Raw genomic sequence first — 222,273 nt, 5'->3', positions numbered from 1 at the left:
CGTCGGTGACGCCCTCGCCCACGGACTCGACGATGCCGGCGGCCTCGTGGCCCAGCAGGAACGGGAACTCGTCGTTGATCCCGCCCTCGCGGTAGTGCAGGTCCGTGTGGCAGACGCCGCAGGCCTGGACCTGGACGACGGCCTCACCGGGGCCGGGATCGGGGACGACGATGGTCTCGACGGTGACGGGCTCGCCCTTCTTCAGCGCGACTACCCCGCGGACGCTCTGCGGCATGCTTCTCTCCCTCATCGATGACGGCTCATGCGAAGCCTGCCATGGGATCGCAGCGGGTACCGTCCCTGTCCGTGATCGAACTCGAGCGCGACGGCGACGTGGCGGTCCTCCGTCTGGCCCACGGACCGGTCAACGCCCTGGACCCTGAGCTGTGCGACGCGGTCGCGGCGCGGTTCCGGGCGTTCGTGACGGATCCGGCCCGGGCCGTGGTCCTCACCGGATCGGGGCGGGCCTTCTCCGCGGGGGCCGACCTGAGGCGGCTCGTCACCGAGGGCGAGCCCTACGCACGGCGGTTCGTCCCCGCGCTGGACGGTCTGTTCCGCAGCGTGTTCGAGCTGGGCAAGCCGGTCGTGGCCGCGGTGAACGGGCACGCGATCGCCGGCGGTGCCGTCCTGGCCGCGGCGGCCGACGTCGTGCTGATGGCCGAGGGCAAGGCCCGCATCGGGCTCCCGGAGCTGGTGGTGGGCGTGCCGCTGCCGCGGGTGGCGGTGGAGGTCGTGCGGTACGCGGTCGGGGACCAGGCGGCGCGGAAGCTGATCACCGGCGCGGCCACCCACCCGCCCGCCGACGCGCGGGCGATGGGCCTTGTCGACGAGGTGCTGCCCGCCGACGACCTGCTGCCCGCCGCGCTGGACAGGGCCCGCACTCTCGCGGACTCGATCCCGGCCGACACGTTCGCGTTCACCAAGGCCCAGCTCCGCGGCGAGTCCCTCGCCCGGATGGACGTCTCCGCGGAGGAGGTCGAGGCGACCATGGCGTTGTGGATCCGCCGCGCGTCCGACGGCTGGACGGCGGACTACCTGGAGTCGGTCACCCGCAAGTAGGGCACCCGCCGCGGGTGAGTGCGGCCACCACCGTGTCGACGTAGCCGCTCAGGTCGGGCAGCAGGTCCGGGGTGGCGTGCATGAGCTGCGTGTGACCGAGGTAGGCCGTGTAGGCGAGCAGGCTGCGCCGCTCCGACTCCTCGGGCGAGAACCCGAGATCACGGAAGGTCGTGCCCAGGTACTCCAGCCGGCGCCGGGTCACCCGCCGCAGCACCGGTGCGACCAGCGGATGGTCCGCGGTGGGCTGCAGGGCCAGCTCGACGGAGGCGCCGGGCGGCTCCAGTGCGAGCACCAGCAGTGCGCGCATGCGGGCCAGCCGGTCGGGCTGGGTGTCGCCGAGGGCGATCACCGCCTCGGTCTCGACGCGCTCCCAGTGCGCCAGCGCGGCCGCGAGCAGTGCGTCGCGGCCGGCGAAGTGCCAGTAGAAGCTGCCCTTGGTGGTCCCGAGACGCACCGCGAGCGGTTCGACGGCGACGGCGGCCACGCCCCCGTCGCCGAGTGCCGCGTACGCCGCGTCGACCCAGTCCTGCGCCGAAAGACGTTTCCGAGGAGGCACGTCCATACGCTACCGTACGTAAACCATACGATGGCGTACGGAAGCGGGGATCGCGATGCGGAACGTGCACGAGCGGGTGCTGGCGGCGGAGATCGGGCGGATGGCGCCGCTGCTGGACGGGCTGGGTGGACCCGACGACCGGCTGTGGCCCTCGCCCGAGTACGAGCCGCTGCGGTTGCGCGGGCCGGTCGCACCGGGGGTCCGGGGGACCAACGGTCCGGTCCGGCTGCACGTCAGCGCGTACGAGCCGGGCCGCCGCGTGGAGCTCACGACGGAGCCGGGGGAGGCCATCGAGGGGCGGTTCGTGTGGGAGGTCGAGCCCGTCGGTCCGGGCCGCACCCGGATCCGGCAGATCTCGGAGGGCCGGCTGAGCGGCGCACTGCGCTGGCTGTGGCCGCTGGTCCGGCCGCAGCACGACCACTGCATCGAGAGCATGTTCGACCGGGCCGAGGTGTTCCTCGGGCTCTCGTCCACCCCGACCCCGGAACCCCCGCTGGCCCGGGCGATGGCCCGCGCCGTCGACGCCGAGCGGGCGCGGGCGGTGGCCGTTCCGGAGACGCCGCTGCTGGCCACGGCGCTGCCGCGCGTCGACTTCTCCGACGCCCACGCCGTCCTCGCGCGTCCGGGCATGCCGACCGATCCGCAGGTGTGGGCCGACGCGCTGTTCCACGACCCGCCCTCGTGGGTGGTCGGCGCGATGGGGCTGCGGGAGGCGCTCGTCGGCACCGTCGGGATCGCGCGGAGCGGGGAGTCGACGTTCGGCACCCTCGCCCGTACCGACGACGAGGTGTTGCTCGGCAGCGACGAGGGCCACCTCGACTTCCGCGCGTCGGTCCTCCGCGAACCGGACCGCGTCGTCGTCAGCACGGTGGTGCAGGTCCACAACGCCCGCGGTCGCGCCTACTTCGCACCCGTCCGGCTCGTCCACCCGATGATCGTCCGGGCGATGCTGACGCGTGCGGCGCACCGCCTGTCGCGGCGGGCCCGCGAGAACACCGAGGTCGGGTCGTGATCCGGAACGTGCACGAGCGGACGGTCGCGGCACCGGCCGAGCGGGTCGGGGCGCTGCTCGACCGGCTCGGCGGCCCGGACGACGTGGTGTGGCCGGTCCCGGAGTGGCCCCCACTGGTCCTCGACCGGGCGCTGGCGGTCGGCGCGCAGGGCGGGCACGGGATCATCCGCTACCGCGTCGCCCTGCACGATCCCGGCCGGCTCGTGGGGTTCGCCTTCGACCCGGCGTCGGGGCTGGTGGGCGTCCACTCGTTCACCGTCGAACCCTCCGGTGCGGGCCGTACCCGCGTCCGGCACGTGATGCAGGCGCGGCCGGTGGGGGCGATGCGGCTGCTCTGGCCGCTCGCCGGCCGGTGGTTGCACGACGCGCTCACGGAGAGCTTCCTCGACCGCGTGGAGTACGCCGTCGGTCTCCGCCCGCGCCCGACGGAGCGTTGGTCGCCCTGGTTGCGGGTGCTGCGCCGGGTGTCGGGAAACTCCACGGCCCGCCGCGGGGATCGGACCAGGATGGCCCCATGACGACGACGAGCGGACGGTTCGACCTCACCTCGTGGGACGAGGAGGTCTACGACGATGCCGAGGGCGCGAAGCTGCTGCGGGTGGCCAACACGAAGCTGTTCGAGGGCGGGATCGCGGGCACCAGCACCACGCAGCTGCTGCAGGCCTTCGCCGACGGCTCGGCGGCCTACGTCGGGATCGAGCGCGTCACCGCCACGATCGACGGGCGCGCGGGCGCGTTCGTGCTGCGGCACTCCGCGGTCGGCAACGCGACCGGGGGATCGGCGTCGATCGACGTCGTGCCCGGCTCCGCGACCGGTGCGTTGCGCGGCCTGAGCGGGCAGATGGCGATCGCTCGCTCGCCGGAGGGGGACCACTCCTACACCTTCGACTACGAGTTGGGCTGATCGACAGCTAGCGTGCCGGGCATGCGGAGCCTGGCGCTGGGTGTCGTGGGTGGAGCGGGACGGCCGGGGCCGGGGCGGGTCGTCGCGCGTTCGCCGGAGGGCGTCGTCGACATCGGGTCGCTGGCCGACGTCGAGGGCGGGCCGTACGCGGAGTTGCTCGCCGCCCCCACCCTCGACGCACTGCTCTCCGCGGGCCGCCCGGCGTGGCGCGAGGTGCACGGCTGGCTCGCGTCACGACTGCGGGACGAGCATGCGCCGTACGTGCTGCCGCCCGCGGGTCTGGAGCTGCGGCTGCCGTTCACCGTCGCCGACTACGTCGACTTCTTCGCCTGTGAGCGACACGCGCTGAACGCGGCCACGATCGCCCGCCCCACCGGTGCCTCGCTCCCGCCGAACTGGAAGCACCTGCCGGTCGGCTACCACGGGCGCGCAGGGACGGTGCGGGTCTCGGGGACGCCGGTGGTGCGGCCGCGCGGCCAGATCGCCGCGGGCCACCTCGCGCCGACGCAGCAGCTCGACGTCGAGGTCGAGCTGGGTCTCGTCCTCGGCGGCTCCGACGGCCCGGTCGCGCTCGACGACGCGCTCGACCACGTCTTCGGGGTCGTCCTGCTCAACGACTGGTCCGCTCGCGACATCCAGTCCTTCGAGTCGCGCCCGCTCGGGCCGCTGCTGGGCAAGTCGTTCGCCACGTCGATCTCGGGCTGGATCACCCCGCTCGACGAACTGGCCGCCGCCTGGGTCGACCCGCCCCCGCGCGACCCGACGCCGCTGCCCTACCTGCTGGGCGCCGACGACCGCGGTCTGGACATCGCCCTCGAGCTGACGATCAACGGCGTCACCGTGTCCCGGCCCCCCGCGGTGGACCTCCACTGGACCGCGGCCCAGCTCGTCACGCACCTGACGACGAACGGCTCGCCACTGCGGGCCGGCGACCTGCTCGGCTCCGGCACGGTGTCCGGGGCCCGCCGTGACCAGCGCGGCTGCCTGCTGGAGCTGAGCTGGGGCGGCACCGAGCAGATCACCCTCGGCGGCGGCGCCACCCGCACCTACCTGGAGGACGGTGACGAGGTCGTCATCTCCGCGACGGCCCCCGCGGTCGGTGGGGGCCGTCTGGAGCTGGGGGAGGTGCGCGGCCGGGTGCTCCCGGCGGGCTGATCCCGGGTCAGGCGGTGGTCCCGGGTCAGGCGGTGGTCCCGGGTCAGGCGGTGGCGGTGCGGATCGGGCAGCCGGCGACGTGCTCGGCGGCCCCGCGCAGGGGCCACTCCGCGCCGCACACCCGGCACAGCCGTGCGCGATCGGGCTCGACCGCGCGCAGACCGGGGGCACCGAGCGGGACGATCGGCTGGCCGCCGGACAGCGCGGCGGTGGCGAAGGTGTAGATGCTCAGCTCGGTGTCGGTCATCTCGGCGCGCGGCTTGTCGACGAGTTCCTGGATCCGCACGAGTGCGTAGCGCATCCAGACCTCGCGGGTCAGCGGACCGTCGGGGACGGCGAACATCGGGACCTCCGGAGGTCGGCAGCGGCGCGGACAGGAGGGACTATGCCTCCCCCCTCCCCGGTTGCGTGACCCGAAATGAGACGGGACTCACGCCGTACGGATCGGGGTCGCGCCCGCGGCGTTCGTCCTCGACCGACGTCTCAGGGACGGGTGAAGACGACCTCCGTCGCCGCGACGACCTCCACCCCGGGCGCGACGTGGGCGTCGTCGGCGACCACGACCTCGAAGCCGCGGTCGAGGGCGGAGCGGACCGTCACGGCCGGAGCCGGGCCGCACACGGCGACCCGGCGCACCCCGCGCGCCTCGAGCAGAGCGGCGAGGTCGGTACCGGCGAACCCGTCCTCGCCGGTCCGGCCCAGGACCGGCTCGCCACCCCCGACCGGGAGGTGCAGCCGCCAGCCGGGCGTGCCCGTCTCGTCGGGGGCACCCGCCGGGCCGTCGTGGCGCAGGTGCACGACGAGAGCGCCGGTGCGTCGGGCGGCCCCGAGCAGGCGGCGAGGCACGGTGAGCTGCTCGTCGCAGACGGACCCGGTCTGCACGTCGACGACGAGCAGCGCCTGGACCGCTGTCACGGGGGGAGCAGGGGTGCGGGCTCGCCGAGGGCGTCGGCGATCAGCGGCGGGATCGGGCGCTTGCCGGAGCCGTCGGTGGCCACCACGACGTAGACCGTGCGGCCCGAGCAGGTGACCTCGTCGCCGCGGCGCACCTCGAAGTCGAGTGCGAAGGACGTGCGCCCGAGACGGGCGGTGGACACCGCGATCGCCACGTCGTCCTGGAAACCGACGCCGGTGCGCCAGTCGATCTCCGAGCGGACCAGCTGGACGTCGTGGCCCGAGGCGAGCATGTCGGTGTAGGACAGCCCGCGGTGCAGCAGGAACGCGGTCATGGCGTCGTCGAACCAGGCGAGGTACCAGGAGTTGAAGACCACGCCCTGCGCGTCGACCTCCAGGTAGCGCACGAGGTGCGGGTGCGTGAACGTCATCCCGGGGACTGCTCGGCGGGCCCGAACACCACGACGATCGACAGGTCCTCGCTGACCTCGACGAACTGGTGCTCCTCGCACGCCGGCACGTAGACGACCGATCCCGGACCGACCGCGACGTCGAGCGTCTCGGACACCAGCCGGGCCCGGCCCCGGACGACGACGTAGACCTCGTCCTCGCCGTGGGCGGGCTGCCCGTCCTTGCCCCCGACCGGGATGCAGTAGGTGCCGACGGACAGGTCGGCGGCACGCAGGTGCTCGCGGTACTGGTTGGGCTCGCCCTCGGGGACCGCGAAGTGGCCGGCGGCGCGTAGAACCCGCATGGGTGAAATCTAGCCGACCCGCTCGCGAATGGTCCGGTTGACCGCCCGCCCGAACGCGGTGACGACCCCCCGGACCGTGATCGGCTTGAGCTGGGAGAAGGCCTCCGCGAGCCGGGTGCGTTCGTCGGCGGGGCGCCCACGGTCGCGGTAGGGCTGCAGCACCTCGTCCTGGAAGACCTTCATCAGGTCCTCGGCGAGCGCGGTCGTGTGTTGCTCGATGATCTGGTGGGCGCGGCGCCAGACGTCGACGGGGAGGCCGGAGTCGATGACGGCCAGCCCCTCGCCGAGCGTGCCGGACCCGTGCAGCCGGATCCGGTCCCCGTCCAGGACCTCGATCATCCCGAGGCCCTGCAGGGCGTCGACGTCGGCGGCGGCGAGCGTCCGGCCGGCGCGGCGGTCGAGCTCGGCGCGGTCGACCTCCTCGATCTGCTCGGGTACCCACGGGGTGAGCAGGGCCCGCTGCAGCGCGAGCTCGGCCGCGCTCGCCGACGGGGGGACCCGGCCGAGGTGTCCCTCGATCGCACTGAGTGTGAAGCCGAGGGCCGAGAGCTCGCTGACCAGCTCCAACCGGGCGACGTGGTCGGGTCCGTAGAACCCGGTGCGGCCGCGCAGCGCGGGCGGCGGGAGGAGTCCGCGACCGGCCCAGAAGCGGATGGTGCGGACGGTGACCCCGGTGCGTTCCGCGAGCTGGTCGATGGTGAGCTGGCCCGTCATGTGTGGCACCGTACGCCCAACCTTGACCTATGTGACAGTACTGCTGTAACAAAGGACCATGGCTGAGATTCCCGAGGCGTTCGTCTACGACGCCATCCGCACACCGCGCGGCCGAGGCAAGGCCTCGGGTTCGCTGCACGAGGTCAAGCCGGTCTCGCTCGTCACCGGTCTCATCGACGAGATCCGCTCCCGCTACCCGGAGCTGGACACCAACACCATCGACGACGTCGTGCTCGGCGTCGTCTCGCCGATCGGCGACCAGGGCGGTGACATCGCCAAGACCGCCGCCATCGCCGCAGGCCTGCCGCACACCGTCGCGGGCGTGCAGCTCAACCGCTTCTGCGCCTCCGGGCTGGAGGCCGTCAACGTCGCCACCCAGAAGGTGCGCTCCGGCATGGAGGAGCTCGTGCTCGCCGGTGGCGTCGAGGCGATGTCCCGCGTCCCGATGGGCTCCGACGGCGGCGCCTGGGCGATGGACCCCGACACCAGCTACCAGACCGGCTTCGTGCCGCAGGGCATCGGCGCCGACCTCATCGCCACGCTCGAGGGCTGGAACCGCGAGGACGTCGACACGTTCGCGGTCGAGTCGCAGGCGCGCGCGGCGAAGGCGTGGGCCAACGGCTACTTCGCCAAGTCCGTCGTGCCGGTCAAGGACCGCAACGGCCTGACGATCCTCGACCACGACGAGTTCATCCGCGCCGGTGCCACGCTCGACTCGCTCGCGGGCCTCAAGCCGTCCTTCGCGATGATGGGCGAGGCCGGTGGCTTCGACGCCGTGGCCCTGCAGCAGTACCACTGGGTCGAGAGGATCGACCACGTCCACCACGCCGGCAACAGCTCCGGCATCGTCGACGGCGCCGCGCTGTGCCTGATCGGCACCGAGGCCGCGGGCAAGGCCGCGAACCTGCGCCCCCGCGCGCGCATCGTCGCCACCGCGCTGTCCGGCGCCGACCCGACCATCATGCTGACCGGCCCCGCGCCCGCCTCGAGGAAGGCGCTGGCCAAGGCCGGGCTGAGCGTCGACGACATCGACCTGTTCGAGATCAACGAGGCGTTCGCCGCCGTCGCGATGCGGTTCATGCGCGACATGGGCATCAGCCACGAGAAGACCAACGTCAACGGCGGCGCGATCGCCATGGGCCACCCGCTCGGTGCCACCGGGGCGATGATCCTGGGCACCCTGATCGACGAGCTGGAGCGGCGCGAGCTGCGGTACGGCCTCGCCACGCTGTGCGTCGGCGGCGGCATGGGAATTGCGACGATCGTGGAGCGGATCTGATGAGCGACCAGAAGGCCGTGCGCTGGGAGAAGGGTGCCGACGGCATCGTCGTCGTCACCCTGGACGACCCGGGCCGCAGTGCCAACACGATGAACGAGCGCTTCGGCGAGGCGTTCCTGGAGTGCGTCGACGCCCTCGTGGCCGACAAGGAGAACATCACCGGGGTCATCCTCACCTCGGCCAAGAAGACGTTCTTCGCCGGAGGCGACCTCGACTCGCTGTCCAAGGCCACGCAGGCCGACGCCCCACGGTTCTACGAGCAGTCCATGGCGATCAAGACGGTGCTGCGCCGCCTGGAGACGCTCGGACGCCCGGTCGTCGCGGCCATGAACGGCACCGCGCTCGGCGGCGGCCTGGAGATCGGCCTCGCCTGTCACCACCGCATCGGACTCGACGCGAAGGGCGTGCTCTACGGCCTGCCCGAGGTCACGCTGGGTCTGCTGCCCGGTGGCGGCGGCGTCGTCCGTGTCACGCGCCTGCTCGGCATCGCCGACGGGTTCATGAAGGTCCTCGCGCAGGGCCAGCGGATGAAGCCCGCGCAGGCGCTGGAGACCGGCATCATCGACTCCCTCGCGGCCACGCCGGAGGAGATGCTCGACCAGGCTCGCGCCTGGATCGCGGCCAACCCCGACGCCGCGGCGCCGTGGGACAAGCCGGGCTACAGGATCCCCGGCGGCACCCCGTCGTCGCCGAAGCTCGCGGCGTTCCTGCCCGCGTTCCCGGCCAACCTGCGCAAGCAGATCAAGGGCGCGCCGATGCCGGCGCCACGCAACATCCTGGCCGCGGCCGTCGAGGGTACGCAGGTCGACATCGACACGGCGTTCCGGATCGAGGCCCGCTACTTCGTCGAGCTGGTCACCGGCCAGGTCAGCACGAACATGACCAAGGCCTTCTTCTACGACCTGCAGGCCATCAACGGCGGCGAGTCGCGTCCGGACGGCCACGAGAAGTGGGCGCCGCGCAAGGTGGCGGTCCTCGGGGCCGGGATGATGGGCGCGGGCATCGCCTACGTCTGTGCGCTCTCGGGCTGGGAGGTCGTGCTCAAGGACGTCTCGCTGGAGGCGGCGGAGAAGGGCAAGGCGTACTCCCAGTCCCTGGTCGCGAAGGGCGTCAAGCGCGGGAAGACCACGCTGGAGAAGGGCGAGGCGCTCCTGGAGCGCATCACGCCCACCGGCGACTACAACGACCTCGCGGGCTGCGACACGGTCATCGAGGCCGTGTTCGAGTCGGTGGCGCTCAAGCAGGAGGTGTTCCGGGAGGCGATGAAGGTCGTCGAGCCCGACGCCCTGCTGTGCTCCAACACCTCCACGCTGCCGATCACGGAGCTGGCCGCCGGGCTCGACCGCGAGGCCGACTTCATCGGCCTGCACTTCTTCTCCCCGGTCGACAAGATGCCGCTCGTGGAGATCATCCGCGGCGAGCGCACGTCCGACGCGGCCCTGGCGAAGGCGTTCGACCTCACGCTGGGGATCAGGAAGACCCCGATCGTCGTCAACGACAGCCGCGGCTTCTTCACCTCGCGGGTGATCGGCACCTTCATCAACGAGGGTGTCGCGATGCTGGCCGAGGGCATCGACCCGCAGACCATCGAGCAGGCCTCCTCGCAGGCCGGCTACCCCGCCCCGGTGCTGCAGCTGATGGACGAGCTCACGCTCACGTTGCCGCAGAAGATCCGCAAGGAGACGCGGGCGGCGGTCGAGGCGGCCGGTGGCACCTGGACGGCGCACCCGTCCGAGGCCGTCATCGACAAGCTGGTCGAGGCCGGGCGCCCCGGCAAGTCCGGCGGTGCGGGCTTCTACGACTACGCCGAGGGTAAGCGCACCGGCCTGTGGCCCGGGCTGCGCAGCGAGTTCGGGGCGACGAACCACGACGTCGACCTGCACGAGCTCTCCGAGCGCATGCTGGTGATCGAGGCGCTCGAGACCGTGAAGTGCTTCGACGAGGGCGTGCTCACCTCGGTGGCGGACGCGAACATCGGCTCGATCTTCGGCATCGGCTACCCGGCCTGGACCGGCGGCGTCGTGCAGTACATCGAGGGCTACCCCGGCGGCCCCGCCGGCTTCGTGGCCCGCGCCGACGAGTTCGCGGCGAAGTACGGCGACCGGTTCGCGGTGCCGGCCAGCCTGCGCGAGCGCGCGAAGGCGCCCGCGGCGGCCTGACCGGGCCCCAGGAGATGGCAGTAGAGCCACTTTGCCGCCGGGAGACGGCAGCAAAGTGGCTCTACTGCGTCCGAGGGCGGGGTCGGCGGCGTACGGCGTCGTCGAAGACGTCGGCGATGCCGGCGTAGCCGCGCTCGTTGGGGTGGAAGTGGTCGGCGGCGAGGCGCCCGCCCCAGTGCCGGGTGCGCGGGTCGCGCAGGTCGGCGAGCACCAGTGCGCGCTCGGCCACCGCGTCGTCGATCATGCGGTTGACCTCGAGCGCCGCCGCGTAGGTGCCCGGCTGGTTGCCGACGACCGTGCCCGGCGGTACCCGGCGCAGCAGCTCGGGAAGGTCGGTGCCCAGGTGCGGCCGGAGCTTCGGGTTGACCATGTCGTTGTTGCCGATCAGCAGCGTGAGCAGGTCCGGGAGCACGCCGAGGGAGTCGAGGGCGGGGAGCTGGCGGTCCAGCACGTCGCGCACGCGGCCCCCGCTGATCCCGAGGTTGACGACCCGCCAGCCCGGCATCCGCGCTGCGAGCTGGCCCACCCAGCCGCGGTCGTGGGACCCGGCGCCGATGCCCTGCGTCATGGAGTCGCCCAGCGCCACCCACAGCGGACCGGTGCCGTCGAGGGCGGAGAGGTTGTGCTCCCGCCACGCCGCGGCGTACGGCTCGACCTGGGCCTGCACCGCGCGGACGCCGGGGACCACGCGCGCCACCAGACCCAGGACCCGGCCCGGCGGCCGGCCGCTGAGGTTGGAGAACTCGAAGGCCACGTGATCAGTCAAGCAGGCGGTCGGACGCCCCTGCGGCCCGTTCGATCACGGTTGGGTTGCGGGCGGTCACCCGGCCGGTGCGGTCGGCTGCAGCACGGCTTCCGCCAGCGCCTCGGTACGCAGATGCGTGCCCTCCTGGTAGCCGGGGTCGCGCACCATGTCGGAGAACGCGCGGCGGCTGGGGTACGACACCAGCAGCACCGCATCCCAGCCCTGGCCGTGCTCGGCGACGATCGGGTCGCCGCCGTGCCCGTAGTAGACGACCGCGGCCCCGACCTTCTCCGCGTACGTCCGGAAGTGCGCGAGGTACGCGTCGTAGCGCGCCGCCCCGCCGTCGGCGAACCGCAGCAGGTTGAGCATCACGATCGGCTGGTCGGGGTCGACGGCGAGGAACGCCTTCATGTCGGCCCCCGTGGGGTTGACGGCCATGGTTCCCATCCTGCCGCAGTTGTGACGATCCCGACCGCGTCGGATTGTCTCCGGACGAATCGGGCAACCTGTTGTCATGGCCGACTGGGTGTTCTCGATCGTCGACCGCCTCGGAGCGGCAGGTGTGGGTCTGCTGATCCTGTTGGAGAACGTGATCCCGCCGATCCCGTCGGAGATCATCCTGCCGCTGGCGGGCTTCCGGGCGAGGGCAGGCGCATTCGACGTCGTCGCGGCGTGGGGGGCGGCCACGGTCGGGTCGCTGCTCGGGGCACTGATCCTCTACGGGTTCGGTGCCTGGTTCGGCTACGACCGGCTGTACGAGCTGGCCGGCAGGCGCTGGTTCATCCTGTCGAGCCAGAAGGACCTCGACCGGGGTCACGCGCTGTTCGACAAGCACGGCGGCAAGGTGGTGCTGCTGGCGCGCTGCGTCCCGCTGCTGCGCAGCGTGGTGTCCATCCCGGCCGGGATCGTCGGGATGCCGCTGTGGCGGTTCAGCGCCCTCACCGCGGTCGGCAGCGGGATCTGGAACGCGGTCTTCATCGGGCTCGGGTGGTACCTCGGGGAGAACTTCGAGGTCGTGGAGCAGTGGCTCGGGCCCGTCTCCTACGTCGTGGCCGGGGTGGTCGTCCTCGCCGCCGTGGTGCTGATCGTGCGGAAGCTGCGCGCTCGGCGTCCGGCGTCGACCGCTCGGCACCGGGCCTGAGCCGTCCGTTCGACCGGGCGGGAAGATCGGGTTGCCCGGAGGGCCCGCCGTGGGTCAAGCTTTCGCGCTGGACCACGGAGTGAACGGGAGTGCCGGGTGACGACGGACGAGGCGGCTGCGGTGGATCAGGCGGTGCTGGCGGTCGTCGACGACGGCGAGGTGCCGGGCCCGGTGGCGGCGGAGTTCCTCGCGCTGGCATCCGCGCTGATGGACGCCGGCACCGTGCGCGGGGTGCTGGTGCGCGTCGTCGAGGCGGCGAAGGCGGTCCTGCCCGGAGCCGACCTCGTGAGCGTCACGCTGCGCGTCGCGGGCGGCTTCCACACCCCCGCCGAGACCGATCCACTGGCGACCCGCCTCGACGAGATCCAGTACCGCCTCGACGACGGGCCGTGCGTCGACGCCACCCGCAAGGCCGGCCTGGGCCTCACGTTCTGCTCCGACCTGGCCACGACCACCCGCTTCGGCGGGTTCGGCCCGGCGGCCGCCGAGCTGGGTGTGCGCAGCGTGCTGGCCGTCGGCCTGTTCCCCGACGGCGACGGCCCGCGGATGGGTGCGCTCAACGTCTACTCGCGCCGCGTCGCCGGGCTCGACGAGCTCGACCGCGACCTCGCGCTCGTGCTCGCAGCGCACGCCTCCACCGCGCTCGCGGCCACGATGGCCGCCACCTCGGCGGAGCTGGAGTCGGCGCAGCTGCGCCAGGCGCTGCACAGCCGCGACGTCATCGGGCAGGCCAAGGGCATCCTCATGGAGCGCCGCAAGATCGGCTCCGACGAGGCGTTCGACGTGCTGCGGACGGCGTCGCAGTCGCTCAACGTCAAGCTGGCCCAGGTGGCGCAGACGCTGGTGGACCACCGCGCCGAGGTGTGAGGGGCGCGGCGCTAACCTGGCTCCCGTGATCCGCAACGTGGTGGTGGGCCGGCTGCTCCCCGACGTCCCGGCCGAGCAGGTGGAGGCGGCGCTGCAGGCGCTGCGCGACCTGCGCGTCGAGGGCGTCGAGCTGCGCATGGCCTCCGGGTTCGACCTGGGGCTGCGCGAGGGCAACGCGAACTACGCGATCACCGTCGACCTCGCCGACGAGGACGCCTACCGCGTCTACGACCTCGACGAGGAGCACAACCGGATCCGGCGCGAGATGTTCGCGCCGATCAGCGCGTCGATCGAGCGGATCCAGTTCCGGCTGCCCGGCTGAGCGGTGCGCCTGGAGGCGGTGCGCAAGCGCTACCGGCGCGGGCCGGAGGTGCTCACCGGCGTCGACCTCGAGCTGACGGCGGGCGCACCGGTGGTGGTGCTCGGCGGCAACGGCACGGGCAAGTCGACGCTGCTGCGCATCGCGGCGGGGTGCGCGGCGGCCTCGTCCGGGCGGGTCGTCGGGCGGCCGCGGCGGGTCGGGTACCTGCCCGCCGACCTCCCGGCCCCCGAGCGGACGCCGGCGCGGGTGTGGCTCGCCCACCTCGCCGCGATCCGCGGCACCGATCCGGCGTCGGCGTCGAGGGTGCTCGACGCGCTCGGCTTCACCGGGGGGCTCGACGCGCCGCTCGCGCGGCTGTCGACCGGGAACTGGCGCAAGGTCGGGCTCGCGCAGGCGCTGGGCGGGTCACCAGGGCTGGTCGTGCTCGACGAGCCGTGGTCCGGCCTGGACGACGCCGCGGGCGCCGCGCTCGACGACGCGCTGCGCGCCGCGACCTGCCCGGTCCTGGTCACCGACCACACCGGACGCGGCGCCGCGACGGCCGGTGCGGAGGTCCGGCGCCTGGCCGCGGGGCGGCTGCAGCGGGTCCCGCCGCCGGTCGCGCACGCGGTGGTGGAGCTGCGGTGCCCGGTCGACCCGGCGGTCGCGGTGACCCGGCTGCCGCCGGTGACGGGCTGGTGGAGCGACGGGCCGGTCCTGACGGTGCGGGTGCCCGCCGAGCGCGGTGACGCCCTGCTCGCGGCCGCGCTGGCGGCCGGGTGCTCGGTGCTGACGGTGCGGCGCGACCCGTGACCGTCCTCGCGGTGGCCCGCCACCTGGCGTCGGAGGTCGTGCGCTCGCAGCGGTGGCTGCCGCCGCTGCTCCTGTTCGCCGCGGTGCTCGCGGTGCTCTTCGGCGGGGACCCCGGGCCGCCACCGGTGCCGTGGGCGGCCTCGGCGCTCGCGCTGTACCCGGTGGCGGCGTGGTGGACGCTGGTCGTCGCGCACGTGGAGGACCCGGCGCGGCGCACGCTCACGGCGTCGGCGGCCGGGGGATGGGGTCCGGTCGCGGCGGCGACGCCGGCGGTCGCCCTCGCCGGTGACGCCGTGCTCGTCGCGCTCGCCGTCGTGTGGCCGGTGGTGCTCGGTGGCTACCCGTACCCTCCGCCGACGGTGCTGCTCGGGGTCGTCGCGCACCTCGCCGCCGCGGCGACCGGTACGGCGGTCGGGCTGCTGTGCGCGCGCCCGGTGGTGACGCGGATCGGGTGGTCGGTGCTGTTCGGCGTCGTCGTCGTGACCGTCACGGCCGTGCAGCCGTGGCTGCCGCCCGTCGGCACCGCGGTGGCCGCCCTGACCGGCGCGGACGCCCCGCCGGTCGCCTCGGCCGGGCTCGCCCTGCTGCTGGCCGCCGGGGCCGGGGCCGTCGCGTGGACGGTCGACCGGCGCCGGTAGCGCTTGACAGCGAGCTTCGTCGGTTGCATGGTTAGTTACATGAGTAATGAACCAACGGACCGGCGGTCGGGGTGAGGGACGACGGGCGGCCGCTCTTCGCGCAGATCGCGGAGCAGATCGAGAACTCGGTCGTCGACGGCTCACTGGCCGAGGAGGCCCAGGTCCCGTCGACCAACGAGCTCGCCGCCTTCCACCGCATCAACCCGGCCACCGCCGCGAAGGGCGTCAACCAGCTCGTCGCGAGCGGGGTCCTCTACAAGAGACGAGGGATCGGCATGTTCGTCGCCACCGGCGCGCGCACGCTGCTGCTGGAGCGGCGGCGCGAGGAGTTCGCGCAGGAGTACCTGGCTCCGCTGCTGGCGGAGGCCCGCAAGCTCGGCATGGACGCCGAGCAGGTCAAGAAGATGATCGACACCTGGGGGGACGCATGACCGTCGCGACGGCCGGGCTCACCCGGCACTACGGGGACGTCCACGCGCTCGACGACGTCGACGTCACGCTGACCGGCGACACCGTCCACGGGCTGCTCGGCGCCAGCGGCGCGGGCAAGACCACGCTGCTGCGGATCCTCGCCGGCCAGGAGTTCGCGTCGGCGGGCACCGTCACCGGCGTCGGCGCCACGGTCTGCCTCGTCCGCGAGGACCAGACCTACCCCGACACCTACCGCGTCGGACACGCCCTGCGCGCCGCGGCTCTGCTGCAGCCGCACTGGTCCGAGGAGGTGGCCCACGACCTCGTGACGCGGTTCGGGCTGCCGCTCGACCGCCGCACCCGGAAGCTCTCCCGCGGCCAGCGCTCGATGCTCGGCGCCACGATCGGGGTCGCGTCCCGGGCGTCACTGACACTGCTCGACGAGCCCTACCTCGGCCTCGACGCCCGCTCCCGGGCCGTGCTGTCCCAGGTGCTGATGGCCGACTACGCCGAGCACCCGCGCACGATCGTGCTGTCCAGCCACCTGATCGACGAGGTGGCCGACCTGCTCGAGCACGTCGTGGTCCTCGACCGCGGCCGGGTCGTCCTCGACGACGACGTCGACGCGCTGCGCGGCCGCGCCGTCACCGTCAGCGGGCCCGTCGAGTCCGTCGAGCGGTTCGTCGCCGGGTGCGGCGAGCTGCACCGCGAGCAGCTCGGTCCGACGCTGCGGGTCACCGCCGTCGGCACGCCCGCCGCGGTGCCCGCCGAGCTGGACGTCTCGCCCGTGTCGCTCCAGCAGCTCATCGTCCACACCGCGTCCGCACCGGACGCCGACCAGGGGAGGGTCCGATGACCCACGCGCTCGACATCGTCCGCATGCAACTGCTCGACCGCCGGCTCGTGCTGGGCACCCTCGGCGGCGTGCTGCTGTTCGTCGCCCTCGGCGTGGGGATCACCGCGGGGGAGATCGCGACCAGCGGCAGCTTCGGCAAGGGCTTCGCCGTCGGGATCATCGGCGGCGCCTACGGCGGGGTCGCCGGGGCCCAGGCCACGTCCCTGTCGCGCCTGCTCCCGTTCGCCGTCGCGATGGGCCGGACGCGGCGCGACTACTACCTCGGAACCGTGCTGTTCGTCCTCCTGGAGACCCTCGTGCTCGGTGCGCTGCTGTTGCTGTTCCTCGGCGTCGAGCAGGTCACCGGCGGCTGGGGCGGCGACGTGCGGTTCCTCGGCGCGGGATGGGAGATGGTGGGCAACCCCGTCGGCCAGTTCCTGGTCTTCGCCGCACCCCTGCTGCTGACCTTCCCGATGGTGCTGCTCGGCGTCGTCCTGCACGCGCGGTGGGGGCTGCTCGGTCTGGTCGTGGGTGCGGTCCTCGCCGGGGCGGCGGCCTTCGCGGTGGTCATCGCCACCGGCCTGCTGACGGTCGGCGCCACGATCCCCGTGGCCGACACCGTGCGGCTCGTGGCCATCGGCGCGGTGTTCGCCGTCGGGGGCTGGTTCGTGGTCCGGCGCACGCCGGTGTGAGTCGGTGCTCGTCGGGATCGGAGTGGGGCGTCGTCGACCTCCACCGCCGCCACCGTCGCCGCCGGGACGCACCCGGTGGCGGCGGTGGCGCTGCCCGTCCGGGTCAGCCCCGGGCGAAGGCCGGGCCCAGGGCGTCGGGTTCCGGGGTGTCCAGGGCCAGGCGCAGGAACCGCTGGACGGCCGGGGTCGGGGGGTCGGTGCGGCGGCGGAGCAGACCCGTCTCGACCACCGGCACGTGCCGGGCCAGCGGGCGGGTCACGGCGTCCGGCCCGCACACCGCGGCCACCGACGCCGGCAGCACCGACACCCCGACGCCCGCCCCCACCAGCGCCACCACCGTCGCGACGAGCTCCACCTCCCGCGGCGCCGGCTCGAACCCGGAGAGGCGGCACGCCCCGAGCAGGTGCGGGGCGAGCCCGCCCGCCAGCTCGCGCGACGGCATGAGGAACGGCTGCTCGGCCAGGTCGGCGAGGTCGACCCGGTCGCCGAACCCCGCCGCCAGCTCGCGGGGCAGCACGGCGACGAGGGGCTCGCGGCGGACCACCGCGACGTCGAGGTCGGGCCCGGCCCCCGCACCGCCGGGCGGCAGGTGCAGCAGCCCGAGGTCGGCCCGCCGGGCGCGCACATGCTCGGCCACCGCGTCCGACCCGCCCTCGAGGAACGTCAGCTCGACCTCCGGTCGCACCGCCCGGAAGCCGCGCAGCAGCCCCGGCAGCACCGACCACGCCGTCGCCGGGACGAAGGCCAGCGCCATCCGCCCGCTGCGCCCCTGACCGGTGCGGCGCACCGACTCTACCGCCGCGTCGACGTCGGCGAGGACCGACCGCGCGTGCTCGACGAGGAGCCGCCCGGCCTCGGTGAGGTCGACGCCGCGGCGGTGCCGGACCAGCAGCGGCACGCCGAGCTCGTGCTCCAGCCGTGCGATCTGCGCCGAGAGCGGGGGCTGGGTGAGGTGCAGCCGCGCCGCCGCCCGCGTCACCGACCGCTCCTCGGCGACGGCGACGAAGTACCGGAGCTGCCGCAGGTCCATGGTTCATCGTATGGCTGGGGGTGCCTCAAGCGTGTTGGACGTGTAGCTCGTGGATGGGCCAGTGTGAGGCCGTGCACTCCTTCACCTACGACGCCCTGCCCGGTCGGGTCGTGTTCGGGACCGGGGTCGCGCGCACGGGGCTGGCCGCGGAGGTGGAGCGGCTCGGGGCGTCGAAGGTCCTGCTGATCGCCTCCGACCGCGACGCCGAGCGCGTCCGCGCCCTCACCGCGCCGTTCGCCGACCGCATCGCCGCGGTGTTCACCGCGGTGCGCGAGCACGTCCCCGTCGCCACCGCCGAGGCCGCCCGCGAGGCGGCGGTGGGGGCCGACGCGGTGCTGTGCGTCGGCGGCGGATCGACCGTCGGGGCCGCGAAGGCCGTCGCGCTGACCACCCGCCTGCCGATCCTCGCCGTCCCGACGACGTACGCGGGCTCGGAGGTCACGCCGATCTGGGGGCTGTCGGAGGACGGCGTCAAGACCACCGGCACCGACCCGGTCGTGCTGCCGCGCACCGTCGTCTACGACCCGGAGCTGACGGCGTCGCTGCCGCCCGAGCTGGCGCGGGCGAGCGCGCTCAACGCGATGGCGCACTGCGTCGAGGTGTTCTGGGCGCCGCGGCGCAACCCCGTGAGCAGCGTGATCGCCGAGGAGGGCGTGCGTGCCCTCGCCGGTGGCCTGCGCGACGAGGACCCCGAGCAGCTCCTGCTCGGCGCCTACCTCGCGGGCTCCGCGTTCGCCGTCGCCGGCAGCGGCCTGCACCACAAGCTCGCGCACGTCCTCGGTGGGCTCGGGTTGCCGCACGCCCGCAGCCACGCGACGTTGCTCCCGCACGTGCTGGCGTTCAACGCCCCCGGGTCGCCGGAGGCCACCACGCGGATCGCCCGCGCACTGGGCTGCGACGACGCCGTCGCGGGGCTGCGGGCCGTGGTCGCGGCAGCCGGGATGCCGGCGGGGCTGCGGGAGCTGGGCCTGCGCGGGGACCAGCTCGACGAGGTGGCGGGGCGCACCGAGAAGGTCGTGCCCGCCGACAACCCGGTGCCCGTGGGCGGCGGGGCGATGCGGCGGCTCGTGCAGCAGGCGTGGGAGGGAACGACATGAACGCAGAACGGGAGCAGGCCGTCACCGACGAGGTGGTGGCGAGCTTCGGGCACGACGACCGGCTCGCCGAGGTCATGCGCAGCCTCACCACGCACCTGCACGCGTTCGCCCGCGAGGTCCGCCTCACCCAGGACGAGTGGACGCGCGGCATCGAGTTCCTGACCCGAACCGGGCACATCACCGACGACCGTCGTCAGGAGTTCATCCTGCTCTCCGACGTCCTGGGCCTGTCGATGCTGACGGTCGGCATCAACGCCGCCCCCGAGCCCGGGGCCACCGAGTCGACGGTCTTCGGCCCGTTCTTCGTCGACGGCGCCCCGGGCATCGAACTCGGCGGCGACATCGCCTCCGGCGCGAAGGGCACGCCGTGCTGGGTGACCGGCACCGTGGCGTCGACCACCGGTGAGCGGATCCCCGGTGCCCGGATCGAGGTGTGGGAGGCCGACGACGACGGCTTCTACGACGTCCAGTACACCGACGCGCGGACGGCGGGCCGCGGCTGGCTCACCTCCGGAGACGCGGGCGAGTACCGGTTCTGGTCGGTGCGCCCGTCCTGCTACGGCATCCCCGACGACGGCCCGGTCGGCGAGCTGCTCGCCGCGTCCGGCCGACACCCGATGCGCCCGGCGCACCTGCACTTCATGGTCACCGCGCCCGGGTACCGCACTCTGATCACGCACGTCTTCGTGGCGGGCGACGAGTACCTGGCCAGCGATGCCGTGTTCGGCGTCAAGGACAGCCTCGTCGTCGACGTCGCCGACCACCCGCCCGGCACCGCCCCCGACGGCCGCGAGCTCACCGAGCCGTGGGCGTCCATCGAGTTCGACATCGTGCTGGCGAAGGAGTAGCAGAAGTGACCTCCGCGTTCGAGACCGACGTCCTCGTCATCGGGAGCGGGCCCGCCGGGTCCGGTGCCGCCCTGTCCCTGGCCACGCTCGGCGTGGATCACATGGTGATCACCAAGTACCGCTGGACGGCCAACACGCCGCGCAGCCACATCACCAACCAGCGCACCGTCGAGATCTTCCGCGACCTCGGCATCGAGGACGACGTGCTCGCGCAGGGCACCGAGCACGAGCGGATGGGCGAGACGGTGTTCTGCACCAGCCTCGCCGGCGACGAGATCGGCCGCGTCCGCACCTGGGAGACCGCCCCGGACCGGGCCTCGGACTACGCCGCCGCCAGCCCGTCGCCCAACTGCGACATCCCGCAGACGCTGCTGGAGCCGATCCTCGTCGGGCACGCCGCCTCGCGCGGCAGCCGGATCCGGTTCGACACCGAGTACGTCGGACTGGAGCAGGACGCCGACGGCGTCACCGTCTCCGTCCGCGACCGCACCACCGGCCACGAGTACACGATCCGCGCGAAGTACGTACTCGGCGCCGACGGCGGTCGCAGCCAGGTGGCGGAGGACATCGGCCTGCCGTTCGAGGGCGAGATGGACGTCGCCGGGTCGATGAACATCGTCTTCCATTCCGACCTGTCGCACCTCGTCGCGCACCGGCCTAGCGTCCTGTACTGGGTGCTGCAGCCCGGGGCCGACGTCGGCGGGATCGGGCTGGGGCTCGTCCGCATGGTCCGGCCGTGGAACGAGTGGCTCACGGTGTGGGGCTACGACATCAACGAGCCGCCGCCCGTCGTCGACGACGCGGAGGCGATCAAGATCGTGCACCAGCTCGTGGGCGACGACACGATCCCGGTGACGATCCGCTCCACCTCGTTGTGGGGCAACAACAAGCGCTACGCCACCCGCTACCGCTCGGGCCGCGTGTTCTGCCTCGGCGACGCCTGCCACCGGCACCCCCCGTCGAACGGGCTGGGCTCCAACACCTCGATCCAGGACGCCTACAACCTGGCCTGGAAGCTCGCCTACGTCCTGCGCGGCACCGCCGGGGAGGGCCTGCTCGACTCCTTCGACGCCGAGCGCGCCCCGATCGGCAAGCAGATCGTGCTGCGCGCCAACAAGAGCATCGAGGAGTTCGGGCCGATCTTCGACGCGCTGGGGCTGCTCGGCGAGAGCGACCCGGAGGTCATGACGCGGCACATCGCGGCGCGCGCCGACAACACCCCCGAGGCGGCTGAGCAGCGCGCGAAGCTGCGCACGGCGCTGGAGCTGAAGAACTACGAGTTCAACGCGCACGGGGTGGAGCTCAACCACCGCTACGCCTCGAACGCGGTGGTCCCGGACGGCACGCCCGAGCCGGGGTTCACCCGCGATCCCGAGCTGCACTACCACCCGACGACCTGGCCGGGTGCCCGTCTCCCGCACGTGTGGTTGGGCGGGCCCGGTGGTCGGCGGGTGTCGACGCACGACCTGGCGGGCAAGGGTCGGTTCGCGCTGCTCACCGGGATCAGCGGGTCGGCGTGGGCCGATGCGGCCGCAGAGGTGGCCGAGAAGCTGGGCGTCGACCTGGTGCCGTACGTGATCGGCCCCGGCCGTGACCACATCGACCTCTACGACGACTGGGCCCGCGCCCGGGAGGTCGGCGAGGACGGCTGCGTGCTGGTCCGCCCGGACACCCACGTGGCCTGGCGCAGCCCCGGCCCGGTCGACGACCCGACGACCGAGCTGACCCGCGTCCTGACGGAGATCCTCGCCCACTGACCCACCCCACCCGACCCGCGAGTCGCTGCATCCGCGCCCGCGAGTCGCTACTTCTCAGCCCGCGAGTCGCGGTCTTCGCGCCCGCGAGTCGCGGGCTGTAGCCCTCGTCCAGGGCCCGCAGAACCACGACTCGCGGGCGGGGAAACGGCGACTCGCGGGCGCGGAAACGGCGACTCGCGGGGTGGGGGTCAGGCGGCGTAGACGATCGCGCGGCGGTGCAGGAACTCCGACAGGGCCGCGAGGCGGGTCAGGCGCCTGCGCTGGCCGTAGGCCGACAGCGGCCCGACGACGCTCTGGACGACGGGCCCGACGGGGCCCGTCACCTCGGCCGTCATCGTCACCGTGCAGCGCTGGTCGCCGTGCGGGGTGACGAGGTCGGCGTAGTCGAGGCGGTGGCCGGCGGCGTGGGTGGTCCAGCGGATGCCGCGGCCGGGCTCGCACCACGTCACCTCCATCAGGGTGGCCGGCCCGAACCACGGCTTGATCAGCCCGCTCCAGCTCGCGTCCTGGACGACCTCGCCCGCGGAGTCGACGGAACGGATGTGCGGTGACCACAGCCGCCAGGCCGCCACGTCGGTGAGCACGGCGTGCGCGACGGCGGCGGGCGCGGCGACGGACTGCTCGGAACGGATCACCTCCCCACGGTAGGGTCCGACGCGCGCCCGCGCCCGGTCTCCTGGACGATCGGAGGGTGCAGGCCGGTACGAGTGCCCGGGGTCCCGCGCCGGCCACGCTGGTGTGGGAGCGCTACGCCGACCCCACGCGCTGGGCGGGGTGGGCGCCGCAGATCCGCCGTGTCGACACCGCGGCCGCGCGGATCGCACCGGGCGTCACCGGCACCGTCCACGGGCCGCTGGGCGTCCGGGTCGCGTTCGTCGTCACCGCGGTCGACGAGGCCGCGCGTACGTGGGCGTGGGAGGTCGCGCTCGGGCCGCTGCGGATGCACCTGCGCCACGGCGTCGAGGACGACGGGGCCACCTGGCTCACCGTCGACGGCCCGGGCCCCGTTCTCGCCGCCTACCTCCCCGTCGCCCGGATCGCGCTGCACCGCCTGACCGCGCTCAGCGGGGCTCCCGGATCGCCAGCACCGCCAGCAGGCTGACGACCGCTGTCGCGATCATGTAGGCCGCCACCGACAGGGACGTGCCCGTGGCGCTCTGCAGCGCCACCGCGATGACGGGCGCGAACCCGCCGCCGAGCACTGCGCCGACCGCGTAGGAGAAGGACGCCCCGCTGTAGCGGAAACGCGGCTCGAACATCTCCGCGAACAGCGCCGACTGCGGGCCGTAGGACAGGCCGAGCCCGATCGTCAGCACGATCACGGACACGATCATCAGTGCCGGTTCGCCGGTGTCGATCAGCAGGAAGAACGGCACCGGCCACACCACCAGCAGCACCGACCCGACCAGGTAGACGGGTCTGCGGCCCACGCGGTCGGACCAGCGCGCGGCCACGATGATGCTGACCAGCCAGGACACGCTGCCGATGATCACGACGGTGAGCATCAGCGTGCGGTCGAGCCCGAGCACCGAGGTGCCGTAGGAGAGCAGGTAGGCGAGGAAGACGTAGCCGATCGCGGTGTTGGCGATGAAGCTGACGGACGCGATCAGCAGCTCGCGCGGGCGCTCCCGCAACACCTCGACCATCGGCAGCCGCGCCCGCTCCCGACCGGACCGCAGCTCGGTGAACACCGGGCTCTCCTCGATCCGCAGCCGGATGAACAGTCCGACGGCGACGAGCACGATGCTGGACAGGAAAGGCAGCCGCCAGCCCCACGCGGCGAACTGCGCATCGGTGAGCAGTGCCCCCACCACGACGAACACCAGCTGCGCGAGGATCAGCCCGGCCGGCACGCCGATCTGCGAGTAGGCGCCGTAGCGGCCCTTCTGTCCTGGCGGCGCGTGCTCGACGGCCATCAGCGCCGCCCCGCCCCACTCGCCACCGGCCGAGAGCCCCTGCAGCAGGCGCAGCACGAGCAGCAGGACCGGCGCCCACACCCCGATCTGCGCGAACGTCGGGAGCAGCCCGACCCCGACCGTCGCGACGCCCATCAGCAGCAGCGACGCGACGAGCATCGCCTTGCGCCCGACGCGGTCGCCGAAGTGCCCCCAGAGGATCCCGCCGACCGGCCGCGCGATGAACCCGACGCCGAGCGTCGCGAACGCGGCGAGCGTGGCCGACGCCGGTTCGAGCGTGGAGAAGAACTGCGAGCCGAAGATCAGCGCGGCCGCCGTCGAGTAGATGAAGTAGTCGTACCACTCGATCGTCGTGCCGACGGCGCTGGCGAGCGCCACCCGTCGCAGCTGGGCCGGTCCCGCCGTCGATGCCACCGTCTCACCCATCGCCCACCCCCGTGTGCCCGAGACTTGTCTAGCACCCCCGCCCGCCTCCCGGCGCGGTTCAGCCGGTGCTCACCCGCGCCGGGGCGTCGGTCGGCAGGCCGCTGCGCAGCGTCTCGGTCATGAGGTACGAGCAGACGAACGAGACGAGCGCGAGGAACGCGACGTAGCCGGCGACGGCGTAGAGGCTCCCCGTCCAGGCGACGAGCGCGGTGCAGATCAATGGCGCCATGCCGCCGACGATGGCCGCGAACTGGTAGGCCAGCGAGCTGCCGCTGTAGCGCATACCGGTGGAGAACTGCTCGGCGAAGAAGGCCGACTGCGGGCCGTAGACGGCGCTGCGGCAGGCCTGCACGACGAGGCCGCCGAGGAGGAACAGCCAGATGGAGCCGGTGCCCACGAGGTAGAAGTAGGGCACCGCGAACAGCACCAGCAGACCCATCCCGCCGAGGAACAGCCTGCGCCTGCCGACGTAGTCCGACAGCAGCCCGAACGCGAGGATCATCGGGATGTCCGAGGCGCTCAGCGCGACGTTGGCGTTGAGGATCTCCGAGCGCTCGTAGCCCAGGGTGGTCGTGGCGTAGGAGACCAGCCAGACCGAGCCGACGTAGAACGTGGAGTGGGTCGCGATGAACGACCCGGAGGCCAGCGCGATCTCCTTGGGGTAGGTGCGCAGGGCGTCCAGGACGGGCATCCGGGCGGCCGACTTCGTGTCGAGCGACTCCTGGAACACGGGGCTCTCGCTGACCGTCAGCCGGATCCACATGCCGACGCCGATCAGGACGGCGCTGACCAGGAACGGGATGCGCCAGCCCCAGGCGAGGAACTGCTCGTCGGTGAGCGTGGCCGACAGGATCGCGAACGCGCCGGTGCCGAGCACCAGCCCGGCGGGGACGCCGACCTGCGGCCAGCTGCCGTAGAAGCCGCGCCGGTTCGACGGGGCGTGCTCGACGGCCATCAGCGCGGCCCCGCCCCACTCGCCGCCGACGCCGAAGCCCTGCAGGAAGCGCAGCACGACGAGCAGGACCGGCGCCCAGACCCCGATCTGGTCGTACCCGGGCAGCAGCCCCATCAGGACGGTCGCCGCCCCCATCATCAGCAGCGACCACACGAGCATCGGCTTGCGGCCGATCCGGTCGCCGTAGTGGGCGAACACGGCCCCGCCGACGGGCCGCGCGATGAAGCCCACGGCGAACGACCCGAACGCGGCGAGGGTGCCGGTGACCGGGTCGAAGGACGGGAAGAACACCTGGTTGAACACCAGCGCCGCGGCGGTGCCGAAGATGAAGAAGTCGTACCACTCGATCGTGGTGCCGACGAGGCTCGCCGCCGCGACCTTGCGCGACGTCCGCAGTGCGGGTTCCTGTGCGTGCGTGGCCATGACCCCTCCGAAGGTGGACGTCGTTGTCCGGTCGGCGACCGTACGTCGCATTCGTCGTGATCGCCGGACGGGACGCGATGATCGCGGGACGGGCACGGGTCGCGGAGGGCGGGCGATACGCTCGTACGCAGGCGGGACCGGAATCGGGTGATCATGAGCAGTGCCGGGCGCATCGAACGGTCGGCGGGCGTGCAGTCGTTGGACCGGGCGTTCGGGCTGCTCGAACTGCTCGCCGAGGCCGACGGCGACCTCGCGCTGTCCGAGCTCGCGGCGCGCTCCGGCCTGCCGCTGCCCACGATCCACCGGATCGTCCGCACGCTCGTCGCCTCCGGGTACGTCCGGCAGCTCCCGTCGCGGCGCTACGGCCTGGGCCCCCGGCTGATCGGCCTGGGCGACGCCGCGTCCCGGCTGCTCGGGTCGTGGGCGCAGCCGCAGCTCGCCGCACTCGTCGACGCGCTGGGGGAGACCGCCAACATGGCGATGCTCGACGGCGACGTGGTCGTCTACGTCGCGCAGGCCCCGTCGCGGCACTCGATGCGGATGTTCACCGAGGTCGGACGCCGGGTCCCGGTGCACTGCACGGGCGTCGGCAAGGCGTTGATCGCGGGCCTCGGCGAGTCGGAGGTGCGCGCGCTGCTGGCCCGCACCGGGATGGCCGCGCCGACCCCGCACACGATCACCGACCCCGACGCGCTGCTGCAGGAGCTCGACCGCATCCGCAGGCAGGGCTTCGCCGTCGACGACGCGGAGCAGGAGCTGGGGGTGCGCTGTGTCGCGGTGGCGGTTCCGGGCAGCCCGTCGCCGACCGCGGTGTCGGTCTCCGGACCGGAGACGCGCGTGACGTGGGCGGCGGTCGAGCAGATCACGCCGGTGCTGCGGGCGGCCGCGGTGGCGCTGGGGGCGGAGCTGTCCGGGAGGGTCGCGCGGTGAGCGCACTGACGGCCTACCTCCGCGAGTTCGACGCGTGCGCCCACCAGCTCTCGCAGGTCTCGCGGCTCGAGGTGGGATCGCGGATCTGGACGCACTGCGCCGAGCACGCCGGGCCGGATGCCCCGGAGGAACGGATCGCCGCGGCGCTGGCCGAGCTGGGCCCCCCGGCCGATCTCGTGCGCGCCGAGCTGGAGCGCACCGGTGAGCGGCCCGACCCGTTCCGCACGCGCGACCTCGCCCCGATGCACCTGCTGGGCACGTCCCTGCTGACGATCGGCGTCGGGACCGTCGCCGGACTCGTGCTGCTGTGGCTCTCCCGGGTGTGGCCGGTGGCCCACAAGGCCGTCGCGACCGCGTTGGTCGTGGCCGGGGTGCCCGCGGTGCTGCCGTTCCTCGGTGGGGCGGCGGGCCTCGTCGTCGGGTTGCTGGTCGTCGGGCCCGCACTGGCCGGGGCGTACCTGGCACTCGCTCGGCGGTTCCTGACAGGAACTGTCAGGAACCGGTCCTAACGTCGTCACCATGACGAGTTGGACGGACTTCACCGCGGGTGCGCCGCGGATCTCGGCCATCTTCACCCGCCGCCACGCCGCGACCGGCAAGCTCTGCCTGCTCGCGACGCTGCGCGCCGACGGCTCCCCGCGGATCAGCCCGATCGAGCCACGGGTGTTCGAGGACCGGCTGTGGTTGATCGGGATGCCCGACACCACCAAGTTCCGCGACCTGCACCGCGACCCGCGCTTCTGCCTGCACACCGCCACCGTCGACACGCAGGTCGGCGAGGGCGACGCGAAGCTGTTCGGCACCGTCGCCGACGTCCGCGACACCGACCTCCATCAACGCTTCGCGCAGGACCTGTTCGAGGAGATCGGGTTCGACCTTCGCGGGGAGACGTTCGGCCACTTCTACGAGGCCCACCTCACCGGTGCGTCGTCGGTGGAGATCGTCGACGGCCACATGGAGGTCGGCATCTGGAAGCCGGGGGAGCAGGAGCGCGTGGTGCAGAAGACCTGACGCGGGCCGCGGTCAGGCGACCCGCGGGGCGGGGCGGTCCACGGGCCGGCGCACCAGCAGGACCACGCCGACCAGCGCGAGGACCACGGCGGGGTACTGGAGCACGGCCAGTAGCCCCAGGGCCGACGGGTCCGCCGCGGGTGCCGCCCCGGCGGCGAGCGTGCCGAAGTCCCAGAAGGCGTGCATCACCATGCACGCCACCAGGACGCCGGTGACGCGCCGCGTCACGTAGAACACGCTCCCCGCCAGGAAGGCGGCCAGCACCTGGACGGCGGTACCGCCGACCGGCGCGCCGAACAGGGCGTTCACCGCGTGCAGCAGCCCGAAGACCAGGCAGCTCCCCAGCCACGCCACGACCTCTGAACCGGTGCCGCGCAGACCGACCAGGACGATGCCGCGGCAGAGGAGCTCCTCGGAGAACCCGACGAGGAGCACCCCCACCGCGAGCAGCAGGACGTGTGCGGGGGACAGGCGGGACAGGTCGGCGCCGCTGACCGTGCCGACGGCGACCAGGACGAAGAGGACGGGGACGACGAGCAGCCACCGCGGCCCGACGCGGGGCTCCTCGCGCAGGACGGGCCGCCACCAGCCCAGCCGGGTGGTGACGGCGGCGAGGAGCACGGCGCCCAGCGCCACGGGGACCACGAGACCGCCGACGGTGGACCCGACCGTCCCGCCGATCGTCGAGTAGTCGACGCCGTTGACCACCCAGACCGCGCTGACCAGCGCGATGTAGGCGACGGCGACGAGGATCGCGGTGCCGGGGCGCGGCGTCACCCGCATGGAGGCCTCCGTCCGGGGAGCTGGGGGACGTCCACCGTAGGGGCCGGTGGTGGTGCCGCGCGGTCCGTCGGGCGAATGGGTCCGCCCGGCCGATGCGGGGCGGCCGAACGGCTGTGGTCGCCCGTGGTCCGCGTGGGTGCGGCCGGGCCGGGGTGGTGTGCGGGCGCCGGATGCGGGTAGGAAGGGCCCGGTGAGCCGCATCAACGACGTCGGCGGGATGACCGGGTTCGCCGCGATCGTGCAGGAACCCGACGAGCCGCCCTTCCACGCCGACTGGGAGGCACACGTCCTCGCCCTCAACGGTGCCCTGATCCGGCGCGGGATCTACAACCTCGACGAGTTCCGCGACGCCCAGGAGCGGCTTCCCGTGCCGCAGTACCTGGCGGCGTCGTACTACGAGCGCTGGTTCGCCGCGATCCGCGTGCTGCTCGTCGAGAAGGGCGTGGCCACGGCGGCCGACCTGGAGCTCCCGCATGGCTGACCGGTTCGCCCCCGGTGACCGCGTCCGCACCCGCGCCGCCGACCCCGACGGCCACACCCGCCTGCCCCGCTACGCGCGCGGCGCGATCGGCACGGTCGTCGAGCGGGCCGGGGCGCATCCCCTGGCCGACGAGCGCGCCCGCGGTGGTGCCCCCGACGCGCACGCGGTGCACCACGTCCGCTTCGCCGCGGCCGACCTGTTCGGGGCGGGCGACCACGCGGTGGTCGTCGAGCTGTGGGAGGACTACCTGGAGGAGGCGCCGTGAGCGGCGATCACGCGAGCTCGACGATCTCGGCGCAGGTCCGGCACGTCGAGGCGCTGCTGGAGTCCCGCGGCCTGCTCGGCGCGGGCGAGATCGACACCCGCATCGACGCGTTCCTGGCCGGCGGCACGCCGGTCAACGGGGCCCGGATCGCCGCCCGCGCGTGGACCGACCCCGGGTTCGCCGGACGGCTGTCGGTCGACGCGAACACCGCGATCCGCGAGCTCGGCCTGTCGATGGCGGGCGGGCTCCAGGAGCAGCGCCTCAAGGTCGTCGCCAACGGCCCCGACGAGCACGGCGTCGACCAGCACCACGTCGTCGTCTGCACGCTGTGCTCGTGCTACCCGATCGCGCTGCTCGGACCGTCGCCGAGCTGGTACAAGAGCGAGGCCTACCGCTCGCGGGTGGTGCGCGACCCTCGCGGCGTGCTGCGCGAGTTCGGTCTGGAGCTGCCGGCGGCCACGTCGCTCACGGTGTGGGACGCGAGCGCGGAGTCGCGCTACCTGGTGGTGCCCCGGCGTCCCGACGGCACCGGGGGGCTGACGGAGGAGGAGCTCGCCGGGCTCGTCACCCGCAACGGACTGATCGGCACCGCCGCGGTCTGAGGGGTCACGCTCCACCGGGCCGGTCGAGGCCCGCAGCCAGCTCGGCGAGCGCCGTGTCGAGGTCGGCGCGCAGCACGTCCGTCGACGGTTCCGCGTCCGCGGTGGCGTCGAGCCAGCGGTCGAGCGTGACCCTCAGGGCGGAGAGCGCGGCGGCCGCGCACAGTGCCGGGTAGACGGGCGAGACCGCTGCGCCGCCGTCGAGGCGGTCGGCGATGGCGGAGGCCAGTGCCGTCTCCTGCCGGGCCAGCACGGCCAGCTGGTGGGGGACCAGCGACGGGGCCGTACGGATCAGGCGCAGCGCGGCGAGGTGGTCGCGGCCGGCCGCGCCCGTGCCGTCCATGACGGCGAGCACCGCCTCGCGCAGCGCCCCGAACACGGACTCCGCGGGCGGTCGCGTCCGGAAGCCGGCGACGAGCGCGTCGGCGGCGGCGGCCGACGCGGCGAGGATCGCGTCCTCCTTGCCGGGGAAGTGGTTGAAGAACGTGCGCAGCGCGATGTCGGACTCGGCCGCGATCTGCTCGACGGTGACGTGCTCCACCCCGTGCCGCACGGCCAGGCGCAGGGCCGCCGCGCTCACGGCGGCCCGCGTCGCGAGCTTCTTGCGCTCCCGGCGGCCCGGCGGTGCGGACTGGGTCATCCCCAGGCCACCGGCAGTGCGTGGACGCCGAAGATCTGCATGTCGTTGCGCAGCGGGACCTCCTCGACCGGGACCGTCAGCCGTAGGTCGGGCAGGCGGGCGAACAGCTCGCCGAACCCGATGCGCATCTCGATCCGGGCCAGCTGCTGGCCCAGACACTGGTGGATCCCGTGCCCGAACGCCAGGTGCGGGGTCCGGGGGCGGGCGAGGTCGAGCCGGTCGGGGTCGACGACGTGGCTCGGGTCGCGGTTGGCCTCCGGCGTCGCGATGACGACGGTGGCGCCCGCGGGGACGTCGACCCCGCCGACGGTGACGGCCTCCCGCGCGATCCGCGTGACCCCGAGCTGCACGATGCTGAGGTAACGCAGCAGCTCCTCGACGGTGCCGTCGATCAGGCCGGGGTCGGCGCGCAGCGCGGCCAGCTGCCCGGGGTTCTCCAGCAGTGCGAGCACACCCAGCCGGAGCATGTTGGCGGTGGTCTCGTGCCCGGCACCGAGCAGGACCAGCGTCATGTCGATGAGCTGGGCGTCGGTCAGCGGTGGCTCCGCGTCGTGCACGAGCCCGGAGAGCAGGTCGTCGGCCGGGGTGCCGCGCTTCTCGGTGACCAGGCGCGCGATGAAGCCGTACAGCGCGCCGCCCGCCGCGGCCCGTTCCGCGTCGGAGGAGCGCGTCGAGAGCGCGACGGCGGTGTTGTGCTGGAACTCGTCGCGGTCGGCGTAGTCGACTCCGAGCAGCTCGCAGATCATCAGCGACGGGATCGGCAGCGCGTAGGCCGGGATCAGGTCGGCCTCGGTGCCGGCGGCGACCATCGCGTCGATGTGCTCGACCGCGATCTCCCGCAGCCGGTCCTCCAGCGCCTTCATGCGTCGGACGGTGAACTGCCCGGTCAGCAGCCGTCGCAGCCGGGTGTGCTCGGGCGGGTCCATGAACACGAACATCCCGTCCTCGCGGGTCTCGACCCGCGGTGTCAACGGGGACCCGTCGTGGACGCCCAGTGCGGCCACCTGGTCCGGTGTGAGCCGGGAGGCGTCGGGGTAGCGGATGCGGTCCGAGCTGAACCGTGGATCCGACAGCACGACCCGTGCCTCCTCGAAGCCGGTGACGAGGAACGCGGCGGCCCCGTTGAGCAGCTCGACGGGCTGCACCGCCCCCGCTCCGCGCCGATCCGCGAGGCCCGGCGCGGGATCGAACGGGCAGCCCGAGGACCGCTCGGTCATGTCGGCGGGCAGGACCCGCGTCAACGAGGTGACGCCCGCGTCGGTGGGCTCGTCCGGACGCTCGGAGGGGTCGCTCATTCCGGCACCGTACGGGAAATTCTTGCACGACGCGCAATGATGCATGACATGCAACAAGGCCCGCGGCACTCCCGGTAGGCGGCCGGATCCGCTCCGCGACCCACCGTTACCTGGCGGTTAAGTTCCCGCTGCGCCGGGGGACCGGCCCGGATCGGAGCCCTAGTCTGCTGGCTCGGAGCGGTCGTGACGGGGAGGCGGTGGCGTCGCGTGTGGAGAGCACGACGAGCGCGACCTGACGCCGTGCCCGGTCTCGCTGGTGCCCGCTTCCCGGTGACGTGCGTCGCGCCGGAACCCGCCCCGCCCGCCGAGCCGGGCAGGGTCCGGCCCCGGCCGTCGGGCGCGCGCTTCGCCTCCGTGGGGCGCCACGCCGCTCCCGCGGGGACGCGCCGCACCCCGCCGTCGTGGCCGCGGACGGTCGCGCCGCACCGCCCTCCCGGTGACCCGGCGGAGCCTCCCGCACCGCCCTCGCGCACCGCCCCCGGATGGGGCGCCCGCGCGTTCGGCGGGCCGCGTCTGGCCCCGGGCCTGCGGTGACCCCCCAGCCGGGGGACGTCGCCTGGGTGCTCGCGTGCGCGGCGCTGGTGATGCTCATGACGCCGGGCCTCGCGTTCTTCTACGCGGGGATGGTGCGGGGCAAGAACGTGCTCAACGCGCTGATGATGAGCTTCGTCAGCATCGCGGTGGTCGGGCTGACCTGGGTGCTCGCCGGGTTCGGCCTCACCTTCGGCGACGACGGGCTCGACGGGCTCGTCGGCCACGTCGAGGCGATCGGTGTGCAGCAGGCCGCCGGGCAGCTCGTCGGCGCCGCGTCCGCGGACGTCGCCTGGCCGGGGCCGAACCCGTTGCCGCTGCTCGCGTTCGCGATGTTCCAGCTGATGTTCGCGATCATCACCCCGGCGCTGATCTCCGGCGCGATCGTGGAGCGCACGAGGTTCTGGTCCTGGGTCGTCTTCGTCGCCCTGTGGAGCCTGCTCGTCTACGCCCCGATCGGGCACTGGGTCTTCGCCTACGACGGCTTCCTCGGGCCCGACACCCAGGGCGGCTGGATCGCCAACGACGTCGGGGCGGTCGACTTCGCGGGCGGCACCGTCGTCCACATGAACGCCGGGGCGGCGGCACTCGCCCTGGTGATCGTGCTGGGGCGGCGACGCGGCTGGCCGGGGGCGGTCACGCGGCCGCACAACATCCCGTTCGTGCTGCTCGGGGCGAGCCTGCTGTGGTTCGGCTGGTACGGCTTCAACGCCGGGTCCGCGCTGTCGGCCGACGGGATCGCCGCGCTCGCGTTCACCAACACCACCGTCGCCACGTGCGCCGCGGTGCTCGGGTGGCTGATCGTCGAGCAGCTCCGCACCGGCCGTCCGACCACGCTCGGGGCCGCCTCCGGGGCCGTCGCCGGGCTGGTGGCGATCACGCCGGCCTGCGGGTACGTCGACCTGTGGGGGGCCATCGCGATCGGCGTCGCGGCCGGGGTGGTCTGCCCGCTGGTCTGCGCGACGAAGTGGCGGCTGCGGCTCGACGACTCGCTCGACGTCGTCGCGATCCACCTGGTCGGCGGGCTGATCGGCACGCTGATGATCGGGGTCTTCGCGACGCGGGCGGTCAACCCCGGCGCCCTGGACCACAACGGCCTCGTCTACGGCGGCGACGCCACCCAGCTGGTGCGCCAGGCGATCGCGGCGGGCGCGGTGTTCGGCTACTCGTTCCTCGCCACTCTGGTGCTCGGCTACCTGATCCGCTTCACGATCGGGTTCCGGGTGCGCCCCGAGGCGGAGGACGGCGGGTCCGACCTCAACGAGCACGCCGAGTCGGCCTACGACCTGAACACCGGCTCGTACCTCTCCGACGACCGCGCCCAGCACCGCGCCCCGGCACCGGGGGAGCTCAGCGTCGCCCAGGTGCGGGCGATCGAGCGGCACCTGCAGCGGTTGGTCCCATGGCAGAGCCCGGACCTGGACCGGACACACCGCCCGGAGCGCTGACCGGCGCTCAGGCGATGCGCACCGCCGACACCCCGGGCACGGAGCGGGCGCGGCGGCGGCGCACGCGCTGCTGAGGCTGGGTGTCGGCGAGCTCGTCGTCCTCGACGTCGACGGCCGACGCCACCGGGCCGGAGGCCGCGCTCGCCGAGGCCACCGCTGCGGCCGGGCACGGGGCCGATCCCGTGGCCCAGCCGGCGCCGGAGCTGGCCGGGCACACGTTCGTCGAGCTGGCCGCGGGCACCGACGGGGCCGTCACCGACGTGCTGGCCTTCGCTCGGGTTCGCCCGCACCGGGCGTCACCGGACCGAGCCCGTCGAGCGGTGGGAGCAGGGCGGTGCCCGGATCCTGGTCGACCACGTCGGTGACCGGGCGGCGGTGTCGGCCCCTGGCCGTGGACTCGGCCGACCCGTCCGCGTCGGCCCGCCGGGCGGCGCGGCTGAGCGCACCCGAGCTCCCGCGCGAGCGCGGACCCGCCGAGGCCGACCTTGCCGCCGTCACCGCCCCCGACGGGACGGGCCTGTTCTTCTGCCGCACCGGGACCGAGGCCGGCTGGACGGGTGACTTCGTGGCCACCGGCGGGCCGGCGTCCGGGACCGGGGTGACGGGGATCGACCACGTCGGTTTCGCCCAGCCCTTCGACCACTACGACGAGGCCGCGCTGTTCCACCGCTCGGTGCTCGGTCTGGAACCGGCCGCGGTGGGTGGGTTCGCCGCCCCGTCCGGGCTGGTCCGCAGCCGCGCCCCCGCCGCCGGGTCCGGCTCGCGCCGTCGGGTTTCGCTGCTGCGCCGCGGGGAGTGGGCACCGGGCGTCGCGGAGCCCCAGTACGTCGCACTGGCCACCGACGACGTCCTCGCCACCGCCCGGGCCGCGCGTGCCCCGCTACTCGGCATCCCCGACGACTACTACGCCGACCTCGACGCCCGCCTCGACCTCTCACCTGCCCGGCTGGCCGAGTTCCGCGACCTGGGCGTGCTGTACGAGACCACGCCCGACGGCGCCTACCTCCAGGTGTGCACCGAGGTGCTGGGCGGGCGGCTGATCCTGGCGTTCGTGCAGCGGGTCGGCGACTACGACGGGTACGGGTGGACCGTCGCCCCCGTCCGCATGGCGGCCCACCGGCGGCGGCTGGTCAGGCAGGGTTCGCGGGCCTGACGTCCCTCAGCTCAGCACGGCGTCGACGAACCGCCGTGCCCGTTCCCGGAGACCCTCGCGCCGCTCCTCGACGCTCGTGCCCGGCGTCGGCCGCAGCGCCGCCGTCGCCTTCTCGACCCGCACGTGCTGCGCACACCGGAGGTCGCCGCACACGTAGGTGCCGACGGTGTCCCCGTTGCGCCCCGCCGCCCCGGCACGCCGCGCCACCAGCAGCTCCACCCGGCCCGGGGCGTGGGTGGTGCGGCACAGCGCGCACATCGCGGTGGCCCGCGCCGCCCGTTCCCCGGCCCGTAGCGCGATCGCCACGACCCCGTCGTCGCCCTCGTCGCCCGGAAGCAGCAGGACCCCGCGGTCCGGCGCCTTCGGGTCGCGCCACCCCAGCACGTCGTCGACGGCGTCGAGGTCTAGGTCGCGCACCCACGGGGGCAGGGTCATCCGCCCGGTCTCGCCCTTGGTGGAGTTGGCCATGGCGCGGCGGATGCGGGTGTCGGTGGAGTCGGTCATCGTCGGGTGACGCTAGAGCGCCTGATCGCGACGCGCACCCCGGTTGTCGGACCTCGCAGCCCCGCGCGACGGGGCGGACGATGTGCCGGGTGGACGCGATGATGACCGGATGGTCATGACGCCCGACCACCTGCGACACCTGGGGACGGCAGTCCTCACCGTCGCAGCTCGTCGCGGCGCCGGTCACGTCCGGGTGCTCGGGTCGGTGGCCCGCGGTGAGGCCGTCGAGGGCAGCGACCTCGACGTACTGGTGCGGTTCGAAGCGGGACGGTCTCTGCTCGACCGGGACCGCCACACCCTCGATGAGGCGGTGCGGATCTGACACGCGGGGACGAACACCGCCTGGCCGACCTGCTCGACGCGGTCGACTACGAGGCGTGGCTCGCCGACGAGGACCTGCGTCTGGTCACCGAACGTCTCATGGAGATCGTCGGTGAGGCGGCGCGCGCGATGAGCGACGCAGGAAGGACGGAGCATCCCGGCGTCGACTGGGCCGGACTCGGTGGCCTGCGCAACGTCCTCGTGCACGCGTACCACCGCATCCAGCCGGACCTGCGGTGGCAGGCCGCGACCGTCGAGGTGCCGGCGGTAGCAGCGCTCCTGCGCGCTCAGGCGTAACCCATGACGTCGTGCCCCCGGCAGGATTCGAGCCCGCGGCACCCGCTTCAGGAGGACGGGCAACGACCCGTTCCCCGGGGCCCACCCCAGTCCTACCAGGCCCTGAGTTCCGCCTCACGAGTCTGCTGTGGTCTGGGATGACGTGTGGTTCGTGGCATGCGGCGTTCCATGACGGGAGACATGCTCGCGATACGTCCAACCGCAGCCGCACAGGTCGTCACGCACGACCTCGTGTGGTTCGAGCTCAACGTCGGCACCGTTCCGGATGGCGGCCACCTGAGCCTGGTCGAGCAGCTGCAGCCGGTCGAGCTTGCGCCTCGCCCGGATCTCCTGCGCGCAGATCACGGCGTTGGTCAGCCCGAGTCCTACGTTGGTCAGCGCGTCGCTGTAGTGCCCGAGCAGCAGCAGCGCGGTGCCTATGACGAAGAGGAAGAGGATCGAGTTGTAGAACGAGAAGAGGTTGGTGCGCACGATTGTGGCGTAGCTGGGGAAGGAACCCCCACTGCGGCGTTCGCCTGGCCGTCGCGTCGACGAGCGACCACCTCCTCGGACGTCAACCCGCTCATCGGGGTCTGGTTGTCGACCTGCATCGCTTGCGGTTCCTCTTCTGTCAGGTTGGTGCCATGAGCCGGACGACAGTGGTGGGCGCGGTGTCGTGTCCGACTCCCGCACCGAGGGCCGTCGACGGAGTCCGGGCGCTTCGGTGGTCGACCCGCGAGACGCTCAGAAGCGAGGCACCACCGCTCTTCCGCCAACGCCGGTGCGCTGCGCCACGACGGCGGCGACGGCCACGACCGCCAGCACGGCCGGGAGGCCCAAGGGGTGCTTCGCGAGCGCAGTCGAGAACGTCGCGAACGGGTCAGCGCCGACCAGTGGTGCGCTCGTCGTAGCCGACTTCTCGAGGATCCTGGCCGGCCCCTACACCACGATGCTCCTGGCCGACATGGGCGCCGAGGTGGAAGGCCCGTCCGGTGACGACACACGGACCTGGACACCGCCGGTCCGCGAGGGTGTCTCGACCTACTACCTCGGGATCAACCGCGGGAAGCGCTCGATCGTCCTGGACCTGCGCGACGAGGCCGACGTCGCCGCAGCGCGTGAGCCCGCCCGCCGCGCCGATGTCGTCTTCGAGAACTTCAAGCCGGGCGGAATGGGCCGCTTCGGGTCGGCGGATCGTTGATGCGCGGCGCGCTGGTGTCCAGCACGACCGCGCCGAGTTCATGCTGCACCCGCTGAGACCGTCACCTGGTGGGAGTCGGAACACGCCGGACGTCTGCTCAGCTGCATCGACGCCGAGTAGACGACATGGCTCGCCTCAACTGACGAGGAGCGTCGGGCGCTGCGCGAGCACGACCACGTCACGCTCTTCGAGATGGTTGCCCACCCGTTGCTCACGCTGACCCCGTTCATCGCCCTTCGAGCGCGATACGGCCCGCTTGAGCACCAGAGACCTACGCGGAGCACGAAGCGTATCCCTATGCCCTACCCCGACATCGCCACCTGACGGCGCTCAGGCGGACGAGGAGGGGGCCGTCCTGCTGCAGGAACGCACCCAGACCTGCCTCGACCGCGTGTGACCGATGCGGCCCTCGCACCCAGCGAGGCAGCGCTCCTCAGCCGAACAGGCTATGCGGCCCTCGCGTACCTCCGGGCGAGTGACTCGAGTGGGCGTTGGTCGACCGGACGCCTCGGAACGAACAGCGGTGCCCCCATCCGGCTTGGCCTGACCAGCAGGGTCGTCTCGAACCTGATGCACAGCCAGCAGCTGAGCCACCACTCTCACAATTGAGACCCGGGCCACTGTCTGCCCTCGCCTTAGATAGTCGGAGCAGGTAGGGGCGCTTCGAGGAGCGCCTCGCCACTCGACGAAGAGGAGCCCGCGTTGGGACGCATGGACGGGAAGGTCGCGCTGATCACCGGCGCCGCACGGGGCCAGGGCAGGTCGCACGCCCTCCGCCTCGCGGAGGAGGGAGCCGACATCATCGCCGTCGACGTGTGCGACCAGCTCGGATCGGTCCGGTACCCGATGGGTCGTCCCGAGGACCTGGCCGAGACCGCCAAGCTGGTCGAGGAGCTCGATCGGCGCGTCGTCACGAGGCAGGCCGACGTCCGTGACACGGCTGCGCTGAACGCGGCCGTGGCCGACGGGTTGTCGGAGTTCGGGCACATCGACGTGGTGCTGGCCAACGCCGGCATCTGGAGCCAGACGTCGACGTGGTCGATGGACGACGCGATGTGGGACGAGATGATCGGCACGAACCTGACGGGTGTCTGGAAGACCGTCCGGGCCGCGCTGCCCTCGATGATCGAGCGCGGGGCGGGCGGGTCGTTGATCCTCACGAGCTCGACGGCGGGGATGGTCGGGTTCGGCGGAATGGCTCACTACACGGCGGCCAAGCACGGCGTGGTCGGGATCATGCGCGCACTGGTGCAGGAGGTGTCGCAGTACGACATCCGCGTCAACACGGTGCACCCGACGAACGTCGACACCGACATGATCCAGAACCAGCCGATGTACGAGCTGTTCCTGCCGGACGCGACCCCGGAGGAACGGACGAAGGAGAACTACGCGCAGGCGTTCGGGTCGATGCACGCCCTGCAGCAGCCGTGGATCGAGGCGCGTGACGTCTCGAACGCCATTGTGTTCCTGGCCTCCGACGACGCCCGGTTCATCACGGGCCAGCAGTTGAAGATCGATCTCGGGTTCACCGAGAAGACCGGCTGACAACGCTCCCGTCCCGACAGCACTAAGGAAGTCACGATGGTTTCTCAGAGGGTCAACGACATCGCCGAGGCCGCGTACGGGAAGTGGCTGGGGCCGGACGCGACGATCGAGACCATGCGCGTCGGGTTCGACGCCATGTGTCCGGAACCGGCCTCCGACGCGACCGTGCGGGAAGGAACCGTGGGCGGCGTGCCGGGCCTGTGGATCTCCGTCCCGGAGTCCGACCGGACCACCGTCCTGCACTTCCACGCCGGCGGTTACCTCATCGGCTCGTCGCGGAGCCACCGCGACCTGGCCGCTCGGATCGCGCGTGCCGCAGGCGCGTCGGTCTTCCTGCCGGACTACCGGCTCGCGCCGGAGAACGCCAGCCCGGCGGCGCTGGACGATGCTCTCGCCGTGTACCGGGGGATGCTGGCCGACGAGGGCGTCGACGCCGCTGATCTCGTCGTGTCCGGGGACTCCGCCGGAGGAGGCCTCGCGCTGGCACTCCTGGTCGCGCTGCGCGATGCCGGCGATGTCCTACCACCGGCAGCCTTCCTGTGCTCGCCGTGGGCGGACCTGACGCTCAGCGGGGACTCGATGTCGGCCCGTGAGGCGGTGGACCCCCTCGTCAACCGCGATCTGCTGCAGCAGATGGCCGACGGCTACATCGGGGACAGCGGGATCGACCCCGCCGATCCCCGGGTGTCCGCGCTCTTCGCCGACCTCGCCGGGCTGCCGCCGCTTCTGGTGCAGGCCGGGACGAGCGAGGTCCTCGAGGACGACGCCGTGCGCATCGTGGACAAGGTGCTCGCCTCCGGCGGGGAGGCCCACCTGCAGCTCGGGTACGAGATGGTGCACGTCTTCCAGATGTTCGCGGACCAGATCCCCGAGGCCCAGGCGGCGATCGACCGCATCGGCGGTTTCGTCCGCGAGCGCGCATCGACACGCTCAGTGGGCTGACGCCCCGGTGCTACGCAGAGAGGAGACGGCGATGAGGCTCGATCACCCCGCCGCGGGGTCCGGTCTCGCAGGTACCGGTTCCCTCGGCCTGATCGAGTCGTCGTGGCAGCGGGCCGAGGAGCACGGTCTCGGCCCCGGCCACGAACTGGCCCTGCCGTTCGACGGTGACCGTGACGGGGAGACGCGGCTCGGACGTGCCGCGGATCCCGTTCTCGACCGCCTCGCTCGACAGCTCACCGGTTCCTCGATGTGCGTGATGCTCGGTGACAGCAGGGGGTGGATCGTCCGGCGCGAGGCGGCCTCGTCCCAGTTGGCGCGCAAGCTCGACCGGATCACGATCGTGCAGGGCGCCCTGGCGTCGGAGGAGACGGCGGCGACGAACGGGCTGGGTACCGTGCTCGTCGAGCGGCGCCCGCTGGTGCTCAAGGGCGCCGACCACTTCATCGAGTCGATGCAGGTCTTCACGTGCGTGGGGGCCCCGATCATCCACCCCATCACCGGACGACTCGAGGGTGTCCTCGACCTCAGCTGCAGCGTCGAGGACACCAACGACCTGTTGCTGCCCCTGATCACGGCGGCGGCCGGGGAGATCGAGCAGCGCTTGTACGACCTCGCCTCGATGCGCGAACGGGCGCTGTTCGACGCGTTCGTGACACGCAACCGTCGGACGTCGCACGCGGTGGCCTGCCTGAACGAGGACGTCCTGTTCACCAACACCCGGGCGGCGCAGCTCTTCGACCCGCACGACCACGCACTGCTCTGGGACTGGGCGGTCGGAGTCGTCCGGACCGGACGGGAGACGACGGGAACGGTCGTCCTGAGCGGCGCACGGGCGGTCGTGGCGCACGCTTCCCCGGTCTCCGACCGGACCGGTGCCGCAGGCGTTCTCGTCACCTTCGCCGAGGCGCGCCCGAGGTCGCAGCAGTCGGTCGAGGTGCCGCGCGCGGCCAAGGGGTCACCTGGCCGGAACAGCTGGTCGGAGGCGTGGCGCGGGGTGCAGCGCGCCGTCGCCCAGGCGAGGTTGGTGCCGGGGTGCGTCCTGCTGCGGGGCGAACCGGGTGTCGGTAAGGCGACGCTGGCCCGCACCGTGCTGATCGACGACGGTGGTCGGGAGGACGACCCGGTCGACCTCGACTGCCGCTCGAGCGAGAGCGGCGGCACGGGGTGGGCAGCAGCAGCCGTCCGAGCCGTGGAGGTCGGGCGACCGGTGCTCCTGCGCCACGTCGAGGCGGCCGAGCCGGACGCAGCGGTGGCCGTCTGCCACGCGGCTCGCCGGGCGGCGACCCCGAGGATCGCGATGACGGGCTCGGCGGCCGAGCTGCCGTGCCACTGGGAGTCGGTGGTCGACGTCGTGATCGAGGTGCCACCCCTGCGGGACCGGCGTGCCGACATCCCTGCGCTGGTGGACGAAGTGATCCGCGAGCGCGTCGGAGCCGGTCGCCGCGTCCGGTGCACCGCTGCGGCCCTCGCACTCCTCATGGCTCGCCAGTGGCTCGGCAACACCACCGAGCTGCGCCGCACCGTCGCCACCGCCCTCGTGAACTCGATGCACTGCGACATCACCGAGCACGACCTCCCGCAGGAGTGCCGGCCGAGGCAGCGGAGCGGCTCCCGGCGGCTGACCGATCTCGAGCTCGCAGAACGCGACACGATCGTCGCGGCGCTGCGTTCCGTGGGCTGGAAGCGGGAAGCCGCCGCTGCATCGCTCGGCGTCTCCCGGGCGACCATCTACCGCAAGATCCGCCACCTCGGGATCACAGACCCGCCCCGGCGCTGATCCGGCCCGGAGTACTCCTGCACCGCAGATCGACACCTGCGGGTGATCCACCGCACCGGCGTACGCCGGTGTCCTGCGCTGCCCGTTCCCGGGCGTCCACCCACTGACGACAACGAGGAGAACGACGTGGAATTCGGCTTTCTCACCCAGGGCTACCTGCCGGCGCACGTCCGGCAGGGCGACCCGAACGCGGAGCACCAGGTGCTGATGGACGACCTGGAGGTCTGCCTCGCCGCCGAGGCCGCGGGTTTCAAGTACATCTGGATCTCCGAGCACCACTTCCTCGACGAGTACAGCCACATCTCGGCCAGCGACGTCTTCCTCGGCGCCCTGGGTGCCCTGACCACCACCGCGCACATCGGGTCGGGGATCTTCAACCCGCTGCCGAAGGTGCACCACCCGGCCGCGGTGGCCGAACGCGTGGCGATGCTCGACCACCTCACCGAGGGCAGGTTCGAGTTCGGGGTCGGCCGCGGGGCCGGCAGCACGGAGGTCACCGGCTTCCACACCGAGATCACCGACGTCTCGGAGACGAAGAAGATCTTCGAGGAGACCATCGGCGAGTTCGTGAAGATGTGGACCCAGGACGTCTACGAGGGCTTCTCGGGGACCTACTGGGACATGCCCCCGCGCAAGGTGCTGCCCAAGCCCTACGGTGCCCTGCACCCCGGCATCTGGTACGCCGCCGGCAACACGTCGAGCTTCGAGATGTGCGGCCGCAAGGGGATGGGGGCACTTGGGTTCTCACTCGACGAGCTCCCCCGCACCGACGCCGCGATCAAGTCCTACAAGAAGGCGGTCGCCGAGTGCGACGAGCCGGTCGGTGCGTGGGTGAACGACAACCTCATCGTGGCGAACGGGTTCAACTCGATCGCCGAGGACCGCGACCAGGCGCGCCGCGACTTCCTCCAGGGCGGGAACAACTACCAGATGAGCCAGGTGTTCCGCTACCACGACACCTTCCCGCGACCGGAGGGCTTCCCCGTCTGGCCGGAGGTGATGCCGGACCTCACAGAGGAGGCGCTCGAGGGCTTCCTCGAGCTCGGGGCGGCCATCGTCGGCGACCCGGACGACGCGGTCGCGCAGATTCGGCGCTGGGAGGCCACCGGTGCCGACCAGTTCCTGATGCTGCGGGGGGTCAAGTCGAAGGAGGAGACGCTGCGGATGATCAAGCTGATGGGTGAGCACGTCATCCCTAAGTTCGACACCGATCCGGTGCACCGCACCACCCGTCTGCGACAGGCGGCGGCAGGGGCCGACGCCACTCGCTGACCGGTCTGCGCCGCCCGGGCCCCGGGGTGTCCTGTCCAGGAACATCCCGGGGCCGGTCAGCGTGGCCGAGGCCCCGTGCTCGGACTCAGCCGACCTTCTCGTGGAACCCCGCGTCCACCGGCAGGCAGATCCCCGTGACGTACCGGGACTCGTCGGAGGCGAGCCAGGCGACGGCCCGTGAGATGTCGATGGGCTGGATCGTGCCCACAGGCAGGGCGTTCATGGAGGCGATCACGTTCTCGAAGCTCTCCCGGCTCGGTGACTCCGGATCGAAGAGCCGGTAGACCGCATCGTTGGTCACCATGTCGGTCGCCACCGTCGTCGGCAGGACGCAGTTGACGCGGATGTTCTTCGAGGACACCTCCTGCACCAGAGACCGCATGATGCCTACCACCCCGTGCTTCGCCGCGGTGTAATGGGCGAAGTTCGCGTAGCCCTTCCGGCTGGCCGTCGAGCCGGTCAGCACAATGGAGCCGCGCTCCTGCTCCAGCATCACGGGCAGGACCGCGCGAACCGTCCGGAACACCCCGGTCAGCGTCACGCCGATCATGTCGTCCCAGAGCTCATCGGTCAGCTCGGTGAAGGGGGCGAAGCTGAACACACCGGCGTTCGCGCACAGCACGTAGATCTGCCCGAACTGCGCGACAGCCTCGGACACCGCCTGCTCCATGGCTGCGCTGTCGCGGACGTCGGCCTGACTCGTGACGATGCGCCGGTCGAGCCCCTCCACGAGCTCCGCCGTGCGTGCCAGGTCCTCGGGCCGGCCCATGGCGTACGGGATGCTGTCGATCTGCCCGCACAGGTCCACGGCGACGATGTCCGCGCCCTCCTCTGCCAGGTGCACGGCATGCGATCTGCCCTGGCCGCGAGCCGCTCCCGTGACGAGTGCGACCTTGCCTTCGAGTCGTCCCATGACGCCTCCTGTCGTCGTAGCGGCGAGCCGGTGCAGGCGTTGTCGCGCACCCTCTCGTGCCGCCGTTGGCCCCTGCAGTGAAGACGACTCGGCGACCACGGTGCGGTCTCACAACTGAGAGCTCCGCGGTGCCGGCGCCCGACAGATGCTGTGGTGCCAGCAGGCGGTCCGACGCGGGACAGCCTCTCGGCGGACCGGTGACGAAGGAGTCGACGTGGGCAGGTTGGACGGCAAGGTCGCGTTCGTGACCGGAGCAGCCAGGGGCCAGGGGCGCAGTCATGCGGTCCGGATGGCGCAGGAGGGCGCGGACATCATCGCGGTCGACATCTGCGACCAGGTCGGTACCGTCCCGTACGGGATGTCCGGCGAGGCGGACCTGGCGGAGACCGCGAAGCTCGTGGAGGCCGAGGACCGGCGGATCGTGCACCGGACCGCCGACGTCCGGGATGCGGCCGCGCTGGTCGCGGCCGTGGACGCCGGTGTCGCGGAGCTGGGCCGTCTGGACATCGTCGCCGCGAACGCCGGCATCTGCAGCTTCGGCGGTGTCCGCGACCTGACGGCCGAGCAGTGGCAGGACATGATCGACATCAATCTGACCGGAGTGTTCAACACCGCGAAGGCCACGGTGGAGCACCTGATCGCGGCGGGCGGGGGCGCGTTCATCGCGACGAGCTCGGTGTACGGACTGAAGGGCAACGGGGGCGTTGCCCATTACACCGCGGCCAAGCACGGCGTGACCGGGTTGCTCCGGGCGATGACGCACGAGCTGGCCCCGTTCCACGTCCGCGTCAACTCGATCCACCCCACGTCGGTGAACACCGACATGATCCAGAACGACCCGATGTACCGGCTCTTCCGCCCGGACCTGGAGTCCCCGGACGCGGAGGACGCCAAGGACGGGTTCGCCTCCCTCAACATCCTGCCGATCCCGTGGATCGAACCGGTCGACATCTCCAACGCCATCGTGTTCCTCGCGTCCGACGAAGCCCGTTACGTCACCGGGGTCTCGCTCCCGGTCGATGCCGGCTGCATGCAGCTCTGAGAGGGAGAACCATGACCAGCACACTGACTACGTCCGGACGAACCGCCGAACGCCCGTCCGCGGAGGAGCTGTTCGCGCGCGCCGAGGCCCTCGTGCCCGTCCTGCGAAAGCGTGCGCGCGCCGCGGAGGACCTGCGCCGCATCCCCGACGAGACGATCTCCGACCTGCACGCCGCCGGTCTCCTGTACGTGGTGAGCCCGCAGAGCGAGGGCGGCCACGGCTACGGCATGCGCGAGCTCGGCACGATCACCCGGATCTTGGCCAAGGGCTGCGCCTCGACCGCCTGGGTGTACTCGTTCCTGGTCGTGCACAACGTGTCGATCACGCAGGACCTGAGGCACTTGCTGCAGGGCCGCCCGTTGGCCACCGCAGCGCTCTCGGCCGGGTTCCAGGCGACGCCCTCCGGCACGGCGGTCCCGGTGGAGGGAGGGTGGCGCGTCACGGGGAAGTGGCCCTTCGCGAGTGGCATCATGAACGCCGACCACGTCCTGCTCATCACCCTCGAGGAACGCCCGGAGGGTGAGGACCCCGTCGTCCTCGGCCTGTGCGCCGACGTCGCCGACGTCGCGCTCATCGACATCTGGCACATGGCGGGCATGAAGGCCACCGGGTCGAACACCTTCGCGCTGGAGGACCACTTCATCCCGGCGGACCGGCAGTGGACGGCGTTCGGGCAGGAGCGCCTGAACCCGGCGGACCCGGACGACGTGCGCCCGCTCGAGGGCTTCTCCATCATCCGCATGTTCGACGTCCTGCTTGCCGCGGTCGCGGTCGGCTGCGCGGAGGCGGCCGTCGAGGACATGCACCAGCGGATCCAGACCCGGATCGTGGGTTTCGGGCTCGGCCCGCAGCGCGACCATCCGGAGGCGTGGGGTCGGTACGGGCAGGCGGTGACCGAGGCCAGGATGGCCCGCACACTCTGGGACGAGACCCTGCGGGTGGTGTCGGAGCTGTCCGACCGCGGAGAGACCGCGAACGTCGAGACCGCCGCCACACTGCGCATGGCCTCACCCAGGATCTGCCAGGTCGCCCGGGACGCCATCGAGATCGTCGTCGAAGGATCCGGGTCGAGCGTCTTTCACCTGGACAACCCGCTCCAGCGCCAGCAGCGGGACGTCAACTTCCTGAAGAACCATTCGTACCTGCACCCCGACGGTGCATTCGTTCCGGCCGGTGCCGCGCTCCTCGGTGTGGCCGACCCGGTCGACGGGCTCCTGTTGATCTGATCCGCGATCGTCGGCGAGGGAGGGCGTACCGCAGGATGATCGAGATCGAGGCCGTGGGCACGGACCCGGCGCAGCTCCGCCGGGCGTTCGGCTGCTTCCCCTCGGGGGTGACGGCCGTGTGCGCGGTGGTCGACGGCGAGCCCGTCGGGATGGCCGCGAGCTCGTTCACGTCGGTGTCGGTCGCGCCGCCGCTGGTATCGGTGTGCGTGCAGGACGTGTCGGCGACGTGGCCGAAGTTGCGCGCGCGGCCCCGGCTCGGGTTGAGCGTGCTGGCCGAGGGCCACGACGAGATCTGCCTGAGCCTGTCGCGCAAGTCCGGCGACCGGTTCGCGGGGGTGGGGTGGGAGGCGACGGCGGAGGGCGGGGTCCTGGTGCACGGGTCATCGGCGTGGCTGGACTGCTCGCTGCACGAGGAGGTGGCTGCCGGCGACCACGCGATCGCGCTGCTGCGCATCCACGGCCTGCTGGCGCGGCCCGACACCGCGCCGCTGGTGTTCCACGGCAGCCGGTTCCGCCGGCTCGCCGCGATCTGACGACCCCGGAGTGAGACGCGCATGAGGAACACCGGCACGATCCGCGTGACCCCGCCCCCGACACCGGACCGCGTGAGCCGGGCCGCCGCCGCGGTCGCGGCCGGTCGGCCCGTGGTGGTCGTCGACGACGCCGACCGTGAGGACGAGGGCGATCTGGTCTTCGCGGCCGAGTGCGCCACCCCCGAGCTGCTGGCCTTCACCGTCCGGCACACGTCGGGCTACGTGTGCGTCGCCCTGACCGGTGACGAGTGCGAACGGTTGGACCTGCCGCCTATGCACCATTCCAACGGCGACCGCTTCGGCACCGCCTACCGCGTCACGGTCGACCTGCGCGGCACCGGGACGGGCATCTCCGCGACGTCCAGGTCACGGACGGTGGCCGCGCTGGCCGGGTCTGCGACGCGGCCCTCGGACCTCGTACGGCCCGGGCACGTCGTCCCCCTGCGGGCGCGCGAGGGCGGCGTCCTGGTCCGCCCGGGTCACGCCGAGGCAGCCGTCGACCTCGCCCGTATGGCCGGGCTCCGTCCAGCGGGAGCTCTGTGCGAGATCGTCTCGCGGGACCGGCCCGGCGAGATGGCTCGCGGGCCGGAGCTGGAGGGCTTCGCACGGGAGCACGACCTGGAGATCGTGTCGATCGCGGAGCTGGTGACGCACCGGCGTCGGGCCGAGCTGCAGGTCCGGCGCATCGCCGAGACCGGGCTCCCCACGGCTCGCGGGGGGCTGCGCGCGTTCGGCTACCGAGGGGTGCACGACGGGGCGGAGCACGTGGCACTGGTCGCCGGGACGGTCGCGGGTGCGGACGACGTCCTGGTGCACGTTCACACCGAATGCCTGTCGGGCGACGTGTTCGGGTCGCTGGCTTGCGGTTGCGGGCGTGCCCTCGACGACGCGATGGCCTCGGTCACCGCCCGGGGGCGCGGCGTCGTCATCTACGTCCGGGCGGCAGGGACGGTGCGCGCGTGCACGCTGCTGGGGCGGGTCGACGAGACTGCGCGCCGAGCGTCCGCAGACGTGGCGTCGTCCGTGCTGGAAGACCTGGGGGTCGATTCGGTGGAACTGCTCGGTGACGACACGGGAGCGGTGCAGGTGCCGCGCCGTCACAGGCCGGTGACCGCGGCCGCGTGCGCGCTGCGCGCGGCGGCGGGCTGAGAGGGGAGCAGACAGTGTCGACTTCGGTGGACGAGCGGGCGCGGGACGCGATCGCGGCGGCGGTGGTGGGCCGTGGTCGTGAGCTGACCCTGGTGCTGGCGGCGGTGTCCGCCGGTCGGGACGTGATGCTGGAAGGTCCGCCAGGCACGTCGAAGTCGACGATGCTGCGCGCGATCACCGAGCGGTGGGGTGTGCCGTTCGTGCTGGTGGAGGGCAATGCGGAGCTGACGCCGGCGCGGCTGGTCGGGCACCACAACCCGGCACGGGTGCTGAAGGAGGACTACTCCCCGGACAACTTCGTGCCCGGGCCGATGGTCGAGGCGATGCAGACCGGCGGATTCCTCTACATCGAGGAGCTCAACCGGGCACCGGAGGACACGTTGAACGTGCTGCTCGGGGCGATGGCCGAGCGGGCGGTGACGGTGCCGCGGGTGGGGACGATCCCCGCCGCGCCGTCGTTCCGGGTGCTGGCGTCGATGAACCCGTTTGACAACGTGGGCACCGCGCGAATCTCGGACTCGGTCTACGACCGGTGGTGCCGGCTCGCGGTGGGCTACCAGTCGGCGCCGGAGGAGGCGGACATCGTCGCCCGCCGCACCGGGTGCGACGACCCGGCGCTGATCGGTGACGGGGTGGCTCTCACACGGGCGACGCGTTCGCATCCCGAGCTGCGCCGCGGTTCGAGCGTGCGCGGCGCGATCGACCTGGTGGCGATCGCAGTGGAGCTGGTCCGGATCGAGCCCGGTGCCGACCAGAAACGGATGCTGCTCGACGCGGCGCTGCTGGCGCTCTCGGCGCGGGTCGGGGTGGACGAGGCCTCCGACGCCACGCCGGAACAGGTGATCACCGCGATCTGGGAGGACCTTTTTTTCTCCGCCCCCGGCGGGCAGCGCCGGGTCCGCACCGCCTGAATCTCGACAGCGCCGTCGCGCTGCCCACGGCCGAGAGCGGTGAGCGACGGACGCTGCAACCGCTGCGCCGCAAGCCCAAGAAGCTTGACAGCGCCCCCGACCTGTTCTCCCGGGGAACGGGTGCGCCGGTCGTGGCCGAGCTGGGCCCCGGCCGCGGCCGCGGCTCCGACCAGCTGCCCGCGGGCGGGCAGGGCGTCCTGGTCACCGCCCAACGGGCCGTGCAGAAGGAGCTCGACGATCTGCTCGAGGACACCGCCCCCGATCCGGCGGTGGCGTCGATGGCGCAGGCGATCGCGCGGAGGCTGTGGGTGCGCCGCCCCCGGCGCGACCCGCAGCCCGAGCGGGGCACCGGGCCGCCGGCGTCGATGCCCTACGCCTACCGCTCCGACGACATCGACCTGGACCGCACGATCGAGGTGCTGGTCGAGCGTCCGGTACCGGAGGACGCCGACGTGGTCGTGCGCGAACGGATGAGTAGCCGCCGGGCGGCGGTGCTCATCGTGGACGTGTCCGGGTCGATGCGGGGTGAGAAGGTGCGGATCGCCGCGGCGACGGTGGCGGCGCTGTCCGCGGACCTGCCCGGTGCCGGGGACCAGTTGGCGCTGGTGGCGTTCTGGTCCGACGCCGCGGTGATCACGGGCCTGACCGAGCGGTCCACCCCGTCGGCACTGCTGGACGCGCTGCTACGGATCCCGGCCCGCGGGCTGACCAACGTCGGCTTCGGCCTGTCCGTCGCCCACGCCGAGCTCGCCCGGTCGGCCGCACGTCGGAAGACCGCGATCTTGTTGACCGACGCGGTGCACAACGCCGGCCCCGATCCCCGCGACATCGCCCGCCGGTTCAGCAAACTGCATGTGCTGATCGAGACCGACGGCGAGCATGACTTGCCCCTGGGGCGCGATCTCGCCCGCCTCGGACACGGAACGCTGCACCTCGTGCATACCCACCGCGACGTCGCACCTGCACTCAACCGCATCCTTGATGCATGAGCGGCCGGGTTCCGTTCGCCGGAGGTACGGGCCAGGCCATGTTCGGGATCCATATGATGACAATGGAACGACGCGGCGTGACTCCGGTGTGGCATCCCTGCAGTAGCGGATCCCGGTCAGGAGCGCGGCCGGTCGCGTGCGTCGGTGCACAACATGCCGACCAGACGAACGCGTCGAACCGATCGTCGGAGCCGACCAGGTGGGCGATCTGAGCTCCGACCCGGCTTGCCGCCCACCGCGAGCTGTTCGAATCCCGCTGCGCCGAGCTCGGCTCCGCCCTCAGCCTCGACGCCTTCGTCTTCTCCCCCGCACCCGACGGGTCGACCCCGTTCCTGCCGCGGGCCATCGGCGAACGCTACCGCCGGCTCGCCCTGCGCCTCGAACTCCGGAGCACCCGAGCGTGCCGCGGATGAGGTAGTGGATCTTGCGGGTGGTGCTGCTGCTCAACGGCCGACAGGTGTGTCCGCCGCGGGCCCGGCCGGTGCACATCTCCCGGCAGCGCTGCAGGCGAGCGTAGAAGCGCTCCAGGAGGAGCCGCTCGGCAGCGGGAGGACCGAGCCGCGCTGCCGTCGTTTCCGAGGTGGCATGGATCCACCATAGAGCGAGTTCGTGCCACGAAACGTGCCACGCGGGGTGTCTGCCCGCGATATCGCGAGGCGTATCCACTGGTCAGTGCTTGTGCCCCCGGCAGGATTCGAACCTGCGGCACCCGCTTTAGGAGTGTTGTCCACGGGCTCAACCAAGTCCTCTGCCTGCCCCTACGGTCGAGCTCAATACTCGTTGATGGCTCCACGCCACACGGATCACCACCGTTTCGCTCCACGCCTGGCTCCATGTTGAGCAGCATGTCGCTGCTAGGCCACACCTGCCCTGGCCCGGTTCCGAACCTCGTGAAGGATGTCGACGATGACCTCGACATCGGCTTCTGGGAACAGAGCGTCCGGCCCAGTGGGGGCGTGATCGGTGTACGGGGACTCGAAGAGCCGTCGCGGCTCGACAACTCCATTGGACGTCAGCTCGTTGATGATCAGGTGTACGAAACGGATCTGGTGGACGGTGAACCGGCTTCCGTCGAGGTAGTGGCCAAACGCCTCGGTGGCGGCCTGGTGGTCGAGCCCGACGATCGAGCGGATGAACACCCCGAGGCCCTGGTCGGCCACCCAGCTGGCGTCGACCGGACCCGCGCCACTGGCCAGCAGCATCTCCTCAAGGGCAAGTAGGTCGTCGGGGGTGAGCTGCTTGTTGCGGCGTAGCCTTTGGAGGGAGACGTGATCCTCGTGCTCCTGGAAGTACGCGGCGGCCTTGGCCCGGTAGCGCTCGGGGTTCGTGCCCGGGACGACTCCAGGGAGGTCGATTTCCACGGCCGCACTCAGTTCGTCGGCGAAGTCGGTGTAGACGGGGTTGCGCCTGCCCTTCTCGACGAACCGTACGAGGCCGCGGATCCGGAGCCGGGCGAACTCCAGCATCGGCAGGGTGACGTCGATCCACCATTCGTCGCCAGACACCGCGTCGAGCAGGGCAAGCTGCTCGGCCACCGACGGGATCGCCTGCTTCCCGAGCAGCACCGCGGCGATCTCCTGCACCTGTTCGCGCAGTCGCTCCGCGGTCACCGCGTCACCGTCGAGCTGCGCGAGCTGGCGCCGGAGCACGATCAGGTCGAACCGTTTGGCCTGCTCGTCTTCGTCGGTGTCGGTGGACGGAAGCCCGGCGAGATGGGTGAGGAGCTGTTGCACATCATCGTCCGAGATCGACGTCCATGCGGCGCCGTCGGTGTAGCGCTCCACCCATTTCCGATGCGGCCGGACGAGGACGTTGTCCAGCGTCATCCCCGCGACGAAGCGGTGCAGGGCCTCGGTCGTGCTCGCCCGCAGCGGCTCCTCGGTGCCGGCCGTGTCGAGCCCGCGGATCAGGCCCAGGCGAGCCTCGAACAGCCGCTGCGTCAGCGACTTCTGCAAGGATCCCTCGGAGCCGGGCAGATCCTGGCTGAAGAACTCGAGGTTGCCGCAGAAGTCGAAGACGTAGAAGTCCGACTTGTGAACGCCTGGACCAAACAGGTCGCGGCGCAGCCGGGTCCCGCGGCCGAGCATCTGCCAAAACTTGCTCTTCGACCGGACCGTCTTGAAGAACACGAGGTTGACGACGTCGGGCACGTCGATCCCGGTATCGAGCATGTCGACGGAGATCGCGATATGCGGGGACTTGTCGGTGGTGGAGAAGTCGTCGATGAGCTTCTGGGCGTAGGCGGTGCCGTGCGTGATCATACGGGCGAACTCGCCGGCCAGGTGCGGCCACTGGACGTCGAACCGGCGCTGGATGAACTCGGCGTGGGCCTGATTCTTGGCGAACACGATCGTCTTGCCCAGCAGGTCGCCCCCGGAGACCTTGTGGCCCTTGTCCATCAGGTTGGCCAGGACCTTGTCGACGGTGTCCTCGTTGAACAGGAACCGGTTGAGCTCCTCGGCACCGACCTCGTCCGGGACGTCACCGTCGCCCCAGTCGAGGGCGTCCCACTCGTCCTTCTCCTCCGTGGAGAGGTCGGCATAGCGGATGCCGTGGCGGAGGAACTTGGTGCCCACCGCGACCCCACGAGGCGGCACCAGGAACTTGTCGCGCACCGCCTCGCCTAGCCCGTAGGAGGAGGTGGGGACACCGTCCTCCAGGTTGAACAGCCGATAGGTGTTGTGGTCGACCTCGTCCTTCGGGGTCGCGGTCAGCCCGATCAGCAGCCCGTCAAACCAGTCGAAGATCGCGCCGTACTTCTGGTACACCGACCGGTGCGCCTCATCGATGACGACGAGATCGAAGTGGCCGGGGCCGAACCGACGCAGCCCGCCGTCCGTGGCGTTGATCAGGTTGAGCATCGTCGGGTATGTGGAGGTGTAGACCCGCCCGTCGACGGCCTTCTCGGTGACCAGGTTGACGGTCGTGACCCCCGGCAGGTGCGCCTTGAACGCGTTGGTGGCCTGGTTGACGAGCGCGGTGCGGTCGGCGAGGAACAGCACGCGCTTGACCCACCCGGCCTTCATCAGCTGGTCGATCAGGGCGATGACGGTGCGCGTCTTGCCCGAGCCCGTGGCCATGACGAGCAGGGCTTCGCGCTGCTTCTCGTCGAAGGCGGCGCCGACGGCCTGAATGGCCTCGTGCTGGTAGGGCCGCTCGACGATCGTGGTGTCGACGGTGGAGCCGGAAAGCGGCAGCCGGGTGTCGCGTCGCTGGATCATCAGTTCCAGCTCGTCGCGGTTGAGGAAGCCCTGGACCTCGCGCGGCGGGTAGCCGGCGCCGTCGTCCCAGAGCCAGTGCTCGTAGCCGTTGGTGTAGAAGATGACCGGCCGACGATCGAACTGCTGCTCCAGGCAGTCGGCGTAGAGCTTCGCCTGCTGCTGGCCGTTTCCTGCGCTCTTCGTGGTCCGTTTCGCCTCGACTATGGCCAGGGGGCGCCCATCCGCGCCCCACAGCACGTAGTCGACCTTTCCGGTGCCGCCGTTGTTCGGCATGCCGGTGACCGGGTACTCGCGATCGCGGGCCTCGTCCAGCGGCCAGCCGGCTTCGCGCAGCAGGAGATCAATGAACAGATCGCGGGTCTGCGCCTCGGTGTAGTCGTGGTCGTCGACCTTTGTGTTGGCGGCCTGCGCTGCCGCGATCTGCTCGCGGAGCAGTGAGATCTCGGCGTCCTTTGCAGCCGACAGCTCGTCTTTCTCCGCAATTTCCTTGGCGTGCGCCTCGTCCTGAGCGACGAACTTCGCCGCCAGCCGCTGAACCTCCTCACGGGTCAGCGGTGCGGCCTTGGATGCGAGTGCCGGATCGAACTGCGCCTGAGTCGGTACAGCCTGCGGATCTGTCGAGTACCGGAACGCCGCCCAGACGACGACGTGGTGTAGTTCGCGGAGCACGTCAAGCGCCACGCGCGGCGGGACCGGCTTCTGTTCGTGCACGGCGGTGTTGCCGAGCTTGCGGATCAGGGTGAGCTTCTGGGCAATGCCCACCCCGACCTTCGCTTTGAAGGCCGCGTCGTCGATCCGGGCGGCGAGGTCGTTCTTGTAGGGCGCCTTCAGGGCCATCACGTCGTACAGGTGCTTCACCAAACCCTCCACGGCTCGGCGGCTGTAGAAGCACGCCGAGCGGGGGTCTGTGGACAGATGCGCCTCTGCTCTCGCGCAGTCCGGATGGACGGTCGGCAATGTTCCGCCTGCGAAGTCGAAGTTGCCCATCAGAGCTCACCTCGGAACGCGCGCGACCGTACTGACTCGAATAGCGCCTCGTCGATGGCGAGGGCACGCACTGCAACGACTCCTTGTGCGGTGACCTGTTCCGCATTGCGAACGAACGATTCCAAGAGTTCGCGTGAGGCCATTGGAACCTGCGTTGCGGCGAGCTGTCTGACGTTCAAGGTGGGCTGAGCGACGGTTCGCAACTCCGACCTAAAATAGCGTTGCGGTGCGTGCGTGCGGAGGTACGCGGCCACGTACGAGCGCATTACCGGATCCGATATAGGTATTCGCGTGACCGCCCTGGCAATGTTGCTGCCAATATCTGCGTTCGAGACGACGCTAACTTCGCCAATGCTACCCACGCAGCTGACGAGGATCTCGTTCCCGCGTATGCGAGATCGTGCGTACCTTGCCTCGATATCTGGTGAGATGTGCTTTAGTTTTCGCCGGTCAACGGCACCAGCCGAAAGATTCGATATGCGAATAAGCGGTACGCCGCCAGGTGTGTCGTCGCCTGGCTGGATTACGCCGTAGTTCATTCTGTCGCCACGGTCTACGAGACTATCGAGGCGTTCCATACTGTATTCGTGCTCACCAAAGACCGAAGAGAATATTGACTGACTGAGCTCCTCAATTCGAGCGATGACTCGGCGGTGTTTCGCACCCAGGGCCTCGGCCCGGTCAAGGATCGCTGCGATGTGCCGCTGCTTATCGGGCATTGGGAGCGGAATCTCTACGCGTTCGACTGTCGCTTTCGACAACTCCTTGAATGTCGCACCGTTGCCCAAACTCTGTAGGTAATCCGTCCTTGCTCGGAGCCAGTGGTACAGATACTTGGCGTTCAGGCGGCCGTCGCGAGGGACTAGGCTCTTGAAACCCTGGTTTGTCGCCATTGGCTCGGTGTTGATGGCTACGTGGCCGATCGGCGCCCGCGAGCTGAGTAGGACAGAGCCGACTGGAAGCACGGTGGCAGCGCAGCTCGCGAGTCCAGCCCTGGTGATCGTGCGTGGGGTTGTTGCGATGTACGGGCCGTTGAGCTTGCTCAGATCTGCGGGGGTGACCCAGCGGATGTCACCACCCCAGTATTCGGCGACTTCCGACCTCGGGGTCGCCCCCGATACAATCTCAACAAGCTCGCCAAGAGCGACCAATCTCATGAGAGCATCGCCTTGAGTTCCGCCAGCCCCTTGGCAAGCTCCTCGCTGAGGACCTCGATATCGGCGATGATCTCCAGCGGCGGGCGCAGTTCGATATCATCATGGATGATCTTTTTGTACCGATTGAGGGAGAGGTCGTAGTCCTGTGCAGCGATGTCGGCCTTGGGTACACAGAAGGATTGGTCGGTGCGATCGCGGTCACGCTCAGTGGTTGTGCGGGCGGCCCAGCGGGTGAGTACGTCGGGCAGGTCGTCGTCGTCGATTGGGTTGCGTCTGTCGTCCAGGGAAAAGCCGTCGGCGTAGACGTCGTAGAACCACACGTCGTCGGTGCCGCCGGAGTCAGTCTTGGTGAAGAACAGGATTGCCGTGGAGACGCCAGCGTACGGCCGGAATACCCCCGAAGGAAGTTTTACGATAGCGTCTAGCTTCTGCTTCTCGACGAGGTCCTTACGCAAGTCTTTGTGGGCTTTAGAGGAGCCGAACAAAACGCCGTCAGGAACGATCACGGCCGCACGGCCACCGGGCTTAAGCAGTTTAAGGAACAGGGCGAGGAATAAGAGTTCGGTCTTCTTCGTCTTCACCACCCGCTGCAGGTCCTTCGCAGTTGACTCGGCGTCGAGTGATCCGGCGAACGGCGGGTTAGCCAGGACGAGTGTGTACCGCGCGGTGTCTTCGCTCGCTCCCTCCGACAGGGAGTCGCGGTAGCGGATGTCGGGGGATTCGATGCCGTGCAGGAGCATGTTCATGCTGCCGATGCGCAGCATTGTGGAGTCGAAGTCGTAGCCGTGGAACATGCTGCGGTGGAAGTGCTTGCGCTGCGTGTCGTTGGTCAGCGCGCCGGGGTGGGTGTCTCGGACGTACTCCGACGCCGACACGAGGAAGCCCGCGGTGCCGCAGGCCGGGTCGCAGATCTCGTCGTCGGGTCGGGGTGCGGTCATTGCGACCATCAGGTTGATGATGTGACGCGGCGTGCGGAACTGGCCGTTGACCCCCGCGCTGGCGATCTTGGAAAGCAGGTACTCGTACAGGTCGCCGTTGGTGTCGCGGTGCTCCATGGGGATGCCGTCGAGCATGTCGACGACACGTGACAGCAACGCCGGCGTGGGAATGGTGAAGCGTGCGTCCCGCATGTGGTCGGAGTACGTCGATCCGTCGCCGCCCAACTTGCGCAGCAGCGGGAAGACCTCGTCGGTAACCAGCTCGTGCATCACGTCGGCGTCGTCGTTCTTGAACCGGCTCCAACGTAGCCGGTTCTGGTTCGACTCGAAGATCGGATCTTCGATGACACCCGTAACCCGGGCCTTTTTCTCTTTCAGCGTCTGCAGGTCGTCGAGTCGGCGGATGAAGAGTAGGTAGGTGATCTGCTCGATCACTTCGAGAGGGTTGGAGATGCCGCCGGACCAGAACGCATCCCATACTCGATCGATCTTGCTCTTGAGCTCGCCCGTGATCACAGAGGCGAGGGTAGTGCTCACGCTGTGGATCGTGATACCCGTCCGGGAGCCGCCGGTAGCTCGGTGGTGCCCATCGCCTTGTGGCCTCGTACTGCGTACGGCTCGCGAGCAACTCGCTCCCGTCACATGGGGCCCGCAGTCGTCAACCCACTACGCTCGGCTTGACCTGGCCAGGGAAGGAGCGGATGAGTGGCGCCCCGCGGCAGCTACCTCCAGATCGCCGACGAGCTACGCCGTCGGCTGGCGGGTGGTGAGTTGCAGCCAGGGTCGATGCTTCCATCTGAGCAGGCGTTGGCGCACGAGTTCTCCGTGTCACGCGGTACTGCTCGGTCGGCGTTCGCCGTCCTCGCAGAGGAGGGCCTCATCGAGGTGCTGCCTGGGCAGGGCCGGCGGATCGCGGGTTCCGTCGATTCAGCCCCGCGAGCGCCCACGACTGCCTGGGAGAAGGTTGCCGCTGATCTCCGTGGACGTCTGCAGGCCGATCCAGGCAGCCGAGCGTTGCTACCCAGCGAGGCTGAGCTAGCCGCCGAGCATGGAGTCTCTCGGAACACAGTGCGGCGCGCCTACCGGCAGCTCGTGGAAGAGGGCCTGGTGGTCGTCCGCCATGGTTCTGGGGCCTTCCCGGCACACCGCCGCGGCGCGAGCACAGCGCATGATCGGTAGCTACGGTTCGGGCATGACCGACCACGGGGACGGTGATGGCCGATGGGTCGTTGCTGGTGAGCGGCTGGTGTTCGACAACGAGTGGGTGACCGTCGGCCTCGCTGACGTCGAGTTGCCGACGGGGGAGCGGTTTGAGCACCACGTCGTGACCATGAAGCCTGCGGCGATGACCGTTGTTCTCGATGACTCCGGCGAGCGAGTACTGATGGCGTGGCGGCACCGGTTCGCGCCAGACGTGTGGAACTGGGAGCTGCCGGGCGGGCTGCTCGACCCGGGCGAGGCGCCGGCCGAGACGGCGGCGCGCGAGGTCGAGGAAGAGACTGGCTACCGCCCGCGGTCCGTCGAGCACCTCGTGACGTTCGAGCCCAACGTCGGCATGGTCCGCAACGCGCACCACGTGTTCCTCGCGCGAGGCGCCGAGAAGGTGGCCGAGGCGACCGAGCTGAACGAGGGCACGTTCGAGTGGGTGCCGCTGGCTGATGTCGCCGAGCTGATCCGCACGCAGAAGATCGTCAACTCGGGGTCGCTCGTCGGGCTGCTGCACGTCCTCGCGCTCAGCGGGCCGAGCGCGCCGGCGTCACGCGGCGAGTAGCTGGGCGATCCGTCGGCGCTGGCGCACAGAGCCGGTACGGCCGGCCAGCTCCGCGGCCCGGCGCGCGTGGGTGTGCGAGTCGCCGGTGTCGCCGCGCGCAGCGAAGGCGAGCGCGAGGTCGACGCGGAGACCGACCTCAGCGCGTCCGTACTGGCCCTCGCCCATCGCGTCCAGCGCGCTCGTCAGGTCGTCGATCGCGTCGCCGTCGCCGAGCCGGGCAAGGCAGTGGCCGCGCCAGCGGCCGAGATGGCCGGCGCCGAGCATGACGTAGGGCAGCGAGTCGTCCTGCGCGTCGTTCGGGAGTAGGTCGGCTGCCGCGTCGAGCGCGCGCAGGGCGCCGTCGCGCCGGCCGAGAGCCGCCAGCGACTCACCCTCGGCAGCGTGCAGCCACGCGAGCAGGACCGGCGGAACGGCGGAGCCGGCCTGCGCCCGGGCGCGTGCGATGAGGGCGTGCGCGTCGTCCGCCTGGCCCGCGTCGAGCAAGACGTAGCCCTGCTGCGCGGTGGCGTACGCGAGTCCTGCCGCCTGCCCGCTCTCACGCGCGGCCGCCGTCGCGATCTCGTGGAGCCGCCACGCCTCCCGGACGTCTCCGATGTCGAGCGCCTGCCAGCCGGCCAGTGCGGCGGCCTGGCTGAGCTCGTCGGCCGCCGCCTCCCGATGCGCGCCCGGCAGGGCGTGTCGCAGCAGGCCGTCGATCTGCTCGACGTGCGCCACGGTCTGCTTGAACGTCAGCGCGCCGCCGAGCCGGCGGTCAAGCAGGCGGATGCTCTGCGTGTGGTCGCGGAGCAGTGCCACGACGCCAGGATCGAGGCGGGTGAAGGCAACCGGTAGCGCATCGTCAAGGGCCGGCGCCGGTGGCGGAGGTGCCGGCTCGTCCGCGATGCCCAGCTCGATGGCGCTGCGGCGGTACGCCTTGCACAGAAGGTCCCGGTAGAAGGCGCTGACCGCACCGCCCTTGTTCTCCCACACCGCGATGCGGCGCTTGACGCTCTCGTCCGGCGGCAACTTTTGCTTGGTCCCGGCGGCACGGCGCAGCTCGTGGATCAGCTGCGCCTGCGTCCACTTCCGTTCTGCACGTGCCTGAGCAAGCCGGTTCGGCATCACTCCTCCTGGTCGATCCCCTCCTCACCATGACGCGCTGACCAGCGGAGATCAACCCTGATGCGGAACTCGCGTCACCCCACGTCATCCCGCGTCATCTGCCGCCACACCCACCCTCGCCCGCACTCTCGGTATCGCACGAGGTCACAGCGTTGACAAAGCGTCACTCGTGCCTACGCTGTCTAGTACACGTACCGTACGTGTACATATCGAGGGAGTGGTCATGCGAGGTTTGCAGTTGCGAACGGAACCGCCGGCCGGAGCGCCGCAGTTCTACAGCGTCGCCGAGGTGGCGCGGCTGCTCGGGATGTCGGCGATGACGGTCTACCGGGCCATCGCGGCGGGGGAGTTCCCGGCCGTGAAGATTCGCGGCCGGCTCATCGTCCCGGCCCGCGCGCTCGAGGAGATGGTCGACGCGGCTGTGGCCGACCGCAGCGTCGTCGACGCCTCGGAGTGGGTGCCCTTCCAGCCCGGCCGGGGGGTGTGAGCGATGCCCAGCGTCGGAGTCCTGATCTTCTTCGCCATCGTCGGCGCGATCATCTGCGCCAAGGCACGGGTGCCCGGCGGGGCCGTGGTGTTCGCCCTCGTCGCGATCGTGCTCTTCGTCTCGACGCCGGTCGGAGCGGGTCTGCCGGGTGCGGTCGCGACGTTCCTCTCGACTCTCGACAACGCCGCGACGCCGGCCCTGTCTGGGTCCGGAGCGGTCGGGTGAACGGCGAGTGGCGGGCCCGGGCGGAGTGCCGCTCGGTCGAGCCCGAGACGTTCTTTCCTACTACCGACGACGGTCCGGTCTACGAGGCGCAGGTCGCCGTCGCCAAGGCGGTCTGCGCGCGGTGCCCGGTCCGGGCCGAGTGCCTGGCCGAGGCGCTGGTGCGCATCCCGTTCGGCATCGCCGGCGGTCTGACGCCGGAGGAGCGGAGGGGGTCATCGGAGGCGGGACGCGCCACCGCCGTGCTCGACGCCGGGCTTCGGCCGGGCGCGACGCGGGTGGAGGTCGAGGCCGCCGGGCGGGTCCTGCTGACCGCGGGACGCCCGGTCGTCGAGGTCGCCCACCGGTGCGGCGTCACCGCCCGCACCGTCACCCGCTGGATCAGCAAGGCGGAGGGGAGCCGCGGCTGCAACCGGGCCCCCCTCCTGATCTCCCACACGCACAGCACCCAGGCAGGGACACAGACGCAGGAAGGGCCCGATCGTAGATGAGCACCACCGCAACGACACCCACCGACGACGGCCGCGCGTTCGCGGTCGCCCGCGCCGAGCAGGCGACCGACGCGTGGGAGGACGTCGCCCGGCTCCAGCGCTGGGCCGGCCCGGACCACGCCGACTTCTACGCCCTCGCCGGCGAGCTGGTCCGCACCCTGCACGCGGTCGAGGACCTCACGCAGGTGCTCGCCGTCCAGGTCGCCCGCTACGCCACCGGCCGCACCCTCTACGACGACACGCGCGCCGTCGACCCGGCCACCCGGCTCGCCGACGCTGTCGAGGAGCTCCGCGCCGCCCGCGCCGGCGTCGCGGCAGCCGAGAGCCGGTTCAACGAGTTCTGGTCGACCGTCGGCCATATCGGCGTCGAGGTGACGACGTGAGGGCCCGCGCCGTGCTCTACGGGCTGCTGCTGGTCGTCGCCACGGCCGCCGCCGTTCTGTCCTTCGCCGCCCTGCGCGATCTCGCCCTCCTGTGCGGGTTTACGCCGGAGCTGGCCTGGCTGCTGCCGGTCGTCGTCGACGCGGGCGCCGCGGCCGGGTCGCTGGTTTGGCTCGGCGGTGCCGTGTCGACGAGCGCGCGCCGGTTCGCCCGCTCGCTCGCGCTGGCGCTGCTCGGGCTGTCGGTCGCGGCCAACGCGCTCGGCCACGGTCTCGCCGCCTACCGCCAGGGACCGGCCTGGTGGGTCGTGGTCATCGTGTCCGCCGTCGCGCCGGCCGTGCTCGGCGCGGTCGTCCACCTGGCGGTGCTCGTCGGGCGTCCTGTGCCGGACGTGGCGCCGGCTGAACCGGACGTCGACGACGACCGCGCCGCCGAGCTGATCGCCGCGGGCGCCGGCCGCCGCCGGATCTCCCGCGAGCTGGGTGTCTCGGAGTACGAGGCCCGCCGGCTCATCGACCGCGCCCGCGCCACCACCCCACCGCCCGAACTCGCCCAGGCCGCCACCAACGGCGCCCCGATCCGATCGGAGATCCAGCCGTGAACGGCTCCGCCCTGCTCGTGCTCGCAGTGTCCGCCGGGGTGGCCTGGGCTGCCTGGAGTCGCGGCGCCCGCCTGGTCGCCGTCGCCTTCGGGGCGTTCGCCCTGCTGCCGGCGATGACGCTCTACCGGCAGACCCCCGGGTGGGTCCTCGCCCTGCTGCTCGCGCCGGTGGCCCTGTTGCTCTGGCACCGCTACGCCCGCACGTCCGCGGTCGTCGTCCGCTGGGGCGCCCGCACCCGGCGCAAGGTCGGCGTCGCCTCCACGGCCGACATCGTCAAGGTGGCCGGCTCTCTGGCGATGCGCCGCCGGGCCGGGACCGTCCGGCCGTCCTTCGCCGCCGTCACGCGGTGGCAGCGGATCGCCCGCTACTGGACCGTCCGCACCGCCGACGTCGCCGTGCTGCTCTGCCGCGCCGGGTTGATGCGCGTGTGGGCCTCCAGCGAGGACGTCGTGTGCATCTTCGGCGGTCCGCGCACCGGCAAGTCTCAGTACCTCGCCGGCCGCATCCTGGACGCGCCCGGCGCCGTCCTGGTGACCTCGACCCGTACCGACCTCTACGACCAGACCGCGCCCCTGCGCCGCGCCCGCGGCCCGATCTACGTGTTCAACCCGGTCGGGCTCGCGTCGCTCGGCTCGACGATCACCTTCGACCCGCTCACCGGCTGCACCAACCCCGTGACGGCCGCCGAGCGCGCCGCCGACCTGCTCTCGGCCGGCACGTGGGGCGGCGGGTCGGGCGACCGGGAGTTCTGGGAGTCGCAGGCCCGGCGCGTCCTGGCCGCGCTGTTGCACGCCGCCGCCCTCGACATCGACCTGACGATGCACGACGTGCAGCGGTGGGTCACCGACCCGGACGACGCCAAGGCAGAGGTGGCGTCGCTGCTGCGTCGCTCGCCCCAACCGGCCCTGCAGCAGGACGCCGCGCAGTTCCTCGCGACGAACGAGAAGACCCGCTCCTCGATCACTTCGACGATCATGCCCGCGCTGGGCTGGCTCACGCACGAGGCCGCGACCGCCGCAGCGACCGGGCCGCGGACCGGGGGAGCCGGGTTCGACGTCGCCGAGCTGCTCGCCGCCTGCGCGACGGTCTACCTGCTCGGCGCCGAGGAGACGCAGACCGCGCCGCTCGTGTCCGCCCTCACCGGGCACATCGCCCGCGAGGCCCGGCGGATCGCCGCGCTGCGCAAGGGCGGCCGGCTCGACCCGCCGCTCACCCTTGCGCTCGACGAGGCCGCGCTGATCTGCCCGGTGCCGCTGCACCAGTGGACCGCCGACATGGGCGGACGCGGCGTCACGATCATCGGTGCGTTCCAGTCCCGCGCGCAGCTCCTCGACCGCTGGGGTGACGCCAAAGCCGAGGTCATACTCAACAACACCGCCGCCGTCATGGTGTTCGGTGGCACCCGCTCCCGCGACGACCTCAACTACTGGTCGACGCTGGGTGGCGACCGCGACGAGCCGATCACCACGACCGACCTGCACGGGCGGGTCGCGTCCCGGACGGTCCGCCGGGTCCCGGTGCTCGCACCGGCGCAGATCGCGAACCTGCCCGCCGAGACGGTGGTCGCCTTCCGCCGCGGGATGCCGCCGGTGATCGGCCGCGTGGAGATGGCCTACCGGCGACCCGACGTCCGGGCGTGGCAGTACCCGGACGCGCCCGACGTCCGACTCCGCGCGACCGCCCGCATGGCTCGCCGGTGGCTGGCGGTCCACGTCGCCCGGCCGGTCGCGTGGATGGCGAGTGCTCTCCGCTGGGCCGCCGCGCCGTGGCGCGCCGTCGAGGGCGTGCCCATCGAGGAGCGTCCGCTGCTCCGCGTGGTGCCCGGCGAGGGCGACCGGTGGCCGCGATGAGCCCGCCCGAGGACGAGCAGCTCGCCGCCGTGGCGAAGGCCGTGGAGCGCAACAGCCGCCGCGTCACCGCGCTCGACGCGCTGGTCCGCCAGCTCGCCGGGGACCTCGCCGAGGTGGCCGCCGCCCTCACCCCGGCCGGGGAGGCGCCGACCGCCGTCCGGTCCTGGATGCTCGCGCAGGACCCCGAGCAGGCCGTCACCGACCTCGCCGACCTGATCGCGTGGACCCGCCGCGTCTACCTCCGCTACCCGGACGCCGTGCTCTCCGCGTGCTGGCTCTGGCACCCGGACGTGATCGAGGAGCTGTGGTGGCTGCGCTGCGCGCACGCCGAGGCGTTCGACCCCCAGGCCGGCACCTGGCCCCGGGTCGGCGACTGGCACGAGCGCCAGCGCCCCGGCGTCGCCAAGCGCGTCCGGTCCGCGATCGGAACGTGCGAGCTGTCCCTGCACCGCACCGGCACCGCGCACGCCCGGCCGGCCGCACCCGCGCCGCTCGCCGACCACGCCGAGCTGATCGCCATCGCCTGGACGAAGGACGCACTCGCCCCACGACCCGAACCGACCGACGAGCAGCTCCACGAAGCCGACATCCACACCCGCCAGCAACACCGACGCACCTGACCGAAGCGCACCACCGCCAGGACGAGCAGAAGAACCAAGGACGAAGCACACCGAGGCATCACGATCCCCTGGTGATCTTCGCTCGCCCTGGCGGGCTCGCTCGATAGCAAGATCAACAAGGAGTTCAGCCGTGCTCAGCATCGCCACCGGACACTCCGTCCGCTACCTCACCGACGCCGTCGCCAAGGGCCGCGAGAACTACTACACCGGCGCCGTCGCCGCGGGCGAACCACCGGGGCGTTGGTACGGCGCCGGCGCCGAGGCCCTCGGTCTCGACGGCCACGTCGACCCGCACCTGATGGAGGCGCTCTACTCGCACCTGCGGGACCCGCGCGACCCGCGCTCGCGCTCGCCGGAGACCTGGGACGAGGCCGACGCGCTCGCGCCGGGACACCGCAAGTACCGCAGCGCGGACGAGATCTACACCGGGCTGCTGGAGTCGCACCCGGACGCCGGCCCCGAGCAGCGCGCCGAGCTGCGCGCGCAGGCCGAACGCTCTTCCCGCCAGGCCGTCGCGTTCCTCGATCTCACGTTCTCCGCACCCAAGAGCGTCACCGTCCTCGCCGTCGCCTTCGAGCGCGCGGCCAACGACGCGCGCGCCGCCGGCGACGAGGAGGCCGCGCAGGCGTGGGAGGCGCACGCACAGGCAGTCGAGGAGGCCGTGATGGCCGGCGCCCGCGCCGTGATCGACTACCTGCAGGACGAGGCTGGCTACTCCCGCGTCGGGCACCACGGCGGCGGCGCCGGCCGCTGGGTGGACGCGCACGAGTTCGTCGTCGCGCAGTTCCTGCAGCACGACTCCCGCGACAAGGACCCGCAGCTGCACGTCCATCAGGCCGTGCTCAACCGCGTCCCGTGTGCGGACGGCACGTGGCGCACGCTCGACTCCCGCGCCATCCACGCACTGCGCGGCGCGGCCGGTGCGATCGGCGAACGGGTCATGGAGGCTCACATGACGCGCTCGCTCGGCGTCGAGTTCGCCACCCGCCCCGACGGGCGGGCCCGCGAGGTGGTCGGCGTGTCGGGCGAGGTGATGGACCTGTTCTCGTCGCGCCGGCGCGCGGTCACCGGCCGGACGGCGGAGATGCTCGGCGAGTTCCGCCGGACCTACGGGCGCGAGCCGTCGTCGGCGGAGCGGTTCTACATCGCCCGTCAGGCCACGCTCGCGACCCGCGCGGCGAAGTCGCACGTGGGGGAGACGCGCGCCGAGCAGCTCGCCCGGTGGACCGAGCAGTGCGCGAACACGATCGGGACCGGCCTCGGGCAGGTCGCCCACGACGTGCGGGCCCGCGCCCAGCAGGCGAGTGAGGCGGCCGCGTGGTCGATGCGGGACGTCGTCGACCGCGCGCTCGCCGGGGTGTCGGAGACGAAGCAAGCGTGGACCCGGTCGGGGCTCCTGCGGGCCGTCTCCGACGCCCTACCGGGGAACCTACGCGTGCGGCCCGAGGACGTTCGCCCGCTGCTCGACGGGCTCACCGACGCCGCGCTCGACGGCGCGGTTCCCGTGACCCGCCCGGGCGACACGACGAACCTGCCGGCGTCAGAGCTGCTCGCCAACGGCCAGTCGCCCTACACCGCACCCGCCGTCGCCCTGTTCACCACCGAGGGCCAGGTCTCGGCAGAGCACGCGCTCCGCGCCGCGATGGTCCGGCGCGGCACGGCCCGGTTCACCACAGACGCCGCGGACTCCCTGGTCGCCCGGTTCGCCACGTCCGGGCGCCCGCTGGGCGTCGACCAGGCGGCCGCGCTGCGCGGAGTGCTGACATCTGGTGCGCAGGTCGAGGTCATGTCGGCCGCCCCCGGCACCGGCAAGTCCTTCGTCGTCGGCGCGCTGTCCGAGGCCTGGGCCGGCGTCGACGGGCGGCGCGTCTTCGGGCTCACGCCGTCGCAGGTGGCGGCCGGCGTGCTCGCCGAGGAGGGCGTCACAGCGGCGACGAACACCGCCGCATGGCTCGGCGCGCAAAACCGGCTCCGCACCGGCTCCGCGGCCGATGAGCGGTGGCAGCTGCGGCCCGACGATCTCGTGGTCGTCGACGAGGCGAACATGGCCGGAACCGACCAGCTCGCCGAGATCCAGGCCCGGTGCGCCGAGGCCGGCGCGAAGCTGCTGCTGGTGGGCGACCCGCGCCAACTCGGCGCCGTCGGGCCGGGCGGGGCGCTGGCCGACGTCGCCGAGCACGGCATCCGCTACGAGCTTGCCGACGTCCGCCGCTTCCACGCGCAGTGGGAGTGCGCCGCGTCGCTGCGGCTGCGCGACGGTGACACGGGTGTGCTCGCCGAGTACGCCAAGCACGGCCGGCTCCGCGAGGGCGGCACGCCCGAGCAGGCCGAGACCGCCGCGTCCCGGGCGTGGCTTGCCGACACCCTCGCCGGCCGCGAGTCGCTGCTGATGGTCCGCGACAACGCCGCCGCCGCGCGGATGTCGGCCGCGCTGCGCGCCGAGCTGGTCGCGCTCGGCCGCGTCGACGAGCAGGGCGTCGCGCTGGCCCGTGAGGGCTGGGAGGGCGTCGTGGCTGGAGTCGGGGATCTCGTGCAGGCCCGCCGCAACGGCTGGGAGCTGATCGGCGTCGACGGCAACACCCGCGCCCCGATCAACCGCGACACCTACCGCGTCACCGCGCTGCGCCCGGACGGCGGGCTCACCGTGGCGCCGGTGGTCGAGCGCCGCCCGGACGGGGAGGTGCTCGGCGACCCGCTCGCCCTGCCACCCACCTACGTGGCCGCCGACCTGACGCTCGGCTACGCCTCCACCGTCCACGCCGCCGAGGGCCGCACCGTCGATACCGCCCACTGCGTGCCCGCGGCAGGGACGGACCTTCCCGGGCTGCTGGTGCCGATGACCCGCGGGCGGGAGAACAACACCGCGTGGGTGGTCACCACCGCCACCGTGGCGGACGCCGACACCGGGCAGACGTTCGAGGTCGAGCCGCGCAGCGCCGCCGCCGTGCTGGCCGACGTGCTCGACGGCTACGAGCGCGAGCGGTCGGCGCTGGCCGAGCGCGAGCAGGACGAGATCGCGGCGCGCTCGACGATGACGCACGTCGATCAGCTCGCCGACGTCATCGGCCGCACCGTCACCGCCGGCCGGACCGCCGCCACGCTCGACCGGCTCACCGCCGAGGGTGCGATCACCGCCGATCAGCGCACCGCGCTCGCCGCCGACGAGGCGTTCGGCTCGCTGGAGCGGCTGCTGCGCACCGCCGAACTCGCCGGCCACGACCCCGACGCCGTGCTGTCCGGCGTGCTCGCCGACCGGGACCTGACAGGCGCCCGCTCGCCCGCCCAGGTGCTGCACAGCCGCATCACCGCCGCCTACGCCGGCCGTCTCACCCCGCACCTGACGACGATGAGCGACCTCATCCCGTCCCGGGTGCCGGAGGAGTGGGCCGCATGGATGAGCGACCGGGCCGAGGCCGCCGACACCCGTCGCCACGAACTCGGCGCCGAGGTCGCCGAGCAGCCGCCGCGGTGGGCCCTCGACGCTCTCGGTTCGGTCCCGGCCGACGACGACGTGCTCGCCCGCCAGGAGTGGGAGCACCGCGCCGGCTGGGCCGCGGCCTACCGCGAACTCGCCGGCTACACCGACGACCGCGACCCGCTCGGCTTCGCGCCGGCCCCCGGACTCGCGGAGAAGGCGGCGGTCTACCGGGCCGCGCACGAGGCGCTCGGTCTGCTCGACGCCGGCGCCGAGGAGGCCGACCTGACCGACGGCCAGCTCCGCGCCCGCTACGTCGCGTACCAGCGGGAGGAGCAGTGGGCGCCGCGCGATGTCGCCGACGAACTCGACGCCCTCCACCAGGCCCTCGCCCAGGCCCGTACTGACGCCGAGGTGTGGGCCGCCCACGCCGACGCACCGGGCGTCGACGAGACCGACGGTGCCCGGCTCCGGGCCGATGCCGCCGCGGCCGCCCGCGAGGCGGAGCAGCTCGCCGCCCGCGCCGCCGTGCTCGAGGACGCCGACGAGGCCCGCGGCCGGTGGTACGTGCACACAGCCGTCACGCGGGACGAGGCCCACCGGTCCGGCGCCGAACTCCGCGCCCGCGGCATCGACCCCGACGAGCCGGACGACCGCGTGACGGGGGACGAGTGGCTCGCCGCGCACCTCGCGGAGCAGACCGACGCCGACTGCGACCGCGCGATCCACGACGAGCACGAGCTGCACGACCCGGCCGCCGAGCGACTCGACGAGCCGGTCGACGCGGCCGAGACCGCCGTGCCCGACGTCCGTGAGATCAGTGCCGCGCACCCGAGCGAGCGGACCGACCCGGCTGAGCGTCGGCGTATCCCGACGGTCGACGAGACCGCCGAGACTGTCGAGCGCGCGCAGGCAGCCCTCGCCGAAATCGCGGCCCGACAGCAGGCCGAGGCTGCACGCGCAGCGCGGGCCGCCGAGGACGAGCAGGTGATCGAGCTGGGCCGGCAAGCCGAACCGGTTGTCGAGATGGACAACGGTGCGGAGCTGGTCCGCGATCGCTGACGCCGGCGCGTGGGTCGGCGCCTACGCGGTGGCGTCGACCCGCGCCCGCACGTGCTCCCAGTAGCGCCGAGCGTCGGCCCGAGCCTGGTCCCGGGCCGCCTGCTCGGCTGCCCGCCAGGCCGCGTCCCGCTCGGTGGGCCGCCGCCTGTACAGGTGCGGCCGCTCGCGCCGGTTGCCTGCGGCCCGGTGCCAGGCGGTGTAAACCGGGAAGTCCTCCCGCACGCCGAGCAACCACGCGAGCGTGCGCCAGACACCGTAGGCGAAATCCGTGTCGTTGACGGCAGCAGGCGCCGGCTCGACGCCGAGCCGGCGCCAGTCCTCCGCTGTCGGCGCCGGCGCCCCGGCCGCCACGGACAGGGCCACCCACGACTCCGCCCGCACCAGCTCCCACGACGCGCCCGGAGTCCACGAGCCGTCCGCGTGACTCGTGCCCGGCACCGCGCGATGGGTCAGCGGCGACACCTCGCCGATCGTGAGCCAAACGAGCGCCGCGGCCACGCCGGCATCGCGAGCGGTCACCGCGCGGGGCCCGAGCCCGATCAGGCGCACGCTCACCCGCTCGCACTCCCGCACCGCGTCGTAATCCGGGACCACCCACGACGGCAGAACCAGCGTGGACACGACCTGAGTATGCGACCGGCCCCCGACGATTTGAAGCACGAACTACCCGGGCTCCGCCCGGACCCGGCCCTCACTCCGGCGGAGCCGGCCAGGGACGAACGTTGCGGTGGGAGGTGGTGGGGAGGCTCCGCCGTCGCTCGGTCGCCCGGAGGGATGCCACACCGCCGGTGGGCGCCGCAAGCGAAGAACGTGCTTGCCCCGCCCACCGCCGGCGCGGCCTTGCTGCGCACGCCCGACCGACGGCGGAGCCGGTATCCGTGGAAGCTCGGTCATGCTGTGCGGAACAGCGCGCGTTCTCACCAGTAGAGCGCTACAATTTCGGTTTCTAGAATTCTTTGGTCAGACTCCGGGCCGGCAGGTGTAGTCCCGCTCGGCGCTCCTAGAAGCGCAGCTTCCAGAGTGAGGCCAGCGTCGCGAAGCACGCGGCCGCGAATCTGAATAGCATCCGCGGGGTCGACGTCTTGGCCAGCACGCCCTTTTACGTAGTCTGCTATCTCCCTATAAGCAGCGAGGCGCCCTGGATATGTCGATAGTGCATCTGCAGTGCGTGTCGCAATTGCGTCTATCTGCTGCTCGTCGGCAGCGGTCACGGCCACCGCTGATCGCTGCAGGAGTTCTCGCCCGTACGCATTGAGCGCCCGCAATCTGCATTCGCGGGTACGGACGTCAATTTGGTTTGGGTCGCCAATCTGACTTGCACTCATTACTTGAAGCACTTGCGGTCCGATATTCTCGATGGCGGCCGCCATGTCAGGTATCGTGGAGCGCATCAGATCGACGAGCTTCACAGATGTCCAGCGATCCCGGATTGCAGGATTCTCGATTCTGCATAGCGCGGTGTATTCGACTTGTGAGAACAGGATTCTCCGGACGTCTTTCCAGTATAGTCCCAGCTCGGTGATGCCGGCTACGTAGAACGGTCGAATCAAGAGGCCGTGGCCGGGACTGAGTTGCGATAGTATTCTCTCGTGGACCAGAAGTTCACGCCCGTCGATCGTCACAGCCCGGTACTCGGTGGCGCGGCACAGCAGGGGCACCAGCCCGACCATCAGTCGTTCCAGAATTCGATTCAAGGCGACGATCTGAGCCATCTGCGGGCTATTCGAACCGGGAATTAGCCCACCGCCGTCATCAACGATGTCTGCTATCGCGCCGATATTGCTGCTTACGAGATATGCGGGGTCCGCTTCCAGGCTGAGCTTCATTTCAACGAGATCGCCGCGTTCGAGCTTCCGGGGATCGATGACCCAGCCGGAGAAGCTTGTCGAACCTGCGTCGCGCGCCAAGTCTGTCGTTGACGAGATCGTGGGTGCAGTTGCCGACGCCCCGACCACTGCTATACGGAATGACTCACGCTGGAACTCGTACAATTCGCGAAATGTCGATTGAATCGTCGCTTTCCTAAGTACTTGGGTCTCACTGCTCGTTGACTTTGCGCGTTTGCTGCCGCCTTTAGCCTTGATCGGCTTCAAGTCCAATTCAACGTCTGCGCTCGACTCAGCGCTCACCGTGGCAAGTGCAGTTTCGGTGATTTCACTCGCTATCGGCCCTAGTCGCGAGGAGATCAACGAGAAGACGCTGATCTCATCAAGATACACAAACTCGCGAAGGGGATGCTGGCGAAGCTGGGCAGTCCACCAGCGTCGGATCAGCCGGTACCGGTTGCGCAAGTAGCGGAATGCTCGCCTCATGCCGGGGACTCTCCCGTAGTACGTGTTCTGTTTCGTACGGCCTTTTGAGCTGCGGCCCGTCGGTAGCCTTCTTGATAGTCTTCTTGGGCAATAGCGCTACGCGCATCCGCGGCTGCGACGTAGGAAGCTTCGGACCATATGGACGCTAAGTCCGCCGGAGACCACCCCTCGGTCTCCGCAGCGATCTCAAAGTGATCAATATCGTCCATCATGCGAACGTCACGGCTTGAGCTGACGAGGATCAGCCTTCGTTCTAGTACATCTGGTAAGCGGAACTCGATCTCCCAGTCAAATCGGCCGGGGCGCCTGAGGGCCGAATCAATGCTGTCCACCCGGTTAGTCGTGCCTATCACCACCACGCCGCGACTTTGCTGAAATCCATCCATGAGTGTCAACAGTTGAGTTACTAGTCGCGACGAACCTTCGTGCATTCCGTCCTGCCGCTGCCCGCCAATGGTGTCAATCTCGTCAATGACGATGATCGCTCGCTTATCCGCGGCCGCAGTGTCGAAGATTCGCCGGAGAACGCGCTCGCTTTGGCCCCACCACTTGCTGGCGATCTGGCCCCCGTTGATTACGTACAACGGAACCTGGGCTTGGCAGGCAATGATGCGTGCTAGCAGCGTCTTCCCTGTTCCTGGAGGGCCACTAAAGATCACGCCCTGAATTGGTTTGGCGTTGATGGTGGCTAGCTCGGTGGCGCGTTCAAGAGGGAGCTCTACGAGTTGTCGGGCGCGCTCGACAATCTCTGCCGATCCGCCGAAATCCGCGAACTTGAGTGGTGGGTTAGGAGGGTCAACCGCATAAGTCGAAATATCGACCGAATCTTCGCCGAGCGGATCTACAGAGGCTATGGGCTCCTTGGTGAGAACCGCCGTTATTCCAAATCTCTCCGAAAACGTGACTGAATGATCCACAGAGTATTCGAAGGTTTCATTGGTGGGAATTGCTATCTGACGGCCACCAACCTCAACAACCGTGAGCTCTTCGTTCAGGAAGCGGACGTTTCCCACCAGTTGCTGATCCATGCGCAGGCTCTCGGGCGCTTTCCTCCATACTTCCTCGCCGTTGCTGGCGTCGGGGTCGATGAGTACCATCGTCCCCTCTTCTAGGCTGAGGGGCGTGGATGACCTGAGGGTTGCCCAGACTGAGTTTCGCAGGATCTCAAGTTGTGCGGTTAGGCCATCGCTGGATACGTGAGCGACCCTGCAGAGTTCCAAGTCGCTACTTAATTGTTCTGGCATATTTCTACTTGAGTCCTGCCTTGGCGATTGCCGCCTGCTAGTTCTTTAGTGCGCCGTTCGAGCAACTTCTCTAGTCGACACATGACCGGTGGCTTCGATCTGTCAGCACTATCGATCGCTGACCTCTCTTCGTTACAATCAAGCCGTCGTCTCGTAGGCTCGAGATGGCGCGGTGAGCTGTTCCAGCTGAGACGTTGTACTGGTTCATGAGTGCGGAAATTGTAGGCAGCGGTTCGCCGGTAGCGATTGCTCCACACCTGATTGCCGCTCGGAGGTCCGAGGCGATTACGCTGTACGGTCCTGAAACTTTTGAGTTGACTTCTTGTCTGTCGAACTCGCGGTTACTGAGCTGGATGGGTGGCGGAGGCATTCGGACGCTCGACGATTTCATGGCACGTTGGTCAGCCTCGGCAACCCATGCCGTATATGCCCGAAGTGTGGTCGACCCTCCGCCGCCGTGACCAAGGCGGCCCGCCACGGTTCGCGCATCTACGCCGGCTGCGATTAGCTCTGTCGCTGAGTAGTGGCGTAGCTGGTGCAGGTTCATGTCGTAGCCAAGCCGACGGCACATCCGCGCGTAGCGGTTCGAGACAGACGATGGCCGCAGCCACGTGCTGTGGTCGACCGATGCCGAGAAGAGTCGCCCGCCGAGCGCAAGCGTTGTTCCGACGGCAGTCGCGTTCTCCCCGCACCGCTCTCGGTAGGAACCCAGCAGGGCCACCGTGTCATTGTCGAGAGCGATTCTGCGCTGCTGGTGGGTCTTGGTGTCCTTTTCCCAGGTTCGGGTGCCCTGTTGGGCGATGCTGGAGCGGATCGTCAGGACGGCGCGGTCCAGGTCGAGCAGGCCCCAGCGCATCGCACACAGCTCGCCGCGGCGGGCGCCGGTTGTCATGGCGAGCCAGAGCAGGCAGCCCCACATCACGTCCGGAAACGCGGCGTTGAGAATTGCGGCTGCCTGGTCGGCCGTCGGCGGGCTGGGATCAGAGCGGCCGCCGCGGGGCGGCTCGGCCTGGTCGAGAGGGTTAACCGTGATCCAGCGCCAGCGGACGGCGCGGGCGAGGGCTCCGCTGAGGCAGAAATGCACCTTGCGGATCGTCGACGTCGCCAGCGGCCGGCAGACGTGCAGCCGGCACTTCTCCAAGCAGTCGTGCGGGCCATCGACGGCGTGCTCGACGAACGGCCGGCCGTCGCAGTGCGCCCGGCACCGGCGGAGGATCGCCTGGTGGTTGTCGAGCGTCTCGCCGTCGAGCTTCGCGAGGGGGATGTGCCCGAGGAGCGGGCGGATGTGCACCCGGATCGTCTGCTCGTAGCGGTCGAGGGTGGTCTCCTCGACGTCGAGCAGCTCCAGGTAGCGGTCCATGAGCTGGTTGACCGTCGCCTTCGTGCGCGGGTTGCGGCGCTCGTCGACCTGGTGCACGAGCCGGCGCCGGACTTTCTCGGCCTCCGCAGCGGCCTTCGGCCCGGCGGGCACGGTCTCGACGAGGTAGTTGCGCTTGCCGCTCAGCGCGTCGAGGCCGGCGTAGACGCGGACCCGCAGCGAGCCGCTGGGCAGCTTCTCGATCTCGCCCCGCTGACGCTTCGAGGACCCCGGCATGGAGCGACGGTAGCAGGCTCGCTCCACGTATAGCTCCACGTTGAGCGGCCTGACCAGCAGCGTAAGGCCCTGATCTGCGTGCCCCCGGCAGGATTCGAACCTGCGGCACCCGCTTTAGGAGAGCGGTGCTCTATCCCCTGAGCTACGAGGGCGCCCGCGCAGAGTACCCGGGCCGCGTCGGTGTCCCCGCCGCACCACCGGCTTGACCTTCACACCGTGACAGGGTCTGTGATCGGGGGTGGAGGTGGTCGGGATGGTCGACGGACGTGCGTCGGGACGGTTGCAGGCGGCGCTCCGGGCGGGGACGAGCCCTGCGCCCGGGCAGATCGACGGGCTGGTCGCGCGGTGCGCGGTCGAGTCCGACTTCTTCGTCCGCGACATGCTGACCTGGGCGCTCACCCGGCACGACCCCGCTCTCGTGGTGCCGCGGCTGGTGGCCGCGCTCCGGTCGGACCTCCCGCAGGCGCGGAGCCAGGCCCTGCACACCCTGTCGAAGATCGGCGACGTCGGTGCGTGGCCGGCGATCACCGTCGAGCTCCTGACCGATGACGACGACGAGGTCGCCCGCACGGCGTGGCGCACCGCGGTCGGCCTCGTGCCCGACGGTGGCGGGCCCGGTCTCGCCGAGATCCTGTCCACGCAGTTCGGGCGCGGGGGTCGGGAGGTGCGGCGGAGCCTGAGCCGCGCGTTCGTCGAGCTCGGGGAGGTGGCCCTGCCCGTCGTCCGGCGGGCGATGACCAGCCGGGACCCGGAAGTTCGTGCGCACGCGGCAGCGACCGAGCGGATGCTGGGATGCTGATCGGGGAGGTCGCCGCGCGGTCCGGGATCAGTGCCCGGATGCTCCGCCACTACGACTCGATCGGGCTGGTGTCGCCGACCGGGCGCACGCTGGGCGGGTACCGGCAGTACTCCGACGAGGACGTCCGTCGCCTGTTCCACGTGGAGGGTCTGCGCTCGTTGGGGCTGAGCCTGCAGGACGTCGCGGACGTGCTCGGGGACCTCTCGTTCAGCCCGGCCGCGATGGTCGAGGAGCTCGTCGTCCGCACGCGTGACCGGATCGCCCGTGAGGAGGAGCTGCTCCGCCGGCTCGGCCGGGTGCAGGCGAGCGATCCGGCCGCGTGGTCCGACGTGCTGCGGACCGTCGAGCTGGTGCGAGGGCTCGACGTCGGTGACCCCTCGGCCCGTCAGCGGTTCGCCCTGTCGCTCACCGGCGATGCCGCGAGCCTCGCCGAGGCGGCGTTGAACGAGCCGGACCCCCACGTCGCCGGGGCGCTCGACTGGGCCCTCGCCCGGACCGGCGACGGCGCGGTCCCGGCACTGGCGGCCGCCCTGGACTCGGTCGACGCGGGTCGGCGGCACCGTGCGCTGGCGGCCCTGGTGAAGATCGGTTCGCCGCAGGCCCTCGCCGTGCTGGGCGAGGCGTCCGGGCATTCCGACCCGCTGGTGAGGGGGCGGATCGCGCTCGCCCGCGGCGCGCGCGGCGAGGCGGACACCGTCCCCGTGCTCGTCACCCTCGTCGTCGAGGGTCGTGACGACGTGGACGCAGCGGACGTCCTCACCGCGCTCGCCTCCCATCACGGCCGGGCGGACGCGATCGCCGCCGCGATCGCCGCCGAGCTCCCGGGCGCCACCGGCCCGGCCCGCCGCCGGCTGGCCGGCGCGCTCGCGGAGATCCCCGGACGGCGGGCGCGGGCGACGCTGACCGGCCTCCTGGACGATCCCGACGCCGGGGTGGCGCACACGGCGACGTTCCTGCTCCGGCGACGTGCGGCCGGACCCGACTGACCGGCGCGCCCGCGGATCGCAGGGCGACGAGGTGAGCGCGTCGCGCCCCGGGCGGTCGGCCGGCTACTCCACGCGGCCGGACCGCAGCTCGGTCACCGCGATGCGGGCCGCCTCGCCGATCACGGCGTCGGCGCGGGGGAGGATCGGGTCGGCGCGTGCGGCTCGCGTGAACACCGCGACGGCGACGGGGTGCTCGCCGTCGAACGTCACCACGCCGACCTCGTTGCGCACGGCGCCGATCGTCCCGGTCTTGCCCGCCACCCGGGCGCCGCGGGGGAAGCCGGACCGGAGGCGGTGGGTCCAGATCTGGGCGCCGAGGAGGTCGCGGGCGAAGCGGCACCCGTCCGGCGAGGCTGCGGTGTCGTCCCAGACCATCGTGAGCAGGCGGGTCGTGTCACGGGCGGTGCTGGCACTGGTGAGGGCGGGGTCGTAGGCGGCGACGTCGCCGGTGCCGTCGTCGCGGGCCAGCGCGGCGAACGCCTCCGCGACGTCACGGGAGCCGGTCTGCTCGCGCAGTTCGTGCTGCACGTCGTCGGTGCCGCTGAGCACGCGCGTGTCGTGCAGGCCGAACGCGTCCAGCATCGCGTTCACCCGGTCGAGCCCGACGCGGGCGAGCACGACGTCGGCCGCGGTGTTGTCCGAGTGCGTGATGGTGAGGGTCATCAGGTCGCGCCAGGTCGTGGTCACCGCGTCGCGCAGCGCGGACAGGCCGGTGGGGCCGGGTGTGCGGCGGGTGGCCGGGACGGTGACGGGCTCGGTCGGGTCCAGACCCCCGTCGTCGACGAGGCGGGCGAACGCGACCAGCAATGGCAGCTTGTAGACCGACGCCATGACGACCGGCTCGTCGGCGTCGACCGCGACCTCCCGGGGGCGGTTCCGGTGCAGGCCGACGGCGTGCAGCCGGCCCTCGACGCCCGCGTCCGCGAACGCCTGTCGTACCCGTTCCGCCGGGCCGGCGACGGCCGGCCCGGCGGGGTGCGGCCGATCGGCCGGCCGGACGCCGGAGGCAGGGACGCCGTCGGGTGCAGCGACGTCGGCCGGGGGAGACCCGGCACTCACGACGCTGCCTCGAGCACCGCGATGATCGCGTCGAGGGTGCCGGGGGCGGGGTCGCGCCACACCGGCCGCACCCACAGCGGCAGTGCACCGACGTCGATGCGCCGCACCCCCGGCGCGGACAGGGCCGGGTCGGCGGTGAACGCCACCGCCTGTCCCGACGCCACGAGGGCCAGCGCGGTCCGGTCGTCGGCGGCCGGCACCGTCGGCGGGTCCCAGCCCCGCTCGACCAGCGTGTCGAGCAGCAGGTCGTGGGCGGCGGGAGCATGTGTGCGGGGCGGGACGGCGAGGGGGAGCCCGGCGAGTCCGCGCAGGGTGGTGCGGCCGGGACCGTGGTCCGAGGGGACGAGCGCGACGGTCGGCAACCCCGTCACCGCGCCCGCCGACAGCGACCCGAGCACCGCCGGGTGCCGGACGATCGCGACGTCGAGCTGCCCGGCGTCGAGTGCGTCGACGAGGTGGGTCGTGGGCGCGGTGACGAGAGCAGAACGGGGTCCGGCGGCCGCTGCGAGGGACGCGGCGAGCGCGGCACCGACCTGCGGTACGACGCCGAGGCGCAGCGCGGGCTGCGGGCGGGCGTGGTCGGCGGCCCGGGCGCGCAGCGCGGTCGCGTCGTCGAGCAGCCTGCGGGCGGCAGGCAGCAGGTCGGCACCCGCGCGCGTCAGCCGCACCACCCGCGCGTTGCGGGTCAGCAGGACCACGCCCAGCTCCACCTCCAGTCGCTTCACCCCCTGCGACAGCGGCGGCTGTGTCATGCCGAGGCGGGTCGCGGCCCGGCCGAAGTGCCCTTCCTCGGCGACGGTGACGAAGAGATTCAGGTGCCGGAGGAGGTCCACGGGCCGCATCCCACCAGAGTTGATAGCCGTTCGGCTATCGGAAGCCGATCATCTTCGTCTTTGCGCTATCGATCAGGAGTTGGTCTGCTCGGTGCATGAGAACGATCGAACGCCGTACCTTCCTCCTCGGACTCGGGGCCGCACTGGTCGGCTGCGGCGCCCCGACCGCCCCGACCGCCCCGACGCCGTTGCCGGTAGAGGTCGACAACGGCCTCGCCGCCCTGGAGCAGCGCTTCGGCGGCCGCCTCGGCGTGCACGCCGTCGACACCGGCTCGGGCGCGGTGGTGTCGCACCGCGGCGACGAGCGCTTCCTCCTGGCGTCGACGAGCAAGGCGTTCATCGCGGCCGCCGTCCTGCAGCGCGCCGCCGACGACCCGACGCTGCTCGACCGGGTCATCACCTACGAGCCCAGCGTGCTGATCGCGAACTCGCCGATCACCGAGCAGAGCCTGGCCATGACCGTCGCCGACCTGTGCGCCGCCGCCATCACCTACAGCGACAACGCCGCGGCGAACCTGCTGTTCGACGTCCTCGGCGGCCCTCCTGCGGTGACGACGTTCGTCCGCGGGATCGGCGACGGGGTCACCCGCTTCGACCGGCCCGAGACCGAACTCAACATCTCCGCCGGCCCCGACGACGAGCGCGACACGACGACGCCCTCGGCGGTCGTGCGGAGCCTGCAGGCCGTGACGCTCGGCGACGGTCTCGCCCCCGCGGGGCGTGACCGGCTCACCGGCTGGCTGCTCGCCAACACCACCGGCGAGAAGACGATCCGGGCCGGCGCGCCCGCGGGATGGCGGGTCGGTGACAAGACCGGCACCGGGTTCCAGGGCGAGCGCAACGACATCGGGGTGCTGTACCCGCCGGACCGCGCCCCGATCGTCCTCGCGGTCTACACCGCACCGGCCGACCCGAACGCCGACCCGTCGGACGCGACGATCGCCGAGGCGACGCGCGCCGTCGTCGCGGCGCTCGGTTAGCGCTCCCGGACGATCGCCGCGATCGTCGCCGCGACGTACCAGACCGAGCTGAGGAAGAACGCCGCGCCGAGCACGGCCTGCACCGCCTCCGGCGACACCCCGGTGCGCCGTGCCACCTGCTTCGACACGGGCCCGCCGACCCGCATCCGCCATCCGCTGAGTCCCTGGCGTCCCATCCTGGTGGTGTCCACGGCGATCAGTACCCGCAGCGACCCGTCGTCAAGCATCCTGGACCGCATGGAGTCACGCCGGTTCACCGCGACGACGCAGGACGGGAAGCGGGGGCGGGTCGCGATCCCCGTGCCGTTCGACCCGGACGAGGCCTGGGGCGCGAAACCCGTCCACCACGTGACCGGCACCGTCGCCGGTTGCGACGTCCGGGCGACGGTCGAGGGCGGGCGGATCGTCATGGGCCCGACGTGGGGTCGCGACCGCGGGATCGGGCCGGGCCGGCTCGTCGACGTCGTGCTGGTGCCGGAGGGCCCGCAGCGCGGTGACCTGGCTCCCGACCTCGCCGCGGCGCTGGACGCGGACCCGGCGGCCGGGGCGTTCTTCGACTCGCTCGCCCAGTTCTACCGCCGCGCCTACCTCCGCTGGATCGACGGCACCAAGCGCCGTCCGGAGGAGCGTGCCCGGCGGATCGCCTACGTCGTGGAGCTGCTGGGGGAGGGGGTCAAGGAGAGGCCGTGACGCCGGTCGCCGAGGACGATCTCCGAGACCTGCCGTTCCAGGGCCGCGGCCTCCCGTCGGCGCACCGCCCGTTCGGTGTCGTCGAGTACGAGGTGCGCGTTGACCTGGGCCCCCACCGCCATCCCGGCCGCGGCGGACGTCACCACCTGCGCCATCGGGTCGACGACGTTGCCCGCGGCCCACACACCGGGCACCGAGGTGCGACCGGACGGCTCGGCGACGACGTGCGTGGCGACCGGCACGCCCCCGAACTCGAGATCGGCGGTCTCGACGCCGAGCGCGGTGAGCAGGTCTCCCGTCGCGCGGAAGAAGGGGCTGACGAACAGGGCGGTGCGCGCGACGACGGTGCCGTCGGCCAGCCGCACCCCGGCGAGCCGGTCGTCCTCGACCACGACCCCGGCCACCTTCCCGTCCACGACGGAGATCCCGCGCGCGGCGAGCTGCGCCCACTCCTGCTCGGTGGGGTCGGGGGCGCCGTCGAGGAACAGGGTGAGGTCGCTCGACCACTGCCGCACCAGCAGCGCCTTGTGCACGGACCCGAGCACCCCGACCGCGGTGTCGGCGACCTCGTGGCCGTGGCAGTACGGGCAGTGCAGGACGTCGCGGCCCCAGCGCTCGCGCAGGCCGTCGATCGCAGGCAGCTCGTCGACCAGTCCGGTCGTGACGATGACGGCCCGCGCACTGACCGTCGATCCGTCGGACAGCGTCGCGGTGAGGTCGGGGGCCAGCGCGGTGACCGTGCCGGACACGATCTCCCCGCCGTAGCCGCGCACCTCCGCCCGCCCCGCCGCCAGCAGCTCGCCGGGCGGCATGCCGTCGCGGCTGAGGAAGTTGTGCACCCCGTTGGCCGGGGCGTTGCGGGGTTGCCCGCCGTCGACCACCAGCACCGTGCGTCGGGCCCGGCCCAGGGTCAGTGCCGCGCTCAGTCCCGCGGCTCCGCCGCCCACCACCAGTACGTCGTATCTCGTCATGCCCCGACCATGCGCCCGTCTCGCGGATCCGACAAGCATTGTTGCCGCTACGGCAAGATGGGGGCATGTCCGACGACGATGTGCTGAACGAGGTCGGCCCGCGGCTGCGGCGGCTGCGCCGCCAGCGGGGCGTCACGCTCGCGGGTCTGGCCGAGCTGACCGGCATCTCGGTGAGCACCCTGTCGCGCCTGGAGTCCGGGGGCCGGCGCCCCAGCCTGGAACTGCTGCTGCCGATCGCGCGGGCGCACCGGGTGCCGCTCGACGAGCTGGTCGGGGCGCCGCCGGTGGAGGATCCGCGGGTGCGGCTGGAGCCGTTCGAGCGCGGCGGCATCGTGTTCCAGCCACTGACGCTGCAGACCGGGCCGCTGCAGGCCTACCGCATGACGATCCCGGCCGACTCCCCGCGCTCGGACCCCAGTCCCCAGACGCACGAGGGCTACGAGTGGCTCTACGTCCTGAGTGGACGGTTGCGGGTCGTGCTCGCCGAGCACGACTTCGTGATGCGCGCGGGGGAGGCCGCGGAGTTCGACACGCGGCTGCCGCACTGGTTCGGCCGCGCCGACGACCGCCCCGTCGAGATGCTCAGCCTGTTCGGCAAACAGGGCGAGAAGATGCACGTGCGGGCCGCCCCTCGCAAGGCGTCAGCGTGAGCGCAGCGTCAGCAGCGTGATCTCCGGCGGGGAGCCGACGCGCACCGGTGGGCCCCAGAACCCGGTGCCGCGGGTGACGTAGAGCCAGGTCGGGCCGACGCGGGCGAGCCCGGCGAGCACCGGCTGGTCGACGAGCGCCACCTGCGTCACCGGCCACAGCTGCCCGCCGTGGGTGTGCCCGGAGATCTGCAGGTCGACGCCCGCGCGGGCGGCCCGGTCGACCATCACCGGCTGGTGGCACAGCAGGACGACCGGCTGATCGGGGTCGCGGCCGGCGAGTGCGGCGTCGAGGTCGAAGCCGTGCCCGGGGACGCCGGACGCCGCGGCGGTGCGGTCGTCGCAGCCCGCGATGTGCAGTACGGCGTCACCCCGGCGGATCTCCTCACGCTCGTTGCGCAGCACGCGGATCCCCAGCGTGGGCAGGAACTCCACCCACTCCGCGGCACCGGAGTAGTACTCGTGGTTGCCGGTGACGAAGTACGTCGGCGCGGCGATGTCGGCGAGCGGCGCGGCGTAGCCCCCGAGGTCGGCGACGCTGCCGTCGACGAGGTCGCCCAGCACCGCGACGACGTCCGGGGTCGCGCCGTTGATCATCTCGACGAACCCGCGGACGTCGGCGCCGTCGACCAGCGGGCCGAGGTGGATGTCGGAGATCGCGGCGACGGTGAAGCCGTCGAAGGCGGGGTCGAGGCGGTCGAGCAGCACCTCGCGCCGCTCGACGCGCGGCTGCCGGGCCACGACCGCGCCGTGGGTGACCGTGCCGACGGCCGTGACCGCGGCCGTCCCGGCGATCACCCGCGACAGGAACCGTCGCCGGTCCTCGGACGGTCGCCCGCGCACGAACCGCACGGCGAGCCGTACCAGCTCGCCGAGCGCGAGGACGACGCCGAGGTAGACCAGGACCGCGAGCCAGAGATAGCCGAGGTGGTGCAGCGGGCGTACCGCGTCGGGTGGTGCCCCGCGCGTGGCCAGAGCACCGGCGACCGCGAGCCCCAGGAGCGCGATCAGCGCGGCGCCGGTGACCCGGACCCGGCGGCTCGTCGTGAGGTCGTGGACGGCGCGGCGGTACACGTACCCGTGCAGCAGTGCGACGAGGACGAGCACGACCACGACGTAACCCACCGGTCGATCCTGCCCCACGCCCGGCGATCCCCCACGCCCGGTGATCACAGCGAGGGTCGTAGCGTCGAGGCATGACCGACACCCCCACCGTCGCACTGCTCGGGACCGGGATCATGGGAGCGGGCATGGGGCTCAACATCCTCGCCGCCGAACTCCCGCTCCGCGTCTGGAACCGCACCGCCGACAAGGCGCTCGCCCTCGGGGAGGCCGGGGCCACGGTCGCGTCGAGCCCGGCCGAGGCGGTCGCGGGCGCCGACGTGATCGTCACGATGCTCGGCGACGGGAGCCACGTCCGTGAGGTCATGGAGCAGGCGGAGCCCGCGTCCGGGCAGGTCTGGGCGCAGATGACGACCGCCGGCGTCGACCAGTCCGAGCTGCTCGCGATCGCCGCGAGGCATGGGCTGCGGTTCGTCGACGCCCCCGTCGTGGGCACCAGGGCGCCCGCCGAGTCGGGGCAGCTGCTGGTGCTCGCCGCCGGGTCGCCGGCCGCCCGCGCCGCGGTCCAGCCCGTGTTCGACGCCGTCGGCCGCGAGACGCGCTGGGTCGCCGACGACGCGACGGGGCTCGCGGCGAGCCGGCTCAAGCTCGTCGTCAACAGCTGGGTGCTGGCGATCACCGCGGCGACCGGTGAGGCCGTCGCGCTGGCGGAAGGGCTGGGCGTCGACCCCCAGGCGTTCCTCGACGCCGTCGGCGGCGGCCCGCTCGACCTGCCCTACCTGCAGGCCAAGGCGAAGGCGATCCGCGCGCGGGACTGGACGCCGAGCTTCTCGGTGACCAACGCGGCCAAGGACGCCGACCTCATCACCGCCGCGGCGCAGGAGGCCGGGATCCGCCTCGACGTGGCCCCGGCGGCCGCCGCCCGCTACCACCGCGCCGCCGACGCCGGGCATGGCGACGACGACATGGCGGCCGGGTACCTGGCCTCTTTCTAGGAGCCTCTCAGCGGCATCTCAGACGCGGCGGCCACACTGGTGACCATGCGCATCCTCGTGGTCGACGACGATCGGGCCGTGCGCGACTCGCTGCGGCGGTCACTGGCGTTCAACGGCTACCAGGTGGATCTGGCCGAGGACGGCTACGCCGCGCTCGAGGCCGTCGACGTCCAGCGGCCCGACGCGATGGTCCTCGACGTGATGATGCCGCGCCTGGACGGCCTGGAGGTGTGCCGGCGGCTGCGCGGGGCGGGCGACGCGCTGCCGATCCTCGTGCTCACCGCGCGCGACGCCGTGTCCGACCGGGTCTCCGGCCTCGACGCGGGCGCCGACGACTACCTGCCCAAGCCGTTCGCGCTGGAGGAGCTGCTCGCCCGGCTCCGGGCGCTGCTGCGCCGCCGCACCCCCGAGGACGTGGCGGCCGCCGCGGCCGGGCACAGCGCGGTGCTGGAGTTCGCCGACCTCTCGCTCGACCCCGACACCCGTGACGTCCGCCGTGGCGAGCGTCCGATCAGCCTCACCCGCACCGAGTTCTCGCTGCTGGAGCTGCTGCTCGCGAACCCGCGACGGGTGCTGTCACGCACGCAGATCCTCGAGCAGGTGTGGGGCTACGACTTCCCGACCACCGGCAACGCGCTGGAGGTCTACATCGGCTACCTGCGCCGCAAGACCGAGGCCGAGGGCGAGATCCGGCTGATCCACACCGTGCGCGGGGTGGGGTACGTGCTGCGCGACACCGCCCCATGAGTTCCCGGCCCGACGGCTCCACCCCGCGCGTCGAGATGCTGGACCGCTTCTCCCTACGCTCCCGGATCGGGATCCTCGCCGCGCTGGTGGCGGCGATGGCGGTGGTGCTCGTGTCGCTCGCCGCGTTCCTGACCGTGCGCTCCAACATCCTCGCCACGCTCGACACCAACCTGTTCCAGCGCGCCGTCGCCGCCGCGCAGAGCGAGCTGGCGGATCCACTGCAGCTCTCCACGATCCCGCCCGACGTCCTGGGTGCGGGCGACATCCGGATCGCGCTGCTCGCCGCGAACGGCAGCGCGCAGTCGGCCGAGGGGCAGCTGTCCTCGCCGCCGATCGAGCGCCCGGAGCTGGAGGTCGCGCGGGGTCTCGCCACGTCGTCGGTGCGTACGGCGTCGATCGGCAACGACCCGTACCGCGTCGTCGCGGTGCAGGCCGGGCAGGGCCGTGCGCTGGTGATGGGACAGCGGCTCGACCCGACCCAGCAGGTGCTGACCAAGCTCGCGTTCGCGTTGCCCCTCGTCGGTGCGGTCGGGGTCGTGCTGGCCGGGCTGGCCGGGATCGCGGTCGCCCGCACGGGGCTGCGGCCGGTGCAGCGGCTGACGTCGGCGACCGAGCGGGTCGCGGCCACCGGGGACCTGCGCCCGATCCCCGTCGACGGCGCCGACGAGCTCGCGCGGCTCACGATCAGCTTCAACGAGATGCTCGGCACGCTCGCGGCCTCGCAGGAGCAGCAGCGCCGACTCGTCGCCGACGCCGGGCACGAGCTGCGCACGCCGCTGACGTCGATGCGCACCAACCTGGAGCTGCTCGCCTCGGCCAACCGTCCCGGTGCCCCGACGCTGCCCGACTCCGACCGCGCGGAGATCCTCACCGACGTCCACGCCCAGATCGAGGAGCTCTCGACGCTCGTCGGTGACCTCGTCGAGCTGGCCCGCGACGACGCGCCGCTCAAGGTGCACGAGCCGGTGGAGCTGACCGACGTCGTCGAGCGGGCGCTGGAACGGGTGAAGCGGCGCGCGGGCGACGTCGAGTTCGACGCGCAGCTCGTGCCGTGGACGCTGATGGGCGACGCGACGGCGCTGGAGCGCGCGGTGCTCAACCTGCTCGACAACGCGGCCAAGTGGAGCCCCGCCGGGGGCACGGTCGCGGTGCGGATGCGCCAGCTCGACGGGTGGTCGGTGCTGCTGGAGGTGGCCGACGAGGGCCCGGGCATCGCCGAGGAGGATCTCCCGCGCGTGTTCGACCGCTTCTACCGCGCCGACCGTGCCCGCACCATGCCCGGATCCGGGCTCGGCCTGGCGATCGTGCGGCAGGTCGCGGTGCGCCACCTCGGCGCGGTGTGGGCGGGCCGGGCCCCCGGTGGCGGGGCGTCGATGGCGCTGCGGCTGCCGGGTCGCTCGCCGGGAGGGGTCCCGCCGACCGGGCAGTAGCGTCGGTTGCGTCCTAGGCTGGCGTGGCGGGTCCGCGACCGGTGAACCCCCGAACGTGGTGAGGTCATGTCCAACGACACCCCCGGCCCCGACGAGCCCCGCCCGGATCGCGCAGCCGAGACGACCTTCCACCCCCGACCCGACACCGGTGGTGCCGCCGACGCCGACCCGTACGCGCGGCCGGCGGAGCAGCAGCCCGCAGCGGGTGGCGTGCAGGGGACCGGTCAGCAGGCGGCCGTGGGAGGTCACGGCGGCGGATCGGCGCAGGCCGGACCGGCGGCCCGGCCGGCATCGACCGCCCAGTTCGGGCCGGGCGCCCAGCACGGATCCGGCACTCAGCACGGATCGGGCCGCCCGGGAGCGGGCCACCACGGGTCGGCGCAGTACGGGTCGGCGCAGTACGGGTCGGCGCAGTACGGGTCGGCGCAGTACGGGTCGGCGCAGCAGGGATCGGCGCAGCACGGATCCACGCAGTACGCGCAGGGCGCCGGCCAGTCCGCGCAGGGCACCTACGGGACCCCCGGTGGCGGGTACCCGGGCGGACAGTCGGGCGGGGGTGCGTACGGCGGCACCCATGCGGTCGGCGGGTACAGCGGCGCCGCTCACGGTGGCCCGGGCAGCGGCGTCCCGAGCAGCGGCGTCCCGGGCGGTGGCGGCCCGGGAAGCGGCGTCCAGGGCAGCGGCGCCTACCCGGCCGTCGGGACGTACGGCGGCCCGCCGAACGCGGGTCAGCACGTCGCACCGCCGAAGGAGCGCCGCACCGGCCGCGGCGCGCTCGTCGCGATCGGGCTGGTCGCCGCGCTGCTCGGCGGAGGGGTGGGCGGTGTCGTCGGCGCCACGCTCGCCGGGAGCGGGGGCGGGAGCGGCGGTTCGTCCGGGGTGCTCGGCGCCCCCCTGCCCGCACCGGACTCCTCGACCACCCCGCTCAGCCCGGTCGAGGCGGTGGCCGAGCGCGTGCTGCCGTCCGTCGTCCGGCTGCTGGTACAGGGGACCGCGGGGGCGGGCGAGGGCTCGGGGATGGTGCTGTCGGAGGACGGCCTGATCCTCACCAACAACCACGTCGTCGAGGTGGCCACGGGCGGCGGCTCGATCCTGGCGGTGTTCCAGGACGGCACCACCGCACCCGCCGACGTCGTCGGCCTCGATCCCGGCTCCGACCTCGCCGTGATCCGCGCCCCCGGCGTGTCCGGCCTGACGCCGATCGAGTTCGGCGACTCCGACGCGGTCCGCGTCGGCCAGCAGGTCGTCGCGTTCGGCTCCCCGCTGGGCCTGGGCGGCACGGTGACGACCGGGATCGTCAGCGCGGTCGACCGCGCCGTGAGCGTGGGGGAGGAGTCCGGGGCGAGCGAGGCCACGGTGCTCAGTGCGCTGCAGACCGACGCCGCGATCAACCCCGGCAACTCCGGCGGTCCGCTGACCGACATGCAGGGCCGCGTCGTCGGGATCAACTCGGTGATCGCCACGACCGGGGCGGAGGGCGGGTCGATCGGCGTCGGGTTCGCGATCCCCGTGAACCAGGCCCGGCGCACCGCGCAGGAGCTGGAGACCACCGGCCGAGCCACCCGCGCGATCCTCGGTGCCGGCGTCAACGCGGGCAATGCGCAGGAGCTCGACGGCGCGGTGCTCAACAGCATCGTCCCCGGCGGTCCGGCCGAGCTGGCCGGGATCCGGCAGGGCCAGGTCGTCACGCGGGTCGGGGACCGGGTCGTCACCAACGGCAACGACCTGATCGCGGCGATCCGGGAGAACGCCCCGGGGGATCTCGTCACGCTGGTCGTGGACGGGCAACCGGTCGACGTCACGCTGGGCGGGGAGCCCGGCTGACGCCGGCCCGTGCGGTGCGTGCGATCGGGCGATGCCGGACGGGTGGCGCGCCGGGGGTGTCACCGTCGGTGGCTGGACCGACCGAGCACGTTGCGTCCTGTGTGTACTGATCCATCCGGGCCTTGCGGTACTCCCGCGGGGGTGGTCTCGTTCACCTGGTCCCCCGTGGTGCCCCGCGTTCGGGGACCAGCGGGCCGCGTCGGTGCCGACACCCCCTCCCGGCATCGGCGTGGTCCCGCCACAGCTCCACGAACTGGCGCACGCCGCGGTGGCAGGCGCCGACCCGCAGGCCGGCGCCGGCGGCGAGGTCGGGGAACGCCGCGAGCCCCGCGCAGGCCCACGGGAACGGCGGGGTGAGGTCGTCGCGGCTGCGCACCCGTGCCTCGCCGCGCCACAGTCCGGGCTCGGCCGGGTCCAGCTCCACGAGCACGGTTCCGCCCGGTCCGACGATCCGGCCCGCCCGGTGCAGCAGGGCGGCCGGGTCGCCGCCGATGCCGAGGTTGCCGTCGGCGAGCAGCGCGTGCGACCAGAGTCCTTCGCGGGGCAACGGGGCGAAGACGTCGGCGTTCAGGACGGGGACCCCGCGGCCGGTGCACTGTGCGACGGCCTCCGGCGAGACGTCGACCCCGAGGGTCTCGATCCCGCGCGCGACCAGTGCCTCGACGAGCCGCCCCGGCCCGCAGCCGAGGTCGATCGTGGAGCCGCGGCAGCGCTCGATCAGCCAGGCGTCCTCGCCGGCCGCCGCACCGCGCCACCGGTCGACGTCGAGCCGGGCGGTGCCGCCGTCGCTGCGCACGAGTTCGGCGTCGTGCCCGGACAGGGCCCGGGCGAAGGAGGTCGTCACCGGCGTCCGGCCGGGACGGGCAGCCATCGGACCGCGGTGGCGAAGCGGGTGCCGGGGGCGAGCGCGGCGACGGTGAGGGCGTCGTCGATCGTGTCGACGTCGGACAGCTCGGGCAGCAGGTGCACCTGCAGCCCGGCGGCACGCAGTGCGGCGAGGGTGCGGGCGCCGGTGTCGTCGCGGGAGGTCGGGACGTCCGCGACGAGTGCCGCGGCCGCCGGGTCGCGCAGGCCCAGAGCCCACCAACCACCGTCGACGGCGAGACCGAGCACGGCGTCGACACGGGTGAGGTGCGCGGCCGCGTCGGCCAGCGCCGCGGCGGTGACCTGCGGGGTGTCCATCCCGATCTGCAACGTCGGGCGGCCCGGGAGCAGTGACGCTGCGTCGGTGTGCGCAGCGGCGATGCGGGCCCCGAGACCGTCGCCGCGCTGGGGGATCACCCGGACCGAGCCGAGCACCGCCCGCACCTCGGGGCCGCGCGCGGCCCGCGTCGGGTCCCCCGTCAGGACGGCCACCGGGGTCGCCCCGGGCACGGCCGACGCCGCGTCGAGGCTGTCGAGCAACGCGGCGGCGGCGAGGTCGGCGGCCTCCGCGGGCTCCAGCGGTGGGCACAGTCGGGTCTTGACCAGCCCCGGCACGGGGGCCTTGGCCAGCACGAGCAGGGCGGTCACCGCAGCACCCCGGCCATGTCGCGGGCGGCGCGGACGGTGCCGCGCACCGAGCCCGACACCTTCGACCGTCCGGCCGTCCGGGGGCGGTAGGCGACGTCGACCTCGGTGATCCGCCACCCGGCCGCCCCGGCGCGGACCAGCAGCTCCAGCGGGTAGCCGAAGGCGCGGTCGGTGATGCCGAGGTCGAGCAGCGCGGTGCGGCGGGCCACCCGGACCGGGGCGATGTCGTGCACGTCGACGCCGCGGCGGCGCAGCAGCGCGGAGATCGCGGCGTTGCCCGCCCGCGCGTGCCACGGCCACGCGCCCCGACCCTGCGGCCTGCGGCGCCCGGCGACGAGGTCCACCCCGCGAGTCCCCCCGTTCCCGCCCCCGGGTCCCCCGACCAGCAGAGCGACCATCCCCGGCAGCTCGGCCGGGTCCAGCGAGCCGTCGGCGTCGAGGAACGCGACGACGTCGGTGGTGGCGGCCTGCAGGCCGGTGTGCACCGCGGCGCCGTAGCCCTTGCGCGGCTCGTGCACCACCCGTGCGCCGAGCGACCCGGCGACCTCGGGGGTGCCGTCGCGCGACCCGTTGTCGACGACGAGCGGGCGGAACCCGGGAGGCAGGGCGCGGATCACCCCGGGCAGCGCCTGCGCCTCGTCCAGGCACGGGAGGATCACGTCGACGAGCTGCTCCATGATCATGAAGCTAGGCCGGTCGGCGGAATGCCGCGCGGTGAATCGGCTTACCGAACAGTGACGTCGTGTGCACGAATTACCGCTCGATGACGTCATCCGGCGGCGGTCGCCGCCGCGGATAACCTCGGCGCCATGACCGACCGCCCGCTCGCGCTGGTCGTGGACGACGACACCACCGTCCGCGACGTCGTGAGCCGTTACCTCGACCGTGCCGGCTACCGCGTCGACGTCGCCGGCGACGGGGAGGCGGCGCTGCGCGCGGTCGCGGAGCGGACGCCCGACGTCGTCGTCCTCGACCTCATGCTGCCCCGGCTCGGCGGCCTGGAGGTGTGCCGGCGGCTGCGGCTGGGGTCGGTCGGCGTCCCGATCGTCATGCTCACCGCGCTCGGGGAGGAGGAGGACCGCGTGCTCGGCCTGGAGCTGGGTGCCGACGACTACGTCACCAAGCCGTTCAGTCCGCGCGAACTGGTGCTGCGCGTCGCGTCGGTGCTGCGTCGCTCGCGGGAGCGGCCGGTGCGGGAGACCGGCGTCGAGCCCGTCGTCGACGGGTCGCTGAGCGTCGACATCCCGGGCCGCCGCGCGTCGATCGGCGACCGCGAGCTCGCCCTGACCGTCCGCGAGTTCGATCTCCTCGCGTTCCTCGTCCGTCGCCGCGGCCAGGCGTTCACCCGCGCCGAGCTGCTCGAACGCGTGTGGGGTTGGGACTTCGGCGACCAGTCCACCGTGACCGTCCACGTGCGCAGGCTGCGCGAGAAGATCGAGCCCGACCCGACCGCGCCGGTCCGGATCGCGACGGTCTGGGGCGTCGGCTACCGCTACGACGGCTCGCCGTGATCGGGATGCTGCTCGCGTCGGTGCCACTGGCGCTGGCGTTCTCGGTGCCCGTGGCGCTGCTGGGGGCGCTGCTGCTGACGCGGATGCGGCGACGCTCGCTCACCGCGGCCGTCACGGTGCTGGTGCTGGTGCCGGTCACGGCCACCCTCGCCGGCGTGATCGGCGTCAGCGGGTTCATGTACACGCCGCAGCTGGGCGGGTTCCTCGTCGTCTGCGCGGTGGTGGCCGCGTTCACGGTGCCGGCTGCGCTGATGCTCGGGCGCGGGATCGCCAACGACGTCATGTGGCTGCACGAGGCCCACGACGCCGAGCGGGTGGCGGAGGCGTCTCGGCGCGAGCTCGTCGCCTGGATCAGCCACGACCTGCGCACTCCGCTCGCCGGGATCCGCGCGATGAGCGAGGCCCTGACCGACGGTGTCGTCAGCGACCCCGACGAGGTCGCCGACTACGCGCGCCGGATCCGCGGCGAGACCGTGCGCCTGACCGGGATGGTCGACGACCTGTTCCAGCTCTCGCGGATCACCTCCGGTGCGCTGGCGCTGACGCTGTCGGAGGTGCCGCTGCACGAGGTGGTCTCCGAGGCCGTCGCGGTGGAGGGGGTGGCGGCGTCGCGCAAGGGGGTGCGCGTCGAGGCGGCGGCCGACAGCCAGTGGCCGGTGGTGCTCGGCAGCGACCCGGAGCTCGCGCGCGTCGTGCGCAACCTGCTGTCCAACGCGATCCGGCACACGCCCTCCGACGGCGCGGTCGTCGTCGCGGCCGGGGTGGTGGGCGACCGCGCGTGGCTGCGCGTCGACGACGGCTGCGGCGGCATCCCCGCCGACGACCTCGACCGCGTCTTCGAGGTCGCCTTCCGCGGAGAGGACGCCCGCACCCCCGACGGCGAGTCGCACAGCGGGCTCGGGCTGGCGATCGCGCGGGGGCTCGTCGAGGCGCACGAGGGGGAGATCGACGCCCGCAACCACGGCCCGGGCTGCCGGTTCGAGGTGCGGCTGCCGCTGGCGCGGTGATCCCGCGGGCGGCCGGGGACGGGTGATCGTTCCGCGGGGCACGGCGGACCGGGTGGCTCCCGCGTGTCGTGGCCCTGAGTGACCGGCTCGCGGCGTCACCGATCAGGACCCGCGTCCGGTACGCGATGCGCCGGGCCGGGCTCCCCGCCCCGGTGCTGCAGCACCCGGTCGGGCCCTACCTCCTCGATCTCGCCTACCCGGAACTGCTCCTCGCGATCGAGTTCGACGGGCGCGAGCTCCGCACCCGGGAGCGCGCGCTGCGGGACCTCCGCCGCGAGGCGTACCTGGAGCGCGCGGGCTGGGACGTTGCGGTTCCGCGCCGTCGACGTGTTGCGCCGCCCCGAGTGGCGGCAAGGATCGCGACCGCGCCCGCCGCGGGCGCGTGATCGTCCGAGCTGAGCGTGGTGGTCGTGCCGACCGCCGCCGGGGTCATCTCGGAACGATCACCGGCGTGGAGGGCTGAGCATCATCGGTGGGGGGAGTGGTGGTCGAGCGGACGACCGTGGCACTCGGCTCGGAACGATCAGCCGGACGCGACGGGGGAGCGCAGGGGGGCCGTGGCGAAGTCCCGCACCCCGTCGGCGAAGCCGGTCCGGGCGCGGAAGCCGAGCAGGGTGCGGGCGCGGGCCGGATCGGCGACGACGTGCCGCACGTCGCCGGGACGGGCGCCGCCGACGACCACCGGCGGCGGACCGTCGATCGTCGCGGCCAGCTCGACGGCGAGGTCGCCGATGGTGTGCGGCTCGCCGGAGCAGACGTTCACCGGCACCAGCGTGCCCTCTGCCGGGTCGGTGCCCAGCGCGAGCACGTTCGCGGCGGCGACGTCGGTGACGTGGACGAAGTCGCGCCGCTGCCGCCCGTCCTCCATGACGCGGGGAGCCTCCCCGCGCTCGAGCGCCGACCGGAAGATCGACGCGACCCCGGCGTAGGGGGTGTCGCGGGGCATCCGCGGTCCGTAGACGTTGTGGTAGCGCAGCGACCAGACCGACCCGCCGGTCTGCCGCGCCCACGCCGACGCCAGGTGCTCCTGAGCGAGCTTCGTCGCGGCGTAGGTCGAGCGCGGGTCGAGCGGGGCGTCCTCGCCCACGAGCCCCGGCTCCAACGGCGCGCCGCACACCGGGCACGGCGGCTCGAAGCGTCCGGCGTCGATGTCGGCGAACCGGCGCGGGCCCGGGCGGACGGGGCCGTGCTCGACGCAGGCGTACGCCCCCTCGCCGTAGACCACCATCGATCCGGCCAGCACGAGCCGTCCGACGCCCGCGGCGTGCATCGCGGCCAGGAGCACCGCGGTGCCGAGGTCGTTGTGGCCCGCGTAGAGCGGGGCGTCCGACGGGTCGACGCCGTGCCCGACCATCGCCGCCTGGTGGCACACGGCGTCGACGCCGGGCAGCAGCCGGGCGAGCACGTCGGGGTCGCGGACGTCGCCCTCGACGAACTCGTGGTCGCGCGTCCACCCCGGCGCGCCGTCGTGCGCTTGGGGCAGGAGCGCGTCCAGCACCACGACGTCGTGGCCGTCGGAGGAGAGGTGGTCGGCGACGTGCGAGCCGATGAAGCCCGCCCCGCCCGTGATCAGGATGCGCACCGTCGTGAGGCTAGGCGGGACGGACCTGTCCGGCCTGCGGGGTTCGCGATCGGTAAGGCCGCTACGGTGAGCCCATGGAAATGGCGCCGCCCCAGATCGGTCGTGCCCTGGTCGTCATCGTCGACGACCGTGTGAGCCACGGCGAGCGCGAGGACTCGATCGGTCCGCTGGTCACGGAGCTGCTCGAGGAGGCCCGGCTCGTCGTCGACGCCTCGGTGGTCGTGCCCGGTGACCCGGTGGCCATCCGCAACGCGCTCAACACCGCGGTGATCGGCGGTGTCGACCTCGTCGTCACCGTCGGCGGCACCGGCGTGTCGCCGCGCGACGTCACCGCCGACGCCACCGCGGGCGTCCTCGACCGCCCGATCCCGGGCATCGCCGAGGCCATCCGCGCGTCCGGCCTGGCGGCGGGCGCCGTCGACGCCGGGTTGTCGCGCGGGCTGGTCGGCGTCTCGGGCAGCACGCTCGTGGTGAACCTCGCGCCGTCCCGGGCCGCCGTCCGCGACGGCATGGCCACCCTCACGCCGCTGGTCGCCCACGTGATCGCGGAGCTGTCCGGACTGGACGACTAGGACCGGTCGTGGCCGACCAGACGCCCGAGCCGGCGGACGATGCTGCTGAGTTGCCGGACGCCGTCCGCAGGCGGCTCGCCGCGGTGTTCGGCGACGCCCTGCCCGACACGACCGGTGACGAGCGGGATCCCACCCCGGACAGCAACGACGCGCAGCTCCTCGCCGACCGCCCGCCGCACCACGACCGCTGAGGTCAGCCGCGCTGCTGCGTGCGGAGCAGGTCGCGGATCTCGATGAGCAGCTCCACGTCGGTGGGCTCGGCCGGGCCCGGCTCCTCGCCCTTCTTGCGGCGCTCCTTGAGCGTGTTGAGCGGCAGCACGATGACGAAGTAGACGACCGCGGCCACGATCAGGAAGTTGATCGCGGCGGTGATGACGGCGGAGAAGTCGACGTAGGTGCTCTCCTTGCCGGAGACGATCGAGAAGCCCAGGCCGGTGCTGTCGGGCGGGGACACCGCGTTGATCAACGGCTGCACGATGCCGTCGGTGAACGACGAGACGATCGCCGCGAACGCCGTGCCGATGACGACGGCGACCGCGAGGTCGACGACGTTGCCCCGCAGGATGAAGTCCTTGAAACCCTTGATCATCGTGCTCCCTCGATCGTCGGTCACGTCATCGGAGGGTAACCGCGATCTGGTCCGACAATGCGGCGGCAGCGACCCGCGTGGCGAGCGCACGGGGCATCGCGACCAGCACCAGCGGCCCCGGGAGCACGGTGACGACCTCCGCGTCGGAGGCCAGGACCAGGGGATCGCCCGCCCGTTCGCCGAGCGTCACGACGTCGACCCGACGGCCCGCGACCAGCAGCGGGGCGATGTCGGGGTCGGCGAGCCGGACGGGCACCGCCGCGGCGTCACCGGGGAGCGGGGAACCGCGGGTGAGCCGGGCGTCGGTGAGTGGCTCACCCGTCCGCGCGGCGCCCACGAGCACCCGCCCCACGGCATCGTCGACGGCCCGCACCGCGCCCGCGGGGACGAGCTCGGCCGGCCACTCGCGGACGACGAGCGCCCCGGCGTCGAGCGTGGAACCCGCGGCGAGATCGGCCACGGCCACCACCACCGGCGTGCCGCGGGCCTGCGGGGCGAGCGCGAGGGCCACGGCGAGCACGGTGAGGAGGCCCGCGGCCCCACGCCGGAGCAGCGCCGTGCGCCGCCACCCGGGCGCCCCGAGGGGGGCGAGGAGGCGGACGGCGCGCCGCGGGGGGTCGTCGGTCATGCCGACGACGCTAGGACGACCTCAGGCCGAGCGGGGGAGGATCACACAACCTGTGGACGGCGCCGCCCCGATGTGGACAACTCAGCCCTTCGCGGCCGCGGGCGCCGGGGTGGCGGCGGACGATGTGGAGGAGGAACCGGAGTCCTTCTTGGTGCCGGTGCTCTCCGACGACTTCTTCTCGCCACCGCTCTTGTCGCCACCGCTCTTCTCACCGCTCGAGCTCTCGCTCGACGACGCGGCGGGCTTCGAGTCGCCGTTGGGCACTGCCCCCGCGCGGCTGTCGGTGCGGTAGAAGCCGCTGCCCTTGAACACGATCCCGACGGAGGAGAAGACCTTGCGCAACGCACCCGAGCACTCCGGGCACACGGTCAGCGACGCATCGGAGAACGACTGCACGGCCTCGAACCGGTGGTCGCAGGCTGTGCAGGCGTACTGGTAGGTGGGCACGCTCGTGGTCCTTCCGGGACGTCTTGGCACTCTCGCGCACTGAGTGCCAGCATAACCCGGGAAGGTCAGCCGTTCTTCCCGAGGAGCGTGTAGCCCGCAAGCGGGAGCAGCGCGGCCGACATCGGATGGTCGTGGGGCTCGGCGGGCAGCGCGTCCACCAGTTCGTCGTCGTCGATCACGATGACGAGCGGCACACCGGTGGCCACCAGCGGCAACGTCTGGTCGTAGTGGCCCTTCCCCCGGCCCAGGCGCACCCCGCGGCGGTCGGCGGCGAGGCCCGGCACGAGGATCAGGCGGGCCCGCGTGATCGCCGCGGGCCCCAGGCGGGGACCTGATGGTTCGCGCAGGCCGATGGGTCCGGGGGCGAGGGAGCCGGGGCCGTCGTGGCGGGCCCAGTCCAACGGGCCGCGCCCGGCGGGCACCACGGGCAGCAGCACCTCGTGCCCGGCGGCCCGGAGCTCCTCGACCCCCTCGGGGGACCAGGGCTCGGTGCCGATCGGCAGGTAGGCGCACACCGGGCCGCCGGTGTCGGCCGCGAGCGCGAGCGCGCCGCGGGTGAGCGCGGCCGCCCGGACGGTCCGGACGGCCGGGTCGAGGGCTCTGCGCGCGGCCAGGATCCGCCGCCGCCACACATCTTTGGAGGACTGCTCGTGATCGTCAGTGCGTGCCGTCACGCGGGCACGCTACCGGCGCGGATAAGGTTCGTGCCCATGACAGCGACGCCCTTCCGGTCGGCCGTGGTCCCCGCCGCAGGCCTGGGGACCCGGTTCCTGCCCACCACGAAGACCGTGCCCAAGGAGCTGCTGCCCGTCGTCGACACCCCGGGCATCGAACTCGTGGCCGCCGAGGCCGCGGAGGCCGGGGCCGAGCAGCTGCTCATCGTCACCTCGCCGGGCAAGGACGCCGTCGCCGCGCACTTCGCCGACTCCTCCGAGCTGGAGAAGACCCTCGCCGCCCGCGGCAAGGAGAACCTGGTCGCGAAGGTGCGCCGGGCCCACGAGCTGCTCGAGGTCCGCACCGTCACCCAGGACGAGCCGCTGGGTCTCGGTCACGCCATCGGCTGTGTCCGCGGCGCGCTGGCCGACGACGAGCAGGCGTTCGCGGTCCTGCTCCCGGACGACCTGGTGCTCCCCACCGGCGTGCTGACCCGCATGGCCGCGGTGCGCGAGCAGTTCGGCGGGAGCGTGCTCTGCGCGTTCGACATCCCGCGCGAGGAGATCTCCGCCTACGGCGTCTTCGACGTCAGCGACACCGACGACCCGGACGTCAAGCAGGTCCACGGCATGGTCGAGAAGCCCGCCGCGGCCGACGCCCCCTCCACCTTCGCCGCGGCCGGGCGCTACCTGCTCGACGTCGCCGTGTTCGACGCGATCGACCGCATCACCCCCGGCGCGGGCGGCGAGCTGCAGATCACCGACGCGATCGCGCTGCTGATCTCCGAGGGCCACCCGGTCCACGTGGTCGTCCACCGCGGCGGCCGCCACGACCTCGGCAACCCGGGCAGCTACGTCCGCGCGTTCGTCGACTTCGCCCTGGAACACCCCGACTACGGCCCCGAGCTGCGCACCTGGCTGGCCGCGCGCCTGGCGGACTGAGCTGGCATGCGCACGGTCGACGAACAGCTCACACGGATCCTCGACGGGGTGGTCCGCCCGGCACCCGTGCGGGTGTCGATCTCCGAGGCGTACGGCCTGCGGTGCGCCGAGGAGGTGGTCGTGTCCCGGCCCCTGCCCGGTTTCGACCAGGCGGCCGTCGACGGCTACGCGGTGCGCAGCGTCGACCTGGTCGGCGCGTCGGAGGCGGAGCCGGCGTCGCTGCCGGTGGTCGGGGAGATCCCGGCCGGGTCCCGGCAGCCGCTGCGCCTGCAGCCGGGCCAGGCCGTCCGCGTCACCGCGGGGGCGCCCCTGCCCACGCTGGCCGACGCGGTCGTCCCGCTGGGCTACACCGACGGCGGGTCCGCCCGGCTCGTGGCGACGCGGGGGGTGCCGTCCGCGGCGTTCGTCCGGCGCGTCGGGGAGGACGTTCAGCCCGGCGACGTCGCCGTCCGCCGGGACGCGGTCGTCGGCCCCACGCAGGTGGGACTCCTCGCCGCCGCGGGCCGCGACAAGCTGCTGGTGCACCCCCGGCCGCGGGTGTCGATCATCTCCGTCGGCGACGAGCTGGTCGACGTCGCGCGCACGCCGGGGGCCGGTCAGGTCGCCGACGTCTGCTCGCACGCGCTCTCCGCCGCCGCCCGCGACGCGGGGGCCGACACGGGCAAGGCCGGGCTCGTCCGCGGCGACGCGCGCGAGATCGGCGCCGCGATGCAGGACCGGCTGCCGTTCAGCGATGTCATCGTGGTGTGCGGGGCGGCGGGCGGGCACGCGGGCGCGGAGGTGCACGCGGCGCTGGCGGGCCTCGGCGATCTCGACTCCACGCGCGTCGCCATGCACCCCGGCTCGACGCAGGCCTTCGGGCGGCTCGGCCCGGATGCGGTGCCCACGTTCATCTTCCCGTCCCACCCGGCCACCGCCCTGCTGCTGTTCGAGGTGTTCGTGCGGCCGCTGCTGCGCACGGCGCTGGGCCGGCCGGACCCGTACCGGCGCACCATGACGGCCCGGCTGACGTCCCCGATCTCGTCGCGGCCCGGCCGCCGCGGTTACCTGCGCGCGCGGCTGCTGCGCGAGCAGGCCACCGGGGAGTACCTGGTCCAGCCGTTGGGGACGTCGGGCACGCACCTGCTGTCGTCGCTGGGGGAGTCCAACGGGCTGATCGTGGTGGGCGAGGACGTCACGGAGGCCACCGTCGACGAGGTCGTCACCGTCGCGTTCCTGCCTGCGCCTGCGTGATGGCCCCCTCCTGATGGCCGTTCCGTTCCCGGCCGGGGGACGGCACCCGGGCTGGCCCGCCCGCCTCGGCGCGCTGCGGGTCGGCACCGGCGTGGTGGAGCTGCGGCCGGTGCGGCTGCTCGACGGCGCGGCGTGGTCGTCGCTGCGCCTGCGCGACGAGGCCCACCTCGCGCCGTGGGAGCCGACGATGCCCGGGACCTGGGCGCAGCGGCACTCGTCGGCGGAGTGGCCGGGCCGGTGGATGCTGCTGCGGTCGGCGGCGCGCAAGGGCACCGCGCTGCCGTTCGCGATCACGCTCGACGGCCGCCTCGCCGGGCACGTCATGATCGGCAACGTCGTGCGCGAGCCGCTGCTCTCGGCGTACGTGGGGTACTGGTGCGACCGGGGCGTCACGGGGTCGGGGGTCACCACGGCGGCCGTCGCGCTCGCCGTCGACCACTGCCTGGGCCCCGCGGGGCTGCACCGCATCGAGGCGACCGTCCGGCCGGAGAACTCCGCCAGCCGCCGTGTGCTGGTGAAGCTCGGCTTCCGCGAGGAGGGGCTCTTCCGGCGCTACCTCGACGTCGACGGGGCCTGGCGCGACCACCTCTGCTTCGCGATGACCGCCGAGGAGGTCCCGGTGGGCGGGCTCGCGGGCCGGTTGGTGGCATCCGGACGGGCCGAACGGGCCTGATCACCCACACGAGTCACACGGGTCACTGCCGACCCTGGGGTGAACCTCGCGGTCACGGCGCGTCGTTGCCCGGTTCCGCAGGTTTCCCTCACTACCGTGGTGTCCGGGAGCGATCTTGGGCCGGGGAGGGTCCTCGTGTCGCCCCTCGCGCCGACGGGGAGGAGGCTGCCAGTGCCCAGCTCGTTGATCTTCGTCGGGCTGGTCGTGCTCTGGTTGCTGATCCTTGTGCCGGCGGTGGCGCGACACCAGCAGGAGGTGGCCCGGCCCAGCTATGCCGCCCTCTCCGGGCGGGTGCTCGACCGGCCGCAGCGCCGGTACCGGATCCAGGAGGTGGACGACGTGGACGAGTCCGACGACGACGCACGCGGCACGACCCGGCTCGAGGAGTCCGCGCGGATCCCCGCTGCGCGCCCGGCTTCCGACGAGGCGGACGACGTGGCCGACGATGACGCCTACGAGCAGGACGACTACGAGCAGGACGCGTACGAGGACCACGACGGCGGCGGGTACGAGGACGGCTGGGAGCGCCCGGCCCCGCGCTACCGCCCCGGCCGCGGCGGCTTCGACCCCGAGGCCGCGGCGATCACCGCCCGCGCCCGCTACGCGTTCCGGCAGCGCGTGGTGCTCGGTCTGCTCGTCACGACGGTGCTGTCCGCGCTGATCGCCGTGATCGCCGTTCCCGCGCTGTGGTGGCTCACCGCCGTCGCCGGGGCCGGGCTCGTCGGCTACCTCGTCTACCTACGCCGCCAGGTCACGATGGAGGAGTCGATCCGCGACCGCCGCGCCGCGCGCATGGCCGGCACCCGTCGCCGGGCCGCGGCCGAGGACCCCGAGCTCGACGAGTGGGCCCGCCGCGGCCGGGAGGCCGCCCGCCCGGCCGCGCAGGACGGCGACGGCCACGAGGACGAGGTCGACGACGCCGACGACGAACTCGACGGCGACCTCGCCGAGGACGACCCGGACCGCGTCGCGGGCACCGGTGAGCCGATCGGGCCGCTGCGCGTCACCGGCGCCGACGCGGCCGAGCAGCCCGCCCTCCCGCGCCTGACCCCGGCCCCGCCGCCCCTCGTCCCGGCCGGCACGACGGTCGTCGGAGACGACCTCGACGACCCCGAACTGCACGATCTCGAGGGCCCCGTCCGCCCCGACTACCGCCGTGCGGCGGGGGAGTGAGCGGCTGGTAGGGTTTCTCAGGTCCGCCTCGGCGGGCATCGGGGCTGTGGCGCAATTGGTAGCGCGCTTCGTTCGCATCGAAGAGGTCAGGGGTTCGATTCCCCTCAGCTCCACCCCGAACGGCCTGGTCAGGGTGCTCTCGCACTCGATGACCAGGCCGTTCGTCGTGTCAGCGGTGACGCAGCAGCGCCGTCGTGGGCGGTCGCCGGCGTGCCGGCGACCAGTGCCGAGACCGTCGACCGGTGCCGGGCGGTCATCCTCCGGGAGCCGGGCGTACACGAGCGTCTCGACCCGGCGGGGTTCGCCGTCCGGGCGCGCGGACGGCGTGCGCGGGCCGGACCCCGGTCCGACCGCCCCGGGGCGCTTGGTCCGGCGGCACGGCTGTGCCACGGTCTGCGCATGACGGCGACGGGCGGTGGAGTGGTGGTCGCGCGCTGGCTGGAGGCGCTGCTCGCACTCGCCCGGACCGGTCGGGACAGGTCGGAGTCCGAAACGCTCGTCGCGGTGGCCGACACCGTGCGTTCGGTGCTCGGCTACGGGTCCGTCGCGGTGAACGTGTACCGCCCGGCGTGGCACGACTACGAGGTCGTGCTCGTGATCGGGGACGCCGAGGCGAAGGCCGCGCTGATGCACACCACCAACGACTACGGGGTGCTGCACGACCAGCTGCTGCTGCCGCAGTTCGAGCGCCTCCCGGGGGTGTACTTCCTGACCGCGGGCGACGCGGTCTGGGACGACATGGAGCACACCTACACACCGGCCCCCGGGCCCGGCGACTGGCTGCCCGACGACGGACTCGTCGTCGCGCTGCGGTCGTCGACGGGGGAGCCGCTGGGTCTGCTGTCGGTGGACCAACCGGCGTCGGGGTGCCGCCCCACCGACGCGGAGCTGCAGATGCTGGTGGCCGTGAGCGCCCATGGCGCCCTCGCACTGGACACGGCCCGGCTCAACCGTGCGGCCGCGCGGCACCGTGACGCGCTGATGGCCCTCGCCGCGTTCTCGGCGCAGCTCGGTACCCACACCGCTGACGCGGCCGTGCTCGACCGGGTCCGCGCCGTGGTGACCGAGGCGTTCGGGTTCGGCTCGGTGACGGCGTACCTGCGCCGGGAGGAGTGGCTGGCCCCGGTGACCGCCGACGCCGCCCCGATCCCGCTGCGCGCGGTGGTCGCGGCGCTCGACCGGTCGGACCCGCCCGCCGAGGCCGGTTGCCCGGTGGTGGTGGGACGGGCCTGGTCCGCCCCGGCCCCGGCCCCGGCCCCGGCCCCGGCCCCGGAGACGGTGCGCGGGCGACCCGGGCCGCGGGCCTGGCACGAGGACCGGTTGCTGGTCCCGCTGTGCGGGCGCGGCGGCTCGCTCCTCGGACTGCTCGTCCTCGACGACCCGGACGACGGGCTGCTCCCCGACCCGCAGACCGTGCGGGAGCTGCGGTTGCTGGCGGATCAGGCCGCCGCGGCGCTCACGGTCGTGCAGAACCGCTCCGAGCTCGACCACCAGGCCCATCATGACGTGCTCACCGGTCTGCGGAACCGACGCGACCTGGAGGTGCTGCTCGACGAGCTGACCCGCCGCGTCGACGGGGTCGCGGTCCTGCTGTGCGACCTGGACCACTTCAAGGCCGTCAACGACCGGTTCGGCCACGCCGTCGGCGACCGGGTGCTGGAACGGGTGGGCAGCCTGCTGCGCGAGCAGGCGCGCGACGGTGACATCGCCGTCCGCTACGGGGGTGAGGAGTTCTGCCTCCTGCTCCCCGCGACCGACGACGCCGGTGCCCGGGTCGCCGCCGAGCGGCTCCGCGCGGCCACACCGACCTACCTCGCCGACATCGTCGACGGCCAGACGATGTCGGTGGGGGTGGCCGCGGTGGGGGTGGTCGGCGGTGGCGGGGAGGCTCTGCTGCGCGGGGCCGACGCCGCGCTGTACGCGGCGAAGCGGGCCGGCCGCGACTGCTGCTTCGCGGCGAGGGGTGCCGACCGTCCCGAGCGGGTCGTCCGCAGGCCCGTCCCGACCTGACGCCGGGCCGCACCCCTCCAGTCTCCGCGGGATGACGACCCTGCGCCGCGCCCTCGTCCTCGCAGCGCTCGCGGTACTGGCGGCCCTGCTCGCCGGCCTCGCCGTGCTCGACCCGTTCCACCTGCGGCACGTGCAGTGGTTCGTCGCGGTGACGGTGCTCCTGACGATCGTGCTGCTCACGGCCGCGCCGGCCGTCGCGGTGCGGCTGTTCGCGCTCCGCGTGCTCGTGCCGGTGCTGGGCGGGATCCTCGCCGTGGGATGGGCTCTCACGGCCTGGCTCGCGGTCGGCCTGGACGATCCGCGTTCGGCCGTCGTGGAGGTGGTGTCGGGCGACCGGCGGCTGGTGGTGCAGGAGGGCCAGGGGTTCTCGATCGACCCGGTGTTCGGCGTCGTGCTGCGGGCCGGGGCCGAGGGGCCCTTCGAGCAGGAGGTGCTGGTGTGGCGGGGGGATCCGGAGGGTGCGGGGCCGGACGAGGTCGCGTTCCGCGGGTCCGACGAGGTGGAGGTCCGCACCGGTGGTTGTGTCCTGGTGTCGCGGGTGGAGCCGGTGACACTGAGCGTCGACCCCGTGCACCGGGGGTCGGCGGGCTGCTAGCTCTTGGCCCGCCAGGACGGCAGCCAGAGCTGGGCGTCCCACATCTCCTGGGTGATCGGCAGCCCGTTCATGATCGGCCACATCCACGCGAAGTTGGCGACGACGAGCCCGACCCACAGCCCGACGAGCATGATCCCGGTCTGCCGGCGCTCGCGCGGGGCGTCGGCCCGGCCGAGGATCTCGCCCATCACCAGCACCGTGCCCAGCACCAGGAACGGCACGACCGGGGCCATGTAGAAGAAGTACATCTGGCGGTCGATGTTGAGGAACCACGGGACGATGCCCGCCCCGTACCCGACGAGCACGGCGGCGTAGCGCCAGTCGTGGCGGGTCGCGACGCGCCAGATCGCGAACCCCAGTACGCCGAACGCGGGCCACCACAGCGCCGGGGTGCCGATGAGCATCACGGCGCTGACGCAGTCGTTCGTGCCGCAGCCGACGACCTGCTCGCCGGAGGCGAAGTAGTAGAGCATCGGCCGCAGCCCCATCGGCCACGTCCACGGCTTCGACTCCCACGGGTGCTCGCCGCTGACGGCGGTGGTGAGGCCGGCGTGGAAGTCGAGGACGTGACCGCTGTAGTGGACGAGTGCACGCAGTGCCGCGGGCAGGAACGACGGCCCGTCGGTGGCGTAGCGGTCGATCGCGGTCTCGTTGCCGAACCACGCCCACCATCCCGACAGGTACGCCAGCACCGGCACGAGCGCGAGCGCCCACAGCGCGGGCCCGAGGTCGCGCACGACCGTGCCCCGCAACGGCCGTTCGACGCCCGCCGAGCGCCGGGCGGTGAGGTCCCAGAGCACGGCGAGCACGGCGAACGCGGCCAGCCAGTAGAGCCCCGACCACTTGATCGCGCAGCCCAGCCCGAGCAGGACGCCGGTGGCCAGGCGCCACCAGCGCCAGCCCAGCCGCGGGCCGAACGGGGTGTCGCCGATCCGGCCCTGGGCGACGACGAGCGCCATCCGTTCGCGCACGTCGTCGCGGTCGCGGACCAGCGTGGCGAACGCGGCCAGCACGAACAGCGCGGCGAACGCGTCGAGCATGCCCATCCGGGACTGCACGTGCGAGAGCCCGTCGCAGATCAGGAGGACGCCCGCGACGCCGCCGAGCAGGGTGGAGCGGGTCAGCCGCCGCGCCACCCGCACGATGATCAGGACGGCGAGCACGCCCGTGAACGCCGCCGACGCGCGCCAGCCGAACCCGTCGTAGCCGAACAGGAGCTCACCGATCGCGATGAGCTGCTTGCCCAGCGGCGGGTGCACGATCAGCTCGAAGCCGGGGTTGTCCTCGACGCCGCCGTTGCGCAGCATCTGCCAGGCCTGCGGCACGTAGTGCTTCTCGTCGAAGACGGGGGTGCCGCCGTCGGTGACACGGCCGAGATCAACGAACCGCACGACGAGCGCGACCAGCGCGAGCCCGATCGCGACGACCCAGCCGCGGACGCGGTCGGTCGGCGGCGGGGCCCCGAGGTGTGCCGGCGGGACCGGCGGGGCGGGCGCCAGCGGGGGCTCCGGGCCGAGCGGGTGGCTGCCCGGCGTCGGCTCCCGGTCGTCGACCGGGACCGTCGCGACGCGGGGGCGCGCGGCGAGGGAACGGTCGGTCACCGGCCCGATGGTAGGCCGCTCGTAGTGTGGGCCACATGTCGACCGATGCCGGAGTGCCCGGGATGCTGCTCGTGGCGGCCACCCCGCTCGGTGACGCGCGCGACGCGTCGGCCCGTCTCGTCGAGGCGATCGGCACCGCCGACGTCATCGCCGCGGAGGACACGCGGCGGTTCCGGTCGCTCGCCGCGGCGCTCGGCGTCACGGTCACCGGGAAGGTGATCAGCCATTACGACGCCGTCGAGGCGGCCCGGCTGCCCGGCCTGCTCGACGACGTGCGCGGCGGCCGCACCGTACTGCTCGTCTCCGACGCGGGGATGCCCGCGGTGTCGGACCCGGGCTACCGGCTCGTCGCCGCGGCGGCGGCGCAGGACCTGCCGGTGACGTGCCTGCCCGGCCCGTCGGCCGTCACGACGGCGCTCGTCCTCTCCGGCCTGCCGGTGGAGCGGTTCTGCTTCGAGGGCTTCGCGCCGCGCCGGGGCGGGGAGCGGACGCGGTGGCTGCAGGGCCTGGTCGCCGAGCCGCGCGCCACGGTGTTCTTCGAGTCGCCGCACCGCCTGGCCGACACCCTCGCCGCCGCCGTCACGGTGCTGGGCGCCGACCGCCGCGCCGCGGTGTGCCGGGAGCTGACGAAGAAGCACGAGGAGGTCCTGCGCGGGCCGCTGGCCGAGCTGGCCGCATGGGCGGAGGAGGGACCGGTGCGCGGGGAGATCACGGTGGTGCTGGCGGGCGCCGCACCGACGACGGCGCCGCCGGTGGAGTCGCTCGTCGACGCGGTGGCGGAGCGGGTGGCCGACGGCGAGCGGCTCAAGGACGCGGTCGCCGCGGTGGCCGGGGCGGCCGGGGTGGGCAAGCGCGACCTCTACGAGGCCGCCCTCGCCGCCCGCGACTGACCCCGCCCCGGCGAGTTTTCCGTCGGGGCACGCCGTCTTTGCCGATCGCGTCCGGGAGTGCGGGCGTCAGCGGCGGACTCGCCGAGCGGCGGCGGCAAACTCGCCGGGCGGCGGCGGCAAACTCGCGGGGTGGCGGCGGCAAACTCGCCGGGCGGCGGCGGCGAACTCGCGGGGTGGGGGCGGCAAACTCGCCGGGTGGGGGTCGGGGGGCGGGGTCAGGGGCCGGGGGCCGGGACCGTCGCGACCGGGCTCGGGGTGCCGCGGAGCCTCCGCACCACCGGTTCCACCACCCGGGCCGCCACCGGGCCGATCACGGCCATGAGCAGGACGTAGGTGGTGGCCAGTGCGGCGAGCCGGTCGTCGACGGCCGCGTAGCTCACCGCCAGCCCCGCGATGACGATCGAGAACTCCCCGCGGGCCACGAGCGCGGCCCCGGCCCGGGCGCGGCCGAGCGGGCCGATGCCCTGCCTCCGCGCCGCCCACCAGCCCGTCGCGATCTTCGTGGCGGTGGTGGAGACGGCGAGCACGACGGCCCAGCCGAGCATCGGCGGGATCGACGCCGGGTCGGTGTTGAGGCCGAACACGACGAAGAACACGGCGGCGAACAGGTCGCGCAGCGGTTCGAGCAGTTTGGTGGCGTTCTCCGCGGTGGACCCGGAGATCGCGATGCCGAGCAGGAACGCCCCGACGGCGGCGGAGACCTGCATCGCCTGCGCGAACCCGGCGACGAGCAGGGCGAGCCCGAGCACCTTGAGCAGGAAGACCTCGCGGTCGGGGGAGTCGACGAGCGCGGAGACGTAGCGGCCGTAGCGCAGCGCCACCAGCAACACGACCGCGAGCACCGCCACCGACACCGCGACGGCCGTGAGCCCGCCGACCAGTGACACCCCGATCAGCACCGCCGTGAGGATCGGCAGGTAGACGGCCATCACGAGGTCCTCGAACACGAGGATCGACAGCACCACCGGGGTCTCGCGGTTGCCGAGGCGGCCGAGGTCGGCGAGCACCTTCGCGATGATCCCGGACGAGGAGATGTAGGTGACGCCGCCGAGCACCAGCGCCCCGACCGGGCCCCAGCCCAGGATCAGCGCGACGGCGACGCCCGGCGCGGCGTTGAGCACGATGTCGAGCAGCCCCGCCGTCCACGACCGCTTCAGCCCGGTGACGAGCTCGGCCGCGGAGTACTCCAGCCCGAGCAGCAGGAGCAGCAGCACCACGCCGACCTCGCCGGCCAGACTCGTGAACTCCTCGATGCCGCCCAGCGGGACGAGCCCGCCGTTGCCGAACGCCAGGCCGCCGATCAGGTAGAGCGGGATCGGGGAGAGCCCGATCCGGCCGGCGAGGCGGCCCAGCAGCCCGAGCACGAAGAACACCCCGCCCAGCTCGAGCAGGTGCAGGGCCGATTCCTCCACGGCGTCAGCCCTTCTTCAGGATCGCGACGGCGTTGTCGAGCCCTTCGGTCGTGCCGACGGTGACCATGAGGTCGCCCGCGGTCAGCGTGAAGTCGGGAGTGGGCGACGGCAGGACCTGGCCCGCGCGCATCACCGCGACGACGGACACCCCGGTGCGCGTGCGCAGGGCGGTGTCGCCCAGCGTGCGCCCGTCGAACGGCGGCCCGACCGGGATCTGCCGGGTGTGGATCCCCGGCAGCTCGCGGTGTTCGCCGGTGAGCTGGGCCACGAGCTGCGGCCCGCCGAGCAGGTTGGCCAGCGCCCCGGCCTCGTCGGGCGCGAGCGGGATCTCGGCCAGCGAGGCGTCCGGGTCGTCGACGTGGGAGATGATCAGCTCGATCTGGCCGTCGCGGTGGGAGACGACCCCCACGCGGCGGCCGTTGCGCAGCGCGAAGTCCTTGCGTACACCGATGCCTGGGAGCGGCGTCACCTCTACGTTCACGTGTCCACGGTAGCCGTAGCGGGTAGCTCGTCCCATGACGTCACCCCACGTCCTGGTCCTGTTCGGCGCGTCCGGCGACCTGGCGAAGCGCAAGTTGTTCCCGGGCCTGTTCCGCCTGCACCGCGCGGGGCTCCTGCCGGATGTCCGGATCATCGGCACCGGCCGGCACTCGCCCGGCTCCGACGAGGAGTTCCGCGACTCGGTCGCCCCCGAGGACGGGGGTGACGAGTGGGCGGGGTTCGCGTCCGGCATCCGGTTCGTCGTGTCCTCGGCCGACGACGGCGACGACCTCGCGGCGGCCGTCGCCGAGGCCGAGAAGGACCTCGGCGGCGACGACGTCCGGCGGCTGCTCTACCTGTCGGTGCCCCCGTCGGCGATGGAACCGATGATCGCGATGCTCGACTCCACCGGTCTCGCCGAGCGCGCGCACCTCGTCCTGGAGAAGCCGTTCGGCAGCGACCTGGCCTCGGCGAAGGCGCTCAACGAGGCGGTCCTGGGCACCTTCGGCGAGGACGACGTCTTCCGCATCGACCACTTCCTGGGCAAGGAGGCGGTGCAGAACATCCTCGCGCTGCGCTTCGCCAACGGGCTGATGGAGCCGGTCTGGAACGCCCAGCACATCGCCTACGTGCAGATCGACGTGCCCGAGGAGATCGGGATCGAGGGCCGGGCGTCTTTCATGGAGTCGACGGGCACGTTCCGCGACATGATCTCCACGCACCTGTTCCAGCTGCTCGGGTTCGTCGCGCTGGAACCGCCCGTCGTCCTCGACGCCGACGCGCTGCACGAGGAGAAGGCCAAGGTCTTCCGTGCGGTCCGCCCGCTCGACCCCGGGCGCGTGGTGTTCGGCCAGTACGCGGGCTACCGCGACGAGGACGGCGTCGACGACGACTCCGACGTCGAGACGTTCGTCGCGATCGAGGCCCACGTCGACAACTGGCGGTGGAAGGGCGTGCCGTTCCTGCTGCGCACCGGCAAGTCGATGGGCGCCACCCGGCGGACGATCACGCTCGGTTTCCGGGAGCCGCCGCTGGCGATGTTCGAGGGCGAGACCGACGGCGCGCCGAACGAGCTGGTGCTGGAGCTGACCGACGAGCCGCACATCTCCCTCGACATCCGCACCAAGACGCCCGGACCCGAGCTCGTGCTGCAGGCCCACACGCTGTCGCTGCGGTTCGGCGGCGAGGACTCGCTGGAGGCCTACGAGAAGCTCCTCCTCGACGCGATGGCGGGCGACCACACGCTGTTCACCAGCACGCGCGAGGTGGAGCGGCTCTGGGAGCTGTGCGATCCGGTGCTCGCCGACCCGCCGCCCGTGCGCACCTACGAGCAGGGGTCGTGGGGACCGCAGGAGGCGCTCGACCTGGCGGGCGAGCGCGGCTGGCGGCTGCCCGGGTGAGCTACCTCCCGATCGCCGAGCACGGCCTGATCGGCGACCTGCGCTCGGCCGCGCTCGTCGGCACCGACGGCACCGTCGACTGGTTCTGCCCCGGCCGCTTCGACGCGCCCAGCGCGTTCGCCGCCGTCCTCGACACCGAGGGCGGCGGGCACTGGGCGATGACGCCGACCTGCGAGGTCGCCTCGCGCAGCCAGTTCTACTACCCGGACTCCGCCGTGCTCGTCACGCGCTTCCTCACCGAGCACGGCATCGTCGAGTGCCAGGACTTCATGCCCGTCGGCGACGGTCCGCAGCGACTGGTGCGGCGCGTGCTGAACGTGCGGGGCGAGGTCGGGATGCGGACCGAGGTCGTGCCGCGCCCCGGGTACGCGCGCGAGCGGGCCGCGGCCAAGGCGGTGCCGGGCGGCGTCCTGTTCACCGGCGAGGACCTGACGCTCGCCCTGGGCAGCTCCGTCGCGCTGACGACGGGCGACGCCGACGCGTCCGCGGAGTTCCGGCTCGACGCGGGGGAGAGCGCGCTGTTCGTGCTCGCCGTCGGGGACCCCTCCGACGACGTGCCGGACGACCTCGCGCCGTCCGACGTCGACGCGCTGTTCGACGCCACGCTGCGGTTCTGGCGCGACTGGCTCACCAGCTCGACCTACACCGGGCGCTGGCGCGAGATGGTGCACCGCTCCGCGATCACGCTCAAGCTGCTGACCCACGAACCGACCGGCGCGATCGTCGCCGCCCCGACGATGGGGCTGCCCGAGGAGCTCGGCGGCGAGCGCAACTGGGACTACCGCTACGTGTGGCTGCGCGACGCCGCGTTCTCCCTCTACGCACTGCTGCGCCTGGGGTTCACCCGCGAGGCGGGCGCGTTCGTCGGGTGGCTGACCGACCGCTTCACCGAGCCGCGCGACGACGAGAGCGGCCCGCTGCGCGTCATGTACACCATCGACGGCGACCCGTCGCCCGCCGAGGTCGAGCTGGAGCACCTGTCCGGCTACCGCGGCTCGGCGCCGGTGCTCGTCGGCAACGGGGCGGGCGACCAGCTCCAGCTCGACGTCTACGGCGAGATCATCGACTCGGTCTACCTCTACGACAAGTACGGCGCCGGGATCTCCCACGACGACTGGCGGAACCTCTGCGGGGCCATCGACTGGCTGCGCGAGCACTGGGACCGGCCCGACGAGGGCATCTGGGAGACCCGCGGCGGCCGCGGCGACCACGTCTACTCGCGGCTGATGTGCTGGGTCGCGCTGGAGCGCATGATCCGGATGGCCCGCCGTCGTGGCCTGCCCGGTGACCTCGCCGGGTGGACCACGACCCGCGACGAGATCTACCACCAGATCATGGACCGCGGCTGGGACGCGGAGCGCGGCGCGTTCGTGCAGCGCTACGACGCCGACACGCTCGACGCGTCGGTGCTGCTCATGCCGATGGTCAAGTTCGTGGCGCCGACCGAGCCGCGGTTCCTCTCGACGCTGCGCGCGATCGAGGAGGAGCTCGTCGTCGACACCCTGGTCTTCCGCTACGACGCCCCGGACGGCATCGACGGCGACGAGGGCACGTTCTCGATGTGCTCGTTCTGGTACGTCGAGGCGCTCACCCGCGCCGGACGGCTGCCGGAGGCCCGGGTGGCGCTGGAGAAGATGTTCACCTACGCCAACCACCTCGGGCTCTACGCCGAGGAGATCGGTCTGACCGGCGACCAGCTGGGCAACTTCCCGCAGGCCTTCACCCACCTGTCGCTGATCAGCGCGGCGATCAACCTGGACCGGGCGCTGGGCTGATCACCCCGACCGGCGCGCCCGGTAGGCCGCGGCGGCCACGCGGTTGGTGCACGCCGTACTGCAGAAGCGCCGCGAGCGGTTACGGGACAGGTCGACGACCACCCCCTCGCAGGTGTCGTCGGCGCAGATCGACAGCCGGGCCATCTCGTCGGCGCGGATGACGTCGACCATCGCCATCGCGGTCTCCACGGCGATCTGGTCGGCCAGCGGGGCGGCGGGGTCGGTGGCGTGCAGGTGGTAGTCCCAGCCGTCGTGGCGCACCAGCCGCGGCCGGGCGTCGCGCTCGGCCAGCGTCCGGTTGACGAGCAGGACCGCGGTGTCCCGGTCGGCGGTGAGCAGCTCGCGCAGCGGCCCGCGCAGCGCCCGGACCTCCTCCAGCTCGGCGGCGTCGCCGTCATGGGTGCCGGTGTAGGCGAACTCGACGTAGAACGCGTCGAGCTCGGCGACCGTCGTCAGGGTGTCGGGCGCCAGTGCGGAGTTGGCGAGGACGACCGCCGCCTGCAGCGACATGTTGGTGTCATGAGCGAAGACCACGTTGACACCTTACGCACCGACACCTAGCGTCATGACCCATGGCGACGTTGACACATGACAGCTCCGCGCGGCTCACCTCGGGGCTGGGCCTGGCCGTGGTGTCCGCGGCGTCGTTCGGCCTCTCCGGTCCGCTGGCCAGAGGGTTGATGGACGCGGGCTGGTCCGCGGCCGCGGCGGTGGCGGTCCGGGTGCTGCTGGCGGCGCTGGTGCTCGTGCCGGTCGCGCTGCGGCAGCTGCGCGGGCGCTGGGCCCCGGTCCGGCGCAACGTCGGGCTGCTCGTCGGGTTCGGCCTGCTCGCCGTCGCCGGGTGCCAGCTGGCGTACTTCACCGCGGTGGCGCACATGGAGGTCGGGGTCGCGCTGCTCATCGAGTACACCGCGCCCGTCGCGGTCGTGCTGTGGCTCTGGCTGCGGCAGGGCCAGCGACCCGGCCGGTTGACGGCGCTCGGTGCCGTGCTCGGGGCCGCCGGTCTGGTGCTCGTACTCGACGTGCTGTCCGGCGCCGACGTCAGCGTCGTCGGGGTGCTGTGGGCCCTGGGGGCGATGGTCGGGGCGGCGTCGTACTTCGTGCTGTCCTCGCGCGACGTCGAGGGTCTGCCCGCCGTCGTGCTGGCCGCGGGCGGTCTGCTCGTCGGCGGCGTCACCCTGCTGCTCGCGGGGGCGGTGGGGATCCTGCCGTTCACGGTGTCGGCCGCACCGGTCGCGTTCAGCGGGTTCGTCGTGGCGTGGTGGGTCCCGGTGCTCGCGCTCGGCCTCGTCACCGCCGCGCTCGCCTACGTCAGCGGCATCGCGGCCACCCGCAGGCTCGGCTCGCGCCTCGCGTCCTTCGTCGCCCTGGGTGAGGTGCTCGCCGCGCTCGTCTTCGCGTGGGTGCTGCTGGCGGAGGCGCCGTCGGTGGTCCAGCTGCTCGGCGGCCTGCTGATCCTGGCCGGCGTCGTCGTGGTCAAGGCGGGGGAGGCGCGGACGGTCACCGTGCCGTCGGTGGTGCCGGCGTCCGTCGCATCAGCGCCCGCTCCGCCGGCGTGACGGCGCCGCCAGCCGGGCGGTGTGCCAGGCCAGTGCCTTGTCCTCGTCGAAGTAGAGGTCGTGCCGATGCCGGTGCACCGCGACCGGATGACGGGTGGTGGCGCGGCGGGCGTAGAGGTCGGCGAGCACGGGCTCGGGCAGTCCGGCGAGCCGGGCCAGCTCGGCGCGGCTGATCAGCGTGCGGCCGTTGCGCACGATCCGGGCCGGCGAGGGCGCGGGATGGAGCTGGGCGTGGATCCACGCGAGCAGCGTGGCCTCGTCGAAGTAGCGGCGCCTGCCCACGGCGGCGACCGGCGGCGGGTGCCCGTTGCGGTCGCGGTCGCGGTACCAGGCCTCCCCGGTCGTCGCGGGGACGCCGAGGCGGCGGAGCAGCTCCGCCCGGGTGGTCACGATCCGACCGTCGTGGAGGCGGCGGTCAGGTGACGACACGGTCACGAGACTAGGGCGGTCGCCGTGATCGATCGGCCGATCGGCGAAAGCGGCACGGGGATTTGACCTGGCGCACGCCGGTGTCACAGGGACGAAACACCACCGGCACGGCGGATTCGTAGCGTCGATCGGCCGAGCTCGTGCGCGGCCGTGGAGCGAGCCGATCGAAGGGCCGGAAAATGAGTGGAAACACCGTTCGTCTGCAGGCGATCAAGGACGTCGAGGCCTACGTCCCGCCGACGATCAGCTACGCCGGGGAGGCCCCCGGCGAGGTGTTCGGCGAGAACGTGTTCAACAGGGCCGTGATGCAGAAGCGGCTGCCGAAGTCGGTGTTCCGGTCGGTCATGGCGACGATCGAGCGCGGTGCCCGGCTCGACCCCCTGGTCGCCGACGCCGTCGCGTCCGCGATGAAGGACTGGGCCCTGGAGAAGGGCGCCACCCACTACGCGCACGTCTTCTACCCGCTGACCGGGCTCACCGCGGAGAAGCACGACAGCTTCCTGGAGCCCGTCGCCGACGGCTCCGCGCTCGCCGAGTTCGCCGGGAAGACCCTCGTCCAGGGCGAGCCGGACGCGTCCAGCTTCCCCAGCGGAGGGCTGCGCAACACCTTCGAGGCCCGTGGCTACACCGGCTGGGACGTCACCAGCCCGGCGTACGTCCTGGAGAACCCGAACGGCAACACCCTGTGCATCCCGACGGTGTTCGTCTCGATGACCGGTGAGGCGCTCGACCACAAGACGCCGCTGCTGCGCTCGCAGCAGGCGATGGGCGTGCACGCCGAGCGCGTGCTGAAGCTGTTCGGGCACGAGAGCCCGGGCCACATCGTGTCGTTCTGCGGCCCGGAGCAGGAGTACTTCCTGGTCGACCGGCACTTCTTCCTCGCCCGGCCCGACCTGCTCAACGCCGGCCGCACCCTGTTCGGCGCGAAGCCGCCGAAGGGGCAGGAGTTCGACGACCACTACTTCGGCGCCATCCCCGAGCGCGTGCTCGGGTTCATGATGGACACCGAGCGGGAGCTGTTCAAGCTCGGCATCCCGGCGAAGACGCGGCACAACGAGGTCGCCCCCGGGCAGTTCGAGATCGCGCCGATGTTCGAGCGCGCCAACGTCGCCGCCGACCACCAGCAGCTGCTGATGACGACGTTCAAGACCATCGCGAAGAAGCACGGGATGGAGTGCCTGTTCCACGAGAAGCCGTTCGAGGGCGTCAACGGGTCGGGCAAGCACGTCAACTTCTCGCTCGGCAACGCCGACCTGGGCAGCCTGCTGGTCCCCGGTGACACCCCGCACGAGAACGCCCAGTTCCTGGTGTTCTGCGCCGCGGTGATCCGCGCGGTGCACAAGTACTCGGGCCTGCTGCGCGCGTCGGTGGCATCGGCGACGAACGACCACCGCCTCGGGGCCAACGAGGCGCCTCCCGCGATCATCTCGATCTTCCTCGGCGACCAGCTCGCCGACGTGTTCGACCAGATCGCCAGGGGCCGCGCCACGTCGTCGAAGAGCAAGGGGACGATGACGATCGGCGTCGACACGCTGCCGGTCCTGCCCACCGACCCCGGCGACCGCAACCGGACCAGCCCGTTCGCCTTCACCGGCAACCGGTTCGAGTTCCGCGCCCCGGGCTCGATGCAGACCGTCGCCGGGCCGATGGTCACGATTAACACGATCATGGCCGAGGCTCTGGACCACTGCGCCACCGAGCTGGAGACCGCGGTCGCGGCGGGCACCGACTTCGACACCGCGGTGCAGGACCTGCTCACCGAGATCGTCGCCACGCACGGTGCGGTCGTCTTCAACGGCGACGGCTACTCCGACAAGTGGCAGGTCGAGGCGGCCGAGCGCGGCCTGCCGAACCTGCGCACCACGCTCGACGCCCTGCCGGAGCTCATCGCCGCGCCGGCGATGGAGCTGTTCGAGAAGTACGGCGTCTTCAACCACCGCGAGATGCACAGCCGCTACGAGGTCGGCCTGGAGCAGTACGCGCTGACCGTCGGCGTCGAGGCGCGGATCACCCTCGAGGTCGGGTCGACGTCGATCCTCCCGGCGGCGGTCCGGCACCAGACGGAGCTCGCCGTCAACCTCGGCGCGCTGAGGTCGGCCGGGGTGGAGGCCGACGCGGCGGCGCTCACCGAGGTCACGGCCCCGCTCACCGACCTGCGCGCCGCGCTGGCGACGCTGAAGGCCGCACTGGCGGTCGAGCCGGGCGAGACCGCGCTCGACGAGGCCGAGCACGCCCGCGACGAGCTGCTGCCCGCGATGGCGGCGGTGCGCGGGGCGGCCGACGTGCTCGAGGGCGTCGTGGCCGACGACCTCTGGCCGCTGCCGACCTACCAGGAGATGCTCTACATCCTCTGAGGCCACCCGTCCCGCGAGTCGCTGTTTCCCCGCCCCCGAGTCGCCCACCGACTCGGGGGCGGGATTCCGGCGACTCGCGGGGGTGGGGTGTCGTGCCGGCGGTCGGTCGGCCGCAGGGAACCGCGTTGTGCCGCGGGCCTACGCTGGTCACCATGAGTTCCCACGTGCTGACCGCCGTGGCCTGGCCCTACGCCAACGGCCCGCGGCACATCGGTCACGTCAGCGGTTTCGGCGTGCCCTCCGACGTCTTCTCCCGCTACCGGCGGATGGTCGGCGACGACGTGCTGATGGTCAGCGGCACCGACGAGCACGGCACGCCGATCCAGGTGCAGGCCGACGCCGAGGGGCTCACGCCGCGCCAGCTCGCCGACAAGTACAACCGCGTGATCGTGGAGGACCTGCAGGGCCTCGGCCTGTCCTACGACCTGTTCACGCGCACCACCACGAGCAACCACTACGCGGTCGTGCAGCAGCTGTTCCTGGCGCTGCACAAGAACGGCTACGTGTTCACGAAGAAGGCGATGGGCGCGATCAGCCCGTCGACCGGCCGGACGCTGCCCGACCGCTACGTCGAGGGCACCTGCCCGATCTGCGGCTACGAGCACGCGCGCGGCGACCAGTGCGACAACTGCGGCAACCAGCTCGACCCGGCCGACCTCAAGAACCCGAAGTCGAAGATCAACGGGGAGACGCCGGTCTTCGTCGAGACCGAGCACTTCTTCCTCGACCTGCCCGCGTTCGCCGAGTCGCTGGGGTCGTGGCTGTCCACGCGCACCGACTGGCGCCCGAACGTCCTGAAGTTCTCGGCCAACCTCGCCGCCGACCTCAAGCCGCGCGCGATCTCCCGCGACCTCGACTGGGGCGTCCCGATCCCGCTCGACGGCTGGAGCGACCAGCCGATGAAGCGGCTCTACGTCTGGTTCGACGCGGTCATCGGCTACCTGTCGGCGTCGGTGGAGTGGGCGCGGCGCGGGCCCGACCCGGACGCGTGGAAGAAGTGGTGGACCGACCCGTCGGCCCAGGCCTACTACTTCATGGGCAAGGACAACATCGTCTTCCACTCCGTCATCTGGCCGGCGCTGCTGCTCGGCCAGAACGGCGCGGGCGACAAGGGCGGCACGCCGGGCGCGTTCGGCACGCTGAACCTGCCCGACGAGATCGTGTCGTCGGAGTTCCTGACGATGAGCGGGTCGAAGTTCTCCACCAGCCGCGGCACCGTCATCTACGTGACCGACTTCCTGAAGGAGTTCGGTCCCGACGCGCTGCGCTACTTCATCGCCACCGCCGGCCCGGAGAACCAGGACACCGACTTCACCTGGGACGAGTTCGTGCGCCGCACCAACTTCGAGCTGGCCAACGAGTGGGGCAACCTCGTCAACCGCTCGATCTCCATGGCGCACAAGAACGTCGGCGCCATCCCGAAGCCGACCGCGCCGACCGACGCCGACGCCGAGCTGCTCGCCGCGTCGAAGGCCGGGTTCGACTCGGTGGGCGCGCTGCTCGCGCGCAACCGGTTCAAGCAGGCCTCGGGCGAGGCGATGCGGATCGTCACGCTGGCCAACCGGTACCTGAGCGACCAGGAGCCGTGGAAGCGCAAGGACGACCCCGACCGCCGCGACACGATCCTGCACACCGCGCTCCAGGTCGTGTCCGACGCCAACACGCTGCTCACCCCGTTCCTGCCGCACTCCGCGCAGCAGGTGCACGAGGCGCTGGGCGGCAGCGGGGTGTGGGCGGCGCAGCCGGAGATCCGCGAGGTCGAGGAGCTCGGTGACGGCCCCGGCTACCCGGTCCTCACCGGCGACTACGCGGGGGAGCAGGCGAGCTGGGCGAGCACGCCGATCGAGATCGGCCGCCCGCTGGGCAAGCCGAACCCGATCTTCAAGAAGCTGGACCCGGAACTGGGGGAGACGGGACCGGACTGGGCCCCGATCGCGAAGTGACCGGGCTGCCGCACGGGTGCCGGAGGCGCAGGTGAGGCGGCCCGCACCGGAGCCACCGGAACCGCTCGGTGTGCCCACCGTCGACTCCCACACCCATCTCGACGCCTGCGGTTGCGCGAGCGCCGAGGACGTCCGGGCCGCGATGGACCGCGCCGCGGCCGTCAACGTCACGCGAGCGGTCACCATCGCCGACGACCTCGACGGCGCCCGGTTCGCCGTCCGCGCCGCCCACTGGGACGACCGCGTCCACGCCGCCGTCGCCCTGCACCCGACGCGCACCGCCGCCGTCACCGACGCGGAGCGGGCCGAGATCGAGGCGCTGGCGGCGGACCCGCGGGTCGTCGCGGTGGGGGAGACGGGGCTCGACTACCACTGGGACCACTCCCCGCCCGACGCCCAGCAGCGCGAGTTCCGCTGGCACATCGACCTCGCCAAGCGCCTGCGCAAGCCGCTGATGATCCACGACCGCGACGCGCACGCCGACGTCCTGCGGATCCTCCGCGAGGAGGGGGCGCCGGAGGCGGTGGTGTTCCACTGCTTCTCCGGCGACGCGGCGATGGCGCGCGAATGCGTCGACGCCGGGTACGTGCTGTCGTTCGCGGGGCCCGTGACGTTCAAGAACTCCCGCGACCTGCAGGAGGCGGCGGTGCTGGTGCCCGAGGAGTCGTTCCTCGTGGAGACCGACGCCCCGTTCCTGACGCCGCACCCGCACCGCGGCCGGGCCAACGAGCCGTACTGCCTGCCGTGGACGGTGCGCGGCATCGCGGCGCTGCGCGGGGTGATGGCCGAGGACGTCGCCGACGCCGCGCGCCGCAACGCCGAGAGGATCTTCGCTCTCGACGCCTGACGGCGCGCCGGGCGGCTGATCGGGTCGCTGAGGTGTCATCCGTCGTGCCGGGTGGCTCGCCTGGCGTAGGAGATGCACGTTCGGCGTAGTGAAGTGGCCGCTCGGCGCTCACGGTGTGTCGCAAGCCAACGCATCCGGTCACCGCCCGTTACGGTTCCGTGATCGCTCAAGCCGGGGTGGGGAACGCTCCCCAGCACAGCGGCCGCGGTGGTTCGAGGCGCTCCCCCAGCACGACGCCCTCGGACCGCCGCGGCCGGTGATTCCTCCCCTGCCCGGGTCCGTCGAGGTCAGGATCGCTGTGGTCGACGTATCCGCGCGCGCGCGACGCCGTGCCGCACTCGCCCGCGTGGGCGAGTTCGTGCCCTCCGAGCCGCTGTCCCCCCAGCCGTCGCCGTCCTCCCAGTCACTGCGCGTCGGCGGCCCGGACTCCCTCCCCCTCGACGACGACCACTGGTTCGGCACCGCCGACGAGTTCCCGGCCCCCTCCGCGGCGCCCGCGAGCGAGATGTGGCCCGCCGAGACGGCCTTCGGCCGCCCGGACCGCATGCGCCGCCTCGGCATCCCCGAGATCGAGAGCCTGCCCCCGACCGGCCCGATCGCCCTGGTGCGCAACGACCTGGTGCGCGACGACCAGCGGCCCGAGGAGCTCACCGGCGAGCTGGCCCCGTACTCCGACGACCTGACCGGCCCCCTCCCGGTCGCTGCCCCGGTCGACGACGAGCCGCACACCGAGCAGTTCGCGGCGATCGCGCCGGACGCCCCTGTCGCGATCCCGGCGGCCGCCGACGAGACCCCCGCCGACGAGCCCCCCGCCGACGAGACCCCCGCCATCGAGCGGTCCGCCGCCACGCGGGTCCCCGACCCCCGACGCGCGCGCACCACCACCCGGGTCGGCGTCCGCGCCACCGTGCTGGCCGTGCTGCTCGCCCTCGTCGGCGGTGGCGCGAGCGCACTGGCGATGGACAAGACCGTCGTGCTCTCCGTCGACGGCCAGGAGCGCACGCTCCACACGTTCGCCGGTGACGTCGCGGGTGCGCTGGCCGCGGCGGGCCTGGCCCCGACCCCGCAGGACCGCGTGCAGCCCGCGCTGCCCACCGACGTGGCCGACGGCGACTACATCATCGTCAACCGCGCCCGCCCGCTCACGCTCGTCGAGGGCGGCCAGGAGCGGCAGATCTGGACCACGGCCGCGTCCGTCCAGGACGCGCTGGCCGGTCTGGGTCTCGACGCCGCGCCGATCCAGATGTCGGCGTCGCCGGAGGCCCCGATCCCGCTGTCCGGGCTCGCGCTGGAGCTGAACATCCCCCGCACGGTCAGCCTGGCCGACGGCTCCGCCGCGCAGGTGCCCGTCACGACCATGGCCGGCACCGTCGCCGGGCTGCTCGCCGAGCAGGGCGTCACCCTCGGCCCCGACGACGTCTCGGTCCCCAGCCCCGACTCGATCCTCGCCGAGGGCACCGCGATCCAGATCGTCCGCAACGGTGAGGGCGAGGTCATCGAGACCCGCACCATCGAGCCGCCCGAGCAGATCGTCGAGGACCCGGAGATGCCGCGCGGCGACCGCGAGGTCGTCGACCCGGGAACCCCCGGCGAGCAGACCGCGGTCGTGCGGGTCTTCGTCCAGAACGGCCAGGAGGTACGCCGCGTGCAGGTGCGCGCCGGGTCGACGACGCCGCCGACGCCGCGGATCGTGAAGGTCGGCACCAACGACGACGTGCCGCAGGCCCCCGTGGTCTCCGACGGCGGCGTGTGGGACCGGCTCGTGCAGTGCGAGGCCACCGGCAACTGGGCGATCAACACCGGCAACGGCTACTACGGCGGGCTGCAGTTCGACCGCTCCACCTGGCACGCCTACGGCGGCGGCGAGTACGCCGACCTGCCGCACCAGGCCAGCCGCGAGGAGCAGATCGCGATCGCCACGAAGGTCCGCGACGACCGCGGCGGCTACGGAGCCTGGCCCGCCTGTTCACGCAAGCTGGGCCTGCCGCGATGATTCGGGCGTGACCGGACCCTCCCGACTGCTCGGCCCGGCGGAGGTGCGGGCCCTCGCCGACGAGCTGGGCCTGCGACCGACGAAGAAGCTCGGCCAGAACTTCGTGCACGACCCGAACACGGTGCGCCGCATCGTGAAGGCCGCGCAGCTCTCGCCGGACGACGTGGTCGTGGAGGTCGGCCCGGGCCTCGGGTCGCTGACGCTCGCGCTGCTGCCCGAGGTGGCGGGCGTGCACGCCGTCGAGATCGATCCGCTGCTCGCCGCCCGGCTGCCCGCCACCGTCGCCGACCGGGCCCCGTCGCTGGCCGACCGGCTCACCGTCGTCGGCGCCGACGCCCTGCGTGTCACCGCCGCGCAGTTGCCGGGCGCCACCGCCCTGGTCGCGAACCTGCCCTACAACGTCGGCGTGCCGGTCGTGCTGCACCTGCTCGCGGAGCTGCCCGCGCTGCGCCGGGGCCTGGTGATGGTGCAGGCCGAGGTGGCCGAGCGCCTGGCCGCGGCGCCGGGCAGCAAGGCCTACGGCGTGCCGAGCGCGAAGCTGGCCTGGTACGCCGCGGCCCGGCGGGCGGGCCCGGTGCCGCGCGCGGTGTTCTGGCCGGTGCCGGGTGTCGACTCCGGGTTGCTGGCCTTCGACCGTCGTGACCCCCCGCCCGGTGACCGCGAGGCCGTGTTCACGCTGATCGACGCCGCGTTCGCCCAGCGACGCAAGGCGCTGCGCAGCGGGCTGGCCGGCTGGGCGGGGTCGCCCGCCGCGGCCGAGGAGGCACTGCGGGCCGCCGGAATCGACCCGATGACCCGTGCCGAGCGGCTGGGGATCGACGATTTCGCCCGCCTCGCGGCGGTCTGAGCGGTTCGTCCACCTGCCGTCCGGGTTCGAGTTGTCGACCCACCCGGCCCGGCCGATACTCCGGACATGACCACCCGGCAGCCGGTGCGGGGAGCGGACGGGACCCCTGCGAACCCGTGGCCCGCCCTCTGGGCGCTCGTCCTCGGCTTCTTCATGATCCTGGTGGACTCCACGATCGTCTCCGTCGCGACGCCCGCGATCATGGCCGACCTCGGGGTCGGCGTGGACCCGGTCGTCTGGGTGACCAGTGCGTACCTGCTGGCCTACGCCGTGCCGCTGCTGGTCACCGGCCGGCTCGGCGACCGCTTCGGCCCGCGCCGGGTCTACCTCCTCGGGCTCGTGGTCTTCACGCTGGCCTCGCTGTGGTGCGGGCTGACGGACACGCTCGGCGAGCTCATCGTCGCCCGGGTGGTGCAGGGCCTCGGGGCCGCGCTGATCACGCCGCAGACGATGGCCGTGATCACCCGGACGTTCCCGGCGGAGAACCGTGGCCGCGCGATGAGCCTGTGGGGCGCCGTCGCCGGCATCGCCACCCTCGTCGGGCCGATCCTGGGCGGGGTGCTGGTCGACGGCCTCGGCTGGGAGTGGATCTTCTTCATCAACGTGCCGGTGGGCATCGTCGGGTTCGTGCTCGCCGTGCGGCTGGTGCCCGAGCTCCCGACGCACGTCCGCCGGTTCGACCTGGTCGGTGTCGCGCTCAGCGCCGTCGGCATGTTCCTGCTGGTCTTCGGCATCCAGGAGGGCCAGACCTACGACTGGGGCACGATCGTCGGCCCGATCTCGGTGTGGTCGCTGATCGTCGCGGGCGTCGTGGTGCTGGCGGGGTTCGTGCTCTGGCAGCGGCGCGCGGCGGAGCCGCTGGTGCGGCTCGCACTGTTCCGCGACCGGAACTTCAGCCTGGCCAACGTGGTGATCACGACGGTCGGCTTCACCGTCACCGCGATGGTCTTCCCGATCCTGTTCTACGCCCAGGCCGTGCTCGGGCTGAGCCCCACCGGGTCGGCGCTGCTGCTCGTGCCCATGGCGGTCGTCTCCGGCGGGCTGGCCCCGGTGGTCGGACGCCTGAGCGACCGGGTCCACCCGCGGGTGCTCGCGGGTGTCGGGCTGGCGTCGTGGTCGGTGTCGTTGGTGTGGCTCGCCGCCGTGATGGGCCCGGACACCCCGATCTGGCAGCTGCTGCTCCCGATCGCGCTGCTGGGCGTGGCCAACGGATTCGTCTGGGCTCCGGTGTCCACCACCGCCACCCGCAACCTGCCGCCCGCCGACGCCGGGGCGGGCTCGGGTGTCTACAACACCACCCGCCAGGTCGGTGCCGTTCTGGGCAGCGCGGCCATCGCGGCGCTGATCGCCTCGCGGCTCGTCGCGAACCTGCCCGCCGTACCGGGTGGCGGCGCGTCGGAGACCGTCGCGCAGCTGCCCGAGGCGCTGCACGCCGGATTCGCCACGGCGATGGCGCAGGCCCTGCTGCTGCCCGCGGGCGTGGTGCTGATCGGGCTCGTGGCGGCGCTCGGGTTCGCGCTGCCCAGGCACCTGGCGCGGTCCCGGCCGGCCACGGGGGCGACCACCGTCACCCCGGTCGGGTAGCTGCGGCGCCACCCGCGCGGATCGCGGCCCGTAGTGTTGACGGGTGCTGTCCGCCGTCCCGCCCCCGGTCACCGTGCGGGTCCCTGCCAAGATCAACCTGCATCTGGCGGTGGGACCCCTGCGCGGCGACGGCTTCCACGACCTCGTCACCGTCTTCCACGCGGTGAGCCTGTTCGACGAGGTGTCGGTCGCCCACGGTGACGAGCCGGGCATCGAGGTCTTCGGCGAGGGCGTCACCGAGGTCCCCGTCGACGAGACCAACCTGGCGTGGCGCGCGGTGCAGCTCCTCGCCGACCAGGCCGGGCGCGATCCCGACGTGCGGCTGGTGCTGCGCAAGGGCATCCCGGTCGCCGGGGGGATGGCGGGGGGCAGCGCCGACGCGGCCGCGACGCTGGTCGGGCTCTCCGCGCTGTGGAAGCTCGACCTCACCCGCGACGAGCTGGCCCCGCTGGCCGCCGAGCTGGGCAGCGACGTCACGTTCGCGCTCTACGGCGGCACCGCGCTGGGCACCGGGCGCGGCGAGCGGATCGTGCCGGTGCTCTCGCGGCACCCGCAGCACTGGGTGGTCGCGCTGCACCGCGGCGGGCTGTCGACGCCGAAGGTGTTCGGCGAGCTCGACCGCCTGCGAGCGGGGTCCGAGCCCACCGAGCGTCCGGTGGAGCCCGTGCTCGAGGCCATCGCCGGCGGCGACCCCCGGCAGCTCGCGCTGTCGCTGGGCAACGATCTGCAGGCCGCGGCCGTCAGCATGGTCCCCGAGCTCCGACGGACGCTGCGCGCGGGCGTCGACGCGGGAGCGCTCGCCGGGATCGTCTCCGGGTCCGGACCCACCTGCGCGTTCCTGTGCAGCGGGGCCGACGCGGCCATGGACGTGGCCACCGAGCTGGCCGGGCTCGGGGTGTGCCGCACGGTGCGCGTCGCGCACGGGCCGGTGCCGGGGGCCCGCATCATCGACAACCAGGAAGCGACACGCGGCTGATGCCACCGAAGGTCCAGAACCTCGTCAACCTCGAGGCCGTCACGGCGCACGTCCCGGGCGACGCCTCGCGCGTCCTGCTCGACGCCGTGTCGCTCGGCGTGGAGCGCGGCGAGCGGGTCGGCGTCGTCGGCCTCAACGGCGGCGGCAAGACCACGTTGCTCGACATCATCACCGGCGAACGCGCCCCCGACGGCGGCCGCGTCAGCCGGGTCGGCGGGCTCAACCTGGCCCACCTCGCGCAGGGCGACCGGCTCGCCCCCGGGGCGCGGGTCCGGGACGTCGTGCTCGCGCACTGGGAGGGTGCGGCCGACCACGAGTGGGCCGCCGACGCCAAGGTGCGCGACGTCCTCGACGGGCTCGGCATCGGCGACCTCGAGCGCACCACCGACGGTCTGTCCGGTGGTGAGAAGCGCCGCGTCGCACTCGCCGCGGCGCTCGTCGGCGACCCCGACCTCGTCGTGCTCGACGAGCCCACCAACCACCTCGACGTCGAGGGCATCACCTGGCTCGCGGGCCACCTGATCTCGCGGCGCTGCGGCGTGCTGGTCGTCACGCACGACCGGTGGTTCCTCGACGCGGTCTGCACGCGCACCTGGGAGGTGGCGGGCGGCCGGGTCGAGAGCTTCCTGGGCGGCTACGCCGACTGGATCTACGCCCGCGCCGAGCGCACCCGCCAGTCCGACTCCGCGGAGGCGAAGCGGCAGAACCTGGCGCGCAAGGAACTGGCGTGGCTGCGGCGCGGCCCGCCCGCGCGGACGTCGAAGCCGCGGTACCGGATCGAGGCCGCCGAGTCGCTGATCGCCGACGTGCCGCCGCCGCGCAACACCGTGGAGCTGCTCGGCTTCGCCACCAACCGGCTCGGCAAGACCGTGCTGGAGCTGGAGGACGCCACCGCGACCGTCGCCGGGCGCACGCTGCTCGACGACGTGACGTGGCGGCTCGGGCCGGGCGACCGCATCGGGATCGTCGGCGTCAACGGCTCGGGCAAGACCACGCTGCTGCGCACGCTCACCGGCGAGCGCCCCCTGGAGAAGGGCCGGTTGATCACCGGGACCACGGTGCAGCTCGCCGAGCTGAGCCAGGAACTCGTGGACCTGCCGAAGAACATGCGCGTGCTGGAGGCCACCGAGCAGGTGGCGAAGTACGTCAAGCTCGGGAAGCTGGAGCTCACGGCGAGCTCGGTGCTGGAGCGGCTCGGGTTCCCCGCCGCGCGGCAGTGGACGCCGGTCGGCGACCTGTCCGGTGGCGAGCGCCGCCGCCTGCAGCTCACGCGGCTGCTGATGGCGGAGCCCAACGTCCTGCTCCTCGACGAGCCGACGAACGACCTGGACGTCGACACGCTCGCACGCCTGGAGGACCTGCTCGACGGCTGGCCCGGCACGCTCGTGGTCGTCAGCCACGACCGGTACCTGCTCGAACGCGCCACCGACACCGTGGTCGCCCTGTTCGGCGACGGCAAGATCACGCACCTGCCCGGCGGCATCGAGGAGTACCTGCGCCGCCGCGCGGCCGACGGTGACCAGCTCAACGGCCTCACCGCGACCGGGGCGTCGGAGGTGCCGATCGCGCGGCCCGCGTCGAGCGCGGCCGACCAGCGCGCCGCCCGCAAGGAGCTGCAGCGCATCGAGCGACGGATGACGACGCTGACGAAGCAGCAGGAGAAGCTGCACGCCGCACTCGCCGAGGCCGCCACCGACCCCGACCGGTTGCAGACGCTCAATGCGGAGCTGAAGGACGTCGACGCGGAGATCGAGACCGTGGAGCAGTCCTGGATGGAAGCGGCGGAGCTCGCCGAAAGCTGATCGGAACCAGGACTTTCGGCCGAGGCGCGGGCCGCCCCCGCCCCGCTACCGTCGATCTCGTGCGATGGGGTCGGGGGACCCCGCTGGGGAGCACGCACACGCGCGAGACCCGGCCCGCCGCTCGACGGCGGCGGTCCGGGTCCGCGCCTCCCGGCCCCTGACATCCGCTGCCGGCGCGCGGTCAGGGCGGTGTCCGCTGGCGGGTGCCGCCGCGTCCGCACGTACCCGGTGGCATGCGGCGGCGCCTCGACCTCGCGATCAGCCTCATCGGCCGCCCCGACGTCCTGTTCCTCGACGAGCCGACGACCGTGCTCGACCCGCGCCACCGCTCCGAGCGTCGTTGAGGTCGGCGGGCGACGGCTGCACGTCCGCCTGCATGCACCGCGCCGACCTGGCCGCCGCGCCCGCCGTCGTCACCGACGTGATCCGCACGCGCCCGGTCTGCCCGGCCGGTGATCAGGCGCTCTCGCGCTGGAACGTGCGCACACCCCAGAACAGCGAGAGGCCGGCGAGCAGGATCGCCACGACGATGCCGACGAGTGCGGTGGTGGTGAACAGGTCGCCGACGAACACCGCGCGGGTGGCGTCGACGACGTAGACGAACGGGTTGGCCCGCGACAGCGCGAACAGCCACGCCGGGGCGATCGTCATCGGCAGCAGGATGCCCGAGAGCAGCAGCAGCGGCAGGAACACCGACTGCACGATCGGCACGAACGCGTCCTCGCTCTTGACCCGCAGCGCGAGCGCGTAGGAGGCGCAGGACGCGGCGAACCCGAGCACCGCCACCAGTGCGAGCCCGATGATCACGCCACCGATCGGGGCCCGGAGTCCGAACGGGATGGCCATGACCGTCAGCAGGACGCCCTGTGTGAGGAGCACCGCGGTCTCCTTGAGCGCGCGGCCCAGCAGCAGCGCCACGCGGCTGACCGGCGTCACCTGCATCCGCTCGACCACGCCCGCCTTGAACTCGGTGAGGATCGAGAAGCCGACGAACAGCCCGCCGAACAGCCCGAGCTGGATGAGCAGCGCGGGCACGAGCACCTGCCAGGCGTCGCCGGGCGGGAAGCCGGGGGTGCTCTGCACGATCGGGATGAGCAGCGGGCCGAACAGGGCGAGATAGAGGAACGGCTGCACGATGCCGATGACCACCCAGAACGGGTTGCGCAGCGACTGCTTCATCGAGCGCTGGAAGATCAGCCAGGTGTCGGTGGCGACGCTCATGCCGGGACCTCGGCGTTCTCGGGGGAGTCCTCACGGAGCGAGCGGCCGGTGAGGGTGAGGAAGACGTCGTCGAGGCTGGGGCGGCGGACCTCCACGGCGGTCATCGCGATGCCGGCCGCGTCGAGCTCACGCAGGACCGCGGGGAGCACCTTCGCGCCGTCCTCGACGCGGAACCGCACCACCGTGCCCTCGACGGCCACCTCGGACCCGATCCGCCCGGCCAGGTCGGTGGTGCGGGCGGGGTCGGTGGAGTCGACGACGACGAGGTCACCGGACACGCGGCGCTTGAGAGCGTCGGGGGTGCCCTCGGCGACGATCCGGCCCCTGTCGATGACGAGGATCCGGTCGCACAGGGCGTCGGCCTCGTCGAGGTAGTGCGTGGTGAGGAACAGCGTGGTGCCGCGCTCGGCGTGCAGGCCCCTGATGTGGCCCCACAGGTTGGCGCGGCTCTGGGGGTCGAGCCCGGTGGAGGGTTCGTCGAGGAACAGCAGCCCGGGGAGGTGCATGAGGCCCATCGCGATGTCGAGGCGCCTGCGCTGCCCGCCGGACAGGGTGTTGACGATGCGGTCGTCGAGGCCGGTGAGGTCGAGATCGCCGATCAGTTCGGAGGCGCGCTTCGCCGACTCGGCCGCGGTGAGGCCGTAGAAGCGGCCCTGCAGGATCAGTTCCTCGCCGACCGGGCAGTCCGGGCCCGCGCCGCCGTTCTGGCCGACGTACCCGATCTTGCGGCGGACGGCGACGGGCTCGGTGAGCAGGTCGTGCCCGGCGACGGTGGCGGTGCCCGCCGTCGGGTCGATCAACGTGGTGAGCATCCGGAGCGTCGTGGACTTCCCCGCGCCGTTGGGCCCGAGGAAGCCGACCAGCTCGCCGGGCTCGACGTCGATGTCGACGCCGGACACGGCTTCCACCGGTCCGCGCCGCGTCCGGAAGGTGCGGGCGAGCCCGCGTGCGTGGATCACCGGACCAGAGTGGACCCGCCTGCGGTCAGTCGGCGACCTGAATTCCGCCCAGATCGGCGAGCAGCAGCGTCTCGGCGAGTACGCCGCGCCCGAACATGCCCAGGTCGAGGCTCTCGTCGATGCCGTGCCAGCGGCTGGCCGGGTCACCGACGCCGGTGACCAGCACCGCCGCGCCGGGGAAGGTGCGGGCGAACTCCGCGATGAACGGGATCGACCCGCCGATCCCGCTCTCGACGGCGTCGGTGCCGAAGGCGTGGGCGAAGCTGCGACGCGCGGCGTCGTAGGCGGTGCCGGTGGCCTCGATGCTGAACGGCTCGGCCGTGCCGTGGTGCGGGCGGATGTCGACCCGCGCGCCCCACGGGACGTGCGCGCGCAGGTGCTCGGTGAGGGCGTCGCGGGCCTTGGCGGCGTCGTCGCCGGGGGCCAGGCGCAGGCTCACGGCGGCGCGGGCGCGGGGGAGCAGCACGTTGGACGACTCGTCGACCCGCGGTGCGTCGATCCCCAGCACCGCGGCGGCGGGCTTGTTCCACGAGCGCTCCGGGATGGTGCCGCAGCCGATCAGCTCGACGCCGTCGAGGAGGCCGACGTCGGAGCGGAACGTGGCCTCGTCGAACTCGGGCGCCTCGGACGTGCCGTGGACCAACCCCGGGACCGCGACCTCGCCGTTCTCGTCGTGCAGGCTCGCGAGCGTGCGGCACAGTGCGGTGAGGGCGTCGCCGACCGGCCCGCCGTACACCCCGGAGTGCACGGGCCGCTCCAGCATCGACACCTCGATGATCACGTCGACGAGACCGCGCAGGCTCGTCGTCAGCGCCGGGACGTCGACGGCGGGGTTGGAGGCGTCGGCGATGACGATGACGTCGCAGGCCAGGGCCTCGTGGTGCTCGCGCAGCAGCGCGGGGAGCGTCGGCGAGCCGGACTCCTCCTCGCCCTCGATGAACAGGGTGACCCCGACCGGGGGTCTCCCGTCGTACGCGCGCAGGACCGCGAGGTGGGTCATGACGCCGGCCTTGTCGTCGGCGGCACCGCGGCCGTAGAGGCGGCCCGCGCGCTCGGTCGGCTCGAACGGCGGGCTGGTCCACTCCGCGTCGCCGCCGGTGGGCTGCACGTCGTGGTGGGCGTAGAGCAGGACGGTCGGTGCGCCGTCGGGGGCGGGCCAGTGGGCGACGACCGCGGGGGCTCCACCCTCGGCCGCGATCACGGACACGTCGGCGGCCCCGGCCGCCCGGGCCAGCTCGGCGACGGCGTCGGCGCTGCGACGGGTGTCGTCGGCGTGGGCGGGATCGGCCCAGATGCTCGGGATCCGCACCAGCCGCTCCAGGTCGGCGCGGGCTCCCGGGAGCGCGGCCTCGACGGCGGCGGTGACGGGGGACGGCGGCAGCGCGGCATCGGACACGGCTCCCGAGGGTAGTGGGCCCGGCGCAGGGGAGCGCGTCGCCGGCCGCACCTCCCGCGCACCGTCCGGCGCTCCGCGCACCGTCGACGGTGCGCGGAGCCGTGCGGGGTGCGCGTGGACCCGACCCGCCAGCCCCACACCGCCAGCCCCACACCGCCAGCCCGACCCCGCAGGCCCGCGGCGCCGCGGGCCCGTAGCGCTACGGATCACCCGGGGTGACCGGAGCACGTAGGCTCCCGGTATGTCCCGGTTCCTGGCGATGCTGCTGGAGTCCGCCGTCGGCTCCTCCCGTGCGATGACCACCGGGGAACCGAAGACGCCCGTCCGCCGCACCTGGCCGGAGGTGCACGAGCGGGCCCGGCGGATCGCCGGGGCGCTGCGGGCCGACGTCGCGCCCGGCACCGCGGTGGGGGTGCTCGCCGGGGAGCCCGCCGCGATCGCGCCCGCCGCGCAGGCCGTGTGGCTGTGCGGGGGCAGCGTCACGATGCTGCACCAGCCCACCGCGCGCACCGATCTCGCCGTGTGGGCCGAGGACACCGTCACCGTCCTGGGTATGATCGGCGCGGAGCTGGTGCTGCTCGGTGCCCCCTTCGACGCCCTCGCGCCCGTCCTCACCGAGCGCGGCATCGCGTTCCGCACCATCGACGAGCTCGACGGTGAGCCCCTCACCCCCGACGCCGAGGTGGCGGGGGAGGGCGACACCGCGCTGCTGCAGCTCACCAGCGGCTCCACCGCGGAGCCCAAGGCCGTCCGCATCACCCACGGCAACCTGTTCGCCAACATCACCGGCATGGTCGCCGCGTCGCGGCTCGACACCGACCGCGACGTGATGGTGTCGTGGCTGCCGCTGTTCCACGACATGGGGATGGTCGGGTTCCTGACGATCCCGATGGCCACCGGGCTCGACCTGGTCACCGTCACGCCCGTCGACTTCCTGACGCGCCCGCTGTTGTGGGCCGAGCTGATCTCGAAGTACGGCGGCACGGTCACCGCCGCCCCGAACTTCGCCTACGCCGTGCTCGGCCGCCAGCTCGCCCGCGCGGACGGCCCGCTCGACCTGTCGTCGCTGCGCATCGCCCTCAACGGCGCGGAGCCGATCGACCCCGACGCGGTCGACGCGTTCGTCGCCGCCGGCGCGCGGTTCGGGCTGCGGCCCGAGTCGGTGCTGGCCGCGTACGGCATGGCCGAGACGGCGCTCGGCGTGTCCTTCGCGCCCGTCGAGACCGGGCTGTCGGTCGACGCGGTCGACGCCGACGCGCTGGAGGCGCAGCGGCTCGCCACCCCCGGCACCGGCCGCCGCTTCCCGCGGCTCGGTCCGCCGCTGCCCGGCATCGAGGTGCGGATCGTCGGCGACGACGGCGCGGTGCGCGGCGAGCGCGAGGTCGGGGTGATCCACCTGCGCGGGGAGTCGGTGACGCCGGGCTACCTCACCGTCGACGGCCCGCTCGCCACCCAGGACGCCGACGGCTGGCTCGACACCGGCGACGAGGGCTACCTGGCCGACGGTCAGGTCGTCGTCTGCGGCCGACGCAAGGACGTGATCATCATGGGCGGTCGCAACATCTACCCGACCGACATCGAGCGCGCCGCCGCCGAGGCCGGCGACGTGCGCGCGGGCAACGTCGTGGCCGTCCGGATGTTCGCGGGCGGTGACGGGGGGCGGCACCGCGAGTCGTTCATGGTGGCCGTCGAGTCGCGGCGGGCAGGTGACCCGGAGGCGGAGAAGGTGATCCGCAAGGACGTCACCACGCGGGTCGTCACCGCGGTGGGGGTGCGCCCGGCCGAGGTCGTGGTGCTCGGGCCGGGCAGCCTGCCCAAGACCCCGTCCGGCAAGCTCCGCCGCGCCGCCACGGGCGACCTGCTCCGCGCGCGGGTCTGACGCGCGAACCCGGGGCGGTCAGCCGGAGAGCGCGTGGAACCGGTTCTGCGCCGGTTCCAGGCCGTCCAGCAGCAGGGCCTCCGCGGCGTCGGCGGCCAGGTCGACCGCGAACTCCAGCTCCTTGGCCTCCGCCCCGGAGAACCGCCTGAGCACGTAGTCGGCCGGGTCCTGGCGACCGGGCGGGCGGCCGATGCCGAAGCGGACGCGCAGGTACTCGCGCGTGCCGATCGACGACGTGACCGACCGCAGCCCGTTGTGCCCGCCCTCGCCGCCGCCGCGCTTGAGGCGGACGACGCCGAAGCCGAGGTCGAGCTCGTCGTGCACGACGACGATGTCCTCGACGGGCACCGAGAAGTACTTCGCGAGGTTCGCGACCGGCCCGCCGCTCACGTTCATGTACGTGCGCGGCTTGGCCAGCACGACCCGCCGCCCGGCGAGGCGGCCCTCCAGCACGTCGGCGTTGCTGCGGTGCTTGGAGAACCGGCCACCGCCGGCCCGCGTCGCCAACAGGTCGACGACGCGGAAGCCGACGTTGTGCCGGGTCTCGGCGTACTCCGGGCCGGGATTGCCGAGACCGACCACCAGGGCGGGGCCCGGCGCTGCAGAGCCCCGCTCCATGGCTCAGCTCTCCTTGGAGGCCGCGTCCGAGTCGGACTTCTCGTCCGACGACCCGTCGGCGGCGGTGGCCTCGTCCTGCTCGGTCTCCGGCGCGTCCTCGACGACCCCGGCGCCGTCGGCGTCGATCTCGGCCTCCATGTCCTCCTCGGTCGGCGCGGCGTTGACGTTCACGACCAGCGCCTCCGGGTCGGTGCGGAGGTCGGTGTTGGCGGGCATCGTCAGCGAGCCGGCCAGGATCTGCGTGCCGATGGCCAGGCCCTCGACGGACACCTCGACGGTCTCCGGGATCGACGACACGTCGGCCTCGACCTCGAGGGTGTTGAGCTCCTGGGTGACCAGGCTGCCGGGGGCGGCGGAGCCGGTGATGACGACGCGCACGTCGACGACGACCTTCTCGCCACGGCGGATGACCAGCAGGTCGACGTGCTCGATGTAGGGACGGATCGGGTGCTGCACGACCGTCTTGGTCAGCGCGAGCTGCGGGGTGCCGCCCACGTTGATCGTGACGACGGCGTTGCGCCCCTGCTCACGGACGATCCGCTTGAACTCCAGCTCGGGGAGCGAGAGGTGCTGCGGGTCGGTGCCGTGCCCGTAGAGCACGGCGGGGATCTTGCCCGCGCGGCGGGTGCGGCGGGCAGCGCCCTTGCCGAACTCCGTGCGGGTCTCGGCGTCGATTCGGGCCTCGGCCACGGTGGTACTCCTCGGTCGGTCTGCGTGTGTGAGACGCGCGGCGAGGCTCACCGGACGGACCGGGCCTGCGTCGATCACGGCGGGCTAGAACAGCACCCGCCCTCGCCGCGGAACTGCGTAGAACGATACGCCGGGGCCGCCCGGCGCCGGCGCGCGGGTCAGGCGTTGCCGTCGAACAGGCTGGTGACCGAGCCGTCGTCGAACACCTGGTGGATCGCCTGGGCCAGCAGCGGTGCGATGGACAGCACGGTCATCGCCGGGAAGCGCTTCTCGTCCGGGATCGGCAGGGTGTCGGTGAAGACGACCTCGCGCGCGCCGCAGGTGGACAGGCGCTCGGTGGCCGGGCCGGAGAGCACGCCGTGGGTGGCCGCGACGATCACGTCGCGGGCGCCCTGGGCGAGCAGCGCCTCGACCGCCTTGGCCACCGTGCCGCCGGTGTCGATCATGTCGTCGATGACGACGCAGGTGCGGCCGTCGATGTCGCCGACGACCCGGTTCGCGACGGCCTCGTTCGGCTTGCGCGGGTCGCGCGTCTTGTGGATGAACGCCAGCGGGGTGCCGCCCAGGGTCTCGGCCCAGCGCTCGGCCAGGCGGACGCGACCGGAGTCGGGGGAGACGACGGCGAGCTCGCGGTCGGCGTAGGTGCGCTTGATGTACTCGGCGAGCACGGGCAGCGCGAAGAGGTGGTCGACCGGGCCGTCGAAGAAGCCCTGGATCTGGGCGGTGTGCAGGTCGACGGTCATGATCCGGTCGGCGCCCGCGACGAGGAACATGTCGGCGATCAGGCGCGCGGAGATGGGCTCGCGGCCGCGGTGCTTCTTGTCCTGGCGCGCGTAGCCCCAGAACGGCATGACGACGGTGATGCGCTTGGCCGAGGCGCGCTTGAGCGCATCGACCATGACCAGGTGCTCCATGATCTGGTCGTTGATCGGAGCGGAGTGGCTCTGCAGCACGAACGCGTCGGAGCCACGGACCGACTCCTCGAACCGGACGAAGATCTCGCCGTTGGCGAACGAGTAGGCCGACTGCGGCGTGATCGTGATGTCGAGGTGCTTGGAGACCTGCTCGGCCAGCTCCGGGTGGGCGCGCCCGGAGAAGAGCATCAGGTTCTTCTTCGGGGTAGTGGTCATGGCACTCACCGGGCGTCAGCCTCCAGGGCGTCGTAGGCCGCCTGGGCGGCGGGGGTGTCGGGCCGCTTCCGCACGACCCATCCCTCGATGGTGCGCTGTGACCCGGCCGACACGGCCAGCGCCCCCGGGGGCACGTCCTCGCGTACGACGGTGCCGGCGCCGGTGTAGGCCCCGTCGCCGACGTGCACGGGTGCGACGAACGTGTTGTCCGAGCCGGTCTTGACGTGCGAGCCGACCGTGGTGCGCTGCTTGCGCACGCCGTCGTAGTTGACGAACACCGAGCCCGCCCCGATGTTGCTGTTCTCGCCGATCGAGGCGTCGCCGACGTAGGTCAGGTGCGGCACCTTGGTGCCCGCCCCGATGTCGGAGTTCTTCACCTCGACGAACGTGCCGATCTTGCCGCGCTCGCCGAGCCGCGCCCCGGGCCGCAGGTAGGCGAACGGCCCGACCGACGCGCCCGCCCCGATCACCGACTCGCTGCCGTGCGTGCGGATGACGACCGCACCGGCCCCGATCTCGCAGGAGGTGAGCGTGGTGTCCGGGCCGATCTGCGCCCCGCCCGCCACCGAGGTGACGCCGTGCAGCTGGGTGCCCGGGTGCAGCGTGACGTCGGGGGCGAGCTGCACCTGCACGTCGACCCAGGTGGTGGCCGGGTCGACGACGGTGACGCCCTCGCGCATCCAGCGCTCCAGCAGCCGCCGGTTGAGCTCGGCGCGAACAGCGGCCAGCTGGACGCGGTCGTTGACGCCCGCGACCTGCCACGGGTCGGTGCAGACGACGGCGCCGGCGACCACCCCGTCGGCGCGGGCCAGCGCGACGAGGTCGGTGAGGTACAGCTCGCCCTGGCTGTTGGTGGCCTGCAGGCGCGGTACCCCGGAGCGGAGGAAGGCGGCGTCGAACACGTAGACGCCGGAGTTGATCTCCCGGACGGCGCGCTGCTCCGCGGTGGCGTCGCGCTCCTCGACGATCGCGGCGACGGACCCGTCGGGCTCGCGGAGCACGCGGCCGTAGCCGGAGGGGTCCTCGGGCTCGGTGGTCAGGACGGTGACCGCCGCACCGCCGCGCCGGTGCTCGGCGAGCAGGGCGTGCACGGTGCGCGTCTCGAGCATCGGGACGTCGCCGCTGCTGACGACGACCGGGCCGGTGAGGTCGTCGGGCAGGGCGGTGAGCCCGCAGGCGACGGCGTGCCCGGTGCCGACCAGGCGGTCCTGCACGGCGACGTGCACCGTGCGGCCGAGCTCGGAACCGATGCCGTCGACGGCGGCGGTGACCTGCTCGCGGTCGTGGCCGAGTACGACGACGAGGTGCGCGGGGTCCAGCGCGGCGACGGCGTGCACGGCGTGACCGAGCAGGGTGCGCCCGCCGACGGGGTGCAGCACCTTCGTCGTGGCCGAGCGCATCCGCGTGCCGCGGCCCGCGGCCAGGACGATCGCCGCGGCCGGGGGGACCGACGGAGCGGTCACCGGGGGAACGGGGTCGGGCATGGGAGCGGCTCCCTGGTCGACTGGCGATCCGGCCGTGGTCGCGGGGGCGGCCCCGGTCGGAGTACCCCGGGATCCTACGTCGTGCCCGGAGCGTCCCCCCGGACGTCCCGTGAAGCTCACGTCGGTGCTCTGCGTCAAGTACCTCTTGCGGTGAGTAACCACCGCCCGTCGTGGCTCGTTGGGCGGACGGACGCGCGGCACGACGAACCGGCCCGCGAGGTACACGGGTGTGAGGACGTCGGATGGGTGCGCACAGCAAGGGCGTTTCGTTCCGGGCGCGGACGGCGGTGGCGCTCGTCGTCTCCGGCCTGGCCGCGTTCGGTGTGGTCGGGACCGCGACGGCGGGTGACGGGATCATCGACGGGACGCCCTGCTCCGTCACGGCGCGGGCCTGCGTCGACATCGCGTCGAAGCAGGCCTGGCTGATCGACGACGGCGAGATCGTCCGCGGCCCGGTGCCGGTCAGCACCGGCGGCGAGGGGCGCGAGACCCCGCGCGGCAGCTTCACCGTCGACTGGAAGAACAAGGACCACAAGAGCGCCGAGTTCAACGGCGCGCCGATGCCGTTCGCGGTGTTCTTCGCCCCCGGCGGCATCGCCTTCCACGAGGGCAACCTGCACACCCCGTCGGCCGGTTGCGTCCGGATGGCCTACGAGGACGCCGAGGCGTGGTTCGAGTTCCTGCAGCCCGGAGATCCGGTCGAGGTCCACTGAGGTCTGCACCGCTCGACCGCTGAACGGGCGGCGCTCACCGGATCGGGGGTACGGGAGCTGCGGCGATCCGCCGGATTCACCCGTTCGCCGTTGAACCGGGACCGGTCGTCTCACACTGTGTGAGAAGCCGAATGGTCGGGACGTCTCAGGGGTTGAACCGGCAGAGACGTCGCGAACACCGGAGGTTCACCCCATGCCCACCCGCAGCGCACGGACCGCCTGGAACGGCACCCTCGAGCAGGGATCGGGACAGGTCGAGCTCAGCAGCAGCAAGGTCGGCACGTACGACGTCAGCTTCCCGAAGCGCGCGGCCGACGACGCGGGCGGCACCACCAGCCCGGAGGAGCTCATCGCCGCGGCGCATTCCTCCTGCTACGCGATGCAGCTCTCGGCGCTCATCGCGGAGGCCGGTGGCACGCCCCAGTCCCTCGACGTGACGGCCGACGTCACGCTCGGGCCGGACACGGCGAACGGCGGCTTCGCCATCAGCTCCATCGCGCTCACGGTGCGCGGTGAGGTCGAGGGTCTCGACGCGGCGGGCTTCGAGGCCGCGGCGCAGAAGGCCAAGGAGGGCTGCCCGGTCAGCAAGGCGCTGACCGGCACCACGATCACGCTGGACGCCGGCCTCGAGTGAGGCCGGTCATCACGAGGGGACGCAACATGAGGTGCACGGGCAACGGTCGGCCGGAGCCGACCCCGCCGCCGCGGCCGAGCGGTCGCTGAGGCGCAACCGACGGAAGGGCGGACGACCACGGTCGTCCGCCCTTCGTCGTGTCCGGGGCTCCGCCGCCAGGATTCGAACCTGGACCTACTGAACCAAAATCAGCAGTGCTGCCCTTACACCACGGCGGACAGGCCTCCATCCTGGCACGGGCACTCACCCGTACGCCGCGCCGACCGGCGGCGTCGATCTGCCGGTCGGGGGCGATTCGCCCGGAGTTCCCGTCACGGGGGCTGCGCGGCCCGCGGCCCGGCCCCTACCCTCGGGGCAGCGCGGGGTCGCCGCCCCGGCGCCCTGTGGCCGGACCCGACCCCGAGGAGCCTGATGTCGATCACTGCCGAGGCCGTTCCCGATCCGTTGCGGGAAGGCCCCAACCCCGTCCTCGGGGGGCAGCGCACCCGGTTCCAGCACGCGATGATCTACGTCTTCGTCGGCGGGCCCATGCTCGCGCTGATCGCGGCGGTCCCGCTCGCGTGGGGCTGGGGCGTCGGGTGGCACGACCTCGCGCTGCTCGCGGGCTTCTACGCCGTCGCGGTGCTCGGGATCACCGTCGGCTTCCACCGGCACTTCACGCACAAGGCGTTCAAGACGAAGCCGTGGCTGCGGGTCGCGCTCGCGATCTCCGGGTCGCTGGCCGTGCAGGGCAACGTCTTCAACTGGGTGGCCGACCACCGCCGGCACCACGCGTTCTCCGACAAGGAGGGCGACCCGCACTCGCCGTGGGCGTTCGGCACGTCACCCGCCGCCGTCGCCAAGGGGTTCCTGCACGCGCACATGGGCTGGTTCTTCGACCGCAACGAGACCAACCACGCGCGGTTCATCCCGGACCTGCTCGCCGACCGTGCGATCACCCGCGTCGCCCGCACCTTCGGCCTGTGGGTCGCGGCCAGCCTGCTGCTCCCGGCCGTCATCGGCGGGCTGGTGACGTGGTCGTGGCAGGGCGCGGTCACCGGCTTCTTCTGGGGCGGGCTGGTGCGCCTGGCGATCTCCAACCACGTCACCTGGTCGATCAACTCGATCTGCCACATGGTCGGCAAGCGCCCGTTCCGCTCGCGCGACCGGTCGCGCAACTTCTGGCCGCTCGCGGTGCTGTCGATGGGCGAGTCCTGGCACAACCTGCACCACGCCGACCCCACCTGCGCGCGCCACGGCGTGCTGCCCGGGCAGATCGACATCTCGGCCCGCGTCATCTGGATCTTCGAGCGGTTCGGGTGGGCGCACGACGTCCGCTGGCCCACCCCGGCGCGCCTGGCGAAGCTGGCCGACCGCTGACCTTCGTCACCACGGGTGAGCCCGGTCGTTCATCCGTGGAACACTGTCGAGCGTGCTGAGCCTGTTGCCCGAGCGGCTCGACCGGATGCTGCTCCTGGGCGCCCACTGCGACGACATCGCGATCGGTGCCGGAGGAGCGCTGCTGGAGCTGTGCCGGTCGCACCCCGGGATCACGGTGTCCGCACTCGTCCTCACCGGCGGGGGATCCATGCGCGAGGAGGAGGAGCGGGCCGCGCTGGCCGCGTTCTGCCCCGGTGCGCGGCTCGAGGTGGTGGTGCTCGACCTACCCGACGGCCGCGTCCCCACCCGCTGGGAGCGCGCCAAGCTGGGTCTGGAGGAGCTGCGCTCGCACGGTGAGCCGGACCTGATCTTCGCGCCGTCGCCGCACGACGCCCACCAGGACCACCGCACCCTCGCCGAGCTCGTGCCCACCGTGTTCCGCGACCACCTCGCGCTGGGCTACGAGATCCTCAAGTGGGACGGCGACCTGCGCCAGCCCACCGCCTACCTGCCGCTGGCCGAGCCGGTGCTGCGGGAGAAGGTCGCGAAGCTGCACGAGCACTACGGCAGCCAGCGCGACCGCAGCTGGTTCGACCCCGAGACGTTCGCCGGCCTCGCGCGGATCCGGGGCGTGCAGTGCCACGCCCGGTACGCCGAGGCCTTCCACGTGTCCAAGCTGGTGCTCGGAGTGGCACCGCTGACCGGGCCCGACCCGGTCGACTAGAAATCGAGGAGACCCCCGACGTGCGAGTTCTGCTGACCGGCCACCAGGGCTACCTGGGCACCGTGATGGCCCCGATCCTGGCGGCCGCCGGGCACGAGGTGACGGGCCTGGACTCCGGCCTGTTCGCCGACTGCATCCTCGGCGGCCTCGACCGCCCCGACGTCGACGGCATCTCCACCGACCTGCGCGACGTCACCGTCGCCGAGCTCGCGGGCTACGACGCGGTCGTCCACATGGCGGCGCTGTCGAACGACCCGCTCGGGTCGATGGCCCCGGAGATCACCTACGACATCAACCACCACGCGTCGACGCGGCTGGCCACCCTGGCCAAGGAGGCCGGCGTGCAGCGCTTCGCCTACGCCTCCACCTGCTCGGTGTACGGCGCGCAGTCCGGTGACGACCTCGTCGACGAGGACGCGCCGCTCAAGCCCGTCACGCCCTACGCGATCTCGAAGGTGCGCGTCGAGGACGACCTCGCGAAGCTCGCCGACTCCGACTTCGTGCCGTTCTCGCTGCGCAACGCCACCGCGTTCGGCTTCTCGCCGCGGCTGCGCGCCGACATCGTGCTGAACAACCTCGTCGGCCGCGCGATCCTGACCGGCGAGGTCACCGTGCTCTCCGACGGCACCCCGTGGCGCCCGCTCGCGCACGCGGAGGACATCGCCGGTGCCGTCGTCGCCGGGCTGGCCGCGCCGGCCGACGTCGTCCGCGCCCGCGCGTTCAACGTGGGTACGGAGAAGAACAACCGCACCGTCGCGGAGATCGCGCAGGCCGTCATCGACGCCGTGCCCGGCTCCACGCTCAACATCACCGGCGAGGCGGGCAACGACCCCCGCAGCTACCGCGTCGACTTCTCCCGCGCCCGCAAGGAGCTCGACTTCGAGGCGAAGTGGAGCATCCCGGACGGCGCCCGTCAGCTCGCGGCCGAGTACAAGGAGCGCGGCCTGACGCAGGACGCGTTCGACAACAGCTTCACGCGCCTCGCGGTCCTCAACCGCCGGCAGGCGGAGGGCACGTTGGACGGGAACATGCGCGTCCTGTAGTCCCGCGTCCGCACGAACGGCCCCTGCACGCTGGACGCGGGGGCCGTTCGTTCGCTAGGACGGACGCATGTGTCGCAACATCCGGGTCCTGCACAACTTCGAACCGCCGGCCACCCCGGACGAGGTGCACGGGGCCGCCCTGCAGTACGTGCGCAAGATCTCTGGCGCCGCCAAGCCGTCCGTCGCCAACACGGACGCGTTCGCGCGGGCCGTCGCCGCCGTCGAGGCGGCCACGCGCGAGCTGCTGGACTCCCTCGTCACCGCCGCCCCGCCGAAGGACCGTGAGGTGGAGGCGGCGAGGGCGCGGGAGAAGGCCGCGATCCGCTACGGGCGCTGAACGCACGAACTCCCCCACCGGAGGGGTAGGGGGTTCGGTGTGTGCGGGGACTACCGGTCGAGCTGCACCGCGAGGTCGGTGACGTCGTAGCCGAACGTGCCCAGCTCGAAGGCGCTGCCGGTGCGCAGGTCGACGCTCCACAGGACGCGCCCGCCGTCGACCTCCACCGTGGCGAACGCGGTGTCGCCGTCGCTCACGCCTCGGCCAGCGTCGAGTGGATGTCGAATCCGGCGTCGGAGCCGATGTCTACGGGCAGCGTGCCGGTCGGGGCCAGCGTGCCGGCGTTGGCGGGGGACCGGATCGCCACATCCTTGCCGGCGGGGGCGAACGCGGCGGGGGCGAACGCGGCGGGGGCGAACACGGCCGCGCCGACGGTGGTGACCGCGGCGGCGGCGATCAGAGCGCGACGAACGGTCGTCGACATCGGGTGCCCTCTCTCGGAAGTCCGGTCGAGGAGCCTCCGGTGGGCCCCGTTCGGCCTGACGAGTCACCCGGGGTGAGGATGTGGATCGGACATCTACTTCACACCGGATCAATCCGGAGGATCCGGTCATCGCTGCCGTTGGACGTGCTGACCAGCAGCGCGCCGTCCGGGGCCAGTCGCACGGCGCGCAGCCGACCGTAGGTGCCGTCCAGGGCGCCGGGCACCGCGACGGAGGCGATCGCGTCGCCGCCCGGCGTCATGAACAGCAGCTTCTGCCCGCGCAGAGCGCCGACGACGAGCGTGCCGTCGAGGTCGCCCCACTGGCTGCCGGACAGGAACGCGGCACCCGAGAGGGCCTCGACCGGGCTGCCGGAGCTCCACGCGGCCGGGACTGCGTCGGGGAAGCGGGTGAGGTCGGTCATCGGCACCGACTCGTCGTAGCCGCCGACGGTGCCGCCCTGGCCCGGGTCCCAGCCGTAGTTGCCGCCCGCCCGCAGCAGGTTGACCTCGTCGTCGGTGCTCGGGCCGTGCTCCGCGGTCCAGACCGCGCCCGCCGCGTCGACGGCGACGCCCTGCACGTTGCGGTGGCCGTAGGTGTAGATCAGCTGCTGCGCGGGGTCGGCGGCGGCGGCGAAGGGGTTGCCCTCGGCCGGGCCGCCGGTGGCGAGGTCGATGCGCAGCACCTTCCCGCCGAGCGAGGACAGGTCCTGCGGGATCGTGCCGCGCGCGGTGTCACCGGTGCCGACCAGCAGCGCGCCGTCGGCGGCGAGGGTGGGGCGGCAGCCGGAGTGCCGGCCGGACGGGTTGATCGGCAGGCCGCCGACCAGCGGGTCGGCGACGCGGGTGGCCGCGGTCCCGTCGGCGGCGAGCTCCCAGGTGACGAGCCGGACGTCGGTGGGCGTGCCGCCCTCGACGTGGGTCTGGCAGGTGGTGAACCGGCGGGTCTCGGCGAAGTCGGTGTGCACGACCATGCCCATCAGGCCGCCCTCGCCCTGGGTGAGCAGGTCGGAGAAGTCGGCCGCGACGGGGGCGACGGTGGCGCCCGCGGTCACGCCGGACAGCAGGCTCAGCCGCCCGTCGCGCTCGGTCACCAGTACCCGGCCGTCGGGCAGCACGCCGACGTCCCACGGGTTGTCCAGCCCGCCGGCCACCTCGCTGACCCGTAGCTCCGGGGTGCCGGTGCGGCTCGGCCCGCCCTCGGCGCCGCCCGCCGGAGCGCTGCCCGCGCCACCCCCCGCGACGGACTCGGGGGAGGCCCCCGCACAGCCGGTCAGGACCAGTGCGGCAGCCACGGCCACCGCTGCACTCGCACGCCGCATGGGGGCATCCTGCCTCCGACCGGGTGAGGCGACCGTAGGGGCCCCGACTGGCTACGGTCGTTCCATGCCGCAGCCCAGCTACCTCCGGTTCCCCCATCTGCGGGGCGACACGCTCGTACTCGCGGCCGAGGACGACGTCTGGACGGTCCCGCTCGCGGGGGGCCGCGCGCACCGGGTCACCGCCGACGGAGCGCCCGTCGCAAACCCGCGGATCTCCCCGGACGGCACCCGGGTGGCGTGGACGTCGTGGCGCGAGGGCGGGCCCGACGTCTTCGTCACCGCGCTCGACGGCGGTGTCGCACGCCGGCTGACCTGGTGGGGCGATCCGCGGGCGCGCAACCTCGGGTGGACCTCCGACGACGAGGTGCTCGGCGTGACGTCGACGGGCTACCACTCGACCCGCCGCACGTTCGCGTTCGCGATCCCCGCGGCCGGGGGCGCGCCGCGGCCGCTGCCCGTCGGTCCGGTCGGCGACCTCGTGTCGGACCCGAGCGGCACGCTGCTGCTCAGCGTGCTGTCCCGCGAGCCCGCGTGGTGGAAGCGCTACCGCGGCGGCACCGTCGGCAAGCTGTGGTGGGACTCGGGCTCGGCGGGGTCGTTCGCGCGGGTCGCCGCGGGCGTCGGCGGGCAGATCGAATCGCCGATGCTGGTGGGCGGGCGCATCGCGTTCGTCGCCGACCACGAAGGCTGGGGCAACCTCTACTCGATCGCGCACAACGGCACCGACCTGCGCCGCCACACCGACCACGGGGGTGCGGGCGCACCCGCGTTCTACGTGCGCCACGCCACCAGCGACGGCGAGCGCGTCGTCTACGAGTCGGCGGGGGAGCTGTGGATCCTCGACTCGCTCGGCGCCGACCCCCGCCGCATCGACGTGCGGCTCGGCGGACCGCGCACCGCCCGCGAGCCGTACCGCGTCGCCGGGCGCGTCGACGCCGCGGTGCCCGACCGGACCGGGCGCACCAGCATCGTCCTGCTCCGCGGCACCGTGCACCGGCTCACCCACCGCGACGGCCCGGCGCGCACGCTGCTCTCCGACCCGGGGGCCCGGGCCCGGCTCGCGCGGCCGCTGGGTACCGACCGCGCGGTGTGGGTCGACGACGTGCTCGGTGAGGACGCGGTGTGCGTCGCCGCGCTGGATCCACTGACCGGCGACGCCCCGCGCCGCAGCGGCGCGGGCGAGCTGGGCCGCGTGCTGGAGCTCGCGCCCGCACCGGACGGCACGACCGTCGCACTGACCACCCACGACGGGCGGCTGCTGCTCCTCGACGCCGCGTCCGGGGAGCTCCGCGAGCTCGCCCGCAGCGCCGACGGGGTGGAGATGTCGGGGCTGGACTGGTCGCCGGACAGCGCGTGGCTCGCGTTCGCCGAGCCCGTCGAGGAGGCGGTGGCCACGCGGATCGTGCTCGCCCGCGTCGCCGACGGCGAGCTGGTGCCGGTCACGCCGCCCCGATTCCCGGACCGGCGGCCCGCGTTCACCCACGACGGCCGCTACCTCGCTTTCCTGTCGCGGCGCAGCTTCGACCCGATCTACGACGAGCACTCGTTCGACCTGACGTTCCCGGCGTCGTGGCGCCCGTTCCTGGTGCCGCTGGCCGCGCGCACGCCGTCGCCGTTCGGGGCGAGCCCGGACGGTCGCCCGGTCAGCCCCGGCGACGAGGGCCCGGCCGACCCGCCCGCGCCCGGCCCGGACGACCCGTCGTCGCCGGACGCCGCGTCCGTGCCCGCCGTGGAGGAGACCTCGGTGCCCGAGGTCGTCGTCGACGTCGACGGGCTGGCCGAGCGGGTCGTCCCGGTGCCGGTGGTGGAGGCCCGCTACTCCGGTCTGACCGCGGGTAAGGACTGCCTGCTGTGGCTGCGCAGCCCGGTCAACGGCGTGCTCGGCGACGGGCGGGCGGGCACGTCGGAGAAGCCGCGGCGGACCGTGCTGGAGCGCTTCGACCTCGTGCGCCGCAAGCTCGACGTGATCGCCGACGCCGTCGACGGGTACGCGGTCAGCGGCGACGGCACCCGGCTGCTCGTCCGCGACGGCACGGCGCTGCGGGTCCTGCGCACCGACCGCTCCGGCTCCGGCGCACCCGACGGCGGCGACGGTGCCGACGAGTACGAGGTCGACCTCTCGCGCCTCGCCGTCACCGTCGACCCGACGGCGTCCTGGCGCCAGATGTTCGACGAGGCCGCGCGCCTCATGCGCGACCACTTCTGGACCGCCGACATGGGCGACGTCGACTGGGCCGCGGAGCAGGAGCGCTACCGGCCGCTCGTCGACGCCGTCGGCAGCTACGACGACCTCGTCGACCTGTTGTGGGAGCTGCAGGGCGAGCTGGGTTCCTCGCACGCCTACGTGCGAGCCCGGCCGCGGCCGCACGGGGTCGCCCCGGCGTTCCTCGGTGCCGACCTCGCGCCGTCGTCGGAGGGATGGCGGGTCGAGCGCGTCCTGCCGCCGGAGACGTCGGCGCCCGGCGCACGCAGCCCCCTCGCCTCGCCCGGCGTCGACGTCCGGGCCGGTGACGTGCTGCTGGAGGTGGCCGGGCGGCCCGTCGACCCCGCCGCGGGGCCCGCGCCGCTGCTCGCCGGCACGGCCGACACGCTCACCGAGATCACCGTGCGCTCGGGCGCCGACGTGCGCCGCGTCGTCGTCCGGCCGCTGCCCGACGAGGACCAGCTGCGCTACCAGGACTGGGTGTCGGGCCGGCGCGCGTACGTCACGGAGCGCTCGGGTGGGCGGCTGGGGTACCTGCACGTGCCGGACATGATGGCGCCGGGCTGGGCGCAGCTGCACCGTGACCTGGGTCGCGAGATCACCCGCGACGGGCTGGTGCTCGACGTGCGGATCAACGGCGGCGGGCACACCTCGCAGCTCGTGGTGGAGAAGCTGGCGCGGCGGGTCACGGCGTGGACGATCGCGCGGCACCGCCCGCCCCGCACGTACCCGATGGACGCCCCGCGCGGTCCGGTCGTGGCCGTCGCCGACGAGCTCGCGGGCTCCGACGGCGACATCGTGACGGTCGCGCTCAAGCGCCGCGGGATCGCGACCGTGGTGGGCGTGCGGACGTGGGGCGGCGTGATCGGGATCGACAGCCGCTACCGGCTCGTCGACGGGACGGGGGTGACACAGCCGCGCTACTCGCACTGGTTCGACGACCTGGGCTGGGACGTGGAGAACTTCGGCGTCGAGCCGGACGTCGAGGTGGTCGTCACGCCGCAGGACTGGGCGGCCGGACGCGACCCCCAGCTCGACCGGGCCGTCGACCTGGCGCTGGAGGCCCTCGACCGCACCCCGCCGGTGCAGCCCCCGGACATCGCCACCCGGCCCAGCCGCCGCCGTCCCGACCTCCCGCCCCGCACCTGACCCCACCCCGCCCGCCCGAACCCCGCGAGTCGCTGGTTCCGCGCCCGCGAGTCGCCGTGGAGTGAGGGCATGCGGCGCTGCATCCGGGGGCCGGTGCCGTACGGCCCGCGCCCGGCCCGGGGTGCGGCCGTGGGGGAGGGCCCGGGCGTAGGGTGGGGCTCGAGACCCCGACCGGGCGTTCGTCCTGGGCAGGGGTCTGTTCCGCGTGCGTCCATCCGCGTCAAAGGGGTCCCCGACACCGTGGCCAAGCTCGCCGGTCTCCTCCGCACCGTCCTCGCCGACTCCGACATCCGCGCCGTCCTCGACGCCGCCCGCGACACGAGATCGGTCGACGTCCCGGCCCTGCGCGTCGAGGGCCCGGCTGCGTTGCGCCCGTTCCTCGCGGCAGGGTTCGGCGAGGCGGGGCGCACCGTACTGGCCGTCACCGCCACCGACCGCGAGGCCGAGGACCTGGGGGCAGCACTGGTCGACCTGATCGACGCCGAGTCCGTCGCGGTGCTGCCGAGCTGGGAGACGCTGCCGCACGAGCGCCTCTCGCCGCGCCCCGACACCGTCGGCCGGCGCCTGTCGATCTTCCGCCGCCTCGCCGACCCGGGCACCGCGCCGCGGGTCCTGGTCACCGCGGCCCGCAGCCTGATCCAGCCGATCGCCCCGGGCCTGGGCCGCCTGGAGCCGGTGGCGCTGCGGGTCGGCGACACCGCCGACTTCGAGGCCCTGCTGGAGCGCCTGGTGGAGCTGGCCTACACGCGCGTCGAGATGGTCACCGCACGCGGCGAGTTCGCGGTGCGCGGCGGGATCGTCGACGTCTTCCCCCCGACGGCCGACCAGCCGCTGCGCGTGGAGTTCTGGGGCGACGAGGTGAGCGAGCTGCGCACGTTCTCCGTCGCCGACCAGCGCTCGGTCGCCCCGGTCGACGCCCTGCACGCCCCGGGCTGCCGCGAGCTGCTGCTCACCGCACCGGTGCGCGAGCGGGCCGCGGCCCTGGCCCGCACCCACGAGAACAACCCGCCGCTGCGCGAGCTGCTCGACAACCTCGCCAACGGCATCCCGAGCGAGGGCATGGAGTCGCTCGTCCCGGTGCTGACGGCCGGGGAGCTGGAGCTGCTCACCGATCTGCTGCCCCCGAAGGCGCTGGTGATGGTCGCCGACCCGGAGCGGGTGCGCACGCGCAGCGCCGACCTGGTCCGCACCGGCCAGGAGTTCCTGGAGGCGTCCTGGTTCGCGGCGTCCACCGGCGGCGACGCCCCGATCGACGTCGGCGCGTCCGCCTACCGCGACCTGAACGACGTGCTGCACCGCGCGACCGCCACCGGCCACCCGGTCGTCACCTTCAGCCCGCTGCTGTCGGGCCGCGACGACGCCCTCGCCCCGCCCGTCCACGAGGTCGAGTCCTACCGCGGCGACACCGACCGCGCCCTCGTCGACCTCCGCGCGCACGTCGCGAGCGGGGGCACCGCGGTGCTCGTCGTCGGCGGAGCGGGCACCGCGCAGCGGAGCCTGGAACAGCTCAGGGAGGCCGACGTCCCGGCCACGCTGGTCGACGAGCTGACCGAGGACCCGGAGAAGGGGCTCGTCACCGTCACCTGCGGGCGGCTGAACCAGGGCTTCACCGCCGGCCCGCTCGTCCTGTTGTCCGAGGCCGACCTCACCGGCAACCGCGCCGCGGCCACGGCTCCGACGAAGATGCCGAGCAAGCGCCGCAACACCGTCGACCTGGTCACCCTCAAGCCGGGCGACCACGTCGTGCACGGCCAGCACGGCATCGGCAAGTTCGTGGAGATGAAGGAGCGCACGGTCGGCGGGGCCACGCGCGAGTACCTGGTGCTGGAGTACGCGTCGTCGAAGCGGGGGCAACCGGCCGACCGGCTGTTCGTCCCCACGGACGCGCTCGACGAGATCAGCCGTTACGTCGGCGGCGAGATCCCCACGCTCAACAAGCTCGGCGGCGGTGACTGGGCGAAGACGAAGGGCCGCGCGCGCAAGGCCGTCCGCCAGATCGCGGCGCAGCTCGTGCAGCTCTACGCGGCGCGCCAGTCCGCGCCCGGCCACGCGTTCGCGAAGGACACGCCGTGGCAGCGCGAGATGGAGGACGCCTTCCCCTACACCGAGACGCCCGACCAGCTCGCGGCGATCGACGAGGTGAAGGCCGACATGGAGCGCGCGGTCCCGATGGACCGCGTGATCTCCGGCGACGTCGGGTTCGGCAAGACCGAGATCGCGGTGCGCGCGGCGTTCAAGGCGGTGCAGGACGGCAAGCAGGTCGCCGTCCTCGTCCCCACGACACTGCTCGCCACCCAGCACCTCGACACGTTCACCGAGCGGATGCGCGCGTTCCCGGTGACGGTGCGCGGGCTGTCCCGCTTCACCGACAACGCCGAGGCGAAGGAGACGATCGCCGGGCTGACCGACGGCACCGTCGACGTCGTGGTCGGCACGCACCGGTTGCTGCAGAGCAGCGTGCGGTGGAAGGACCTCGGGCTCGTCATCGTCGACGAGGAGCAGCGCTTCGGCGTCGAGCACAAGGAGCACATCACCGCGCTGCGCACCCACGTCGACGTCCTGACGCTGAGCGCCACGCCGATCCCGCGCACGCTGGAGATGAGCCTGGCCGGCATCCGCGAGATGTCGACGATCACGACCCCGCCCGAGGACCGCCACCCCACGCTCACCTACGTCGGCGCCTACGACACCAAGCAGGTCGCCGCCGCGATCCGCCGCGAGCTGCTGCGCGACGGCCAGGTGTTCTACGTGCACAACCGCGTGTCCACGATCGACAAGGCGGCCAAGACGATCCGCGACCTCGTCCCGGAGGCCCGGATCGCGGTGGCGCACGGGCAGATGAACGAGGACCTGCTCGAGCGCACCGTCAACGGCTTCTGGCACAACGAGTTCGACGTGCTGGTCTGCACCACGATCGTCGAGAACGGCCTCGACATCTCCAACGCCAACACCCTGATCGTCGAGCGCTCCGACACCCTCGGTCTCTCGCAGCTCCACCAGCTCCGCGGGCGCGTCGGCCGGGGACGCGAGCGCGGCTACGCCTACTTCCTGTTCCCGCCCGAGCACCCGCTGACCGAGACCGCGCACGACCGGCTCGCCACGATCGCGCAGCACTCCGAGCTGGGTGCCGGCGCGGCCGTCGCGATGAAGGACCTGGAGATCCGCGGCGCGGGCAACATCCTGGGCGCGGAGCAGAGCGGACACATCGCGGGCGTCGGGTTCGACCTCTACATCCGGCTCGTCGGCGAGGCCGTCGCGGCGTTCCGGCAGCAGGCGGGCGCGGGGGAGGGCGAGGAGGAGGAGCCGCTCACCGACGTGCGCGTCGACCTGCCGATCGACGCCCACGTGCCGCACGACTACGTCACCGGCGAGCGGCTGCGCCTCGAGGTCTACCGCAAGATCGCCGAGGCGGGCGACGCCGAGGCGCTGGAGCGGATCGTCGAGGAGCTGACCGACCGCTACGGCGAGCCGCCGCAGCCGGTGCGCAACCTGCTCGCCGTCGCGGAGTTCCGGCAGAAGTGCCGCCGGCTCGGGATCGGCGAGGTCGCGGTGGCGGGCAACGGGATCCGGGTCGGGCCGGTCGACCTGCTCGACTCCGGGCAGCTGCGGCTGAACCGGCTCTACCCGAAGTCGCAGTACAAGGCGGCCGCGCGGGCCGTCCTCGTCCCGAAGCCGGTGGCCGGGGGGCGGATCGGGGGAGCGGCACTGCGCGACGTCGAGCTGCTGGAGTGGTGCACCCGTCTCGTCCACGACCTGGTCCTGCCGGCGAAGGCTCCCGCCGCGGGGTGACGCCTGGGGCGGGGCGAGAACACGGGTGGGAGACCGGGCCCGGATTCCCCCCTGCCCTTCCGCGAGGCGCTGCCTTCCCGCCCTCGAGTCGCGCTCCCACCCGAGGGCGGGGATCGAGCGACTCGCGGGCGGAGATCCGGCGACTCGCGGGCGGGGAAACGGCGACTCGCGGGGGCGTGAGAGGGTGGGCGCCGTGCACAGGCAGGTGGGACGGGTCGTGGCCGCGGTGGCGGTCGTGGGCGCGATGGTCAGCGGGTGCGGGTCGGGCCCGAGTCAGGTCGGGTCGGCGGCGATCGTCGGCACCGACACGATCGCGCTCGACGTGGTGCAGGACCAGATCGCGCTCGCGCTGAGCCCGGAGAAGGCCCAGGCGGTGTCGGGCCGCAACCAGGGCGCGGGCGGCGGATACGGGTCCCCGCAGGTGGCGCGCGAGATCGTCACCAGCGCGATCCTCGGCGATCTCCTCGACCGCCGCACCGCCGAGGAGGGCATCTCGATCAGCGACGCCGACCTCGACGCGGCCCTCGCCACGGCCGGCAGCCCCGACGAGCTCGCCCAGGCCTCGCTCTACACCCCCGAGGTGCAGCGCGAGAAGATCCGCGACGACCTCGCGGCCGCCGCCCTCGGTGCCCGCTACGTCGACCGGCTCGCCGTCACCCTGGAGTTCGTCGCGGTCCCCTCCGAGCAGGAGGCGATCGGGGCCGCCCGGGCCGTCGCGGCCGGTGGCGCCGACGCCGAGGCCGTGTTCGCCGGGGTGCCCGCCGACCAGCGCGCGCAGCAGGTACGGGCCGTCGACAACCCCTCGCTCGCCACCTCGTTCGCCTTCGGCACCGACCCCGGTTCGGTGATCGTGCTGCGCCCCGCGCAGGACGGTGCCCCGTGGACCGTCATCCGGATCCTCGACCGCACCACCGACCTCGTGCCGGAGGGGGCGTCGATCGTCGACCAGCTCGGCCAGTCGGACCTGCAGCTCATCGGGTACCGGATGCTGCAGCCCGCGTCGCAGGAACTGGGCGTGCAGGTCAACCCCCGCTACGGCGTGTGGGACCCGATCCAGCTCGCCGTCGTCGCCGACGACCAGACGGCCGGCTCGATCCTGCCGGCCCCCGCGCCGGAGTGAGCGACTCCCCGCTCCTGCACGCCGTCGAGGTGATGGACCGGCTGCGCTCGCCCGGCGGCTGCCCGTGGGATGCCGAGCAGACCCACGAGTCGCTGCTGCAGTACCTCGTCGAGGAGTGCTACGAGCTCTACCAGGCGATCGAGGACGGCGACCGGGTCGCGGTGCGCGAGGAGCTGGGCGACGTCCTGCTGCAGGTGCTGTTCCACGCCCGCGTCGCGGCGGAGGGCCCCGACCCGTTCACGATCGACGACGTCGCGGCCGATCTCGTCGCGAAGCTGGTCGGGCGGCACCCGCACGTGTTCGCCCCGTCGGGAATCGACACAGCGGAGACCGTCGACACCGCCGTGAAGCAGGAGCATCGCTGGGAGGAGCTCAAGCGCGCGGAGAAGCAGCGGGAGTCCAGCGTGGACGGCGTGGCGACCGCGCAGCCCGCGGTGGCGCTGGCCGCGAAGCTGACCAGCCGCACCTCGCGCGCCGGGCTGCCCGTCGACCTCCTGCCGTCCGGGTCGGGGATCGGGGAGCAGCTCTTCGCACTCGCCGCCCGCGCGAAGCTGGCCGGGATCGACCCCGAGGCGGAACTGCGCACCACCGCCCGCGGCTTCGAAGCCGACGTCCGCGCGGCCGAGACCGCCGCCCGCGACGCCGGGCTCGACCCCCACTCCCTCGACGAGCAGGCCTGGCACCGGTTCTGGCCCCGCTAGTCTGGACGCGGTGAGCTCACGATCCGTCGCCGTCCTCGTCGCTCTCGGGGTGGCGGTCGCCTTCCTCGTCGCGATCCTCCGGGGTGTGTCCGGGGAGCGTGAGTCCCGCGGTGACGGCCTCGTGCCCGCCGACGTCGACCGCGACACCCCGGTCGCCCAGGGCGACCCCCTCCCCGCCGACGGCGACCTCGTGAGCTGGGCGGACGTGACGGCCGGGCGCACCGGAGTCCCGGCCCGCGCGCTGCAGGCGTACGGGGGAGCGGAGCTGGCGCAACGCGCCGACACCCCGGACTGCCGCCTGTCCTGGACGACGCTGGCCGGGATCGCGCGCGTCGAGTCCGACCACGGGAACCTGGGCCGCGCGACGCTCGGCGCCGACGGGGTCCCGACGCCGCGGATCGTCGGCGTCGCCCTGGACGGCTCCGACGGTGTCCGGGAGATCCTCGACACGGACGGGGGTGTGCTCGACGGCGACACCACCTACGACCGTGCGGTCGGCCCGCTGCAGTTCCTGCCGACGACCTGGGAGGCCTACGGCGCCGACGGCGACGGCGACGGCGTGGCCGACCCCCACCAGATCGACGACGCGGCCCGCGGCGCGGCCGCCTACCTCTGCGCCGACGACCGCGACACCGCAGACGGCACGGGCTGGTGGGACGGCGTGCTCACCTACAACCGTTCCGGCGAGTACGCCCGGCTGGTCTGGGCCGCCGCCGACCGCTACGCGACGGCCGCTCAGGCCTCGAACAACGACTGACCCCAGTACGAGCCCTCACCGAGCCCGGCGGGGCAGGCGAACACGGCCGACCCGGTGTGCTCGATGTACTCCATCAGCACGTCGGAGGTGGCGAGTGCGCGCTGCATCGGCACGAACTGCGCCTGCGGGTCGTTCATGAACGCGATGAAGAACAGCCCGGCGTTGAGGTGCCCCTGGCCGTCGCTGCCGTCGACGAAGTTGTAGCCGCGGCGCAGGATCTTCACCCCGCCCAGCGCCTCGGCCGAGGCCAGCCGGATGTGCGCGTCGACGGCGATCCGCGGGGCGCCGGTCTCGTCGACGGCGGCGAAGTCGGCGGGGTCGAACTCGGCGGCCGCACCGATCGGCGCACCCCGGTCCTTCGTCCGCCCGATGATCACTTCCTGCTCGACGAGCGAGGTGCGGTCCCAGATCTCGATGTGCATCCGGATCCGCCGTGCGACGAGGTAGCTACCGCCCGCCAGCCACGCGGGCCCCTGGTCGGGTGACACCCAGACCTGGTCGCGCAGCCCGTCGGGGTCCTCGGCCTTGAGGTTGTTGGTGCCGTCCTTGAAGCCGAACAGGTTGCGGTGCGTCTCCTGCGTCGTCGACGTGGACGACGTGCGCCCGAACCCCAGCTGCGACCAGCGCACCGCGGTGGTGCCGAACCCCATCCGCACGAGGTTGCGCACGGCGTGCACCGCGACCTGCGGGTCGTCGGAGCAGGCCTGGATGCACAGGTCACCGCCGGACAGCGTGGGATCGAGCTGGTCGCCGGCGAACGGCGGCAGGTCGGCCAGCCCGGCCGGCACCAGCGACGGGTCCAGGCCGAGCTTCGCGAACAGCGACGCACCCACCCCGAAGGTCAGGGTGAGCGACGCCGCGGGCAGCCCGAGCGCTTCGCCCGTGTCGTCGGGAGGGGAGTTCGGGTTGCCGCCGGTGGCGCCGCCCGGGGTGGTCTCCGCGCCCGCCGTCATCCGTTCGGCGGCCGCGGTCCAGCGCTGCAGCAACGCCTTCAGCTTCTCCGGGTCGTCGGTGAGCACGTCGAGGGCGACGAAGTGCAGCCGGTCCTGGGCGGGCGTGACGATCCCGGCCTGGTGCTCGCCGCGGAAGGGCACGACGAGCTGGGCGGGGGCCGTCGCGGCCGGGGCGGCGCAACCCGCCACCGCCCCGATCCCGGCGGCCGCCGCTCCCGCCCCGGTCCAGCCCAGCAGGCGTCGTCGGGAGAAGGTGCTCACGACGAGACGACTCCCGCGACCTGGCTCACCGGCTCACCCAGGGCGTCGACGGCCTCGGTCATGGCCTTGACGTCGTCCGGCGTCAGTGCGGTGTAGAGCACGAACCCGTCGCCGTCGCGGTAGTTCTCCAGCAGCGCGTCGACGGCGGCGAAGCGCTCGTCGAGGAGCGGGCCGAGTTCCGGGTCGCGCTCGTCGATGACCGGCCGCAGTGCCGCGATGGCGCCCTGCGAGCCGTCGATGTTGGCGCGGAAGTCCCACAGGTCGGTGTGCGAGTAGCGGTCCTCCTCGCCGGTGATCTTGCCGGTGGCGACCTCGTCGAGCAGCTCCTTCGCGCCGTTGGCCAGGGCGAGCGGTGTGAGCTCGACGGACGGGACGCGGCCGGCGAGCTCGGTGATGTCGGCCATCAGCCGGTCGGCGATGCTCGACGAGTCGGGCTGCAGCCCGTCCTGCCACAGGTCGCGCTCCAGGCGGTGGAACCCGGTGAACTCGACGCCGGGCTCGCCGTCGTCGCGGCCGTCGATGCGGGGGTCGATGTCGCCGAAGGACTCCGCGACCGGCTCGATGCGCTCCCAGTAGGTGCGGGCGACCGGGTACAGCGCCTTCGCCCCCTCGACGTCGCCCGCCTTCACGGCGTCGACGAACTCCTGCGTCTTCGGGACCAGCGCCTCGACCTGCGAGTTGACGTAGCGCGCGTAGCCCGCGGTGGCCTCGGCCAGGCGGGTGTCGGTGTCGACGGAGCGCTCCGCCGAGCCGGTGACGGTGAACGCGGAGCGGATGCCGTCGCCCACCATGCCCGGCTTGCACACCGTCTCGTAGGCGCCGCCCTCCGGCACCTCGACGATGAGCTGCCGCGACAGGCCGGGCCCGATGTTCTCGACCTCGCCCATGATCCGGCCGCCGGTGGCGTAGAGGTAGAACTCGGTCACCTTGGAGCCGCCGTTGGTGATGTCGAACGAGATCGTGCCGGCGGGGGCCTCGGCGGTGCTGACGTCGCACGCGTCGTCGGCGGCGGCGACGGTGATCGGGCCGCCCGCACCGGTGTCGACGGGAGCGGTGCTGGTGCAGCCGGCCATGGCGAGGCCGAGGACGGCGAGGCCGACGGCGGCGGGGGTGCGGCGGGACATGGTTCTCCTCGTGCGGATCGAGCGGGAGCGGTGGATCACGCGGTAGCGGTGGCGCGGACCCGTTGGGGGCGCAGGAAGAGCGGGAGCACCACGGCGACGTAGGCGACCCAGACGGTCGCCTCGATCACGGTGGTGGCCGGGGAGAAGTTGAAGATCCCCTTGAGCAGGACGCCGTACCAGGAGTCCGGCGGGACGGCGGCGCTGACGTCGAAGGCCAGCGTGTTCAGGCCGGGCAGGATCCCGGCCTCCTGCAGGTCGTGCATGCCGTAGGCGAGGATCCCGGCGGCGACGAAGATCAGGAGCCCGCCGGTGACCGTGAAGAACTTCCCCATGTTCAGGGTGACGGCGCCGCGGTAGATCAGGTAGGCGATGGCGACCGCGATCGCGATGCCGAGCAGGAAGCCGGTCAGCGGCTCGGTGCTCTGGCCCGCGGCCTGGGCGGCGGCGAAGAAGAAGAACGCGGTCTCCAGGCCCTCGCGGCCCACGGCCAGCGCGGCCATCAGAACCACCGCTCCCGAGCCCATCGCGAGCGCCTCCTCCATCTTCCCCCGCAGCTCGGAGGACATGGAGCGGCCCGCCTTGCGCATCCAGAAGATCATCCAGGTGACGAAGCCGACCGCGACGATCGACAGCACGCCGCCGAACGTCTCCTGGGCCTCGAACGTCAGCGCCTGCTGGGTGAGCGTGAGGACCAGCGTCACCCCGACGCTGATCGCCACCGCGATGCCGACGCCGAGCCACACCTTCGGCAGCGCCGAGCGCCGGTCGGTGCGCACGAGGAAGGCGATCAGGATGCTCACCACCAGTGCCGCCTCGAGCCCCTCGCGCAGCCCGATCAACAGATTACCGAGCATTCCGTACCCTCCACCCAGCCGAGCCTCAGTAGAGGCAGGGGCAGGCTAACTTGCTGTGTACGCCGGAGGGAAGGGTCGGCAACGGCACATCGCCGCAGGTCAGAGGCGATATGGGCGGATTGTCCGGTCAGTCGTCTTCGAGCGCCATCCGCGCCCGCACCTCGCCCAGCGCCTCCTGGTACTCCGGGCGGGGATCCATCACGGCCGCCATCTTCAGCTGCGCGTGCGCCTCCTGCAGCCGGCCCTGGCGCTGCAGCGCCTTGCCGAGCGCGAACCGGGCGTAGTGGTCGGCGGGGTCGAGGTCGAGCACCCGGACGAACGCCGCCTCGGCCCGCTGGAGCTGGGCGGAGTTGAGGTACGCGCGCCCGGCCAGCAGCTGCACCGAGGCGTCGTCGGGCTGGCTGTCCAGGACGGGCGCGAGCGCCTGCAGGGCGTCCAGGGGACGGCTGCGCGCCACCAGCATCTCGGCGCGCCGGAACGAGGCGAAGAGGTCGGGACCCGTCATGGTCGCTCCCACGTTAAAGCGTGCGGACCCGCCAGTCGACACCTGCGCGGGGAACGGGGGCCCGCCGACTACCCTGGCCGCGGAACCCGAGATCACTGCATGGAGCGGAGCACTGGTGGCGGTCATCGAGCAGGTCGGCGCACGGGAGATCCTCGACTCGCGGGGCAACCCCACGGTCGAGGTCGAGGTATCGCTGGAGGACGGCACGCTGGGCCGCGCCGCGGTCCCGTCGGGCGCGTCCACGGGCGAGCACGAGGCGGTCGAGCTGCGTGACGGCGACCCGTTGCGCTTCGGCGGCAAGGGCGTCGAGAAGGCCGTGAAGAACGTCCTGGACGTCATCGCGCCCGAGCTGAAGGACATGGAGGCCGTCGACCAGCGGCTGATCGACCAGGTCCTGCTCGACCTCGACGGCACCCCCGACAAGTCCAAGCTGGGCGCCAACGCGATCCTCGGCGTCTCGCTGGCGGTGGCCAAGGCCGCGGCGGAGTCCTCCGGGCTCGACCTCTACCGCTACCTCGGCGGGGCCGGTGCGCACGTGCTGCCCGTGCCGATGATGAACATCATCAACGGGGGCGCGCACGCCGACAGCTCCGTCGACGTGCAGGAGTTCATGATCGCGCCGGTCGGCGCGGAGTCCTTCCGCGAGGCCCTGCGCTGGGGCGCGGAGGTCTACGCGTCGCTCAAGTCGGTGCTCAAGGCCAAGGGCCTGGCCACCGGGCTGGGCGACGAGGGCGGCTTCGCCCCCGACCTCCCCGGCACCCGCGCCGCGCTCGACCTCATCGCCGAGGCCGTCGAGAAGACCGGGTACACGCTGGGCCGCGACATCGTGCTCGCGCTCGACGTCGCCGCCACCGAGTTCCACAGCGACGGCGTCTACTCCTACGAGGGCCGCAAGCTCTCGTCGGCGCAGCTCTCCGACGTCTACGCCGAGCTGATCGGCGCCTACCCGCTCGTCTCGATCGAGGACCCCCTCGACGAGGACGACTGGGAGGGCTGGGTCGGGCTCACCTCGGCGATCGGCGACAAGGTCCAGATCGTCGGCGACGACCTGTTCGTCACCAACCCCGAGCGGCTCGAGGAGGGCATCGCCCGCGGCGCGGCCAACGCGCTGCTGGTGAAGGTCAACCAGATCGGCACGCTGTCGGAGACGCTCGACGCCGTCGCGCTGGCCCACATGTCCGGCTACCGCTGCATGATGAGCCACCGCTCCGGCGAGACCGAGGACACCACGATCGCCGACCTCGCCGTCGCCACCGGCTGCGGCCAGATCAAGACCGGCGCCCCGGCCCGCTCCGAGCGCGTCGCGAAGTACAACCAGCTGCTGCGCATCGAGGAGTTCCTCGGCGACGCCGCGCGCTACGCGGGCGACCTCGCCTTCCCCCGCTTCACCCCGGTGCAGGGCAGCTGACATGCCCACCCCCGGCGAGTTTGCCGTCCCCGCCCGGCGAGTTCGCCGATCCCGCCCGGCGAGTTCGCCGATCGCGCCCGGCGGATCGGCCGTGCGGACGGGCGGCTGACCCGTGCCGGAAGAACGCACCCGCACCCGCCGGACCGCGCGTCCGGCGGGCACGGGCACCGGGGCGGCGCGTCGGCGCACCCGCGAGCCGCAGTTGACGAAGGTCCGCTCGCGCGCCGGCACCGTCGTCGCCGCGACCACCGGGATGCTCGGCGTCTCCTCGACGCGACGGGCGGCGGTGCTCGCGATCGTCGTGTGCGCCCTGGCCCTCACCGTCGCCGTCCCCCTGCGCAACTACGTCGCCCAGCAGCAGGAGCTCGCCGCGGTCACCGAGCAGCAGGAGGCGCTCGCGGCCGAGGTCGACGAGCTGTCGCGGGAGAGCGCCCGGCTCTCGGACCCGGCGGTCACGGCGGCGGAGGCGCGGTCGCGGCTGGGCTACGTCGCGCCGGGGGAGACCCCGTACGTCGTCCAACTCCCGGTGGATCCGACGACCGAGGTCGTGGCGGACCCCTTCCGCGACGAACCCTGGTACCGGCGCCTGTGGCGCGACACCACGGAGGGGCCGGCATGACGGGGATCTCCGCCGACGACGCCGCTGCGGTGGCGGCCCAGCTCGGCCGTGCACCGCGGGCCGTGCGCGACGTCGCGCACCGCTGCCCGTGCACGCTCCCGTCGGTGGTGCAGACCGCGCCCCGGCTGGAGGACGGCACCCCGTTCCCGACGCTGTACTACCTGACGTGCTCGCGGCTGAACTCCCGCATCGGCAGCCTGGAGGCCGCGGGACGGATGCGCGAGATGCAGGACCGCCTCGCCGACGACCCCGAGCTCGCCGACGCCTACCAGCGTGCCCACGACGCCTACCTCGCCGAGCGCGACGCGATCGAGTCGCTGGGTACGGCGGTGAGCGCGGGCGGGATGCCGGACCGCGTCAAGTGCCTGCACGTGCACGTCGCGCACGCGTTGGCCGCGGGCCCGGGCGTCAACCCGTTCGGCGACGAGGCGCTGGCCGAGCTGGGCGAGTGGTGGACGACGGGACCCTGCGCCCACCCCTGACCCGCGAGTTTGCCGTGGGCGCGCAGCGAGTGTGCCGACGGCGTGCGGGCGTGATCGGCCAACTCGACGAGCGGGGTCGGCAAACTCGCGCTCAGTGGTGGGGGGTGACCCGGGCGGTGAGGGCGTCGATGTGGGCCGCCGCCGGCAGGGTGCCCGATGTGCGCCACGGCCCGTCGGGCAGGAACCGGCTCGCCACGAACGCCCGCCCCACCTCCTCCGGGGCGAAGCGCAGCAGCAGGCTGCCCTGCAGGCACAGCGCGAGCATCTCGGCCAGCCGCCGGGCCCTGCGCTCCTCCCGGCTGCGCAGCTCGATGCGCAGTTCGTGCACGGCGCGGTCGAACCACTCGTCGATGCCCCCGGCGAGGTCGATCTCGGCGAGCACCGCCTCCACCGAGTCGGGTTCCCGGGTGACGGCGCGCAGGACGTCGAGCGCGGTGACGTTGCCCGAGCCCTCCCAGATCGAGTTGAGCGGGGCCTCGCGGTAGAGCCGCGGCATCCCGGACTCCTCGACGTACCCGTTGCCGCCCAGGCACTCCAGCGCCTCGGCGACCGCGGCGGGTGCGCGCTTGCACACCAGGTACTTCGACGCGGGCAGGGCCAGGCGCAGGAAGGCGCGCTCCCCGCGGTCGACCGCCCCGGCGAGGCGCATCCCCAGCGCGGTGGCGGCCTCGGACTCCAGTGCCAGGTCGCCGATCACCGCCTGCATCAGTGGCGTCTCGCCGACCACCGACCCGAACGCGCGCCGGTGGGCGACGTGGTGCGCCGCCTCCGACAGCGCCGCGCGGATCACCGCGGCCGAGCCGAGGACGCAGTCGAGCCGCGTCATCGACACCATCTCGATGATCGTCGTGACGCCGCGACCCTCGTCGCCGAGCCGCCAGCCGGTGGCCCCGACGTACTCCAGCTCGGCCGAGGCGTTGGAGCGGTTGCCGAGCTTGTCCTTGAGGCGCTGCAGCCGGATCGCGTTGCGCGACCCGTCGGGCAGCACCCGGGGCAGCACGAAGCAGGTGAGCCCGCCCGGGGCCTGCGCGAGCGTCAGGAACACGTCGTTCATCGGGGCGGAGGTGAACCACTTGTGCCCGGTGAGCCGGTACGTGCCGTCGGCGCCCGGGACGGCGACGGTCGAGCCCGCGCGGACGTCGGAACCGCCCTGTTTCTCCGTCATCGACATGCCGGCGAGCAGCCCCGCCTTGCGCGACGGCTCGGCGAGCCCGAACTGGTAGGTCGGGGTCTGCAGGCCGGGCAGGTACGCGGCGGCGAGATCGGGGTCGGTGCGCAGCGCGGGTACCGCGGCGTAGGTCATCGAGATCGGACAGCAGTGCCCGGCCTCCAGCTGGCTCATCAGGTAGAAGCCGGCGGCGCGGGCCACGTGCGCGCCCTCGCCCGGCCCGGCCAGCCACGGGCGCCCGTGCAGGCCCCAGCCGACCGACTGCTTCATCAGCCAGTGCCACGACGGGTGGTAGTCGACCTCGTCGATCCGGTGGCCGTAGCGGTCGTGCGTGCGCAGCACCGGGGGATGGGTGTCGGCGAGGCGGGAGTGCTCCCGCGCGTGCGGCGACGCGACGAGCGCGGCGAGCGTGCCGAGGTCGCCCAGCGCGTCGCCCGCCCCCTCGCGGATGAGTGCGTCGGTGAGCGCGGGGTCGCAGGCGAGGGCGTCGAACCCGGCAAGGGGCGGCGGCTGGTTCTCGACGACGTGCGTGGCGCCGTCCGGCGGCCGGGGCCGGTCGTCGGTCGGGGTGTGCTGGGCCGGGACCCGCACGCCCTGGTCGCTGCGCGTGGTCATGCGGGAAGGGTAGTCGCGCGCAGGCGTTCCCGTACGGTGATCGCGCCGGAACGAACCGAGGAGAATGCATGTCGCGAGTGGCCGCCATCGACTGCGGGACGAACTCGATCCGCCTGCTCGTCGCCGACGCGAGCCCGGACGGCTCGCTGCGCGACGTGCACCGCGAGATGCGGATCGTGCGGCTGGGTCAGGGCGTCGACGCCAGCGGGGTGCTCGCTCCCGAGGCGCTGGAGCGCACCCGGGTCGCGCTGGCCGACTACACCGCCGTGCTGCGGCGCAAGGGCACCGAGCGGGTGCGGATGGTCGCCACGTCGGCCACCCGCGACGCCGCGAACCGCGAGGACTTCTTCGGGATGGTCCGCGACACGCTCGGCGTCGACGCGGAGGTGATCTCCGGTGACGAGGAGGCCGCGCTGTCGTTCGTCGGCGCGGTCGGCGACCTGGACGCGGAGGACGGCCCGTTCGTCGTCGTCGACGTGGGTGGGGGGTCGACGGAGCTGGTGGTCGGCTCGCTGGTGGACGGCACGGCGCAGGTCACCGACGCGCGGTCGGTCGACGTCGGGTCCGTCCGCATCACCGAGCGGTGCCTGCACGGTGACCCGCCCACCGCCGACGAGGTGGCGCAGGCCCGGAAGGTCGCCGCCGGGATCCTCGACGAGGCGTTCGCCGCCGTCCCCGTGTCCGACGTGCGCACCTGGGTCGGGGTCGCGGGCACGATCACCACGCTGTCGGCCGTCGCGCTCGGGCTCGACGAGTACGACTCCGCCGCCGTGCACCTCTCGCGCCTCACCGGCGACGACCTGCACCGCGTCGCGGGGGAGCTGCTCGGGGCGTCGCGGGAGGAGCGCGGGAGGTACGGCGCGATCCACCCGGGCCGCATCGACGTCATCGGCGGCGGGGCGCTGATCGTCGACGTGCTGGCCCGCGAGCTGCGCGAGCGCGCCGGGATCACGGAGCTGGTCGTCAGCGAGCACGACATCCTCGACGGTATCGCCCGCTCGATCCTCTGACGTGGCCCGCGCCGGGTACCGGAGCGTCGCCGAGCTGGACGCGGCGCTCGTCGACTGCCGGGCCTGCCCGCGCCTGGTCGACTGGCGCGAGCAGGTGGCGCGGGAGAAGCGCGCGGCGTTCCGTGACGAGGAGTACTGGGGCAGGCCGGTGCCCGGGATCGGCCCGGCCGACGCGCGGCTGCTGATCGTCGGCCTCGCGCCGGCCGCGCACGGGGCCAACCGGACGGGCCGCATGTTCACCGGTGACCGCTCCGGCGACGTGCTGTTCGCCGCGCTGCACGCCGTCGGCCTCGCGAACCAGTCCACGGCCGTGCACCGCGACGACGGGCTGGCACTGCACGGCACCCGCATCACCGCGCCGGTGCACTGCGCCCCGCCGGACAACAGGCCGACGCCGCAGGAGCGCGACACCTGCAGCGCCTGGCTGCGCGCCGAGCTCGCCCTGCTGCGGCCGCGGGCGGTGGTGGTGCTGGGCGGGTTCGGCTGGCAGGCGCTGCTGCCGCAGCTCGCCGCGGCCGGCTGGGAGGTGCCGCGCCCGCGTCCGAAGTTCGGGCACGGGGTGCAGGTGGAGCTGGCCGGGCCGTGGCCGCTGCGGGTGTTCGGCAGCTACCACGTGAGCCAGCAGAACACCTTCACCGGACGGCTCACCCCGGCGATGCTGGAGGACGTGCTGCGGGCGGCGGCGGGTGCCGCGGGGCTCAGCCGATGACCTGGACCCGGGGATCGACGCCCGCGAGCCGCCGGTCGCAGGTGAGGACCACCGCGTCGTCGACGATCCCGGTGGCGACGACCACCGCGTCGGGGAGCCGGAGGGAGCGGTGCTCGCCCCGCAGCTCTGCGGCCGCCAGCGCGACCTGCTCGTCGAGCGCGCGAACGGGCCCGAACAAGCCGACGATGCGTCGCCGCAACTCGGTCGCCGTCGCGTTGCGGTAGGCGCCCACCATGGCCTCCGACAGGACCGACGCCGGTAGGACGTAGACGTCCTCCCGAGTGCGGGCGGCAGCGATCTCGGTCCGCACCGCCTCGTGATGCGCATCGTCGCGCCGGAACAGCGCGATGACGACGCTCGAATCCAGCGCTATCGATCCCATTCGTCCCGCATCTCCTCGAGCTCCTCACGGGTGGTGATCCCGAGGTCGGACCCGGCTGCCTCCTCGAACAGGTCCCACCACGGATCCCGGTGCCGGACCAGCCGGAACACCCCGTCCTCCACGACCTCGACGCGCAGCACGTCACCCGGCCCCACGTTCGCCTCCCGGAGCGCGGCGACGGGCAGCGTGATCTGGTTCTTGCTGCTCACCTTCGTCTTCGCCTCGCGCTTTACCTCAGCGGTCATGAGTAAAGGATAACACCGGACCGTCACATGTATCACCCTTCGGCGACGCGTGAAACCCCCGTGCGGGTGGGAACATGAAGGCATGGCTGGAAACACGAGGATCGTCGTGGTCGGTGGCGGATACGTCGGGATGTACACGGCGCTGCGGCTGCAGAAGAAGCTGCGCCGCTCCGAGGCCGAGATCACCGTGATCGACCCCCAGCCCCACATGACCTACCAGCCGTTCCTCCCCGAGGCCGCGGCAGGCTCCATCGAGCCGCGGCACGTCGTCGTACCGCTGCGCAAGGTGCTCAAGAAGTGCCAGCACCTCACCGGCCGGGTCACGAAGATCGACCACTCGCAGCGCGAGGTCACCGTCGAGCTGGCGGCCGGGCACGTCACCACCGTCGGCTACGAGGTGCTCGTCGTCGCTCCCGGGTCGGTCGCGCGTACGTTGCCGATCCCCGGGCTCGCCGAGGTGGGCATCGCGTTCAAGACCGTCGGCGAGGCCATCTACCTGCGCAACCATGTGCTGTCGCGCCTCGACGCCGCCGCCACCACGATCGACCCGGCACTGCGCCGCCGGTTGCTGACGTTCCTCGTCGTCGGAGGTGGCTACGCCGGGATCGAGGCGCTCGCCGAGCTGGCCGACATGGCCCGCTACGCCAGCCGGTACTACGAGACGATCAACCGCGAGGACATCCGCTGGATCCTCGTGGAGGCGGCCGGGCGGATCATGCCCGAGGTGGGTCCGAAGATGGGCCGCTACACGGTGGAACGCCTGCTCGACGCGAACATCGAGGTCAACCTCGACACCCGCGTGAAGACCCTCGAGGGCGGTCACGTCGTCCTCGACGACGGCCAGTCGTTCGACGCCGACACCATCATCTGGACCGCGGGCGTCAAGCCCAACCCGATGCTGGACCACACCGACCTCCCGCGCGATGACCGCGGCCGCGTCGTGTGCACCACGGAGCTGCAGGTCGAGGGCATGCCCGGCGTGTTCTGCGCGGGCGACTGCGCGTCGGTGCCGGACCTGTCGAAGGACGACCCCGAGGCCAAGACCAGCCCGTCGGCCCAGCACGCCGTGCGCCAGGCCAAGACGCTGGCCGACAACATCGTCGCCCACATCCGGCAGCGGCCGCTCAAGCAGTACAAGCACAACTACGCGGGATCGGTCGCGAGCCTCGGGCTCTACAAGGGCGTCGCGGAGATCTACGGCATCAAGCTGCGCGGCATCGTCGCCTGGTTCATGCACCGCACGTACCACGTGAGCCGGATGCCCACCTGGAACCGCCGCATCCGCATCGTCTTCGACTGGACGGGCGCGCTGTTCCTGGGCCGCGAGGTCGTCTCGCTCGGGCAGATCAACGACCCGCGCGCCGACTTCCACCGGGTCGCCGGCACCCTGCCCCACTCGGCCGCCGTTGCGGTGAGCGCGAACCCGCCGGTCGGTGACCCGCAGGAGGAGCGCGTCCCCGCGTCGCGCCCGGCCTGAGCTCGGATCAGCGCGAGTCCCACCACGCGAGTACGCGCGACCCCGCCAGGGTGAGCCACTTCGACGGGTCGCCCGGCGGGACGTCCACGTCGAACCAGACGCGTCCGGCGTGGCGCCCGCCCTGGAGCCACGTCCCGTCGGCCTGCCGGGCGGCGCGGACCATCCCGACGGCGTCGGCCATCCGGGGGTCCGTGGCGTCCGCGCACCGGAAGTGCTCGACGGCCCCCAGCACGCTGTAGGCCCAGCGCGGGGGATGGACGAACTCGGCGGTCCACGACCCCACCGGCTCGCCGGTCGACCGGCGCCGGAACAGGTCGCGCTCCAGCAGGTACTCCTCGCCGCCGCGCCGGGCAGCGCGGGCGGCGTCGGTGCCACCGGTCGCGGTCTCGTGGGCGAGCAGCCCCCGCACCGCGTTGAGCGTGGAGTGGAACGACGACCGCGTCGAGCCCTCCACCCACTCGCAGTTCCAGCCGCCGTCGGGCAGCCGGTGCTCGACGAACCGGTCGACGATGCCGCTGACGTCGACGCCCAGCCACACGCCGTTCATGACGGTCCAGGCGTTGATGCAGCAGTCGACCTCGCCGTCCCAGTACGGCAGGTCGTCGTACTCCCAGAGGCAGTGCTCCGCGAGCAGTTCGGGGGTGCGGCGCGCCTGCAGCACGGCCGGGTCGAGTCCCCACTCGCGCAGGGAGTTGAGCGACCACGTCGTGGCCGTCCACGGCTGCCCGGGTTCGTCCGGTGCGGTCCCCGCGCGGACGTCGGCCGGGAAGAACGCCCCACCCGCCCACTGCCCGTCGGGATCCTGCAGGGCGAGCAGTCGTGCGCCGAACCCCTCGGTCGCGACGCGGGCCCGCGTCGCCTCCCACACCCGCGGCGGCTCGCCGAGCAGGTCCCGCTCGACCTGCCAGCGCAGGGCGGGGTCGGAGTCGAGCAGCCAGTCGGTCGGGATCCCGGTCAGCACGGGGAGCATCGTGCCGCACACGATGCGGTGGGAGGATGGGGACGCGTCCCCGTGGCCCAACCGGCAGAGGCAGGCCCCTTAAAAGGGTTGCAGTGTGGGTTCGAATCCCACCGGGGGCACCACGAGGCGGTGGCGGTCACCGGCTCGAAGCGGCCCACGCGGCTACCCCCGACGCCGTCAGCCGTGCTCCGTCGTCCCGCCCTCGGGGAACCAGACGAAGCTGCCGACGCCGTAGTCGCCCTGGTGGGTGTGCAGCGTGCCCTCGAGGACGTCGATGCCGTGCCAGGTCCACGAACCCGGCGCGGCAGACCATCTTCACCGCCATCGCGCCCGTGTCCGGGTCGTCGAGCAGCGGCACGTGCTCGAGGTCGGCGTCGATCGCGGGCACCGAGAAGTCCTGTCACGGCTCGTTGACGGTGTCGACCACGGTCAGTTCCACGGGCTTCGGTCCATCGGTTACGGGAGGAGGCCAGGACCGTCGACACCCGTCCGCTATCCCCGTCCGAAGTCCGGGAGGACCAGGGACCCGTCCTCGGCGAGTCTGAAACCGGGGTTGTGCGCGACCTCCCACGCGTGGCCGTCCGGGTCGGTGAAGACACCGGAGTAGAAGCCGATCACGTTGACAGCAGCGGGCTTCGTCACCGTGCCGCCGGCGCCGACCACGGCGGTGAGCACGTCGTCGACCTCGGCGTCCGACCGGACGTTCTGGGCCAGCGCGATCCCGCCGAACCCGCGGCTGCGCTCGTCGGGCAGGCGGCAGTCGGCGGCGAGCCTCGCCCGGTCCCAGAGCACGATGGCGATCCCGCCCGCCTGGAAGAAGACGGTCTCCTCGACCTCCTGGCCGCGCCACCCGAGCGCCTCGTAGAAGGTGCGGGCCCGCGCCAGGTCGGCGACACCGAGCGTGACGAGGCTGAGGCGCTGCTCCATGCCGGGCACGGTAGCGAACGGGATCAGCCCAGCCGCCCGGCCAGCAGCGCGAGGCCCGGGCCGTCGAGCGCGTCGAGTCCGGCGGGACGTCCGGAGGCCACGAGGAGCAGGTCGATGTCGCGTCCGCGCACCTCCGGCCCCGCGCCGAGGGTCCAGCCGGTGTCGGTTGAGACCAGCCGCACCCCGGCCAGCCGACGCGGCGCGCCCATGAACCTGTTCGTCGCAACGTGGGCGAGTGCGGCGGCCACCACCTCCGGCGGCGAGTCGTAGGGCGTGCCGAGCGGGCGCGCGATGTCCTGACCGTGGACGACGAGGTCCATGAGCGGGTCCAGCGGGGCGCTGCCGGGGAACCGCCGCCTGGAGTCCGCGCTCTCCCGCAGCAGCCCGACCAGCTCGGCCGTGGTGTGGGCCGCCGCCCTCCCTGCGGCGAGGTCGATCTCCATCCGGTCGAAGTCGCCGCGGGCCCGCACGGCGGCCCGCAGCAGCCCCGGGACCGTCGTGCGCGTGGTGGTCGTGAGGTGGGCGACGACGTCGCGGACCGTCCACGCGCAGCACAGCGACGGCGTCCGCCACTGCTCGTCGGTCAGTCCGGTGACGTGGTCGGCGAGGCGGTGGCGCTCGGCGGCGACCGCGGCGTCGACGGCCGGCCGGTCGAGGGAGGGTGTCATGGGGATGGAGACCCGCCCGGGTCCCCGGAATCATCGCGGTCCACCGCGCCGCGTCCCGGACTCACCAGGTGACGTCGAGCGACTCCAGACCGCGGAAGAAGTAGCTGGCGATGTAGACCGGCTCGTACCCCGGCGCGAGGCCCATGGCGGGCAGGCGCCGCACGAGGTGCTCCAGCGCGACCCGGATCTCGGCCCGCGCCATCGGCGCGCCGGGGCAGACGTGCAGGCCGCGGCCGAAGGCGAGGTGGTCGCGGACGTTGGGGCGGTCCAGGTCGACGGCGTCGGGATCGGGGAACACCGACTCGTCGCGGTTCCCGGATCCGAACAGCAGCAGCAGCGGCGTGCCCGCCGGGAGGTCGGTGCCGCCGAGGGTGGTGTCGCGGGTCGTGAGCCGGAACAGGCCGCGGTGCGGGGCGTCGCGGCGCAGCACCTCCTCGGTGGCGCGCGGGATCATCTTCACCGGGTCGGCCAGCACCCGCTCGCGGATCGACGGCTCCGCCAGCACGGCGTACATCGTCGAGGTGATCGCGTCGCGGGTCGTGTCGAAGCCGGCGACGCGCGCGGCTCCGCGGACGATGCAGTGGGTGTACTCGTCGGGCAGGCCGGGATGGCCGTTCGCCCCGTGGATCAGGTCGGAGAGCAGGTCCTCACGCGGGTGGGCGCGGCGCTCGTCGATCAGGGCCTGCAGGTAGCGCGTGTACTCGCCCATCCGCTCGGCCGCGGCGAGGTGCGCCTCCACCGGTGCGAGGGGGTTCCACAGCGTGGTCTGGTCGTCGGTCCACACCTGGATCTGCGCGGTGTCCTCGGCCGGGAAGCCGATGATCGCGCTGATCACCGTCTGCACGAACGGGATCGCGTAGTCGGCGACGAGGTCGGCGCCGTGCGCGGGGAACGCGTCGATGAGCGCGTCGGCGGTGGCGTGCATCGTCGGGAGCATCGCCCGCACGCGGGCCCCGGTGAACCCGGCGTCGAACACCCGGCGGACAGGGGTGTGCGCGGGCTCGTCCTCGTTGACGACGGCGTTGGTCTCGGGCACGTTCCCGCGCCGCAGCATCTCGACGACCTCGGGCGCGTTCGCGTAGATCTTCGGGACGGCCGGTGCCGACGAGTAGGTCTGCGGGTCGTCGATGACGGTCCGCAGGTCGTCGTAGCGGGTGACCATGTACGCGCCCAGGGTCGGGCTCAGCTGCAGCGGCCGGGCCCGCGCCGCGCGGTAGAACAGGTGCGGGTCCTCCCGGTGCGGGGAGACCATCGGGTTGAAGTCGGACGCGTCCGTGGTGGTGGTCACGACCCGACGCTAGGTGTGGCGCGGGTCACGGTCGATCCGCTGCGCGCACGCGGCCGATCCGATCAGCGCAGTTCCCGCAGGGTGTGCGAGGGCGGGCGGCCGTAGCGCTCGCGGTAGGCGGCGGCGAACCGGCCGAGGTGGGTGAACCCCCAGCGGCCGGCGACGTCGGCCACGGAGGAGCGCGCGGGATCGGCGGCCAGCAGGTCGAGGTGGGCCCGTTCCACCCGGATCCGCCGCAGGTGCGCCATCGGGGCGACGCCGACGTGCCGGGCGAACCCGGCCTGCAGCCCTCGGGTCGTCAGCCCGACCCGCCGGGCCAGGTCGGTGACGGTCCACGGCTGCTCCGGGCCGTCCTCGAGCAGCTCGACGGCCCGGCGGACGGTGGCAGGGCGCGGTGCGGGCGGGAGCTCGTCGAGCAGGCCGCGGAACGGGTGGTCGGCCGCGTGCAGGAACCCGGCGACGACGCTGCGGGCCAGCGGCCGGGCCACGACCGGTCGGCCCAGCGGACCGTCCGGGTCACCGGCCAGGTCGATCAGCGCCGACGCCAGGCGCCACCACTGCCGTCCCGGGCCGCTGCGCAGGTCGAGCCGGGGCGCGAGGGCGACGGTCGAGCGGATCGGGCGGTCGGTCAGCTCCTCGAGCGTCTCCTCCAGCGCGGTGCGCTCGATCTTCAGGCCGAACAGCCGCCCGCCGCCCGCCCATCCGTGCAGCCGGGCGCACCCGTCGGGCCGGTAGACCGCGGCGGTCCCGGGGTCGGCGCAGACATCGGCGTGCCCGGTCCAGGTGCGCAGGTCCCCGTCGAGCGGGACGTTGATCTCGTACCCGGTCTCCAGCTCGTCGGTCTCGACGCGGACCTCGCCGCTGTAGGCGAGCAGCCCGGCCGAGACGGTCCCGAGCGACACGGCCGACAGCGACATCGCGAAGGTGCGGGGGTCGTGGGCGACGGTGAGGCGGTGCGGGAAGTAGACGCGGCCGCACTCGACGCGGGCCTCGGACTGGTCCGTGGTCGTGATCGACGTGCTCGGCATCGTCGCCTCCGCGGTGTCGACGTCCAGCCTGCCGTCCGCCGGTCACGGGTCAACGGCGGCGTTCCGCATCGGGGAACGGGCCGGAGTTGCCGCGCAGCAGTGCCCGCTCGGCCTCGTTGTCGGTGCGGGCGAGTGCGGCCGCGTCGGCGAGCACCGCATCGTCGGGGCGGCCGAGGCGGCGGAGCAGGTCGGCGCGGATCGCGTGGAACAGGTGGTAGCGGTCGAGGTCCAGGCCGTCGACGATCTCCAGTGCCGCGGCGGGCCCGTCGATCTCCGCGACCGCGACGGCCCGGTTGAGCGCGACCACCGGCGTCGGGGTGAGCGTCAGCAGCAGGTCGTAGAGGGCGAGGACCTGGGTCCAGTCGGTCGGGGCGTCCCGATCCACCGAGTCGCTGTGGACGGCCTGGATCGCCGCCTGCACCTGGTAGGGCCCCGGCCGGTCGCGGCGCAGGCACGCGCGGACGAGGTCCCGGCCCTCGGCGATCAGGCGGGCGTCCCACAGCGCGCGGTCCTGGTCGGCGAGGCGGACCAGCGCCCCGGTGGCCGTGGTGCGGGCAGGGCGGCGCGACTCGGTGAGCACCATCAGCGCGAGCAGGCCCGCGACCTCCGGCTCGTCGGGCATCAGGTCGTGCAGCAGCCTCCCGAGCCGCACCGCCTCCGCGCACAGGTCGGCGCGCACGAGCGCGTCGCCGCCCGGCGCCGTGTGCCCGGTCGTGAAGATCAGGTAGACGACGGCGAGCACGGACCGCAGCCGGTCGGGGAGCTCCGCCTCCGACGGCACCCGGTACGGGATGCGGGCGTCGCGGATCTTGCCCTTCGCGCGCACGATCCGTTGCGCCATCGTGGGTTCGGGGACGAGGAACGCCCGTGCGATCTCCGGGGTGGTCAGCCCGCCGAGCAGGCGCAACGTCAGCGCGACCTGCGCGGCCGGGGCCAGTGCGGGGTGGCAGCAGGTGAAGACCAGGCGGAGCCGGTCGTCGGTCACGGCGTCCTCCTCGTCCGCGGTCGGGTCCGACGGGGTGTGCAGCAGGGCGGCCTGCGCGTGCCGGGTGTCCCGCGTCGACTCGCGGCGGTGGCGGTCGATCGCGCGGTTGCGGGCCGTGGTGATGATCCAGCCGGCCGGGCTGGGCGGCGGCCCGGTCTGCGGCCAGCGCTGCACGGCCGTCGCGAAGGCGTCCTGGACGGCGTCCTCGGCGAGGTCGATGTCGCCGAGGACGCGCGTCAGCACCGCCACCGCGCGGCCGTACTCCGCGGCGAAGATCCGCTCGATCTCCTCAGGGCCCACCGTGCACCGGACGCACCTCGATCGACAGCGGCGCGAGCACCTCCGCGAGCCGCCGGCCCCAGTGCAGCGCCTCGTCGAGGTCGTCGGCGCGGATCACCGTGAACCCGCCGATGTGCTCCTTGCCCTCGACGAACGGGCCGTCGGTGAGCAGGGCGTCGCCGTCGGCGGCGCGCACGACGGTCGCCGTCGACGGGGGGTGCAGCGCCGCGGAGAACAGCCACGTGCCGGCCGCCCGCATCTCGGCGTTGAGGGCGTCGAGGTCGCGCATGATCGGGTCGAGCACCTCGGGCGGGGGCGGGTCACCGTCGGGCTGGTAGATCGAGAGCAGGTACTGGGGCATCGGGTCCTCCTTCGTCGTCCGCATCCCACACGAACGCGGCGGTGCCGGATCGACACCTCACCCCTCCACGATCCGCCAGAAGTCCGACCACACCTCCGTCGGGCCCTGCGACCACTCGACCTGCGTGAGCAGGATGCCCGTGACGCGGGTGCCCGGGTGGGTGCTCCAGGACGTGCCGAGGCCGCCCTCCCAGCCGTAGCGGCCGTCGGTGCGCACGGCCACGCCGAAGCCCCAGCCGAACCCCTCGGGGAGGAGGACGCCGTCGGCCTGGCCGGGGTCGAGCTGGTCGCGCGTCATCTCCGCGACGACCGCGGGCGGCAGCAGGTCGCCGGTGCGCAGCGCCTCGCTGAACGCCAGGTAGTCGTCGACGGTCGACACGAGCCCGCCCGCACCCTGCGCGAACGCCGGCGGACGGCTCCACGCGCCCGTCGCGGGGTCGTCGGAGACCACGCCGCCGGGCCGGTACATCGTGGCGAGCCGGTGGACCTCCGTCGCGGGGACGTGGAACCCGGTGTCGCGCATGCCCAGCGGTGCGAGGATCCGGTCCCGCAGCAGGTCGGGCAGCGACGAGCCGGCCGCGCGCGCGAGCAGCACGCCGAGCACGTCGGACCCGGTGCCGTACATCCACCGCTCGCCCGGCTGGTGCAGCAGCGGGAGCGTGGCGAAGCGGCGGATCCACTCGTCGGGGGCGGGCGGCGTCTGGGTCCCCGGGGCCCCCTGGGCGAGGCTCAGGTCGTCGACGGCGCGCTGGATCGGGTGCTGCCCGGGCGGGGCGAGGACGAGGCCGAAGCCGAGGCGGAACGTCAGCAGGTCGCGGACGGTGATCGCCCGGTGGGCGGGGACGGTGTCGTCGAGGTCGGCGTCGACGCTGCGCAGGACGCGGCGGTCGGCGAGCTCGGGGAGCAGCCGGTCGACGGGCTCGTCGAGGTCGAGCAGGCCGTCCCCGATCAGCAACATGGCCGCCGCGGCGACGACCGGCTTCGTCATCGAGCTGATCCGGAAGATCGAATCGCGCTCGACCGGCGGGCCGTCGTGGTGCAGCCGGCCGAACGTCGCGACCCGCACCTCGTCGTCGTGGGCGACGAGCGCGACGAGGCCGGGGATCTCCCCGGAGTCGACGTGTCGGGAGAGGGGGGACAGGTCCGGCGTCGTGGTCACGTCAGGAGGGACCGGTGGGGGCGCCGGAACTCATCGCTAGCAGGGGGGCTCCTGCGGGGGAGTGCAGGTGGGTGCGGTGACCGCGGTGGCCGGCGTCGTCGTTGTCGTCGTCGGGCGTGGGGGGAAGAGCACGACCGGGTCCTCGGTCTCGCTGGTCACCGACGCGGCGGTGGTCGGGAGGACCACCGGGGCCGGGGCGGGCGCAGGCGTCGTCGTCACGGGTGCGACCGGCACCGCGGCCCGCGGACGGGTGCGGGCCACGTCGGCGACGACCTGCTCGGCGATCGGATCGGTCGTCGCCGTCGCGGGCACCGTCGGGATCATGGTGGGCGACGGGCGCACGCTCGTGGTGGGGGACGCGGCCGGGCGCGTCCAGTCGCTGTCGGAGTCCCGACCGCCGGCGACCGTGGCGCCGACGACCAGCAGCAGGGCCAGTACGCCGCCGCCGACCAGGTACGGGATGCGGCGGTCGCGCGGGCGGGGGACCGGTGCGAACTGCTGGGCGGGGCGTACGGCGTACATCGCGGTGGTGGCGTCCTCGGTGACGTCGGGCAGCTGCAGCTCGATCTCGAGGTCGCCGTGCGGGCCGTGCGCGACGAGTGCGACGGCGGCGGGGCGCCCGCCGAGGCTCAGCAGATCGTGGACGTGGGGGAGGTAGCGCTCCGCCATGAGCGGGGCCAGCTCACCGACCCGCCACCCGTCGAGGAGCACCTCGACACCGGGCCGGCCGGCGTCGGCACCGAGCGTGATCGGGGCCGGTCGGAGCTCGACGGCCACGCGGCGCGGCTGCTCGTCGCCGAAGGGGGCCCACGGGGCGAGAACGGGCTGGTGGTGCTCCTCGCCGACCACCACGACGGTGTGCGAGGCGTCCAGCAGGGTCAGACCCTGGGTCGAGTTCTCGAACATGGTCCCCTCGATGGAGTAGCGATGATCCCCTTGCTGATCGGCGATCATCGCTCACCGTTACCGATCACCGGTAAGGGTGGCCCCTCTCTAGGCCGAACGGTACTGCTGGGTGGGCTGATCGGTCACTCGTCTGCGGCGAACGCCGCGCCGACACCGAGTGCCGGCCGGGTGATCGTTCCGAGGTGAGTGGGATGGGGGTGCGCCCGACCGCGGGACCCAACTCGCGTCGATCACGCGACCGGCCGCCCCGCGGACGGCCACCACGTGCATCCCGCGCCGACCGGGTGCCCGGTGCGCCGCGGTGATCGGCCGAGCCGCACGTGGTGCCCCCGCGGAAGGCCGTCAGGTGCAGTTCCGTGGCGATCATGTGTGGTCGGAGGGCGTAGCCGTGCTCCGATGCCGGGGCGGCCGGCCCGCCTGCTTGCTTCCGACCTGGGCTGATGGGACTACGGGCCCGTCGCGACGGCCTGCCTGGCTCGCACAAGGCCGTGGAGGTGAGGGGATCAGTCCTCCCCGCAGCCCTGCCCGTCGCCGTCCCGGTCCAAGCCTTCCCGGTAGCCGGGCTGGCCGACCCTGATGGGGGCGGCTCCGGCGGCGCGGACGGCATCGCAGTTCGCGTAGTACGCCTCGGCCGGGGCCGGGGCCGGGGCCGGATCCGGCACGGGCTCGGGCTCCGTGCGGGTCTCCGGGGCGGGTGCGCTGCGCTGTTCGGTCGTCCGCGCCGGCGCTCGGGTGACCTCGGCCGGCCGGACCACCGCCGGTGCGTCGATCTCGTCGACCTCCTCCACCACCACGGGCGCGGTGGTCGGGGCGGGCGTGGGCGTCGCCCGCGTGGTCGCGGGGGCGCCCGTCTGCGTCGTCGACGGGGCCGAGGCGGCGACCGTCGGGACCTCCCCGTCGCGATTGCCGCCGACGGTCGAGCCGATGAGCACCAGCGCCGTCAGCACGCCGGCGCCGACCCACAGCGGGCGCCTGCTGCGCCGCCTGCGCCCGGGGCCCGTGTTGCCGGGGCCGGTCGTGTCGGGGCCCGGCCACCCACCGGAACCGGCGTTGCCCGGCCAGCCGCCGGGTGCCGGGGGAGGGGTCGGGCGCGGGGGCACGGGCGGCAGTGCGGCGGTGCCGTCGCCCGCGACCTCCGGCAGGAACAGCGCCATCTCGACGAGCCCGCGCCGGCCGCGCACCACCATCGCCACGCACCCGGGCCGCTCGCGGCGCCGCAGGATCTCGTGCAGGTGCGGCGCGTAGCGCTCCGACATCAGGGCCGTGAGGACGCCGACGCGCCGGCCGTCGAGGCTGACCTCGATCACCTGGCGCCCGCGGGTGCCGGGTGCGAACCCCAGCCCGACGGCGACGCGGCGCGGCCGGCCGTCGGCGCGCGGGGCCCACGGCGCGAGCGCGGCCTGGTGGTGCTCCTCGCCGGTGACGACGACCCTGTGCTCCGGGTCGAGCATCCGCAGACCCTGCGCCGAGTTCTCCACTTTTCTCCCCACGTGACGACAGCCACCGGTAGATCGGGAGAGTGCGCGAGTCGTTACCGAGCGAGTTTGCGGCTGATCACCAGGCGCTGGATCTGGTTGGTCCCCTCGAAGATCTGCATGATCTTCGCCTCGCGCATGTAGCGCTCGACGGGGAAGTCGCGGGTGTAGCCGTAGCCGCCCAGTACCTGCACCGCGTCGGTCGTCACCTTCATCGCCGCGTCGGTGGCGACGAGCTTCGCGACGGACGCCTGACGCCCGTAGTCGCGGCCGGCGTCGCGGCGCCGGGCGGCGTCGAGGTAGGTCGCCCGGGACGAGTCGACGGCGGCGGCCATGTCGGCGAGCAGGAAGCCGAGCCCCTGGTGGTCGATGATCTTCTTGCCGAACGCGCTGCGCTCGTGGGCGTAGTCGACGGCCGCGTCGAGTGCGGACTGTGCGAGCCCGGTGGCGACGGCGGCGATGCCCAGGCGTCCGGAGTCGAGTGCGGAGAACGCGATCGGCAGCCCGTCGCCCTCGTTGCCGATCAGCCGGTCGGCCCCGATGACGGCGCCGTCCCAGTTGGCGGTGACGGTGGGGATCGCGTGCAGCCCCATCTTCTCCTCGGGCTTGCCGAAGCTCAGGCCCTCGGCCTGCCCGGGGGCGAGGAAGCACGAGACGCCGCGCGAGCCCTCGCCGGTGCGGGCGAACAGCGCGTAGAAGTCGACGATGCCGCCGTGGGTGATCCACGCCTTCGTGCCGGTGATCTTGTAGCCGGCGTCGACCTTCTCGGCCTTGCAGGCGAGGGCGGCCGCGTCGGAACCGGCCTGCGGCTCGGAGAGCGAGTAGCCGCCCAGCAGCTCCCCGGCGAGCATCCGCGGCAGCCACTCCTCCTGCTGCGCGGGCGTGCCGAACGAGGCGAGCGGGTGGCACGACAGCCCGTGCACCGACAGGGCGACCGCCACCGCGGCCCAGCGCGCCGCGAACTCCTCCAGTACCTGCAGGTACACCTCGTAGGGCTGCCCGCCGCCGCCGTGCTCCTCCGGGTAGGGGAGGCCGAGCAGCCCCGCCTCGCCGAGCGTCGCGAACAGGCCCTCGGGGTAGGTCTCGGCCCGCTCGTGCTCCTCGACGCGCGTCGCCAGCTCCTTGTCGGCGATGTCGCGGACGAGGGCGAGCAGGTCCTCGGCCTCCTGGGTGGGCAGCAGGCGGTCGACAGCCATGTCGGGCTCCATCGGTACTCGAGCGGGTACGTGAGTACCGGCTAGGGTAGTTGACATGACGCGGGCGCGGGGAGTGTCGCGGCGCACGGCGCTGTTCGACGAGCTCGTCGACCTGTTGCTGGGCGAGGGCTTCGCCCACCTCACCCTCGACGACCTCGCCGCGCGCCTGCGCTGCTCCAAGCGCACCCTCTACACGCTGGCCGGGAGCAAGGAGCAGCTGGTCCGGGCCGCGGTGGTGCACTTCTTCCGTGCCGCGACCGAGCGCGTCGAGGCCGCGGTCACCGCCCGCACCGACCCCGCCCAACAGGTCGACGCCTACCTCCGCGCCGTCGCGACCGAGCTGTCCGCGGCGTCCGCCCGCTTCTTCGACGACGTCGCCGCGTTCCCGCCCGCCGCGGAGGTCTACGAGCGCAACACCCGGGCGGCGGCGCGGCGCGTGCAGCAGCTCGTCGACGCCGGGATGGTCGCCGGGGCGTTCCGGCCGGTGCACGCGGGCTTCGTCGGCGACGTCGTCAGCGCGACGATGGTGCGCATCCAGCAGCGGAAGGTGGCGGCCGGGACGGCGCTGAGCGACGCCGACGCCTACGCCCACCTCGCCGACCTGCTCCTGCACGGCCTCGCCCGCTGACCCCGCGGTCTCGGCGTCAGGCGAGGGGGAGGAGCAGGGCCGCCAGCTCCTCGGGCCGGTTCTCCGGGACCATGTGGGTCGTCGCGATCTCGTGGTAGCGCCACGCGTCCGAGGTGCGGGCGCGGGCGGCGGACGTGTCGAACGCCGACCCGTCCGGATCCTCCGTGGCGCGGATGTAGGTGAGCCCGACGCCCCGCTGCTCGATCGGCAGCGACACCCGGACGGGCTCGGTGAGCGTGCGCATCGGCTGGGCGTGGCGGCGCGGGTTGGAGCGGGCGGCGACGATGGGGTCGTCGAACGTGCGGATCCCCGCGGGCACCGTCGGCGGCGCGTCGGGGGAGTCGTCGCCGAGGCGGCCGCCGGTCAACGAGCGCACGCTGTCACCGTCGTCGGGGACGAAGGCGTCGAGGTAGACCAGGTCGCGGACGCGGTCGGCGATCAGCTCCATCGCCCCGGTGACCACCATGCCGCCGTAGGAGAACCCGAGGAGTACGGCGTCCTCGACGTCGTCGTAGTGCAGGGCGTTGACGACGTCGCGCACGTGCAGCGACAGATCGACGTGCGGGCCGGTCAGGTGGTTGCGCTCGCCGAGCCCGGTGAGGCTGGGCGTGAGCACCTCGTGCCCCTCCGCGGTGAGGAGCCTGCGCACCGCCCGGAAGCCGTACGAGCCGCCCCATGCGCCGTGCACGAGGACGAACGCGGTCATCAGCGGGCGGGCGTGCCCGCGTCCCGCGCTCCGGCCGGGTCGGCCGCACTGCGCGAGGACAGCGGTCCCGTGCTGCGCTTCTGCAGCCACCGGCGGCCGGTGTGCAGCGCCTTGCTGGCGGCGTTCGGCCCGCGGCGGGCCTCGATCAGGTCACCGATCTTGCCGAGCAGGAAGCCCACGAGGGGAGCCCCGACGGCCAGGATCAGCCACATCCGCAGGCGACGCGAGAAGAAGGCCCACATGTTCGTCCACACCCTCACTGCCGGCACCGCCGCCGACTGGTCGCGACGACCCTAGCGGCGCCGTCGGACGGGTGCCTGTCGTGGTCGGCAGTGGTCCACCCATGGGTGACCGCGTGACGTCGACGGGGTGGCGGGTGTCCGATCGCCCCTGGTGGTCCTCCTTCTCGTCGCGGTGGTCCCGACCCTGGTGCTCGGGGTCCTCCTGCGGTGGGTCCCCCGTGCGGTCACGGCGGTGCTGGAGCGCCGTCCGACGCCCGGTCCGTCGCCGGAGCGGGCCGTGGCAGACGTACGCAGGCTGCGCCGGGAGGTCAGCGCGGGGCGCCCGGGCAGCCGCGTGCGGCAGGTCGCGCTGCTGTCCGCCTACGACGAGGTGCTGCTGCAGGTCTGCGGCATCGTCGGGGTGGCGGAACCGCCGCCGGCCGACGCCGCGGAACCCGACCGCGCGCTCACTCGGCTGCTGACCGAGGCGGCGCCCGAGCAGGCCGGGGTCGCACTGGACCCGCCGCGCGGCGGCACGGCTGCAGCGTAATCTTCTCTTTACCATTGCGGGGAACGTCGACAGAACGTCCCGCGTTGGACAGGATGCACGGCATTCATCCAGGGAGGACCCAGGTGCGCACCAGCAGCAATCCGGCGTTCCGCAACCTGCCCAACGGGCAGGGCAACGGCTACGCCACCTTCGACCGCCAGGGCGGCGCGATGAGCGGCGCCTCCGCTTACGCCGACACCCGGGCCTCGCAGGTCGACCCCGGGCGCGCCGGGGGCGGTGAGCGCCCGATCACCATCGACGACGTCGTGATGAAGACCGGCCTGAGCGCGGGTACCGCACTGGTGCTCGGCACGCTCACCGCGGTGTCGGGCCTCTACGCCCTCGCGCTCCCCGCGTTCATCGTCGGCTTCGTCGTGTCCCTCGTCCTGATCTTCAAGCCGCAGTGGTCCGGCGCGCCGTTGGTGCTGCTGTACTCCGCGGCGATGGGCGTGGCGCTCGGCGGCATCTCCGGCGTCTTCAACGACATCTACCCCGGCATCGCGCTCCAGGCGATCGTCGGCACCGCGGGCGTGTTCCTCGGCATGCTGGTCGTCTACAAGACCGGCGCCGTCCGGGTCACCCCGCGGTTCACCAAGTGGCTGATGGGCGCCCTGATCGGCGTCGTCGTGCTCATGCTGTTCAACCTGGTGATGAGCCTGTTCGGCATCAACACCGGGCTGCGCGACGGCGGGCCGCTGGCCATCGGCTTCAGCCTGCTCGTGATCGGTGTGGCGGCGTTCAGCCTGCTGCTCGACTTCGACCAGGCCGACAACGCCATCCGCGGCGGTGCCCCGGCGAAGTTCGCCTGGTACATCGCCTTCGGTCTGATGACCACGCTGGTCTGGCTCTACATCGAGATCCTGCGCCTGCTGAGCTACCTGCGTTCGGACTGACACTCGACCGGCAGCACGACAGCGGCCCCGCACCGATCCGGTGCGGGGCCGCTGTGCGTTCGGGGTGTCAGCTCAGGCGCTCGAGAACCATCGCCATGCCCTGACCGCCACCGACGCACATCGTCTCCAGCCCGATGCTCTTGTCGCGGCTGCGCAGGCCGTTGAGCAGGGTGGTGGTGATGCGGGCGCCGGTCATGCCGAACGGGTGACCGATCGCGATCGCGCCGCCGTGGACGTTGAGCTTGTCCTCCTCGATGCCCAGGTCGCGCGCCGACGGGATGACCTGTGCGGCGAACGCCTCGTTGATCTCGACGAGGTCGATGTCGTCGATCGTCATGCCGGCCAGCTTCAGCGCCCGCTTCGACGCCTCGACCGGGCCCAGGCCCATGATCTCCGGCGACAGCCCGGACACCCCGGTGGAGATGACGCGCGCGAGCGGCGTGAGACCGAGCTCCGCGGCCTTCGTGTCGGACATGATCACCAGTGCGGCGGCGCCGTCGTTGAGCGGGCACGCGTTGCCTGCGGTGATCAGGCCGTCGGGGCGGAACACCGGCTTGAGGCCGCTGATGCCCTCGTAGGTGGTGCCGGCGCGCGGGCCGTCGTCGGTGGAGACGATGGTGCCGTCGGGCAGGGTGACCGGGGTGATCTCGCGGGCGAAGAAGCCGTCGGCGATGGCCTTCTCGGCCAGGTTCTGCGAGCGGACCCCGAAGCGGTCCATGTCCTCCCGGGTGACGCCCTTGGCGCGCGCCAGGTTCTCCGCCGTCTGCCCCATGGAGATGTAGACGTCGGGCACGTCGCCGGTGCCGCGGGGGTCGATCCAGGTGTCGGTGCCGGACTCCGCGGTGGCGACCGTGCGCTTCCCGGCGTCGGCGAACGCCGGGTTCTGGGTGTCCGGCCACGAGTCGGAGTTCCCGGCCTTGAACCGCGACACCGTCTCGACGCCCGCGGAGATGAACACGTCGCCCTCGCCGGCCTTGATGGCGTGCAGCGCCATGCGCGTGGTCTGCAGCGACGACGAGCAGTAGCGGGTGACGGTGGTGCCGGGCATCGTGTCGTAGCCGAGCGCCACGGCGACGACGCGGGCCATGTTGAAGCCCTGCTCCCCGCCGGGCAGGCCGCAGCCGAGCATGAGGTCGTCGACGTCGGTGGGGTCGAGCTCGGGCACCTGCGCCAGCGCCGCCCGGACCATCTGCACGGTCAGGTCGTCGGGACGGATGCCGGCCAGCGATCCCTTGAACGCGCGGCCGATGGGCGAGCGGGCCGCTGCGACGATCACGGCTTCGGGCATCGTCGATCTCCTTGGTGGTGGGGTCGGCTTCCGCAACGAAGGATACTCGCGGGTAACCGGGCTCGACGCGTGTGTGGACGTGACGTGGCCCGCTCTCCGGGGCCCGGCTGTCGATTCCACCGGTCCCCGTTCGTCGTCATGCTGTGCGGCACCCTGCCGCCCGACCCGAACGAGGAGCACGCGATGAAGTACATGCTGCTGATCTACGGACCCGTCGACGGCGACTGGACTCCGGAGGGTGTCGAGGAGGAGATGAACCGGTACCGGGCCTACGAGAAGGCGGTCGCCGAGGCGGGGGTGATGGTCGCGAGCGAGGCGTTGCAGGGCGTCGACACCGCCACCACCGTCGCGGTGGGCGACGGCGGCGAGCGGGTCGTCACCGACGGGCCGTTCGCGGAGACCCGCGAGGTGCTCGGCGGCTACTACCTCCTCGACGTCCCCGACCTCGACGCCGCCATCGACTGGGCCGCCCGCTGCCCCGGCAGTCGGCGCGGGCAGCGGATCGAGGTGCGTCCGGTCCAGGAGTTCGAGGCGCCGTGAGAGACGGTCGGGCGGTCGACCCCGTGGCCGCACACTCCCTGGAGGCGGTGTTCCGGGAGGAGCGGGGCCGGCTGCTCGCCGTGCTCGTCCGGCAGTTCGGGGACCTCGACCTGGCCGAGGAGGTGGCCTCCGACGCCGTCGCGGCGGCGCTGGAGCGCTGGCCGGTCGACGGCGTGCCGTCGAGGCCGGGGGCGTGGCTGCTGACGACGGCCCGGCGCCGCGCCGTCGACGTGCTGCGCCGCGACCGCACCTACGCAGCGAGGCTCGCCGTGCTGCAGGTCGAGGTCGACCGTGCCGGGCCGGTCGCCCCCGTCGACGAGGGCGGCGACGTCCCCGACGAGCGGCTGCGGCTGTTCTTCACCTGCTGCCACCCCGCCCTGGCGGCGGAGGCGCAGACCGCGTTGACGCTGCGCTGCCTGGCCGGGTTGTCCACCCCCGAGGTCGCCCGGGCGTTCCTGCTGCCGACGGCGACCGCGGCCCAGCGGATCGTGCGGGCCAAGAAGAAGATCCGCGACGCGCGCATCCCGTTCCGGGTGCCGGAGGCCCACGAGCTGCCGGACCGGCTCCCCGGCGTGCTGCGCGTGCTCTACCTGATCTTCACCGAGGGCTACGCCGCCAGCTCGGGCGACCACCTGGTGCGCGCCGACCTCGCCGCGGAGGCGATCCGGCTGGCCCGCATCCTGCGCCGGCTCCTGCCGGACGAGCGGGAGATCGACGGCCTGCTCGCACTCATGCTCCTCGTCGACGCCCGGCGTGACGCCCGTACCGGTCCCGACGGCGACCCGGTGCTGCTCGAGGACCAGGACCGGTCGCGGTGGGACCCCGCCGCGATCGGCGAGGGCCGCGAGCTGGTGGTGCGGGCGCTCACCGGCGGCGCGCCGGGCGCCTACGCGCTGCAGGCGGCGATCGCGGCCTGCCATGTCGAGGCCGCCGACGTCGCGACGACGGACTGGCCCCAGATCGTCGCGCTCTACGACGTGCTGACCCGGGTGGCGCCCTCACCGCCGGTCGACCTGAACCGGGCGGTCGCGGTCGCGATGCGGGACGGCCCCGATGCCGGGTTGGTGCTGCTCGACGCACTCGCCGCCGACGCCCGGCTGCGCGGACACCACCTGCTGTCCGCGGCCCGCGCCGACCTCCTGCGCCGGCTGGGCCGCCGCACCGAGGCCGCCGCGGCCTACCGCGCCGCGCTGGACCTGGTCGGCAACGAACCGGAGCGCCGGTTCCTGCGGCGGCGCCTCGCCGAGGTCAGTCCTCCTCCTCGTCCGCCAGGTTCTCCGCGAGCAGCCGGCGGAGCTTCACCATCGCCCGGTGCTGGGTGACCCGGACGGCCCCGGCGGTGGTGCCGAGCAGCCGTGCGACCTCCTCGGCCGGGTACCCCAGCCCGATGCGCAGGTGCAGGATCTCGCGGTGGTTCTCGGGCAGCCGGGCCATCGCCCGGATCATCCGCACGACCTCGGTGGAGAGGATCGCGGCGTGCTCGGGCCCGGGGTCGTCGTCGGCGTTGTCGGGCAGGGTGTCGCTCGGCGTCGAGCGGTCCCGGCCCGACGCCCGGTAGGCGTCCACGATCTTGAAACGGCAGATGCCGAAGATGAAGGCCATGACCGACGTGCCGTCGGGCCGGAACCGCGGCAGCGCGTCGCAGACGGCGAGCAGCACCTCCTGGGCGACGTCGTCCGGGCCCTGCGCGCCGGTGGCCCCGAGCAGCTTGCTGCGGCAGTACCGGATCACCGGCAGCTTGATGCGGCACAGGAACTCCTCCAGTGCGCCCCGGTCGCCCTGCCCGGCGAGCCGGGCGAGGCGTTCGAGCTCGGGATCGTCGTCGCTGTCGTTGTGCTCGCCCGGCTGACCGGACGAGTCGTCGTCCTGCACGGAGTTCCCCTCCTGCGGTACCGCGTACGACAGCTCGCGCCCACGAGACCCGTTCGTGGGTCACCCGTGTGCGGAGCGGTGATGGGGAGCCGTCGGCGCGCAGCGTGAACCGACGCGGAACGGCCCGTTGGGGAGCGCTCGGAGCCTTGTTCCCGGTCGATGTGCCCGTCGGCCGGAGGACCCGTGCGGTGGCGAACAGTAGTCCTCCGACCACTCGCAGCAGCCCCATCGAGGGACAAATCGGCGTAATGCGTCCGGCGTGGTGCGTACGGGTGTTCGCTTTGTGTCCACGGGCCCCGGTAGGTGACCTCCTCCGTGCACCGTCGGTGCGGTGGGGGACGATGGGGGCATGCGCTACGTGGACCATGTCGCCGATCTCGTCGGGAACACCCCACTCGTCCGGCTGGGGGCCGTCGCCGAGGGCATCTCGGCGACGGTGCTGGCCAAGGTGGAGTACTTCAACCCCGGCGGGAGCGTGAAGGACCGCATCGCGCTGCGCATGGTGGAGGCGGCCGAGGCCTCCGGTGAGCTGCGCCCCGGCGGCACGATCGTGGAACCGACCTCGGGCAACACCGGCGTCGGCCTCGCGATGGTCGCCCAGCGCAAGGGCTACTCGTGCATCTTCATCTGCCCGGACAAGGTCAGCGAGGACAAGCGCAACGTCCTGCGGGCCTACGGGGCCGAGGTCGTGGTGTGCCCCACGGCGGTCGAGCCCGACCACCCCGAGTCCTACTACAGCGTCTCCGACCGCCTCGCCCGCGAGACCGAGGGCGGCTGGAAGCCCAACCAGTACGCCAACCAGGCCAACCCCGAGTCGCACTACCTCGGCACCGGCCCGGAGATCTGGGAGCAGACCGACGGGCGGATCACGCACTTCGTGGCGGGCATCGGCACCGGCGGCACCATCAGCGGCACCGGGCGCTACCTCAAGGAGGTCTCCGACGGCCGCGTGCAGATCATCGGGGCCGACCCGGAGGGGTCCGTCTACTCCGGCGGCGGCGGCCGCCCGTACCTGGTCGAGGGCGTCGGCGAGGACTTCTGGCCCACCACCTACGACAAGGACATCTGCGACCGGATCGTCGCGGTGTCCGACGGCGACTCGTTCGACATGACCCGTCGCATGGCCCGCGAGGAGGCGCTGCTGGTCGGTGGCTCGTGCGGGATGGCGACGGTCGCGGCGCTGCAGGTCGCCCGCGAGCTGCCCGAGGACGCCGTCGTCGTGGTCCTGCTGCCCGACGGCGGCCGCGGCTACCTCGGCAAGGTCTTCAACGACGCGTGGATGTCGGGCTACGGCTTCCTCCCGCCCGCGCAGGGCTCCACGGTCGGCGACGTGCTGCGCCGCAAGGACGGTTCGCTGCCCGACCTGGTGCACGCGCACCCGAACGAGACCGTCGCCGACGCGGTGCACTACCTGCGCGAGTTCCACGTCTCGCAGATGCCGGTCGTCCGGGCGGAGCCGCCCGTCATGGCCGCGGAGGTCGCGGGTGCGGTCGTCGAGCGCGACCTGCTCGACGCCCTGTTCACCGGTCGCGCCCAGCTCTCGGACCGTCTCGAGAAGCACATGTCGCCCGCCCTGCCGACGATCGGCGCCGGCGAGGCGCTCGACACCGCGATGGGCGCGTTCTCCACGGCCGACGCGGCACTGGTGCTGGTCGACGGCAAGCCGGCCGGCGTGGTCACCCGCTCCGACGTGCTCGCGTTCCTGGGCTCGGGGGGCTGACCCCGGGCGCACCGATGGTTCCGGGTGCGGGGCGGGTCTCTTCCCGGACGACCCGCCCCGCGTCCCGGAGGACCCGATGCCGAAGACCGGCCGCGCCGCCACCGTCGCCGCCGTCGAGGCCGGGTGCCTCGACCTCGCCGACCTCCTCGACGACCTCGCCGCCGACGAGTGGGCGGTGCGGTCGCTGTGCGGCGGCTGGACCGTGCGCGAGGTCGTCGCCCACCTGACGATCGCCACCCGCTGGACGGTCCGGAGCGCGGTGCGCGGCGTGCTCCGCACCCGCGGCGACCTGGACCGGCACTTCGACGAGGTGGCCCCCGGGCGGGCGGCCGAGTTCGGGCCCGCGGAGTTGGTGGAGCAGCTGCGGGCGACGGCGTCGTCGACCCTGCGGTTTCCCCGGCGCGTCCGTGCACGACCCGCTCGTCGACGTCCTGGTGCACGGGCAGGACACCGCGTGCCCGCTCGGGCGGGGGCGGACGATGCCGGTCGAGCGCGCGGCGCCGGTGCCGGCCACGATCAGGAACAGCCCGTGCTACGGCGGGAGGACGCGTCTCGCCGACGTCCGGCTGGTCGCGACCGGCGCCGACCGGGCGGCGGGGAGGGCCCCGAGCTACGCGGACCCGCCGGTGACCTGCTCCTCGTCGCCACCGGGCGCCCGGTCGGGCCCGACGCGCTCACCGGTCCCGGTGCGGCCGTCGTGGCCGGGCGGATGGCGGGCCGACCCGACCCGGGACTTGCCACGGCGTGATCCGTGCCGCATGGTGTGACCGGTGGTTACATGTAACCGACGGTTACATCTACGGCAGGGAGGCCGCATGACCCGGGTCGACGATCCCGCGGACCTGGTGCTCGTCGCGCGCGACGTGCACTTCGACTGGTCCGACCTGCCGCTGCACTGGATCCCGGGTGAGCCGGTCGGCACGCACGTGCTCAACGTGCTGCACCTGCTGCTGCCCGCGGGCGAGCGGTTCTTCGTCGACCTGTTCACGCAGGCGCTGCCGCGTATCGCCGACGAGGACCTCGCCGACCAGGTGCGCGGGTTCATCGGCCAGGAGGCGATGCACGCCCGGGCCCACGACGAGGTCCTCGACGTGCTGCACGCGGCCGGGATCGACACGCGGCCCTACACCGAGCAGGTCGAGTGGATCTTCGGCTGGCTGCTCGGCGGGCGGTGGGCGGGACACGGGCTCGTCGAACGGCTCGCCGTCGTCGCCGCGATCGAGCACCTGACGTCGGTGCTGGGGGACTGGGTGCTCGGCGCGTCCGCCCTCGACCACGCCGACCCCGTGATGCTCGACCTGCTGCGCTGGCACGGGGCCGAGGAGGTCGAGCACCGCTGCGTCGCGTTCGACACCCTCGTCCACCTCGACGACTCCTATCTGCGCCGCGCCCGCGCGATGCTGCTCGTCGCACCGGTACTCACCTGGCTGTGGGCGCGCGGCGCGCTGTTCCTCACCGAGGCGGACCCGACCTGCCCGCGGCGCGCCCGCTGGAGCGACTGGGTCCGGCTCGGCAGGCGCGGCGTCGTGCCGGACCCGTTCGGCATGGCGTGGCAGGTCGCCCGCTGGTTCCGGCCCGGCTACCACCCGAGCCAGGACGGGTCGACGGCGCGCGCGGTGGCCTACCTCGGCACCTCGCCGGCGGCGAACCGGTGACGGCGCTCGTCCCGTCCGGGACCCGGGTCCCGGCGGTGCCGCGCGACCTGCGCGGGCGCGACCGGCCCGACCGAGCCATGCGCCTGCTCGCCGCCCTCGCAGGCGGGTACCGCGCACTCGCCCGCGGCGACGGGCGCGACCCGGTCCGGGTGGACCGGACGCTGCGGACGGTCGTCGCCGACCGGGCGGTCGTCGCCGACGGGGTGGTCGCGCTGCGGCTCGCCGGGCTCGGCCCGCTCCCGGTCTGGCAGCCCGGCTGCCACCTCGACGTCGAGCTGCCGTCGGGGCGCCGTCGGCAGTACTCGCTGACCGGCGACCCCGCCGACCGGCACTCCTACCGGATCGCGGTGCGGCTCGTCGGTCCCGGGTCTGCGGAGGTGCACGAGCTCCGGCCGGGTGCCCGGGTCGCCGTCCGCGGCCCGCGCAACGCGTTCCCGTTCGTCACGCGGCCGCGCATGCTCTTCGTCGCCGGGGGCATCGGGATCACCCCGATCGCACCGATGGTGCGGGCGGCGGCGCGGTCCGGCGTCGACTGGCACCTGCTCTACACCGGCCGGACGCGCGCGAGCATGCCGTTCCTCGACTCGCTCGGGTCCCCGTCCCGGATCACCGTCCACGCCGACGACGAGCACGGTGTGCCCACCGACCTGCTCGCCCGCGCCGCACCCGGCGGCGCCGTGTACGCCTGCGGCCCGCCCCCGATGCTCGACGCGGTCCGTGCGGCGTTCCCGGCGAGTCCCGCCACCGCGCTGCACGTCGAGCGCTTCTCACCCCCGCCCGTCGTCGGGGGGAGGCCGTTCCGGCTGGTGCTCGCGCGCAGCGGGGCGGTGCTCGACGTCCCGGCCGACCGGACCGCGCTCGACGTCGTCCGCGAGGTCCGCCCCGACGTCGCCTACTCCTGCCGGCAGGGCTTCTGCGGGACCTGCCGCATCGGCGAGCACCTCCTGTGCACCGACCGCCCGGCCGGCGACCGCCTCGTCCTCGATCTGTAGGGAGCCCCATGAAGCAGCTCGTCCGCTCCGGTGACGTGCGGCTCGCCGTCTGGACCCACGGCGACCCGGCGAACCCGACCGTCGTGCTCGTCCACGGCTACCCGGACACGCACGTGGTCTGGGCCGACGTCGTGGAGGAGCTGGTGGACCGGTTCCACGTCGTGACGTTCGACAACCGCGGGGCGGGGGCGTCGGACTGCCCGCCCGGCACCGACCCGTACCGCATCGAGAATCTCGCGGCCGACCTGCGCGCCGTCCTCGACGCGGTGTCGCCGGACGCGCCGGTGCACCTCGCCGGGCACGACTGGGGCGCGATCCTGGCCTGGGAGCTCGTGACCGACCCGTCGGCGGCCGACCGGATCGCCTCGTTCACCTCGGTCGCGGGCGGGTGCCTGGACCACATCGGGCAGTGGATGCGGGGCTGGGCATCGCACCCGCGCGCGTCGGCGGTGCAGCTGCTGCACTCCTGGTACGTCGCGGCGTTCCAGGTACCGGGGCTCGGCGCGCTGCCGTGGCGGCTCGGTCTGGGGTCGCAGTGGGACGCGCTGCTCGCGCGGCTGGAGGGCGTCGCGCCGCGGGAGCGGGTGCGTACCCGCGGGGCCGACGGCGAGATCGGCGTGCGGCTCTACCGCGCGAACGTGCTGCGGCGGCTGACGGACCCGGGGGAGCGGCGCACGACGGTGCCGGTGCAGGTCGTGCACGCCGCCGACGACCACTACGTGCGGCCCGGCATGGCCGCCGACCTCGACCGCTGGGTGCCGCAGCTGTGGCGCCGCAGCATCGCGTCCGGGCACTGGGCGCCGCTGACGCACGGTCCGGTGCTCGCCCGGATGATCACCGAGCTGGCCGACCTGGTGCGCGGGGCGCACGCGGCCCCGGCGCTCACCCGCGTCCGCGACGGCGGCGAGTTCGGGGGCGCGCTCGTGCTGGTCACCGGCGCGGGCAGCGGGATCGGGGCGGCCACCGCGCGGGCGTTCGCGGCGCTGGGGGCCGAGGTCGTGGCCGTCGACATCGACGCGGCCGCCGCGACCCGCACGGCGGAGGAGGTCGGGGGGCACGCGTTCGCCGTCGACGTGTCCGACGAGGCGGGCATGCGCAAGCTCGCCGACGACGTCGTGGCCGCTCACGGGGTGCCGGACGTCGTCGTCAACAACGCGGGGATCGGGCATTCGGGCACGTTCCTCGACACCACCGTCGACGAGTGGCGCCGCGTGCTCGACGTCAACCTCTGGGGCGTGGTGCACGGCTGCCGCGAGTTCGGGGCCCGGCTGGTGGAGCGCGGTGAGGGCGGGCACGTCGTCAACGTCGCGTCCGCCGCGGCGTGGCTGCCCGCGACGGACCTCGCCGCGTACTCGACCAGCAAGGCGGCGGTGGCGATGCTGTCGGACTGCCTGCGCGGGGAGCTCGCCGCGCACGGCGTCGGCGTCTCCACGATCTGTCCGGGCCTGATCGACACGAACATCACCCGGACCAGCACGTTCTCCGGTCTCGACGACGCCGAGCAGGACGCCCGGCGCGCGCACGCCGCATCGGTCTACGGGAAGCGCGACTTCCGCCCGGAGCGGGTGGCGGCCGAGATCGTCGACGCCGTGCGCCGCGACCGCGCCGTCGTGCCGGTGACACCGGAGGCGAAGGTCGTCCGCCTGCTGTCGCGCCTGTCACCCGCGCTGCTGCGCACCCTCGCCGCCGGAGGGCTCGACCGGGGCCGCTGAGGACCGGCGCGTAGCGTTCGGGCCATGCCGGGCTTCTCGACGAACGCCATCCATGCGGGCCAGGAGCCCGATCCCACGACCGGAGCGGTGATCACGCCGATCCACCCGTCGTCGACGTTCGCGCAGGACGGCGTCGGCGGGCTGCGGGCGGGCGGCTACGAGTACTCGCGCTCGGCCAACCCCACCCGCACCGCGCTGCAGGAGTGCCTCGCGGCACTGGAGGGCGGCCGGCACGGGATCGCCTTCGGGTCGGGCATGGGCGCCTCCGACGTCCTGCTGCGCGTGCTGCTCGCGCCCGGCGACCACCTGGTCATCCCGCACGACGCCTACGGCGGCACGTTCCGGCTCGTCGACAAGATCCTCACCGGGTGGGGGGTCGAGTACACCCCGGTCGACCTGGGCGACGTCGCCGCACTGCGGGCCGCGGTCCGGCCCACCACCAAGGCGATCTGGTGCGAGACGCCGACCAACCCGCTGCTCGGCATCGCCGACATCGCCGCGCTGGCGTCGGTGGCCCACGAGGCCGGCGCGCGGCTCGTCGTCGACAACACGTTCGCCTCGCCCTACCTGCAGAACCCCCTCGCCCTCGGTGCCGACGTGGTGCTGCACTCCACGACCAAGTACGTCGGTGGGCACTCCGACGTGGTCGGCGGCGCGCTCGTGACCAGCGACGACGAGCTCGCGGCGAAGGTGCTGTTCACGCAGAACTCGGTGGGTTCGGTCCCCGGCCCGTTCGACGCCTGGCTCACCCTGCGCGGCGTCAAGACGCTCGCGGTGCGCATGGAGCGCCACAGCGACAACGCCGAGCGGGTCGTCGAGCTGCTCGCCGGGCACCCCGCGGTGTCCCGCGTGCTGTACCCGGGCCTGCCCGAGCACCCCGGCCACGAGGTCGCGGCCAAGCAGATGCGGCGCTTCGGCGGGATGGTGTCGTTCACCGTCGCCGGTGGGCGGGAGGCGGCACTGAAGGTGTGCGCGTCGACGCGGCTGTTCACCCTGGCCGAGTCCCTCGGCGGCGTGGAGTCGCTGATCGAGCACCCCGGCGCGATGACGCACGCGTCGGTGGCGGGGTCGGCGCTGGAGGTGCCGGACGACCTGATCCGGCTCTCGGTCGGCATCGAGGACGTCGAGGACCTGCTCGACGACCTGCGGACCGCCCTCGACCCCCTGCGGTAGGCCCCGTGCGCCGGGTCCACCGCAGGCTCCGGACGCTGGCCGTGCTGGAGGCCGTCAACGCGGTGTTCCTGCCGACCGTCCTGCTCACCGCCCTCGGCGCCGACCGAGCGCCGACCGCGGGGCTCGTCGTGGCCGCGGGGGCGCTCGCCGTGTCGCTCGTCGCCGGGTCCCTGTACTGGTCCCGGCGGATGCGGGGGCCGGTGTCGCGCCTGTGGTGCCGCGCCGTCGAGGGGCTGCTCGGGGTGGCGGGGCTGCTCGCCGTCGTCGCCGCGGTGCTCTGCGTCGTCGACCTCGGCACCGGGGACCGGCTGGTGCCGCTCGCCGGGCTGGGGATCGCGCTGTTCACCGCGGCCGAGATCGTCAACTACCGGTTCGTGCAGATCAGCGCCGGTGGCTGGCTGCTCTGGACCAGGGGGAGGGTGCGGCGGCCGCACCTGGCGACCGACCTGCGCCGGACCGCCCGCGCGTGAGGGCGGGTCGTCAGCCCTTGTCCGCGGCCTCGCCGACGACCGGGGCGGGCGGGGGCGGGTCGGCCACCAGCAGGTCGCCCGCCGCGATGCAGCCGCCGACCAGCTCGTACCCGCCGTCGACCTGCGCGAGGTAACCGGGCTCGTCACAGCCGGCGTCGCGCACCGTGGCGACGGCCACGGCGGCCAGGACGGCCGCGGCCAGCAGCGGAGCGAGCATCCGCAGCCGCGTCATCCGTCGTCCTCCCCCGGGGCGCCTTCACGGCAGCCCTACGCCTCCGAGGCTACCGGGTGGTCCGCCGGCAGGCGCTCCGGCAGCCCGAACAGGGTGAACAGGGCGTGGTCGAGGAACGTGGCGACGTCGGTGACGCTCTCGCCCGTGAACGTGAGCACCTGCAGCGCGAACGGAAGGAACGTGCGGTCGTCGCCGCGGAGGTACAGCGCGAAGCCGGGCTGGGCGTTGGCCGCGATCGGCAGCAGCCGGAAGTCTCCGGGGCCGCCGGGGCAGCGGAGCTCCAGGTGCTGCGCCACGTGCGCGCGACCCCGGTACCAGGACTCGAACGGCGGCATCTCCCACGCGACATCGGCGGCGAGCAGGGCGACGATCGCGGTCACGTCCTTCACCTCGAACGCCGCGACGTAGCGGTCGAGCAGCTCGCGCTGCGTGGCCGTGAGCGGCTCGGGCACGTCGTCCGTGGTCGGTGCGACCTCCTGGAGCTGGGCGCGGGCCCGCTGCAACGCGCTGTTGACCGCGGCGACCGATGTCTCCAGCAGCTCCGCCACCTCCGCGGCCTTCCACTGCAGCACCTCGCGCAGCAGCAGCACGGCACGCTGCCGGGCGGGGAGGTGCTGCAGCGCGGCGACGAACGCGAGCCGGACCCCCGCCCGTGCGGCGACGACGGCCGCGGGGTCGGCGCCCGCGTCGGGGCACACGGCGTCGTCGGGTGCGGGCTCCAGCCAGGCGATCTCGGGGTTGTCCCGCAGGGGGTCGTCCGGGTCGGAGCCCGTGCCGTGCAGCCCTGCGGGCATCGGGCGCCGGGTGCGGCCCTCGAGCGCCGTGAGGCACGTGGTGGTGGCGATGCGGTGCAGCCACGTGCGCAACGACGAGCGGCCCTCGAACCGGTCGTAGGCCCGCCAGGCCCGCACCAGCGTCTCCTGCAGCATGTCCTCGGCGTCGTGCACCGACCCGAGCATCCGGTAGCAGTGCGCCAGCAGTTCGCGCCGGTAGGGTGCGGCCAGCTCCAGGAAGTCGTCCCGGGCGGGCCGTTCGATCGTGGTCACGGCGTTCTCCCCTCCACCTGCGGCACAGACTAGAGCCGGGGTCCGACGTTCCCGGGTGCGAGGATGCCGCCATGGCCGCTGCAGAACCCCGCGCCCGGCCGGTGCCCCCCGTCAGCGCGGACGACATCCGCGCCGCCCGGGAGCTGCTGGCCGGCGTCGTCACCACCACCCCCGTCGCCCGGTCGCGGGCGCTCGCCGAACGCTGCGGCGGGCCGGTGTGGCTCAAGTGCGAGAACCTGCAGCGCACCGGGTCGTTCAAGATCCGCGGCGCGTACACGCGCCTGCACCGGCTCGACGCGCGGCAGCGGGCGTCGGGGGTCGTCGCGGCGAGCGCGGGCAACCACGCGCAGGGCGTCGCGCTGGCCGCGCAGATGCTGGGCATCGAGGCCACCGTGTTCATGCCGGTGGGAGCGGCGATCCCGAAGGTCGGGGCCACCCGCGGCTACGGGGCGCACGTGCACCTCGTCGGCGAGACCATCGAGGGTTCCATCGCCGCGGCGATCCAGTTCGCCGAGCGCACCGGTGCGGTGTTCGTCCATCCCTTCGACCACCCGGACATCATCTCCGGCCAGGGCACCGTCGGGCTGGAGATCCTGGAGCAGGTGCCCGACGTCGCGACGGTGCTCGTCTGCACCGGCGGCGGCGGCCTGCTCGGCGGGGTGGCCGCCGTCATCAAGGCGGAGCGGCCCGACGTCCGTGTGGTCGGCGTGCAGGCCGAGGGGGCGGCGGCGTGGCCCGGGTCGATGGCCGCCGGCGCCCCCACGACGCTGCCGTCGATGCGCACGATCGCCGACGGCATCGCGGTCGGGCGGCCGGGAGACCTGACGTTCCCGCAGGTCACGGCACTCGTCGACGAGATCCTGACCGTCGACGAGGACGCCCTGTCCCGCGCGCTGCTGCTGTGCCTGGAGCGCGCGAAGATGCTGGTGGAGCCGGCCGGGGTCGCGGGGGTGGCGGCGCTGATGGAGTACCCCGACCGTTTCACGACGCCGGTGGTCGCGGTGCTCTCCGGCGGCAACGTCGACCCGCTGGTGCTGCTGCACGTGATCCAGCACGGCATGGCGGCCGCGGAGCGCTACCTGTCGCTGCGGGTCCGGATGGCGGACCGGCCGGGCGCGCTGGCCGGAGTGCTCACGCTGATGGGCACGCACGGGGCGAACGTCCTCGACGTGGCGCACACGCGGATCACCGGCGCCCTGGAACTGGGCGACGTGGAGGTCGCGCTCACGCTGGAGACGCGCGGGCCCGCGCACTCCACCGAGCTCCTGGGCGCCCTGCGCGCGGCCGGGCACGTGGCGGTGGACGATGAGGGCCGCCGGATGTAGCGCCGCCGGGCACACCGCTCGGCCACCGGGCACACCGCGAGGGGTGCGCACGGCGACCGCGCGATGTGCCCGGCGGGGCGTCAGGCGCGGAAGGGCTCCGCGGAGACGAGCGAGACCTTCATGCTGCCGCCGTCGGGCAGCGGGTACTCGCGTGTGTCGCCGACGTGGGCGCCGAGCAGGGCCGCGCCGAGCGGCGAGTTCGGCGAGATGACCTCGAGGTCGCCGCGCTTGCCCTCCTCGCGGGAGCCGAGCAGCACCGTCTCGGTGTCGTCGTCGCCGTCGTAGCGGAGCTTGAGGACCATGCCGGGCGCAGCGGTGTCGGAGCTGGTGGGGGCGGTGCCGACCTGGGCGGTGCGCAGCAGTTCCTGCAGCTGCCGGATGCGGCCCTCCTGCTGGCCCTGCTCCTCGCGGGCGGCGTGGTAGCCGCCGTTCTCCTTGAGGTCGCCCTCCTCGCGGCGGGCGTTGATCTCGGCAGCGATGACGGGACGGTTCGCGATGAGCTGGTCCAACTCGCTCTTGAGCCGGTCGTAGGCCTCCTGGGTCAACCAGGTCACCTGGGTGTCCGTCACGGTCATCACTCCTCCAGCCTGTACAGGTCACCACCCCGCGGTCCATGTGGCCGCGGCTCGGGACCCACCCGTCTCGGGCGTTCCCGTCCTCGGTGCTGCCCGGAGTGGCGCCCGGGCGGCCCCTGAGTAAGGAAAAACACGACCCGCCTGCGGGCCGTGTACAGCTCACGGTAACACGGTGTCAGCCGCTCGTCGCAGCTTTTCGTCAAACGGTCGACTGTCCGGAAAGGTTCCCGGTACCCCCGTCGCTGCAGGTCAGCGCGTCCGATCGGGGGTCGTCGTCGATCTAGAGGGGCCGTTCGGGCCCTCTTCGGGCGCCCGCTCGGACCACGGTGAGCGAGCATCCCGGTGACCCGTCGGGAAGGGTATGCCGATCCGGCACGTTGCACCGTCGGAACGGACTCTCCGGCGAAGTGTCGGGGGGTTCTGCCACGATCGTCCCCAGCACTCCTCCTGACCCGGAAGGACCACGGCCGAGCTCATGTCGCTGCGACTGATGACGGTGCACGCCCACCCCGACGACGAGTCGAGCAAGGGCGCCGCCAGCTCCGCCCGCTACGTCTCCGAGGGCCACGAGGTGATGGTCGTGACCTGCACGGGAGGCGAGCGCGGCAGCATCCTCAACCCCGCGATGGACCGCCCCGAGGTGATCGCCGACCTGCCCGCGGTCCGCCGCGCCGAGATGGCGCGGGCCGCCGAGATCCTCGGTGTGCAGCACCGCTGGCTCGGCTTCGTCGACTCCGGCCTCCCCGAGGGCGACCCGCTCCCGCCGCTGCCCGAGGGCTGCTTCGCGCTGGAGGACCTCGACGTCGCCACGCGCCCACTGGTCGCGCTGATCCGCGAGTTCCGCCCGCACGTGATCGTCACCTACGACGAGAACGGCGGCTACCCGCACCCCGACCACATCAAGACCCACGAGATCTCGATCGCCGCGTGGGACGCCGCGGGCGACCCGAGCGCCTTCCCGGGCACCGGTGAGCCGTGGGAGCCGCAGAAGCTCTACTACTCGCACGGGTTCTCCAAGGCCCGCCTGCTCGCCTTCCAGGAGGCGATGGAGGCGCGGGGCATGGAGTCGCCGTACAAGGAGTGGCTGGAGAACTGGTCCGATCGGCCCGACCCGGGCCTGCGGGTCACCACCCGCGTTCCGTGCGCCGACTGGTTCCCCCAGCGGGACCAGGCCCTCATCGCCCACGCCACGCAGATCGACCCCACCAGCCGCTGGTTCCTGGTGCCGCCCGACATCCAGCGCGAGGTCTGGCCCACGGAGGACTACGAGCTCGTGCGCTCCGCGGTCGACGCGCCCACCCCGGAGGACGACCTTTTCGCGGGCGTCGAGGCCGAGGTGGCGGTGCGGCGGGCCGGCTGATCGGCACGTAGGGTCGAGGGGTGAACGACGTGCTGGTCGACCTGGGTGCGGTGCCGGTGACGGAGGCCGTCTCCTCCGTCGTGGTCCCGAGGCAGGGTGGGGCCGAGCCACCGCCGGGGGAGCCGGAGTTCGGCAAGGCGTCGCCGGTGGCGCTCGTGGTCATCCTGCTGCTCGGTCTGGCCACGGCGTTCCTCATCCGGTCGATGACCAGGCACCTGAAGAAGGTGCCGGCGTCGTTCGACCCGCAGCCGTCCGAGCAGGAGCCCACCGACGGGGATGCCGCGGGGCCGAAGCAGCCCTGACGGGTCGGCGCACTGGAAGACTGGGCTCCATGCCCAACCGGCTCTCCCACGCCACCAGCCCGTACCTCCAGCAGCACGCCGACAACCCGATCGACTGGTACCCGTGGGGCTCGGAGGCCTTCGACGAGGCCGCCCGCCGCGACGTCCCCATCCTGCTGTCCGTCGGGTACGCGGCGTGCCACTGGTGCCACGTCATGGCGCACGAGTCGTTCGAGGACGCGGAGACCGCGGCGCAGGTCAACGCCGGATTCGTGGCGATCAAGGTCGACCGCGAGGAACGCCCCGACATCGACGCCGTCTACATGGCCGCCACCCAGGCCATGACCGGGCAGGGCGGCTGGCCGATGACCTGCTTCCTCACCCCGGTGGGCGAGCCGTTCCACTGCGGCACCTACTACCCGCCCACGCCGCGCCAGGGGATGCCCGCGTTCCGTCAGCTCCTCACGGCCGTCACGACGGCCTGGACCGAGGACGGCGATCGGGTGCGCACCTCGGCGGGGCAGATCGCGGCGCAGCTCGCCGACGGGGCGGCCGCGGCGCTGCCGCCCGCGCCGGTCGACGCCGGCACGCTCGACGACGCCGCGGCGACGCTCGGCACCGGTTTCGACGCCACCCACGGCGGGTTCGGCGGGGCGCCCAAGTTCCCGCCGTCGATGGCGCTCGAGTTCCTGGTGCGCCACCACGAGCGCACCGGCTCGGTCGACGCGCTGGCCCAGGCGTCGGTCACCGCCGAGCGGATGGCCCGCGGCGGCCTGTACGACCAGCTCGCGGGCGGGTTCGCGCGCTACAGCGTCGATGCGCGGTGGGTCGTGCCGCACTTCGAGAAGATGCTCTACGACAACGCGCTGCTGCTCCGGGTCTACGCGCACCTCGCGCGGCTGCCGGACGCGGATCCGCTGTTCGGGCGGGTCGCCGCCGAGACCGCCGGGTTCCTGCTGGCCGACCTGCGCACCCCCGAGGGCGGGTTCGCCGCCGCGCTCGACGCCGACACCGACGGCGTCGAGGGCCTCACCTACGCCTGGACCCCCGTCCAGCTGCGCGAGGTCCTCGGCGACGACGACGGCGTCTGGGCGGCCGACCTGCTCGCGGTGACGGACTCCGGCACGTTCGAGCACGGCTCGTCGACGCTGCAACTGCCCGCCGACCCCGACGACCCGGCCCGCTGGGCCCGCCTCCGCACCGTCCTGCTCGCCGCCCGGTCGGAGCGGCCGCAGCCCGCGCGCGACGACAAGGTCGTCACGGCCTGGAACGGCATGGCGATCCAGGCCCTCGCCGAGGCCGGGGCCGCCCTCGGGCACCCGGAGTGGATCGACGCGGCGGCCGAGGCGGCCGAGCTGCTGCTCTCGCGCCACGTCGTCGACGGGCGGGTACGCCGGTCCTCGCGGGCCGGTGCGGTCGGCGCGGCGGCCGGTGTGCTGGAGGACCATGCCGTCCTGGCCGATGCCCTGCTGGCCCTGCACCAGGCCACCGGCGCGCCGCGCTGGCTCGACGCCGCCACCGGCCTGCTCGACCTGGCGCTGCAGCGCTTCTCCGGCGAGGAGCCCGGCGCGTTCTTCGACACCGCCGACGACGCCGAGGAGCTGCTGCACCGCCCGCGCGAGCTCACCGACAACGCGTCGCCCTGTGGCAGCTCCGCGCTGACGTCGGCGCTGGTCACGGCGTCGGTCTTGGTCGCGGACGGGGGGCGTTACCGCGACGCGGCGGAGGCCGCGCTGCGCTCGGTGGGCACGCTCGCGTCGAAGCACCCGCGGTTCGCGGGGCACTGGCTCACCGTCGCCGAGGCGGTGGCGCGGGGGCCTCTGCAGGTGGCCGTCGCGGGTCCGGACGACCCGGGCCGCGCGGCCCTGGTCGCCCACGCCCGCCGGATCGCCGCGGGCGGCACCGTCGTCGTGGCGGGGGAGCCGGACGCCGCCGGGGTGCCGCTGCTCGCCGACCGCCCGCTGGTCGACGGGGCCGCCGCGGCCTACGTGTGCCGCGGGTTCGTCTGCGACCGCCCGGTCACGACGACCGCGGAACTCACCGCGGCCCTCCTGCTCCGCCCCTGACGCGGCGTTCGCTCGCGGCGAACCGTGCTGACGGGCGAGTGCTTCGGTGTAACGTCGTAATCACAGCTACACCGTGATGGAGGCAGTGATGACCGGACGCATGCATCGGGGATGGCACGGCGGGGCGGGGCGCGGCGGCCGCGGGCCGGGGCGCGGGGGCTGGCAGCAGGCCGACCTCCCCGACGCCGGCGACGCGGGCGCGTGGCTGCAGGGCCGGCTGCCCGACGGCTGGTTCGCCGGGGTGCCGGAGGTGACCGTCGACCGCGAGGAGATCGTGGTGGTCGGGGAGCTCCCGCCGGTGGACGGCACGTTCGACGACACCGAGGCGGGCCGGGCCGACCGCGCCGCCGCAGTGGCCGGGCGGATCTCGCGCTTCCGCGAGCAGACCCGCGAGGAGCGCATCGAGATCGCGCGGCAGGCCGAGCACCGCTACGGGCGCAAGGTGGCGTGGGGTGCGCGGATCGGTGAGGACGTCGAGCTGTTCACCGTGGCGTCGGTGCCGGTGATGACGCGGCTGCGGCAGCCGGAGCGGGTCGTGCTCGACACGCTGGTGGACTCCGGGGTGGCCCGGTCGCGGTCCGACGCGCTCGCGTGGGCCGTGCGGCTGGTCGGGGAGCACGCCGACGAGTGGCTCGGCGAGCTGCGCGACGCCATGGCCCGGGTCGACGAGTTGCGGGCGAAGGGTCCGACCGGCGACGAGTAGCTAGAACAGGGCGAGCCAGATCGCGATGTGGTGGCAGATCGCGGCCAGCACGGTGGCGGCGTGGAAGAACTCGTGGAACCCGAACGTCCGGGGCCACGGGTTCGGCCAGCGCGTGGCGTAGAAGACCGCGCCGATCGTGTAGAACAGCCCGCCGACCAGCAGCAGCACCAGCGCCGCGACGCCGCCGCCGCGCAGCAGGTCGGGCAGCACGAACACCGCGACGTAGCCCAGGGCCAGGTAGATCGGCACCCCCACCCAGGACGGGGCGTGCGGCCAGCGCATCTTCAGGGCGACGCCGGCCAGTGCGCCCGTCCACACGATGATCAGGACGACGCGGGCGCGGTCGGGCGCCATCGTCAGCGCGATGACCGGCGTGTACGTCCCCGCGATGAACAGGAAGATCATGGAGTGGTCGAGCCGCTTCATGATCATGCGGCTGCGGGCCGTGCGCCACGTGCGCCGGTGGTAGAGCGCGCTGATGCCGAACAGGCCGAGGATCGTGACGCTGTAGATCGACGTGGCGAGTGCCGCCCCGCCGCCGACGAGCGACGCGGAGACGGCGATCAGGGTGGCGCACGCCGCGATCGACACGGCGAACGACCAGAAGTGCAGCCAGCCCCGCATCCGCGGCTTGATCAGCGGCGGGGTGGCGGGGGATGGCGAGACGGCCCCGGCAGACACGTCCCGAGATTACGCCACGATGCCCGCGGCCCGGATGGCGTGCGGATGAATCCGTGCCCGCGGTGTGGACGATCACGCCCCGCGATCGGCGTAGGCTCTCCCGCCGTGGGAGTGCGCGAGGTGCTGTACTCGGTCTACGAGCGTCGGCTCACCCGACGGCTGGACCGGGCGGGGGGTCGTCCCCGGCACGTCGCGTTGATGCTCGACGGCAACCGCCGCTGGGCCCGCGACGCCGGTCTGGTCGACGTCAACGACGGGCACCGGGTCGGCGCGGCGAAGATCGCGGATCTCCTCGGCTGGTGCGAGGAGGCGCAGGTCGAGGTCGTGACCCTGTTCCTGCTCTCCACCGACAACCTCTCCCGGCCTCCCGCGGAGCTCGCTCCGCTGCTGGAGATCATCGCCGACGTCGTCGACGAGCTGAGCGGTCCGGCCGCCCGGTGGCGGCTGCGGGTCGTCGGGGCCCTGGACCTGCTGCCCGGCGAGATCTCGGCCCGCCTCGCGAACGCCGCGGCCCGCACCACCGGCCGTCCGGGGCTGGAGCTCAACGTGGCGGTCTGCTACGGCGGGCGCCAGGAGATCGCCGACGCGGTGCGCAAGCTGCTGCTGCAGCACGCCGAGTCGGGCACGTCGATCGAGGAGCTCGCCGAGGTGCTCGACGTCGACCACATCGCGGCGCACCTCTACACGTCCGGCCAGCCCGACCCCGACCTGGTCATCCGCACGTCCGGGGAGCAGCGGCTCTCCGGCTTCCTGCTGTGGCAGTCCGCGAACTCGGAGTTCTGGTTCTGCGAGGCGTACTGGCCGGAGTTCCGGAAGGTCGACTTCCTCCGGGCACTGCGCGACTACGCCGCCCGGCACCGCCGCTTCGGTTCCTGAAGGACGCACGACGGCACCCCGGAACGGCGGCGGCGCCGGACCCCCGAAGGGATCCGGCGCCGCCGGTACCGCTGTGGCTGCTGTCAGCCGATGTTCTGGACGATCTCGCCGCCGGAGGAGTTCTCCTGCGAGCACTCGCGCACGTCGCCGGCGCCACCCTCGTCGCTGGCCTCGGCCTCGCCCAGGATGCCCAGGGCGCCGGTCAGGTCGGCCTGCACGTCGGAGACCTGGACACCCAGGACGTTGACCGGGACGTCGTTGTTGCACGCCTGCACGGGGACGTTGGCCTCGTTGTCGGCCACGTTCACGAGGCCGTTGGTCTCGCTGTCGTCCTCGACGGAGTTGACCGCGGTGTTGCCGTCGTGGTCCCAGTCACCGTGGTCGCTCGCGAACGCGAGGGGGCTCACGGCGAGCAGGCCCGCAGCGGCGGCGGCCACGATGATTCCAGCCTTCTTCAGCACAGTTATCTCCAGTTTGTGATCCGGAACCGACCGAGGTCGAGTCCATTCAGAGTCAGCGTCCGACCGGGGAGCCCGCGCTGACTGAGGAAAACGTACCGCTCTTATTCCGACGATCCAAGCCGCGTCATCACATCGTGCGTAGCACGGTGTTTCAGATATAGATACGCCCCCTTTCGGGGGTTGTTCTCCGCGGTTTCGCGGCGGATCTCCGCACGCTGGGTCACGGCTGGACCCGGTCGGGGAACCAGCGGACACACGACAGCGGCGCCGGACCCCCGAAGGGGTCCGGCGCCGCCGGCGACACTGGCTGCTATCAGCCGATGTTCTGGATGATCTCGCCACCCGAGGAGTTCTCCTGCGAGCACGCGCGCACGTCGCCCGCGCCGCCGTCGTCGTCGGCGTCGGCCGCGCCGGCCAGGCCGAGCGCGCCGGTCAGGTCGGCCTGCACGTCGGAGACCTGGACACCCAGGACGTTGACCGGGACGTCGTTGTTGCACGCCTGGACCGGAACGTTGACCTCGTTGCCGGTCACGTTCACGAGGCCGTTGGTCTCGCTGTCGTCCTCGACCGAGTTGACGGCGTGGTTCCCGCCATCGTGGTCGTAGTCGTGGCCCTTGTCGCCCGCGAAGGCGAGCGGGCTGACCGCGAGCAGGCCCGCAGCAGCGGCGGCCACGATGATTCCAGCCTTCTTCAGCACAGTTATCTCCAGTTTGTGATCCGGAACCGACCGCAGCCGGTTCCATTCAGAGTCAGCGTCCGACCGGGGAGCCCGCGCTGACTGAGGAAAAGGTAGCGCCCGTCCGGGCGGGTAACAAACGGCGTAACCCCATCGGGTGCGGCAATCACTACGGGAATGGATACGCCCCATTTCGGGGACGTCCGGGGTGTCGGGACGCGACCGTAAAGAGTGATCAACCGGACGGTGTGTAGTTGTGGATCACCCGATGGCGGACGTAACTTTTCCCGTTCCCACGCGGAGTCATCTGCGGGCCGGATCGCCCCGGGGGCGCTGCTCCGTCCGGGCGCGTAGGTTGCCCGGATGCCGGTCGACGAGGCGGTGCGTGACTATCTGTCACTGGCCGTGGCGCTCGACCACCTCCGGCCGGGAACGATCAGTGTTCGTGCGGGTGACGGGCCGACCCCGCCCGGGCCGGTCCGGTCGCCCGGGGCGCTCGTGCGGGCGGCGGGGGAGCTGACGGTGCGGCTGCCGGGCCTGGGTCTGGAGCCCCGCCGGGAGCGGTTCCTGGCCGCCCAGCTCGTCGCGCTGGAGTCGGCGGCCCGTCGCCTCGCCGGGCAGGGGGTGCCCTACGCCGCCGCACTCCGGGCCGCGGCCGACGGGCCCGTGGGCGCCGGGGACGAGGACGGCTACCGCGCGGCCCACCGCGACCTCGACGCCCTGCTCCCCGGTTCCGGCGACCTCGCGACGCGGCTCGCCGAGCACCGTCGCCGCGACGAGGTGCCCGTCGACCTGCTCCCGGCCGCTGTCGACGCGCTGGCCGATGCCCTGCGGGAGCGGGCGCGCGACGCCGGTCTGGTGGACGGGGCGGAGAAGGTCGCGTTCGAGGTCGTCGGTGACGCGTCGTGGAGCGCGTTGCACCAGCGCTCGGGGCCCGGGAGTTCTCGGGTGCTGGTCAACGCCGGGGTCCGGCCGCGCCGGGCCGGGCTCGCGCGGCTGCTCGCCCACGAGGCGTACCCGGGCCACCATGTCGAGCAGTGGCGCCGGGAGACCGTCCTGGTGGGGGAGCGCGGATGGGCGGAGCACCGGCTCGTCGTCCTCGGCACCCCGCAGGCGCTGCTGGCCGAGGGTGCGGCCGAGAACGGGCTGTACGCCCTCGTCGGGTCCGGGTGGGGGCGCTGGGCGTCGGAGGTGCTGTCGTCGGTCGGTCTGGGGTTCGACGGCGAGCACGCCGAGCGGGTGGGGGCCGCCGTGGCCCGCCTGGCCGGGGTCCGTCTCGACGCGGCCCTGCTGTGGCACGGCGGACGGGGCCGGTCGGGAGACGCCGAGGCACACCTGCGGCGCTGGCTGCTCCTCGACGACCGCGGTGCGCGCCGGGTCCTGCGCTTCGTCGCCGATCCGCGCTGGCGCGACCACGTCGTCACCTACGTCGTGGGCGGCCCGCTCGTCCGCCGGTGGCTGGACCTCCCCGGCGCGACCCCGGCGCGGCAGTTGCGCACGCTCCACGACGAACCGTGGACCCCGTCCGGTCTCCGTGAGGAACTGCGCCGGACGGGGTGAGTTCCGCGACAGGCGGTAGGCGTCAAGCGACCAGCGGTAGGCCGTTCTGTTAATTCTCGGAGCGACTTGCCGGCCACTCACCGAGTTGCTGTTGACCGCACGGGGGTGACCGCCGGTAGCGTTCGTGGTGGCGGTACGTACCCGATGCGCACCGCCCGGGGAGGCCCTGGTCCGTGGTTCTTGCACCGGAGGGGGCCGGCACCCGGCCCTTGCGGGCGTGCGCGGCACCGCCGTGCACGGCCAGACCAGGGCCGGCCGGCCCACCGATATGTGGGCGCGGTGCCGCGCCCACGAGGGAGCATCCGTGACCGATCGTGCTGTCGCCCCTGTTTCGGCAGAGACCATCGTTACCGGCACTCGCTGCTACGTGCTCGACACCTCCGTCCTGCTGTCCGACCCGTGGTCGCTGACCCGGTTCGACGAGCACGAGGTCGTCCTGCCGCTGGTGGTCATCTCCGAGTTGGAGGGCAAGCGGCACCACCCCGAGCTGGGGTGGTTCGCCCGCACGGCGTTGCGCACGCTCGACGAGCTGCGCATCGAACACGGCCGCCTGGACGTCCCGATCCCCATCGGTGACGCGGGCGGAACGCTGCACGTCGAGCTCAACCACACCGACCCGGAGGTGCTCCCCGCGGGCTTCCGCACGGACTCGAACGACTCCCGCATCCTGGCGTGCGCGCTCAACCTCGCGGCCGAGCGCAAGCTCGACGGCCGGGGCGACGTCGTGCTGGTCACGAAGGACGTCCCGCTGCGGGTCAAGGCCGGTGCCGTCGGGCTGCAGGCCGACGAGTACCACGCCCTGGACGTGACGCCGTCCGGCTGGACCGGCATGGCCGACGTCGAGGTCACCCCCGGTGACGTCGACGCGCTGTTCAAGGACGGCTCGATCGACCACGACGTCGCCCGCGACCTGCCGGTCAACACCGGGATTCGACTGCTCGGCGGCGGGTCGGCGGCACTGGGTCGGGTCACGGCCGACAAGCGGGTGCGGCTGGTCCGCGGCGACCGCGAGGCGTTCGGCCTGCACGGGCGCTCCGCGGAGCAGCGCGTGGCACTGGACCTGTTGATGGATCCCGACGTCGGGATCGTCTCCCTCGGTGGACGGGCGGGCACGGGCAAGTCGGCACTGGCGCTGTGCGCCGGCCTGGAGGCGGTGCTCGAGCGCCAGCAGCACCGCAAGGTCGTGGTGTTCCGGCCCCTGTACGCCGTCGGCGGGCAGGAGCTCGGGTACCTGCCGGGCAGCGAGAACGAGAAGATGGCGCCCTGGGCACAGGCCGTCTTCGACACCCTCGGTGCGCTGGTCAGCGACTCGACGATGCAGGAGATCATCGCCCGCGGGCTGATCGAGGTGCTCCCGCTCACGCACATCCGCGGGCGGTCGCTGCACGACTCGTTCGTCATCGTCGACGAGGCGCAGTCGCTGGAGCGCAACGTGCTCCTGACCGTGCTCTCCCGGCTCGGCACGGCGAGCCGCGTGGTGCTCACGCACGACGTCGCCCAGCGCGACAACCTGCGCGTGGGACGCCACGACGGCATCCAGGCGGTGATCGAGAAGCTGAAGGGGCACCCGCTGTTCGCCCACGTCACGCTCACCCGCAGCGAGCGCAGCCCGATCGCGGCGCTGGTGACCGAGATGCTGGAGGGACCGCAGGCCTGACCGGTCGTGCGCGGAGACCGTGGCTCCGGCCAGGTCTCCGCGCACGGGCTCAGGCGGCGCGGAACTCCGCCGGACGCTCCGGCGATGCCTCGGCGAGGGCCTGGCGGGTTCACTCCGCGTCGTGGTCCTTGCCGTAGACGGCGGTGCCGGGCTGCTGGCGCCGCGACGGGGCGAGGGTCCCGGCGTCGACGGGATCGAACCCGAGCTGGTCGACCAGGTCGAGGGGGATCTGCTTCGCCTGCCCGTCCGCCCCGGCCACCGGCAGCGCGATCCGGCCCTCGGTGCCGGCGGGTGGGCCGCCGATGTGGCCCGCATCGATGATCATGCCCGCGCCGACGCCGGCCGCCGGACGCCATTCCCTCGGCCCGCCCACGCGGAAGTCGGGACGGGGCTGCACCGCGGTCGTGTGGGGGAGATCGTCGCCATGACCCGTCGCGCTACAGGCCGTGCGGCGTGCCCTCCGTGAAGCCCGCGGTGGTCTGCACGCCGATCACCGCGCGTTCGTGCAGCTCGGCGAGGGTGCGGGCGCCCGCGTAGGTCGCCGCGCTGCGGACGCCGGAGCAGATGCCGTCGAGGACGTCCTCCACGCCGGGGCGCTGGGGGTCCAGGAGCTGGCGCGAGCTCGAGATGCCCTCCTCGAACAGGCCCTTGAGCGCGCGCTCGTACCCGCCGTCGCCGCGGGTGCGTGCGCTGACCGCCCGCTTGCTCGCCATCCCGAACGACTCCTTGTACGCGCGGCCGTTCTCGTCACGCAGCAGGTCGCCGGGCGACTCGTAGGTACCCGCCAGCCAGGACCCGATCATCACCGCCGACGCACCGGCGGCGACCGCGAGTGCGACGTCGCGGGGGTGCCGGACGCCGCCGTCGGCCCAGATGTGCACGCCGTGCTCGCGGCCGGCCGCCGCGCACTCCAGCACCGCGGAGAACTGCGGGCGCCCGACGCCGGTCATCATCCGCGTGGTGCACATCGCGCCCGGTCCGACGCCGACCTTGACGACGTCGGCCCCGGCCTCGGCGAGATCGCGGACGCCGGACGCGGTGACGACGTTCCCGGCCACCACCGGCACCGGCGCGTCGCCCACGGCGGCCCGGACGGCGCGCAGCGCGTCGAGCATCTTGTCCTGGTGCCCGTGCGCGGTGTCGACGACGAGCACGTCGACCCCCGCGTCGAGCAGCGCCTTCGCCTTGACGGCCACGTCGCCGTTGATCCCGACCGCCGCCGCGGTACGCAGCCGCCCGGCCGCGTCCAGCGTCGGGGTGTAGACCTCCGCGCGCAGCGCGCCGAGCGGGGTGAGCAGTCCGGCGAGCCGGCCGTCGCCGTCGACGCCGAGCACCACGCGGCGCCCGGACTCGAACACCTCGCGCGGCGCGGTGGGCAGCGGCACGACGAGCGGGCCCGGGTCGAGGACGTCGGCGAGGCGGGTGAAGCGGTCGACGCCGGTGCACGCGTCCTCGTCGACGGTGCCGACCGGGCGCCCGGCTTCGTCGACGACCACGACGGTGCCGTGCGCGCGCTTGGGCAGCAGGTTGAGCGCGTCGGCGACGGCGTCGCCGGGGGTGAGGACGAGCGGGGTGTCCCAGACGGGGTGCCGCGACTTGATCCAGGCGACGATCCCCGCGACGGCCTCCGGGGCCACGTCCTGCGGGAGCACCGTGAGCCCGCCGCGGCGGGCCAGCGTCTCGGCCATCCGGCGGCCCGCGACCGCGGTCATGTTCGCCGCGACTATCGGCACCGTCGCACCCGTCCCGTCGGCCGTCGTGAGGTCGACGTCGAAGCGGGAGGTGACCGAGGACCGTCCCGGGACGAGGAAGACGTCGTCGTAGGTGAGGTCCTGGTGAGGGGTCTGACCGTCGAGGAAGCGCACGGTGACAGGACTCTACGCCGGTCAGCCGACCTCGGCGGCCAGCCCGACGGCCTCCTCGTAGATCACGCCGTAGTCCTCGACGTCGTCGGTGGCGTACCGGACCGCGAGCACCGGCACACCGTCGATCGCCCACTCCACGACGTACTCGCCGCCGGAGTCGCGGCAACCCAGCACCCCCCGGTCGAACCGCTGGAGGTGGTAGGTGTCGGTGTCGGGCCGGACGTCGCACGGCGTGCCCGGCTCGATCGTGCCGCCGTTGTTGTCGCGCACCGTCGTGGCGGCATCCGCGGCGGAGGGGTAGAGCTCGAAGCTCCAGTCGCTGCAGGCGGCCGTCGCGAGCACCGGCGGAGTGTCGTTGGGCAGGGCGCCGTCGGGGCAGGTGGCGAGCAGGGGCTCGCTGAGGTGGCCGGTGAGCTCGGCGAGGGGGTCGTCGAGCTGCGGTTCCTCGACGGCCGGCTCCGCGGTGGCCGTGGCGCCGGCAGCGGAGGGGGAGTCGGAGTTCGCGGACGACACCGCCCAGGTGACCCCCACCGCGACCGCGACGACGACGACCGCGGCCAGCGCGACGAGCAGCACCCGCCGCCCACCCGACGCCGGCTGCGCGGTCGGGCCCGCGGCCGGACCGCCCGGCGGTGGCGGTGCGGCCGCGCCGAGTGCGGTGGGGGCGTCCCGGTCGACCCGGGTGGGCGCCGCGCGGCGCGGGTCGTGCGGGGGCCCGTCCACCCGGGTCGGTGGGGCGGGGGGAGCGGAGTACCCGGGGGGAGCGGTGGTGCGGGGCGGGATCGCCGCGGTCGGCCCGGTCGGATCGGACCGGTGCTGTGCAGGGGGGTGCGGGAACACCGCGGTGCCCGGGACCGTCGGGCCGGCGGCCAGCGCGGCGCGGGCCCGGGCGGCGACCTCCCCCGCGGTGGGCACGCGGTCGGCGGGGTCCTTGGCGAGCGCGCCCGCGACCACCGCGTCGAGCCCGGCGGGGACGCCGGGCCGCACCTGTGACGGCAGGGGCGGAGGCGTGTGGGCGTGCGCCCACATCAGTGCGGGCCCGGTCCCGGCGAACGGGCGGGCGCCGGTGAGCATCTCGTGCAGCACGCAGCCCAGCGCGTAGACGTCGACGCGGCGGTCGCCGCCGTCGCCCAGGAACCGCTCGGGTGCCATGTACTCCAGCGTGCCGATCGCGGTGCCGGTGGCGGTGAGCCGGTCCCCGGTGGTCTCTGCGCTCCCGACGATCCCGAAGTCGACCAGGTAGGCGTAGTCGTCGTCCGGGAGGCCGTCGCTGAGCAGGATGTTCGACGGCTTGACGTCGCGGTGCACCAGCCCGTCGGCGTGCGCGGCGTCCAGGGCGCGCGCGACCTGGCCGATGATCCGCACCGCGCGCTCCGGGGACAGCGGGCCGGAGCGGGCGAGGACGGTGCCCAGGTCGGTGCCCTCGACGAGCCGCATGTCGATGTAGAGGCGGCCGTCGATCTCGCCGAAGTCGTGGATCGGGATGACGTGGCCCTCGCGCAGTCGCGCGACGAGCTGGGACTCGCGGCGGAACCGCTCCCGGAAGTCGTGGTCCTGCCCGAGCCCGGGGAGCAGCCGCTTGAGCGCGACCGTGCGTCCGCGGACCGTGTCGTGGGCGCGGTGGACCTCGCCCATGCCGCCGCGGCCCAGTAGTTCCTCGAGCCGGTAGGGGCCGAACATCTCCTGCGCCATGGTGCTCCGCCTCGCGGTGTCGGGGGCAGGCGAAGTCTGGCCGTTGCGCGGGCACCGGGCAAACATCGATCCGGTCTCAGGCCAGCAGGGCGCGCACCGCGTCGATCGTGTCGGCCTCGCCGGGCGTCTTGTCCGGGCGGTAGCGCAGGACGCGGGCGAAGCGCAGCGCGACACCGCCGGGGTAGCGGGTGCTGCGCTGCGCGCCGTCGAGGGCGATCTCGACGACGATCTCCGGGCGGAGCAGCACGGCGTGGTCGGACTCGGAGCGCGCCAGGCCGGGGAACGTGGCCGTCTGCCACGCCAGCAGCTCGTCGGTCATGCCCTTGAACGTCTTGCCGACCATGATCGGCTCGCCGCCGTCGGGGTCGCGGGCGCCGAGGTGGATGTTCGACAGCGATCCCGTCCGCCGTCCGTACCCCCACTCCGCACCGAGCACGACGAGATCGAGGGTGTGCGCCGGCTTGACCTTCTGCCACGCCTTCCCCCGCCGCCCCGCCAGGTACGGCGCGTCCAGCGACTTGACGACGACGCCCTCGTGCCCGGCCGACAGCGCGGCGTCGAGCACCTCGGCGGCCCGCTCCGGGGTGGGGCGGCGGACGCCGGGCATCCGCAGCGACTCGTCGACCAGGCCGGCGAGTGCGTCGAGGCGGACGTGCAGCGGCTCGTCGAGCAGGTCGGTGCCGTCGAGGTGCAGGAGGTCGAAGAAGAACGGGCTGAGCAGGGACCGATCCTCCCTGGCGTCGCTGCCGAAGCGGCTCATCGTCTCCTGGAACGGGCGGGGCCGGCCGTCGTCGCGCAGCGCGAGCGTCTCGCCGTCGAGGACGACGCTGCGGCACGGCAGGCCGCGGACCAGCTCCACCAGCTCCGGGACGCCGTCGGTGATCTCGCGCAGCGTCCGCGTCCAGATCCGCACGTCGTCGCCGTCGCGGTGGACCTGGATGCGGGCGCCGTCGAGCTTGAACTCCACGACCGGGTCCGGGACGGAGTCGAGCGCGGCGTCGAGCGACGCGCCCGGGCTCGCCAGCATCGGGCGGACGGGCCGCCCGACCTGCAGCGTGACGGCGTCGAGATCGCCGCCGGTGAGCGCGACGGCCGCGGTCTCGGGCAGCCGCCCCGACAGCATGAACGCGCGGCGCACGGACGCCGCGGGCACCTCGGAGGCGGCCGCGACCGCCTCCAGCATCACGCCTTCCAGTGCGCCCTGGCGCAGCTCACCGGTGAGCAGCCGGCGCAGGAACGCCTGCTCGTCGGCGGTGGCGGCGCCGAACAGCTCGCCGAGCAGGGCCGCGCGACGGGCGGTGGAGCCGGGGCCGGAGGTGGCGGCGAGCGCGTCGAGCAGGGCGTCGACGGCCGTGACCGCCAGCGTGGGGGCCGTCGCAGGCGGGTGGTCGAGGGCGGAGAGGGTGCGCCAGCCCGCGCCGAGCCGGCCCTGGAGTGGCTCGCCGGTGAGCCACGCCGTGGCCGCCTGCACCTCGTCGGGGGCGGCGGCGCGCAGCAGCCCGGCGAGCGCGGTGGCCTTCGCGGTGCGCGAGCGTGTCGCGCCCACGGCGGCGGAGACGGCGACGACCTCGGCCAGCAGCACGGGCCCCATCCTGCCCCGCCCGGCCCGACCCGGCTCAGCCCATCGTCTTCTGGCCGTCGATGGCCTCGCGCAGGATGTCGGCGTGGCCCGCGTGCTGGGCGGTCTCGCCGACGATGTGGACGAACACCCGCCGGGCCGAGCGGGTGGCGCCCTCCGGGAACCAGGGGGCCGCGGGCAGCGGGTGGGCGACATCGAGGCTGGGCAGGCTCTCCACCAGCGCGTCGGTGTGCTTCGCGATCTCCGCGTACTCGGCGAGCACGCCGGCGAGCGTCTCGTCCTCACGCAGGGTGAAGCTGTCGGCCTGCTCGGCCCAGCTGTCCTCGGTGGCCTCCAGCGCCGACGTGCCCTGCTCGATGAAGTCGGTCCAGCCCTTCTCGGTCAATGCCACGTGCTTGATCAACCCGCCGAGCGTCAGCTCGCTGACGGTGCTGCGCTGCCGGGCCTGCTCGTCGGTGAGGCCCTGCACCGTGAACAGCAGGAAGCCGCGCTGGGCGGCGAGGGAGTCGAGGATGTCGGCGCGCTCGGTGTTCGTCATGAGGAGAACTCTAGGAGGACCAGCGGCCAGTTCCTGACCGCAATGCCGCGATACTCGGAACATGGCCAACACGAGTTCCCGGACGCTGCGGCTGCTCTCGCTGCTGCAGACCCACCGGCACTGGCCCGGGCCCGACCTCGCGGAGCGGCTCGGGGTCTCGCCGCGCACCCTGCGCCGCGACGTCGACCGGCTGCGCGAGCTGGGCTACCCGGTCGAGGCGAGTCGCGGGGTCGACGGCGGCTACCAGCTCGCCGCGGGGGCCGCGCTGCCGCCGCTCGTCGTCGACGACGAGGAGGCCGTGGCGCTCGCCGTCGGCATGCAGGCCGCGACACAGGGCTCGGTGGCCGGGATCGAGGAGTCGGCGGTGCGCGCGCTGACCAAGGTCGTGCAGGTCATGCCGCCCCGGCTGCGCCGGCGGGTCGACGCGCTGCGGGCGGTCACCGTGCCGCTGGAGTGGGGTGCGCGCGCGGCGCCCGTCGTCGACCCGGCGGTGCTGATCGGCGTCGCCCAGGCCTGCCGCGACACCGAGCGGCTGGAGTTCTCCTACGCCGCGCCGGGTCGGGAACCGATGGCCCGCCACGTCGAGCCGCACCGGCTGGTGCCGCTGGGCCGGCGCTGGTACCTCGTGGCCTACGACCTGCACCGCCACGACTGGCGCAGCTTCCGCCTCGACCGCCTCACCGCGCCACGGACGACGGGTGCCCGGTTCCGCACCCGCGACCTGCCCGGGGCCGACGCGGCCGCGTTCGTCCGGGCCGGGCTGGAGACGGCGCAGCAGCCCGCCCGGTTCTCGGTCGAGGTGCTCGTGCACGCCCCGGCCGACCGGGTGCGCGAGCGGCTGGCGAGGTGGGCCGAGATCGAGGAGGTCGACGCCACGAGCTGCGTGCTGCGGATGACCACCGACTCCCTCGACTGGCCCGCGATGGGGCTGGGGGCGGTGGGGGCGGAGTTCGAGGTGCGGTCCCCGCCCGAGCTGGCCGACCTGCTGCGCGAGTGGGGGGAGCGGTTCCGCCGGGCGGCGGGGTGATCGGCGCCGGCCGCACGCCGCGGCCCTCGGCAGGGCGCCTCCGTGCGGCTGATCCCGATCATGTCGGGTCCGGCCGCTCGGTGGTCGGTCCTGGCCGCACGCTATGGCCCTCGGCGGGGCGCTCCGGTGCGGCTGGTCGCGATCATGGACGGACCGGGGCCACCGCCGTCGGCTCGCCGATGCCGGGCAGGCCGGCGCGGCTGACGACGTCGACGGTCAGCTCGCCCACCCCGGTGGTCACGACGAGGCGGGTCACCGGGCCGAGGAACGTGGTCGTCAGGACGGTGCCGGGCAGGCCGTCGTCGCCGACCGTCAGCTCCTCCGGTCGCATCGCCCGCTCCGGGGCGCCCGGGGTGATCACGCCGTCGGCCAGCGGCACCGCGTTCATGATCCCCACGAACTCGGCGACGAACGGCGTCGACGGGGTGGAGTAGACCTCCTGCGGCGTGCCCACCTGCTCCAGCCGGCCCGCGTTGAGCACCGCCACCCGGTCGGCGACGGCGAGCGCCTCGGCCTGGTCGTGCGTGACGAACAGCGTGGTGATGCCCTCCGCGAGCTGCAGCCTGCGGATCTCCTCGCGCAGCTGGACGCGGACGCGGGCGTCGAGCGCGGAGAGCGGTTCGTCGAGCAGCAGGACGGCGGGGGAGACGGCCAGGGCCCGCGCGAGCGCGACCCGCTGCTGCTGCCCGCCGGAGAGCTGGTGCGGGTAGGAGTCACCGCGGGACCCGAGCCCGACGAGCTCCAGCAGTTCCCCGGCCCGCGCCCGGCGCTTCGCGGGGGCCACGCGGCGCACCCGCAGCCCGAACGCGACGTTCTCCGCCGCGGTCATCGTCGGGAACAGCGAGTACGCCTGGAACACCATGCCGGTGTCGCGCTTCGCGGCCGGGACGCCGATGACGTCCGTGCCGCCCACCAGGATCGAGCCGGACGTCGGCTCGTCGAACCCGGCGAGCAGGCGCAGCGCGGTGGTCTTGCCGCAGCCCGACGGGCCGAGCAGCGCCAGCAGCTCGCCCGGCGCCAGCGTCAGGTCGAGCCCGTCGAGGGCGTGCGTCGCCCCGTAGCTGCGCCGCACGCCGCGGAACTCGACGGTCGTACCGGTCATCGAGCACTCCTACGGGCGTTTCCGGCGAAGGACACCGCGAGCAGCAGCACCCAGGTGAGGACGAGGCTGGCCAGCGTCAGTGCGACGGCGACGCCGGCCTGGCTGCGCCCGACCTCGACGATCGCCACGGGGAACGTGTCGCCGTAGAGCAGGAGCCGGGCGATGACGATCTCGCCCAGCACGAGCGCGAGCGTGAGGAACGCGGCTCCGAGCACCGCGCTGCGGATCGCGGGCAGCACCACCCGCAGCAGCGTGACGGGCAGCGACGCCCCGAGGTTGCGAGCCGCCTCCACCAGCGTGCGCAGCGGGATCGCGGCGAGCCCGTTGTCGACCGAGCGGTAGGCGAACGGCAGCGCGAGCACCACGTAGAACGGGGTGAGTGCGGTGAACGACGACGCGAACAGCGTGCGGAACACCGGCCCGTCCAGGTTGGCCTGCACGAAGGCGATGCCCGCCGCCATGACGACGGGCGGCACGACGATCGGCAGGATCGTCGCGCTCTCCAGCAGCGCCGCGGCGGCCGGGAAGCGCAGCCGCACCCACACCGCCGTCGGGACGACGAGCAGCAGCACCAGCACCGCGGTGACGACGGCGATCTGCAGCGACACCAGCAGCGCCGACAGCAGCACCTCGTCGGAGGCGATCGTCAGGTAGTTGGCGACGCCGTACCCGCCGCCGGGGACGCGCAGGCTGAACTCCGCGGCGGAGAGCAGCGGCACCAGGAAGTAGACGAGCGCGAGGCCGAGGACCACGACCCGCCAGCGGCGCCGTCTCATCGCGCCTGCCAGCGCGACGCCCTGCGCTGCAGGAGTACGTAGCCGACCATCACGACGGCGATGACGAGCACCATGTCGAGCCCGAGCGCGAGGCCGACGTTCTGCGCCCCGGCGAGCACGTTGCCCGAGAGCGCCGACGCGATCGCGGTGGGCAGCAGCGGGATCGAGCCGCTGGTCAGGGCGAGCGCGGTGGCGTACGCGGCGAACGCGTTGCCGAACAGCACGAGCGCGGCCCCGCCGAGCGCGGGCGCGAGCACGGGCAGCGCGATCCGCCGCCAGTACGTCCACGCCGACGCGCCGAGGTTCTCCGCGGCCTCCCGCCACTGCGGCAGCAGGCCCTCCAGCGCCGGGGTGATCAGGATGACCATGAGCGGGATCTGGAAGTAGACGTAGGTCAGCGCGAGGCCGGTGAGCGAGTCGATGCGGAACCCGGACGCGTAGAGGTCGACGCCGGCCGCCCGCAGGAACTGTGTCGCGAGCCCCGTCTGGCCGAGCGCGGCGATGAACGCGAACGCCAGCGGCACGCCGCCGAAGTAGGCGAGCACGCCCGACGCCGTCGAGACGATCCGGCGCAGTACCGGTTCCCCGCCCGCCCTGGTCGGCCTGCTCGTCAGCACCGCCTGGGCCAGGAACGCGCCCGCGACCGCGCCCACGAGCGCCGTGCCCGCCGACAGCACGATGCTGGAGGTGAACGCCGCCCGGTACTGCGGCTGCGTCACCGAGGCGATCACGTTGTCGAGCGTCGGGAGCCCGTCGGGGTCCGAGAGCGCGCCGCTGACCACGAAGTACAGCGGGCCGCCGAGGAAGACCAGCAGGTAGGCGACGAAGGGCACCAGGCCCAGCGCGGCCCGCCAGGACCGCTCCGACCGCACCGCCTCGCGGGGCGCGGCCGGAGCTTCCAGGAGGGTCATCTCAGGAGGTCGCCGCGGCCCAGCCCTGGGCCACCACCGCGTTCGCGGCGTCGGTCTGCTCCTGCGTCGGGAAGGCCGGCTCCCCGGCGACCGGCGGCAGCACGGCGACCAGTGCGGCGTCGGCCGTGCCCGCCTCCGTCATCGCGGTCAGGCGCGCCGGGCGGGCCTTGCCGGCCAGCCACAGGTTCTGGCCCACGTCGGAGTAGAGGAACTCCTGCCACAGCCGCGCGGCGGCGGGGTGCGGGGCGTTCTTGTTGATCGCCTGCGCGTAGTACTGCGCGAACAGCCCGTCCGACGGGACGGCGACCTGCCACTCGAACGACGCCGCGACCTTGTCGGCCTGCGTGAGGTTCAGGTAGTCCCAGTCGAGGACGATCGGGGTCTGGCCGCTCTCGATCGTGGCCGGCGTCGGGTCGACGAGGAGCAGGTTGCCGCTGTCGGCGAGCTGCCCGAAGAAGGTCAGTCCAGGGGTGATGTCGTCGAGCGAGCCGCCTCCTGCCAGCGCCGCCGCCCACACGCCCGCGAACGCCGACGCCGACGACGTCGGGTCGCCGTTGAGCGCGACCTGCCCGGCGTACTCGGGCTTGGTCAGGTCGGCGAAGGTCTGCGGGCAGGTCGCGACGAGGCCGGCGTTGCAGCCGATCGACACGAAACCGCCGTAGTCGTTGACCCACGCCCCGTCGGCGGCCTTGTTGCCCTCGGGGATCGAGTCCCAGGTCTGCACCTGGTAGGGCGCGAACAGGTCGACGTTGGAGTTGGCGAAGGACTGGCCGAGGTCGAGGACGTCGGGCGCGCGGTCCTGCGTGCCGAGCTGCTGCACCGCGTTGATCTCGTCCTGGCTGGAGCCCTCGGGGTTGGCGGACTCGACGGTGATCCCGTAGGTCTCCTCGAACGTGGAGATCATCTCGCCGTAGTTGGCCCAGTCCGGCGGCAGCGCGATGACGTTGAGCGTGCCCTCCGCCTGCGCGGCCGCGACGAGTGCGTCGAAGCCACCGCCCGCCTCGGCGGAGGTGGCGGTGGACCAGTCGGTGCCGTCGGCGGCCGGGGCCGCGCCGGAACCACCGGAGCTGACGCAGCCGCTCACAGCCAGGGTGGCGCCGATGGCGGCCACGGCGAACAGGCGTTGCATCACGGTCATCTCGAGACTCCTTCGAGGGTGCCGGCGAAGTCCGGACCGGCGCAGCATCCAGTGGGTAGGTGACCGTAGCGCGACGATCACCCGTCCCGGGAGCGTCCTGCTGCCGTCCGGCCCGTTTCGACGTCAGAACGTGACGACCCGCGTGCCCGCCACGCGGTCGTGCAGGGCCCGCTGGCGGGGGTCCCGCAGGGCCGTCACCACGCTGACGACCGGGACGGCCAGCGACAGTGCGTACGTCGTCCAGGTGACGACGGGGTCGTCCGCCCCGAGGATCAGCCGCGCGACGGCGATGTGCGCGAGCTGCCACGGAGCGATCTTCACCGCGGCGCGCACGACGCTGCGGCCCACCGACGGCCGGGCCCCGTCCGGCGTGACGACCCGCAGCCCGGCCCGGCGCTTGCCCCGGGCGGCCCAGCGCACCCCAGCGTCGCCCGCGGCGAGGAAGGCCGCGACCGGCAGCACGGTGGACGCGAGGACCGTGAGGTCGGTGGCGGGCAGCGACGGCGGCCCGGCCGGTGGCGCGATCGCCCGGACGGCGACCCCGAGGAGCGTGAGCAGCGCGAACCAGGCCGCGACGAACAGCAGGTCGTCCAGCGACGCCCGCACCCGCCGCCCGACCGGTGCGGGGGCGAGGTGGGTGGTGGGCACGGACCGACGGTAGGGCGCGGGAGCGCCGCGTGGCCATTGACGGATGTCACCGGTCAGGCCGCCGACGTGCCGCCGGTGGCCTCGGAGAGCAGGTCGGTGACGCGGACGACGCCCGTGCAGGTGCCGTGGCCGTCGACCAGCACGAGGTCGTCGTAGCTGCGGGTGCGGTCGCCGTCGAGGCAGGCCGTCACCGCGGTGTGCAGGTCGGCGGCGGCCGGGTGCGTGCGCGGGGGCTCGGCGAGCGAGGTGGCCGGGCGGTTGGCGTACAGGGCGCGGCCGAAGGGCCCGGAGATCGCGAGCAGGAACCGGTTGCGGTCGAGGAAGCCGGTGGGGCGCCGGTGCGGGTCGAGCAGCACGACGCTGCCGGCCTGCGGATGGTCGGCGAACGCCTGCCGGACGCTCTCCGCCGTGGCCTGCTCGGGCAGGCTCACCGCCGCCTGCGCCAGGTCCGCGAGAGCCGTGCGAACGGGCTGGCGCACCGCCCGCGGGACGGGCGACGGTGGCCGCACCGCACGGGGCAGGAGGTCGGGGGCCAGCAGGACCCCCGCCGTCGACGGGCGGCGCTGCGGCGCGGCGAGCAGCGGCCCCTGACCCCACGGGATGCCGTGGTCGCGCACCGCGGCGAGCTGGTCGGCGGTGCCGATCCCGGACGCGCAGACCCGCACCCCGACAGCTCTGGCCACGTCGCACAGGGCGGTGACGACGGTCCGGGCCCGCGGGTCGGCGGGCAGGCGGGCGACGAGGTGGGCGTCGATCGTGACCAGGTCGGGCTCCAGCTCGGCGACGAGATCGAGGCCGAAACCGCGACCGACGCCGTCGAACCCGATGCCGAAGCCCTCCGCGCGCAGCTCGGCGAGCCCCGCGGCGAGCGCGTCAGGGGGAGCGGCGGACAACGCCGGGTTGATGCCGAGCAGCATCGGCGGCGTCGGGAGTCCCGTGTCGCGCCGCTGCAGCGACGACCGGATCTGCAGCACCCGACGCCGTGCGGCCACCACGGAGTCGGCGAGGACGTCGACGTGCAGTGGCACGGAGGCGTCGTACCCGGTGCCGTGCAGCACCGAGGCGATCGCGATCCCGGAGTCGAACTCGGCGAGCTGGCGGGTGCCCCACACGGCGTTCGCGGCGACGCGCGTCATCTGGTCGCGGGCCTGCTGCCGCACGACCTCCATCCCGACCGGGCGGCCGGTGACCAGGTTCAGCAGTGGCTCGAACGCGAACCGCCCGTGGTCACTCACCGCTCCACGAAACCACGGACGGCCCAGTCTGCGCATGAACGATGGATGAACTGCTACCTACGGTAACCGACAATCCGCCGACCGGGTCGGTCAGCGCCCGCCGCGGGCCATCGCGAGGACGTCGAGGGCCTTGTCGAGCTGCTCCGCCGTGAGCTTGCCGCTCTCGACGTGCCCGCGCTCCAGCACGACCTCGCGGATGGTGCGCTTCTCCTTCAGCGACTGCTTCGCGATCGACGCCGTCTCCTCGTAGCCGAGGTACGTGTTCAGCGGCGTCACGATCGCGGGGCTCGACTCCGCCAGCTCGCGCGTCCGCTCGACGTCGGCCGCCATCCCGTCGACGACCTTGTCGGCGAGCAGGCGGGCGGCGTTGGCGAGCAGCCGCGCCGACTCCAGGACGTTGCGCGCCATCACCGGCATCATCACGTTGAGCTGCAGGTTGCCCTGGGTGCCGGAGAACGCGACCGTCGCGTCGTTGCCGATCACCTGCGCGGCCACCATCATCGCGGCCTCGCAGATCACCGGGTTGACCTTGCCGGGCATGATCGAGCTCCCCGGCTGCAGGTCGGGCAGATGCAGCTCGGCCAGGCCGGTGCGCGGGCCGGACCCGAGCCAGCGGATGTCGTTGGCGATCTTGAACAGGCTGACGGCGGCGGTGCGCAGCGCGCCGGATGCCTCCACCAGCGCGTCGCGGGCGCCCTGGGCCTCGATGTGGTCGGGGGCCTCGGTGAGCACGTCGAGGCCGGTGGCCGCGCGCAGCTCGTCGACGACCCCGGAGCCGAAGCCCTCGGGCGCGTTGAGCCCGGTGCCGACCGCGGTGCCGCCGATCGGGAGCTGGCCCAGGCGCGGGAGTGCGTCGCGGACGCGGGCGGCGCCGTACGTGGCCTGCGTGGCCCAGCCGCCCGCCTCCTGCCCGAGCGTGATCGGCACGGCGTCCATCAGGTGGGTGCGACCGGCCGTCACGACGTCGGCCCACTCCGCGGCGCGGCGGTTCAGCGCGGCGGCGAGGTGGTCGAGCGCCGGGGCGACGTCGGTGGCCAGCGCCTCGGTCGCGGCCAGGTGGATCGTGGTCGGGAAGACGTCGTTCGACGACTGCGACGCGTTGACGTGGTCGTTCGGGTGCACCTGCACCCCGGCGCGCAGCGCCAGCGAGGCGATCACCTCGTTCGCGTTCATGTTGGAGCTGGTGCCCGAGCCGGTCTGGAACACGTCGACGGGGAACTGGTCGTCGTGCCCACCGGCGGCCACCGCGTCGGCGGCGTCGGCGATGGCGTCCGCCCGCTCGGCGTCGAGCACCCCGATCTTCTTGTTGACGCGGGCGGCCGCGCCCTTCACCAGGCCGAGCGCCCGGATCTGGGAGCGCTCCAGCCCGCGCCCGGAGATCGGGAAGTTCTCGACGGCCCGCTGGGTCTGCGCGCGCCACAAGGCGTCGGCGGGGACCCGGATCTCGCCCATGGTGTCGTGCTCGATGCGGTAACCCTCGTCGGTCATGACCTCAGTGTTCCCCGCGCCGCCGGATACTGTCGGTGCCCCCTGTCACAGTGCGGCCATGACGGCTCACGTCGCGATCCCGCGCATCACCGCGGACGGGGTGGTGTACGAGACGGATCCGGCGTTCGACCGTCGGGAGGTGGTCTCCCGGATCAACCGCGGGGTGGGCATCCGGGCCGCGGAGTCGGGGTATCGGACGGGTGGGGGTCGGCGGGAAACGGGGTGCTCTCCGACGGTCACGACTACGAGACGTGTGGTGGACGGCGCAGCGCCCCGCGGCGTCCCGAACGACGGCCCGCCCGAGCTGGCGATCGAGGTCGGCTGAGAAGTACGCAGTTCTGCGACCGCTCACCGCCGCGGCCCGGCGGGACGCTCGCCCGGTGACCACCACCCAGAACACCGCCCCGCAGGTCGTCCGCGCCTGCTGCGAGGCCTTCGGGTGCGGCGACATCCCCACCGTGCCGTCGCGGTGGCACCCGGACCTCACCTGGACCGAGCCGGCGGGTGGCCAGCACGCCGGCCGGGGCGCGAGCGCCGCGGTGGCCCGCGGCCTCGGGCTCACCGCCCGGCGGCTCACCGCCCGGCGGTTCGCCGTGCTCGGCCTGCTCGCCGACGGTCCGACGTGCGCCCGGCCGGCCGCCGTGAAGTCGGCCTACGACCCGCAGAACGTTCCACCGCAACGTCGGGACCTCAGGCGACGACCTGCACGAGGTCGCCCCGGTCGAGCGAGCCGAAGAACTCCTGCGCCGCGGTGCGGGACAGGTGGATGCAGCCGTGCGAGAGCTGGCTGAGGCTGCCCTGGTGGAACGCGATGCCGCCGTTGAAGAACACCGAGTAGGGCATCGGGGCGTCGTAGATCGAGCTGACGTGGTCGCGGCTGTGGAAGGTGACCGGGAACGTGCCGGGCGGGGTGCGGAAGCCCGCGCGCCCGCTCGTGATCGGCACCGGCCCGTAGGTGATCCCGCCGTCGTCGAGGAGCCAGGCCTGGTCGCCCGACAGGTCGACGCACGCCCGCGCGATCGACGTACAGGGCGTGCCGGGGACGTCCACCGGCGCGACGCGGACCGACGTCACCTGCTGGCGCGACTGCTGCAGCACGACGGGCGCGGCAGGGGCGGCATCAGGCACGGCGGGGGCGGCCGGTGCCGGCGCGGCCGGGGCGGTCACCGCTTCCTGCAGGCGCGCGGGGAGCAGGCCGACCGCGGCGGTGACCGCGGCCTCCGCCGTGGGGGCCGCGCCGCCCGCGGCACCGCTGAGCAGGCCCGTCAGCGCGACGACCACCACCAGCGCCAACACCCGACGGACCCGCATGGCCACCCCCGTACCTGACCGACCGTCACGGATCGATCCCCAGGCGTAGCATCCGCCCCTTCCCCACCACGATCAACCCCGATCGGGTGGACCCGGGCTCACGATTCGATCACGTGGCGGAGCAGGTCAGGGCAGGGGTGGGGCAGAGTCGAGTGCGGCGATCTGCTGCTCGGAGAGGTCGAAGTCGACGGTGGAGTACTCCCGCAGCTTCGTGAGGCGGTGGTAGCCGTCGATCATGCGGACGGTGCCCGACTTGGAGCGCATCACGATCGACTGCGTGGTGCAGCCGCCGCCGCGGTACTGGACGCCGCGCAGCAGGTCGCCGTCGGTGATGCCGGTGGCGCAGAAGAACACGTTGTCGCCGCGCACCAGCTCGTCGGCGGTCAGGACGCGGTCGAGGTCGTGGCCCGCGGCGATGGCGCGGGCGCGCTCCTGGTCGTCCTTGGGCCACAGCCGGCCCTGCATCGCGCCGCCCATGCACTTGAGCGCGGCCGCGGTGATGATCCCCTCGGGCGTGCCGCCGATGCCGTAGAGCATGTCGACGCCGGTGTTCGGGCGGGCCGCGGAGATCGCGCCGGCCACGTCGCCGTCGGTGAGGAAGTGGATGCGGGCACCGGTGCGCCGGATGTCGGCGACGAGCTGGTCGTGGCGGGGGCGGTCGAGCACGCAGACGGTGACGTCGGTGACGTCGAGGTGCTTCGCCGCGGCGACCCGGCGGATGTTCTCCGCGACGGGCGCGGTGAGGTCGATGACGTCGGCCGCCTCCGGCCCGACGGCCAGCTTCTCCATGTAGAACACGGCCGACGGGTCGAACATCGCGCCGCGCTCGGCCACCGCGAGCACCGCGACGGAGTTGGCGATGCCCTTGGCCATCAGCGTGGTGCCGTCGATCGGGTCGACCGCGACGTCGCACCACGGGCCCTCGCCGTTGCCGACCTCCTCGCCGTTGAACAGCATGGGCGCCTCGTCCTTCTCGCCCTCGCCGATCACCACGACGCCGCGCATCGACACGCTGCCGATGAGCTGGCGCATCGCGTCGACGGCCGCGCCGTCGCCGCCGTTCTTGTCGCCCCGCCCGACCCAGCGACCGGCCGCCATCGCCGCCGCCTCCGTGACGCGGACCAGCTCCATCGCGAGGTTGCGGTCGGGCGCCTCCCGGCGCCTCGGCGTGGCGTTCGCGGGGCTGGTCATCGTTGGGCCTCCTGCAGGCGGTCGGGGAGCTCCGATCCTCGCAGATCGCCCGCGGTCGTGGGGCTCCGTCGAGGTGAGACGGCGGTCGCTCACCGGGGCGGGGATGATGGTCGGCGTGACCGATCCCGCTCCCCGCAAGCCACCTCGCTCGGCGATGACGGTGCGCGACATGATCGTCGCCATCGGGGTGCTCGCGCTCATCGTCGTCGTGATCGGCGGCATGTCCCGCGGCTGCTCGTTCAGCCCGGGCGGGCCGTCGGTCGACCCGAGCGCGCTGCCCGTCGTCGACGCCCCGACCGAGCTGCGGGCCCTCGCCCCCGACGTCCCGTTCTCGCTGCGCGTGCCCGCGGTGCCGCCGGGCTGGCGCTCCAACGCCGTCGACCAGGACCGCCTCGACCCGGCGGATCCCGCGGCCGGCCGGGCCGTCCGCACCGGGTACCTGACGACGGAGGGCCGGTACCTGCGCCTCGTCCAGAGCGACGGCGCGGAGGAGGCGGTGCTCGCCTCCGAGGCCGGGGCCGTGGTCGTGCCCGCGCAGGGCGTCACGGACGTCGGGGGGCTGGAGTTCGTCGTCTACGGCGCGCCCGACGACGAACCGATCTGGATCGCCGACCTCGACGGCGTGCGCATCCTGATCACCGGCAGCGGTGCGGAGGCCGACTTCCAGGCGCTCGCCGGCGCGGTGCTGACCGGGGAGGCCCTCCCCGCGGGCACCGCCCCGGGCTGACCCGGCGCGCACCCCGAGCCGCCGCGCGCCCGCTCGACGGTGCGCGTGGCGCGGCTCGGTGCGCGCGGGGCGCGGTCAGTCGTCGGTGCGGGCGGCCAGCGCGGTCTCGACGCGCTCGCGGGCGCCCGCGAGCTGCTCCTCGCACCGGGTGGCGAGCGCCTCGCCGCGCTCCCAGAGCGCCACCGAGTCGTCCAGTGACAGCCCGCCGGCCTCCAGCGCGCGGACCACCTCGACCAGCTCGTCGCGGGCCTGCTCGTAGCCCAACGTCCCCACTGCCGCCTGCTCAGCCATCGGCCTTCACCGCTCGCTTCCGTGTCGTCCTCTTCTTCGCGGGTGCGTCGGCGGTCACCGTCGCCAGCACCGCCCCGTCGGCGACGCGGATACGTAGTCGTACGCCGTCGACCACCTCGCCCACCGACCGCAGCACCGGCGGCGGCTCGGTGGCGTCGTCGATGCGTTGCACCACCGCGTAGCCGCGGGCCAGCGTGGCGGCCGGGCCGAGCGTCGTGAGGCGGGCGCGCAGGTGCCCGATCTCGACGCGGCGCCGGTCGAGCCCGCGCTCCACCGACCCGCGGGTCGCGTCGCGCAGCCGCTCGACCTCGGTGTGCCGCGCGTCGAGGGTGCGTAGCGGGTCGGCGAGGACCGGGCGCCCGCGCAGCGCCGTCAGCAGGCGCTCCTCGCGGTCGACCCAGCCGGCGAGGGCGCGGCGGGCGCGGTCGCGCATCCCGGCGATGCGCGCGGTCTCCTCGGCGAGGTCGGGCACCAGCCTGCGGCCCGCCTCGGTGGGGGTGGAGCAGCGGACGTCGGCGACGTGGTCGACGAGCGGGGTGTCGGGCTCGTGCCCGATCGCGGAGACGACGGGCGTGCGGCAGTCGGCGACGGCGCGGCAGAGCGTCTCGTCGGAGAACGGCAGCAGGTCCTCGACGCTGCCTCCGCCGCGGGCGAGCACGATCACGTCGACCTCGGCGTCGCGGTCGAGCCGGGCCAGCGCATCGACGATCTGCGGCACCGACAGCGCTCCCTGCGTCGCGACGTGCTCGATGCGGAAGCGGGCGGCGGGCCAGCGGGCGGTCGCGTTGGAGACGACGTCGTGCTCCGCGGCCGACGCGCGGCCGGTCACCAGGCCGATGCGGCGCGGCAGGAACGGGGGGCGGCGCTTGCGGGCGACGTCGAACAGGCCCTCGGCGGCGAGCAGCTTGCGCAGCCGCTCGATGCGCGCCAGCAGCTCCCCGACGCCGACGGCGCGGATCTCGTTGACCCGCAGGCTCAGCGTGCCGCGGCCCAGGAAGAACGACGGCCTGCCGTGCACGACGACGCGGTCGCCCTCGGCGACAGTGAGGTCGCCCCGCCCGCCCACGCCGTCACGGACGAGCCCGATCGGGGCGGTGAGCTGCAACGACACGTCGGCCGCCGGGTCGCGCAGCACGAGGAACGCTGTGCCGGTGCCGGCACGCGCGGTGACCTGCGCGAGCTGGCCCTCGACCCACACCGCACCGAGCCGGTCGACCCACTCGGCGATCTTGCGCGCCACCGTGCGGACCGGCCACGGCTGCTCGGGCGACGTGGAGGGGGTCACGCCTCCGAGACCGTGGTGATCCGGTTCGACAGCATGGTGACGAACGGCGGGCGGGCCTCGTGGGCCTGCTCCCACGCCAGCAGCACGCGCAGGTCGCCGAGCGAGAGCGTGCGCAGCTTCGCGCGGAGCTGCGGGATCGACAGCCCGGGGTACTCCGGCAGCGCGGACGGGGCGTCGGCCGTGGTGGTCTGCTCGGGGGTGGGCACCGGCTTCTCCCGGACGACCGGCACCGACCGCGAGACGCGCGGGGCCGGTCCCGGCGCGGGCGGGTCGGTGACGCGGGTGCCCGCCGGTCGCGTGGGCGGTTCGGCGACCCGGCCCTGCGGACGCAGCGCGGTGACGGAGCCGTTGGTGCGCGGCTCGTCCTCGTCGAAGGTGGCCCAGCTCGGCTTCTCCTCGACCGGGCGCAGTGCGCCGAGCGCGCGGTCGCCCTTGATCGCCACCTCGGTGACCTTCTGCTGCACCCGCATCGACGCCTGCAGCGCCTGGCTGACGGCCGTGACCGGGAACTCGACGACGAGCCGCGGCAGGTCCCGGGCCTGCTCCACGGCGAGGGCGACGATGCCGGCGGCGAGGCGCACCGGCAGGGGAAGCAGCTTCATGCTGCACAGTCTCGCCTGCTCCCGCGCTCGCGGCAGCCCGGGGTGGGTGCGACGGGACACGATGAGCGGCCCCGTCGGGGTGCCGTCCGTAGGCTGGCGATATGTCTGCTCTCCCGAAGCGCGTCCTGCTCGCTGCGCCCCGCGGCTACTGCGCCGGCGTCGACCGTGCCGTCGAGGCCGTCGAACTCGCGCTGGAGCAGCACGGCGCACCGGTGTACGTCCGCAAGCAGATCGTGCACAACCGCCACGTCGTCGAGACCCTCGAGGAGCGCGGCGCGATCTTCGTCGACGAGACCGACGAGGTGCCGCCGGGCGCGCTCGTCGTGTTCTCCGCGCACGGGGTGTCGCCCGCCGTCCACGCCCAGGCCGCGGCCCGCGAGCTGCGCACCATCGACGCCACGTGCCCGCTGGTTACGAAGGTGCACCACGAGGCGAAGCGGTTCGCCCGCGAGGACTACGACATCCTGCTGGTCGGGCACCACGGCCACGAGGAGGTCGAGGGCACCGCGGGGGAGGCGCCCGAGCACATCCAGCTCGTGGAGACCGCGGAGGACGTCGCCAACGTGACGGTCCGCGACCCCGAGAAGGTCATCTGGCTCTCGCAGACCACGCTGAGCGTCGACGAGACGATGCAGACGGTGCACGCGCTGCGCGAGCGCTTCCCCGCGCTGCAGAACCCGCCGAGCGACGACATCTGCTACGCCACGCAGAACCGTCAGGTGGCCGTCAAGGCGATGGCGGCGCAGTGCGACCTGGTGCTGGTCGTCGGCTCCACGAACTCGTCGAACTCGGTGCGGCTCGTCGAGGTCGCGCTGCAGGCCGGGGCCGGGGCGTCCTACCTGATCGACTACGCCCGCGAGATCGACGCCACCTGGCTCGACGGCGTGCGGACCGTCGGCGTCACGAGCGGCGCGTCGGTGCCGGAGGTCCTCGTGCGCGGGGTGCTCGACCGCCTCGCCGAGGACGGCTTCGGCTCCGTCGAGGAGATCACGACGGCGGAGGAGACGCTGACCTTCTCGCTGCCCCGCGAGCTGCGCCCTTCCCGCGCGTCGCGCTGACCTTCCGGGCCTTGACGGGCGTGGGGGAGCGGACCGATCCGCGCCGCCCGGTGGCGCTGCGCTTGCCCTCGGCCGGCCGCGCGGCCTCCACGGCCGCGCGCTGGGCGAGGATCCGCCCGACCCCCAGCGACAGCACGACCGCGGTGGTCCACGCCATCGTCGGGAAGCTGTTGACCAGCGGTGCACCGATCGTGATGAGCCGCTCGGAGATACCCGTTCCCGGCCGCGGCGATCCCGCGAGCAGCACCACCACCGGCACGGCGACGGCGAGCAGCAGCGGCGGCGACACCATCGGCCCGAACAGGCTCCGCCGACGCACCCACGCGACCGCGAGCACGCAGCCGCCGAGGTAGCAGACGGTGAAGACGGCGCCGAGCGTGCCGATCCGGAACAGGTCGACGACGACGCCGAGCAACGTGAGCCCGGCGGCCAGGCCGACCGCGGCGAGCGGCGGAACGCCGAGCACGGTGGCGATCACCGAGCGGTCGGGCACCGGCCAACGTCCACCGGCTCCGCGCTCGGCCACGTCAAGGGTCCGCACCGGGGCCTCGGTCATCGGCCCAGGTTAGCCCGGGGCTGGTCGTCCTCCTCGTACTGACGCCGCTCACGTTCGTGCAGGGCCACCAGGGCGTCGGCGGCCGAGGCCACCAGCTCCGGCGCCGCGATGACCCGCGGTGCACGCTCGATCTGCCCGGGCGCCGCGAGCTCGTCGTCGGCGACCTCCAGGTCGGTGAGCTTGCGCGCCGTGACCAGTACGCGCGCCTCCAACGAGCTGACGGTCTGGTTGTAGCTGCCGACCGCGGCGTCGAGGCTGCGGCCGAGCTTCGCGACGTGCGTGCCCATCGTGGCCAGGCGCCCGTGCAGTTCCTTGCCGAGCTGGTGGACCTGGGCGGCGTTGCGGGCCAGCGCCTCCTGCCGCCACGAGTACGCGACGGTGCGCAGCAGCGCGATCAGCGTGGTGGGGGTGGCGATCACGACGTCGCGGGAGAACGCGTGCTCCATCAGCGACGGGTCGGCCTGCAGCGCCGCCTCCAGGAACGGGTCGCCCGGCACGAACAGCACCACGAACTCCGGCGACGGCTGGAACGCGGCCCAGTAGGCCTTCGCCGAGAGCGTGTCGACGTGCTGGCGCAGCTGCCGGGCGTGCGCGGTGAGGCGCTCCTTGTGGGTGGCCTCGTCGCGGCTCTCCACCGCCTCCAGGTACGCCGCGAACGGCACCTTCGCGTCGACGACGACCTGCTTGCCGCCCGCGAGGTGCACCACCATGTCCGGCCGGACGCCGCCGTCCTCGCCCTGGGCGGTGACCTGCGTGGAGAAGTCGCAGTGCTCCACCATGCCCGCGAGCTGCACGATCCGCTCCAGCTGCAGCTCGCCCCAGCGGCCCCGGACCTGCGGCGCGCGCAGCGCGTTGACCAGCGACTTCGTCTCGTGCTGGAGCTGCTCGGAGCTGCGGTGCATGGTGGCGACCTGCTCGCGCAGGCCCGCGTAGGCCGACTCGCGGTCCTTCTCGACGTCGCGCAGCTGCCCCTCGACGCGCTGCAGCGTGGACGTCATCGGGTCGAGCAGGGCGCTGATCGCGTGCGCGCGGGCGGCGGCGTCACCGTCGGCCTTGGCGTGCAGCGCGGCGGTGGCCTCCTTGAGCCTGCCCTCCGCGAGCGCGACGAACTGCTCGTTGTTGCGGGCCAGCGCGTCGGCCGACAGCGCGCCGAACGCCTGCTTCAGCTCGGCGTCGCGGCGGGTGAGCAGCTCCTCGCGCTGCCCGGCCGCCGCGCGCTCGCTGCGCAGGGCGGCGTGCGCGCCCGCGGCCTCGGACTCGGCGGTGCGGAGCCGGTCGAGTGCCTGCTGCAGCTGACCGTCGAGCGCGTCGACCCGGGCGACGAGCCCGGCCCGCTCGGCCCGCACGCCCGCGGCATCGGCCCGGGCCATGGCGCTCTGGTCGGCCGCGGTGCGCGCGGCCTCCGCGACCGTGGCCCGCGCCCGGGCGGAGACCAGCGCCCACGCGGCTGCGGCGCCCAGCGCCAGCCCGACGAGCAGGCCGAGGAGAAGCACGGCGGTGTCCACGGCGTCCACCCTGCAACGCGGCCCCGACGGATCCGTGGCGGACACGCCCGCGCGGGGACCGGCGGCGCGCACCAATCGGCGAACGGTCGAACGCATGTGCGAGCCGCTATCCTGGGCGCGTGCGCGTCCTCATCGTCGCGGCCCCGCTCGCCGGGCACCTGACGGCCCTGCTGCCGTTGGCCGCCGCCGTGCGCGCCGCCGGTCACGTTGTCGCGATCGCCACCGGCGACACCGCGCTCGGCGTCGACAGCGGGGGCATCGAGACCCACGACGTGACCCCGGGCCTGCGGTTCGGCCGGGTCGGCGCGGCGGTGTCGCTGCGGCACCCGCGTGCGGCGTGGGCGGAGGTCGCGGGCCGGGGCGGCGAGGAGTTCGCGCGGCACCTGTTCGGTGCGCTGAACCGGCGGATGGCCGACCCGCTCGCGGAGCTGGTCCGCCGCACCCGCCCCGACCTGGTCGTCTACGAGCCGTGGGCCGCCGTGGGCGCGCTGGCCGCTGCCGCCGCGGGCGTGCCGTCGGTGC

At 73.2% G+C, this 222,273-nt stretch carries 225 protein-coding genes, 4 tRNA genes and 3 pseudogenes (2 of these 232 cut by a window edge); 127 read left to right on the top strand and 105 right to left on the bottom strand.

Going from position 1 to position 222,273, the window contains the following annotated elements:
- Positions 1-235 carry the 5' portion of an S-(hydroxymethyl)mycothiol dehydrogenase gene (locus I4I81_RS21190; protein ID WP_218602443.1) on the bottom strand. 851 nt of this gene lie to the left of the window's left edge, so the window shows 235 of its 1,086 coding nt (coding positions 1-235); it begins with the start codon at positions 233-235; its stop codon lies off the left edge, out of view.
- A 71-nt stretch (positions 236-306) separates the two neighbouring features.
- On the opposite strand from I4I81_RS21190, the gene I4I81_RS21185 reads away from it, so the two are divergent.
- A complete protein-coding gene (locus I4I81_RS21185) occupies positions 307-1,059 on the top strand; it encodes an enoyl-CoA hydratase/isomerase family protein (protein WP_218602444.1) in 753 nt (250 codons plus the stop codon).
- On the opposite strand, the gene I4I81_RS21180 is transcribed toward I4I81_RS21185, so the two are convergent.
- Positions 1,046-1,615, bottom strand: a complete 570-nt coding sequence (locus I4I81_RS21180; protein WP_226363493.1) for a TetR/AcrR family transcriptional regulator — start codon at positions 1,613-1,615, stop codon at positions 1,046-1,048. The two genes, I4I81_RS21185 and I4I81_RS21180, sit on opposite strands and share 14 nt — an antisense overlap.
- Positions 1,616-1,670: 55 nt before the next feature.
- Between I4I81_RS21180 and I4I81_RS21175 the strand changes: the two genes are divergently transcribed.
- From I4I81_RS21175 to I4I81_RS21160, 4 genes are read left to right on the top strand one after another with little or no spacing between them, the layout of a single operon-like run.
- The gene (locus I4I81_RS21175) at positions 1,671-2,627 is read left to right on the top strand and encodes a DUF2867 domain-containing protein (protein WP_218602446.1); all 957 of its coding nucleotides are present in this window, start codon (positions 1,671-1,673) and stop codon (positions 2,625-2,627) included.
- A complete protein-coding gene (locus I4I81_RS21170) occupies positions 2,624-3,145 on the top strand; it encodes an SRPBCC family protein (protein ID WP_218602447.1) in 522 nt (173 codons plus the stop codon). Before I4I81_RS21175 ends, I4I81_RS21170 begins: the two co-directional genes overlap by 4 nt.
- Entirely contained in the window at positions 3,142-3,531 is a 390-nt protein-coding gene (locus I4I81_RS21165; protein ID WP_218602448.1) for a DUF3224 domain-containing protein, read from the top strand. Before I4I81_RS21170 ends, I4I81_RS21165 begins: the two co-directional genes overlap by 4 nt.
- A gap of 21 nt (positions 3,532-3,552) precedes the next feature.
- The gene (locus I4I81_RS21160; RefSeq protein ID WP_218602450.1) at positions 3,553-4,686 is read left to right on the top strand and encodes a fumarylacetoacetate hydrolase family protein; all 1,134 of its coding nucleotides are present in this window, start codon (positions 3,553-3,555) and stop codon (positions 4,684-4,686) included.
- A 43-nt stretch (positions 4,687-4,729) separates the two neighbouring features.
- On the opposite strand, the gene I4I81_RS21155 is transcribed toward I4I81_RS21160, so the two are convergent.
- From I4I81_RS21155 to I4I81_RS21135, 5 genes are all read right to left on the bottom strand, one after another.
- Positions 4,730-5,029, bottom strand: a complete 300-nt coding sequence (locus tag I4I81_RS21155) for a hypothetical protein (protein WP_218602451.1) — start codon at positions 5,027-5,029, stop codon at positions 4,730-4,732.
- A gap of 140 nt (positions 5,030-5,169) precedes the next feature.
- Positions 5,170-5,601: an isochorismatase family protein gene (locus tag I4I81_RS21150; RefSeq protein WP_218602453.1), complete on the bottom strand. Its 432-nt coding sequence runs from the start codon at positions 5,599-5,601 to the stop codon at positions 5,170-5,172.
- Entirely contained in the window at positions 5,598-6,011 is a 414-nt protein-coding gene (locus I4I81_RS21145) for an acyl-CoA thioesterase (protein WP_218602454.1), read from the bottom strand. The genes I4I81_RS21150 and I4I81_RS21145 overlap by 4 nt, the downstream gene beginning before the upstream one ends.
- A complete protein-coding gene (locus tag I4I81_RS21140; protein WP_218602455.1) occupies positions 6,008-6,334 on the bottom strand; it encodes a cupin domain-containing protein in 327 nt (108 codons plus the stop codon). Before I4I81_RS21140 ends, I4I81_RS21145 begins: the two co-directional genes overlap by 4 nt.
- A 9-nt stretch (positions 6,335-6,343) precedes the next feature.
- Positions 6,344-7,048, bottom strand: coding sequence for a MerR family transcriptional regulator (locus I4I81_RS21135; protein ID WP_218602456.1), 705 nt, complete (start codon positions 7,046-7,048; stop codon positions 6,344-6,346).
- 58 nt (positions 7,049-7,106) lie between these two features.
- On the opposite strand from I4I81_RS21135, the gene I4I81_RS21130 reads away from it, so the two are divergent.
- Positions 7,107-8,327 (top strand): acetyl-CoA C-acetyltransferase, encoded by a 1,221-nt coding sequence (locus I4I81_RS21130; RefSeq protein WP_218602457.1) that lies wholly within the window; start codon positions 7,107-7,109, stop codon positions 8,325-8,327.
- On the top strand, positions 8,327-10,486 hold the full coding sequence (locus tag I4I81_RS21125; protein ID WP_218602458.1) for a 3-hydroxyacyl-CoA dehydrogenase NAD-binding domain-containing protein: 2,160 nt from the start codon (positions 8,327-8,329) through the stop codon (positions 10,484-10,486). The genes I4I81_RS21130 and I4I81_RS21125 overlap by 1 nt, the downstream gene beginning before the upstream one ends.
- A 61-nt stretch (positions 10,487-10,547) precedes the next feature.
- On the opposite strand, the gene I4I81_RS21120 is transcribed toward I4I81_RS21125, so the two are convergent.
- Positions 10,548-11,240, bottom strand: a complete 693-nt coding sequence (locus I4I81_RS21120) for an SGNH/GDSL hydrolase family protein (RefSeq protein WP_226363492.1) — start codon at positions 11,238-11,240, stop codon at positions 10,548-10,550.
- A gap of 66 nt (positions 11,241-11,306) precedes the next feature.
- Complete coding sequence (locus tag I4I81_RS21115; protein WP_218602460.1) at positions 11,307-11,669, bottom strand: DUF1330 domain-containing protein; 363 nt, start codon at positions 11,667-11,669, stop codon at positions 11,307-11,309.
- A gap of 76 nt (positions 11,670-11,745) precedes the next feature.
- Here I4I81_RS21115 and I4I81_RS21110 point away from each other — a divergent pair, with 76 nt between their 5' ends.
- The 8 genes from I4I81_RS21110 to I4I81_RS21075 all read left to right on the top strand — a co-directional run bounded on the left by I4I81_RS21110 (position 11,746) and on the right by I4I81_RS21075 (position 16,929).
- Complete coding sequence (locus I4I81_RS21110; protein WP_225924652.1) at positions 11,746-12,372, top strand: DedA family protein; 627 nt, start codon at positions 11,746-11,748, stop codon at positions 12,370-12,372.
- Positions 12,373-12,468: 96 nt separating this feature from the next.
- Complete coding sequence (locus tag I4I81_RS21105; protein WP_226363491.1) at positions 12,469-13,239, top strand: ANTAR domain-containing protein; 771 nt, start codon at positions 12,469-12,471, stop codon at positions 13,237-13,239.
- Positions 13,240-13,264: 25 nt separating this feature from the next.
- A complete protein-coding gene (locus I4I81_RS21100; protein WP_218602461.1) occupies positions 13,265-13,561 on the top strand; it encodes an antibiotic biosynthesis monooxygenase family protein in 297 nt (98 codons plus the stop codon).
- 3 nt (positions 13,562-13,564) lie between these two features.
- Positions 13,565-14,353 (top strand): ABC transporter ATP-binding protein, encoded by a 789-nt coding sequence (locus I4I81_RS21095; protein ID WP_218602462.1) that lies wholly within the window; start codon positions 13,565-13,567, stop codon positions 14,351-14,353.
- Positions 14,350-14,991: a hypothetical protein gene (locus I4I81_RS21090; RefSeq protein WP_218602463.1), complete on the top strand. Its 642-nt coding sequence runs from the start codon at positions 14,350-14,352 to the stop codon at positions 14,989-14,991. The genes I4I81_RS21095 and I4I81_RS21090 overlap by 4 nt, the downstream gene beginning before the upstream one ends.
- Positions 14,992-15,062: 71 nt before the next feature.
- Positions 15,063-15,422 (top strand): GntR family transcriptional regulator, encoded by a 360-nt coding sequence (locus I4I81_RS21085; RefSeq protein ID WP_218602464.1) that lies wholly within the window; start codon positions 15,063-15,065, stop codon positions 15,420-15,422.
- Positions 15,419-16,258 (top strand): ATP-binding cassette domain-containing protein, encoded by an 840-nt coding sequence (locus tag I4I81_RS21080; RefSeq protein WP_218602465.1) that lies wholly within the window; start codon positions 15,419-15,421, stop codon positions 16,256-16,258. Before I4I81_RS21085 ends, I4I81_RS21080 begins: the two co-directional genes overlap by 4 nt.
- On the top strand, positions 16,255-16,929 hold the full coding sequence (locus tag I4I81_RS21075) for a hypothetical protein (protein WP_218602466.1): 675 nt from the start codon (positions 16,255-16,257) through the stop codon (positions 16,927-16,929). The genes I4I81_RS21080 and I4I81_RS21075 overlap by 4 nt, the downstream gene beginning before the upstream one ends.
- 103 nt (positions 16,930-17,032) lie before the next feature.
- Here the strand turns inward: I4I81_RS21075 and I4I81_RS21070 are convergent, their stop codons facing one another.
- Positions 17,033-17,959, bottom strand: coding sequence for a LysR family transcriptional regulator (locus I4I81_RS21070; protein WP_218616277.1), 927 nt, complete (start codon positions 17,957-17,959; stop codon positions 17,033-17,035).
- Positions 17,960-18,030: 71 nt separating this feature from the next.
- On the opposite strand from I4I81_RS21070, the gene I4I81_RS21065 reads away from it, so the two are divergent.
- From I4I81_RS21065 to I4I81_RS21055, 3 genes are read left to right on the top strand one after another with little or no spacing between them, the layout of a single operon-like run.
- Positions 18,031-19,056 (top strand): maleylacetate reductase, encoded by a 1,026-nt coding sequence (locus I4I81_RS21065; RefSeq protein ID WP_218601675.1) that lies wholly within the window; start codon positions 18,031-18,033, stop codon positions 19,054-19,056.
- Positions 19,053-19,904, top strand: a complete 852-nt coding sequence (locus I4I81_RS21060; protein WP_218601674.1) for a hydroxyquinol 1,2-dioxygenase — start codon at positions 19,053-19,055, stop codon at positions 19,902-19,904. Before I4I81_RS21065 ends, I4I81_RS21060 begins: the two co-directional genes overlap by 4 nt.
- 5 nt (positions 19,905-19,909) lie before the next feature.
- Positions 19,910-21,661, top strand: coding sequence for an FAD-dependent oxidoreductase (locus I4I81_RS21055; RefSeq protein ID WP_218601673.1), 1,752 nt, complete (start codon positions 19,910-19,912; stop codon positions 21,659-21,661).
- A gap of 188 nt (positions 21,662-21,849) precedes the next feature.
- On the opposite strand, the gene I4I81_RS21050 is transcribed toward I4I81_RS21055, so the two are convergent.
- A complete protein-coding gene (locus I4I81_RS21050) occupies positions 21,850-22,296 on the bottom strand; it encodes an SRPBCC family protein (RefSeq protein ID WP_218601672.1) in 447 nt (148 codons plus the stop codon).
- 56 nt (positions 22,297-22,352) lie between these two features.
- On the opposite strand from I4I81_RS21050, the gene I4I81_RS21045 reads away from it, so the two are divergent.
- Positions 22,353-22,763 (top strand): SRPBCC family protein, encoded by a 411-nt coding sequence (locus I4I81_RS21045; protein ID WP_218601671.1) that lies wholly within the window; start codon positions 22,353-22,355, stop codon positions 22,761-22,763.
- Here I4I81_RS21045 and I4I81_RS21040 read toward each other — a convergent pair.
- Together I4I81_RS21040 and I4I81_RS21035 are read right to left on the bottom strand one after the other, a co-directional pair.
- Positions 22,723-24,003, bottom strand: a complete 1,281-nt coding sequence (locus tag I4I81_RS21040) for an MFS transporter (RefSeq protein WP_218601670.1) — start codon at positions 24,001-24,003, stop codon at positions 22,723-22,725. The genes I4I81_RS21045 and I4I81_RS21040 overlap by 41 nt on opposite strands.
- A 58-nt stretch (positions 24,004-24,061) precedes the next feature.
- Entirely contained in the window at positions 24,062-25,381 is a 1,320-nt protein-coding gene (locus tag I4I81_RS21035; protein ID WP_218601669.1) for an MFS transporter, read from the bottom strand.
- A 153-nt stretch (positions 25,382-25,534) separates the two neighbouring features.
- Here I4I81_RS21035 and I4I81_RS21030 point away from each other — a divergent pair, with 153 nt between their 5' ends.
- The 3 genes from I4I81_RS21030 to I4I81_RS21020 are packed head-to-tail and all read left to right on the top strand — an operon-like array spanning position 25,535 to position 27,322.
- Positions 25,535-26,311 carry an IclR family transcriptional regulator gene (locus I4I81_RS21030; RefSeq protein WP_218601668.1) on the top strand — a complete coding sequence of 259 codons (777 nt, stop codon included), beginning with the start codon at positions 25,535-25,537 and terminating at the stop codon, positions 26,309-26,311.
- Complete coding sequence (locus I4I81_RS21025) at positions 26,308-26,820, top strand: hypothetical protein (protein ID WP_218601667.1); 513 nt, start codon at positions 26,308-26,310, stop codon at positions 26,818-26,820. Before I4I81_RS21030 ends, I4I81_RS21025 begins: the two co-directional genes overlap by 4 nt.
- Positions 26,821-26,830: 10 nt before the next feature.
- Complete coding sequence (locus I4I81_RS21020) at positions 26,831-27,322, top strand: pyridoxamine 5'-phosphate oxidase family protein (protein ID WP_218601666.1); 492 nt, start codon at positions 26,831-26,833, stop codon at positions 27,320-27,322.
- A gap of 12 nt (positions 27,323-27,334) precedes the next feature.
- On the opposite strand, the gene I4I81_RS21015 is transcribed toward I4I81_RS21020, so the two are convergent.
- Positions 27,335-28,105, bottom strand: coding sequence for a CPBP family intramembrane glutamic endopeptidase (locus tag I4I81_RS21015; protein ID WP_218601665.1), 771 nt, complete (start codon positions 28,103-28,105; stop codon positions 27,335-27,337).
- Positions 28,106-28,295: 190 nt separating this feature from the next.
- On the opposite strand from I4I81_RS21015, the gene I4I81_RS31230 reads away from it, so the two are divergent.
- From I4I81_RS31230 to I4I81_RS21000, 3 genes are read left to right on the top strand one after another with little or no spacing between them, the layout of a single operon-like run.
- Positions 28,296-28,586 carry an SH3-like domain-containing protein gene (locus tag I4I81_RS31230; RefSeq protein WP_218601664.1) on the top strand — a complete coding sequence of 97 codons (291 nt, stop codon included), beginning with the start codon at positions 28,296-28,298 and terminating at the stop codon, positions 28,584-28,586.
- Positions 28,579-28,851 carry an SH3-like domain-containing protein gene (locus I4I81_RS31225; protein WP_218601663.1) on the top strand — a complete coding sequence of 91 codons (273 nt, stop codon included), beginning with the start codon at positions 28,579-28,581 and terminating at the stop codon, positions 28,849-28,851. The genes I4I81_RS31230 and I4I81_RS31225 overlap by 8 nt, the downstream gene beginning before the upstream one ends.
- A complete protein-coding gene (locus tag I4I81_RS21000) occupies positions 28,848-29,453 on the top strand; it encodes a nitrile hydratase subunit alpha (protein ID WP_218601662.1) in 606 nt (201 codons plus the stop codon). The genes I4I81_RS31225 and I4I81_RS21000 overlap by 4 nt, the downstream gene beginning before the upstream one ends.
- A gap of 4 nt (positions 29,454-29,457) precedes the next feature.
- Here I4I81_RS21000 and I4I81_RS20995 read toward each other — a convergent pair whose 3' ends face one another.
- A complete protein-coding gene (locus I4I81_RS20995; RefSeq protein ID WP_218601661.1) occupies positions 29,458-30,090 on the bottom strand; it encodes a TetR/AcrR family transcriptional regulator in 633 nt (210 codons plus the stop codon).
- Entirely contained in the window at positions 30,087-31,385 is a 1,299-nt protein-coding gene (locus I4I81_RS20990; protein ID WP_218601660.1) for a cytochrome P450, read from the bottom strand. The genes I4I81_RS20995 and I4I81_RS20990 overlap by 4 nt, the downstream gene beginning before the upstream one ends.
- A gap of 530 nt (positions 31,386-31,915) precedes the next feature.
- Here I4I81_RS20990 and I4I81_RS20985 point away from each other — a divergent pair.
- Positions 31,916-33,364 (top strand): ammonium transporter, encoded by a 1,449-nt coding sequence (locus tag I4I81_RS20985; protein ID WP_226363490.1) that lies wholly within the window; start codon positions 31,916-31,918, stop codon positions 33,362-33,364.
- 7 nt (positions 33,365-33,371) lie between these two features.
- On the opposite strand, the gene I4I81_RS20980 is transcribed toward I4I81_RS20985, so the two are convergent.
- A complete protein-coding gene (locus tag I4I81_RS20980; RefSeq protein ID WP_218601658.1) occupies positions 33,372-33,620 on the bottom strand; it encodes a hypothetical protein in 249 nt (82 codons plus the stop codon).
- A 135-nt stretch (positions 33,621-33,755) separates the two neighbouring features.
- Between I4I81_RS20980 and I4I81_RS20975 the strand changes: the two genes are divergently transcribed.
- Complete coding sequence (locus I4I81_RS20975) at positions 33,756-34,517, top strand: hypothetical protein (RefSeq protein ID WP_218601657.1); 762 nt, start codon at positions 33,756-33,758, stop codon at positions 34,515-34,517.
- A gap of 6 nt (positions 34,518-34,523) precedes the next feature.
- On the opposite strand, the gene I4I81_RS20970 is transcribed toward I4I81_RS20975, so the two are convergent.
- Positions 34,524-35,021, bottom strand: coding sequence for an FBP domain-containing protein (locus I4I81_RS20970; RefSeq protein ID WP_218601656.1), 498 nt, complete (start codon positions 35,019-35,021; stop codon positions 34,524-34,526).
- 109 nt (positions 35,022-35,130) lie between these two features.
- Here I4I81_RS20970 and I4I81_RS20965 point away from each other — a divergent pair, with 109 nt between their 5' ends.
- Together I4I81_RS20965 and I4I81_RS20960 are read left to right on the top strand one after the other, a co-directional pair.
- Positions 35,131-35,343 carry a nucleotidyltransferase family protein gene (locus tag I4I81_RS20965; protein WP_218601655.1) on the top strand — a complete coding sequence of 71 codons (213 nt, stop codon included), beginning with the start codon at positions 35,131-35,133 and terminating at the stop codon, positions 35,341-35,343.
- Positions 35,340-35,639 carry a HepT-like ribonuclease domain-containing protein gene (locus tag I4I81_RS20960; protein ID WP_218601679.1) on the top strand — a complete coding sequence of 100 codons (300 nt, stop codon included), beginning with the start codon at positions 35,340-35,342 and terminating at the stop codon, positions 35,637-35,639. Before I4I81_RS20965 ends, I4I81_RS20960 begins: the two co-directional genes overlap by 4 nt.
- A gap of 114 nt (positions 35,640-35,753) precedes the next feature.
- Here the strand turns inward: I4I81_RS20960 and I4I81_RS20955 are convergent, their stop codons facing one another.
- Entirely contained in the window at positions 35,754-36,110 is a 357-nt protein-coding gene (locus I4I81_RS20955) for a hypothetical protein (RefSeq protein WP_218601654.1), read from the bottom strand.
- A gap of 388 nt (positions 36,111-36,498) precedes the next feature.
- Between I4I81_RS20955 and I4I81_RS20950 the strand changes: the two are divergent.
- The 5 genes and pseudogenes from I4I81_RS20950 to I4I81_RS20930 all read left to right on the top strand — a co-directional run.
- Positions 36,499-36,804: pseudogene (locus I4I81_RS20950) on the top strand (CoA transferase); the annotation flags it as partial.
- A gap of 726 nt (positions 36,805-37,530) precedes the next feature.
- The gene (locus tag I4I81_RS20945) at positions 37,531-38,364 is read left to right on the top strand and encodes a mycofactocin-coupled SDR family oxidoreductase (RefSeq protein ID WP_218601678.1); all 834 of its coding nucleotides are present in this window, start codon (positions 37,531-37,533) and stop codon (positions 38,362-38,364) included.
- Positions 38,365-38,400: 36 nt separating this feature from the next.
- Positions 38,401-39,306, top strand: coding sequence for an alpha/beta hydrolase fold domain-containing protein (locus tag I4I81_RS20940; RefSeq protein WP_218601652.1), 906 nt, complete (start codon positions 38,401-38,403; stop codon positions 39,304-39,306).
- Between the two features lie 31 nt (positions 39,307-39,337).
- Positions 39,338-41,083 carry a sigma-54-dependent Fis family transcriptional regulator gene (locus tag I4I81_RS20935; RefSeq protein WP_218601651.1) on the top strand — a complete coding sequence of 582 codons (1,746 nt, stop codon included), beginning with the start codon at positions 39,338-39,340 and terminating at the stop codon, positions 41,081-41,083.
- Between the two features lie 126 nt (positions 41,084-41,209).
- Positions 41,210-42,355 carry an LLM class flavin-dependent oxidoreductase gene (locus I4I81_RS20930; protein ID WP_218601650.1) on the top strand — a complete coding sequence of 382 codons (1,146 nt, stop codon included), beginning with the start codon at positions 41,210-41,212 and terminating at the stop codon, positions 42,353-42,355.
- An 85-nt stretch (positions 42,356-42,440) separates the two neighbouring features.
- Here the strand turns inward: I4I81_RS20930 and I4I81_RS20925 are convergent, their stop codons facing one another.
- Positions 42,441-43,367, bottom strand: coding sequence for a mycofactocin-coupled SDR family oxidoreductase (locus I4I81_RS20925; RefSeq protein ID WP_308187691.1), 927 nt, complete (start codon positions 43,365-43,367; stop codon positions 42,441-42,443).
- 115 nt (positions 43,368-43,482) lie between these two features.
- On the opposite strand from I4I81_RS20925, the gene I4I81_RS20920 reads away from it, so the two are divergent.
- From I4I81_RS20920 to I4I81_RS20895, 6 genes are all read left to right on the top strand, one after another.
- Entirely contained in the window at positions 43,483-44,310 is an 828-nt protein-coding gene (locus I4I81_RS20920) for a mycofactocin-coupled SDR family oxidoreductase (RefSeq protein WP_226363489.1), read from the top strand.
- 11 nt (positions 44,311-44,321) lie between these two features.
- Entirely contained in the window at positions 44,322-45,536 is a 1,215-nt protein-coding gene (locus I4I81_RS20915) for an acyl-CoA dehydrogenase family protein (protein WP_218601648.1), read from the top strand.
- Positions 45,537-45,571: 35 nt separating this feature from the next.
- Entirely contained in the window at positions 45,572-46,069 is a 498-nt protein-coding gene (locus I4I81_RS20910; protein ID WP_218616276.1) for a flavin reductase family protein, read from the top strand.
- A gap of 21 nt (positions 46,070-46,090) precedes the next feature.
- Positions 46,091-47,218, top strand: a complete 1,128-nt coding sequence (gene ribB / locus I4I81_RS20905) for a 3,4-dihydroxy-2-butanone-4-phosphate synthase (RefSeq protein WP_218601090.1) — start codon at positions 46,091-46,093, stop codon at positions 47,216-47,218.
- A 14-nt stretch (positions 47,219-47,232) separates the two neighbouring features.
- Positions 47,233-48,129 carry an AAA family ATPase gene (locus I4I81_RS20900; RefSeq protein ID WP_218601089.1) on the top strand — a complete coding sequence of 299 codons (897 nt, stop codon included), beginning with the start codon at positions 47,233-47,235 and terminating at the stop codon, positions 48,127-48,129.
- A gap of 131 nt (positions 48,130-48,260) precedes the next feature.
- Positions 48,261-49,118 (top strand): vWA domain-containing protein, encoded by an 858-nt coding sequence (locus tag I4I81_RS20895; protein WP_226363488.1) that lies wholly within the window; start codon positions 48,261-48,263, stop codon positions 49,116-49,118.
- Positions 49,119-49,972: 854 nt separating this feature from the next.
- Here I4I81_RS20895 and I4I81_RS20890 read toward each other — a convergent pair.
- Genes I4I81_RS20890 through I4I81_RS20880 form a run of 3 tightly spaced genes read right to left on the bottom strand, consistent with a single transcriptional unit; the run spans position 49,973 to position 55,958 of the window.
- The gene (locus I4I81_RS20890; protein ID WP_218601088.1) at positions 49,973-53,326 is read right to left on the bottom strand and encodes a DEAD/DEAH box helicase family protein; all 3,354 of its coding nucleotides are present in this window, start codon (positions 53,324-53,326) and stop codon (positions 49,973-49,975) included.
- Entirely contained in the window at positions 53,326-54,483 is a 1,158-nt protein-coding gene (locus I4I81_RS20885) for a restriction endonuclease subunit S (RefSeq protein WP_218601087.1), read from the bottom strand. The genes I4I81_RS20890 and I4I81_RS20885 overlap by 1 nt, the downstream gene beginning before the upstream one ends.
- A complete protein-coding gene (locus I4I81_RS20880) occupies positions 54,480-55,958 on the bottom strand; it encodes a type I restriction-modification system subunit M (RefSeq protein WP_226363487.1) in 1,479 nt (492 codons plus the stop codon). The genes I4I81_RS20885 and I4I81_RS20880 overlap by 4 nt, the downstream gene beginning before the upstream one ends.
- Positions 55,959-56,126: 168 nt before the next feature.
- On the opposite strand from I4I81_RS20880, the gene I4I81_RS20875 reads away from it, so the two are divergent.
- Positions 56,127-56,600 carry a winged helix-turn-helix domain-containing protein gene (locus I4I81_RS20875; protein ID WP_218601086.1) on the top strand — a complete coding sequence of 158 codons (474 nt, stop codon included), beginning with the start codon at positions 56,127-56,129 and terminating at the stop codon, positions 56,598-56,600.
- A complete protein-coding gene (locus tag I4I81_RS20870) occupies positions 56,542-57,192 on the top strand; it encodes an NUDIX hydrolase (protein WP_308187789.1) in 651 nt (216 codons plus the stop codon). The genes I4I81_RS20875 and I4I81_RS20870 overlap by 59 nt, the downstream gene beginning before the upstream one ends.
- Here the strand turns inward: I4I81_RS20870 and I4I81_RS20865 are convergent.
- Entirely contained in the window at positions 57,178-58,293 is a 1,116-nt protein-coding gene (locus tag I4I81_RS20865; protein ID WP_225924650.1) for an NsdA family TPR-like regulatory protein, read from the bottom strand. The genes I4I81_RS20870 and I4I81_RS20865 overlap by 15 nt on opposite strands.
- A 238-nt stretch (positions 58,294-58,531) precedes the next feature.
- Here I4I81_RS20865 and I4I81_RS20860 point away from each other — a divergent pair, with 238 nt between their 5' ends.
- The 8 genes from I4I81_RS20860 to mobF all read left to right on the top strand — a co-directional run bounded on the left by I4I81_RS20860 (position 58,532) and on the right by mobF (position 67,422).
- Positions 58,532-58,780, top strand: coding sequence for a helix-turn-helix domain-containing protein (locus I4I81_RS20860; RefSeq protein WP_226363486.1), 249 nt, complete (start codon positions 58,532-58,534; stop codon positions 58,778-58,780).
- Between the two features lie 3 nt (positions 58,781-58,783).
- Complete coding sequence (locus I4I81_RS20855) at positions 58,784-59,005, top strand: hypothetical protein (protein WP_218590234.1); 222 nt, start codon at positions 58,784-58,786, stop codon at positions 59,003-59,005.
- Positions 59,002-59,493: a WhiB family transcriptional regulator gene (locus tag I4I81_RS31625; RefSeq protein WP_218601083.1), complete on the top strand. Its 492-nt coding sequence runs from the start codon at positions 59,002-59,004 to the stop codon at positions 59,491-59,493. The genes I4I81_RS20855 and I4I81_RS31625 overlap by 4 nt, the downstream gene beginning before the upstream one ends.
- On the top strand, positions 59,490-59,876 hold the full coding sequence (locus tag I4I81_RS20845) for a hypothetical protein (protein WP_218601082.1): 387 nt from the start codon (positions 59,490-59,492) through the stop codon (positions 59,874-59,876). Before I4I81_RS31625 ends, I4I81_RS20845 begins: the two co-directional genes overlap by 4 nt.
- Positions 59,873-60,475 (top strand): DUF2637 domain-containing protein, encoded by a 603-nt coding sequence (locus tag I4I81_RS20840; protein ID WP_218601081.1) that lies wholly within the window; start codon positions 59,873-59,875, stop codon positions 60,473-60,475. Before I4I81_RS20845 ends, I4I81_RS20840 begins: the two co-directional genes overlap by 4 nt.
- Entirely contained in the window at positions 60,472-62,325 is a 1,854-nt protein-coding gene (locus I4I81_RS20835) for a type IV secretory system conjugative DNA transfer family protein (protein ID WP_226363485.1), read from the top strand. The genes I4I81_RS20840 and I4I81_RS20835 overlap by 4 nt, the downstream gene beginning before the upstream one ends.
- Positions 62,322-62,945, top strand: a complete 624-nt coding sequence (locus tag I4I81_RS20830) for a hypothetical protein (RefSeq protein ID WP_218601080.1) — start codon at positions 62,322-62,324, stop codon at positions 62,943-62,945. Before I4I81_RS20835 ends, I4I81_RS20830 begins: the two co-directional genes overlap by 4 nt.
- Positions 62,946-63,075: 130 nt before the next feature.
- Positions 63,076-67,422 carry a MobF family relaxase gene (gene mobF / locus I4I81_RS20825; RefSeq protein ID WP_218601079.1) on the top strand — a complete coding sequence of 1,449 codons (4,347 nt, stop codon included), beginning with the start codon at positions 63,076-63,078 and terminating at the stop codon, positions 67,420-67,422.
- Positions 67,423-67,443: 21 nt separating this feature from the next.
- Here the strand turns inward: mobF and I4I81_RS20820 are convergent, their stop codons facing one another.
- From I4I81_RS20820 to I4I81_RS20800, 5 genes are all read right to left on the bottom strand, one after another.
- Positions 67,444-68,043 carry a hypothetical protein gene (locus I4I81_RS20820; protein WP_218601078.1) on the bottom strand — a complete coding sequence of 200 codons (600 nt, stop codon included), beginning with the start codon at positions 68,041-68,043 and terminating at the stop codon, positions 67,444-67,446.
- A gap of 296 nt (positions 68,044-68,339) precedes the next feature.
- Complete coding sequence (locus tag I4I81_RS20815) at positions 68,340-69,734, bottom strand: DUF6414 family protein (protein WP_218601077.1); 1,395 nt, start codon at positions 69,732-69,734, stop codon at positions 68,340-68,342.
- Positions 69,731-70,831, bottom strand: coding sequence for an ATP-binding protein (locus I4I81_RS20810; protein WP_218601076.1), 1,101 nt, complete (start codon positions 70,829-70,831; stop codon positions 69,731-69,733). The genes I4I81_RS20815 and I4I81_RS20810 overlap by 4 nt, the downstream gene beginning before the upstream one ends.
- A 217-nt stretch (positions 70,832-71,048) precedes the next feature.
- Positions 71,049-72,572 carry a site-specific integrase gene (locus tag I4I81_RS20805; protein WP_218601075.1) on the bottom strand — a complete coding sequence of 508 codons (1,524 nt, stop codon included), beginning with the start codon at positions 72,570-72,572 and terminating at the stop codon, positions 71,049-71,051.
- Between the two features lie 79 nt (positions 72,573-72,651).
- Positions 72,652-72,724 (bottom strand) — tRNA-Arg (locus I4I81_RS20800).
- A gap of 101 nt (positions 72,725-72,825) precedes the next feature.
- Here I4I81_RS20800 and I4I81_RS20795 point away from each other — a divergent pair.
- Positions 72,826-73,371: a HEAT repeat domain-containing protein gene (locus tag I4I81_RS20795; RefSeq protein WP_218601074.1), complete on the top strand. Its 546-nt coding sequence runs from the start codon at positions 72,826-72,828 to the stop codon at positions 73,369-73,371.
- Positions 73,365-74,357, top strand: a complete 993-nt coding sequence (locus I4I81_RS20790; RefSeq protein WP_218601073.1) for a MerR family transcriptional regulator — start codon at positions 73,365-73,367, stop codon at positions 74,355-74,357. Before I4I81_RS20795 ends, I4I81_RS20790 begins: the two co-directional genes overlap by 7 nt.
- A gap of 63 nt (positions 74,358-74,420) precedes the next feature.
- Here I4I81_RS20790 and I4I81_RS20785 read toward each other — a convergent pair whose 3' ends face one another.
- A complete protein-coding gene (locus tag I4I81_RS20785) occupies positions 74,421-75,416 on the bottom strand; it encodes a serine hydrolase (protein WP_218601072.1) in 996 nt (331 codons plus the stop codon).
- The gene (locus I4I81_RS20780; protein ID WP_275967478.1) at positions 75,413-76,249 is read right to left on the bottom strand and encodes a LysR family transcriptional regulator; all 837 of its coding nucleotides are present in this window, start codon (positions 76,247-76,249) and stop codon (positions 75,413-75,415) included. Before I4I81_RS20780 ends, I4I81_RS20785 begins: the two co-directional genes overlap by 4 nt.
- A gap of 95 nt (positions 76,250-76,344) precedes the next feature.
- On the opposite strand from I4I81_RS20780, the gene bla reads away from it, so the two are divergent.
- Complete coding sequence (gene bla / locus I4I81_RS20770; protein ID WP_218601070.1) at positions 76,345-77,229, top strand: class A beta-lactamase; 885 nt, start codon at positions 76,345-76,347, stop codon at positions 77,227-77,229.
- Here bla and I4I81_RS20765 read toward each other — a convergent pair.
- Positions 77,226-77,468 carry a hypothetical protein gene (locus tag I4I81_RS20765; RefSeq protein ID WP_226363484.1) on the bottom strand — a complete coding sequence of 81 codons (243 nt, stop codon included), beginning with the start codon at positions 77,466-77,468 and terminating at the stop codon, positions 77,226-77,228. The two genes, bla and I4I81_RS20765, sit on opposite strands and share 4 nt — an antisense overlap.
- Here I4I81_RS20765 and I4I81_RS20760 point away from each other — a divergent pair.
- Complete coding sequence (locus I4I81_RS20760; protein ID WP_225924649.1) at positions 77,467-77,919, top strand: YdeI/OmpD-associated family protein; 453 nt, start codon at positions 77,467-77,469, stop codon at positions 77,917-77,919. The two genes, I4I81_RS20765 and I4I81_RS20760, sit on opposite strands and share 2 nt — an antisense overlap.
- Here I4I81_RS20760 and I4I81_RS20755 read toward each other — a convergent pair.
- Positions 77,874-78,890: an NAD(P)/FAD-dependent oxidoreductase gene (locus tag I4I81_RS20755; protein ID WP_225924648.1), complete on the bottom strand. Its 1,017-nt coding sequence runs from the start codon at positions 78,888-78,890 to the stop codon at positions 77,874-77,876. The two genes, I4I81_RS20760 and I4I81_RS20755, sit on opposite strands and share 46 nt — an antisense overlap.
- 65 nt (positions 78,891-78,955) lie before the next feature.
- Here I4I81_RS20755 and I4I81_RS20750 point away from each other — a divergent pair, with 65 nt between their 5' ends.
- Positions 78,956-79,540: a helix-turn-helix domain-containing protein gene (locus tag I4I81_RS20750; RefSeq protein WP_218601067.1), complete on the top strand. Its 585-nt coding sequence runs from the start codon at positions 78,956-78,958 to the stop codon at positions 79,538-79,540.
- Here the strand turns inward: I4I81_RS20750 and I4I81_RS20745 are convergent.
- Positions 79,532-80,662 carry a metallophosphoesterase gene (locus I4I81_RS20745; protein WP_218601066.1) on the bottom strand — a complete coding sequence of 377 codons (1,131 nt, stop codon included), beginning with the start codon at positions 80,660-80,662 and terminating at the stop codon, positions 79,532-79,534. The two genes, I4I81_RS20750 and I4I81_RS20745, sit on opposite strands and share 9 nt — an antisense overlap.
- A 71-nt stretch (positions 80,663-80,733) precedes the next feature.
- On the opposite strand from I4I81_RS20745, the gene I4I81_RS20740 reads away from it, so the two are divergent.
- From I4I81_RS20740 to I4I81_RS20725, 4 genes are all read left to right on the top strand, one after another.
- On the top strand, positions 80,734-81,594 hold the full coding sequence (locus I4I81_RS20740) for an NAD(P)-dependent oxidoreductase (protein WP_218601065.1): 861 nt from the start codon (positions 80,734-80,736) through the stop codon (positions 81,592-81,594).
- A 45-nt stretch (positions 81,595-81,639) separates the two neighbouring features.
- Entirely contained in the window at positions 81,640-82,341 is a 702-nt protein-coding gene (locus I4I81_RS20735; protein ID WP_218601064.1) for a response regulator transcription factor, read from the top strand.
- Positions 82,338-83,771 (top strand): sensor histidine kinase, encoded by a 1,434-nt coding sequence (locus I4I81_RS20730; RefSeq protein ID WP_218601063.1) that lies wholly within the window; start codon positions 82,338-82,340, stop codon positions 83,769-83,771. The genes I4I81_RS20735 and I4I81_RS20730 overlap by 4 nt, the downstream gene beginning before the upstream one ends.
- Before the next feature lie 66 nt (positions 83,772-83,837).
- A complete protein-coding gene (locus tag I4I81_RS20725; RefSeq protein WP_218616275.1) occupies positions 83,838-85,595 on the top strand; it encodes a S1C family serine protease in 1,758 nt (585 codons plus the stop codon).
- 151 nt (positions 85,596-85,746) lie between these two features.
- Here I4I81_RS20725 and I4I81_RS20720 read toward each other — a convergent pair whose 3' ends face one another.
- Genes I4I81_RS20720 through I4I81_RS20710 form a run of 3 tightly spaced genes read right to left on the bottom strand, consistent with a single transcriptional unit; the run spans position 85,747 to position 87,784 of the window.
- Positions 85,747-86,466 (bottom strand): methyltransferase domain-containing protein, encoded by a 720-nt coding sequence (locus I4I81_RS20720; RefSeq protein ID WP_218606235.1) that lies wholly within the window; start codon positions 86,464-86,466, stop codon positions 85,747-85,749.
- Positions 86,436-87,107, bottom strand: coding sequence for a TIGR04282 family arsenosugar biosynthesis glycosyltransferase (locus I4I81_RS20715; protein ID WP_218606236.1), 672 nt, complete (start codon positions 87,105-87,107; stop codon positions 86,436-86,438). The genes I4I81_RS20720 and I4I81_RS20715 overlap by 31 nt, the downstream gene beginning before the upstream one ends.
- Positions 87,104-87,784, bottom strand: coding sequence for a glycosyltransferase family 2 protein (locus tag I4I81_RS20710; RefSeq protein WP_218616274.1), 681 nt, complete (start codon positions 87,782-87,784; stop codon positions 87,104-87,106). The genes I4I81_RS20715 and I4I81_RS20710 overlap by 4 nt, the downstream gene beginning before the upstream one ends.
- A gap of 132 nt (positions 87,785-87,916) precedes the next feature.
- On the opposite strand from I4I81_RS20710, the gene I4I81_RS20705 reads away from it, so the two are divergent.
- The 3 genes from I4I81_RS20705 to I4I81_RS20695 all read left to right on the top strand — a co-directional run bounded on the left by I4I81_RS20705 (position 87,917) and on the right by I4I81_RS20695 (position 90,011).
- On the top strand, positions 87,917-88,618 hold the full coding sequence (locus tag I4I81_RS20705; RefSeq protein WP_218604079.1) for a response regulator transcription factor: 702 nt from the start codon (positions 87,917-87,919) through the stop codon (positions 88,616-88,618).
- A gap of 5 nt (positions 88,619-88,623) precedes the next feature.
- Positions 88,624-89,625, top strand: coding sequence for a sensor histidine kinase (locus I4I81_RS20700; protein WP_218604090.1), 1,002 nt, complete (start codon positions 88,624-88,626; stop codon positions 89,623-89,625).
- 68 nt (positions 89,626-89,693) lie between these two features.
- Positions 89,694-90,011, top strand: a complete 318-nt coding sequence (locus I4I81_RS20695; RefSeq protein WP_218604080.1) for an endonuclease domain-containing protein — start codon at positions 89,694-89,696, stop codon at positions 90,009-90,011.
- Between the two features lie 137 nt (positions 90,012-90,148).
- On the opposite strand, the gene I4I81_RS20690 is transcribed toward I4I81_RS20695, so the two are convergent.
- Positions 90,149-91,207 carry an NAD-dependent epimerase/dehydratase family protein gene (locus I4I81_RS20690; protein ID WP_218604081.1) on the bottom strand — a complete coding sequence of 353 codons (1,059 nt, stop codon included), beginning with the start codon at positions 91,205-91,207 and terminating at the stop codon, positions 90,149-90,151.
- A gap of 80 nt (positions 91,208-91,287) precedes the next feature.
- Between I4I81_RS20690 and I4I81_RS20685 the strand changes: the two genes are divergently transcribed.
- Both I4I81_RS20685 and I4I81_RS20680 read left to right on the top strand, forming a co-directional pair.
- Complete coding sequence (locus I4I81_RS20685) at positions 91,288-91,779, top strand: MogA/MoaB family molybdenum cofactor biosynthesis protein (protein ID WP_372453619.1); 492 nt, start codon at positions 91,288-91,290, stop codon at positions 91,777-91,779.
- A gap of 8 nt (positions 91,780-91,787) precedes the next feature.
- Positions 91,788-91,970, top strand: a complete 183-nt coding sequence (locus I4I81_RS20680) for a hypothetical protein (protein WP_218604092.1) — start codon at positions 91,788-91,790, stop codon at positions 91,968-91,970.
- A gap of 2 nt (positions 91,971-91,972) precedes the next feature.
- Here I4I81_RS20680 and mscL read toward each other — a convergent pair whose 3' ends face one another.
- The 4 genes from mscL to I4I81_RS20660 form a co-directional block, all read right to left on the bottom strand.
- Positions 91,973-92,368 (bottom strand): large conductance mechanosensitive channel protein MscL, encoded by a 396-nt coding sequence (gene mscL, locus I4I81_RS20675; protein WP_218604091.1) that lies wholly within the window; start codon positions 92,366-92,368, stop codon positions 91,973-91,975.
- A 25-nt stretch (positions 92,369-92,393) separates the two neighbouring features.
- Positions 92,394-92,996: an SAF domain-containing protein gene (locus I4I81_RS20670; RefSeq protein WP_218604083.1), complete on the bottom strand. Its 603-nt coding sequence runs from the start codon at positions 92,994-92,996 to the stop codon at positions 92,394-92,396.
- A gap of 81 nt (positions 92,997-93,077) precedes the next feature.
- Complete coding sequence (locus tag I4I81_RS20665) at positions 93,078-93,443, bottom strand: FmdB family zinc ribbon protein (RefSeq protein WP_218604084.1); 366 nt, start codon at positions 93,441-93,443, stop codon at positions 93,078-93,080.
- A 65-nt stretch (positions 93,444-93,508) separates the two neighbouring features.
- Complete coding sequence (locus I4I81_RS20660; RefSeq protein WP_218604085.1) at positions 93,509-94,117, bottom strand: 5-formyltetrahydrofolate cyclo-ligase; 609 nt, start codon at positions 94,115-94,117, stop codon at positions 93,509-93,511.
- A 36-nt stretch (positions 94,118-94,153) separates the two neighbouring features.
- Between I4I81_RS20660 and I4I81_RS20655 the strand changes: the two genes are divergently transcribed.
- The 7 genes from I4I81_RS20655 to I4I81_RS20625 all read left to right on the top strand — a co-directional run bounded on the left by I4I81_RS20655 (position 94,154) and on the right by I4I81_RS20625 (position 100,722).
- On the top strand, positions 94,154-95,038 hold the full coding sequence (locus I4I81_RS20655) for a UTP--glucose-1-phosphate uridylyltransferase (RefSeq protein ID WP_218604086.1): 885 nt from the start codon (positions 94,154-94,156) through the stop codon (positions 95,036-95,038).
- A gap of 6 nt (positions 95,039-95,044) precedes the next feature.
- Entirely contained in the window at positions 95,045-96,271 is a 1,227-nt protein-coding gene (gene glp / locus I4I81_RS20650; protein ID WP_218604087.1) for a molybdotransferase-like divisome protein Glp, read from the top strand.
- Between the two features lie 13 nt (positions 96,272-96,284).
- Positions 96,285-96,944 (top strand): GNAT family N-acetyltransferase, encoded by a 660-nt coding sequence (locus tag I4I81_RS20645; protein WP_218604088.1) that lies wholly within the window; start codon positions 96,285-96,287, stop codon positions 96,942-96,944.
- 171 nt (positions 96,945-97,115) lie between these two features.
- Positions 97,116-98,117 (top strand): divisome protein SepX/GlpR, encoded by a 1,002-nt coding sequence (sepX, locus tag I4I81_RS20640; RefSeq protein WP_218616273.1) that lies wholly within the window; start codon positions 97,116-97,118, stop codon positions 98,115-98,117.
- A 40-nt stretch (positions 98,118-98,157) separates the two neighbouring features.
- Positions 98,158-98,230 (top strand) — tRNA-Ala (locus tag I4I81_RS20635).
- A gap of 286 nt (positions 98,231-98,516) precedes the next feature.
- Positions 98,517-100,127, top strand: coding sequence for a GGDEF domain-containing protein (locus tag I4I81_RS20630; RefSeq protein ID WP_218616272.1), 1,611 nt, complete (start codon positions 98,517-98,519; stop codon positions 100,125-100,127).
- Positions 100,128-100,158: 31 nt separating this feature from the next.
- Positions 100,159-100,722 (top strand): hypothetical protein, encoded by a 564-nt coding sequence (locus I4I81_RS20625; RefSeq protein WP_218616271.1) that lies wholly within the window; start codon positions 100,159-100,161, stop codon positions 100,720-100,722.
- Here I4I81_RS20625 and I4I81_RS20620 read toward each other — a convergent pair.
- On the bottom strand, positions 100,719-102,221 hold the full coding sequence (locus I4I81_RS20620) for a dolichyl-phosphate-mannose--protein mannosyltransferase (protein WP_218616608.1): 1,503 nt from the start codon (positions 102,219-102,221) through the stop codon (positions 100,719-100,721). The two genes, I4I81_RS20625 and I4I81_RS20620, sit on opposite strands and share 4 nt — an antisense overlap.
- Positions 102,222-102,358: 137 nt before the next feature.
- Between I4I81_RS20620 and rsmI the strand changes: the two genes are divergently transcribed.
- Positions 102,359-103,213, top strand: coding sequence for a 16S rRNA (cytidine(1402)-2'-O)-methyltransferase (rsmI, locus tag I4I81_RS20615; RefSeq protein WP_218616270.1), 855 nt, complete (start codon positions 102,359-102,361; stop codon positions 103,211-103,213).
- Between the two features lie 215 nt (positions 103,214-103,428).
- On the opposite strand, the gene I4I81_RS20610 is transcribed toward rsmI, so the two are convergent.
- Together I4I81_RS20610 and I4I81_RS20605 are read right to left on the bottom strand one after the other, a co-directional pair.
- Complete coding sequence (locus tag I4I81_RS20610; protein ID WP_218616269.1) at positions 103,429-104,625, bottom strand: cation:proton antiporter; 1,197 nt, start codon at positions 104,623-104,625, stop codon at positions 103,429-103,431.
- A 4-nt stretch (positions 104,626-104,629) separates the two neighbouring features.
- Positions 104,630-105,106 (bottom strand): cation:proton antiporter regulatory subunit, encoded by a 477-nt coding sequence (locus I4I81_RS20605; RefSeq protein ID WP_218603625.1) that lies wholly within the window; start codon positions 105,104-105,106, stop codon positions 104,630-104,632.
- 34 nt (positions 105,107-105,140) lie between these two features.
- On the opposite strand from I4I81_RS20605, the gene zwf reads away from it, so the two are divergent.
- On the top strand, positions 105,141-106,505 hold the full coding sequence (zwf, locus tag I4I81_RS20600; RefSeq protein WP_218603626.1) for a glucose-6-phosphate dehydrogenase: 1,365 nt from the start codon (positions 105,141-105,143) through the stop codon (positions 106,503-106,505).
- On the top strand, positions 106,502-108,280 hold the full coding sequence (locus tag I4I81_RS20595; protein ID WP_218603627.1) for a glycoside hydrolase family 15 protein: 1,779 nt from the start codon (positions 106,502-106,504) through the stop codon (positions 108,278-108,280). The genes zwf and I4I81_RS20595 overlap by 4 nt, the downstream gene beginning before the upstream one ends.
- Here the strand turns inward: I4I81_RS20595 and I4I81_RS20590 are convergent, their stop codons facing one another.
- Complete coding sequence (locus tag I4I81_RS20590; RefSeq protein WP_218603628.1) at positions 108,281-108,814, bottom strand: CGNR zinc finger domain-containing protein; 534 nt, start codon at positions 108,812-108,814, stop codon at positions 108,281-108,283. It lies immediately after the preceding gene.
- 38 nt (positions 108,815-108,852) lie between these two features.
- Here I4I81_RS20590 and I4I81_RS20585 point away from each other — a divergent pair, with 38 nt between their 5' ends.
- A complete protein-coding gene (locus I4I81_RS20585; RefSeq protein WP_218603629.1) occupies positions 108,853-109,839 on the top strand; it encodes an EamA family transporter in 987 nt (328 codons plus the stop codon).
- Here the strand turns inward: I4I81_RS20585 and I4I81_RS20580 are convergent.
- Positions 109,816-110,229 (bottom strand): hypothetical protein, encoded by a 414-nt coding sequence (locus tag I4I81_RS20580; protein ID WP_218603630.1) that lies wholly within the window; start codon positions 110,227-110,229, stop codon positions 109,816-109,818. The two genes, I4I81_RS20585 and I4I81_RS20580, sit on opposite strands and share 24 nt — an antisense overlap.
- Before the next feature lie 218 nt (positions 110,230-110,447).
- On the opposite strand from I4I81_RS20580, the gene I4I81_RS20575 reads away from it, so the two are divergent.
- The 9 genes and pseudogenes from I4I81_RS20575 to I4I81_RS20530 form a co-directional block, all read left to right on the top strand.
- Entirely contained in the window at positions 110,448-112,622 is a 2,175-nt protein-coding gene (locus I4I81_RS20575; protein WP_218603631.1) for a glutamine synthetase III family protein, read from the top strand.
- A gap of 152 nt (positions 112,623-112,774) precedes the next feature.
- Positions 112,775-114,565 (top strand): methionine--tRNA ligase, encoded by a 1,791-nt coding sequence (gene metG / locus I4I81_RS20570; protein ID WP_218603632.1) that lies wholly within the window; start codon positions 112,775-112,777, stop codon positions 114,563-114,565.
- Positions 114,566-114,596: 31 nt separating this feature from the next.
- Positions 114,597-115,412, top strand: coding sequence for a TatD family hydrolase (locus tag I4I81_RS20565; protein WP_218603633.1), 816 nt, complete (start codon positions 114,597-114,599; stop codon positions 115,410-115,412).
- A gap of 298 nt (positions 115,413-115,710) precedes the next feature.
- Entirely contained in the window at positions 115,711-117,405 is a 1,695-nt protein-coding gene (locus tag I4I81_RS31355; RefSeq protein WP_218616268.1) for a resuscitation-promoting factor, read from the top strand.
- A 7-nt stretch (positions 117,406-117,412) separates the two neighbouring features.
- Positions 117,413-118,252 (top strand): 16S rRNA (adenine(1518)-N(6)/adenine(1519)-N(6))-dimethyltransferase RsmA, encoded by an 840-nt coding sequence (rsmA, locus tag I4I81_RS20550; protein ID WP_218604326.1) that lies wholly within the window; start codon positions 117,413-117,415, stop codon positions 118,250-118,252.
- A 66-nt stretch (positions 118,253-118,318) separates the two neighbouring features.
- Entirely contained in the window at positions 118,319-119,836 is a 1,518-nt protein-coding gene (locus tag I4I81_RS20545; RefSeq protein WP_218604325.1) for a DHA2 family efflux MFS transporter permease subunit, read from the top strand.
- A 43-nt stretch (positions 119,837-119,879) separates the two neighbouring features.
- Positions 119,880-120,812, top strand: coding sequence for a 4-(cytidine 5'-diphospho)-2-C-methyl-D-erythritol kinase (locus I4I81_RS20540; RefSeq protein WP_218604324.1), 933 nt, complete (start codon positions 119,880-119,882; stop codon positions 120,810-120,812).
- Positions 120,812-122,614 (top strand): ABC-F family ATP-binding cassette domain-containing protein, encoded by a 1,803-nt coding sequence (locus tag I4I81_RS20535; RefSeq protein WP_218604323.1) that lies wholly within the window; start codon positions 120,812-120,814, stop codon positions 122,612-122,614. The genes I4I81_RS20540 and I4I81_RS20535 overlap by 1 nt, the downstream gene beginning before the upstream one ends.
- A gap of 227 nt (positions 122,615-122,841) precedes the next feature.
- Positions 122,842-122,949, top strand: a pseudogene (locus tag I4I81_RS20530) (ATP-binding cassette domain-containing protein); the annotation flags it as partial.
- Between the two features lie 121 nt (positions 122,950-123,070).
- On the opposite strand, the gene I4I81_RS20525 reads toward I4I81_RS20530, so the two are convergent.
- The 3 genes from I4I81_RS20525 to I4I81_RS20515 are packed head-to-tail and all read right to left on the bottom strand — an operon-like array spanning position 123,071 to position 126,190.
- The gene (locus I4I81_RS20525; protein WP_218604322.1) at positions 123,071-123,835 is read right to left on the bottom strand and encodes an ABC transporter permease; all 765 of its coding nucleotides are present in this window, start codon (positions 123,833-123,835) and stop codon (positions 123,071-123,073) included.
- Complete coding sequence (locus I4I81_RS20520) at positions 123,832-124,794, bottom strand: ATP-binding cassette domain-containing protein (RefSeq protein ID WP_218604321.1); 963 nt, start codon at positions 124,792-124,794, stop codon at positions 123,832-123,834. The genes I4I81_RS20525 and I4I81_RS20520 overlap by 4 nt, the downstream gene beginning before the upstream one ends.
- A 25-nt stretch (positions 124,795-124,819) precedes the next feature.
- Positions 124,820-126,190, bottom strand: a complete 1,371-nt coding sequence (locus I4I81_RS20515) for a dipeptidase (protein ID WP_226363483.1) — start codon at positions 126,188-126,190, stop codon at positions 124,820-124,822.
- 241 nt (positions 126,191-126,431) lie between these two features.
- On the opposite strand from I4I81_RS20515, the gene I4I81_RS20510 reads away from it, so the two are divergent.
- Positions 126,432-128,069: a fatty acyl-AMP ligase gene (locus I4I81_RS20510; RefSeq protein WP_218604017.1), complete on the top strand. Its 1,638-nt coding sequence runs from the start codon at positions 126,432-126,434 to the stop codon at positions 128,067-128,069.
- Between the two features lie 18 nt (positions 128,070-128,087).
- Here I4I81_RS20510 and pth read toward each other — a convergent pair whose 3' ends face one another.
- The 4 genes from pth to glmU all read right to left on the bottom strand — a co-directional run bounded on the left by pth (position 128,088) and on the right by glmU (position 131,991).
- Positions 128,088-128,687 carry an aminoacyl-tRNA hydrolase gene (gene pth, locus I4I81_RS20505; protein ID WP_218604016.1) on the bottom strand — a complete coding sequence of 200 codons (600 nt, stop codon included), beginning with the start codon at positions 128,685-128,687 and terminating at the stop codon, positions 128,088-128,090.
- A 3-nt stretch (positions 128,688-128,690) separates the two neighbouring features.
- Positions 128,691-129,377: a 50S ribosomal protein L25/general stress protein Ctc gene (locus I4I81_RS20500; RefSeq protein WP_218604015.1), complete on the bottom strand. Its 687-nt coding sequence runs from the start codon at positions 129,375-129,377 to the stop codon at positions 128,691-128,693.
- Between the two features lie 158 nt (positions 129,378-129,535).
- Positions 129,536-130,507: a ribose-phosphate diphosphokinase gene (locus tag I4I81_RS20495; RefSeq protein ID WP_218604014.1), complete on the bottom strand. Its 972-nt coding sequence runs from the start codon at positions 130,505-130,507 to the stop codon at positions 129,536-129,538.
- Between the two features lie 5 nt (positions 130,508-130,512).
- A complete protein-coding gene (gene glmU, locus I4I81_RS20490; protein WP_218604013.1) occupies positions 130,513-131,991 on the bottom strand; it encodes a bifunctional UDP-N-acetylglucosamine diphosphorylase/glucosamine-1-phosphate N-acetyltransferase GlmU in 1,479 nt (492 codons plus the stop codon).
- Between the two features lie 242 nt (positions 131,992-132,233).
- Here glmU and I4I81_RS20485 point away from each other — a divergent pair, with 242 nt between their 5' ends.
- Positions 132,234-132,704 (top strand): L,D-transpeptidase, encoded by a 471-nt coding sequence (locus tag I4I81_RS20485; protein ID WP_218604012.1) that lies wholly within the window; start codon positions 132,234-132,236, stop codon positions 132,702-132,704.
- A gap of 193 nt (positions 132,705-132,897) precedes the next feature.
- On the top strand, positions 132,898-133,338 hold the full coding sequence (locus I4I81_RS20480) for an OsmC family protein (RefSeq protein WP_218604011.1): 441 nt from the start codon (positions 132,898-132,900) through the stop codon (positions 133,336-133,338).
- 147 nt (positions 133,339-133,485) lie between these two features.
- On the opposite strand, the gene I4I81_RS20475 is transcribed toward I4I81_RS20480, so the two are convergent.
- A tRNA-Gln gene (locus I4I81_RS20475) sits at positions 133,486-133,556 on the bottom strand.
- A gap of 193 nt (positions 133,557-133,749) precedes the next feature.
- On the opposite strand from I4I81_RS20475, the gene I4I81_RS20470 reads away from it, so the two are divergent.
- From I4I81_RS20470 to I4I81_RS20455, 4 genes are all read left to right on the top strand, one after another.
- Positions 133,750-134,697: an acyl-CoA desaturase gene (locus I4I81_RS20470; protein WP_218604010.1), complete on the top strand. Its 948-nt coding sequence runs from the start codon at positions 133,750-133,752 to the stop codon at positions 134,695-134,697.
- A 52-nt stretch (positions 134,698-134,749) separates the two neighbouring features.
- Complete coding sequence (locus I4I81_RS20465; protein WP_226363482.1) at positions 134,750-135,421, top strand: PIG-L deacetylase family protein; 672 nt, start codon at positions 134,750-134,752, stop codon at positions 135,419-135,421.
- Positions 135,422-135,441: 20 nt separating this feature from the next.
- Positions 135,442-136,464 (top strand): NAD-dependent epimerase/dehydratase family protein, encoded by a 1,023-nt coding sequence (locus I4I81_RS20460; protein WP_218604009.1) that lies wholly within the window; start codon positions 135,442-135,444, stop codon positions 136,462-136,464.
- A 67-nt stretch (positions 136,465-136,531) separates the two neighbouring features.
- Positions 136,532-136,801: a DUF2277 domain-containing protein gene (locus tag I4I81_RS20455; protein ID WP_218604008.1), complete on the top strand. Its 270-nt coding sequence runs from the start codon at positions 136,532-136,534 to the stop codon at positions 136,799-136,801.
- Between the two features lie 50 nt (positions 136,802-136,851).
- On the opposite strand, the gene I4I81_RS20450 is transcribed toward I4I81_RS20455, so the two are convergent.
- The 3 genes from I4I81_RS20450 to I4I81_RS20440 all read right to left on the bottom strand — a co-directional run bounded on the left by I4I81_RS20450 (position 136,852) and on the right by I4I81_RS20440 (position 138,544).
- Positions 136,852-136,998, bottom strand: a complete 147-nt coding sequence (locus I4I81_RS20450) for a hypothetical protein (protein ID WP_218604007.1) — start codon at positions 136,996-136,998, stop codon at positions 136,852-136,854.
- Positions 136,995-137,225 carry a DUF4394 domain-containing protein gene (locus tag I4I81_RS20445; RefSeq protein WP_218616267.1) on the bottom strand — a complete coding sequence of 77 codons (231 nt, stop codon included), beginning with the start codon at positions 137,223-137,225 and terminating at the stop codon, positions 136,995-136,997. The genes I4I81_RS20450 and I4I81_RS20445 overlap by 4 nt, the downstream gene beginning before the upstream one ends.
- A 98-nt stretch (positions 137,226-137,323) precedes the next feature.
- Entirely contained in the window at positions 137,324-138,544 is a 1,221-nt protein-coding gene (locus tag I4I81_RS20440) for a PQQ-dependent sugar dehydrogenase (protein WP_218605710.1), read from the bottom strand.
- A 64-nt stretch (positions 138,545-138,608) separates the two neighbouring features.
- Here I4I81_RS20440 and I4I81_RS31220 point away from each other — a divergent pair, with 64 nt between their 5' ends.
- The 5 genes and pseudogenes from I4I81_RS31220 to I4I81_RS20410 all read left to right on the top strand — a co-directional run bounded on the left by I4I81_RS31220 (position 138,609) and on the right by I4I81_RS20410 (position 148,263).
- The gene (locus I4I81_RS31220; RefSeq protein WP_218616266.1) at positions 138,609-141,896 is read left to right on the top strand and encodes a S41 family peptidase; all 3,288 of its coding nucleotides are present in this window, start codon (positions 138,609-138,611) and stop codon (positions 141,894-141,896) included.
- 240 nt (positions 141,897-142,136) lie between these two features.
- Entirely contained in the window at positions 142,137-145,685 is a 3,549-nt protein-coding gene (gene mfd / locus I4I81_RS20425) for a transcription-repair coupling factor (protein WP_226363481.1), read from the top strand.
- A gap of 193 nt (positions 145,686-145,878) precedes the next feature.
- Positions 145,879-146,805 carry a hypothetical protein gene (locus I4I81_RS20420; protein WP_218616264.1) on the top strand — a complete coding sequence of 309 codons (927 nt, stop codon included), beginning with the start codon at positions 145,879-145,881 and terminating at the stop codon, positions 146,803-146,805.
- An 8-nt stretch (positions 146,806-146,813) separates the two neighbouring features.
- Positions 146,814-147,506: pseudogene (locus tag I4I81_RS20415) on the top strand (nucleoside triphosphate pyrophosphohydrolase); the annotation flags it as partial.
- 10 nt (positions 147,507-147,516) lie between these two features.
- Complete coding sequence (locus I4I81_RS20410; RefSeq protein WP_218606038.1) at positions 147,517-148,263, top strand: lytic transglycosylase domain-containing protein; 747 nt, start codon at positions 147,517-147,519, stop codon at positions 148,261-148,263.
- On the opposite strand, the gene efeB is transcribed toward I4I81_RS20410, so the two are convergent.
- The 4 genes from efeB to I4I81_RS20390 form a co-directional block, all read right to left on the bottom strand.
- Positions 148,242-149,477: an iron uptake transporter deferrochelatase/peroxidase subunit gene (gene efeB / locus I4I81_RS20405; RefSeq protein ID WP_218616263.1), complete on the bottom strand. Its 1,236-nt coding sequence runs from the start codon at positions 149,475-149,477 to the stop codon at positions 148,242-148,244. The genes I4I81_RS20410 and efeB overlap by 22 nt on opposite strands.
- Positions 149,474-150,601, bottom strand: a complete 1,128-nt coding sequence (efeO, locus tag I4I81_RS20400; protein WP_218606025.1) for an iron uptake system protein EfeO — start codon at positions 150,599-150,601, stop codon at positions 149,474-149,476. The genes efeB and efeO overlap by 4 nt, the downstream gene beginning before the upstream one ends.
- A gap of 35 nt (positions 150,602-150,636) precedes the next feature.
- Complete coding sequence (efeU, locus tag I4I81_RS20395; RefSeq protein ID WP_218606026.1) at positions 150,637-151,455, bottom strand: iron uptake transporter permease EfeU; 819 nt, start codon at positions 151,453-151,455, stop codon at positions 150,637-150,639.
- 127 nt (positions 151,456-151,582) lie between these two features.
- Positions 151,583-151,960 (bottom strand): tetratricopeptide repeat protein, encoded by a 378-nt coding sequence (locus I4I81_RS20390; protein ID WP_218606027.1) that lies wholly within the window; start codon positions 151,958-151,960, stop codon positions 151,583-151,585.
- A 115-nt stretch (positions 151,961-152,075) separates the two neighbouring features.
- Between I4I81_RS20390 and eno the strand changes: the two genes are divergently transcribed.
- The 3 genes from eno (at position 152,076) to I4I81_RS20375 (ending at position 154,469) form a co-directional block, all read left to right on the top strand.
- Positions 152,076-153,368, top strand: a complete 1,293-nt coding sequence (gene eno / locus I4I81_RS20385) for a phosphopyruvate hydratase (RefSeq protein WP_185720040.1) — start codon at positions 152,076-152,078, stop codon at positions 153,366-153,368.
- A 112-nt stretch (positions 153,369-153,480) separates the two neighbouring features.
- Positions 153,481-153,987 (top strand): FtsB family cell division protein, encoded by a 507-nt coding sequence (locus I4I81_RS20380; RefSeq protein ID WP_226363480.1) that lies wholly within the window; start codon positions 153,481-153,483, stop codon positions 153,985-153,987.
- The gene (locus tag I4I81_RS20375) at positions 153,984-154,469 is read left to right on the top strand and encodes a DUF501 domain-containing protein (protein WP_218605007.1); all 486 of its coding nucleotides are present in this window, start codon (positions 153,984-153,986) and stop codon (positions 154,467-154,469) included. Before I4I81_RS20380 ends, I4I81_RS20375 begins: the two co-directional genes overlap by 4 nt.
- 91 nt (positions 154,470-154,560) lie before the next feature.
- On the opposite strand, the gene I4I81_RS20370 is transcribed toward I4I81_RS20375, so the two are convergent.
- The gene (locus I4I81_RS20370; protein ID WP_218605006.1) at positions 154,561-156,252 is read right to left on the bottom strand and encodes an acyl-CoA dehydrogenase family protein; all 1,692 of its coding nucleotides are present in this window, start codon (positions 156,250-156,252) and stop codon (positions 154,561-154,563) included.
- A gap of 68 nt (positions 156,253-156,320) precedes the next feature.
- On the opposite strand from I4I81_RS20370, the gene I4I81_RS20365 reads away from it, so the two are divergent.
- Together I4I81_RS20365 and I4I81_RS20360 are read left to right on the top strand one after the other, a co-directional pair.
- A complete protein-coding gene (locus tag I4I81_RS20365) occupies positions 156,321-157,262 on the top strand; it encodes a Ppx/GppA phosphatase family protein (protein ID WP_218605005.1) in 942 nt (313 codons plus the stop codon).
- 1 nt (position 157,263) lies between these two features.
- The gene (locus I4I81_RS20360) at positions 157,264-157,971 is read left to right on the top strand and encodes a uracil-DNA glycosylase (protein ID WP_218605004.1); all 708 of its coding nucleotides are present in this window, start codon (positions 157,264-157,266) and stop codon (positions 157,969-157,971) included.
- Here I4I81_RS20360 and I4I81_RS20355 read toward each other — a convergent pair.
- Together I4I81_RS20355 and I4I81_RS20350 are read right to left on the bottom strand one after the other, a co-directional pair.
- On the bottom strand, positions 157,961-158,353 hold the full coding sequence (locus I4I81_RS20355) for a type II toxin-antitoxin system VapC family toxin (RefSeq protein WP_218605003.1): 393 nt from the start codon (positions 158,351-158,353) through the stop codon (positions 157,961-157,963). The two genes, I4I81_RS20360 and I4I81_RS20355, sit on opposite strands and share 11 nt — an antisense overlap.
- Positions 158,341-158,598, bottom strand: a complete 258-nt coding sequence (locus I4I81_RS20350; RefSeq protein WP_218605002.1) for an AbrB/MazE/SpoVT family DNA-binding domain-containing protein — start codon at positions 158,596-158,598, stop codon at positions 158,341-158,343. Before I4I81_RS20350 ends, I4I81_RS20355 begins: the two co-directional genes overlap by 13 nt.
- An 82-nt stretch (positions 158,599-158,680) precedes the next feature.
- On the opposite strand from I4I81_RS20350, the gene I4I81_RS20345 reads away from it, so the two are divergent.
- The gene (locus I4I81_RS20345; protein WP_218605001.1) at positions 158,681-160,075 is read left to right on the top strand and encodes an NAD(P)/FAD-dependent oxidoreductase; all 1,395 of its coding nucleotides are present in this window, start codon (positions 158,681-158,683) and stop codon (positions 160,073-160,075) included.
- A 7-nt stretch (positions 160,076-160,082) separates the two neighbouring features.
- On the opposite strand, the gene I4I81_RS20340 is transcribed toward I4I81_RS20345, so the two are convergent.
- The gene (locus tag I4I81_RS20340) at positions 160,083-161,045 is read right to left on the bottom strand and encodes a squalene cyclase (protein WP_218616262.1); all 963 of its coding nucleotides are present in this window, start codon (positions 161,043-161,045) and stop codon (positions 160,083-160,085) included.
- 36 nt (positions 161,046-161,081) lie between these two features.
- Between I4I81_RS20340 and I4I81_RS20335 the strand changes: the two genes are divergently transcribed.
- Positions 161,082-161,158 (top strand) — tRNA-Leu (locus I4I81_RS20335).
- A gap of 370 nt (positions 161,159-161,528) precedes the next feature.
- On the opposite strand, the gene I4I81_RS20330 is transcribed toward I4I81_RS20335, so the two are convergent.
- The 10 genes from I4I81_RS20330 to I4I81_RS20285 all read right to left on the bottom strand — a co-directional run bounded on the left by I4I81_RS20330 (position 161,529) and on the right by I4I81_RS20285 (position 171,307).
- Positions 161,529-161,963 carry a VOC family protein gene (locus I4I81_RS20330; RefSeq protein ID WP_218605217.1) on the bottom strand — a complete coding sequence of 145 codons (435 nt, stop codon included), beginning with the start codon at positions 161,961-161,963 and terminating at the stop codon, positions 161,529-161,531.
- Between the two features lie 23 nt (positions 161,964-161,986).
- Positions 161,987-162,631, bottom strand: a complete 645-nt coding sequence (locus tag I4I81_RS20325; protein WP_218605216.1) for a maleylpyruvate isomerase family mycothiol-dependent enzyme — start codon at positions 162,629-162,631, stop codon at positions 161,987-161,989.
- 61 nt (positions 162,632-162,692) lie between these two features.
- Positions 162,693-163,919 carry a cytochrome P450 gene (locus I4I81_RS20320; protein ID WP_226363479.1) on the bottom strand — a complete coding sequence of 409 codons (1,227 nt, stop codon included), beginning with the start codon at positions 163,917-163,919 and terminating at the stop codon, positions 162,693-162,695.
- A 62-nt stretch (positions 163,920-163,981) separates the two neighbouring features.
- Complete coding sequence (locus I4I81_RS20315) at positions 163,982-164,947, bottom strand: AraC family transcriptional regulator (protein ID WP_218605215.1); 966 nt, start codon at positions 164,945-164,947, stop codon at positions 163,982-163,984.
- 49 nt (positions 164,948-164,996) lie between these two features.
- A complete protein-coding gene (locus tag I4I81_RS20310) occupies positions 164,997-166,232 on the bottom strand; it encodes an RNA polymerase sigma factor (protein WP_226363478.1) in 1,236 nt (411 codons plus the stop codon).
- Positions 166,222-166,572: a YciI family protein gene (locus I4I81_RS20305; RefSeq protein ID WP_218605214.1), complete on the bottom strand. Its 351-nt coding sequence runs from the start codon at positions 166,570-166,572 to the stop codon at positions 166,222-166,224. Before I4I81_RS20305 ends, I4I81_RS20310 begins: the two co-directional genes overlap by 11 nt.
- Before the next feature lie 57 nt (positions 166,573-166,629).
- Entirely contained in the window at positions 166,630-167,730 is a 1,101-nt protein-coding gene (locus tag I4I81_RS20300) for a serine hydrolase domain-containing protein (RefSeq protein ID WP_218605218.1), read from the bottom strand.
- 36 nt (positions 167,731-167,766) lie between these two features.
- Positions 167,767-168,636, bottom strand: a complete 870-nt coding sequence (locus tag I4I81_RS20295) for a hypothetical protein (RefSeq protein ID WP_218616261.1) — start codon at positions 168,634-168,636, stop codon at positions 167,767-167,769.
- A gap of 503 nt (positions 168,637-169,139) precedes the next feature.
- A complete protein-coding gene (locus I4I81_RS20290; protein WP_226363477.1) occupies positions 169,140-170,114 on the bottom strand; it encodes an excalibur calcium-binding domain-containing protein in 975 nt (324 codons plus the stop codon).
- Positions 170,115-170,167: 53 nt separating this feature from the next.
- A complete protein-coding gene (locus I4I81_RS20285; RefSeq protein ID WP_218602934.1) occupies positions 170,168-171,307 on the bottom strand; it encodes an acyl-CoA dehydrogenase family protein in 1,140 nt (379 codons plus the stop codon).
- A gap of 55 nt (positions 171,308-171,362) precedes the next feature.
- Here I4I81_RS20285 and I4I81_RS20280 point away from each other — a divergent pair, with 55 nt between their 5' ends.
- The gene (locus I4I81_RS20280) at positions 171,363-171,935 is read left to right on the top strand and encodes a TetR/AcrR family transcriptional regulator (RefSeq protein ID WP_218602933.1); all 573 of its coding nucleotides are present in this window, start codon (positions 171,363-171,365) and stop codon (positions 171,933-171,935) included.
- 16 nt (positions 171,936-171,951) lie between these two features.
- Here the strand turns inward: I4I81_RS20280 and I4I81_RS20275 are convergent, their stop codons facing one another.
- Positions 171,952-172,641: an alpha/beta hydrolase gene (locus I4I81_RS20275; protein WP_218602932.1), complete on the bottom strand. Its 690-nt coding sequence runs from the start codon at positions 172,639-172,641 to the stop codon at positions 171,952-171,954.
- Positions 172,641-172,901, bottom strand: a complete 261-nt coding sequence (locus I4I81_RS20270; RefSeq protein WP_218602931.1) for a hypothetical protein — start codon at positions 172,899-172,901, stop codon at positions 172,641-172,643. The genes I4I81_RS20275 and I4I81_RS20270 overlap by 1 nt, the downstream gene beginning before the upstream one ends.
- A 133-nt stretch (positions 172,902-173,034) precedes the next feature.
- Between I4I81_RS20270 and I4I81_RS20265 the strand changes: the two genes are divergently transcribed.
- Together I4I81_RS20265 and I4I81_RS20260 are read left to right on the top strand one after the other, a co-directional pair.
- Positions 173,035-173,412, top strand: coding sequence for a hypothetical protein (locus I4I81_RS20265; RefSeq protein WP_218602930.1), 378 nt, complete (start codon positions 173,035-173,037; stop codon positions 173,410-173,412).
- 83 nt (positions 173,413-173,495) lie between these two features.
- Positions 173,496-174,305 (top strand): Bax inhibitor-1/YccA family protein, encoded by an 810-nt coding sequence (locus I4I81_RS20260; RefSeq protein ID WP_218602929.1) that lies wholly within the window; start codon positions 173,496-173,498, stop codon positions 174,303-174,305.
- Positions 174,306-174,372: 67 nt separating this feature from the next.
- Here I4I81_RS20260 and I4I81_RS20255 read toward each other — a convergent pair whose 3' ends face one another.
- Positions 174,373-175,593, bottom strand: coding sequence for an acetyl-CoA C-acetyltransferase (locus tag I4I81_RS20255; protein WP_218602928.1), 1,221 nt, complete (start codon positions 175,591-175,593; stop codon positions 174,373-174,375).
- Between the two features lie 84 nt (positions 175,594-175,677).
- On the opposite strand from I4I81_RS20255, the gene I4I81_RS20250 reads away from it, so the two are divergent.
- Together I4I81_RS20250 and I4I81_RS20245 are read left to right on the top strand one after the other, a co-directional pair.
- Positions 175,678-176,133, top strand: a complete 456-nt coding sequence (locus tag I4I81_RS20250; protein WP_443690146.1) for a YciI family protein — start codon at positions 175,678-175,680, stop codon at positions 176,131-176,133.
- A 23-nt stretch (positions 176,134-176,156) separates the two neighbouring features.
- Entirely contained in the window at positions 176,157-177,455 is a 1,299-nt protein-coding gene (locus I4I81_RS20245; protein ID WP_226363476.1) for an RNA polymerase sigma factor, read from the top strand.
- Here I4I81_RS20245 and I4I81_RS20240 read toward each other — a convergent pair.
- Positions 177,382-178,005 (bottom strand): sigma-70 family RNA polymerase sigma factor, encoded by a 624-nt coding sequence (locus tag I4I81_RS20240; RefSeq protein ID WP_218602927.1) that lies wholly within the window; start codon positions 178,003-178,005, stop codon positions 177,382-177,384. The genes I4I81_RS20245 and I4I81_RS20240 overlap by 74 nt on opposite strands.
- 349 nt (positions 178,006-178,354) lie before the next feature.
- Here I4I81_RS20240 and I4I81_RS20235 point away from each other — a divergent pair, with 349 nt between their 5' ends.
- The 7 genes from I4I81_RS20235 to I4I81_RS20205 all read left to right on the top strand — a co-directional run bounded on the left by I4I81_RS20235 (position 178,355) and on the right by I4I81_RS20205 (position 185,727).
- Positions 178,355-179,725, top strand: a complete 1,371-nt coding sequence (locus I4I81_RS20235) for a cystathionine beta-synthase (RefSeq protein WP_218602926.1) — start codon at positions 178,355-178,357, stop codon at positions 179,723-179,725.
- 76 nt (positions 179,726-179,801) lie between these two features.
- On the top strand, positions 179,802-180,473 hold the full coding sequence (locus I4I81_RS20230; protein WP_218602925.1) for a maleylpyruvate isomerase family mycothiol-dependent enzyme: 672 nt from the start codon (positions 179,802-179,804) through the stop codon (positions 180,471-180,473).
- 67 nt (positions 180,474-180,540) lie between these two features.
- Entirely contained in the window at positions 180,541-181,380 is an 840-nt protein-coding gene (locus I4I81_RS20225; protein ID WP_218602924.1) for a metal-dependent hydrolase, read from the top strand.
- Between the two features lie 455 nt (positions 181,381-181,835).
- Positions 181,836-182,372 carry a flavin reductase family protein gene (locus I4I81_RS31765; protein WP_443690147.1) on the top strand — a complete coding sequence of 179 codons (537 nt, stop codon included), beginning with the start codon at positions 181,836-181,838 and terminating at the stop codon, positions 182,370-182,372.
- Between the two features lie 8 nt (positions 182,373-182,380).
- Complete coding sequence (locus tag I4I81_RS20215) at positions 182,381-184,084, top strand: SDR family oxidoreductase (protein WP_218602923.1); 1,704 nt, start codon at positions 182,381-182,383, stop codon at positions 184,082-184,084.
- A 24-nt stretch (positions 184,085-184,108) separates the two neighbouring features.
- On the top strand, positions 184,109-185,257 hold the full coding sequence (locus I4I81_RS20210; protein WP_218602922.1) for a cystathionine gamma-synthase: 1,149 nt from the start codon (positions 184,109-184,111) through the stop codon (positions 185,255-185,257).
- Positions 185,258-185,262: 5 nt separating this feature from the next.
- Entirely contained in the window at positions 185,263-185,727 is a 465-nt protein-coding gene (locus I4I81_RS20205) for a hypothetical protein (protein ID WP_218616260.1), read from the top strand.
- Positions 185,728-185,737: 10 nt separating this feature from the next.
- On the opposite strand, the gene I4I81_RS20200 is transcribed toward I4I81_RS20205, so the two are convergent.
- Both I4I81_RS20200 and I4I81_RS20195 read right to left on the bottom strand, forming a co-directional pair.
- Positions 185,738-185,959 (bottom strand): hypothetical protein, encoded by a 222-nt coding sequence (locus I4I81_RS20200; protein WP_218616259.1) that lies wholly within the window; start codon positions 185,957-185,959, stop codon positions 185,738-185,740.
- Positions 185,960-185,994: 35 nt separating this feature from the next.
- On the bottom strand, positions 185,995-187,005 hold the full coding sequence (locus tag I4I81_RS20195) for a sigma-70 family RNA polymerase sigma factor (protein WP_226363474.1): 1,011 nt from the start codon (positions 187,003-187,005) through the stop codon (positions 185,995-185,997).
- Between the two features lie 71 nt (positions 187,006-187,076).
- Here I4I81_RS20195 and ilvA point away from each other — a divergent pair, with 71 nt between their 5' ends.
- On the top strand, positions 187,077-188,330 hold the full coding sequence (ilvA, locus tag I4I81_RS20190) for a threonine ammonia-lyase (RefSeq protein WP_218605202.1): 1,254 nt from the start codon (positions 187,077-187,079) through the stop codon (positions 188,328-188,330).
- A gap of 80 nt (positions 188,331-188,410) precedes the next feature.
- On the opposite strand, the gene greA is transcribed toward ilvA, so the two are convergent.
- The gene (gene greA, locus I4I81_RS20185) at positions 188,411-188,905 is read right to left on the bottom strand and encodes a transcription elongation factor GreA (RefSeq protein ID WP_218605203.1); all 495 of its coding nucleotides are present in this window, start codon (positions 188,903-188,905) and stop codon (positions 188,411-188,413) included.
- A gap of 475 nt (positions 188,906-189,380) precedes the next feature.
- Between greA and mca the strand changes: the two genes are divergently transcribed.
- The 4 genes from mca (at position 189,381) to abmR (ending at position 193,315) form a co-directional block, all read left to right on the top strand.
- Positions 189,381-190,265, top strand: a complete 885-nt coding sequence (gene mca, locus I4I81_RS20180) for a mycothiol conjugate amidase Mca (RefSeq protein ID WP_218605204.1) — start codon at positions 189,381-189,383, stop codon at positions 190,263-190,265.
- Between the two features lie 20 nt (positions 190,266-190,285).
- A complete protein-coding gene (locus tag I4I81_RS20175; protein WP_218605205.1) occupies positions 190,286-190,567 on the top strand; it encodes a hypothetical protein in 282 nt (93 codons plus the stop codon).
- 29 nt (positions 190,568-190,596) lie between these two features.
- A complete protein-coding gene (locus tag I4I81_RS20170; protein ID WP_218605206.1) occupies positions 190,597-192,612 on the top strand; it encodes a thioredoxin domain-containing protein in 2,016 nt (671 codons plus the stop codon).
- 100 nt (positions 192,613-192,712) lie between these two features.
- Positions 192,713-193,315, top strand: coding sequence for an ATP-binding transcription factor AbmR (gene abmR / locus I4I81_RS20165; RefSeq protein WP_218616605.1), 603 nt, complete (start codon positions 192,713-192,715; stop codon positions 193,313-193,315).
- On the opposite strand, the gene trhA is transcribed toward abmR, so the two are convergent.
- Positions 193,316-193,939: a PAQR family membrane homeostasis protein TrhA gene (gene trhA / locus I4I81_RS20160; protein WP_218604602.1), complete on the bottom strand. Its 624-nt coding sequence runs from the start codon at positions 193,937-193,939 to the stop codon at positions 193,316-193,318.
- A gap of 168 nt (positions 193,940-194,107) precedes the next feature.
- On the opposite strand from trhA, the gene I4I81_RS20155 reads away from it, so the two are divergent.
- Positions 194,108-194,872 (top strand): isoprenyl transferase, encoded by a 765-nt coding sequence (locus I4I81_RS20155; protein WP_226363972.1) that lies wholly within the window; start codon positions 194,108-194,110, stop codon positions 194,870-194,872.
- Between the two features lie 83 nt (positions 194,873-194,955).
- Here the strand turns inward: I4I81_RS20155 and I4I81_RS20150 are convergent, their stop codons facing one another.
- The gene (locus I4I81_RS20150) at positions 194,956-195,333 is read right to left on the bottom strand and encodes a hypothetical protein (RefSeq protein WP_218604598.1); all 378 of its coding nucleotides are present in this window, start codon (positions 195,331-195,333) and stop codon (positions 194,956-194,958) included.
- A 313-nt stretch (positions 195,334-195,646) separates the two neighbouring features.
- A complete protein-coding gene (locus tag I4I81_RS20145) occupies positions 195,647-196,030 on the bottom strand; it encodes a hypothetical protein (RefSeq protein WP_218604597.1) in 384 nt (127 codons plus the stop codon).
- Between the two features lie 342 nt (positions 196,031-196,372).
- Between I4I81_RS20145 and I4I81_RS20140 the strand changes: the two genes are divergently transcribed.
- The gene (locus I4I81_RS20140; RefSeq protein WP_218604596.1) at positions 196,373-197,569 is read left to right on the top strand and encodes a DUF885 domain-containing protein; all 1,197 of its coding nucleotides are present in this window, start codon (positions 196,373-196,375) and stop codon (positions 197,567-197,569) included.
- A 367-nt stretch (positions 197,570-197,936) separates the two neighbouring features.
- Complete coding sequence (gene phoH2, locus I4I81_RS20135; protein WP_372453641.1) at positions 197,937-199,226, top strand: RNA 5'-3' helicase PhoH2; 1,290 nt, start codon at positions 197,937-197,939, stop codon at positions 199,224-199,226.
- Positions 199,227-199,335: 109 nt separating this feature from the next.
- Here the strand turns inward: phoH2 and I4I81_RS20130 are convergent, their stop codons facing one another.
- From I4I81_RS20130 to I4I81_RS20110, 5 genes are all read right to left on the bottom strand, one after another.
- The gene (locus tag I4I81_RS20130) at positions 199,336-199,623 is read right to left on the bottom strand and encodes an NAD(P)-binding domain-containing protein (protein WP_225924646.1); all 288 of its coding nucleotides are present in this window, start codon (positions 199,621-199,623) and stop codon (positions 199,336-199,338) included.
- 40 nt (positions 199,624-199,663) lie between these two features.
- The gene (locus I4I81_RS20125) at positions 199,664-201,091 is read right to left on the bottom strand and encodes a GuaB1 family IMP dehydrogenase-related protein (protein WP_218604595.1); all 1,428 of its coding nucleotides are present in this window, start codon (positions 201,089-201,091) and stop codon (positions 199,664-199,666) included.
- A 21-nt stretch (positions 201,092-201,112) separates the two neighbouring features.
- On the bottom strand, positions 201,113-202,783 hold the full coding sequence (locus tag I4I81_RS20120; RefSeq protein ID WP_225924645.1) for a serine/threonine-protein kinase: 1,671 nt from the start codon (positions 202,781-202,783) through the stop codon (positions 201,113-201,115).
- A 76-nt stretch (positions 202,784-202,859) separates the two neighbouring features.
- Entirely contained in the window at positions 202,860-204,365 is a 1,506-nt protein-coding gene (locus I4I81_RS20115; protein ID WP_218605936.1) for an ATP-dependent DNA ligase, read from the bottom strand.
- A gap of 34 nt (positions 204,366-204,399) precedes the next feature.
- Positions 204,400-204,900 (bottom strand): DinB family protein, encoded by a 501-nt coding sequence (locus tag I4I81_RS20110; protein WP_218605935.1) that lies wholly within the window; start codon positions 204,898-204,900, stop codon positions 204,400-204,402.
- A gap of 61 nt (positions 204,901-204,961) precedes the next feature.
- Here I4I81_RS20110 and I4I81_RS20105 point away from each other — a divergent pair, with 61 nt between their 5' ends.
- The gene (locus tag I4I81_RS20105) at positions 204,962-205,927 is read left to right on the top strand and encodes a helix-turn-helix transcriptional regulator (RefSeq protein WP_218616258.1); all 966 of its coding nucleotides are present in this window, start codon (positions 204,962-204,964) and stop codon (positions 205,925-205,927) included.
- Positions 205,928-206,069: 142 nt separating this feature from the next.
- Here I4I81_RS20105 and I4I81_RS20100 read toward each other — a convergent pair whose 3' ends face one another.
- From I4I81_RS20100 to glpX, 9 genes are all read right to left on the bottom strand, one after another.
- On the bottom strand, positions 206,070-207,029 hold the full coding sequence (locus I4I81_RS20100; RefSeq protein WP_218604980.1) for an ABC transporter ATP-binding protein: 960 nt from the start codon (positions 207,027-207,029) through the stop codon (positions 206,070-206,072).
- Positions 207,026-207,805 carry an ABC transporter permease gene (locus tag I4I81_RS20095; RefSeq protein ID WP_218604981.1) on the bottom strand — a complete coding sequence of 260 codons (780 nt, stop codon included), beginning with the start codon at positions 207,803-207,805 and terminating at the stop codon, positions 207,026-207,028. The genes I4I81_RS20100 and I4I81_RS20095 overlap by 4 nt, the downstream gene beginning before the upstream one ends.
- Positions 207,802-208,716, bottom strand: coding sequence for an ABC transporter permease (locus I4I81_RS20090; protein ID WP_225924644.1), 915 nt, complete (start codon positions 208,714-208,716; stop codon positions 207,802-207,804). The genes I4I81_RS20095 and I4I81_RS20090 overlap by 4 nt, the downstream gene beginning before the upstream one ends.
- A gap of 1 nt (position 208,717) precedes the next feature.
- Positions 208,718-209,854, bottom strand: coding sequence for an ABC transporter substrate-binding protein (locus tag I4I81_RS20085; RefSeq protein ID WP_218604982.1), 1,137 nt, complete (start codon positions 209,852-209,854; stop codon positions 208,718-208,720).
- A gap of 123 nt (positions 209,855-209,977) precedes the next feature.
- On the bottom strand, positions 209,978-210,502 hold the full coding sequence (locus I4I81_RS20080) for an RDD family protein (protein WP_218604983.1): 525 nt from the start codon (positions 210,500-210,502) through the stop codon (positions 209,978-209,980).
- Positions 210,503-210,555: 53 nt separating this feature from the next.
- Positions 210,556-211,737: an EAL domain-containing protein gene (locus I4I81_RS20075; protein WP_218604984.1), complete on the bottom strand. Its 1,182-nt coding sequence runs from the start codon at positions 211,735-211,737 to the stop codon at positions 210,556-210,558.
- 90 nt (positions 211,738-211,827) lie between these two features.
- Positions 211,828-213,225 carry a class II fumarate hydratase gene (locus I4I81_RS20070; protein WP_218604985.1) on the bottom strand — a complete coding sequence of 466 codons (1,398 nt, stop codon included), beginning with the start codon at positions 213,223-213,225 and terminating at the stop codon, positions 211,828-211,830.
- Between the two features lie 690 nt (positions 213,226-213,915).
- Positions 213,916-214,536: a L,D-transpeptidase gene (locus I4I81_RS20065; protein WP_218603585.1), complete on the bottom strand. Its 621-nt coding sequence runs from the start codon at positions 214,534-214,536 to the stop codon at positions 213,916-213,918.
- Between the two features lie 126 nt (positions 214,537-214,662).
- Complete coding sequence (gene glpX, locus I4I81_RS20060) at positions 214,663-215,727, bottom strand: class II fructose-bisphosphatase (protein WP_218603573.1); 1,065 nt, start codon at positions 215,725-215,727, stop codon at positions 214,663-214,665.
- A gap of 115 nt (positions 215,728-215,842) precedes the next feature.
- Here glpX and I4I81_RS20055 point away from each other — a divergent pair, with 115 nt between their 5' ends.
- On the top strand, positions 215,843-216,454 hold the full coding sequence (locus tag I4I81_RS20055; protein WP_218603574.1) for a DUF4245 domain-containing protein: 612 nt from the start codon (positions 215,843-215,845) through the stop codon (positions 216,452-216,454).
- Positions 216,455-216,529: 75 nt separating this feature from the next.
- Here I4I81_RS20055 and I4I81_RS20050 read toward each other — a convergent pair whose 3' ends face one another.
- The 3 genes from I4I81_RS20050 to I4I81_RS20040 are packed head-to-tail and all read right to left on the bottom strand — an operon-like array spanning position 216,530 to position 218,632.
- Entirely contained in the window at positions 216,530-216,745 is a 216-nt protein-coding gene (locus I4I81_RS20050) for an exodeoxyribonuclease VII small subunit (RefSeq protein ID WP_218603575.1), read from the bottom strand.
- A complete protein-coding gene (xseA, locus tag I4I81_RS20045; protein WP_218603576.1) occupies positions 216,738-218,030 on the bottom strand; it encodes an exodeoxyribonuclease VII large subunit in 1,293 nt (430 codons plus the stop codon). The genes I4I81_RS20050 and xseA overlap by 8 nt, the downstream gene beginning before the upstream one ends.
- Positions 218,027-218,632, bottom strand: a complete 606-nt coding sequence (locus I4I81_RS20040) for a lipid droplet-associated protein (RefSeq protein WP_218603577.1) — start codon at positions 218,630-218,632, stop codon at positions 218,027-218,029. Before I4I81_RS20040 ends, xseA begins: the two co-directional genes overlap by 4 nt.
- A gap of 101 nt (positions 218,633-218,733) precedes the next feature.
- On the opposite strand from I4I81_RS20040, the gene I4I81_RS20035 reads away from it, so the two are divergent.
- A complete protein-coding gene (locus I4I81_RS20035; protein ID WP_218603578.1) occupies positions 218,734-219,690 on the top strand; it encodes a 4-hydroxy-3-methylbut-2-enyl diphosphate reductase in 957 nt (318 codons plus the stop codon).
- Here the strand turns inward: I4I81_RS20035 and I4I81_RS20030 are convergent.
- Together I4I81_RS20030 and I4I81_RS20025 are read right to left on the bottom strand one after the other, a co-directional pair.
- Positions 219,620-220,246, bottom strand: a complete 627-nt coding sequence (locus I4I81_RS20030; protein ID WP_218603579.1) for a DUF6542 domain-containing protein — start codon at positions 220,244-220,246, stop codon at positions 219,620-219,622. The two genes, I4I81_RS20035 and I4I81_RS20030, sit on opposite strands and share 71 nt — an antisense overlap.
- A complete protein-coding gene (locus tag I4I81_RS20025; protein ID WP_226363473.1) occupies positions 220,243-221,751 on the bottom strand; it encodes a DNA recombination protein RmuC in 1,509 nt (502 codons plus the stop codon). The genes I4I81_RS20030 and I4I81_RS20025 overlap by 4 nt, the downstream gene beginning before the upstream one ends.
- Before the next feature lie 119 nt (positions 221,752-221,870).
- Between I4I81_RS20025 and I4I81_RS20020 the strand changes: the two genes are divergently transcribed.
- Positions 221,871-222,273 carry the 5' portion of a glycosyltransferase gene (locus I4I81_RS20020; protein WP_218603581.1) on the top strand. 689 nt of this gene lie beyond the right edge of the window, so 403 of the gene's 1,092 nt are visible here — the first part of the coding sequence; the start codon lies at positions 221,871-221,873; the stop codon falls past the right edge of the window.

Source organism: Pseudonocardia abyssalis (assembly GCF_019263705.2).
Classification (GTDB): Bacteria; Actinomycetota; Actinomycetes; order Mycobacteriales; family Pseudonocardiaceae; genus Pseudonocardia; species Pseudonocardia abyssalis.
The sequence above is the reverse complement of the archived record's forward strand: the minus strand, read 5'-3'. Positions and strand labels throughout refer to the sequence as shown.

Excerpts from the sequence above, each read along its gene's own strand:
- I4I81_RS20630 (WP_218616272.1), top strand. The coding sequence starts at position 98,517 with ATGACGGCGACGGGCGGTGGAGTGGTGGTCGCGCGCTGGCTGGAGGCG.
- I4I81_RS20485 (WP_218604012.1), top strand. The coding sequence starts at position 132,234 with ATGGGTGCGCACAGCAAGGGCGTTTCGTTCCGGGCGCGGACGGCGGTG.
- I4I81_RS20805 (WP_218601075.1), bottom strand. The coding sequence starts at position 72,572 with ATGCCGGGGTCCTCGAAGCGTCAGCGGGGCGAGATCGAGAAGCTGCCC.
- I4I81_RS20350 (WP_218605002.1), bottom strand. The coding sequence starts at position 158,598 with ATGACCGCTGAGGTAAAGCGCGAGGCGAAGACGAAGGTGAGCAGCAAG.
- I4I81_RS21030 (WP_218601668.1), top strand. The coding sequence starts at position 25,535 with ATGAGCAGTGCCGGGCGCATCGAACGGTCGGCGGGCGTGCAGTCGTTG.
- I4I81_RS20370 (WP_218605006.1), bottom strand. The coding sequence starts at position 156,252 with ATGACCACGCGCAGCGACCAGGGCGTGCGGGTCCCGGCCCAGCACACC.
- I4I81_RS20085 (WP_218604982.1), bottom strand. The coding sequence starts at position 209,854 with ATGACCGTGATGCAACGCCTGTTCGCCGTGGCCGCCATCGGCGCCACC.
- I4I81_RS20140 (WP_218604596.1), top strand. The coding sequence starts at position 196,373 with ATGCCGGTCGACGAGGCGGTGCGTGACTATCTGTCACTGGCCGTGGCG.
- I4I81_RS20765 (WP_226363484.1), bottom strand. The coding sequence starts at position 77,468 with ATGCGGTCCAGGATGCTTGACGACGGGTCGCTGCGGGTACTGATCGCC.
- I4I81_RS20755 (WP_225924648.1), bottom strand. The coding sequence starts at position 78,890 with ATGACGAGATACGACGTACTGGTGGTGGGCGGCGGAGCCGCGGGACTG.
- metG (WP_218603632.1), top strand. The coding sequence starts at position 112,775 with ATGAGTTCCCACGTGCTGACCGCCGTGGCCTGGCCCTACGCCAACGGC.
- I4I81_RS20740 (WP_218601065.1), top strand. The coding sequence starts at position 80,734 with ATGACCGACACCCCCACCGTCGCACTGCTCGGGACCGGGATCATGGGA.
- I4I81_RS20760 (WP_225924649.1), top strand. The coding sequence starts at position 77,467 with ATGGAGTCACGCCGGTTCACCGCGACGACGCAGGACGGGAAGCGGGGG.
- I4I81_RS20295 (WP_218616261.1), bottom strand. The coding sequence starts at position 168,636 with ATGTTCGAGAACTCGACCCAGGGTCTGACCCTGCTGGACGCCTCGCAC.
- I4I81_RS20970 (WP_218601656.1), bottom strand. The coding sequence starts at position 35,021 with ATGACCGACTCCACCGACACCCGCATCCGCCGCGCCATGGCCAACTCC.
- I4I81_RS20525 (WP_218604322.1), bottom strand. The coding sequence starts at position 123,835 with ATGAGCGTCGCCACCGACACCTGGCTGATCTTCCAGCGCTCGATGAAG.
- I4I81_RS21155 (WP_218602451.1), bottom strand. The coding sequence starts at position 5,029 with ATGTTCGCCGTCCCCGACGGTCCGCTGACCCGCGAGGTCTGGATGCGC.
- I4I81_RS21015 (WP_218601665.1), bottom strand. The coding sequence starts at position 28,105 with ATGCGGGTGACGCCGCGCCCCGGCACCGCGATCCTCGTCGCCGTCGCC.
- I4I81_RS20255 (WP_218602928.1), bottom strand. The coding sequence starts at position 175,593 with ATGCCCGAAGCCGTGATCGTCGCAGCGGCCCGCTCGCCCATCGGCCGC.
- I4I81_RS20865 (WP_225924650.1), bottom strand. The coding sequence starts at position 58,293 with ATGCCGAACCGGCTTGCTCAGGCACGTGCAGAACGGAAGTGGACGCAG.
- I4I81_RS20095 (WP_218604981.1), bottom strand. The coding sequence starts at position 207,805 with ATGAGACGGCGCCGCTGGCGGGTCGTGGTCCTCGGCCTCGCGCTCGTC.
- I4I81_RS20440 (WP_218605710.1), bottom strand. The coding sequence starts at position 138,544 with ATGCGGCGTGCGAGTGCAGCGGTGGCCGTGGCTGCCGCACTGGTCCTG.
- mscL (WP_218604091.1), bottom strand. The coding sequence starts at position 92,368 with ATGATCAAGGGTTTCAAGGACTTCATCCTGCGGGGCAACGTCGTCGAC.
- I4I81_RS20445 (WP_218616267.1), bottom strand. The coding sequence starts at position 137,225 with ATGTCGACGACCGTTCGTCGCGCTCTGATCGCCGCCGCCGCGGTCACC.
- I4I81_RS21125 (WP_218602458.1), top strand. The coding sequence starts at position 8,327 with ATGAGCGACCAGAAGGCCGTGCGCTGGGAGAAGGGTGCCGACGGCATC.
- I4I81_RS20280 (WP_218602933.1), top strand. The coding sequence starts at position 171,363 with ATGACGCGGGCGCGGGGAGTGTCGCGGCGCACGGCGCTGTTCGACGAG.
- greA (WP_218605203.1), bottom strand. The coding sequence starts at position 188,905 with ATGACCGTGACGGACACCCAGGTGACCTGGTTGACCCAGGAGGCCTAC.
- I4I81_RS20510 (WP_218604017.1), top strand. The coding sequence starts at position 126,432 with ATGTCCCGGTTCCTGGCGATGCTGCTGGAGTCCGCCGTCGGCTCCTCC.
- I4I81_RS20910 (WP_218616276.1), top strand. The coding sequence starts at position 45,572 with ATGATCGAGATCGAGGCCGTGGGCACGGACCCGGCGCAGCTCCGCCGG.
- I4I81_RS20655 (WP_218604086.1), top strand. The coding sequence starts at position 94,154 with ATGACAGCGACGCCCTTCCGGTCGGCCGTGGTCCCCGCCGCAGGCCTG.
- I4I81_RS20915 (WP_218601648.1), top strand. The coding sequence starts at position 44,322 with ATGACCAGCACACTGACTACGTCCGGACGAACCGCCGAACGCCCGTCC.
- I4I81_RS20890 (WP_218601088.1), bottom strand. The coding sequence starts at position 53,326 with ATGGGCAACTTCGACTTCGCAGGCGGAACATTGCCGACCGTCCATCCG.
- I4I81_RS20645 (WP_218604088.1), top strand. The coding sequence starts at position 96,285 with ATGGCCGTTCCGTTCCCGGCCGGGGGACGGCACCCGGGCTGGCCCGCC.
- I4I81_RS20315 (WP_218605215.1), bottom strand. The coding sequence starts at position 164,947 with ATGCCGAGCACGTCGATCACGACCACGGACCAGTCCGAGGCCCGCGTC.
- I4I81_RS20815 (WP_218601077.1), bottom strand. The coding sequence starts at position 69,734 with ATGAGGCGAGCATTCCGCTACTTGCGCAACCGGTACCGGCTGATCCGA.
- I4I81_RS20700 (WP_218604090.1), top strand. The coding sequence starts at position 88,624 with ATGCTGCTCGCGTCGGTGCCACTGGCGCTGGCGTTCTCGGTGCCCGTG.
- I4I81_RS20495 (WP_218604014.1), bottom strand. The coding sequence starts at position 130,507 with ATGACCACTACCCCGAAGAAGAACCTGATGCTCTTCTCCGGGCGCGCC.
- I4I81_RS20845 (WP_218601082.1), top strand. The coding sequence starts at position 59,490 with ATGAGCACCACCGCAACGACACCCACCGACGACGGCCGCGCGTTCGCG.
- I4I81_RS20200 (WP_218616259.1), bottom strand. The coding sequence starts at position 185,959 with ATGACGCGGCTGCGGATGCTCGCTCCGCTGCTGGCCGCGGCCGTCCTG.
- I4I81_RS20990 (WP_218601660.1), bottom strand. The coding sequence starts at position 31,385 with ATGAGCGACCCCTCCGAGCGTCCGGACGAGCCCACCGACGCGGGCGTC.
- I4I81_RS20390 (WP_218606027.1), bottom strand. The coding sequence starts at position 151,960 with ATGACGGGTCCCGACCTCTTCGCCTCGTTCCGGCGCGCCGAGATGCTG.
- I4I81_RS20470 (WP_218604010.1), top strand. The coding sequence starts at position 133,750 with ATGTCGATCACTGCCGAGGCCGTTCCCGATCCGTTGCGGGAAGGCCCC.
- I4I81_RS20885 (WP_218601087.1), bottom strand. The coding sequence starts at position 54,483 with ATGAGATTGGTCGCTCTTGGCGAGCTTGTTGAGATTGTATCGGGGGCG.
- I4I81_RS21060 (WP_218601674.1), top strand. The coding sequence starts at position 19,053 with ATGAACGCAGAACGGGAGCAGGCCGTCACCGACGAGGTGGTGGCGAGC.
- ilvA (WP_218605202.1), top strand. The coding sequence starts at position 187,077 with ATGGCCGCTGCAGAACCCCGCGCCCGGCCGGTGCCCCCCGTCAGCGCG.
- pth (WP_218604016.1), bottom strand. The coding sequence starts at position 128,687 with ATGGAGCGGGGCTCTGCAGCGCCGGGCCCCGCCCTGGTGGTCGGTCTC.
- I4I81_RS20340 (WP_218616262.1), bottom strand. The coding sequence starts at position 161,045 with ATGCTCCCCGTGCTGACCGGGATCCCGACCGACTGGCTGCTCGACTCC.
- glpX (WP_218603573.1), bottom strand. The coding sequence starts at position 215,727 with ATGACCAGCCCCGCGAACGCCACGCCGAGGCGCCGGGAGGCGCCCGAC.
- I4I81_RS20685 (WP_372453619.1), top strand. The coding sequence starts at position 91,288 with ATGGCGCCGCCCCAGATCGGTCGTGCCCTGGTCGTCATCGTCGACGAC.
- I4I81_RS21020 (WP_218601666.1), top strand. The coding sequence starts at position 26,831 with ATGACGAGTTGGACGGACTTCACCGCGGGTGCGCCGCGGATCTCGGCC.
- I4I81_RS21040 (WP_218601670.1), bottom strand. The coding sequence starts at position 24,003 with ATGGGTGAGACGGTGGCATCGACGGCGGGACCGGCCCAGCTGCGACGG.
- I4I81_RS21165 (WP_218602448.1), top strand. The coding sequence starts at position 3,142 with ATGACGACGACGAGCGGACGGTTCGACCTCACCTCGTGGGACGAGGAG.
- I4I81_RS20120 (WP_225924645.1), bottom strand. The coding sequence starts at position 202,783 with ATGGCGCAGGAGATGTTCGGCCCCTACCGGCTCGAGGAACTACTGGGC.
- glmU (WP_218604013.1), bottom strand. The coding sequence starts at position 131,991 with ATGCCCGACCCCGTTCCCCCGGTGACCGCTCCGTCGGTCCCCCCGGCC.
- I4I81_RS20735 (WP_218601064.1), top strand. The coding sequence starts at position 81,640 with ATGCGCATCCTCGTGGTCGACGACGATCGGGCCGTGCGCGACTCGCTG.
- I4I81_RS20870 (WP_308187789.1), top strand. The coding sequence starts at position 56,542 with ATGGTTCTGGGGCCTTCCCGGCACACCGCCGCGGCGCGAGCACAGCGC.
- I4I81_RS21175 (WP_218602446.1), top strand. The coding sequence starts at position 1,671 with ATGCGGAACGTGCACGAGCGGGTGCTGGCGGCGGAGATCGGGCGGATG.
- abmR (WP_218616605.1), top strand. The coding sequence starts at position 192,713 with ATGCATCGGGGATGGCACGGCGGGGCGGGGCGCGGCGGCCGCGGGCCG.
- I4I81_RS20065 (WP_218603585.1), bottom strand. The coding sequence starts at position 214,536 with ATGCGGGTCCGTCGGGTGTTGGCGCTGGTGGTGGTCGTCGCGCTGACG.
- I4I81_RS20670 (WP_218604083.1), bottom strand. The coding sequence starts at position 92,996 with ATGACCGACGACCCCCCGCGGCGCGCCGTCCGCCTCCTCGCCCCCCTC.
- I4I81_RS20325 (WP_218605216.1), bottom strand. The coding sequence starts at position 162,631 with ATGACACCCTCCCTCGACCGGCCGGCCGTCGACGCCGCGGTCGCCGCC.
- rsmI (WP_218616270.1), top strand. The coding sequence starts at position 102,359 with ATGTCGACCGATGCCGGAGTGCCCGGGATGCTGCTCGTGGCGGCCACC.
- I4I81_RS20050 (WP_218603575.1), bottom strand. The coding sequence starts at position 216,745 with ATGGCTGAGCAGGCGGCAGTGGGGACGTTGGGCTACGAGCAGGCCCGC.
- I4I81_RS21115 (WP_218602460.1), bottom strand. The coding sequence starts at position 11,669 with ATGGCCGTCAACCCCACGGGGGCCGACATGAAGGCGTTCCTCGCCGTC.
- I4I81_RS21160 (WP_218602450.1), top strand. The coding sequence starts at position 3,553 with ATGCGGAGCCTGGCGCTGGGTGTCGTGGGTGGAGCGGGACGGCCGGGG.
- I4I81_RS20945 (WP_218601678.1), top strand. The coding sequence starts at position 37,531 with ATGGACGGGAAGGTCGCGCTGATCACCGGCGCCGCACGGGGCCAGGGC.
- I4I81_RS20455 (WP_218604008.1), top strand. The coding sequence starts at position 136,532 with ATGTGTCGCAACATCCGGGTCCTGCACAACTTCGAACCGCCGGCCACC.
- I4I81_RS31220 (WP_218616266.1), top strand. The coding sequence starts at position 138,609 with ATGCCGCAGCCCAGCTACCTCCGGTTCCCCCATCTGCGGGGCGACACG.
- I4I81_RS20795 (WP_218601074.1), top strand. The coding sequence starts at position 72,826 with ATGGTCGACGGACGTGCGTCGGGACGGTTGCAGGCGGCGCTCCGGGCG.
- I4I81_RS20750 (WP_218601067.1), top strand. The coding sequence starts at position 78,956 with ATGTCCGACGACGATGTGCTGAACGAGGTCGGCCCGCGGCTGCGGCGG.
- zwf (WP_218603626.1), top strand. The coding sequence starts at position 105,141 with ATGACGTCACCCCACGTCCTGGTCCTGTTCGGCGCGTCCGGCGACCTG.
- I4I81_RS20355 (WP_218605003.1), bottom strand. The coding sequence starts at position 158,353 with ATGGGATCGATAGCGCTGGATTCGAGCGTCGTCATCGCGCTGTTCCGG.
- I4I81_RS20480 (WP_218604011.1), top strand. The coding sequence starts at position 132,898 with ATGCCCACCCGCAGCGCACGGACCGCCTGGAACGGCACCCTCGAGCAG.
- I4I81_RS21135 (WP_218602456.1), bottom strand. The coding sequence starts at position 7,048 with ATGACGGGCCAGCTCACCATCGACCAGCTCGCGGAACGCACCGGGGTC.
- trhA (WP_218604602.1), bottom strand. The coding sequence starts at position 193,939 with ATGCGGGGCTGGCTGCACTTCTGGTCGTTCGCCGTGTCGATCGCGGCG.
- I4I81_RS20225 (WP_218602924.1), top strand. The coding sequence starts at position 180,541 with ATGACCCGGGTCGACGATCCCGCGGACCTGGTGCTCGTCGCGCGCGAC.
- I4I81_RS21145 (WP_218602454.1), bottom strand. The coding sequence starts at position 6,011 with ATGACGTTCACGCACCCGCACCTCGTGCGCTACCTGGAGGTCGACGCG.
- I4I81_RS20330 (WP_218605217.1), bottom strand. The coding sequence starts at position 161,963 with ATGGAGCAGCGCCTCAGCCTCGTCACGCTCGGTGTCGCCGACCTGGCG.
- I4I81_RS20575 (WP_218603631.1), top strand. The coding sequence starts at position 110,448 with ATGAGTGGAAACACCGTTCGTCTGCAGGCGATCAAGGACGTCGAGGCC.
- I4I81_RS20030 (WP_218603579.1), bottom strand. The coding sequence starts at position 220,246 with ATGACCGAGGCCCCGGTGCGGACCCTTGACGTGGCCGAGCGCGGAGCC.
- ribB (WP_218601090.1), top strand. The coding sequence starts at position 46,091 with ATGAGGAACACCGGCACGATCCGCGTGACCCCGCCCCCGACACCGGAC.
- I4I81_RS20720 (WP_218606235.1), bottom strand. The coding sequence starts at position 86,466 with ATGGCTGCCCGTCCCGGCCGGACGCCGGTGACGACCTCCTTCGCCCGG.
- I4I81_RS21075 (WP_218602466.1), top strand. The coding sequence starts at position 16,255 with ATGACCCACGCGCTCGACATCGTCCGCATGCAACTGCTCGACCGCCGG.
- I4I81_RS20100 (WP_218604980.1), bottom strand. The coding sequence starts at position 207,029 with ATGACCGGTACGACCGTCGAGTTCCGCGGCGTGCGGCGCAGCTACGGG.
- I4I81_RS20830 (WP_218601080.1), top strand. The coding sequence starts at position 62,322 with ATGAGCCCGCCCGAGGACGAGCAGCTCGCCGCCGTGGCGAAGGCCGTG.
- mca (WP_218605204.1), top strand. The coding sequence starts at position 189,381 with ATGTCGCTGCGACTGATGACGGTGCACGCCCACCCCGACGACGAGTCG.
- I4I81_RS20275 (WP_218602932.1), bottom strand. The coding sequence starts at position 172,641 with ATGACCGCGTTCGTCCTCGTGCACGGCGCATGGGGCGGCTCGTACGGC.
- I4I81_RS20235 (WP_218602926.1), top strand. The coding sequence starts at position 178,355 with ATGCGCTACGTGGACCATGTCGCCGATCTCGTCGGGAACACCCCACTC.
- efeU (WP_218606026.1), bottom strand. The coding sequence starts at position 151,455 with ATGCTCGGTAATCTGTTGATCGGGCTGCGCGAGGGGCTCGAGGCGGCA.
- I4I81_RS21130 (WP_218602457.1), top strand. The coding sequence starts at position 7,107 with ATGGCTGAGATTCCCGAGGCGTTCGTCTACGACGCCATCCGCACACCG.
- I4I81_RS20790 (WP_218601073.1), top strand. The coding sequence starts at position 73,365 with ATGCTGATCGGGGAGGTCGCCGCGCGGTCCGGGATCAGTGCCCGGATG.
- I4I81_RS20210 (WP_218602922.1), top strand. The coding sequence starts at position 184,109 with ATGCCGGGCTTCTCGACGAACGCCATCCATGCGGGCCAGGAGCCCGAT.
- I4I81_RS20585 (WP_218603629.1), top strand. The coding sequence starts at position 108,853 with ATGGCGACGTTGACACATGACAGCTCCGCGCGGCTCACCTCGGGGCTG.
- I4I81_RS21080 (WP_218602465.1), top strand. The coding sequence starts at position 15,419 with ATGACCGTCGCGACGGCCGGGCTCACCCGGCACTACGGGGACGTCCAC.
- I4I81_RS20545 (WP_218604325.1), top strand. The coding sequence starts at position 118,319 with ATGACCACCCGGCAGCCGGTGCGGGGAGCGGACGGGACCCCTGCGAAC.
- glp (WP_218604087.1), top strand. The coding sequence starts at position 95,045 with ATGCGCACGGTCGACGAACAGCTCACACGGATCCTCGACGGGGTGGTC.
- I4I81_RS31765 (WP_443690147.1), top strand. The coding sequence starts at position 181,836 with ATGCTCTTCGTCGCCGGGGGCATCGGGATCACCCCGATCGCACCGATG.
- efeO (WP_218606025.1), bottom strand. The coding sequence starts at position 150,601 with ATGTCCCGCCGCACCCCCGCCGCCGTCGGCCTCGCCGTCCTCGGCCTC.
- I4I81_RS20090 (WP_225924644.1), bottom strand. The coding sequence starts at position 208,716 with ATGACCCTCCTGGAAGCTCCGGCCGCGCCCCGCGAGGCGGTGCGGTCG.
- I4I81_RS20965 (WP_218601655.1), top strand. The coding sequence starts at position 35,131 with ATGGTCATGACGCCCGACCACCTGCGACACCTGGGGACGGCAGTCCTC.
- I4I81_RS20365 (WP_218605005.1), top strand. The coding sequence starts at position 156,321 with ATGTCGCGAGTGGCCGCCATCGACTGCGGGACGAACTCGATCCGCCTG.
- I4I81_RS20375 (WP_218605007.1), top strand. The coding sequence starts at position 153,984 with ATGACGGGGATCTCCGCCGACGACGCCGCTGCGGTGGCGGCCCAGCTC.
- I4I81_RS20035 (WP_218603578.1), top strand. The coding sequence starts at position 218,734 with ATGTCTGCTCTCCCGAAGCGCGTCCTGCTCGCTGCGCCCCGCGGCTAC.
- I4I81_RS20215 (WP_218602923.1), top strand. The coding sequence starts at position 182,381 with ATGAAGCAGCTCGTCCGCTCCGGTGACGTGCGGCTCGCCGTCTGGACC.
- I4I81_RS20535 (WP_218604323.1), top strand. The coding sequence starts at position 120,812 with ATGCCACCGAAGGTCCAGAACCTCGTCAACCTCGAGGCCGTCACGGCG.
- I4I81_RS20105 (WP_218616258.1), top strand. The coding sequence starts at position 204,962 with ATGGCCAACACGAGTTCCCGGACGCTGCGGCTGCTCTCGCTGCTGCAG.
- I4I81_RS20285 (WP_218602934.1), bottom strand. The coding sequence starts at position 171,307 with ATGGCTGTCGACCGCCTGCTGCCCACCCAGGAGGCCGAGGACCTGCTC.
- I4I81_RS20345 (WP_218605001.1), top strand. The coding sequence starts at position 158,681 with ATGGCTGGAAACACGAGGATCGTCGTGGTCGGTGGCGGATACGTCGGG.
- I4I81_RS31225 (WP_218601663.1), top strand. The coding sequence starts at position 28,579 with ATGGCTGACCGGTTCGCCCCCGGTGACCGCGTCCGCACCCGCGCCGCC.
- I4I81_RS20725 (WP_218616275.1), top strand. The coding sequence starts at position 83,838 with ATGTCCAACGACACCCCCGGCCCCGACGAGCCCCGCCCGGATCGCGCA.
- I4I81_RS20935 (WP_218601651.1), top strand. The coding sequence starts at position 39,338 with ATGAGGCTCGATCACCCCGCCGCGGGGTCCGGTCTCGCAGGTACCGGT.
- I4I81_RS20705 (WP_218604079.1), top strand. The coding sequence starts at position 87,917 with ATGACCGACCGCCCGCTCGCGCTGGTCGTGGACGACGACACCACCGTC.
- I4I81_RS21070 (WP_218616277.1), bottom strand. The coding sequence starts at position 17,959 with ATGGACCTGCGGCAGCTCCGGTACTTCGTCGCCGTCGCCGAGGAGCGG.
- I4I81_RS20170 (WP_218605206.1), top strand. The coding sequence starts at position 190,597 with ATGCCCAACCGGCTCTCCCACGCCACCAGCCCGTACCTCCAGCAGCAC.
- I4I81_RS20625 (WP_218616271.1), top strand. The coding sequence starts at position 100,159 with ATGACGACCCTGCGCCGCGCCCTCGTCCTCGCAGCGCTCGCGGTACTG.
- I4I81_RS20810 (WP_218601076.1), bottom strand. The coding sequence starts at position 70,831 with ATGGTACTCATCGACCCCGACGCCAGCAACGGCGAGGAAGTATGGAGG.
- I4I81_RS20230 (WP_218602925.1), top strand. The coding sequence starts at position 179,802 with ATGCCGAAGACCGGCCGCGCCGCCACCGTCGCCGCCGTCGAGGCCGGG.
- I4I81_RS20305 (WP_218605214.1), bottom strand. The coding sequence starts at position 166,572 with ATGCCCCAGTACCTGCTCTCGATCTACCAGCCCGACGGTGACCCGCCC.
- I4I81_RS20110 (WP_218605935.1), bottom strand. The coding sequence starts at position 204,900 with ATGACGAACACCGAGCGCGCCGACATCCTCGACTCCCTCGCCGCCCAG.
- I4I81_RS20040 (WP_218603577.1), bottom strand. The coding sequence starts at position 218,632 with ATGAAGCTGCTTCCCCTGCCGGTGCGCCTCGCCGCCGGCATCGTCGCC.
- I4I81_RS20730 (WP_218601063.1), top strand. The coding sequence starts at position 82,338 with ATGAGTTCCCGGCCCGACGGCTCCACCCCGCGCGTCGAGATGCTGGAC.
- I4I81_RS21140 (WP_218602455.1), bottom strand. The coding sequence starts at position 6,334 with ATGCGGGTTCTACGCGCCGCCGGCCACTTCGCGGTCCCCGAGGGCGAG.
- I4I81_RS21110 (WP_225924652.1), top strand. The coding sequence starts at position 11,746 with ATGGCCGACTGGGTGTTCTCGATCGTCGACCGCCTCGGAGCGGCAGGT.
- bla (WP_218601070.1), top strand. The coding sequence starts at position 76,345 with ATGAGAACGATCGAACGCCGTACCTTCCTCCTCGGACTCGGGGCCGCA.
- I4I81_RS20940 (WP_218601652.1), top strand. The coding sequence starts at position 38,401 with ATGGTTTCTCAGAGGGTCAACGACATCGCCGAGGCCGCGTACGGGAAG.
- I4I81_RS20855 (WP_218590234.1), top strand. The coding sequence starts at position 58,784 with ATGCCCAGCGTCGGAGTCCTGATCTTCTTCGCCATCGTCGGCGCGATC.
- I4I81_RS21035 (WP_218601669.1), bottom strand. The coding sequence starts at position 25,381 with ATGGCCACGCACGCACAGGAACCCGCACTGCGGACGTCGCGCAAGGTC.
- I4I81_RS20710 (WP_218616274.1), bottom strand. The coding sequence starts at position 87,784 with ATGGAGCAGCTCGTCGACGTGATCCTCCCGTGCCTGGACGAGGCGCAG.
- I4I81_RS20070 (WP_218604985.1), bottom strand. The coding sequence starts at position 213,225 with ATGACCGACGAGGGTTACCGCATCGAGCACGACACCATGGGCGAGATC.
- I4I81_RS20995 (WP_218601661.1), bottom strand. The coding sequence starts at position 30,090 with ATGACCCAGTCCGCACCGCCGGGCCGCCGGGAGCGCAAGAAGCTCGCG.